The organism is Streptomyces sp. SS7 (genome assembly GCF_037993025.1).
In the GTDB taxonomy this organism is placed as follows: domain Bacteria; phylum Actinomycetota; class Actinomycetes; order Streptomycetales; family Streptomycetaceae; genus Streptomyces.
Window position 1 is genome coordinate 4,207,655 of sequence record NZ_CP141223.1, and the last position, 230,686, is coordinate 4,438,340.

At 69.9% G+C, this 230,686-nt stretch carries 214 protein-coding genes and 4 pseudogenes (2 of these 218 cut by a window edge); 102 read left to right on the plus strand and 116 right to left on the minus strand.

The genetic code is table 11. The annotated features are described in order from the left end of the window. Both U5640_RS19395 and U5640_RS19400 read right to left on the minus strand, forming a co-directional pair. Positions 1-2,691, minus strand: the 5' portion of a protein-coding gene (locus tag U5640_RS19395; RefSeq protein ID WP_340377020.1) for an amino acid adenylation domain-containing protein. It extends 729 nt beyond the left edge of the window; the window shows 2,691 of its 3,420 coding nt (coding positions 1-2,691); it begins with the start codon at positions 2,689-2,691; its stop codon lies beyond the left edge, outside the window. Continuing rightward, complete coding sequence (locus tag U5640_RS19400; RefSeq protein ID WP_340377021.1) at positions 2,691-4,277, minus strand: condensation domain-containing protein; 1,587 nt, start codon at positions 4,275-4,277, stop codon at positions 2,691-2,693. Before U5640_RS19400 ends, U5640_RS19395 begins: the two co-directional genes overlap by 1 nt. A 456-nt stretch (positions 4,278-4,733) precedes the next feature. On the opposite strand from U5640_RS19400, the gene U5640_RS19405 reads away from it, so the two are divergent. From U5640_RS19405 to U5640_RS19420, 4 genes are all read left to right on the plus strand, one after another. Beyond that, positions 4,734-5,981 (plus strand): cytochrome P450, encoded by a 1,248-nt coding sequence (locus tag U5640_RS19405; protein ID WP_340377022.1) that lies wholly within the window; start codon positions 4,734-4,736, stop codon positions 5,979-5,981. Between the two features lie 251 nt (positions 5,982-6,232). Further along, positions 6,233-6,994, plus strand: a complete 762-nt coding sequence (locus U5640_RS19410; protein WP_340377023.1) for an alpha/beta fold hydrolase — start codon at positions 6,233-6,235, stop codon at positions 6,992-6,994. Positions 6,995-7,027: 33 nt separating this feature from the next. Further along, positions 7,028-8,014 (plus strand): aldo/keto reductase, encoded by a 987-nt coding sequence (locus tag U5640_RS19415; protein WP_340377024.1) that lies wholly within the window; start codon positions 7,028-7,030, stop codon positions 8,012-8,014. 89 nt (positions 8,015-8,103) lie between these two features. Then, entirely contained in the window at positions 8,104-9,210 is a 1,107-nt protein-coding gene (locus U5640_RS19420) for a DUF5937 family protein (RefSeq protein ID WP_340377025.1), read from the plus strand. A 76-nt stretch (positions 9,211-9,286) separates the two neighbouring features. Here U5640_RS19420 and U5640_RS19425 read toward each other — a convergent pair whose 3' ends face one another. Both U5640_RS19425 and U5640_RS19430 read right to left on the minus strand, forming a co-directional pair. After that, positions 9,287-9,958 (minus strand): response regulator transcription factor, encoded by a 672-nt coding sequence (locus U5640_RS19425; RefSeq protein WP_340377026.1) that lies wholly within the window; start codon positions 9,956-9,958, stop codon positions 9,287-9,289. 129 nt (positions 9,959-10,087) lie between these two features. After that, positions 10,088-11,290 carry a sensor histidine kinase gene (locus tag U5640_RS19430; RefSeq protein ID WP_340377027.1) on the minus strand — a complete coding sequence of 401 codons (1,203 nt, stop codon included), beginning with the start codon at positions 11,288-11,290 and terminating at the stop codon, positions 10,088-10,090. 118 nt (positions 11,291-11,408) lie between these two features. Between U5640_RS19430 and U5640_RS19435 the strand changes: the two genes are divergently transcribed. Beyond that, the gene (locus U5640_RS19435) at positions 11,409-12,440 is read left to right on the plus strand and encodes an SAM-dependent methyltransferase (protein ID WP_340377028.1); all 1,032 of its coding nucleotides are present in this window, start codon (positions 11,409-11,411) and stop codon (positions 12,438-12,440) included. A gap of 43 nt (positions 12,441-12,483) precedes the next feature. Here the strand turns inward: U5640_RS19435 and U5640_RS19440 are convergent, their stop codons facing one another. Then, positions 12,484-13,635 carry an NADH-quinone oxidoreductase subunit D gene (locus tag U5640_RS19440; protein WP_340377029.1) on the minus strand — a complete coding sequence of 384 codons (1,152 nt, stop codon included), beginning with the start codon at positions 13,633-13,635 and terminating at the stop codon, positions 12,484-12,486. A 31-nt stretch (positions 13,636-13,666) separates the two neighbouring features. Between U5640_RS19440 and U5640_RS19445 the strand changes: the two genes are divergently transcribed. After that, positions 13,667-14,191 carry a PH domain-containing protein gene (locus U5640_RS19445; RefSeq protein WP_340377030.1) on the plus strand — a complete coding sequence of 175 codons (525 nt, stop codon included), beginning with the start codon at positions 13,667-13,669 and terminating at the stop codon, positions 14,189-14,191. Next, on the plus strand, positions 14,188-15,531 hold the full coding sequence (locus U5640_RS19450; protein WP_340377031.1) for a PH domain-containing protein: 1,344 nt from the start codon (positions 14,188-14,190) through the stop codon (positions 15,529-15,531). The genes U5640_RS19445 and U5640_RS19450 overlap by 4 nt, the downstream gene beginning before the upstream one ends. Before the next feature lie 81 nt (positions 15,532-15,612). On the opposite strand, the gene U5640_RS19455 is transcribed toward U5640_RS19450, so the two are convergent. Continuing rightward, positions 15,613-17,055, minus strand: a complete 1,443-nt coding sequence (locus U5640_RS19455) for a hypothetical protein (protein WP_340377032.1) — start codon at positions 17,053-17,055, stop codon at positions 15,613-15,615. 201 nt (positions 17,056-17,256) lie between these two features. Further along, positions 17,257-18,375, minus strand: a complete 1,119-nt coding sequence (locus tag U5640_RS19460) for an alpha/beta hydrolase-fold protein (protein WP_340377033.1) — start codon at positions 18,373-18,375, stop codon at positions 17,257-17,259. A 236-nt stretch (positions 18,376-18,611) separates the two neighbouring features. Between U5640_RS19460 and U5640_RS19465 the strand changes: the two genes are divergently transcribed. From U5640_RS19465 to U5640_RS19490, 6 genes are all read left to right on the plus strand, one after another. Continuing rightward, on the plus strand, positions 18,612-20,426 hold the full coding sequence (locus U5640_RS19465; protein WP_340377034.1) for a phosphatidylglycerol lysyltransferase domain-containing protein: 1,815 nt from the start codon (positions 18,612-18,614) through the stop codon (positions 20,424-20,426). A gap of 134 nt (positions 20,427-20,560) precedes the next feature. Further along, on the plus strand, positions 20,561-21,421 hold the full coding sequence (folP, locus tag U5640_RS19470; protein WP_340377035.1) for a dihydropteroate synthase: 861 nt from the start codon (positions 20,561-20,563) through the stop codon (positions 21,419-21,421). Next, positions 21,418-21,933 (plus strand): nuclear transport factor 2 family protein, encoded by a 516-nt coding sequence (locus U5640_RS19475; protein WP_340377036.1) that lies wholly within the window; start codon positions 21,418-21,420, stop codon positions 21,931-21,933. The genes folP and U5640_RS19475 overlap by 4 nt, the downstream gene beginning before the upstream one ends. Positions 21,934-22,155: 222 nt before the next feature. After that, the gene (folB, locus tag U5640_RS19480; RefSeq protein ID WP_340377037.1) at positions 22,156-22,515 is read left to right on the plus strand and encodes a dihydroneopterin aldolase; all 360 of its coding nucleotides are present in this window, start codon (positions 22,156-22,158) and stop codon (positions 22,513-22,515) included. Beyond that, positions 22,512-23,123 carry a 2-amino-4-hydroxy-6-hydroxymethyldihydropteridine diphosphokinase gene (gene folK / locus U5640_RS19485; protein WP_340377038.1) on the plus strand — a complete coding sequence of 204 codons (612 nt, stop codon included), beginning with the start codon at positions 22,512-22,514 and terminating at the stop codon, positions 23,121-23,123. The genes folB and folK overlap by 4 nt, the downstream gene beginning before the upstream one ends. A gap of 80 nt (positions 23,124-23,203) precedes the next feature. Then, positions 23,204-23,695 (plus strand): DUF3180 domain-containing protein, encoded by a 492-nt coding sequence (locus U5640_RS19490; protein WP_340377039.1) that lies wholly within the window; start codon positions 23,204-23,206, stop codon positions 23,693-23,695. A 45-nt stretch (positions 23,696-23,740) separates the two neighbouring features. On the opposite strand, the gene folE is transcribed toward U5640_RS19490, so the two are convergent. The 6 genes from folE to dacB all read right to left on the minus strand — a co-directional run bounded on the left by folE (position 23,741) and on the right by dacB (position 31,401). After that, complete coding sequence (gene folE, locus U5640_RS19495) at positions 23,741-24,346, minus strand: GTP cyclohydrolase I FolE (RefSeq protein ID WP_340377040.1); 606 nt, start codon at positions 24,344-24,346, stop codon at positions 23,741-23,743. A 141-nt stretch (positions 24,347-24,487) separates the two neighbouring features. Then, positions 24,488-26,527, minus strand: coding sequence for an ATP-dependent zinc metalloprotease FtsH (ftsH, locus tag U5640_RS19500; protein ID WP_340377041.1), 2,040 nt, complete (start codon positions 26,525-26,527; stop codon positions 24,488-24,490). Positions 26,528-26,712: 185 nt separating this feature from the next. Then, positions 26,713-27,273, minus strand: coding sequence for a hypoxanthine phosphoribosyltransferase (hpt, locus tag U5640_RS19505; RefSeq protein ID WP_067256421.1), 561 nt, complete (start codon positions 27,271-27,273; stop codon positions 26,713-26,715). A 54-nt stretch (positions 27,274-27,327) separates the two neighbouring features. Beyond that, a complete protein-coding gene (gene tilS / locus U5640_RS19510) occupies positions 27,328-28,371 on the minus strand; it encodes a tRNA lysidine(34) synthetase TilS (RefSeq protein ID WP_340377042.1) in 1,044 nt (347 codons plus the stop codon). Positions 28,372-28,574: 203 nt separating this feature from the next. Beyond that, positions 28,575-29,708: a zinc-dependent metalloprotease gene (locus U5640_RS19515; RefSeq protein WP_340377043.1), complete on the minus strand. Its 1,134-nt coding sequence runs from the start codon at positions 29,706-29,708 to the stop codon at positions 28,575-28,577. A gap of 79 nt (positions 29,709-29,787) precedes the next feature. Continuing rightward, positions 29,788-31,401: a D-alanyl-D-alanine carboxypeptidase/D-alanyl-D-alanine-endopeptidase gene (gene dacB / locus U5640_RS19520; protein ID WP_340385205.1), complete on the minus strand. Its 1,614-nt coding sequence runs from the start codon at positions 31,399-31,401 to the stop codon at positions 29,788-29,790. Between the two features lie 124 nt (positions 31,402-31,525). Here dacB and U5640_RS19525 point away from each other — a divergent pair, with 124 nt between their 5' ends. Both U5640_RS19525 and U5640_RS19530 read left to right on the plus strand, forming a co-directional pair. Continuing rightward, a complete protein-coding gene (locus U5640_RS19525; RefSeq protein ID WP_055637912.1) occupies positions 31,526-32,017 on the plus strand; it encodes an inorganic diphosphatase in 492 nt (163 codons plus the stop codon). A gap of 126 nt (positions 32,018-32,143) precedes the next feature. Then, complete coding sequence (locus tag U5640_RS19530; RefSeq protein ID WP_340377044.1) at positions 32,144-33,736, plus strand: threonine/serine exporter family protein; 1,593 nt, start codon at positions 32,144-32,146, stop codon at positions 33,734-33,736. Positions 33,737-33,832: 96 nt separating this feature from the next. Here the strand turns inward: U5640_RS19530 and U5640_RS19535 are convergent, their stop codons facing one another. Further along, positions 33,833-34,705 (minus strand): VTT domain-containing protein, encoded by an 873-nt coding sequence (locus U5640_RS19535; protein WP_340377045.1) that lies wholly within the window; start codon positions 34,703-34,705, stop codon positions 33,833-33,835. Positions 34,706-34,843: 138 nt separating this feature from the next. Here U5640_RS19535 and U5640_RS19540 point away from each other — a divergent pair, with 138 nt between their 5' ends. Further along, positions 34,844-35,209 (plus strand): YbjQ family protein, encoded by a 366-nt coding sequence (locus U5640_RS19540; RefSeq protein ID WP_340377046.1) that lies wholly within the window; start codon positions 34,844-34,846, stop codon positions 35,207-35,209. A 20-nt stretch (positions 35,210-35,229) separates the two neighbouring features. On the opposite strand, the gene U5640_RS19545 is transcribed toward U5640_RS19540, so the two are convergent. Beyond that, complete coding sequence (locus tag U5640_RS19545) at positions 35,230-35,988, minus strand: MerR family transcriptional regulator (protein WP_340377047.1); 759 nt, start codon at positions 35,986-35,988, stop codon at positions 35,230-35,232. Between the two features lie 280 nt (positions 35,989-36,268). Here U5640_RS19545 and U5640_RS19550 point away from each other — a divergent pair, with 280 nt between their 5' ends. Continuing rightward, positions 36,269-37,669, plus strand: coding sequence for a glutamate decarboxylase (locus U5640_RS19550; protein ID WP_340377048.1), 1,401 nt, complete (start codon positions 36,269-36,271; stop codon positions 37,667-37,669). 19 nt (positions 37,670-37,688) lie between these two features. Here the strand turns inward: U5640_RS19550 and U5640_RS19555 are convergent, their stop codons facing one another. The 3 genes from U5640_RS19555 to U5640_RS19565 all read right to left on the minus strand — a co-directional run bounded on the left by U5640_RS19555 (position 37,689) and on the right by U5640_RS19565 (position 40,740). Next, positions 37,689-38,279: a PadR family transcriptional regulator gene (locus U5640_RS19555; protein ID WP_340377049.1), complete on the minus strand. Its 591-nt coding sequence runs from the start codon at positions 38,277-38,279 to the stop codon at positions 37,689-37,691. Positions 38,280-38,322: 43 nt separating this feature from the next. Continuing rightward, complete coding sequence (locus U5640_RS19560; protein WP_340377050.1) at positions 38,323-39,783, minus strand: aldehyde dehydrogenase family protein; 1,461 nt, start codon at positions 39,781-39,783, stop codon at positions 38,323-38,325. Positions 39,784-39,915: 132 nt separating this feature from the next. Further along, a complete protein-coding gene (locus tag U5640_RS19565) occupies positions 39,916-40,740 on the minus strand; it encodes a helix-turn-helix transcriptional regulator (protein ID WP_340385210.1) in 825 nt (274 codons plus the stop codon). A gap of 375 nt (positions 40,741-41,115) precedes the next feature. Here U5640_RS19565 and U5640_RS19570 point away from each other — a divergent pair, with 375 nt between their 5' ends. Beyond that, positions 41,116-41,595, plus strand: coding sequence for an ATP-binding protein (locus U5640_RS19570; protein ID WP_340377051.1), 480 nt, complete (start codon positions 41,116-41,118; stop codon positions 41,593-41,595). 108 nt (positions 41,596-41,703) lie between these two features. On the opposite strand, the gene U5640_RS19575 is transcribed toward U5640_RS19570, so the two are convergent. From U5640_RS19575 to rpmG, 5 genes are all read right to left on the minus strand, one after another. After that, entirely contained in the window at positions 41,704-41,922 is a 219-nt protein-coding gene (locus U5640_RS19575; RefSeq protein ID WP_052183895.1) for a DUF397 domain-containing protein, read from the minus strand. A gap of 597 nt (positions 41,923-42,519) precedes the next feature. After that, entirely contained in the window at positions 42,520-42,753 is a 234-nt protein-coding gene (gene rpsR / locus U5640_RS19580) for a 30S ribosomal protein S18 (protein ID WP_340377052.1), read from the minus strand. Positions 42,754-42,757: 4 nt separating this feature from the next. After that, positions 42,758-43,948, minus strand: a complete 1,191-nt coding sequence (locus tag U5640_RS19585) for a GTP-binding protein (RefSeq protein ID WP_340377053.1) — start codon at positions 43,946-43,948, stop codon at positions 42,758-42,760. Further along, positions 43,945-44,208 carry a type B 50S ribosomal protein L31 gene (locus U5640_RS19590; RefSeq protein ID WP_340377054.1) on the minus strand — a complete coding sequence of 88 codons (264 nt, stop codon included), beginning with the start codon at positions 44,206-44,208 and terminating at the stop codon, positions 43,945-43,947. The genes U5640_RS19585 and U5640_RS19590 overlap by 4 nt, the downstream gene beginning before the upstream one ends. Before the next feature lie 2 nt (positions 44,209-44,210). Continuing rightward, positions 44,211-44,375 (minus strand): 50S ribosomal protein L33, encoded by a 165-nt coding sequence (gene rpmG / locus U5640_RS19595; protein WP_037717627.1) that lies wholly within the window; start codon positions 44,373-44,375, stop codon positions 44,211-44,213. Positions 44,376-44,437: 62 nt separating this feature from the next. Here rpmG and rpmB point away from each other — a divergent pair, with 62 nt between their 5' ends. From rpmB to U5640_RS19615, 4 genes are all read left to right on the plus strand, one after another. Then, positions 44,438-44,674: a 50S ribosomal protein L28 gene (rpmB, locus tag U5640_RS19600; RefSeq protein ID WP_340377055.1), complete on the plus strand. Its 237-nt coding sequence runs from the start codon at positions 44,438-44,440 to the stop codon at positions 44,672-44,674. Positions 44,675-44,689: 15 nt separating this feature from the next. Continuing rightward, positions 44,690-44,995, plus strand: a complete 306-nt coding sequence (rpsN, locus tag U5640_RS19605; protein WP_340377056.1) for a 30S ribosomal protein S14 — start codon at positions 44,690-44,692, stop codon at positions 44,993-44,995. 131 nt (positions 44,996-45,126) lie between these two features. Beyond that, positions 45,127-45,666: a hypothetical protein gene (locus U5640_RS19610; protein WP_340377057.1), complete on the plus strand. Its 540-nt coding sequence runs from the start codon at positions 45,127-45,129 to the stop codon at positions 45,664-45,666. Positions 45,667-45,786: 120 nt separating this feature from the next. Continuing rightward, the gene (locus tag U5640_RS19615) at positions 45,787-46,332 is read left to right on the plus strand and encodes a DUF4232 domain-containing protein (RefSeq protein WP_340377058.1); all 546 of its coding nucleotides are present in this window, start codon (positions 45,787-45,789) and stop codon (positions 46,330-46,332) included. 6 nt (positions 46,333-46,338) lie between these two features. Here the strand turns inward: U5640_RS19615 and U5640_RS19620 are convergent, their stop codons facing one another. Next, positions 46,339-47,448 carry a DUF2786 domain-containing protein gene (locus U5640_RS19620; RefSeq protein WP_340377059.1) on the minus strand — a complete coding sequence of 370 codons (1,110 nt, stop codon included), beginning with the start codon at positions 47,446-47,448 and terminating at the stop codon, positions 46,339-46,341. A gap of 181 nt (positions 47,449-47,629) precedes the next feature. On the opposite strand from U5640_RS19620, the gene U5640_RS19625 reads away from it, so the two are divergent. Both U5640_RS19625 and U5640_RS19630 read left to right on the plus strand, forming a co-directional pair. After that, positions 47,630-48,364, plus strand: a complete 735-nt coding sequence (locus U5640_RS19625; protein WP_340377060.1) for a Clp protease N-terminal domain-containing protein — start codon at positions 47,630-47,632, stop codon at positions 48,362-48,364. A 57-nt stretch (positions 48,365-48,421) separates the two neighbouring features. Beyond that, complete coding sequence (locus U5640_RS19630; RefSeq protein ID WP_340377061.1) at positions 48,422-50,143, plus strand: bifunctional 3'-5' exonuclease/DNA polymerase; 1,722 nt, start codon at positions 48,422-48,424, stop codon at positions 50,141-50,143. On the opposite strand, the gene U5640_RS19635 is transcribed toward U5640_RS19630, so the two are convergent. Together U5640_RS19635 and U5640_RS19640 are read right to left on the minus strand one after the other, a co-directional pair. Continuing rightward, on the minus strand, positions 50,144-53,374 hold the full coding sequence (locus tag U5640_RS19635; RefSeq protein WP_340385219.1) for a BTAD domain-containing putative transcriptional regulator: 3,231 nt from the start codon (positions 53,372-53,374) through the stop codon (positions 50,144-50,146). 394 nt (positions 53,375-53,768) lie between these two features. Then, positions 53,769-54,662 carry a glycosyltransferase gene (locus U5640_RS19640; protein ID WP_340385221.1) on the minus strand — a complete coding sequence of 298 codons (894 nt, stop codon included), beginning with the start codon at positions 54,660-54,662 and terminating at the stop codon, positions 53,769-53,771. A gap of 133 nt (positions 54,663-54,795) precedes the next feature. Here U5640_RS19640 and U5640_RS19645 point away from each other — a divergent pair, with 133 nt between their 5' ends. Further along, the gene (locus U5640_RS19645) at positions 54,796-55,068 is read left to right on the plus strand and encodes a hypothetical protein (protein WP_340377062.1); all 273 of its coding nucleotides are present in this window, start codon (positions 54,796-54,798) and stop codon (positions 55,066-55,068) included. Positions 55,069-55,217: 149 nt separating this feature from the next. Further along, a complete protein-coding gene (locus tag U5640_RS19650) occupies positions 55,218-56,174 on the plus strand; it encodes an NAD-dependent epimerase/dehydratase family protein (protein ID WP_340377063.1) in 957 nt (318 codons plus the stop codon). A 160-nt stretch (positions 56,175-56,334) separates the two neighbouring features. On the opposite strand, the gene U5640_RS19655 is transcribed toward U5640_RS19650, so the two are convergent. The 23 genes from U5640_RS19655 to U5640_RS19765 form a co-directional block, all read right to left on the minus strand. Further along, positions 56,335-56,790: a DUF5707 domain-containing protein gene (locus tag U5640_RS19655; protein WP_340377064.1), complete on the minus strand. Its 456-nt coding sequence runs from the start codon at positions 56,788-56,790 to the stop codon at positions 56,335-56,337. Positions 56,791-57,208: 418 nt separating this feature from the next. Next, positions 57,209-58,045, minus strand: a complete 837-nt coding sequence (locus U5640_RS19660; protein WP_340377065.1) for an alpha/beta hydrolase — start codon at positions 58,043-58,045, stop codon at positions 57,209-57,211. Between the two features lie 366 nt (positions 58,046-58,411). Continuing rightward, positions 58,412-58,987 (minus strand): hypothetical protein, encoded by a 576-nt coding sequence (locus U5640_RS19665; RefSeq protein WP_340377066.1) that lies wholly within the window; start codon positions 58,985-58,987, stop codon positions 58,412-58,414. A gap of 95 nt (positions 58,988-59,082) precedes the next feature. Then, positions 59,083-59,505: a spore germination protein GerW family protein gene (locus tag U5640_RS19670; protein WP_340377067.1), complete on the minus strand. Its 423-nt coding sequence runs from the start codon at positions 59,503-59,505 to the stop codon at positions 59,083-59,085. A 289-nt stretch (positions 59,506-59,794) separates the two neighbouring features. After that, positions 59,795-61,168 (minus strand): acyltransferase domain-containing protein, encoded by a 1,374-nt coding sequence (locus tag U5640_RS19675; protein WP_340377068.1) that lies wholly within the window; start codon positions 61,166-61,168, stop codon positions 59,795-59,797. A gap of 49 nt (positions 61,169-61,217) precedes the next feature. After that, positions 61,218-62,924: a thiol reductant ABC exporter subunit CydC gene (gene cydC, locus U5640_RS19680; protein ID WP_340377069.1), complete on the minus strand. Its 1,707-nt coding sequence runs from the start codon at positions 62,922-62,924 to the stop codon at positions 61,218-61,220. After that, on the minus strand, positions 62,921-64,612 hold the full coding sequence (gene cydD / locus U5640_RS19685) for a thiol reductant ABC exporter subunit CydD (protein ID WP_340377070.1): 1,692 nt from the start codon (positions 64,610-64,612) through the stop codon (positions 62,921-62,923). Before cydD ends, cydC begins: the two co-directional genes overlap by 4 nt. Before the next feature lie 83 nt (positions 64,613-64,695). Further along, complete coding sequence (locus tag U5640_RS19690) at positions 64,696-65,715, minus strand: cytochrome d ubiquinol oxidase subunit II (protein WP_340377071.1); 1,020 nt, start codon at positions 65,713-65,715, stop codon at positions 64,696-64,698. Then, positions 65,712-67,073, minus strand: coding sequence for a cytochrome ubiquinol oxidase subunit I (locus tag U5640_RS19695; RefSeq protein WP_340377072.1), 1,362 nt, complete (start codon positions 67,071-67,073; stop codon positions 65,712-65,714). The genes U5640_RS19690 and U5640_RS19695 overlap by 4 nt, the downstream gene beginning before the upstream one ends. Positions 67,074-67,187: 114 nt before the next feature. Then, complete coding sequence (accC, locus tag U5640_RS19700; RefSeq protein WP_340377073.1) at positions 67,188-68,540, minus strand: acetyl-CoA carboxylase biotin carboxylase subunit; 1,353 nt, start codon at positions 68,538-68,540, stop codon at positions 67,188-67,190. A 9-nt stretch (positions 68,541-68,549) separates the two neighbouring features. Then, positions 68,550-69,032, minus strand: a complete 483-nt coding sequence (locus tag U5640_RS19705; protein WP_340377074.1) for an acetyl-CoA carboxylase — start codon at positions 69,030-69,032, stop codon at positions 68,550-68,552. Further along, entirely contained in the window at positions 69,029-70,738 is a 1,710-nt protein-coding gene (locus U5640_RS19710; protein ID WP_340377075.1) for an acetyl-CoA carboxylase carboxyltransferase subunit alpha, read from the minus strand. Before U5640_RS19710 ends, U5640_RS19705 begins: the two co-directional genes overlap by 4 nt. After that, positions 70,735-71,082: an antibiotic biosynthesis monooxygenase family protein gene (locus U5640_RS19715; protein WP_340377076.1), complete on the minus strand. Its 348-nt coding sequence runs from the start codon at positions 71,080-71,082 to the stop codon at positions 70,735-70,737. Before U5640_RS19715 ends, U5640_RS19710 begins: the two co-directional genes overlap by 4 nt. 14 nt (positions 71,083-71,096) lie before the next feature. Beyond that, positions 71,097-72,722: an FAD-dependent oxidoreductase gene (locus tag U5640_RS19720; RefSeq protein WP_340377077.1), complete on the minus strand. Its 1,626-nt coding sequence runs from the start codon at positions 72,720-72,722 to the stop codon at positions 71,097-71,099. Positions 72,723-72,747: 25 nt separating this feature from the next. Continuing rightward, a complete protein-coding gene (locus U5640_RS19725) occupies positions 72,748-73,980 on the minus strand; it encodes a ketosynthase chain-length factor (protein ID WP_340377078.1) in 1,233 nt (410 codons plus the stop codon). After that, positions 73,977-75,242 (minus strand): beta-ketoacyl-[acyl-carrier-protein] synthase family protein, encoded by a 1,266-nt coding sequence (locus U5640_RS19730; protein WP_340377079.1) that lies wholly within the window; start codon positions 75,240-75,242, stop codon positions 73,977-73,979. The genes U5640_RS19725 and U5640_RS19730 overlap by 4 nt, the downstream gene beginning before the upstream one ends. Beyond that, entirely contained in the window at positions 75,242-75,661 is a 420-nt protein-coding gene (locus U5640_RS19735) for a cupin domain-containing protein (protein WP_340377080.1), read from the minus strand. Before U5640_RS19735 ends, U5640_RS19730 begins: the two co-directional genes overlap by 1 nt. Beyond that, entirely contained in the window at positions 75,658-76,680 is a 1,023-nt protein-coding gene (locus U5640_RS19740; RefSeq protein ID WP_340377081.1) for a class I SAM-dependent methyltransferase, read from the minus strand. The genes U5640_RS19735 and U5640_RS19740 overlap by 4 nt, the downstream gene beginning before the upstream one ends. A 49-nt stretch (positions 76,681-76,729) precedes the next feature. Next, the gene (locus tag U5640_RS19745) at positions 76,730-77,062 is read right to left on the minus strand and encodes a TcmI family type II polyketide cyclase (protein WP_340377082.1); all 333 of its coding nucleotides are present in this window, start codon (positions 77,060-77,062) and stop codon (positions 76,730-76,732) included. Between the two features lie 7 nt (positions 77,063-77,069). Beyond that, positions 77,070-78,620: an AMP-binding protein gene (locus U5640_RS19750; RefSeq protein ID WP_340377083.1), complete on the minus strand. Its 1,551-nt coding sequence runs from the start codon at positions 78,618-78,620 to the stop codon at positions 77,070-77,072. A 116-nt stretch (positions 78,621-78,736) separates the two neighbouring features. Continuing rightward, the gene (locus U5640_RS19755) at positions 78,737-79,198 is read right to left on the minus strand and encodes an SRPBCC family protein (protein WP_340377084.1); all 462 of its coding nucleotides are present in this window, start codon (positions 79,196-79,198) and stop codon (positions 78,737-78,739) included. Further along, complete coding sequence (locus tag U5640_RS19760; protein WP_340377085.1) at positions 79,198-79,458, minus strand: acyl carrier protein; 261 nt, start codon at positions 79,456-79,458, stop codon at positions 79,198-79,200. Before U5640_RS19760 ends, U5640_RS19755 begins: the two co-directional genes overlap by 1 nt. Before the next feature lie 46 nt (positions 79,459-79,504). Beyond that, entirely contained in the window at positions 79,505-80,842 is a 1,338-nt protein-coding gene (locus U5640_RS19765) for a methyltransferase (RefSeq protein ID WP_340377086.1), read from the minus strand. Positions 80,843-81,085: 243 nt separating this feature from the next. On the opposite strand from U5640_RS19765, the gene U5640_RS19770 reads away from it, so the two are divergent. From U5640_RS19770 to U5640_RS19810, 9 genes are all read left to right on the plus strand, one after another. Next, positions 81,086-81,649: a PadR family transcriptional regulator gene (locus tag U5640_RS19770; RefSeq protein ID WP_340377087.1), complete on the plus strand. Its 564-nt coding sequence runs from the start codon at positions 81,086-81,088 to the stop codon at positions 81,647-81,649. Between the two features lie 189 nt (positions 81,650-81,838). After that, positions 81,839-83,296: a DHA2 family efflux MFS transporter permease subunit gene (locus tag U5640_RS19775; RefSeq protein ID WP_340377088.1), complete on the plus strand. Its 1,458-nt coding sequence runs from the start codon at positions 81,839-81,841 to the stop codon at positions 83,294-83,296. A gap of 283 nt (positions 83,297-83,579) precedes the next feature. Beyond that, complete coding sequence (locus U5640_RS19780) at positions 83,580-84,380, plus strand: AfsR/SARP family transcriptional regulator (RefSeq protein ID WP_340377089.1); 801 nt, start codon at positions 83,580-83,582, stop codon at positions 84,378-84,380. A gap of 988 nt (positions 84,381-85,368) precedes the next feature. Beyond that, entirely contained in the window at positions 85,369-85,875 is a 507-nt protein-coding gene (locus tag U5640_RS19785; RefSeq protein ID WP_340377090.1) for a helix-turn-helix domain-containing protein, read from the plus strand. Positions 85,876-86,070: 195 nt separating this feature from the next. Then, positions 86,071-86,634, plus strand: coding sequence for a hypothetical protein (locus U5640_RS19790; RefSeq protein ID WP_340377091.1), 564 nt, complete (start codon positions 86,071-86,073; stop codon positions 86,632-86,634). A 10-nt stretch (positions 86,635-86,644) separates the two neighbouring features. Then, positions 86,645-87,838 (plus strand): MAB_1171c family putative transporter, encoded by a 1,194-nt coding sequence (locus U5640_RS19795; protein WP_340377092.1) that lies wholly within the window; start codon positions 86,645-86,647, stop codon positions 87,836-87,838. Further along, positions 87,838-88,443, plus strand: a complete 606-nt coding sequence (locus tag U5640_RS19800; RefSeq protein WP_340377093.1) for a hypothetical protein — start codon at positions 87,838-87,840, stop codon at positions 88,441-88,443. Before U5640_RS19795 ends, U5640_RS19800 begins: the two co-directional genes overlap by 1 nt. Before the next feature lie 515 nt (positions 88,444-88,958). Further along, positions 88,959-89,684, plus strand: coding sequence for a hypothetical protein (locus tag U5640_RS19805; RefSeq protein WP_340377094.1), 726 nt, complete (start codon positions 88,959-88,961; stop codon positions 89,682-89,684). 11 nt (positions 89,685-89,695) lie between these two features. Next, positions 89,696-90,496: a hypothetical protein gene (locus tag U5640_RS19810; protein ID WP_340377095.1), complete on the plus strand. Its 801-nt coding sequence runs from the start codon at positions 89,696-89,698 to the stop codon at positions 90,494-90,496. Here U5640_RS19810 and ddaH read toward each other — a convergent pair. The 12 genes from ddaH to U5640_RS19870 all read right to left on the minus strand — a co-directional run bounded on the left by ddaH (position 90,465) and on the right by U5640_RS19870 (position 100,983). Then, positions 90,465-91,301 (minus strand): dimethylargininase, encoded by an 837-nt coding sequence (gene ddaH / locus U5640_RS19815; protein WP_340377096.1) that lies wholly within the window; start codon positions 91,299-91,301, stop codon positions 90,465-90,467. The two genes, U5640_RS19810 and ddaH, sit on opposite strands and share 32 nt — an antisense overlap. 106 nt (positions 91,302-91,407) lie before the next feature. After that, on the minus strand, positions 91,408-91,992 hold the full coding sequence (locus tag U5640_RS19820) for a cupin (protein ID WP_340377097.1): 585 nt from the start codon (positions 91,990-91,992) through the stop codon (positions 91,408-91,410). A gap of 44 nt (positions 91,993-92,036) precedes the next feature. Next, positions 92,037-92,759 (minus strand): SDR family oxidoreductase, encoded by a 723-nt coding sequence (locus tag U5640_RS19825; protein ID WP_340377098.1) that lies wholly within the window; start codon positions 92,757-92,759, stop codon positions 92,037-92,039. Between the two features lie 99 nt (positions 92,760-92,858). Continuing rightward, positions 92,859-93,809: a hypothetical protein gene (locus U5640_RS19830; protein ID WP_340377099.1), complete on the minus strand. Its 951-nt coding sequence runs from the start codon at positions 93,807-93,809 to the stop codon at positions 92,859-92,861. Between the two features lie 76 nt (positions 93,810-93,885). Further along, complete coding sequence (locus U5640_RS19835) at positions 93,886-94,596, minus strand: SDR family oxidoreductase (RefSeq protein WP_340377100.1); 711 nt, start codon at positions 94,594-94,596, stop codon at positions 93,886-93,888. Between the two features lie 9 nt (positions 94,597-94,605). Next, the gene (locus U5640_RS19840; RefSeq protein ID WP_340377101.1) at positions 94,606-95,376 is read right to left on the minus strand and encodes an SDR family oxidoreductase; all 771 of its coding nucleotides are present in this window, start codon (positions 95,374-95,376) and stop codon (positions 94,606-94,608) included. Further along, on the minus strand, positions 95,373-96,179 hold the full coding sequence (locus U5640_RS19845; RefSeq protein ID WP_340377102.1) for an HAD family hydrolase: 807 nt from the start codon (positions 96,177-96,179) through the stop codon (positions 95,373-95,375). The genes U5640_RS19840 and U5640_RS19845 overlap by 4 nt, the downstream gene beginning before the upstream one ends. Next, entirely contained in the window at positions 96,166-97,200 is a 1,035-nt protein-coding gene (locus U5640_RS19850; protein ID WP_340377103.1) for a hypothetical protein, read from the minus strand. The genes U5640_RS19845 and U5640_RS19850 overlap by 14 nt, the downstream gene beginning before the upstream one ends. Beyond that, entirely contained in the window at positions 97,197-97,586 is a 390-nt protein-coding gene (locus U5640_RS19855; RefSeq protein ID WP_340377104.1) for an L-rhamnose mutarotase, read from the minus strand. Before U5640_RS19855 ends, U5640_RS19850 begins: the two co-directional genes overlap by 4 nt. After that, a complete protein-coding gene (locus U5640_RS19860) occupies positions 97,583-98,521 on the minus strand; it encodes a dihydrodipicolinate synthase family protein (RefSeq protein WP_340377105.1) in 939 nt (312 codons plus the stop codon). Before U5640_RS19860 ends, U5640_RS19855 begins: the two co-directional genes overlap by 4 nt. A 55-nt stretch (positions 98,522-98,576) precedes the next feature. Further along, the gene (locus U5640_RS19865; RefSeq protein ID WP_340377106.1) at positions 98,577-99,659 is read right to left on the minus strand and encodes an FAD-dependent oxidoreductase; all 1,083 of its coding nucleotides are present in this window, start codon (positions 99,657-99,659) and stop codon (positions 98,577-98,579) included. Then, on the minus strand, positions 99,652-100,983 hold the full coding sequence (locus U5640_RS19870; protein WP_340377107.1) for a SidA/IucD/PvdA family monooxygenase: 1,332 nt from the start codon (positions 100,981-100,983) through the stop codon (positions 99,652-99,654). Before U5640_RS19870 ends, U5640_RS19865 begins: the two co-directional genes overlap by 8 nt. Positions 100,984-101,306: 323 nt before the next feature. Between U5640_RS19870 and U5640_RS19875 the strand changes: the two genes are divergently transcribed. The 6 genes from U5640_RS19875 (at position 101,307) to U5640_RS19900 (ending at position 110,074) form a co-directional block, all read left to right on the plus strand. Continuing rightward, entirely contained in the window at positions 101,307-101,702 is a 396-nt protein-coding gene (locus U5640_RS19875) for a cupin domain-containing protein (RefSeq protein ID WP_340377108.1), read from the plus strand. Further along, positions 101,699-103,288, plus strand: a complete 1,590-nt coding sequence (locus tag U5640_RS19880; RefSeq protein WP_340377109.1) for a class I tRNA ligase family protein — start codon at positions 101,699-101,701, stop codon at positions 103,286-103,288. Before U5640_RS19875 ends, U5640_RS19880 begins: the two co-directional genes overlap by 4 nt. A 3-nt stretch (positions 103,289-103,291) precedes the next feature. Further along, a complete protein-coding gene (locus U5640_RS19885) occupies positions 103,292-105,292 on the plus strand; it encodes an FAD-dependent oxidoreductase (RefSeq protein ID WP_340377110.1) in 2,001 nt (666 codons plus the stop codon). 104 nt (positions 105,293-105,396) lie between these two features. Next, positions 105,397-105,993 carry a pyridoxamine 5'-phosphate oxidase family protein gene (locus U5640_RS19890; RefSeq protein ID WP_340385223.1) on the plus strand — a complete coding sequence of 199 codons (597 nt, stop codon included), beginning with the start codon at positions 105,397-105,399 and terminating at the stop codon, positions 105,991-105,993. 56 nt (positions 105,994-106,049) lie between these two features. Beyond that, positions 106,050-107,900, plus strand: coding sequence for an asparagine synthase (glutamine-hydrolyzing) (asnB, locus tag U5640_RS19895; RefSeq protein WP_340377111.1), 1,851 nt, complete (start codon positions 106,050-106,052; stop codon positions 107,898-107,900). 71 nt (positions 107,901-107,971) lie between these two features. Further along, entirely contained in the window at positions 107,972-110,074 is a 2,103-nt protein-coding gene (locus U5640_RS19900; RefSeq protein ID WP_340377112.1) for an AfsR/SARP family transcriptional regulator, read from the plus strand. Here the strand turns inward: U5640_RS19900 and U5640_RS19905 are convergent. From U5640_RS19905 to U5640_RS19935, 7 genes are all read right to left on the minus strand, one after another. Then, positions 109,998-111,347, minus strand: a complete 1,350-nt coding sequence (locus U5640_RS19905) for a condensation domain-containing protein (protein ID WP_340377113.1) — start codon at positions 111,345-111,347, stop codon at positions 109,998-110,000. The genes U5640_RS19900 and U5640_RS19905 overlap by 77 nt on opposite strands. Before the next feature lie 61 nt (positions 111,348-111,408). Next, positions 111,409-112,989 (minus strand): AMP-binding protein, encoded by a 1,581-nt coding sequence (locus U5640_RS19910; RefSeq protein ID WP_340377114.1) that lies wholly within the window; start codon positions 112,987-112,989, stop codon positions 111,409-111,411. Positions 112,990-113,072: 83 nt separating this feature from the next. Then, entirely contained in the window at positions 113,073-113,900 is an 828-nt protein-coding gene (locus tag U5640_RS19915) for an SDR family NAD(P)-dependent oxidoreductase (RefSeq protein WP_340377115.1), read from the minus strand. Beyond that, positions 113,897-114,613, minus strand: coding sequence for an alpha/beta fold hydrolase (locus U5640_RS19920; RefSeq protein ID WP_340377116.1), 717 nt, complete (start codon positions 114,611-114,613; stop codon positions 113,897-113,899). The genes U5640_RS19915 and U5640_RS19920 overlap by 4 nt, the downstream gene beginning before the upstream one ends. Beyond that, entirely contained in the window at positions 114,610-117,816 is a 3,207-nt protein-coding gene (locus U5640_RS19925) for an amino acid adenylation domain-containing protein (RefSeq protein ID WP_340377117.1), read from the minus strand. The genes U5640_RS19920 and U5640_RS19925 overlap by 4 nt, the downstream gene beginning before the upstream one ends. Further along, a complete protein-coding gene (locus U5640_RS19930; protein ID WP_340377118.1) occupies positions 117,810-118,064 on the minus strand; it encodes a hypothetical protein in 255 nt (84 codons plus the stop codon). Before U5640_RS19930 ends, U5640_RS19925 begins: the two co-directional genes overlap by 7 nt. 98 nt (positions 118,065-118,162) lie before the next feature. Then, complete coding sequence (locus tag U5640_RS19935; RefSeq protein WP_340377119.1) at positions 118,163-119,434, minus strand: MFS transporter; 1,272 nt, start codon at positions 119,432-119,434, stop codon at positions 118,163-118,165. Between the two features lie 340 nt (positions 119,435-119,774). On the opposite strand from U5640_RS19935, the gene proB reads away from it, so the two are divergent. The 5 genes from proB (at position 119,775) to U5640_RS19960 (ending at position 124,592) form a co-directional block, all read left to right on the plus strand. Further along, positions 119,775-120,857 (plus strand): glutamate 5-kinase, encoded by a 1,083-nt coding sequence (gene proB / locus U5640_RS19940; protein WP_340377120.1) that lies wholly within the window; start codon positions 119,775-119,777, stop codon positions 120,855-120,857. A 2-nt stretch (positions 120,858-120,859) separates the two neighbouring features. Continuing rightward, complete coding sequence (locus tag U5640_RS19945; RefSeq protein WP_340377121.1) at positions 120,860-122,110, plus strand: glutamate-5-semialdehyde dehydrogenase; 1,251 nt, start codon at positions 120,860-120,862, stop codon at positions 122,108-122,110. Beyond that, a complete protein-coding gene (locus U5640_RS19950) occupies positions 122,110-123,306 on the plus strand; it encodes a pyridoxal phosphate-dependent aminotransferase (RefSeq protein ID WP_340377122.1) in 1,197 nt (398 codons plus the stop codon). The genes U5640_RS19945 and U5640_RS19950 overlap by 1 nt, the downstream gene beginning before the upstream one ends. 612 nt (positions 123,307-123,918) lie before the next feature. Continuing rightward, complete coding sequence (locus tag U5640_RS19955; protein WP_340377123.1) at positions 123,919-124,173, plus strand: type II toxin-antitoxin system VapB family antitoxin; 255 nt, start codon at positions 123,919-123,921, stop codon at positions 124,171-124,173. Next, the gene (locus U5640_RS19960; RefSeq protein WP_340377124.1) at positions 124,173-124,592 is read left to right on the plus strand and encodes a PIN domain nuclease; all 420 of its coding nucleotides are present in this window, start codon (positions 124,173-124,175) and stop codon (positions 124,590-124,592) included. Before U5640_RS19955 ends, U5640_RS19960 begins: the two co-directional genes overlap by 1 nt. Positions 124,593-124,638: 46 nt before the next feature. Here U5640_RS19960 and U5640_RS19965 read toward each other — a convergent pair whose 3' ends face one another. The 3 genes from U5640_RS19965 to U5640_RS19975 form a co-directional block, all read right to left on the minus strand. After that, complete coding sequence (locus U5640_RS19965) at positions 124,639-124,812, minus strand: hypothetical protein (RefSeq protein ID WP_340377125.1); 174 nt, start codon at positions 124,810-124,812, stop codon at positions 124,639-124,641. A gap of 250 nt (positions 124,813-125,062) precedes the next feature. Next, positions 125,063-125,815, minus strand: coding sequence for a hypothetical protein (locus U5640_RS19970; RefSeq protein ID WP_340377126.1), 753 nt, complete (start codon positions 125,813-125,815; stop codon positions 125,063-125,065). Between the two features lie 86 nt (positions 125,816-125,901). After that, positions 125,902-126,471: a 2OG-Fe(II) oxygenase gene (locus U5640_RS19975; RefSeq protein WP_340377127.1), complete on the minus strand. Its 570-nt coding sequence runs from the start codon at positions 126,469-126,471 to the stop codon at positions 125,902-125,904. A gap of 586 nt (positions 126,472-127,057) precedes the next feature. Between U5640_RS19975 and U5640_RS19980 the strand changes: the two genes are divergently transcribed. After that, positions 127,058-128,227, plus strand: a complete 1,170-nt coding sequence (locus tag U5640_RS19980) for a hypothetical protein (protein ID WP_340377128.1) — start codon at positions 127,058-127,060, stop codon at positions 128,225-128,227. A 7-nt stretch (positions 128,228-128,234) separates the two neighbouring features. Here U5640_RS19980 and U5640_RS19985 read toward each other — a convergent pair whose 3' ends face one another. After that, positions 128,235-129,287 carry a hypothetical protein gene (locus U5640_RS19985; protein ID WP_340377129.1) on the minus strand — a complete coding sequence of 351 codons (1,053 nt, stop codon included), beginning with the start codon at positions 129,285-129,287 and terminating at the stop codon, positions 128,235-128,237. Positions 129,288-130,294: 1,007 nt separating this feature from the next. Between U5640_RS19985 and U5640_RS19990 the strand changes: the two genes are divergently transcribed. Both U5640_RS19990 and U5640_RS19995 read left to right on the plus strand, forming a co-directional pair. Beyond that, entirely contained in the window at positions 130,295-130,525 is a 231-nt protein-coding gene (locus U5640_RS19990) for an antitoxin (RefSeq protein ID WP_340377130.1), read from the plus strand. Beyond that, entirely contained in the window at positions 130,522-130,944 is a 423-nt protein-coding gene (locus U5640_RS19995; protein ID WP_340377131.1) for a type II toxin-antitoxin system VapC family toxin, read from the plus strand. Before U5640_RS19990 ends, U5640_RS19995 begins: the two co-directional genes overlap by 4 nt. On the opposite strand, the gene U5640_RS20000 is transcribed toward U5640_RS19995, so the two are convergent. Then, positions 130,868-131,302 (minus strand): transposase, encoded by a 435-nt coding sequence (locus U5640_RS20000; protein ID WP_340385225.1) that lies wholly within the window; start codon positions 131,300-131,302, stop codon positions 130,868-130,870. The two genes, U5640_RS19995 and U5640_RS20000, sit on opposite strands and share 77 nt — an antisense overlap. After that, positions 131,244-131,477 (minus strand): hypothetical protein, encoded by a 234-nt coding sequence (locus U5640_RS20005; RefSeq protein ID WP_340377132.1) that lies wholly within the window; start codon positions 131,475-131,477, stop codon positions 131,244-131,246. The genes U5640_RS20000 and U5640_RS20005 overlap by 59 nt, the downstream gene beginning before the upstream one ends. A gap of 21 nt (positions 131,478-131,498) precedes the next feature. Here U5640_RS20005 and U5640_RS20010 point away from each other — a divergent pair, with 21 nt between their 5' ends. Both U5640_RS20010 and U5640_RS20015 read left to right on the plus strand, forming a co-directional pair. After that, positions 131,499-132,284: an SIR2 family protein gene (locus U5640_RS20010; protein ID WP_340377133.1), complete on the plus strand. Its 786-nt coding sequence runs from the start codon at positions 131,499-131,501 to the stop codon at positions 132,282-132,284. A 66-nt stretch (positions 132,285-132,350) separates the two neighbouring features. Beyond that, the gene (locus tag U5640_RS20015) at positions 132,351-133,121 is read left to right on the plus strand and encodes a hypothetical protein (protein WP_340377134.1); all 771 of its coding nucleotides are present in this window, start codon (positions 132,351-132,353) and stop codon (positions 133,119-133,121) included. On the opposite strand, the gene U5640_RS20020 is transcribed toward U5640_RS20015, so the two are convergent. The 3 genes from U5640_RS20020 to U5640_RS20030 form a co-directional block, all read right to left on the minus strand. Beyond that, on the minus strand, positions 133,089-134,369 hold the full coding sequence (locus U5640_RS20020) for a radical SAM protein (RefSeq protein ID WP_340377135.1): 1,281 nt from the start codon (positions 134,367-134,369) through the stop codon (positions 133,089-133,091). The genes U5640_RS20015 and U5640_RS20020 overlap by 33 nt on opposite strands. Positions 134,370-134,573: 204 nt before the next feature. Then, positions 134,574-135,587 (minus strand): queuosine salvage family protein, encoded by a 1,014-nt coding sequence (locus U5640_RS20025; protein ID WP_340377136.1) that lies wholly within the window; start codon positions 135,585-135,587, stop codon positions 134,574-134,576. Between the two features lie 49 nt (positions 135,588-135,636). Then, complete coding sequence (locus U5640_RS20030; protein WP_340377137.1) at positions 135,637-138,681, minus strand: SUMF1/EgtB/PvdO family nonheme iron enzyme; 3,045 nt, start codon at positions 138,679-138,681, stop codon at positions 135,637-135,639. A gap of 1,503 nt (positions 138,682-140,184) precedes the next feature. On the opposite strand from U5640_RS20030, the gene U5640_RS20035 reads away from it, so the two are divergent. Further along, positions 140,185-140,481: a transposase family protein gene (locus U5640_RS20035; RefSeq protein ID WP_340377138.1), complete on the plus strand. Its 297-nt coding sequence runs from the start codon at positions 140,185-140,187 to the stop codon at positions 140,479-140,481. 235 nt (positions 140,482-140,716) lie between these two features. Continuing rightward, positions 140,717-141,733, plus strand: a complete 1,017-nt coding sequence (locus tag U5640_RS20040; protein ID WP_340377139.1) for a transposase — start codon at positions 140,717-140,719, stop codon at positions 141,731-141,733. An 86-nt stretch (positions 141,734-141,819) separates the two neighbouring features. Here U5640_RS20040 and U5640_RS20045 read toward each other — a convergent pair. Further along, positions 141,820-141,924, minus strand: a pseudogene (locus U5640_RS20045) (IS5/IS1182 family transposase); the annotation flags it as partial. A 1,309-nt stretch (positions 141,925-143,233) separates the two neighbouring features. Between U5640_RS20045 and U5640_RS20050 the strand changes: the two are divergent. Together U5640_RS20050 and U5640_RS20055 are read left to right on the plus strand one after the other, a co-directional pair. Continuing rightward, positions 143,234-144,066 (plus strand): annotated as a pseudogene (locus U5640_RS20050) (IS5 family transposase). A 4-nt stretch (positions 144,067-144,070) separates the two neighbouring features. After that, entirely contained in the window at positions 144,071-144,406 is a 336-nt protein-coding gene (locus U5640_RS20055; RefSeq protein ID WP_340377140.1) for a hypothetical protein, read from the plus strand. Between the two features lie 391 nt (positions 144,407-144,797). Here U5640_RS20055 and U5640_RS20060 read toward each other — a convergent pair whose 3' ends face one another. Then, positions 144,798-145,421: an SUKH-4 family immunity protein gene (locus U5640_RS20060; protein ID WP_340377141.1), complete on the minus strand. Its 624-nt coding sequence runs from the start codon at positions 145,419-145,421 to the stop codon at positions 144,798-144,800. A 1,070-nt stretch (positions 145,422-146,491) separates the two neighbouring features. Between U5640_RS20060 and U5640_RS20065 the strand changes: the two genes are divergently transcribed. Further along, positions 146,492-148,537: a hypothetical protein gene (locus U5640_RS20065; RefSeq protein ID WP_340377142.1), complete on the plus strand. Its 2,046-nt coding sequence runs from the start codon at positions 146,492-146,494 to the stop codon at positions 148,535-148,537. A gap of 85 nt (positions 148,538-148,622) precedes the next feature. On the opposite strand, the gene U5640_RS20070 is transcribed toward U5640_RS20065, so the two are convergent. Together U5640_RS20070 and U5640_RS20075 are read right to left on the minus strand one after the other, a co-directional pair. Next, complete coding sequence (locus tag U5640_RS20070) at positions 148,623-149,840, minus strand: hypothetical protein (protein ID WP_340377143.1); 1,218 nt, start codon at positions 149,838-149,840, stop codon at positions 148,623-148,625. Continuing rightward, positions 149,837-152,038 carry a sensor histidine kinase gene (locus U5640_RS20075; protein WP_340377144.1) on the minus strand — a complete coding sequence of 734 codons (2,202 nt, stop codon included), beginning with the start codon at positions 152,036-152,038 and terminating at the stop codon, positions 149,837-149,839. The genes U5640_RS20070 and U5640_RS20075 overlap by 4 nt, the downstream gene beginning before the upstream one ends. A 535-nt stretch (positions 152,039-152,573) precedes the next feature. Here U5640_RS20075 and U5640_RS20080 point away from each other — a divergent pair. Further along, a complete protein-coding gene (locus tag U5640_RS20080) occupies positions 152,574-154,553 on the plus strand; it encodes a DNA cytosine methyltransferase (protein WP_340377145.1) in 1,980 nt (659 codons plus the stop codon). Here U5640_RS20080 and U5640_RS20085 read toward each other — a convergent pair. After that, positions 154,481-155,149, minus strand: a complete 669-nt coding sequence (locus U5640_RS20085) for a very short patch repair endonuclease (protein ID WP_340377146.1) — start codon at positions 155,147-155,149, stop codon at positions 154,481-154,483. The genes U5640_RS20080 and U5640_RS20085 overlap by 73 nt on opposite strands. Here U5640_RS20085 and U5640_RS20090 point away from each other — a divergent pair. Next, positions 155,067-155,255 carry an AbrB/MazE/SpoVT family DNA-binding domain-containing protein gene (locus U5640_RS20090; protein WP_340377147.1) on the plus strand — a complete coding sequence of 63 codons (189 nt, stop codon included), beginning with the start codon at positions 155,067-155,069 and terminating at the stop codon, positions 155,253-155,255. The genes U5640_RS20085 and U5640_RS20090 overlap by 83 nt on opposite strands. A 31-nt stretch (positions 155,256-155,286) precedes the next feature. Here U5640_RS20090 and U5640_RS20095 read toward each other — a convergent pair whose 3' ends face one another. The 4 genes from U5640_RS20095 to U5640_RS20110 are packed head-to-tail and all read right to left on the minus strand — an operon-like array spanning position 155,287 to position 162,616. Next, positions 155,287-157,305, minus strand: coding sequence for an AIPR family protein (locus U5640_RS20095; RefSeq protein ID WP_340377148.1), 2,019 nt, complete (start codon positions 157,303-157,305; stop codon positions 155,287-155,289). Next, positions 157,298-158,305 carry a PD-(D/E)XK motif protein gene (locus U5640_RS20100; protein ID WP_340377149.1) on the minus strand — a complete coding sequence of 336 codons (1,008 nt, stop codon included), beginning with the start codon at positions 158,303-158,305 and terminating at the stop codon, positions 157,298-157,300. Before U5640_RS20100 ends, U5640_RS20095 begins: the two co-directional genes overlap by 8 nt. After that, positions 158,302-161,091: a Z1 domain-containing protein gene (locus U5640_RS20105; RefSeq protein WP_340377150.1), complete on the minus strand. Its 2,790-nt coding sequence runs from the start codon at positions 161,089-161,091 to the stop codon at positions 158,302-158,304. The genes U5640_RS20100 and U5640_RS20105 overlap by 4 nt, the downstream gene beginning before the upstream one ends. Before the next feature lie 49 nt (positions 161,092-161,140). Then, positions 161,141-162,616 carry an ATP-binding protein gene (locus U5640_RS20110; RefSeq protein WP_340377151.1) on the minus strand — a complete coding sequence of 492 codons (1,476 nt, stop codon included), beginning with the start codon at positions 162,614-162,616 and terminating at the stop codon, positions 161,141-161,143. A gap of 544 nt (positions 162,617-163,160) precedes the next feature. On the opposite strand from U5640_RS20110, the gene U5640_RS20115 reads away from it, so the two are divergent. From U5640_RS20115 to U5640_RS20125, 3 genes are all read left to right on the plus strand, one after another. After that, positions 163,161-163,643, plus strand: a complete 483-nt coding sequence (locus tag U5640_RS20115; protein ID WP_340377152.1) for a winged helix-turn-helix domain-containing protein — start codon at positions 163,161-163,163, stop codon at positions 163,641-163,643. A 53-nt stretch (positions 163,644-163,696) separates the two neighbouring features. Next, entirely contained in the window at positions 163,697-164,254 is a 558-nt protein-coding gene (locus U5640_RS20120) for a transposase (RefSeq protein WP_340385227.1), read from the plus strand. Positions 164,255-164,625: 371 nt separating this feature from the next. Beyond that, the gene (locus U5640_RS20125) at positions 164,626-166,386 is read left to right on the plus strand and encodes a DEAD/DEAH box helicase (RefSeq protein WP_340377153.1); all 1,761 of its coding nucleotides are present in this window, start codon (positions 164,626-164,628) and stop codon (positions 166,384-166,386) included. Between the two features lie 81 nt (positions 166,387-166,467). Here U5640_RS20125 and U5640_RS20130 read toward each other — a convergent pair whose 3' ends face one another. The 3 genes from U5640_RS20130 to U5640_RS20140 are packed head-to-tail and all read right to left on the minus strand — an operon-like array spanning position 166,468 to position 172,369. Next, on the minus strand, positions 166,468-168,210 hold the full coding sequence (locus U5640_RS20130; RefSeq protein WP_340377154.1) for a DUF1998 domain-containing protein: 1,743 nt from the start codon (positions 168,208-168,210) through the stop codon (positions 166,468-166,470). Positions 168,211-168,213: 3 nt separating this feature from the next. Continuing rightward, complete coding sequence (gene drmA, locus U5640_RS20135) at positions 168,214-172,122, minus strand: DISARM system helicase DrmA (protein ID WP_340377155.1); 3,909 nt, start codon at positions 172,120-172,122, stop codon at positions 168,214-168,216. Next, a complete protein-coding gene (locus U5640_RS20140; RefSeq protein ID WP_340377156.1) occupies positions 172,115-172,369 on the minus strand; it encodes a hypothetical protein in 255 nt (84 codons plus the stop codon). The genes drmA and U5640_RS20140 overlap by 8 nt, the downstream gene beginning before the upstream one ends. 223 nt (positions 172,370-172,592) lie before the next feature. Here U5640_RS20140 and U5640_RS20145 point away from each other — a divergent pair, with 223 nt between their 5' ends. After that, positions 172,593-173,519, plus strand: a complete 927-nt coding sequence (locus U5640_RS20145; protein ID WP_340377157.1) for a DUF5655 domain-containing protein — start codon at positions 172,593-172,595, stop codon at positions 173,517-173,519. 96 nt (positions 173,520-173,615) lie between these two features. Here U5640_RS20145 and U5640_RS20150 read toward each other — a convergent pair whose 3' ends face one another. Then, a complete protein-coding gene (locus tag U5640_RS20150; protein WP_340377158.1) occupies positions 173,616-174,362 on the minus strand; it encodes a DNA methyltransferase in 747 nt (248 codons plus the stop codon). Between the two features lie 579 nt (positions 174,363-174,941). On the opposite strand from U5640_RS20150, the gene U5640_RS20155 reads away from it, so the two are divergent. The 7 genes from U5640_RS20155 (at position 174,942) to U5640_RS20185 (ending at position 182,296) form a co-directional block, all read left to right on the plus strand. Then, positions 174,942-176,084, plus strand: coding sequence for a C40 family peptidase (locus U5640_RS20155; RefSeq protein WP_340377159.1), 1,143 nt, complete (start codon positions 174,942-174,944; stop codon positions 176,082-176,084). Between the two features lie 88 nt (positions 176,085-176,172). Next, a complete protein-coding gene (locus U5640_RS20160; protein ID WP_340377160.1) occupies positions 176,173-176,481 on the plus strand; it encodes a DUF6112 family protein in 309 nt (102 codons plus the stop codon). After that, positions 176,481-177,173, plus strand: coding sequence for a hypothetical protein (locus U5640_RS20165; protein ID WP_340377161.1), 693 nt, complete (start codon positions 176,481-176,483; stop codon positions 177,171-177,173). The genes U5640_RS20160 and U5640_RS20165 overlap by 1 nt, the downstream gene beginning before the upstream one ends. A gap of 27 nt (positions 177,174-177,200) precedes the next feature. Then, a complete protein-coding gene (locus tag U5640_RS20170; protein ID WP_340377162.1) occupies positions 177,201-178,592 on the plus strand; it encodes an ATP-binding protein in 1,392 nt (463 codons plus the stop codon). Positions 178,593-178,737: 145 nt separating this feature from the next. Next, positions 178,738-180,210: an SCO6880 family protein gene (locus U5640_RS20175; RefSeq protein WP_340377163.1), complete on the plus strand. Its 1,473-nt coding sequence runs from the start codon at positions 178,738-178,740 to the stop codon at positions 180,208-180,210. A 34-nt stretch (positions 180,211-180,244) separates the two neighbouring features. Continuing rightward, complete coding sequence (locus tag U5640_RS20180; RefSeq protein WP_340377164.1) at positions 180,245-180,697, plus strand: DUF6238 family protein; 453 nt, start codon at positions 180,245-180,247, stop codon at positions 180,695-180,697. Positions 180,698-180,727: 30 nt separating this feature from the next. Continuing rightward, complete coding sequence (locus U5640_RS20185; RefSeq protein ID WP_340377165.1) at positions 180,728-182,296, plus strand: ATP-binding protein; 1,569 nt, start codon at positions 180,728-180,730, stop codon at positions 182,294-182,296. 32 nt (positions 182,297-182,328) lie between these two features. Here the strand turns inward: U5640_RS20185 and U5640_RS20190 are convergent, their stop codons facing one another. The 4 genes from U5640_RS20190 to U5640_RS20205 form a co-directional block, all read right to left on the minus strand. Continuing rightward, complete coding sequence (locus U5640_RS20190; protein ID WP_340377166.1) at positions 182,329-184,047, minus strand: hypothetical protein; 1,719 nt, start codon at positions 184,045-184,047, stop codon at positions 182,329-182,331. Next, entirely contained in the window at positions 184,044-184,367 is a 324-nt protein-coding gene (locus U5640_RS20195) for a helix-turn-helix transcriptional regulator (protein ID WP_340377167.1), read from the minus strand. The genes U5640_RS20190 and U5640_RS20195 overlap by 4 nt, the downstream gene beginning before the upstream one ends. Positions 184,368-184,371: 4 nt before the next feature. Then, entirely contained in the window at positions 184,372-185,448 is a 1,077-nt protein-coding gene (locus tag U5640_RS20200; protein WP_340377168.1) for a tyrosine-type recombinase/integrase, read from the minus strand. Positions 185,449-185,807: 359 nt separating this feature from the next. Further along, complete coding sequence (locus U5640_RS20205; protein ID WP_340377169.1) at positions 185,808-186,053, minus strand: hypothetical protein; 246 nt, start codon at positions 186,051-186,053, stop codon at positions 185,808-185,810. 174 nt (positions 186,054-186,227) lie between these two features. Here U5640_RS20205 and U5640_RS20210 point away from each other — a divergent pair, with 174 nt between their 5' ends. The 3 genes from U5640_RS20210 (at position 186,228) to U5640_RS20220 (ending at position 188,894) form a co-directional block, all read left to right on the plus strand. Continuing rightward, complete coding sequence (locus U5640_RS20210; protein ID WP_340377170.1) at positions 186,228-186,926, plus strand: hypothetical protein; 699 nt, start codon at positions 186,228-186,230, stop codon at positions 186,924-186,926. A 143-nt stretch (positions 186,927-187,069) separates the two neighbouring features. After that, entirely contained in the window at positions 187,070-188,215 is a 1,146-nt protein-coding gene (locus U5640_RS20215; RefSeq protein ID WP_340377171.1) for a hypothetical protein, read from the plus strand. 211 nt (positions 188,216-188,426) lie between these two features. Beyond that, the gene (locus U5640_RS20220; protein WP_340377172.1) at positions 188,427-188,894 is read left to right on the plus strand and encodes a hypothetical protein; all 468 of its coding nucleotides are present in this window, start codon (positions 188,427-188,429) and stop codon (positions 188,892-188,894) included. 214 nt (positions 188,895-189,108) lie between these two features. Here U5640_RS20220 and U5640_RS20225 read toward each other — a convergent pair whose 3' ends face one another. Further along, on the minus strand, positions 189,109-190,065 hold the full coding sequence (locus tag U5640_RS20225) for a DUF3825 domain-containing protein (protein WP_340377173.1): 957 nt from the start codon (positions 190,063-190,065) through the stop codon (positions 189,109-189,111). A gap of 477 nt (positions 190,066-190,542) precedes the next feature. Here U5640_RS20225 and U5640_RS20230 point away from each other — a divergent pair, with 477 nt between their 5' ends. The 19 genes and pseudogenes from U5640_RS20230 (at position 190,543) to U5640_RS20320 (ending at position 205,548) form a co-directional block, all read left to right on the plus strand. Next, positions 190,543-191,436, plus strand: a complete 894-nt coding sequence (locus U5640_RS20230) for a hypothetical protein (RefSeq protein ID WP_340377174.1) — start codon at positions 190,543-190,545, stop codon at positions 191,434-191,436. 454 nt (positions 191,437-191,890) lie between these two features. Further along, on the plus strand, positions 191,891-192,565 hold the full coding sequence (locus U5640_RS20235; RefSeq protein WP_340377175.1) for a hypothetical protein: 675 nt from the start codon (positions 191,891-191,893) through the stop codon (positions 192,563-192,565). Positions 192,566-192,681: 116 nt separating this feature from the next. Further along, positions 192,682-194,466, plus strand: coding sequence for a TraM recognition domain-containing protein (locus tag U5640_RS20240; protein WP_340377176.1), 1,785 nt, complete (start codon positions 192,682-192,684; stop codon positions 194,464-194,466). After that, positions 194,463-195,470 (plus strand): hypothetical protein, encoded by a 1,008-nt coding sequence (locus tag U5640_RS20245; protein WP_340377177.1) that lies wholly within the window; start codon positions 194,463-194,465, stop codon positions 195,468-195,470. Before U5640_RS20240 ends, U5640_RS20245 begins: the two co-directional genes overlap by 4 nt. Before the next feature lie 258 nt (positions 195,471-195,728). Beyond that, positions 195,729-195,974, plus strand: coding sequence for a hypothetical protein (locus U5640_RS20250; RefSeq protein ID WP_340377178.1), 246 nt, complete (start codon positions 195,729-195,731; stop codon positions 195,972-195,974). Next, positions 195,971-197,131: a DnaB-like helicase N-terminal domain-containing protein gene (locus U5640_RS20255; protein WP_340377179.1), complete on the plus strand. Its 1,161-nt coding sequence runs from the start codon at positions 195,971-195,973 to the stop codon at positions 197,129-197,131. The genes U5640_RS20250 and U5640_RS20255 overlap by 4 nt, the downstream gene beginning before the upstream one ends. Positions 197,132-197,190: 59 nt before the next feature. Continuing rightward, entirely contained in the window at positions 197,191-197,772 is a 582-nt protein-coding gene (locus U5640_RS20260) for a hypothetical protein (protein ID WP_340377180.1), read from the plus strand. 1 nt (position 197,773) lies between these two features. Then, positions 197,774-197,947: pseudogene (locus tag U5640_RS20265) on the plus strand (DNA methyltransferase); the annotation flags it as partial. 121 nt (positions 197,948-198,068) lie between these two features. Next, positions 198,069-198,350, plus strand: a pseudogene (locus U5640_RS20270) (DNA cytosine methyltransferase); the annotation flags it as partial. Between the two features lie 312 nt (positions 198,351-198,662). Beyond that, entirely contained in the window at positions 198,663-198,971 is a 309-nt protein-coding gene (locus U5640_RS20275) for a hypothetical protein (protein ID WP_340377181.1), read from the plus strand. 153 nt (positions 198,972-199,124) lie between these two features. Beyond that, a complete protein-coding gene (locus U5640_RS20280; RefSeq protein WP_340377182.1) occupies positions 199,125-199,721 on the plus strand; it encodes a DUF4913 domain-containing protein in 597 nt (198 codons plus the stop codon). Then, positions 199,718-200,485 carry a glycosyl hydrolase gene (locus U5640_RS20285; protein WP_340377183.1) on the plus strand — a complete coding sequence of 256 codons (768 nt, stop codon included), beginning with the start codon at positions 199,718-199,720 and terminating at the stop codon, positions 200,483-200,485. The genes U5640_RS20280 and U5640_RS20285 overlap by 4 nt, the downstream gene beginning before the upstream one ends. Next, positions 200,482-200,970, plus strand: coding sequence for a hypothetical protein (locus tag U5640_RS20290; protein ID WP_340377184.1), 489 nt, complete (start codon positions 200,482-200,484; stop codon positions 200,968-200,970). The genes U5640_RS20285 and U5640_RS20290 overlap by 4 nt, the downstream gene beginning before the upstream one ends. After that, positions 200,967-201,635, plus strand: a complete 669-nt coding sequence (locus tag U5640_RS20295; RefSeq protein WP_340377185.1) for a hypothetical protein — start codon at positions 200,967-200,969, stop codon at positions 201,633-201,635. Before U5640_RS20290 ends, U5640_RS20295 begins: the two co-directional genes overlap by 4 nt. Continuing rightward, positions 201,632-202,465 carry a large ATP-binding protein gene (locus U5640_RS20300; protein ID WP_340377186.1) on the plus strand — a complete coding sequence of 278 codons (834 nt, stop codon included), beginning with the start codon at positions 201,632-201,634 and terminating at the stop codon, positions 202,463-202,465. The genes U5640_RS20295 and U5640_RS20300 overlap by 4 nt, the downstream gene beginning before the upstream one ends. A 26-nt stretch (positions 202,466-202,491) precedes the next feature. Beyond that, a complete protein-coding gene (locus tag U5640_RS20305) occupies positions 202,492-203,037 on the plus strand; it encodes a hypothetical protein (RefSeq protein WP_340377187.1) in 546 nt (181 codons plus the stop codon). A gap of 49 nt (positions 203,038-203,086) precedes the next feature. After that, on the plus strand, positions 203,087-203,923 hold the full coding sequence (locus U5640_RS20310) for a winged helix-turn-helix transcriptional regulator (RefSeq protein ID WP_340377188.1): 837 nt from the start codon (positions 203,087-203,089) through the stop codon (positions 203,921-203,923). 120 nt (positions 203,924-204,043) lie between these two features. Next, positions 204,044-204,988, plus strand: coding sequence for a DUF317 domain-containing protein (locus U5640_RS20315; protein ID WP_340377189.1), 945 nt, complete (start codon positions 204,044-204,046; stop codon positions 204,986-204,988). Positions 204,989-205,059: 71 nt separating this feature from the next. After that, positions 205,060-205,548 carry a hypothetical protein gene (locus U5640_RS20320; RefSeq protein WP_340377190.1) on the plus strand — a complete coding sequence of 163 codons (489 nt, stop codon included), beginning with the start codon at positions 205,060-205,062 and terminating at the stop codon, positions 205,546-205,548. 4 nt (positions 205,549-205,552) lie between these two features. Here the strand turns inward: U5640_RS20320 and U5640_RS20325 are convergent, their stop codons facing one another. Beyond that, complete coding sequence (locus U5640_RS20325) at positions 205,553-205,936, minus strand: hypothetical protein (RefSeq protein WP_340377191.1); 384 nt, start codon at positions 205,934-205,936, stop codon at positions 205,553-205,555. 102 nt (positions 205,937-206,038) lie between these two features. Between U5640_RS20325 and U5640_RS20330 the strand changes: the two genes are divergently transcribed. The 6 genes from U5640_RS20330 to U5640_RS20355 all read left to right on the plus strand — a co-directional run bounded on the left by U5640_RS20330 (position 206,039) and on the right by U5640_RS20355 (position 208,298). Then, entirely contained in the window at positions 206,039-206,380 is a 342-nt protein-coding gene (locus U5640_RS20330) for a DUF317 domain-containing protein (protein WP_340377192.1), read from the plus strand. 96 nt (positions 206,381-206,476) lie between these two features. Then, complete coding sequence (locus U5640_RS20335; protein WP_261690743.1) at positions 206,477-206,689, plus strand: hypothetical protein; 213 nt, start codon at positions 206,477-206,479, stop codon at positions 206,687-206,689. Between the two features lie 103 nt (positions 206,690-206,792). Further along, on the plus strand, positions 206,793-207,110 hold the full coding sequence (locus U5640_RS20340; protein WP_340377193.1) for an esterase: 318 nt from the start codon (positions 206,793-206,795) through the stop codon (positions 207,108-207,110). 94 nt (positions 207,111-207,204) lie between these two features. Further along, positions 207,205-207,465 carry a MarR family transcriptional regulator gene (locus U5640_RS20345; protein WP_340377194.1) on the plus strand — a complete coding sequence of 87 codons (261 nt, stop codon included), beginning with the start codon at positions 207,205-207,207 and terminating at the stop codon, positions 207,463-207,465. Positions 207,466-207,474: 9 nt separating this feature from the next. Further along, positions 207,475-207,708, plus strand: coding sequence for a hypothetical protein (locus tag U5640_RS20350; protein ID WP_340377195.1), 234 nt, complete (start codon positions 207,475-207,477; stop codon positions 207,706-207,708). Between the two features lie 380 nt (positions 207,709-208,088). After that, on the plus strand, positions 208,089-208,298 hold the full coding sequence (locus U5640_RS20355; RefSeq protein ID WP_145869552.1) for a hypothetical protein: 210 nt from the start codon (positions 208,089-208,091) through the stop codon (positions 208,296-208,298). A 263-nt stretch (positions 208,299-208,561) separates the two neighbouring features. Here the strand turns inward: U5640_RS20355 and U5640_RS20360 are convergent, their stop codons facing one another. The 10 genes from U5640_RS20360 to U5640_RS20405 all read right to left on the minus strand — a co-directional run bounded on the left by U5640_RS20360 (position 208,562) and on the right by U5640_RS20405 (position 216,977). Then, on the minus strand, positions 208,562-209,803 hold the full coding sequence (locus U5640_RS20360) for a DUF6236 family protein (protein ID WP_340377196.1): 1,242 nt from the start codon (positions 209,801-209,803) through the stop codon (positions 208,562-208,564). A gap of 109 nt (positions 209,804-209,912) precedes the next feature. Then, entirely contained in the window at positions 209,913-210,317 is a 405-nt protein-coding gene (locus tag U5640_RS20365) for a hypothetical protein (RefSeq protein WP_340377197.1), read from the minus strand. Between the two features lie 104 nt (positions 210,318-210,421). Beyond that, the gene (locus U5640_RS20370) at positions 210,422-212,191 is read right to left on the minus strand and encodes a mobilization protein (RefSeq protein ID WP_340377198.1); all 1,770 of its coding nucleotides are present in this window, start codon (positions 212,189-212,191) and stop codon (positions 210,422-210,424) included. Further along, a complete protein-coding gene (gene mobC, locus U5640_RS20375) occupies positions 212,191-212,856 on the minus strand; it encodes a plasmid mobilization relaxosome protein MobC (RefSeq protein WP_340377199.1) in 666 nt (221 codons plus the stop codon). Before mobC ends, U5640_RS20370 begins: the two co-directional genes overlap by 1 nt. Next, on the minus strand, positions 212,853-213,077 hold the full coding sequence (locus tag U5640_RS20380; protein WP_340377200.1) for a hypothetical protein: 225 nt from the start codon (positions 213,075-213,077) through the stop codon (positions 212,853-212,855). Before U5640_RS20380 ends, mobC begins: the two co-directional genes overlap by 4 nt. 103 nt (positions 213,078-213,180) lie before the next feature. Beyond that, positions 213,181-214,248: a DUF2637 domain-containing protein gene (locus tag U5640_RS20385; RefSeq protein WP_340377201.1), complete on the minus strand. Its 1,068-nt coding sequence runs from the start codon at positions 214,246-214,248 to the stop codon at positions 213,181-213,183. Next, a complete protein-coding gene (locus tag U5640_RS20390; RefSeq protein ID WP_046918513.1) occupies positions 214,245-214,811 on the minus strand; it encodes a WhiB family transcriptional regulator in 567 nt (188 codons plus the stop codon). Before U5640_RS20390 ends, U5640_RS20385 begins: the two co-directional genes overlap by 4 nt. 117 nt (positions 214,812-214,928) lie before the next feature. Continuing rightward, positions 214,929-215,636: an ATP-binding protein gene (locus U5640_RS20395; protein WP_340377202.1), complete on the minus strand. Its 708-nt coding sequence runs from the start codon at positions 215,634-215,636 to the stop codon at positions 214,929-214,931. Next, positions 215,636-216,655, minus strand: a complete 1,020-nt coding sequence (locus U5640_RS20400; RefSeq protein WP_340377203.1) for a hypothetical protein — start codon at positions 216,653-216,655, stop codon at positions 215,636-215,638. The genes U5640_RS20395 and U5640_RS20400 overlap by 1 nt, the downstream gene beginning before the upstream one ends. Position 216,656: 1 nt before the next feature. Continuing rightward, entirely contained in the window at positions 216,657-216,977 is a 321-nt protein-coding gene (locus tag U5640_RS20405; RefSeq protein WP_340377204.1) for a transcriptional regulator, read from the minus strand. A 387-nt stretch (positions 216,978-217,364) separates the two neighbouring features. Between U5640_RS20405 and U5640_RS20410 the strand changes: the two genes are divergently transcribed. From U5640_RS20410 to U5640_RS20425, 4 genes are all read left to right on the plus strand, one after another. Continuing rightward, positions 217,365-217,805, plus strand: a complete 441-nt coding sequence (locus tag U5640_RS20410; protein WP_340377205.1) for a helix-turn-helix domain-containing protein — start codon at positions 217,365-217,367, stop codon at positions 217,803-217,805. A gap of 297 nt (positions 217,806-218,102) precedes the next feature. After that, the gene (locus U5640_RS20415) at positions 218,103-218,630 is read left to right on the plus strand and encodes a hypothetical protein (protein ID WP_340377206.1); all 528 of its coding nucleotides are present in this window, start codon (positions 218,103-218,105) and stop codon (positions 218,628-218,630) included. Between the two features lie 11 nt (positions 218,631-218,641). Further along, a complete protein-coding gene (locus U5640_RS20420; protein ID WP_340377207.1) occupies positions 218,642-219,835 on the plus strand; it encodes an MAB_1171c family putative transporter in 1,194 nt (397 codons plus the stop codon). Further along, positions 219,832-220,410, plus strand: coding sequence for a hypothetical protein (locus U5640_RS20425; protein WP_340377208.1), 579 nt, complete (start codon positions 219,832-219,834; stop codon positions 220,408-220,410). Before U5640_RS20420 ends, U5640_RS20425 begins: the two co-directional genes overlap by 4 nt. Positions 220,411-220,422: 12 nt before the next feature. On the opposite strand, the gene U5640_RS20430 is transcribed toward U5640_RS20425, so the two are convergent. The 10 genes from U5640_RS20430 to U5640_RS20475 all read right to left on the minus strand — a co-directional run bounded on the left by U5640_RS20430 (position 220,423) and on the right by U5640_RS20475 (position 230,071). Next, entirely contained in the window at positions 220,423-221,199 is a 777-nt protein-coding gene (locus U5640_RS20430) for a phytanoyl-CoA dioxygenase family protein (RefSeq protein WP_340377209.1), read from the minus strand. A gap of 258 nt (positions 221,200-221,457) precedes the next feature. Beyond that, positions 221,458-221,985 (minus strand): RICIN domain-containing protein, encoded by a 528-nt coding sequence (locus U5640_RS20435; protein WP_340377210.1) that lies wholly within the window; start codon positions 221,983-221,985, stop codon positions 221,458-221,460. A gap of 296 nt (positions 221,986-222,281) precedes the next feature. Beyond that, complete coding sequence (locus tag U5640_RS20440) at positions 222,282-223,136, minus strand: aminoglycoside phosphotransferase family protein (RefSeq protein WP_340377211.1); 855 nt, start codon at positions 223,134-223,136, stop codon at positions 222,282-222,284. Positions 223,137-223,305: 169 nt separating this feature from the next. Beyond that, complete coding sequence (locus U5640_RS20445) at positions 223,306-223,806, minus strand: LuxR C-terminal-related transcriptional regulator (RefSeq protein ID WP_340377212.1); 501 nt, start codon at positions 223,804-223,806, stop codon at positions 223,306-223,308. Between the two features lie 34 nt (positions 223,807-223,840). Next, a complete protein-coding gene (locus U5640_RS20450) occupies positions 223,841-225,265 on the minus strand; it encodes a glutamine synthetase family protein (protein ID WP_340377213.1) in 1,425 nt (474 codons plus the stop codon). Further along, the gene (locus U5640_RS20455) at positions 225,265-226,797 is read right to left on the minus strand and encodes an amino acid permease (RefSeq protein WP_340377214.1); all 1,533 of its coding nucleotides are present in this window, start codon (positions 226,795-226,797) and stop codon (positions 225,265-225,267) included. Before U5640_RS20455 ends, U5640_RS20450 begins: the two co-directional genes overlap by 1 nt. Positions 226,798-226,878: 81 nt before the next feature. Then, positions 226,879-227,883, minus strand: a complete 1,005-nt coding sequence (locus U5640_RS20460; protein ID WP_340377215.1) for a hypothetical protein — start codon at positions 227,881-227,883, stop codon at positions 226,879-226,881. Positions 227,884-228,088: 205 nt separating this feature from the next. Then, positions 228,089-228,283 carry a hypothetical protein gene (locus tag U5640_RS20465; protein ID WP_191846794.1) on the minus strand — a complete coding sequence of 65 codons (195 nt, stop codon included), beginning with the start codon at positions 228,281-228,283 and terminating at the stop codon, positions 228,089-228,091. Beyond that, positions 228,283-228,723, minus strand: coding sequence for a hypothetical protein (locus U5640_RS20470; protein ID WP_340377216.1), 441 nt, complete (start codon positions 228,721-228,723; stop codon positions 228,283-228,285). Before U5640_RS20470 ends, U5640_RS20465 begins: the two co-directional genes overlap by 1 nt. A gap of 109 nt (positions 228,724-228,832) precedes the next feature. Beyond that, entirely contained in the window at positions 228,833-230,071 is a 1,239-nt protein-coding gene (locus tag U5640_RS20475; protein ID WP_340377217.1) for a helix-turn-helix transcriptional regulator, read from the minus strand. 424 nt (positions 230,072-230,495) lie between these two features. On the opposite strand from U5640_RS20475, the gene U5640_RS20480 reads away from it, so the two are divergent. Further along, positions 230,496-230,686 carry the beginning of a haloacid dehalogenase-like hydrolase gene (locus tag U5640_RS20480; protein WP_340377218.1) on the plus strand. It continues 544 nt past the right edge of the window, so only the first 191 of its 735 coding nucleotides appear in the window; its start codon is at positions 230,496-230,498; its stop codon lies off the right edge, out of view.

Genomic DNA, 230,686 nt, shown 5'->3' on the forward strand with positions numbered 1-230,686 from the left:
CTCGCCCGCCGCGTACAGCTCGCCGACCGCGCCGGGCGGCAGCAGCCTGCGGCGGGCGTCCAGGACGTACACGCGCGTGCCGGGCACTGGGCGGCCGATGGGCAGCGGGCCGTCGACCTCGTCGGGCGAGGAGACGGAGTGGGTGGTGGTGAAGGTGGTGTTCTCGGTGGGGCCGTAGCCGTTGGTGACGACGAGGCCGGGATGGCGGGCGAGGGCGCGGGCGGTGTGCTCGTGCGGGACGACGTCCCCGCCGGTCAGCAGCTGCCCGAGGCCGCCGAGCGCGTCGGGGGCGAACTCCTCCACGAGCCGGAACAGCCCGGCCGTCAGCCAGGCGACGGTGATCTCGCGCTCGCGCAGGAACGCCCCGAGTTCGGTGGGCGAGGCGAGGCCCGCCGGGTGCACCTCCAGGGCGGCGCCGGTCAGCAGGGCGCCCCACACCTCCAGCGTGGAGGCGTCGAACGCGAGCGGCGACAGCCGCAGCATCCGCTCCCCGGGGCCGAGCCGGACGAAGTCGGCCTCGTGCACCAGCCGGATCACGGCCCGGTGCGGCACGGCGACGCCCTTGGGCTCCCCCGTGGAACCGGAGGTGAAGGCGACGTAGGCCAGGCGGGAGGGGTCCTCCGCGGCGGGTTCCGGAGCGTCGGGAGCGGGCTTCCACGTGGGGTCCCACACCGGCACCGGCTCGGCGCCGAGGGCCCGGAAGCGGGCGGCCGCCGCGCCGTCCGGCGGGCCGACCAGCGCGGCGGAGGGTGCGGCGCGGGTCACGATCCTCGCCAGGTGGGCGTCGGTGGCGCCCTGTTCGACCCCGACGTAGGCGGCGCCCGCCCAGAGCACGCCGAGGACGGCGACGGCCTCGGCGACCGAGCGCTCCACGCCGACCAGCACCCGGTCCCCGGCGCCGACCCCGGCGGCGCGCAGCAGCCGCGCCTGTTCCCCGGCCGCGGCGGCGAGCTGGGCGTAGGTGAGGGCGGCCGTGGCGTCCCGTACGGCGACGGCGTCGGGGGTGCGGGCGGCGGCCGCGCGGAACAGGGCGTCGAGGGACGTGCCGGGGAAGTCGGCGCGGGTGGCGTTGAGGGCGGTGAGCCGGGCGTGGCCGTCGGCGGAGAGGCAGCGCACGTCCTCCAGCCGTGACGCGTCCCCGGTGGCGAGTTCCTCGGCGCCGGCCAGGAAGTCGGCGACGAAGGCGCGGGTCTCGGTCTCGGTCCACACGGCGGTGGCGTACTCGACGTGGCCCGCGTAGGCGGGGTCGGAGTGCCCGATGAGCAGGGTCAGGTCGAACTGGGAGCCGCCGCCGTGCCCCTCCTCGACCCGCAGCCGCGCGGTGCCCGCATCGAGGGTTCGGGGTACGAGCTGGTCGTGCATGCCGAAGCAGACCTGGACGAGCGGGTGGCAGCCGAGGCTGCGTTCGACGCCGAGTCGGGTGACCAGTTCCTCGAAGGGGAGGTCGCCCGCGTCGATGGCGCGGCCGAGCGAGGTGTGCACGGAGCGCAGGTACTCGGCGGGGCTCGCGTCGTCGTCGAGGTCGACGCGGACCGGTACGAGGTTGCCCGCGACGGCGATCAGCAGGTCCAGCCCGGCGCTCTGCCGGCCGAGCAGCGGCACGCCGACGAGCAGACTGCGCGCCCCGGTGCGGCGGCCGAGGGCGAGGGCGAACGCGCCGAGCAGGAAGGCGTACGGGGTGACGCCGAGCGTGCGGGCCCGCTCGGTGACGGCGGCGGACAGGGCCGGTCCGAGGTCGAGGCCGGTGCGTTCGCCCGTGGCGTCCTGGAGGGCGGGGCGCGGCCGGTCGGCGGGGAGTTCCAGGGTGGTGGGCGCCCCGTCCAGGTACCCCTTCCAGAACTCGGCCTGGGTGTCCCACACGCCCCGGGCGCGCAGGCTCTCCTGGCGGTCCGTCAGCAGCCGAAGGGGCGGGGCCTCGCCGGCGTCCGGTTCCGGCCCGGTGCCGGTGAGCGCGGCGTGCCGGGCGGACAGCTCGCGCAGCAGCAGACCGACCGCCCGGCCGTCGAGGACCATGTGGTGCGCGGCGAGCACGATCGCGTCCCGGCCCGCCGGGTGCGTGAAGTGCAGCAGCCGCCAGGCGGGCGCGGCGGACAGGTCGAAGGGCCGGCGGCCCTGTGCGGCGCCCTCGCGGCGCACGAACGCCTCGAACTCCTCGGCCGGTCCCTCGTGCGCGATCTCCGTCAGCTGCGGGACGTGCTCGGCGAGCAGTTCCCGTACGACGTCGTCCTCGCCGTCGCCGGTGCTCTCCCGGAAGACGGTGCGCAGGCCCTCGTGGCGGGCGGCGGTCTCGGCGAGCGCCTTGGCGAGGGCGCCGCGGTCGATCCGCCCGCCGTCCTCGGTGAACGCGGTGAAGACGAGGTTGTACGGCGAGCCGCCGGCCACCCGCTCGATGAGCCACATACCGCGCTGGGCGGGTGAGAGGGCTCCGTCGTCGTCCCGCCGGGGGGTGTCGTGGGCGGCCTCGGCGGGCTGTCCGGCCCGCGCCTCGGCGAGCACCTCGGCGAGCGGGCGCCCGCCGAGGAGGTCGAGCACGGGGATGCGCAGGCCGAGCCGTTCCTGGGCGAGGGCGGCCAGGCGCATGGCCCGCAGCGAGTCACCGCCGAGGGAGAGGAACGTCTCCGTGGCGAAGCCGGCCGGGTCCGCCCCGTCGCCGAGGACGGAGACGGCCAGCGCTTCGCGGGCCGACGCCATCAGAGGGCCTCGGCGGGCTTCGCGAGCAGGTCGGCCTGGCCGCCGACCGTGGCGGAGCGGAACAGGTCGATGGTGCGCAGGGTCCGTCCGGAGGCCTGGCTGAGGCGCTCCACCAGGACCACGAGGAGCAGGGAGTCGCCTCCGGACTCGAAGAAGCTGATGTCGTCGTCGGGGTCGTCGGCGGTGTCCTCGATGCCGAGGACCTCACGCCACACGGACCGCACGAGGGCGAGCCGCTCCTCCGGGTCGTCCAGGTCGATGGTCCGGGCGGGCTGTTCCAGCACGGGTTCCTCCGGTGAGGTGGCAAGGTCCGCGGCACTGCGCCGCAGATCCGTCAGGAAGGCGGACACGGCCATGGGGTCGGTGACGTCCGTCGGGTGGTCGAGGGAGAGCTCCAGCCGCCGTCCCTCGGCGCCGTCCGTGACGCGGACGAACGCGGCGAGGTCGTACTTGACGTAGAGGGGGTCGAGCGGACGCAGCCGGCCGGTGACACCGGGGGCGAGCACGGGGGTGTGGGGGGCGTCGTCCAGGTTGAGCAGGACCGGGGTGAGAGGCGGCCAGAGCCGGGTGCGGTCGGGGTTGAGGCGGGCGGCGAGCGCGTCCAGGGGCACGTCGGCGTCCATGAACGCCTCCATGGCGGCGATCCGGGCGGCGCCGAGCAGGTCCCGCCAGGTGGTGTCGGGCTCCAGGGTGATCCGCAGCACCACGGTGGTGATGAACATGCCGATGACGTCCCCGGCGTCGGGGTGGTCGCGGCCGGGCCAGGCGAAGGCGATCAGGAAGTCGCGCTGTCCGCTGTTCCTGGCCAGGGTCGCGGAGAGCAGGGCGACGCCGAGCATGAACGTCGTACAGCCCTCCTCGGCGGCGACCGCCAGGGCCTTCGCCGTGCGGTCGGCGTCCAGGCGAGTGGTGACGGTGGCGCCGAGCCGGGCGGCCTCCAGGTCGCCGCCGGCGCCGCGCTCGAAGGGCAGGACCACGTCGACGGGGGCGCCCTTCAGCCGTTCGACGACCTCGTCGACCTGGGCGGCGATCTCCTCAGGCGGGCGTTCGGCGACGACGGAGGCGGGGTGCGGCGGGTCGCTCAGCCGCGGGACGGTGCCGGCGAGCCGGGCCCGGTAGACGGTGAAGATCTCTTCGAGGAGCATCGTGCGGGACAGTCCGTCGACGACGATGTGGTGGGAGACGAGGACCAGCAGGGTGCGCCGGGCGTCGAGCCGTACGACGACCGCCCGGGCGGGTGCGTCGGCGGCCAGGTCGAACGGGGTGCCGCACAGCGTCCGTACGTACGCGTCGACCTCGGCCTCGGTGAGCCCCTCGGCCTCGGCGTCGCGCAGCAGGGCGGTGCCGGGTTCGCCGTCGGTGCGGTACTCGACCCGGCGCGCGCCGAGGTCGAAGCGGAAGCGGGCCCGCAGGGACGGGTGGCGGGCGAGGGTGAGCCGGGCGGCCTCGACGAGGTGCCCGTGGTCCACCTCGCCGGTGAACTCCACGACGGACGGCACGAGCTGGGTGGGGCGCTGCAGCTCGTCGCGGTCGAGGACCCACAGGCCCTGCTGCATGCGGGTGGCCGGGTACCAAACGGACAACACGCGAGATTCCCCCGAAACTCATGTGAACTGAAAACGCTTACCAGGGCCGCGAAGAGCATGCGGTAAAACGGTGCGCAAACGAATGGAAAGCAAAATGCGATTCCGACACGGCCAGAACGGCGGGCGCCGCTCAATGGCTGAATTACCGTAGGCAGCCCACGATGAACATGTCAAGGCCCTCCCGGCAGGCATACTGATCAACGGATGGCACCCCCTCGGACCTGCCGATCGGTTCCCAGTCACCAGTTTTTGGCCAGATGGCGGAAAATCAATTCAATGCTGAACATGTCCAAATCATTGCGCTCACGCAAACACCGTAAACAGTTCATCAAATAATTAAGCTTCATCGGACACCTGTCGTGTACGTTGACTCGCGGCATCCTCACCGGACGAAAGGACGACCCCTTGAAAGTCCATGACGCCGCCCGACCCGACGCAGCGATTTCCGGATGCCCCGTGCACCAGGGGGCGACGGCCGATCTCGTCGACCCGTGGCTGTACAGCGGGGGCGACGCGCACGCCGTCTGGCGGTGGATGCGGAACCAGGAGACCCTGACCCGCCAGGAGGTCGACGACCGGCGCGGGTTCTGGAACATCGTCGGCTTCCACGACGCCGAACGCGTCCTGCGGGACACCGAGACCTTCACCTCCGAGCGCGGCACCATGCTCGACCTGCTCGGCACCGACGACCCGGCCGGCGGGAAACAGCTCGCCGTCACCGACCCGCCGCGCCACACCGAGATGCAGACCCGGCTGAAGAAGGCCCTCGCCGTCAAGGCCGTGGAGCGGCAGAAGGACATGATCAGGCCGCTGGTCGTGGACCTGATATCCCCGCTCGGCGACGGCGGTACGTTCGACTTCGCCGAGGCCATGCTGGCCATGCCGATGTCCGTGACCGGCACGATGATGGGCCTGCCCTCGGCCGACTGGGCCTGGCTCAGCCGGCTGACGACGATCTGCATCGCCGCCGACGACCCCGAGTACCAGGACCCGGGCGGCAAGGCCGCCACCCTGGAGCGCGCCCACCGCGATCTGTTCGCCTACTTCCAGGACCTGATGCGCTTCCGTCGGCAGAACCTCGGCGACGACCTGCTCAGCGTGCTGATCTCCACCGAGTTCGAGGGCCGCCACATGGACCCCGGCGAGATCGTCGCGAACTGCTACAGCCTGCTGCTCGGGGCGAACGTCACCACCCCGCACTCCCCCAACTACGTGATGGCGGAGTTCATCGAGCGGGGCGTCCTGGAGGACTGGGCCGCGCACCCCGAGCTCACCCCCTCCGCCACCGAGGAGGCACTGCGCTGGGCCTCGCCCGTCAACCACTTCCTGCGGTACGCCACCCGGGACGTCGAGGTCAGGAACACCAAGGTCAGCGCCGGTGACGCGGTGGTCGTCTGGCTCGGCTCCGCCAACCGCGACGACGCCGTCTTCCCCGACGCGGGCACCTTCGACATCCGCCGCAGGCCCAACAAGCACATCGCCTTCGGCATCGGCCCGCACTACTGCATCGGCCACAGCGTGGCCCGTGTCACCCTGCGCATCCTCTTCGAGGAACTCCTCACCCGCTTCGACACCTTCCGCCCGGCGGGCACCCCGGAACGCCTGGCCTCCAACTTCGTCTCGGGCTGGAAACACGTCCCGATCACGGCCCGCCGCCGCAACCGCTCTCCCAGGCCGGGGGCGGGGGCGGGGGAAACGGGGTGAGCAGGATCAACGGGGTGACGGGTGTTACGGGGACGGCTGGGGGTGCGGGGAGCGCCCAGGTCCCGGGGACCGCCCAGATCCCGGGGACGGTTGGGGTTCCAGGGACGGTTGGGGTTCCAGGGACGGTTGGGGTTCCAGGGACCGGCGGGGTCACGCGGACCTCCGGGGTCGTCGCAGCCGAGCGGGTGGCCGGCGCGTCTCCCCCGGCCGTGCGGCCGGCCGGGCGGGGCCGGGGGCCGCGTACTCCGTGGTTGCGGTGTTTTCATGCCGCCGCACCCCACGCCGTACGGCTGTTCGTGTTTCCGCACGCCGGGGGCAACGCCGCCTTCTTCCACCCGTTCTCCGCGCGGCTCGCGCCCGGGGTCGAGGTGCTGGTCGTGCAGTATCCGGGCCGCCAGGAGCGGTTCCACGAACCCTGCGTGGAGGATCTGCACGAGCTGGCCGACACCGTCGCCGCCGAGATCGCCGAGTGGGCCGAGGAACCGTACGCCCTGTTCGGGCACAGCATGGGCGCCACGCTCGCCTTCGAGGTGGGCGCCCGGCTGCACGCCGCCGGGCGCCGGCCGCGCGCCCTGTTCGTGTCGGGGCGGCGCGCGCCCTCCGTGCCCGCGCCCGGCTCGGTGCACCGGGCGAGCGACGAGAAGCTGATCGCCGACATGAAACTCCTCGGCGGCACCGACACCCGGATGCTGGACAACCCCGAGCTGCTCGCGGCGATCCTCCCGGCGGTGCGCAGCGACTACGTCGCCACCGAGACCTACCGCTACCGGGGCGCGCCCCCGCTCGACTGCCCCGTCACCGCGTTCATCGGGGACGTGGACCCGCGCGTGGACGCCCCCATGGCCCGGGCCTGGGCCACGCACACGACCGACGAGTTCGCCCTCCACACCTACGAGGGCGGCCACTTCTTCCTCGTGCCGCACCTGGACGCCCTCGTGCGGACCATCGCCGAATCCCTCGCCGACTCTCGCCCCCAAGCCGGAATCACCGATTCCGGAATCATCAATTCCTGAACCGATCACCCGGAATCCCCGAAGAGGACTCTCATGAAATACCGCGTCATCGGCAGCGACCCGGCCACCCGCCGTGAGGTGAGTGTGCTGAGCCTCGGCTCCATGCTCTTCGGGACGGTGACCGACGAAGCGACCTCCTTCGCCCTCCTCGACCGTTTCGTCGAGGCCGGCGGCACCTTCATCGACACGTCCAACAATTACGCCTTCTGGGTGGGCGGCACCCAGGGCGGCGAGAGCGAGGAACTCCTCGGCCGCTGGATCCGCAGCCGGGGTATCGGCGACGAGATCACCTTCGCCACGAAACTCGGCGCCCGCCCGAACGCCCCGTCGAGCGGTTTCAGCCTGGATGTCGAGGGACTTTCGGCCAAGACCATCCGGGAATCCGCCGAGCGCAGCAGGGAGCGGCTCGGGATCGAGCGCATCCACCTGCTGTACGCGCACATCATGGACGAGAAGACCCCCCTGGAGGAGACCGTCCAGGGCTTCGGCGAGGTCGTCGCCGACGGCGTCGCCGGCCTGCTCGGCGCGAGCAACCACTGGGCCTGGCGGATCGAGGCCGCCCGCAATCTGGCCAAGGCGGCAGGCCTGCCGGGCTACGAGGTCCTCCAGCACCACCACAGCTACCTCCGCCAGCGCGCCGACATCCCGAGCCTGCGCTCGCCCGACGGCAACCAGGGCCTGGTCAGCGCCGACCTGCTCAGCTACGTCCGCGCCCACCCCTCCCTCACCCAGGTCGCCTACTCCCCGCTGCTGTCGGGGGCGTACGTCCGCGACGACAAGCCGCTCGGCCCGGGCTTCGAGCACGCGGGCACGCAGCCCCGGCTCCAGGCGGCGCGCGAGGTGGCCGAGGAGACCGGCGCGAGCGTCAACCAGGTCGTACTGGCGTGGCTGCTCGGCGGCGACATCCCGATCCTGCCACTGGTCGGCGCCTCCTCGATCGAACAGTTGAACGACAGCCTGGCGGCGGTCGACCTGGAGCTGACGGCGGAGCAGCGGGCGAAGCTCGACGGCGTGAACTGACCTCACCCGCGCCCCGGCTCCCGGCTCCCGATTGACGGCTGCCGTCAATCGGGAGCCGGGTCGTCGGTGGCGGGGTGCACCATGAGGGCATGAGCGTCCGCATCGACATCACGGGGCTGCGGCCGGAGCGGGTCACCGTCGTGCCCTCGCCCCTGGCCGAGCTCGGCATGGCCCTGCACGCGCTCTCCGAGCCCGGACACCACCCCGGTCTCCAGGGCTGGGTCACCGGGGTCACCGCCCGCCTGGACCCGTATCTCGCCGACCGGATGTGCGAGGCGGACTTCCTGTGGCGGACGACGTTCTCCGACCTCTTCCTGCCCTACGCCGGCCTCCCGGGGCGCGACGCGCTGCCCGGCGCCACCCTCACCGAGGAACTGGACCTCCTCGACAAACTCACGGACGAACAGTTCGTGAACGCCGCGACGGAATTCATGTGCACCCCCGGGTACGACGCGCCCGGCCTCGACGTCCTCGCCGACCCCGCCCAGCACCGCCGCGCCCTGGACCTGGCGGCCTCGCGCGGTCCCCGCCAGGTGCACTTCACCCGGCGGCTGCTCGACGACCCGCCCGGGGTGCGCGCCTGGCTGCGGCAGTTCCTCCGGGACTGCGACGAGGCGTTCTTCGCCGACGTCTGGGCCCGGGTGAGCCTCCCGCTCGCCGCCGACGCCCGCCACAAGACGGACCTGCTGCGCCGCAAGGGCCTGGCGGAAGCGCTCACCTCGGTCTCCTCCGCCGTGTCACTGGACGAGGGCGGGACGCTGATCTCGGTGGACAAGATGGCCCACGGCCGCACGGCCACGGGGGACGGCGGCCTCCTGCTCGTCCCGACCAGCCTGGGCTGGCCGCATCTGATGGTCCTGCACCGGTACGGCTGGCAGCCGGTCCTGCACTACCCGGTCGGCTCCCCCGAACTGGCCTCGCCGCCCTCGGTCGAGCAGCTGACACTGCGCATCACCGCGCTCTCCCACCCCGTCCGGATGCGGATCTGCCGGCTGCTCGCCCGCAGCGCCTACACCACGAGCGAGATGGCCCAGTCCCTGGGCATGACGGCCCCCGAGATATCCCGCCACCTCGGCGTCCTCAAGAAGGCCTCCCTCATCACGACCCGCCGCCGCGGCCGGTACGTCCTGCACCAGCTGGACGTGACGGTGGTGGCCCGGCTGGGCAGCGACTTCCTGGAGGGGCTCCTGCGCTGACCGGCGCCCGAGCGCCCCGGCGGTCCCGAGGACCCCGCGGACGCCCCCCGGCACCCCGCGACGGGCCCCGCCCGGGTCAGCCGTGTCCGCCGGCCCGCACCAGGCCCGTCTCGTACGCCAGCACCACCACCTGCACCCGGTCGCGCAGCCCCAGCTTGGTCAGGATGCGGCCGACATGGGTCTTCACGGTCGCCTCGGACAGCACCAGCCGGGCGGCGATCTCCCCGTTGGACAACCCCTGCGCGACCAGCACCATCACCTCGCGCTCACGGTCGGTGAGCCGCTCCAGCCCCTGGTGCCGGGGCTCCTTGCCGGCGCTGGGCAGCATCGGCGCGAACCGGTCGAGGAGGCGGCGCGTGGTGGAGGGCGCGACCACGGCGTCGCCGCTGTGCACCGAGCGGATCGCGGCGAGCAGTTCCCCGGGCGGCACGTCCTTGAGCATGAAGCCGGAGGCGCCCGCCTTCAGCCCGGAGAACGCGTACTCGTCCAGGTCGAAGGTGGTCAGGATCAGCACCTTCGGCGGTTCGGGCTCCGCGCAGATCCGCCGGGTGGCCTCGACCCCGTCCAGCTTCGGCATGCGCACATCCATCAGGACCACGTCGACGTCCGTGGAGCGCACCACCTGAAGGGCCTCGACGCCGTCGCCCGCCTCCGCCACGACCTCCATGTCCGGCTGGGCGGCGAGCACCATCCGGAACCCGGTGCGCAGCAGCACCTGGTCGTCGACGAGCATCACGCGGATCGTCATGAGGTCCTCTTCCATGTCTTCCGGATCTTCCGGGTCTTCCCGGTCTTCCGGATCTTCCGGGTCTTCCGGGCTTCTGAAGGTCGGGGCGTCGGGGGCGTGACAGGTGTCAACGAAGGGCGTGCGTCGGCGTCAATGCGCCGGTTTGAGCGGGAGCAGGACGCTGATGCGGAATCCTCCGCCCGGGCGCGGGCCCGCGTCCAGCGTGCCGCCGACCATGCCGACCCGCTCCCGCATGCCGATCAGACCGTGGCCCTGGCCGTCGGCGCCGCCCTCCTCGTACAGCTCGTGCGGCGCGCCCTTGCCGTCGTCCTCGACGAGCAGCCCCAGACCGTCGTCGAAGTAGACCAGCCGTACGCTCGCCCCCGCGTTGGGCCCGCCGTGCTTGCGCGTGTTCGTCAGCGCCTCCTGCACGATCCGGTACGCGGTGAGCTCGACGCCGCTGGGCAGCGGCCGCGGGGTGCCCTCGATCTTGAAGTCGACCGGCAGCCCCGAGCCACGGCACTGCTGCACGAGGTCGTCGATCTGCTCCACGTCCGGCTGCGGCACGTACTCCCCGCCCTCCTGGTGCTCCCCGGTACGCAGGACGCCCAGCAGCCGGCGCATCTCCGCGAGGGCCTGCCGGCCGGTGGAGGAGATCGTCTCCAGGGCCTTCTTCGCCTGGTCGGGCGCGGCGTCGAGGACGTACGCGGCGCCGTCGGCCTGCACCACCATCACCGAGACGTTGTGCGCGACGACGTCGTGCAGCTCCCGCGCGATGCGGGCGCGCTCGGCGGCGACGGCGACCTTGGCCTGCGCCTCGCGCTCCTTCTCCAGCCGCGCGTTGCGCTCCTCCAGCTGCGCGAAGTACGCCCGCCGGGTGCGGATCGAGTCGCCGAGCACCCAGGCCAGCGCGAACGGCACGGTCTGGAAGACGATGACCGCGAACTGGCCCGGCACGCTCGCGTGCTCGTGCGGCCACCTCACCTGCGCCAGCGTGGCGGCGCTCAGGGACATGGCCAGGGCCAGCCGGGACGCCCAGCGGGCGCCCGTGGCGGCGACCGTGTAGACGATCACCAGCAGGGCGAAGTCGGCGGCCGTGACCCCGACGTTCAGCACGAGCTGGGCCACGCCGAGCGCGGCGGCCAGCACCAGCATCTTCTCCGGCATGAGCCGGCGCAGCGCGATGACCAGGCACAGGAGGGCGACGACCGGCACGAGCAGCGCCAGGGAGTCGGTGCCGCCCCGGTCCTGACCCGCGGTTCCGGCAGCCGCGGTGATCCCGAACAGGACCACGGCCCAGAAGCAGTCCACCCCGGTCGGGTGTCTGCGGAGGAAGTCATAGAGGCGCTGCACGTAACCCAGCGTAGGGAAGCGCCGTGTGTGCGGGGGTCAGCCGAAGGGCCGATCCGGTCCCGCCGCGCATACTCCGCAAGGTGGAGGCCGTGATCACCTGTACGCCTAGTCTGACCGGATGACGCACGAAGTGAGCGCCCCCGGCGACCCAGGCGACCCAGGCACCCCGGGCGGCTGGCGCGGGTGGCGCGGGTGGCGGGCGGCGGCCGAGGACGCGCTGTACGGCCCGCACGGCTTCTACCGGCGGCCCGAGGGCCCGGCCGGCCACTTCCGTACGTCCGTGCACGCCTCGCCCCTCTTCGCCGGCGCCGTCGCCCGGCTGCTGTGCCGGGTCGACGAGGCGCTGGGGCGGCCCGAGCGGCTGGACTTCGTCGACATGGCCGCCGGCCGGGGCGAGCTCGTCACCGGCGTCCTCGCCGCGCTCCCCGCCGAGGTGGCGGCGCGCACGCGCGCGTACGCCGTCGAGCTCGCCGCCCGCCCGCCCGGACTGGCCCTCCGGATCGAGTGGCTCCCCACGCCCCCGCCCGGCATCACCGGGCTGCTGTTCGCCAACGAGTGGCTCGACAACGTGCCGCTGGAGGTCGCCGAGGTCGACCCCGCGGGGGTGCCCCGGCTGGTCCTCGTACGACCGGACGGCACCGAACGCCTCGGGGAGCCGGTCTCCGGGCCCGAGGCGCGGTGGCTGGCGCGCTGGTGGCCGCTGCCGGACGAGCCGGGGCTGCGGGCCGAGATCGGGCTGCCGCGGGACAGCGCCTGGGCGTCCACCGTCGCATCCGTCGCGCGCGGGCTCGCGGTGGCCGTGGACTACGCCCACACGGCGGACGCCCGCCCCCCGTTCGGCACGCTCGCCGGTTTCCGGGAGGGACGCGGGACGGCCCCCGTGCCGGACGGCTCGTGCGACCTCACGGCCCATGTCGCCCTGGACGCCTGCGCCCTGCCGGGCGCCCGGCTGCTCACCCAGCGCGCCGCCCTGCACGCCCTGGGCGTCGCGGGCGCGCGCCCCCCGCTCTCGCTGGCCTCCACCGACCCCGCCGCCTACGTCCGCGCCCTCGCGGGCGCCGGGGAGGCCGCCGAGCTCACCGCGCCGGGCGGACTCGGCGACTTCGGCTGGCTGCTCCAGCCGGTGGGACTGCGCGACGTACTCCTTTAGGCCGTGTCCGCGAAGTCCCGTCTGCGGGCCGCCTACGGGCCGCCTACTTGTCGATGTCCCCGACCACGAAGAACATCGACCCCAGGATGGCCACCATGTCCGCGACCAGGGTGCCCGGCAGCAGCTCGGTGAGGGCCTGGATGTTGTTGTAGGACGCCGAGCGCAGCTTCAGGCGGTACGGCGTCTTCTCGCCCTTGCTGACGAGGTAGTAGCCGTTGATGCCGAGGGGATTCTCGGTCCACGCGTACGTGTGCCCCTCGGGCGCCTTGAGGACCTTGGGGAGCCGCTGGTTGATCGGGCCGGGCGGCAGCTGCGCCAGCCGGTCCAGGCAGGCGTCCGCGAGGTCGAGCGCGTTGTGGGTCTGCGCGAGCAGGCACTCGAACCGGGCGAGACAGTCGCCCTCCTCACGGGTCACCACCTCCAGGACGTCCTGGAGCTCCCCGTACGCGAGATAGGGCTCGTCGCGCCGCAGGTCGAAGTCGACGCCCGAGGCGCGCGCGATCGGCCCGCTCACGCCGTACGCGTGCACGGCGTCGGCCGAGAGCACGCCCACCGCGCGGGTGCGCCCCCGGAAGATCTCGTTGCCGAGGACGAGGTCGTCGAAGACGTCCATGCGCGAGCGGACGGCGGCGACGGCGCTCCGCGCGCGGGAGGCCCAGCCGGCCGGCAGGTCCTCCTTCAGGCCGCCGACCCGGTTGAACATGTAGTGCATCCGCCCGCCGGAGACCTCCTCCATCACGTTCTGGAGGACCTCGCGCTCGCGGAACGCGTAGAAGACCGGTGTGATGCCGCCCAGCTCCAGCGGGTACGAGCCCAGGAACATCAGGTGGTTGAGCACCCGGTTCAGCTCGGCGAGCAGCGTGCGCGTCCAGACCGCCCGCTCGGGGACCTCCATGCCGAGCATCCGCTCCACCGCGAGGACCACGCCCAGCTCGTTCGAGAACGCCGACAGCCAGTCGTGGCGGTTGGCCAGCATGACGATCTGCCGGTAGTCGCGCGCCTCGAACAGCTTCTCCGCGCCCCGGTGCATATAGCCGATCACCGGCTCGGCGTGCCGGATGCGCTCGCCGTCCAGCACCAGCTTCAGCCGCAGCACACCGTGCGTGGAGGGATGCTGGGGGCCGATGTTGAGCACCATGTCGGTGCTCTCCGCGGCGCCGCCGATCCCGACCGTGGTCTCCGTCGTGGGAGTCATGGCACCAGTCTCCCCTACGTACGCTGGCGGTATGGAAACGGGGAGCCCGGGGGGCACCAGGACGACCGAGGCCGGAGCGGGGGCCGACGAGGCCGCTGCCGCGTGGACCGCGCTGCCGCCGGGACTGCTACGGATGCGACGACTGCTGCTGGTGGTGTGGCTGGGGCTCGCCGCCGTCGCCGTCGGGCTGGTGCTCGGCCTGTGGGTGGGCCCCGCGTGGGCCGCCCTGGCGCTGCTGCCGCTGGCCGGGATCGGCTGGGGCTGGGTGCTCCTCGGCCGCAACTGGCGCTCCTGGCGGTACGCCGAGCGCGCCGACGACCTGCTGATCAGCCGGGGGGTGCTGTGGCGCGAGGAGACCATCGTGCCGTACGGCCGCATGCAGCTGGTCGAGGTGACCTCCGGGCCCGTCGAACGGCACTTCGGGCTCGCCAGCGTCCAGCTCCACACCGCGGCCGCCGCCACCGACGCGACGATCCCGGGGCTCGACCCGGCCGAGGCGGAACGGCTGCGCGACCGGCTCAGCGAGCTCGGCGAGGCCCGATCGGCGGGCCTGTGACCGCCCAGGGCGTCGAGGGCGACGTCCCCGCGGCGGCGGAGCGGGCGGCCGTCGCCGAGCGCCGGCTGCACCCCGTCACCCCGTTCCGGCGCGCCTGGGCCCCGGTCGCGGTGCTCGTCGGCTGGGCGGTGCACGACCCCCACCAGGCACAGGAGCAGCTCACCCGGCTGACCACGACGACCCTGCTGATCGCGCTCGCCGTCCTGGTCCCGGCGTCGGCCGCGTACGGCTTCCTGAGCTGGTGGTTCACCCACTTCTCGGTGACCGACGGCGAACTGCGCATCCGCACCGGCCTGGTCTTCCGGCGCACCGCGCACATCCGTCTGGAGCGCATCCAGGCGATCGACGTGACCCAGCCGCTGCTCGCCCGCCTGGCCGGTGTGGCGAAGCTGCGGCTCGATGTCGTCGGCGCCGAGAAGAAGGACGAACTCGCCTTCCTCGGCGACGACGAGGCACGCGCGCTCAGGGCCGAACTGCTCGCGCGGGCGGCGGGCTTCGCCCCCGAGACGGCGCACGAGGTCGGCGAGGCGCCGGCCCGCGAACTGCTGCGCGTCCCCGCGCGCGAGCTGCTGGTCGCGCTGGTGCTGACCGGTTCGGCCTGGGGTGCCGTCGCCGTCGCCCTCGTCGTCCCGCCCGTCCTGTGGCTGCTCACCCACAGCGTGGTGACGGTCCTCGCGACCGGCCTGCCGCTGCTCGGCGCGGCGGGCGCGCGCAGCGCCGGGCGGTTCGTGGGCGAGTACGACTGGACGGTCGCCGAGTCCCCGGACGGCCTGCGCATCGACCGGGGGCTGCTGGACCGCACGCACGAGACGGTGCCGCCGGGGCGGGTGCAGACCGTGCGGATCGTGCAGCCGCTGCTGTGGCGGCGCCGCGGCTGGGTGCGCGTGGAGCTGGACGTGGCGGGCTCGGCCAACTCCGTGCTCGTGCCGGTCGCCCCGCGCGCGGTCGCGGAGGCGGTCGTCGCGCGCGTGCTGCCCGGGGTGACCGTGCCCGCGGCGGACTCACTGGCGCGCCCGCCGCGCCGGGCCGGACGGTGCGTGCCGCTGTGGTGGCGGGGGTACGGCATCGCGGTCACGGACGCCGTGTTCGCCACCCGGCACGGACTGCTGCACCGCAGCCTCGCCCTCGTGCCCCACGCCAAGGTCCAGAGCGTACGGCTGACGCAGGGCCCCTGGCAGCGGCTGTGGCGGCTCGCCGCCGTCCGGGTGGACACGGGAGCCGGAAAGACCGTCACCGCCCGCCTGAGGGACGCTCAGGAGGCCGCGGAGCTGCTCCGCGCCCAGGCCGAGCGGTCCCGCACCGGCCGCCGGGACGCCCGGCCCGACCGCTGGATGGCGTGAGGAGGACGAACCGAAGGGCCGTGCGGTGTCCGCACGGCCCTCAGGAGCGCCAGGGGTGGCGACGCGACGGGTGACGCCGGGTCAGGACACCGCGCTGCGCAGGCTCTGGAGGTCGATCACCTCGGTCTCGTCGTGCGCGGTCAGGTCGATCACCTGGCCGACGCCGCGTGCCTCCTCGCCGGCCGGCTTGAACTCGGCCTCGGCCTCGGCCTTGTGCAGCGCGAGCGCCTCCTGGCCGACGACGTCGGCGAGGTCCTCGTTCTGCACCGCGTCCAGCGCGTCCGGGGTCGCGCTCTTGGTGCCGAAGAAGTCGAACCCGCCCTCGGCCGTGGGACGCCGTACCGGCTGGGCGGCGGGTACGACGGCCACGGCGGTGGGCACGGTGAAGTGCCCGGCCGGCCGCACCACCGGCGCGGCGGGCCGCGGAACGAGCGCGGCGGACAGGGCGGAGGCACCACCGGCGGCCCCGGTCCCGGCAGCGGCGGGCTCGGCGGCGACGGTTCCGGAGCCCGAAGCCGTGGAGCCGGCGGGCTGGGTGGCGGCGCGGCCGGCGGCGGCCGGAGCCGCAACGGAGCGCCCGGTGACGGACTCGGCAGCGGCGGGCTCGGCGGCGACGGTTCCGGAGACAGAAGCCGTGGAGCCGACGCCCGTGGAGCCGGTGCGCCCGGAAGCGGCGCGCCCGGAGCCCCCGGTCGCAGCCACGGACCCGCCCCCGGAGACGGCACGGCCGGCGCCGGTCGGGGCGGGACGCTCGGCGGCGGCCGGCTCGGCTGCGGCGGTGCGCCCCGGCGTGTCCTCGGCCGTGGCGGCCTCGTCGGTCCCGTCGGCCGGGTGGGGGGCGACCGCGCGCGTGTGCTCGTCGGCCGCCTCAAGCTGCCCCTCGGCCTCGTCCTCCTGGGCGGAGTCCTCGCCACCGGCCTTGCCGGACGCGACCTTCACGGGCTCCCCCGCGCCGGAGGCGGCCGCGGCCGCCTCCGGGTCGAGCTTCGCCAGCGCCGACCGCGCCCGCGCGTACAGCTGCGCCCCCTCCGGGGAGAAGGCCGCCGGGGCCCTGGTACCGACGGCCTCGGGGGTCTCGGCGCTCTCGGGCGTCCCGGAGACCCCGGTCTCCGTCCGGCTCTCCTCCTCCGCGCCCGCGGCGGGCAGCGCGTGCGGCTCGGGATCGGCCGTGCTCTCCATCTCCAGCAGCCGGCGGCCCTCCAGGGCGCTGGCCCGCTCGGTCTCCGCCGTGGCGTAACGGCGCAGCAGCGCGGCGTGCTCGTTGCGCAGGCCGGCCAGTTCGGTGCGCTTGGCCCGCAGCCGCTTCTCCAGCTTGCCGCGCAGCTCACGCGATTCGTCGAGGTCGGTCTCCAGCTCGGCGACCCGTTCCTCGAAGCGCCACTCGTCGCTCGCCCGCGCGCGTGTGAGGTCGGCGACCTGTTTCCCGGCGTACGTGTCCCAGCGACGCAGGACGGCGGCCCCCACGACCGCGGTGGCCGCGGCGACGGCGGCGACGACGCGGAGCACGGCGGGATCCGAGAACACCCAGGGACCGAAGGCACAGATGAGCGAGACGCCTGCGATCGCCGAGGGAGGCAACAGCCTGTGCAGTGGCGGGGAATGGCGGTGACGTCCACGTGGCATGGCCAGAAACTTACCGCGCGTAGGCGAATGTTGGCGCCCCGCCCTGTAAAAACACAGCCATACCGAAGCCTTCACCCACCCCGCGGGCCACACAAGTCAAGATCAATTACTCAGCCGTCCACTGATCCACTCCAGCGCGGGCGGGATCTCGCGGCGCCAGGTGTTGAAGTTGTGCCCGCCGCTTTCGAGAATGATCGACGAGATCCGGGTCCGGCCCGTGGCCTTCGCCAGGTCTATGAAGTTCAGCGTGGCCTTGTAGTTGGACTCGCCGATCCTGCTGCTGGTGACGAGCAGCGAGGTGTCCGGAGCGGAACGATTCTTCAGAAACCAGCGCAGATCGGCCTCCTTGCGCAGCGTCTTGTCGCCGTGGAACAGGTCGCCGGTGGTCGGATCGGTCGGCGCCTTGTAGTACGCCGAGAGCCCCACGCCCGCCGCGTACGCCTCCGGGTGGTGCATCGCGAGCTTCAGGGCGCAGTAACCCCCCGTGGAGTCCCCGATGATCCCCCAGCTCGACGGCTTCTTGCCCACCCGGTAGTGGGCCCCGACCGCGTCCGGCAGGTCCTTGGCGAAGAACGACTCGGTCTGCGGCCCGCCCGGGATGTCCACGCACTCCGTGTCGCGCGGCGGCGCCACCGTCGGCCGCAGCATCACCAGGATCATCGGCTGCATCCGCCCGTCCCCGGCGAGCTGCCGCGCGGTACGCGGGTAGTGCAGCTTGTCGACGAGCGCCTCGGCCGTACCCGGGTAGCCCGTGAGGACGACGGCCACGGGGAACGTGCGCGTGCGGTTCTTCGCGGCGAAGTACTCGGGCGGCAGATACACGTAGGCGGGCGTGCTGATGTGCGTCGTACGCCCGGCCAGCACCACCTTCTGGATCCGCCCGCCGAACTCCGGCCGCCCGCCGCCGCCGTCCACCCGCCGGCTGTCCACGACACGCACCGGCCCGGCCGGGGCGCCGTTCGTGTGGTCCACGACCACACCCGGCTCCGTCTCACGGCCGAAGAGGTCCGCCCAACTGGCGTAGAAACCGAAGGCCTGATTGACGGACAGGCCCACGGACAGGAAGAGGGCCAACTGGGTGCAGAGCAGCAGACCGACGCGCCCGCCGACGGCCCGCCAGGAACGCCGTGCCAGCCGCGGCCACAGCCACACCGTGCCGGCGAACAGCGTTAAGGCGAACAGGACTGACATCAGCAGCACTGTGTTGCTCGTGAGACCCATACAACGGTTTCCTGCCTGATCCTGGCCCGGGTACAGATCCGTTCCCCCCGACTCCTTCGCGAGGGCTTGTCCCGGACTTTCCTTGGCCTTTTCAGCGGCTTTGAAGAAGGGAGTGAACCTCTCTCCCCGAGACACCGTCCTAGAGGGCGCAATGTCGCCGGATGCCCGAATCGGATCCGGATCCAAGGTCTCTCGCGGAACTACGGGATGCGATGTCTGTCAGGGAAGATGCGGAAATGTCGGATGGGGTTCCGAACCGATCAAGCCGAGTGCGGCCGCTGATGCGTGGCCCGCGCCCCGAGTCCGTGCCCGCCCTCGTCGGCAGAGCCTGTGCTCTCGTGGGGCTGCTGGACGTCGCGGCGGGGATCTTCCCGCGGTTCCGGCAGAGCCGTATGCACTCGCTCGCCGAGGTGCTGCCGGGCTCGTTCGGCCCGTTCGCGGCGGCACTCTCGCTCAGCGCCGGCGTACTGCTGCTCCTGCTCGCCCACGGCCTCAAGCGCAGCAAGCGGCGCGCCTGGCGGGCGGCGGTGGCGCTGCTCCCGGCCGGCGCGGTCGCCCAGTTCGTGTACCGGCACTCGATCGTCGGCGCGCTCATCTCGCTCGCGCTGCTGATCCCGCTGATCGTCCACCGCGACCAGTTCAGGGCCCTTCCGGACCCGCGCAGCCGGTGGCGCGCGCTCGCCAACTTCGTCCTCATGGGCGCCGGTTCCCTCGTCCTCGGACTGGTCATCGTCAGCGTCCACCCGCGGCGCATGATCGGCGACCCGAGCCTGGCCGATCGCATTACCCACGTCCTGTACGGCCTCCTGGGCTTCGAGGGCCCGGTCGACTACCAGGGCAGCACCTCCTGGACCGTCGCCTTCTCGCTCGGCGCCCTCGGCTGGATCACCGCCGTCACCACGATCTACCTCGCCTTCCGGCCCGAGCACCCGGCCGCCCGCCTCACCGAGGAGGACGAGAACCGGCTGCGCGTCCTGCTGGACAAGCACGGCCGGCGCGACTCCCTCGGCCACTTCGCACTGCGCCGCGACAAGGCCGTCGTCTTCTCCCCCAGCGGCAAGGCCGCCGTCACCTACCGCGTCGTCTCCGGCGTGATGCTCGCCAGCGGCGACCCCATCGGCGACGTCGAGGCCTGGCCCGGCGCCATCGAACGCTTCATGGACGAGGCCAAGGCCCACTCCTGGACACCCGCCGTCATGGGCTGCTCCGAGACCGGCGGCGAGGTGTGGACCCGCGAGACCGGCCTCGACGCCCTCGAACTCGGCGACGAGGCGGTGGTGGACGTCGCGGATTTCTCCCTCGCCGGCCGCGCCATGCGCAACGTCCGGCAGATGGTCAAACGCATCGAACGCGCCGGATACGAAACCCGCGTACGGCGCGTACGTGACCTCGGCGAAGCCGAACTCGAACGCATCCGGCACGCCGCCGAGGACTGGCGCGGCACCGACACCGAACGCGGCTTCTCCATGGCACTGGGCCGCGTCGGCGACCCCGCCGACAGCGACTGCCTCATCGCCACCGCCCACAAAGCCGACGAAACCCCCGGCCCCTACGGCGACCTCAAGGCCATCCTGCACTTCGTGCCCTGGGGCACCGACGGCGCCTCCCTGGACCTGATGCGCCGCGACCGCTCCGCCGACCCCGGCATGAACGAACTCCTCATCGTCGCCGCCCTCCAGGCCGCCCCCAAATTCGGCATCACCCGCGTCTCCCTCAACTTCGCCATGTTCCGCTCCGCCCTGGCCCGCGGCGAGAAGATCGGCGCCGGACCCGTCCTGCGCGCCTGGCGCGGCCTGCTCGTCTTCCTCTCCCGCTGGTTCCAGATCGAGTCCCTCTACAAGTTCAACGCCAAGTTCCAGCCCCGCTGGGAACCCCGCTTCGTCGTCTACCGCGCCTCCGGCGACCTCCCCCGCATCGGCTTCGCCGCCATGCAGGCCGAAGGCTTCGTCAACCTCGCCCTCCCCCTCCCCCGCTTCCTCCGCCGCCGCAGCAACCCCGCCCGCGCGTGCGCCCACGGACTCGCCGAGCGGCAGGACGTACGAGCCGCCTGAACCGGCGACCGCCCACCGGCCCCCGCGTCCGCACCCGGACCGGCCCGGGCGCAGGCCCCGCCCCTCTCCCAGCCCTGGGGCCCGCGCCCGGGCCTCCCGGCGTCCGGGCGCCCGGCGGGGCCTACGCTGAACGTATGAGCAAGCAGAGCGGGCGCGGGCAGGTCGCCGGCCTTCCGGACTGGGACCGCTGCGCGGTCATGGGCGTCGTCAACGTGACGCCCGACTCCTTCTCCGACGGCGGCCGCTGGTTCGACACGACGGCCGCCGTCAAGCACGGCCTCCAGCTCGTCGCCGAGGGCGCCGACCTCGTCGACGTCGGCGGCGAGTCCACCCGGCCCGGCGCCACCCGGGTCGACGAGGCCGAGGAACTGCGCCGTGTCATCCCCGTCGTCCGGGGCCTCGCCGCCGAGGGCGCCGTCGTCTCGGTCGACACCATGCGCGCCTCCGTCGCCGCCCGGGCCCTCGCCGCCGGCGCCGTCCTCGTCAACGACGTCAGCGGCGGCCTCGCCGACCCCGGGATGATCCCGGCCGTCGCGGAGGCGGGCGCCCCCTTCGTCGTCATGCACTGGCGCGGCTTCCTGGAGGGCGGAAACGTCAAGGGCTCGTACGACGACGTCGTCACCGAAGTCGTCGACGAGCTGCACGCGCGCGTGGAGGCCGTCCTCGCCGGCGGCGTCTCCCCGGACCGCGTCGTCGTCGACCCCGGCCTCGGCTTCTCCAAGGAGGCCGACCACGACCTCACCCTGCTGGCCCACCTCGACCGGCTGCACACCCTGGGCCACCCGCTGCTCGTCGCCGCCTCCCGCAAGCGCTTCCTCGGCCGTGTCCTGGCCGGCCCCGAGAGCGCGCCCCCGCCGGCGCGCGAGCGCGACGCCGCCACCGCCGCCGTGTCCGCGATCGCCGCCCACACCGGCGCGTGGGCCGTGCGGGTGCACCAGGTGCGCGCGACCGCCGACGCCGTCCGGGTCGCACGCGCCGTGGAAGGAGCGCGGTGACCGCCCCCCACACCGACGTCGAACAGGTCGAGGCCGCCAACACCGCCTTCTACGAGGCGCTCGAACAGGGCGACTTCGAAGCGGTGTCCGCCCTCTGGCTGACCCCCGCCGACCTGGGCGTCGACGAGGAGTACCACGACCCCGCGGACACCGGGGTGGTCTCCTGCGTGCACCCCGGCTGGCCGGTGCTGACCGGGCGCGGCGAGGTCCTGCGCTCGTACGCCCTGATCATGGCGAACACCGACTACATCCAGTTCTTCCTCACCGATGTGCATGTCTCGGTCACCGGCGACACCGCCCTCGTGACCTGCACGGAGAACATCCTCAGCGGCGGCCCCGCGCCCCGCGCGGGCGAGGAGCTCGGGCCGCTCGTGGGCCAGCTGGTGGTCGCCACCAACGTGTTCCGCCGCACCCCCGACGGCTGGAAGCTCTGGTCGCACCACGCCTCCCCGGTCCTCGCCGAGAACGAGGACGGGCCGGACACCGACGAGGACGACGCCGGCCCGCCCTGACCGAGAGTGGCTGGAATCACGAACCCGCGGGGGGATGCGGCCACCCGCCCCCGCGCCACCGGGCCCACCAAGGGAAACAGCGGGTACCAAGGGAAACACCGGGTGAAGACCGCGCCGCCGACCGCCCCTCCCGCGCGCCCGGCACCCGGACCCGCCGACGCGCGCAGGTAGATTCGTCCGAGGCAACCGACGAGTGCAGGGACGAGTGCAGGAGGGATTCACGTGGATCGTGTCGCGCTGCGCGGCCTGAGGGCCCGCGGGTACCACGGTGTGTTCCCCGAGGAACGCAGGGAGGGCCAGACCTTCGTCGTGGACCTCGTCCTGGGCCTGGACACCCGGCCGGCCGCCCGCGACGACGACCTCGCGAAGACCGTGCACTACGGCATCGTGGCCGAGGAGGTCGTGGCCGTCGTCGAGGGCGAGCCGGTCAACCTCATCGAGACGCTCGCCGAGCGCATCTCCCAGGCCTGTCTGCGGCACGAGGGGGTACAAGAGGTCGAGGTCGTGGTCCACAAGCCGAACGCCCCGATCACGGTCCCCTTCGACGACGTGACCGTCACCATCACCCGGAGCCGAGTATGACCGCGTCCTTCACCGAGGGTCACAGCGACCCGACCGTTCAGCCGGTGCCCGCCTCCGTCGTGCAGCAGGTGGACGCCGCCGACACCACCCTGCACAACCCGCGACGCGCGGTGCTCTCCCTCGGCGCCAACCTCGGCAACCGCCTGGAGACCCTCCAGGGCGCCGTGGACGCGCTGGAGGACACCCCGGGCATCCGCGTCAAGGCCGTCTCCCCGGTGTACGAGACGGAACCGTGGGGCGTCGAGCCCGGCAGCCAGCCCGCGTACTTCAACGCGGTCGTCCTGCTGAAGACCACCCTGCCCCCGTCCTCGCTCCTGGAGCGGGCCCACGCGGTCGAGGAGGCCTTCCACCGCGTCCGGGACGAGCGCTGGGGCGCGCGCACCCTCGACGTCGACATCGTGGCGTACGCCGATGTCGTGGACGACGACCCGCAGCTCACCCTGCCGCACCCGCGCGCCCACGAACGCGCCTTCGTCCTCGCCCCCTGGCACGACGTGGACCCCGGGGCCCGGCTGCCCGGCCGCGGCGCCGTCGCCGACCTTCTCGACGCGGTCACCCGCGAGGGCGTCACGGTTCGCAAGGACCTGGAACTCCAGCTGCCCGAGTAGTCGTTAAGGTCAGGACGACCACCACCACGACACTCGTCCGCGGAAGGACCCGCGGAACCCGGGGGAGCTGAAGGGACACCGTGAGAGAGCTGCACATCAGGGTGCTGGCCGGCGTGTTCGTCGTGGCCGGCGTGCTGTCCTGGGCGGGCGCCCGCCTCTGGAACTCGATCGGGACCCTGCCCAGCGTCCCCCTGGCCGCCCCCATCGTCCTCGCCCTGATCGCGGTGGTCCTGCTGTCCACGGCGCTCTCGCTGCGCGCCCGGCTCAAGGCCCAGCGCGAGCGGCGCCCCGAGGCCAAGGGCGTCGACCCCCTGATGGCGGCCCGCGCGGTCGTCTTCGGCCAGGCCAGCGCCCTGGTCGCCGCCCTCGTCGCCGGCATGTACGGCGGCACGGGCGTCTTCCTCCTGGAGTCCCTCGACATCCCCGCCCGCCGCGACCAGGCCATCTACGCCGGCTTCTCGGTCCTGGCCGGCATCGCCGTCATAGCGTCCGCCCTCTTCCTGGAACACGTCTGCAAGCTCCCGGAGGACGACGACGACCACAACGGCACGGGCGCGGCCCCTGCGGCATGACAGCCGCCAGGGCCGCCGGGACGAGGTGCCCGCTGGACGATCAGGTCAGCGCGCCAGTATCAGACTCATCGCCTCGGCCCGGGTCGTGGCATCCCGGAGCTGGCCCCGGACCGCCGAGGTCGTCGTCTTGGCACCCGGCTTACGGATCCCGCGCACCGACATGCACATGTGCTCCGCCTCGATGACGACGATCACTCCCCGCGCCTCGAGGATCCGCATGAGGGAGTCGGCCACCTGCGTGGTGAGTCGTTCCTGCACCTGTAGGCGACGGGCGAACACCTCGACCAGCCGTGCGAGCTTCGACAGGCCCGTGATCTTGCCGGTGTCGGCCGGGATGTAGCCGACGTGCGCCACTCCGTGGAACGGCAGCATGTGATGCTCGCACAAGCTCACGATTTCGATGTCCTTGACCAGGACCATCTCGTCGTGGCCAAGATCGAACGTCGTCGTCAGGACGTCCTCGGGCACCTGTGTCTGGCCCGCCAGAAGCTCCCGGTACGCCCGCGCCACCCGCGCCGGTGTCTCCTTCAGGCCCTCGCGGTCGGGGTCCTCTCCGACCGCGATCAGGAGTTCGCGTACGGCGATCTCGGCGCGCTTCTCGTCGAACTCGCCGATGGAGCCCTCGCCGTCCAGCGTCACGGGGTCGGTCATCTGCTGCCTCGTTCCTAGATGTCCTACAACGTCCTACCAGGCCGTCCAGAATCGGCCATATGGCAATGCCGCGCCCCCCAGGCTAGAACCTGGGGGGCGCGGCATCCATTCCGGGCCTGGTGGCGGCTCCGGGAGCTCGGGTCAGCTCTCGGGGCGGTCCTCCGGGGCGGGCTCGGTCACCGGGGCGGACTCCGCCGCCGTCGACTTCGCGGTGGAGATCGCGGGCGTCGCGCCGTTGGCGCCGTTCGTCAGGGCGAGCTCCTTGGGGGAGAGCACCGGCGGACGGGTGGACGGAGTGCGCCGCGAGGAACCGGTCCAGGCGGGGCGCGCCGGGCGCTTGACGATGGCGGAGAAGATCTCGGCGATCTCCTCCTTGCCCAGCGTCTCCTTCTCCAGCAGCTGGAGGACCAGGTTGTCGAGGACGTCGCGGTTCTCGACCAGGATCTCCCAGGCCTCGTTGTGCGCGTTCTCGATGAGCTTCTTGACTTCCTCGTCCACCAGGGCGGCGACCTCTTCCGAGTAGTCGCGCTGGTGAGCCATCTCACGGCCGAGGAACGGCTCGGTGTTGTCGCCGCCGAACTTGATGGCACCCAGGCGCTCGGTCATGCCGTACTGGGTGACCATCGCGCGGGCCGTGGCGGTGGCCTTCTCGATGTCGTTCGCCGCGCCGGTGGTCGGGTCGTGGAAGACGAGCTCCTCCGCCGCGCGGCCGCCGAGCATGTAGGCCAGCTGGTCCAGCATCTCGTTGCGCGTGGTGGAGTACTTGTCCTCGTCCGGGAGCACCATCGTGTAGCCCAGCGCACGGCCGCGGCTCAGGATCGTGATCTTGTGGACCGGGTCGGAGTTCGGGGAGGCCGCCGCGACCAGGGCGTGACCGCCCTCGTGGTACGCGGTGATCTTCTTCTCCTTGTCCGACATGATCCGGGTCCGCTTCTGCGGGCCCGCGACCACACGGTCGATCGCCTCGTCCAGCATCTGGTTGTCGATCAGCTTCTTGTCGCTGCGCGCGGTGAGGAGCGCTGCTTCGTTCAGCACGTTCGACAGGTCGGCGCCCGTGAAGCCGGGGGTCCGGCGGGCGACGGCGGCCAGATCGACGTCGGGCGCCACCGGCTTGCCCTTCTGGTGGACCTTGAGGATCTCCAGCCGGCCCTGCATGTCCGGACGGTCGACCGCGATCTGGCGGTCGAAGCGGCCGGGGCGCAGCAGCGCCGGGTCGAGGATGTCGGGCCGGTTCGTCGCGGCGATGAGGATCACGCCGCCCTTGACGTCGAAGCCGTCCATCTCGACGAGGAGCTGGTTCAGGGTCTGCTCGCGCTCGTCGTGACCACCGCCGAGGCCGGCGCCGCGGTGGCGGCCGACGGCGTCGATCTCGTCGACGAAGACGATCGCCGGGGCGTTCGCCTTGGCCTGCTCGAAGAGGTCACGGACACGGGAGGCACCGACACCGACGAACATCTCGACGAAGTCGGAACCGGAGATCGAGTAGAAGGGGACGCCCGCCTCGCCGGCGACGGCGCGCGCGAGCAGGGTCTTGCCGGTGCCGGGCGGGCCGTACAGCAGCACGCCCTTGGGGATCTTGGCGCCGACGGCCTGGAACTTGGCGGGCTCCTGGAGGAACTCCTTGATCTCGTGGAGTTCCTCGACGGCCTCGTCCGAGCCGGCCACGTCGGCGAACGTCGTCTTCGGCGTGTCCTTGGTGATGAGCTTCGCCTTGGACTTGCCGAAGTTCATGACGCGGGAGCCGCCGCCCTGCATCTGGTTCATCAGGAACAGGAAGACGACCACGATGAGGACGAAGGGGAGCAGGGACAGCAGGATCCCGACGAAGGCGTTCTGCTTCGTCGGAGAGACCGTGTAGCCCTTGGGGATCTGCTTGTCCTGGTACTTGGTCTGCAGCGTGTTGGCGATGGTCACGCCCTGGTCGCCGATGTAGCTCGCCTGGATCTTCGAGCTGTCCTTGACCTTCACGCCGTCTTTGAGCGTGACCTTGATGGTCTGCTCGTCACCGGTGGTGAGCTTGGCCGACTCGACCTTGTTCTCGTTGATCGCCGCCACGACTTGGCCGGTGTCCACCGTCTTGTAGCCGCCGGACGAGCCGACGACCTGCATCAACACGACCACGGCAAGGACGGCCAGCACGATCCACATGACCGGCCCACGGAAGTATCGCTTCACGTCCATCCATACGGAGCGGTGCCGCCCCGTCCCTCCTGCCATAGTGAGTTTGATAAGACAGTTCTTCTGACGGTACCCCAGCTTTGTCGCGGGAAGCCGCACGGTCCGGCTGGCGAACCCGTCTGCATGCTCCAACGGCGCGAGTGCCGCCGGGGTTCCCGTACGTCCTACGGGTCTGTGACCGGGTGGGTTCAGCCGCCGTAGACGTGGGGCGCGAGCGTACCGACGAACGGGAGGTTGCGGTACTTCTCGGCGTAGTCGAGGCCGTAGCCGACGACAAACTCGTTGGGGATGTCGAAGCCGACCCACTCGACGTCGATGGCGACCTTGGCCGCGTCCGGCTTGCGCAGCAGGGTGCAGATCTTCAGGGTCTCGGGCTCGCGCGAGCCGAGGTTGTTGATCAGCCAGGACAGGGTCAGCCCGGAGTCGATGATGTCCTCGACGATCAGGACGTGCTTGCCCTTGATGTCGGTGTCGAGGTCCTTGAGGATCCGCACGACACCGGAGGACTGGGTGCCCGCGCCGTACGACGACACGGCCATCCAGTCCATGGTGACGGGGGTGGACAGCGCCCGGGCGAGGTCCGCCATGACCATCACCGCGCCCTTGAGCACGCCGACGATCAGCAGGTCCTTGCCCTCGTACTCCGCGTCGATCTTCGCGGCCAGCTCGGCCAGCTTCGCGTCGATCTCTTCCTTGGTGATGAGCACCTGCTGGAGGTCGGCACCCATGTCTTTCGCGTCCACCCGCATCACTTTCGGTCGTCCCACCGGCCGGCCCGGACCCTCCGTGCGGAGGGTCGGGAATCAGCCTTGCCGAATCACCAGTCTGCCACCCTGCCGCTGGGCCACGACCTTGCCCGGGAGATTGATGGCTCCCTGGCCCCGCCAGCCGGTGATCAGCCGGTCGACCTCCTCGATGTGCCGCGCGAAGAGGGAGCCGGCCGGCGCGCCCGCCTCGATGGCGGCGCGGCGCAGGATGCGGCGGCGGACGGCGGGCGGCAGGGCGTAGAGCTTGGCGCACTCCAGAAGGCCGGTGGCGTCCCGTACGGAGTCCTCGGCGCGGCGGGCCCAGGCGTCGAGGGCGTCGGCGTCGTCGCGGGAGAGCTGGGCCGTCCGGGCGAGTGCCTCGACGACGCCCTTGCCGAGGGCCTTCTCCAGGGCGGGCAGGCCTTCGTGGCGGAGCCGGGAGCGGGTGTAGGCCGGGTCGGCGTTGTGGGGGTCGTCCCAGACGGGCAGGGACTGGACCATGCACGCCTTGCGGGCGGTCTGCCGGTCGAGTTCGAGGAAGGGGCGCCGGTAGCGGCCGCCGGCCCCCGAGACCGCGGCCATGCCGGACAGGGAGCGGATGCCGGAGCCGCGGGCGAGTCCGAGGAGGACCGTCTCGGCCTGGTCGTCGCGGGTGTGTCCGAGGAGGACCGCGGCGGCGCCGTGGCGTTCGCTGGCGGCGTCGAGGGCGGCGTAGCGGGCGTCGCGGGCGGCGGCCTCGGGTCCGCCGTCGCGGCCGACGGTCACGGCGGTGGACTCGACGGGGTCGAGGCCGAGTTCGCGCAGGCGCAGGACGACTTCCGCGGCGCGCAGGTCGGAGCCGTGCTGGAGGCCGTGGTCGACGGTGACGCCGCCGGCGCGGATGCCGAGCCGGGGGGCCTCGAAGGCCAGTGCGGAGGCGAGCGCCATGGAGTCGGCGCCGCCGGAGCACGCCACGAGGACGAGGGGGGCGGTCGGGTGGGTGTACGGCGCCGGTACGAGGGCGCCGGTGGCCGGGCCCGGGGGCCGGTGGTCGTTGAGGATGTCGTGGAGGACGCGGCGGACCGCCAGGCGTATCGCCGCGACCGCTGGATGGGGACCCATGTCCGGTTCCCTTCAAGAAGAGTTCGGGGGTGAGCCCGAGGTCGGTCACTCAGAGTGTGTAGATGGTGACAGAACCGGGCCGCTCCCCGAGCATCGCACGCCTGTCGAGGGCTCACGGTCCCTCGGACGGGTGATTGAAGGGGCGTTTGCCTGCCGTGGGCCGCGTCCGGCCCACGGTGTCGTGCCGGGCGTGCGGTACGGGGTCATGAATCGGCCTTGCGGTGCACCCGTGCGACCCAGTCCACGGGTTTGGCGATCTCGGCCTTGGTGGGGAGGGTGTTGGGCGAGGTCCACACGCGGTTGAAGCCGTCCATGCCGACCTGGTCGACGACGGAGCGCACGAAGCGCTCGCCGTCCTTGTACTGGCGGAGCTTGGCGTCCAGGCCGAGCAGTTTGCGCAGGGCGATGTCGAGGCGGGAGGCGCCCTTGGCGCGGCGCTGCTGGAACTTCTCGCGGATCTCGGAGACGGTCGGCACGACGTCGGGGCCGACGCCGTCCATGACGAAGTCGGCGTGGCCCTCCAGGAGCGACATCACGGCGGTGAGGCGGGCGAGGATCTCCCGCTGGGCCGGGGTCTGCACGAGTTCGACGAGGGAGCGGCCGCCGTCGTCCTCCTCGCCCTCGGGACGGCCGCCGGCGAGGGACTGGGCGGCCTCGCGGATGCGCTCCAGGAAGGTCGTGGGGTCGACGTCGGTCTCCCCGAGGAACGACTGGATCTCCCCCTCCAGGTGGTCGCGCAGCCAGGGCACGGCGGAGAACTGGGTGCGGTGCGTCTCCTCGTGCAGACAGACCCAGAGCCGGAAGTCGTGCGGGTCGACGTCGAGTTCGCGCTCGACGTGGACGATGTTGGGCGCGACGAGCAGGAGCCGGCCGCCGTTCTTGGCGCCGGCGGGGAGTTCGCGGGTGGCGGGGGCGAAGGTCTCGTACTGGCCGAGGACGCGGGAGGCGAGGAACGACAGCAGCATGCCGAGTTCGACACCGGTGACCTTGCCGCCGACGGCGCCGAGGACCGCGCCGCCCGCGCTGCTGCCGCGGCGCTCCTGCATCTTGTCGAGGAGGGGCCTCAGGATCTCCCGGAACCCGGCGACGTTGGCCCGGACCCAGCCGGGGCGGTCGACGACGAGGACCGGCGTGTCGTGGGTGTCCTCGGTGCCCATGCGGGTGAAGCCGCGGACGTGGTGCTCCGAGGACTTGGCGTGCCGGCGCAGTTCCGCGACGACGGTCCGGGCCTCGTCCCGGCTGACCTCGGGGCCCGGTCGTACGAGCCGGGTCGCGGTCGCGACCGCGAGATTCCAGTCGACCATCCCAGCAGAAGCAGCACCACCGATGCTCGTCATGTGTCAACCGTACGTGCTCGGTCCCGGTTGGGGCAGGCCGCGAGGGGTGGATCAGGGATACGTCAGGGTCGGGCGTCGCTCATCGGCAGCCGCAGCCCGCCAGGGCCGTCGCGGCCTTGTCGAGGGCGGTCTGGGCCGCCGTCGGGTCGGTGGTGCCGGAGGCGAGCAGGGCGAAGGCGAGGAGGCGGCCGTCCTGGTCGACGACCGTGCCGGCGAGGGTGTTCACGCCGCTCAGGGTGCCGGTCTTGGCCCGTACGACACCGGCGGCGCCGTCGGCGTAGCGGGTGGCGAGGGTGCCGGTGAAGCCGGCGACGGGCAGTCCGGTGAGGACGGGGCGCAGGGCGGGCAGGCCGGGGTCGCCGGCCTTGGCGAGCAGGGCGGTGAGCAGGTCGGCGGTGAGGCGGTCCGCCCGGTCGAGCCCGCTGCCGTCCTTGAAGACGGAGCCGGTGACGGGCAGGCCGAGCCGGCCGAGCCGGTCCCGGACGGCCCGGCCGCCGCCGGCGAAGTCGGCGCGGACGCCGGTCGCGACGGCGGTCTGGCGGGCGAGCGCCTCGGCGATGTCGTTGTCGCTGTTGGTGAGCATGCGTTCGATCACCGTGGCCAGCGAGGGCGAGGATACGGTGGCGAGCGTCTGCGCGCGCGTGGTGGCCTTGGAGGGGCCGGGGGACGAGGACGCGATCCCGGCGGACGCCAGGTACGCGGCGAACTTGCCGGCGGCGTCGGCCGCCGGGTCGCTCACCCGCTTCACGGGTCCGCTGGTGGAGTCGTCGACGCGTCCCTCGTCGGCGCTCAGGGCGGTGACGGGCGCGAGGTTGGGGTTGACCCCGATGGGGTGAAGCTGCGCGCCGGCGAAGAGGGTCGTGTCGTACGAGAGGGTCACCCGGGTGATGCCGCGTGCCTCTAGGGTCTTGGCCGTGGCCGTGGCGAGGGTGCGCAGGCTGGCCCAGCCCTGGGCGTCCGGGCGGGCGGTGAGGGTGGGGTCGCCGCCGCCGACCAGGACGAGTTCCCCGGTGTCGGGTTCGAGGGCGGTGCGGGTGGTGAGGCGGTGGTCGGGGCCCATCGCGGAGAGCGCGGCGACGGCGGTGGCGATCTTGGTGGTGGAGGCGGGGGTGAGCGCCGTGCCGGCCCCGGAGCCGTACAGGCGCCTGCCGGTGGCCACGTCGACGACGGCGGCGGTGTGCCGGGCGCCGAGGGCCGGGTCGGCGAGCAGGCGGTCCAGGACGGCCTTGAGGCCGGTGGTGGTGGGCAGGGCGTCCGGGGCGGACTCCACGGTGCCGGCGGCGCCGCCGAGGCCGGTGAGGACGGCGGCGGCGCTGGGGGCGGGCCTGGGCGCCCCGGCGACGGAGGACGTACCGGACGAATCATCCTGACGGCCGTGATCTGCGCCACCCGTGTGTCCCAGGGCGACGGCCCGGTCCCGCTCGGCCGTACGCTGACCGGTGCCGTCCCAGGGGCCGGCGGCGGTCACCACGCCCGCGGCCAGCACCAGACCGGCGGTCGCCGCTCCCGCGGTGAACCGCACGGAACCGGCGTGCGGACCGTCCTTCGTGATCCGCGCGAGGGGGGGACCGGCCAGCCGCGTCAGCCGGGCGACCTGCGGCGCGGCGGCCCCCGCGACGCGTGCGAGGGAGGGCCGTACGATCCCTGCGGCACGTGCCAGACGCGGTCGTACGGCGTCCGTGATCCGCACCACATGCGGTCTCGCGGCTCGCCAAGGCCTCAGCTCTGGCACGACCACCAGCCCCTTTCGCGATCACCCACCTGCGTGAGGGACACTTAACCACCAGAACTATGTGCTGATCATGGAGGAGCCACCGGTGGAGTTCGACGTCACGATCGAGATCCCGAAGGGTTCGCGCAACAAGTACGAGGTGGACCACGAGACGGGTCGGATCCGCCTGGACCGTCGACTCTTCACCTCGACCGCCTACCCGACCGACTACGGCTTCGTCGAGAACACCCTCGGCGAGGACGGCGACCCGCTGGACGCGCTCGTCATCCTGGACGAGCCCACCTTCCCGGGCTGTCTGATCCGCTGCCGCGCGATCGGCATGTTCCGGATGACGGACGAGGCCGGCGGCGACGACAAGCTGCTGTGCGTCCCGGCGACGGACCCGCGCGTGGAGCACCTGCGCGACATCCACCACGTGTCGGAGTTCGACCGCCTGGAGATCCAGCACTTCTTCGAGGTCTACAAGGACCTGGAGCCCGGCAAGTCCGTCGAGGGTGCCGACTGGGTCGGCCGTACCGACGCGGAGGCCGAGATCGAGCGGTCGTACAAGCGCTTCAAGGACCAGGGCGGTCACTGACCCGGCTTGATCCACCCCGCGTCGAGGGGCCGTACGCGTCCGCGTGCGGCCCCCTTCGTGTGTCGTACGCCCGCCCGTGAGCATACTGAGGCAGACGGAAGGCGTCGTTCAGGGAGCGTTTCTCAAGTGACGGATGCGGAGGACCGCAAGCCGCAGTCGGACGAGGCGAGGGGGCCCTACGACCCCGAGGTGACCTCGGAGTTCGCCGTGCCGCAGGGGGTGGAGGTGCCGCCCGCGCCGGAGGCGGAGGGCTCGGCGTTCAGCCGGCCGAGCACGTACCGGGCGCGCGGTGTGCCGCCCGCGTTCACGCCCCCCGGCGGGATGCCGGTGGTGAGTCTCACCAAGGACGTGCCCTGGCAGGACCGGATGCGCACGATGCTGCGGATGCCGGTGGCGGAGCGGCCCGCGCCGGAGCCGGTCGGCAGGGCGGAGGAGGGCGGTCCGGCCGTCCCGCGCGTGCTCGACCTGACGTTGCGCATCGGGGAGCTGCTGCTCGCGGGCGGGGAGGGCGCGGAGGACGTGGAGGCCGCGATGTTCGCGGTGTGCCGCTCCTACGGCCTGGACCGCTGCGAGCCGACCGTCACCTTCACGCTGCTGTCGATCTCGTACCAGCCCTCGCTGGTGGAGGACCCGGTGACGGCGTCGCGGACGGTGCGGCGCCGGGGCACCGACTACACCCGGCTGGCGGCCGTGTTCCGGCTCGTGGACGATCTGAGCGACCCGGAGACCCATGTCTCCCTGGAGGAGGCCTACCGGCGGCTCGCGGAGATACGGCGCAACCGGCACCCGTATCCGACCTGGGTGCTGACCGGGGCGAGCGGGCTGCTCGCGGGGGCGGCCTCGGTGCTGGTCGGCGGTGACGCCGTGGTGTTCGTGGCGGCCCTGGTGGGCGCGATGCTGGGCGACCGGCTGGCGTGGCTGTGCGCGGGGCGCGGGCTGCCGGAGTTCTACCAGTTCCTGGTCGCCGCGATGCCGTCGGTCGCGATGGGCATCGTGCTGACGCTGACCCACGTCGACGTGAAGGCGTCCGCGGTCATCACCGGCGGGCTGTTCGCGCTGCTGCCGGGGCGGGCCCTGGTGGCGGGCGTCCAGGACGGGCTGACCGGCTTCTACATCACCGCCGCGGCGCGCCTGCTGGAGGTCATGTACCTGTTCGTGGGGATCGTCGTCGGGGTGCTGGTGATGCTCTACGTCGGCGTCCAGCTCGGCGCCCGGCTCAACCCGGACGCCGTCCTGGGCGGCAGCAACCGGCCGCTGTGGCAGATCGGCTCCTCGATGCTGCTGTCGCTCACCTTCGCCGTCCTGCTCCAGCAGGAACGATCCACCGTGCCGGCCGTCACTCTGAACGGGGGTGTGGCCTGGTCGGTGTACGGCGCCCTGCACTACGCCGGCGAGATCTCGCCCGTGGCCTCCACGGCGGTCGCGGCGGGCGTGGTCGGCCTGTTCGGGCAGCTCCTCGCGCGGTACCGGTTCGCCTCGGCGCTGCCGTACACCACCGCGGCGATCGGGCCCCTGCTGCCGGGGTCGGCCGTCTACTTCGGGCTGCTGGCGATCGCGCAGAACGAGGTGAACACGGGGCTCGCCTCCCTCACCAAGGCGGCGGCACTGGCCATGGCGATCGCCATCGGGGTGAACCTGGGGGCGGAGGTGTCGCGGCTGTTCCTGCGGATCGGCTCCGCGGAGAAACGCCGGGCCGCCAAGCGGACGCGGGGGTTCTAGCGCCGGGCGCCCGCGCGCTCGGTGCGTCCGGCAGGTGCGCGGGGCGGGTGCGTCGTGGCTCGTCGCGCAGTTCCCCGCGCCCCTTCGGGAGCGCTGTCAGTAGCCCTGGTTCTGGTTGTGCGGGTAGGGCTGCTGGGGGTACTGCTGCTGGCCGCCGTAGTAGTCGTTGCCGTAGGGCTGGGGCTGGGGCTGGGCGTAGTAGTCGTTCCGCGGCGGCTGCTGGTCGTCGATGCGGCGCAGCTGGGTCGTCGCGTCGTCCATGACCGGGTACGGGGGCTGCTGGGGCTGCTGCTGCGGCTGGGGCTGCTGCTGGGGCTGCTGCTGGGGCTGCTGCTGGGGCGGGTTCTTCTTGGCCTGGGAGCGGGCCCTCAGGAACTCGATGACGATCGGGACCACCGAGAGGAGGACGATCAGGATGAGGATCGCCTCGACGTTCTTCTTGACGAACTCGATGTTGCCGAGCCAGGAGCCGAGGAGGGTCACGCCCGCGCCCCACAGGACGCCACCGACGATGTTGAAGATCAGGAACGAGCGGTACTTCATGCCGCTGACGCCGGCGATGATCGGCGTGAACGTCCGCACGATGGGCACGAAGCGGGCCAGGATCAGGGACTTCGGACCGTGCTTCTCGAAGAACTCGTGCGCCTTGGTGACGTTCTCCTGCTTGAACAGGCGGGAGTCCGGGCGGCTGAAGAGGGAGGGGCCCACCTTCTTGCCGAACATGTAGCCCGCCTGGTCGCCCAGGATCGCGGCGACACAGATCAGCGCGATGGCGCCCCACAGCGGGAAGTCGAGCTGGTCGGAGGTGATCAGCAGGCCGGCGGTGAACAGCAGCGAGTCGCCGGGCAGGAAGAACCCGATGAGCAGGCCGGACTCCGCGAAGACGATGAGCAGCAGACCCCAGATGCCGAACGTGTCGAGCAGGTAGTCGGGGTCCAGCCAGCTCGGTCCGAGGGCAAGGGTCGTCACGGTTCCGGGCTCCTGAGGGGTGAGGGCGGTCGGTGCGGCGGCGGGACCGCCCCAAACTATCAACGCGGCGCCGCAGGACCAGGTTCCCAGGGCTTCCCCCAGGATGCACTGTGCCCCTCCCCGGTCAAAGCTGTGCACATGGGCATCGATGATTTCGGCGGCGGCCAGGGGCCGGAGCCGGACGTACTGGTCGTCACCACCAACGACGTGCCCGGTTTCCGGGTGCAGGAGGTCCTCGGCGAGGTCTTCGGGCTGACCGTGCGCTCACGGCACATCGGCAGCCAGATCGGCGCAGGCCTGAAGTCGATGATCGGCGGTGAGCTCAAGGGGCTGACCAAGACCCTGGTGCAGACCCGCAACCAGGCGATGGAGCGGCTCGTCGAGCAGGCAAGCGCGCGGGGAGCCAACGCCGTGCTGATGTTCCGCTTCGACGTGACCGAGGCGGCGGACGTGGGCACCGAGGTGTGCGCGTACGGGACCGCGGTGGTCCTGGCCCGGGACTGAGGCCCCGGGCCGGGCGGGCGTCAGCCCCGGCGGTCCGCGTTCGCCCGGACGGCCGCCTCCAGATGCTCGGCGAGGCCGGGCCGCACGGAGTCGTAGAACGCCTTGAAGCGCTCGTCGGAGACGTACATCTGGCCCAGGCCGCGGTGCATCTCGTAGGAGCAGTCGAAGTACCAGGTGCCGATGTGGCGCCGGTGCTCCTCGGCCAGGTCCATGGCGGCCTCCCCGGTGGGCGGCTCCCCGGCGGCCATCAGGGCGGCGTACCGCTCTTTCCAGGCGTCGACCTCGGCCTGGATGCGTTTCCAGTCCTCCTTGGTGTAGCGGGCGGCGCGGCGCTGCGACTCGGCGTAGGTCTCGGTGCCGCCCCAGCGCGCCTCCGCCTCCTCGGCGTACTGCTCGGGGTCCTTGTCGCCGAAGACCTCGAACTTCTCCTCGGGTGTGAGGTTGATGCCCATCGTGCGTGCCTCCATGGCGTGTTCGACGGCCGCCGCCATCTTCTGGAGCTGCTCGATCCGGGCGGTCAGCAGGGCGTGCTGCCGGCGCAGCTGCGCGCGCGGGTCCGCGGCCGGGTCGTCGAGCAGGGCGGCGACCTCTTCGAGCGGGAAGCCGAGCTCGCGGTAGAACAGGATCTGCTGGAGCCGGTCGAGGTCGGCGTCGTCGTAGCGCCGGTGGCCCGCGTGGCTGCGGTCGCCGGGCACGAGCAGGCCGATCTCGTCGTAGTGGTGCAGGGTGCGCACCGTGATGCCGGCGAATCCGGCGACCTGTCCCACGGAGTAGCTCACGTCCTCCGCTCCTTCCGTGTGCGTCCGTTCGGGTTCCACGGTGGGGCCTCACGTCGGGTGAGGTGCAAGCCCGGGGCGCGGTGCCGGGCGGCGTCTCTGGCGGGCGTCCCGTCACAGGCTGTCACCCGCCCGGATGTCATGCCCGTTTCGTCCGCTTATCGTGGCCCCGTGGGCCCGGGCCCACGGGGCCCGGGCCGCCGAGGCCCCGTCCGGGCGCCGCCCTCCGGTGCGGACGGAACTCCGGTCCGCCGCCACCCGTTCGCCCTTTCAGGAGGCCCCCATGGCGTTGCACAAAGGTCCCGAGAAGCCCGACGAGCGCCCGCTGTCCCTGAACCCGTTCTACGGCGAGGCCAATCCCGTCAGCGGTATGACCGAGGCCCCGCCCAAGCACCGGCTGCCCGACAACCCGCTGGCGCCGACGGCGGCCTACCAGCTGGTGCACGACGAGCTGATGCTGGACGGCAACTCCCGGCTCAACCTGGCGACCTTCGTCACCACCTGGATGGAGCCGCAGGCCGGGGTGCTGATGGCGGAGTGCCGCGACAAGAACATGATCGACAAGGACGAGTACCCGCGCACCGCCGAGCTGGAGCGGCGCTGTGTGGCGATGCTCGCCGACCTGTGGAACGCGCCGGACCCGTCCGCGGCCGTGGGCTGTTCGACGACCGGGTCCAGCGAGGCGTGCATGCTGGCCGGGATGGCGCTCAAGCGCCGCTGGAGCAAGCGCCGTCCCGACTCCCGGGCCCGGCCCAACCTGGTGATGGGCGTCAACGTCCAGGTCTGCTGGGAGAAGTTCTGCAACTTCTGGGAGGTCGAGCCCCGGCTGATCCCCATGGAGGGCGAGCGCTACCACCTGGACCCGCAGGCCGCCGCCGACCGGTGCGACGAGAACACCATCGGGGTCGTCGGCATCCTGGGCTCCACCTTCGACGGGTCCTACGAGCCGATCGCCGAGCTGTGCGCGGCCCTGGACGCCCTCCAGGAGCGCACCGGCCTCGACGTCCCGGTCCATGTGGACGGCGCGTCCGGCGCGATGGTCGCCCCCTTCCTCGACGAGGACCTGGTGTGGGACTTCCGCCTCCCGCGCGTGGCGTCGATCAACACCTCCGGACACAAGTACGGGCTGGTCTACCCCGGCGTCGGCTGGGCGCTGTGGCGCGACAAGGAGGCGCTGCCCGAGGAACTGGTGTTCCGGGTCAACTACCTGGGCGGCGACATGCCGACGTTCGCGCTGAACTTCTCCCGGCCCGGCGCCCAGGTGGTCGCCCAGTACTACACGCTGGTCCGGCTGGGCCGTGCGGGCTTCAGGACGGTGCAGCAGACCACCCGTGACGTGGCCCGGGGCATCGCCGACAGGGTGGAGGCCCTCAGTGACTTCCGGCTGCTCACCCGGGGCGACGAGCTGCCCGTCTTCGCCTTCACGACGGCGCCGGACGTCACCTCGTTCGACGTGTTCGACGTGTCGCGGCGGATGCGGGAGAGCGGCTGGCTGCTCCCGGCGTACACCTTCCCGCCGAACCGGGAGGACCTGTCCGTGCTGCGGGTGGTGTGCCGCAACGGCTTCTCCGAGGACCTCGCGGACCTGTTCGTGGAGGACCTCACCCGGCTCCTGCCGGAGCTGCGCCGCCAGTCGGGCCCGCTGGACCGCGACAAGAGCGCGGCGACCAGCTTCCACCACTAGGGGGTGTTTCGAAAGTCCCCTAGTCCGGCAGGACGTCGGCGAAGGGCTCTCCCTCGCCTGCGAAGGTGTAGGCGCCGGACTCGATGCGGTCGATCAGGCCGTGGGTCCACTCGGCCTCCGCGTCGGCCGTGTGCACCCAGAGGTTCATGATCTCGCCGATGTGGCCGACCTGCTGGGGGCCGCCCGCGGGGTCGTAGTGCTGGACGACGGTGGAGCGCCACCGTTCGATGCGGCGGATCCGCTCCCTGAGCAGGGTCACGGCCTCGGCGCGGGGCAGGTCGACGACGAAGCCGATGGCCGCCGACTTGACGTCGGTCCTCTGGTCGTAGGAGGTCAGCGCCTCGCGCAGCAGGCGGAAGTACTCCTCGTTGCCCGCCTCGGTGATCTCGTACTCGGTGCGGGGCGGGCCGCCGGCCGTGGAGGGGGCCGTCTCGTGCTCGTGCAGCAGCCCCTGTTTCGCCAGTTGCCGCAGGGCGTGGTAGATCGAGCCCGGCTTGGCGTTGGACCACTCGTGGGCGCCCCAGTACTCCAGGTCACCGCGGACCTGGTAGCCGTGGGCCCGCCCGTGCAGGCGCACCGCGCCCAGCACGAGAAGACGGATTGCTGACATGGGCCCCAGGTTATGGCCCGGGGCCCGTGGGCCGGCACTCGGCTCAGAAGGGGAAGCGGCTGCGGCCGTGCTGCACCGAGATCCACTTGGTGGTGGTGAAGGACTCCAGGGTCGTCTCGCCGTTGAGGCGTCCGACGCCGGAGTTCTTCTCGCCGCCGAAGGGCACGATCGGCTCGTCGTGGACGGTGCCGTCGTTCACGTGGAACATGCCGCTGTCGACCTGCTTGGCGAAGGCGACGCCCCGCTCGGTGCTCCCGGTGTGGACCGCGCCGCTGAGGCCGTACGGGGTGTCGTTGACCAGGCGCAGCGCCTCCTCCTCGCCGTCGAAGGGGACGAGGAAGGCGACGGGGCCGAAGACCTCCTGCCGGAGCAGGGCGGAGTCGGCGGGCAGTCCGGTCAGGACGGACGGCCGGACGAGGTTGCCCTCGGTCGGGCCGTGCAGGAGGGCCGTCGCGCCCTCGGCGAGCGCCTGCTCGACGAGCGAGGTGAGCGCGTCCGCCTGCTGGGAGTTGATCACCGGGCCGATGACGGTCTCCGGGTCGCGCGGGTCGCCGGCCTTGAGGCCGCGCACCTTGGCGACGAACTTCTCGGTGAACTCGTCGGCGAGCGAACGGTCGACCAGGACGCGGTTGGCGGCCATGCAGACCTGGCCCTGGTGGACGTAACGGCTGAAGACGGCCGCGTCGACGGCGTAGTCGACGTCCGCGTCGTCGAGGACCACGATCGCGCTGTTGCCGCCCAGTTCGAGGACGGAGCGCTTGAAGTGCGAGGCGCAGACGGTGGCCACGTGGCGGCCGACCTTGTCGGAGCCGGTGAAGGAGATCACCCGCGGCACCGGGTGCTCCAGGAACGCGTCACCGATCTCCGCGATGTCGGTGACGACGACGTTCAGCAGACCGGCGGGCAGCCCGGCGTCCTCGAACAGCTTGGCGACCAGGGTGCCGCCGGCGATCGGGGTGTTCTGGTGCGGCTTGAGCACCACGGCGTTGCCGACCGCCAGGGCCGGGGCGACCGACTTCACGGACAGCAGGAACGGGAAGTTGAAGGGGCTGATCACGCCCACGACGCCGACCGGCACCCGGTAGAGGCGGTTCTCCTTGCCGTCGACGGGCGACGGGATGATCCGGCCCTCGGGACGCAGCGTCAGGGTGACCGATTCCCGCAGGAACTCCTTGACGAGGTGGAGTTCGAAGGCGGCCTTCAGCCGGGTGCCGCCCAGCTCGGCGATGATGACGTCGGCGATCTCCTGCTCGCGCTCCTCGACCAGGCGCAGCGCCTTCTCGAATATCGCGCGGCGGGCGTAGGCGTTGGTCTCGGCCCACTCCTTCTGGGCGCGGGCGGCGGCGCGGTAGGCCTCGTCGATCTCGTCGACGGTGGCGATGGTGATCGAGGCGAGCTTCTCGCCGTCGTAGGGGTTGAAGTCGATGATGTCCCAGGACCCCGTCCCTGAACGCCACTTACCGTCGATGTACTGCTGCGCCAGGTCCGTGAAGTAGGACGACATGTGATCCCTCAATCCCCTGCTGCGATCGACGTCACGATCTGATCACGCGTCATCGTACGTGTGTTTCAAGGGGGTTGGGTCTTTCCCCGAATTCCCGCGGGGAAACCCTCGGGAACCGGCCACGCGCGGCGTCTACGACAGCTGGATCAGGCCACGCAACAGGTCCCGGCTCTCGTCGGGTCCGGGGCTGTCCTGCTGGAGCTCCTTCAGCGCGTGCTCGTACTGGGCGACGTCCTCGTGCTTGTCGAGGTAGAGGGCGCTGGTGAGCTGCTCCAGGTAGACGACCTCCTTCAGGTCGGACTCCGGGAAGCCGAGGATGGTGAAGGAGCCGGACTCGCCGGAGTGCCCGCCGAAGCTGAACGGCATGATCTGCAGCCGCACGTTGGGCCGCTCGGAGATCTCGATCAGGTGCTGGAGCTGGCCGCGCATCACCTCGCGGTCGCCGTAGGGCCGGCGCAGGGCGGCCTCGTCGAGGACGATGTGCAAGTCGGGCGCGTTCTCGGCGACGAGGTACTTCTGCCGCTCCAGGCGCAGCGCCACGCGCCGGTCGATGTCGGCGGCGCTCGCGCCCTTCATCCCGCGGGAGACGACGGCGTGGGCGTAGGCCTCGGTCTGGAGCAGACCGTGCACGAACTGCACCTCGTAGACGCGGATCAGCGAGGCCGCGCCCTCCAGGCCGACGTAGGTGGGGAACCAGTTGGGCAGGACGTCCGAGTAACTGTGCCACCAGCCGGCCACGTTGGCCTCGCGGGCGAGTCCGACGAGGGCCTGGCGCTCCATGTCGTCCGTGATGCCGTACAGGGTCAGCAGGTCCTCGACGTCGCGGGTCTTGAAGCTCACCCGGCCCAGTTCCATCCGGCTGATCTTCGATTCCGACGCCCGGATGTGGTAACCCGCCGCTTCCCGCGTGATCCCGCGCGCCTCACGCAGTCGCCGTAGTTGCGAGCCGAGCAGCATCCGCCGCACCACCGATCCGGGCTCTCCCGCGCTCACGTTCGCCAGCCTCCCCAACGGTCCTCTGCGCCCGCAGTCTGCCACTAAAACACTTCGAGCAGTACTCGTCCGATTACAGAGACGGAAAGAAGCCAAAGGATACGCACAGAGCTACGCAAGGGAAGGGTGGGGAAGAAGCACGGGAACGGGCCCCGGACGGCGAGAAGATGGCGGAAAAAATGGCCAAGAAGCGGTACGGGAAGGTCCATTTCGGTCACGTGCACGTGCATCTGCCCTTGCATCCGCCGTGCGCATCCGAAACCATGGTCTCGCGCCACCGCTGCATCGCAACGACCGCGAATCCCGGGAGTGCCTCGCATGGGGACGAATGGATCGACCATGCTCGAGCCGTTACGGCAGGGCCTTCCGCCGCTTGATCCCGCGGCCGTGTCCAACGCCGCGTCCTGCGCACTGCCCGCCCGCTTCGAAGCGGTGCGCGAGGCCCGCCGGTTCACCAGAAGAACCCTGGGCCAGTGGGACGTGGGCGACCGCTTCGACGACGTCTGTCTGGTCGTCTCCGAACTGGTGACCAACGCCCTGCGGCACGGGCTGCCCGAGGCGGCCCCGCTGCCGGCGGACCAGAGCCCGTCCGTGCGGCTGCATCTGCTGCGGTGGACCGAGCGGCTGGTGTGCGCGGTGCGCGACCCCAGCCGCGACAGCCCGCTGCCCCAGGAGGGCGAGGACTTCTCGGCGGAGTCGGGCCGGGGGCTGTTCCTCGTCGACTCCTTCGCCGACGGCTGGGGCTGGCACCCGTTGTCGGGCAGTCTCGGCGGCAAGGTGGTCTGGGCGCTGTTCCGGCTGCACACGCCCACCCGGTGACGGACCGCTCCTGTCCGTGACGGACCGCGGCGCTCTTCGGCGCCGCGGTTCTACGCGCGTTGTCCCCGCTGGACGCGGTCCGGCCCCGCGGTGCGAGCGGCCGGGGCGTCAGCTCGCGATGAGGTGGTCGAACTCGCCGTCCTTGATGCCCAGCAGCATCGCCTCGATCTCGGCCCGCGTGTAGACGAGCGCGGGGCCGTCCGGGAAGCGCGAGTTGCGCACGGCCACGTCCCCGCCGGGCAGTCGCGCGAACTCCACGCAGGATCCCTGCGAGTTGCTGTGCCGGCTCTTCTGCCAGGCAACCCCGTACAGCTGTGTGGCCGTCATGCCGTTGTACACGTCGTGCCCCCCGTCAACGTGGTGGTCCACAGGTCGCTCCCTGGTGGTGCACTGGCTCGTGTGGCCATTGGTGCCGTGGTCAACTGTCCCGGATCATAACCCCGTTCATGTGCAGTTGCATGAGCAGATGCACGTGCACGAGGGGTGGTGGTGCGGTTACAGCTTTGACGCCTGCTTTACCCGGCCGGAAAGTAGTCCGGATCGAACCACTCGTGCACTAGGGACAGACGCCCGCCGCGCCCGTCCTGTTCCATCGACCCCCCTGACCAGCACCGTTTTCCTCCGTTTCGGGCGGTCCTGGAAGGCGGACGCGAGCACTCCGGTCCATCCGGTGGACGTACCTCCGGACGTGGGGGTTCCGCGGGTCCCGCCCGGAGGATCCGGAAATGGCCCCTGCCCCGGGCGGAGGGGCGGGGAAAGCGCTCGCCCCCGTGCACGACCGTCAGGGTCGTGCACGGGGGCGAATCCGGCCGGACGGGAGAGCGCCCGCGCCTCGGCCGGACGGCCGAGGCGCGAAGCGGGCGATGTCCAGCCGGTCCGGACGGGTCGACCGGTTCGCCTCGGACGATGACGAGCGTCTCGAGCTCAGCGGCTGCCGTACGGCAACAGGGCCATCTCGCGGGCGTTCTTGATCGCGCGGGCCAGCAGTCGCTGCTGCTGTGCGGAGACCCGGGTGACCCGTCGGCTGCGGATCTTGCCGCGGTCGGACAGGAACGTCCGCAGGAGGTCGGTGTCCTTGTAGTCGATGTAGGCGACACCCGCCCGGTCCAGCGGGTTGGGGCGGGGCTTCGCGGGCTTGCGGTCGGCCTTGCGGGGCACGGGGTCAGACCTCCAGGAGGGTGTCGAAGGCGGGCGGCAGCCGCTTCCAGGCGTCGCGGCCGCCGGCGTACTCGGCGTCGGTGAGCAGACAGGTCTCCAGCAGCCGTTCGAGGCCGTCGCGGTCGAGGCCGGGGGACGTGAAGACCAGGTGCTGGCAGCAGTCGCCGTGCTCGGGGTGCCAGTCCAGCGCGGCGGCGGCCCGGCGCACCGGCGGCACCAGGTCCCACGCCGCGTCCGGGAGTGAGGCGAGCCACGGGCCCGCCGGCTCCACGCACAGGGCGCCGCCCGCCGCGTCCCAGTGCAGCAGTACGTCGGGCCTGTCGGCGAGCCAGAACCGGCCCCGGCTGCGGGCGGCGGCGCAGGTCAGGTCCTCCAGCGCCGCGTACAGCCGCTCCGGGTGGAACGGGCGGTCGCGGTGCCACACGAGGGTGGCGACCCCGTGCGCGTCCGCCTCGGCGGGGAGCAGCGCGCAGGCGGGGTGCTGTGCGGCGGCGGCCGCCTCGACGTCGAAACCGGCGAGGGCGGCCGCCGTCAGCGCGGACGGACGAGGAGAAGTGCCGGATGCATATGCACGTGCTGATGCATCCGCCGCGCTGTCCGACTCCCCCGGAACGGGGATACGGCGGGCGGTCGGGTGCAGCTGGGCGAGCAGTTCCCGGTCCTCGTCGTCGGCCTCCGGGGAGTCGACGACGGCCAGCACGGGGGCGTACTCCAGCTGCCGGGCGAAGGTGTCGGCGACCGTCCGCCGGTCGGTGGCGGCCGCGGCCAGGCCCACGTCGGCGAGGTCGTCGCCGTTGCCGAGGTACGGCAGCAGCAGCGCCGGGTCGACGGCGGTGATCACTTGGGTGACGGTGAGGCCGCCGGCCGCGACCACCTCGGTCATGGCCCTGGGCTCGACGGAGTCCCACAGCTCGACGATCGCGAGCCGAGTGGCGCCGTCGTCCTCCAGCCGGCGCAGTTCGGGGACCAGGTCCTCGCGCAGCGCGCAGCAGGCGCAGTCGTCGATCAGGGGCGTCTCGCCCGCGGAGCGGACTCCGCGGGCGTCGCGGACGGTCCGTACGACCGTGCCGGCGGCGGCCGTCGCCAGGTCGTGGTGGAGGACGACGCCGTCCGGGACCTCGGCGAGGAGGCGGGCCACCGTCGCCCGGCGGGCGTCGGCGTGCAGCCCGCCGACGACCACGACGGACAGGCTCACGAACCGCCCCGCTTCCCGTACCGGCGCTCGAAGCGCTCGACGCGGCCGGCGGTGTCCAGGACGCGGGCGGTGCCGGTGTAGAAGGGGTGGCTGACGTCCGAGATCTCGACGTCGACGACCGGGTAGGTGCGGCCGTCCTCCCACTCGGTCGTCCGCTCGCCCGCCGTGGCCGACAGGGTGGACCGGGTGAGGAAGGCGTAGCCCGCGGCACGGTCCCGGAAGACGACCGGGCCGTAGGGCGGGTGGATCGACGCGCGCATGGTCAGCGCTCCTCTCGGAAGTCGACGTGGCGGCCGGCGACCGGGTCGTACTTCCTGAGGGTCATACGGTCCGGGTCGTTGCGGCGGTTCTTGCGAGTGACGTACGTGAAGCCGGTCCCCGCCGTGGACCGGAGCTTGACGACCGGGCGGAGTTCGTTGCGTGCCATGCTGGTATCTTACTGAAAATGACATCCATTAGCGATAGCTGCCAGAGAGAGGTGCGTCACCCATGTCCGCGCACTGCATGCTGACCGGAGCGCAGCCCGGGTTCGGCAACCGGATCTCGCACTCCCACCGGCGGACGCCCCGCCGTTTCGACCCCAACGTCCAGTCCAGGCGGTACTGGCTGCCCAGCGAGGGGCGCCGGGTACGGCTGCGGCTGAGCGCGCGCGGCATCAGGACGGTCGACACGATCGGCGTCGAGGCGGCGGTGGCGCGGATCCGCGCCCGTGGCATCCGGGTCTGAAGGGGCTGAGTTCCGATGGCGAAGAAGAGCAAGATCGCGAAGAACGAGCAGCGACGGGAGACCGTGGCGCGGTACGCCGCGCGGCGAGCGGAGCTGAAGGAGATCCTGCGGCGCCCCTCCTCGACGGAGGCCGAACGGCTGGCCGCCCGGCGGGAACTCGGCCGCCAGCCCAGGGACGCGAGCGCCACGCGCGTACGCAACCGGGACCAGGTGGACGGGCGTCCGCGCGGTTATCTCCGGGCGTTCGGACTGTCCCGGCTGGGCCTGCGGGAGCAGGCGCACGCGGGGTTCCTGCCGGGGGTGCGCAAGGCTTCCTGGTAGGGCGTGCGCGGCAGCGTCACAGGCGGGTGCCGGAAGGTCACAGGTCGTCCCCAGGGTTTCGGGCGGGGCTGCTGGTAGCTTGCTGCGGTCCTTCCCCTCCGGCCCGGCCGGCTACAGCTTGGGAGCTTGCAGTGACTTCGGCGATCTACGCACGCGGCGCGTCCCGTCGGCCGGTTCGGGCCGTGGCGGCCGTGGCGGCGCTGGCGGGCGCCCTCGCGCTCACCGGGTGCGGCGGCGGGTCCGACGACGACGGCTCCTCGGCGATCCCGTCGGCGGGCGCCGCCACGGCGGCCGCCGGCACCGGCGGGACGGGCGGGGCCACCGGCACCTCGGGCGGCGCCACGGCCTCCGCGTCGAACGAGCTGGAGGGGAACTGGCTGGCCACGGCGGACGGCAGATCCGTCGCGCTGATCGTCACCGGGAAGCAGGCCGCCCTGTTCGCCACCGGCGGGACCGTGTGCAGCGGGACCGCCGACGCGTCGGCGGGGATGCAGATGATCTACCTCAAGTGCCCCACCGGCTCCAAGGACCGGACGACCGGCATGGTCGACTCCGTCGACGGCGACACCCTGAAGGTGACCTGGTCGGGCGCGGCGGGCAAGGAGACGTTCACCAAGGCGGAGGACGGCAGGCTGCCCTCGGGGCTGCCGACGGCCGGGGCCGGTTCCTGAGCGAGCGGCCGGCGCGCACGGCACCCGGGGAGTGCGGGCACGGGTGGGGGCGCGCGGCGAGGTGCCGCGCGCGTACGTGATGATCCTTCCAGCACCGCCACACACCTCAGGGGACCTCTCATGCGCGCCGTTCCGATCACCCTCACCGCCTTCGCCGCGGCCCTGCTGCTCACCGCCTGTTCCGGCGGCGACGACAGCGGCTCGGACGACACCGGGAGCAAGGCCTCCGCGTCCGCCGGCACGGCCGCCGGTTCCGCCTGCACCTTCGACGGCCTGGGCCGCGAGGTCGGCCCGGTCGACGCCGCCCCCGCCGCCGGGGACACCGGCAACGTCACCGTCACCCTCACCAACAAGGGCGCCGAGTGCACCCTGGACGGCTTCCCCACGGTCGGCCTCTCCGCCGGCGGCGACTCCGCGAGCGTGCCGCAGGACCCGGCCGCCCAGAAGCAGAAGGTGACCGTCCCGGAACAGGGCACGGTCACCTTCACGATCACGTATGTCCGCGGCGAGAGCGGTGACAAGAGCCTCGCCGTGAAGACGGCGGAGTTCAGCCTGCCGGGCTCCGACAAGACCGAGAGCTTCCCGTGGTCCTACGGCGACGTCTCGCTGAAGAGCGCGGGCGCGCCGGACGCCTCGGTCGGCGCCTTCACGCAGGCCGGCGACTGACCCGCCTCACGGAAGCCGCGGCCGGGCGGCGACCTGTGCCCGGTCGGCGGCCTCGGCCCCCTCGGTCCAGCCCGCCTCGTCGGTGACGCCGCGCAGCCTCGTGGTGACCGTGTCCGGGAACAGCCGGTCGGTCGCGGCCGTGACGGCGACCTCCCGGGTGGCGAGGACCGGGAGCAGGTCCTCGCCCGCGGCGTTCTCGGTGGCGGCCGCGACCTCGGCGAGCCGCGTCCCGACCCGATGGGCGTACGCGGCGAGGAAGGACTGCCGGAAGGTCTTGGTCCGCCTGCGTCCGCCGGCCCGCTGCGCGGCCTCCGCCTTCACCATCGCCGAGTGCGCCTGCACCAGCAGCGAGGTGTGGAGCAGCTCCACCGCCACCAGATCGGCCTCGAAACCGACGACCGTGGAGAAGCAGAAAGGCTCGTTCCAGACGGCCCGGCAGTGGTTGGCGGACGCGACCGCGTCCAGCAGCACCGCCTTGGCCTGCTCGTACGGCGGCTCGACCCCGATCCGGCAGGCGGCGGGCGCGTCCGGGTCGGGGGCCCCGGCGTCGAGCAGCGCCTCGTCGACGCTGTGCCGGGCCATCAGTTCCTGCGCCTTCGCGGTGAGCGCCTCCGCCTCCTCCGGATAACCGGTGGCCTCCGCCTTGGCGAGCAGCGCGCGGATCCGGGTGAGCATGCGGGAGTCGGAGCTCCGGCCGGGTGCCGGCCGGGGCTCCTGGAGGGGTTCCAGGGAGGGCAGGCGCAGCAGGAGCCGGTAGAGCTCCAGCACCGTGGTGGCGTACGAGAAGCGGTCGGTGGGGGCCGGGGCCTCGGCGGGCAGCTCGGTGAGCTGGGCGGTCCAGCGGGGGCCGCGCGCCTTGTCGTCCGGTGCCTGCGCGCGGATCAGCGCGGCCAGCACGCGTACGTGGACGTCCTCCAGCTCCCGCCGCACGAACCGTACGAGATCGGCGGGCTGCCAGCCGCGCTGCCAGGCTCCCGCCACGAACTCCCGGCCGCGCCGGTCGAGTTCGGCGTCGGCGGAGGCGTCGGCGGCGAGGAGGGAGGCACCGGTGTCGAGGGCGGTGTCCACGGTGTCGTAGAGGGCGGTCCGGAAGGCGGTGTCGACGGTGCTGCTCACCGGTCGATCGTGTCACGCGCGCGAGGAGGGCGGACATCGGGAAGGCGGACGCCAGGCGGACGGACGCCAGGCGGACGGACACCGGGCGGGCGGACACCGGGCGGGCGGACGCCGGAAGCACGGACGCTCCCACTGACAACCCGAGGTTGACACTCCATGGGCGTCAACTTACGGTTGACACATGACGACGAACCCCAACATCACGTCATCCGTACGGCTCGACGACCTCATCGCGGCCATCAAGAAGGTCCACCCCGAACCGCTCGACCAGCTCCAGGACGCGGTGATCGCCGCCGATCACCTCGGCGAGGTGGCCGACCATCTGATCGGGCACTTCGTCGACCAGGCGCGGCGCTCGGGCGCCTCCTGGACGGACATCGGCCGGAGCATGGGGGTCACCCGGCAGGCCGCGCAGAAGCGGTTCGTGCCCAAGGAGTCGGCCGACCTCGACCCCAACCAGGGGTTCAGCCGCTACACCCCACGGGCCCGCAACGTCGTGATGGCCGCCCACAACGAGGCCGTCGCCGCCCGCAACCCCGAGGGCCGCCCGGAACACCTGGTACTCGGCCTGCTGGCCGAACCGGAGGGGCTGGCCGCCAAGGCGATCACCGCACAGGGGGTCCTCCTGGACACCGTGCGCCGCACCGCGGGCGCCGCGCTGCCGGACCCCGCCGAGGAGGTCCCGGAGCTGATCCCCTACGGCTCCGACGCCAAGAAGGTCCTGGAGCTCACCTTCCGCGAGGCGCTCCGCCTCGGCCACAACTACGTCGGCACCGAGCACGTACTGCTCGCTCTGCTGGAGTTCGAGAACGGCACGGGCGTCCTGTCGGACCTCGGCCTCGACAAGCCCGCCGTCGAAGGATGGATCGCCCAGGCCCTGACCCAGCTCACGGTGGGCCTGCCGGAGCAGGACTGAGGACCGCCCGGCGGGCGGCACGGGCCGATTGTCAGAGCCTGCTGCGACACTCGCCGTATGACCGAGCGGTGGGCCCTCGCCCCGGCCGAGGACGGTGGCGTGGAGCTCGCCCCCCTCGGCCCGGACGGGCTGCCCGCCGGGCCGGTGCTGCGGGAGGCGGATCTCGCCCGGGCCGTCCGCGAGCGGCCCGGCGTCACCCGCTGGGTCTGGCGTTCCACGGCCGAGGTCTACCCGCGCCTGCTCGCCACGGGGGTGCGAGTCGAGCGGTGCTACGACGTGGAGGACGCCGAGACCCTCCTCCTCGGCCACGAGGGGCGGTACGGCGAACCCCGCTCGGCCGCCGCCGCCCTCGCGCGGCTGCGCGGCGGCCCCGTACCGCCGGACCCGCCGCAGCGCTCCGCCGCCCCCGGCGCCCAGGCCCAGCCCTCGCTGTTCGAACCCCGGTCCGTCCAGGCCGCCGCCCTGCCGCTGGCCGACCTCGCCGAGGTCTACGCCGAGCAGCAGCGGCGGCACGCGCGCGCGGAGCACCCCGACCGGATGCGGCTGCTGACCGCGGCCGAGTCGGCGGGGATGCTGGTCGCCGCCGAGATGAACCGCGCGGGCCTGCCGTGGAGCGCCGAGGTGCACCGCACGGTGCTCCACGACCTGCTCGGCGAGCGGTACGCGGGCGGCGGCGAGCCCCGCCGGCTGGCCGAGCTCGCCGAAGAGGTGTCCGCCGCGTTCGGCCGACGGGTCCGCCCCGATCTGCCCGCCGATGTGATCAAGGCGTTCGGGCAGGCCGGGATCCGGGTGAGGTCGACCCGCCGCTGGGAGTTGCAGTCCCTCGACCACCCGGCGGTGAAACCGCTCATCGAGTACAAGAAGCTGTACCGCATCTGGGTCGCCCACGGCTGGTCCTGGCTGCACGACTGGGTCCGCGAGGGCCGCTTCCGCCCCGAGTTCCTGGCGCACGGCACGGTCACCGGCCGCTGGGTCACCAACGGCGGGGGCGCCCTGCAGATCCCCAAGGTCATCCGGCGTGCCGTGGTCGCCGACCCCGGCTGGCGGCTGGTCGTCGCCGACGCCGACCAGATGGAACCCAGGGTCCTCGCGGCGATCTCCCGCGACCCCGGCCTGATGGAGGTCGCCGGCCAGGAGAGCGACCTCTACCAGTCCGTCTCCGACCGCGCCTTCTCCGGCGACCGCGACCAGGCGAAGCTCGCCGTGCTCGGCGCGGTCTACGGCCAGACGTCCGGCGACGGCCTGAAACACCTCGCCGCGCTCCGCCGCCGCTTCCCGCGCGCGGTGGCCTACGTCGACGAGGCGGCCAAGGCCGGCGAGGAGGGCAGGCTCGTGCGGACCTGGCTGGGCCGGACCTGCCCACCGGCGGCCGGCGCGGGCGAGACGGGCACGGACGAGGCCGGCATCCCGGTCGACCCCGTCCCCCCTGCCGAGGGCGCGGAGCCGCAGGAGGGCCGGCCCTGGGTGCCGGGGTATGCCTCCTCCGACGCACGCGCGCGTGGCCGCTTCGCCCGCAACTTCGTCGTCCAGGGCAGCGCCGCCGACTGGGCGCTGCTGATGCTCGCCGCGCTGCGCCGGACCTGCGCGGACATGGCGGCCGAGCTGGTCTTCTTCCAGCACGACGAGGTGATCGTGCACTGTCCCGAGGAGGAGGCGGAGGCGGTCGTCGCCGCGATCCGGGAGGCGGCCGGCCTCGCGGGGCGGCTGACGTTCGGGCAGACGCCGGTGCGGTTCCCGTTCACCACGGCGGTGGTGGAGTGCTATGCCGACGCGAAGTGATCACCCGGGCCGCCCGAGCAGCCCCTCGATCTCGGCCACGACGGCGGTCTCGTCCGTCCCGTCCAGCGCCTCCAGGGCCGTCCGCCACCGGGCGCGCGCCTCGTCGGTGCGTCCCTGCTCGTACAGCAGCAGACCCTGCTGGTGCCGGGCGAGGCCACCGGTGTAGCGGTCGGCGCGGGCGTCGGCGCGGCGCAGGAGTTCGGCGCACTCCCCCGCGGCCGCGCCGGGCCGGCCCAGCAGGCGCAGCGTGCGGACCAGCCCCAGCCGGGTCTGCGACTCGCCGTGCCAGTCGCTGTGGCCGCCGAGAATGCGCAGGCTCTCCTCGAAGTGGGGCAGGGCGGCGGCCGGTTCGCCGAGGGAGAGATGCGCGTAGCCGATGTTGCAGTGCGCCGAGTGCCGCACGATCACGGCGCCGATCCGGTGCCCGAGGGCCAGCGAGAGACGGTGCTGCTCGATGGCGGCGCGCGGGTCGGTGTGCTCGTACAGGTTGCCGAGGTGGCTGAGGGTGACGGCCTCACCGTGCGCGTCGTTCAGCCGGCGCGAGTACCCGAGGCTCTCGCGCAGGGCGTCGCCGGACTCCTCGTACCGGCCGAGGCTCTCCAGCAGCAGCCCCCGGTTGTTGAGGCAGCGGCGGATCCAGGACAGCCGGCCGAGCCGCCGCCAGATGGCCAGGGCGCGGCCGTTGAGGGCCAGCGCGTCCTGGAGCCGGCCGGTCAGGAAGTGCAGACCGGCCAGGTCGCCGAGGGCGTACGCCTCCGCCGTCGCGTCCCCGAGCCGCCGGGCCGTGCCCAGCGCGACCCGCCCGAGCACCTCCATCTCGGCGACCCGCCCCCGGCGCTGCAGGCAGGGGAGGAGGAGCCGCAGGAGGGTGGAGACGAGGGCGGCCTCGCCCTCCGCGACGCCGCCCTCGGCCGAGGCCGGCCCGACCAGGGCGACGATGTTCGCCAGCTCCGCGTCGGTCCAGACGAAGGCCTCCTGGGGCCCCGGAAAGGCCGGCACGCCCCGCACGTACGCCGCGTGGGCCGCCGCCGGCTGGGCGGAGGTGGGACGACGCCGGTCATCCTGGTCGATCCCGGATTCCATCACGGCGACGAGCGCCCGCTCGGCTCCGGCGGCGTACCAGTGGAGGGCGGTGGTGCGCGGGGTGGGAGTGGAGGTGGTTGTGGGGGTGGGGGTTTGGGGGGCTTTCGCTGTGGAGGTGGGGGGTGTGGGGCCGGTAGGGGCCGCTGGGGCGGTGGCCGTCGGCTGGGTGGTGGTTCCGGTGGCGAGTTCGCGGGCGAAGTCCCGTACGAGGTCGTGGAGGGTGTAGCGGCCGTAGGTGGTCTCCTCCAGGAGGGCCACGTCCACGAGCCGGTCCAGGGCGGTCTCGGCGCGGCGCTCGTCGGTGCCGGTGAGGCGGGCGAGCAGCGGCGCACTGTACGAGGGCAGGTCCAGGGCGCCGACGCGGCGCAGGGCGAGGGCGGCGTCCCGGTCGGCCTCGCGCTCGGAGGCGGCGAGCGCGTCATGGGCGACCGCGAGCGAGCGGCGCACGCTCAGGTCGTCGTACTCGAGGTGGTGCAGTCGGCTCTGTGTCGCGGTCAGCTGCCCGGCGAGCGCGTCCGGGGTGAGGGCCCTGCGGGCGGCGAGGCGGGCGGCGACGATCCGCAGCGCCAGCGGGAGCCGGCCGGTCAGCTCGACCAAGGGGTGATGGGCGTCGAGCCCGTCGCCGTCACCCGCGTCGTCACGGCCGGAGAGCGCGCGCAGCAGGGCCGCGCTGTCCTCGGCGGACAGGGGCGCGAGGGGGAAACGGTGGGCGCCGTCCAGGGCGGTGAGCGGGGAGCGGCTGGTGACGAGGACCGCGCAGCCGGGTCCGGCCGGCAGGAGCGGGCGGATCTGGGCGGCGGAGGCGGCGTCGTCGAGGACGAGGAGGGTCCGGGTGGGCGCGAGGAGGGTGCGCAGCAACGCCGCTGCCGCGTCCGGGTGTTCGGGGATGCGGCGCGGCTCCGTGCCGAGGTCGCGGAGGAGCGCCGCGAGAGCGTGCGGTGCCGCGAGCGGGGTCATGCCGGGGGTCGCGCCGTGCAGGTTGAAGTAGAGCTGGCCGTCGGGGAAACGTTCCCTCATGGCGTGGGCCAGGTGCAGGGCGAGCGCGCTCTTGCCGACGCCTGCCATGCCGGTGATGACGGCGAGCGCCGGGCGGCCGTCCGGCGAGCGTGCCGAGAGGAGGTCGGCGAGACGGCGCAGGGTGCGGTCACGGCCGGTGAAGTGGGCCGGGGGTGGCGGAAGTTGGGCGGGGCCGGGGGGTGACGGGGTGAGAGGCGGACGGGGGGCGGGGGTGGCGACGGAGGGGTCGTGCCTCTCTTCCCGGGCCTGCCCGACGTCGGCCTCCCCCGGGGGCTGCCCGGCGGTTTCCGCCTCCCGTACCCCCCGCAGCACCTCCACATGGGCTTCGCGCACCGCCGGGCCCGGTTCGGCGCCGAGTTCCTCCACGAGGCGGGTGCGCAGGTCACGGTGGACGGCGAGGGCCTCGGCCTGGCGGCCGGTGCGGTGCAGGGCCAGCATCAGCTGGCGGTGGTACGCCTCCCGCAGCGGGTGCTCGGCGGCCAGCGCCGTCAGCTCCGGCACGATCCGGGCCACCCTCGCCACCCGGGCCACCCGGCCGACCCGGCTCACCCCCTCCGACCCGTGCGTCCCGTCTCCTTGGTCCATCCCGCTGCCGCCGAGCGCGAGTTCGGCGTCGTAGCGCCACTCCAGCAGGAGCAGCCGGGCCTCCCGCAGGCGTCGTACGAAGGCATAGCCGCCCAGGTCGGCGGGGAGGCCGCTGAGCGGCGTGCCGCGCCACAGCGCGAGCGCGGCGGCGCACTCGGCGAGGACGCGCTCCCAGTTGCGGGCGGCGTGCGCGCCGCGCGCGGTGGCGAGGTGCCGCTCGAAGACATGGACGTCGAGTTCGCCCTGCTCGACACGGAGTTGGTAGCCGGGCGGCACGGCCCGCAGCCGCTCCGGGTCGTCGAGGAGGCGGCGCAGCCGGGCGACGTGGTTGTGCAGGGAGGCGTGCGCGGAGGCCGGGGGCGCGCCGGCCCACAGGGCCTCCTTGAGCGCGTCGACGGGGACGATCCGGTTGGCGTCCAGGAGGAGGGCGGCGAGGAGGGTGCGGAGTTTGGCGCTGCGGATCGGCCGGGTGCTTTCGTCCGGCGGGCCGGGGCAGTGGAGGACGGGCGGTCCCAGCAGTCCGAACCGCAGCCCGTCCTGCCGCATCACGTCCGCCATCGCCTTTCCGTCCATGTGCAAATCCTCACGGCAGACCGTCTGACCAGCGACGACATGGACACTCGTTGGCAATATATTAGCGATCCGTTGGTGCCGCCTGATGTGATCACAACATCGGAGCCGGCCCGACGGTGCGCGCGTGTGAACGCGGTACTCGGGGGAGTGTCGCCGCCGCGGCCGGATCCGGGGGCGCGTCGGGCCCCGGTCGGCGGAGGTGAACGACCGGGGTCCGCGCCTTGCTGCTCCGGGCTTTGTGCCTCCGCGCCTTGTTCCTCCGCGCGTGGGCTCACGCGGTCGTGGGCTCACGCGGTCGTAGGTTCACGCGGTCGTAGGTTCACGCGGCTACAGGATCACGCAGCCACAGGATCACGCAGCCGTGGGTTCAGATGACGGGCGGTCGGCCCAGGCGCGTGAGGCGCCACACCGTGCGCCACCGCATGGGCCGCCGGGGACCGGCCGGCTTGCGCACGCCTTCCGCGAACCCGCCGAACCAGGCCTTGAGGCCGTCCAGCGAGCGGGTGCGCAGCAGGGTGACGGCGATCCACACGCCGAGGTGGACGGGGATGAGCGGCAGCGGCAGGTTGCGGCGGACGAGCCAGACGCGGTTGCGGGCGGTGACGCGGTAGTAGATCGCGTGCCGGGCGGGCGAGGTCTTGGGGTGCTGGAGCAGCAGCTCCGGCGCGTAGAGGATCTTCCAGCCGGCGTCGGCGGCGCGCCAGGCGAGGTCGGTCTCCTCGTGCGCGAAGAAGAACTCGGCGGGCCAGTCGCCGGTCTCGGCGAGCATGGCCATGCTGAGGCCGTGGCCGCCGCCGAGGAAGCCGGTGACGTATCCGCCCTCCATCGGGTCGGCGGAGCCGACGCGCGGGACGTGCCGGCGCTGGGTCTCGCCGTTCTCGTCGGCGATGCGGAAGCCGACGATGCCGAGGCGGGGGTCGGCGGCGAACAGGTCCCGTACGCGGCGCAGCACGTCGGCGTCGACGAGCAGTCCGTCGTCGTCGAGTTCCACGACGACGTCGATGTCGCCGTACTGGCGGAGCCGTTCGAGACCGACGTTACGGCCACCGGGGCAGCCGAGGTTCTCGTCGAGGTCGATGGTGGTGACCTCGCCGGGCAGGGCCAGGCGTTCGGCGAACTCGGGGAGCCGGCAGCCGTTGCCGACGACGACGATCCGGTCGGGTGCGAGATCCTGCTTGGCGACGGACTCCAGCAGGGCGTCGACCTCGGCGGGCCGGTTGCCCATGGTCACCACGGCAACGGCGATCCTCGGCTCCACCACGTCGCTCAACCTCTTCACTTTGTCCGGCAGACGACGGCACTCTCCCGCGCTCCCGTCGCGCGACGCCCGTCATTCACCAAGATGTTGCCTCAGATACGGAGGTTGCCCGGACGCCGGTTCACTTTGCGTCGCGTTGACGACGATTTTCCCGCCTTCGGACGAACTCGAGGCCGGACCAGTCCTCCCCCAGCGCGGCGACCTTCACATCGACGAGGCCGAGGGGCAGGAAGAGATCACGGAGAGCGTTCTCGGTGAGGTCGCTGACATGGCCGGCGGCCTTGCGGGGCCAGGCGATCCAGAGCATGGCGTGGTCGGCGAGGTCACGGGCGATCGCGGGGTGAAGGCGTTCCTGCGCCTGCTGCGCACCGACGACCTGGGCAGCGGGACGCCCCCGGCCTCGGGGTGAGGACCGCGGCCCCCGGCACGGGCAGGACACGACGCAGGCGTCCGGCACGAGCGAGGGGACGGGTCCCGGCTCCCCGCGCGCGGGAGCCGGGCTCCCGCTGTCCGCGGCGTGCTTCCGCCTGGCAAGGTGTCCCCGTGAGGAACCGGACCATGCCCACCGTCGTGATCACCGGAGCCGGCGGATTCATCGGCCGGCACGTCGTCCGCGAGGCCGAACGCCGCGGCCTCACCCTGCGGCTGACGGCCCATCGCAGCGAGGTGCACCCCGGTGCGCCCGGCACGACGGTCGTCCCCGCCGACCTGACCGACCCGGCCTCGCTGCGCGGCCTGTGCGACGGCGCCGACGCCCTGGTGCACTGCGCCTCGCAGATCGGCGGCCCGGAGGCGCGCTGCGAGGCGGTCAACGCCCGCGGCACGGCGGCACTCGTGGCCGAGGCCCGCCGGGCCGGCGTCGGCCGCGTCGTCCACCTCAGCACCGCCGCCGTGTACGGGCGCGGCACCTTCCGCCGGGCCCGGCCGCAGGACCTGGACCGCGCGCCGCTCTCGGCCACCTCACGGACCCGGGCGGCCGGCGAGGACGCCGTCCTGGCCGCAGGCGGCACGGTCGTACGGCCCCACCTCGTGTACGGCGAGGGCGACACCCGGGTGGTCCCCGCGCTGGCCCGGCTGCTGCGCGGCCTGCCCGGCACGGTGGAGGGCTGGCGCGCCCGGGTCTCCCTGATCGCCGCCGAGGACCTGGCCCACGCCCTGGTCGCCGCCGCGCTGGCCCCCGCCGAACGGCTCACCGCCCCCGTCTACCACGCCTGTCACCCCGAGCCCGTGCCCTGGCACACGGTCCTCGGCGCGGTCGCCGGCCTCGCGTCCGTCCCCCGGCCGCGTCGCGACCTCACCCTCGACGAGGCCCATGCCTGGTGCCGCGAGCGCGGAGTCCCGCGGCACGACCTGGACATGCTGGTCACCGACCACTGGTTCGACGGCGCGCCCCTGTGGGCGGCCGTCGACCATGCACCCGGGTCCTTCGGCGAACGGTTCGCCCGCTACGAGAACTGGTACCGGCGGACGCTCTCCCCCGCGCTCGACAGTCGCCAGTGCCATGACCGGAACTAGTGCCGTGACCGGGAAGGTTTGCCGGGAAGCTCGCGGCGTCCGGTGCGGTGCATCGCAAGGCGGAGCGTCGCCCGCGTACGGGATGTACTCGGGTGATGCGACAACGCGGCGAGGTGCCGTGCCGGGCGTCGCGAGCCGGTGAACCTTTCCGGTCACGGCACTAGCCGACGGTGAAGTCCACCGCCTCGGTGTCCAGGGTCGTGGTGCCGTCGGCGGCGGTGGCGAGGGTGGCGACGTGCCAGGAGCCACGCGGGAAGGAAGCGGCGTCGGCGTCGGTCACCGTGACCGTGTACACGCAGCGCACGGTGTCCTCACCGGCGGGCGTGCAACGGGCGGACTCCGCCTCGCGCATCTCCGCGGCGGTCGGCCGCTTCGCGGCCAGTCCGGACTTCTCCGGCCAGGCCAGCACCTTCAGGCTCTGGACGCCCGACGACGCCGCGACCTCGGTGGAGAAGGTGAACGAGCCGTCCCGCCCGCCGTCGGGCGCGGAGTAGCGGGCGATGCTGTGCGTCAGGCGGGGCGGCGTCGGGCCCGCGGCGTGGGCGAGTGCGAAGGCTCCGGCACCGGCGAGGACGACGGCACCGGCGACGACGGACAGGACGGTACGACGGGACATGACGGGATCTCCGTAACTGGCTCGGACACTCTCGGCTGCGGAAGCCGGCGCTCTCGACCGCGCCGCTGCACCGATGCTCGCAAGGCGGAGCCGCCCCGCACCTGAGTACGCGGGCTCAACCGGGCCTGGGTGATCGGACCGTACGCCTTCGTCAGGAGCGACCGGCGAGCCCGCGGCGCGGAGTCGTTGCGGCCGGGCGCCGGCGGCGGGCGCGGCCCTTCCGACCCCGGCTACGGCGCCCCGGGCGGCCACCGGGACCGGACCGCCACCCGCCCCTGCGGCCATCGGGACCAGACCGCCGCCCGCCGCCCGCCGCCGCCAGGGCCCCACGGCCGCGCGTGACCCCGGTGGTGGGCCCATGGGCCTGCCGGAGAAGCCGATCCGCAGGCCCGCCGGGCAGGCCTGCGGATCGCGGGGGTCACTTCGCCAGGAAGGCGAGGAGCGCGGTGTTGACCTCCTCGGCGTGGGTCCAGAGCAGTCCGTGCGGGGCGCCCTCGATCTCCACGTAGTCCGCGGACGGCAGGGCCTTGTGGAAGGGCCGTGCCGTGCCCTCGACGGGCAGGATGCGGTCGCCCGTGCCGTGCAGGATCAGGGCGGGCACGTCGACGGCCGGGATGTCGGCACGGAAGTCGGTGTACCAGGTCGACGGCGCGGCGGCGGCGGCGAAGAAGCCGCCGCCCGCGGCGACGTCCCAGCTGCGGCGGACGGCTTCCTCGCTGATCCGGCTGCCCAGGTTCTCGTCCAGGTTGTAGAAGTCCTGGTAGAAGGCGGTGTAGTAGGCGTAGCGGTCCGCCTTGACGGCCGCGACGACGCCGTCGAAGAACTCCTTCGGGGCGACTCCGTCCGGGTTGTCGTCGCTCTTGAGCAGGCAGGGTTCCAGCGACGCGAGGAAGGCGACCTTGGCGACCCGGGAGGTGCCGTAGCGGGACACGTACCGGGCGACCTCGCCGGTGCCCATCGAGAAGCCGACCAGGACGGCGTCGGTCAGGTCGAGGGTCTGCATCACCGTGTCGAGGTCGGCGGCGAAGGTGTCGTAGTCGTAGCCGGTCGTGGGCTGGCTGGACTGTCCGAAGCCACGGCGGTCATAGGTGATGACGCGATAGCCGGCGTCGAGCAGCACGGCGCTCTGCCGCTCCCAGGAGTGGCCGTCGAGCGGGAAACCGTGGATGAGGACGACCGGCTGCCCGGTTCCGTGGTCCTCGTAGTAGAGGTCGATGGTGGTGGAGTTCTCCTGGCCCACTGTGATGTACGGCAACGTCTCGTTTCCTCACGTCCGAAGCGACTGGCCGCACTGCACGGACGGCATCGGCGCACAGGCAGCCGTCGTCCGGCCGTTCGCGGCAGGGATGGCCTCACGCTAGGGCGCGCGTCGCGCGGCCGGTTGTCCTCCAGCGCACCACCTCTGGCCTGGAAGTGCCCTGAAGGGGACGGGTCCCGGCCGGCTGCCGCGCAGGGCCGGGACGTGGCGCGGGTCCGGTCGGGCGCGGCTCACTCCCTCGCCAGCAGTTGTGCCGGGGCGATGCGGGACATGGCCCTGATCGGGACGCCATGCACTCGGTGGAGGCGTGGGCGGTGACCTCGCGGAACTGGGTACCGGTGTTCTCTTCGGGGACGTTCTCCGTCAGGCCGTTCTCGTAGGTGGTGGTCCACAGGCCGTTCGGCTGGGCGGGCCGGGTCCGTGCGACGAGACCGTCCCGTCCCCGGGGCCGACGTCCCTGCCCTTCAGGGCGTTGACGAAGTCGTGCGCCTTCGGGCTGCTGAGCCGTGCGCCGAGCGCGGAGGGATCGCCGACGTCGAGTCGCTGCACGGTGGCGTCGAGGGTGCCGGCGGTGAGGGCACGGCTGCTGAGGATCACGGGGGCCTGCCAGTCGTGCCGGCGTTCGGACTCCACCGGGTTCAGGTCGAAGGAGTCGGGCCCCCAGAAGGGCCGGTCCTTCTCGGTGAGCATCCGGCCCGAGGTGACCGCGCCGCCCAGATCGACCAGTCGGTCCTCGGCGACCGGGTCGATCGCCGAGAGGAGCACCGGGTGGGCGACCGGGATCCGCGCCGTGGCCGCGCCGCCGCCGGGTACGCAGGTCATCCGGGAGCGGGCGTCGGGGGTGAAGGCCGTCTCGGGGACGGGGTTCCACACGAACAGCGGTTTGGGCAGCCGCTGGCCCAGGACGTCGAAGGTGTCGATTGCCGCCCTGCCCCGCACCGGCGGAACCCGTGCGAGGGCGTGATCAGTTCCCTCACGCCAATGACTGCCACGAGGCGGGCGGCCGGTGCCACTGTCGGTCGCCCGTCCGGGCATCACCGCATGCGGCGTTTGACGATGGCGCGGGCGATCTTCGGAGCGACCGTGCCTGCGACGAGGGCTGCCAGCGGGACGACCACATCGACCCAGGGATCGCGGATGGGCTTGAAGGTGGCCGTTCCGTCCTTGATCTCGATGAATCCCAGCGGTTTCGCCTCGACGCCGCCGCCTCCTCCACCACCCTCGGCGGTCCTGGCGGCGCCGGATTCCCTGCCCGCGCCGCCGCCGAAGCCGAAGCCGACCTTGGCCACGGGGATGACGGTGATGCCCTCGCAGACGACGGGCTCTCCGTAGACGACCGTCACGGACGCCTTGCCGCCGAGCCGGTCGGCCAGTCGCTCCAACAGAGTCGCCGCCGCGTCGTCGCTTCCATCGACTGCCTGCTCAGCGGTTTCCGTCATCTTCTCGGGCGTGGTCATCGTGGTCCTGCCTGCTGGGGATGCGGGTGGATGGCGGTGCCGCGGCCGGTGGAGCAGCAGCCGCAGAGGGGGCGTCCATCAGTTGCTGCCCAGCGTATCCCGGGCGAGTCGGCCTGGTGGTGTCCGAAGAACCTCCGTGGTCCGGGCAGACAGGCTCGAGGGCCACCAGTAGCGCGGGTGCGCAGGTCGCGACGCTCGTGTCGGTCGTCAGGCCGGTGCGGTCGAAGCCTGCGGCGCCTGCGAAGTCGTTCACGGTAGTCATCCGCTGCTCGACCAGGTCCGTACGGAATCACGGAGACGTGCTCGGTACCCCGGGCTTGGGCAGCCGGGAGGCCAGGTCGGTGGGCGGCGTAACGGGCCTGCACGGTCGACTCATCGTCAACTCTCGTGAGGACCAGGCCGCTGCGGTGAGGTGATGCCCCTCGGACCAGACCCGTCCGGCCGCCGTGCAGAACGCGCGCCGGTCGCCGAGCAGGTCACCAGGGCCGGCCGGCAGCATGGGCACCACGGCGCTGCTCCCGGTGATGACCGACCGGTGCCGGCGCGCGGCTGTGACCAGCCCCTGCCCGGGGCCGGTTTCCACCAACAGGAACTCCCCGTCGGCGAGCAACCGGTTGAGCGTGGGCCAGAACAGCACCGGCTCCATGACCTGGCGCGCCCAGAACCACGGGTCGAGTGCCTTGTCCCGGTAGAGCAGATCGCAGGTGTAGGCCGAGTAGAGCGCGATGTCGGGTTCGCGCAGTCGAACCCCGGCCAGCACGTCCAGGCTCGACCGGGCGAGACCCTCCATCGCGGGGCTGTGAAAGCCGAGTGTCGACGGCACGGTGACGACATGGAAGCCGTTGTCCGTCAACGCTTCGGCGACCGCGCCCAGTTCGGCGTCCGGCCCGGCGAGGACGGTCTGCCGGGGCGAGTTCACCGCGGCGATCGTCACCTGACCCGTGAGGAACGGGACAAGCCGCTGCGCGGGCGCGGCCACGCCGAGCATTCCGCCCGGCGGCTGTTTCGGCGCCGCACCAGCCCGGTGTGCCATGACCGCCACCGCGTCGTCGAGGGTGAACACACCCGCCACGACCGACGCCACGACCTCACCCGCGCTGTGCCCGAGCAGCGCATCCGGCTCGACGCCCCACTCGACCAGGCAACGCGCCATCGCGTACTCGACGCCGAGCAGCAGCGGCTGCGAACGGGACACATCGTGGATCGGCACGACCGGGTCGGCGCTGAGCCAGTCCGCCCGCAGCAGTTCGGCGTTGGCGACGTCGGTCACCTTGCGAATGACGTCGAAGTACTCGTCCATCGCCGCGGTGAACACCGGGTCCCAGCCGTACAGCCCCGCCGCCATCCTGACGTGCTGACTGCCCTGTCCCGGGAAGAGCACCGCGACCACCCGGTTCCTGGCCTCATGAGCCACCACCGACTCCAGACGCTCGATCGCCGCCGCGGACGTCTCGGCCACCACGGCCGCCCGCCACTCGCCGTCTCCTGCCCTCTCCTGGTTCCAGCGGGCCACGATCCCGCCGAACTCCTCCGGGGGACCCTCGGCGAGCTGGTTGATCAGTTCGGTGCGGTTCGCCATCAGACCGTCCGCGCTGTACCCGGACAGAAGGATCAGCAGCGGTTCGGGGACGTCCTGGGGAGCGGCTTCGAGCTGCTTGGTCACGTCGGTTCCTTCGATCAGGGGTCGGAGATGGGTCGAAGTGCTCGCCGCGCTACCCAACGCGGTCCTGCCCGCAGACATACCGGGGGGAGGGACGGGCGGCGTCAGGTCCGCCCTGGCGCACCACCCGGCCGACGTCGAGAACGACGACCTCGTCGAATCCGGCCAGCCCTTCGGTGCGGTGGGTGACCACCACGAGCGTGCGCGGCCCCGGGTGGCTGAGGAGGTCGTCCAGCAAGGCTCGCGCGGTCGGCTCGTCGAGGCCCTCGGTCGGCTCGTCGAGCAGCAGGACGGGCGGGTCGACGAGGAAGGCGCGGGCCAGCAGCAGGCGTTGGCGCTGCCCGCCGGACAGCACCGCCCCGTCGGCGCCGACCGGGGTGTGCAGACCCTGGGGCAGGCCGTCGACCCAGTCCAGCAGCCGCGCACGGGTCAGGGCGGTGCGCAGTTCGGCGTCGGTCGCACCAGGCACTGCGACGCGGAGGTTGTCGGCGATCGTGGTGGCGAAGACGTGCGCGTCCTGCGGCACCCCGGAGACCGTCGTGGCCAGATCGGGCTCGGCCCAGTCGCCGATGTCGGTTCCGGCGACGGTCACGGATCCGGACGCCGGCAGCACCGCACCGGACAGCAGGCCGAGAAGGGTGCTCTTACCGGCCCCGCTCGGGCCCACCACGGCGATCCGGCGGCCGGGCTCCAGAACGAGGTCGACACGGTCGAGCGCGGCACCGTCCTCACCGGGGTAGCGCACCGTCACCCCCGACAGGGCGATCCGGGGGGTCGACTCGGGCAACGGCCTGCGCGCGGGCCGCGTCGCCTGCGGCGCCCGCAGCAGCTCCGCGACGCGCTGAGCGGCTCGGCGCGCGTCGACGAATCGCAGCGCGGCATCGACGAGCGGGACGGCGGAATCGATGACCGCGAGCGCGGTGAGCGCGAGCACGGGCACCATCACACCGTTGACCCCGTCGCCCTCGGCCAGCGCGAACCAGCCGACCAGTCCGGTGGTGAGGACCTGGACCACGGTGGCGACGGCGACACCGGTGCCGACCGCGTCACCCCAGCGGTGCTCGGCCCGGGCCAGAGCGGCAGCGGCTTCGGCGGCATCGGCGACGACGCGGTCGGCCTGCCCGGCCATGGTCAGCTCGGCACCGCCCTCGATGAGGTCGTGTCCCCGAACCGCGAGGTCGGCGCGGCGTTCGGCGGTGGCCCGCGCGGACGACCGAGCCAGGCTGACCGTGAGCGCGGGAACCGCGACAGCGACCAGAACCAGACCGGCCAGCAGTGCGAGCCCGGCGACCGGGACGAAGACAGAGACGAACAGCACGCCCGCCGCACCCACCCCGACGGCGACCACGGCGGGCATCAGGCAGCGCATCAGGAGGTCTTGCACGAGGTCGACGTCGGCGACGACACGCGACAACAGATCGGCCTCGCGCGGTCCTCCGACGGCGGTCGGACGCGTGCCCGCGACCGCCCGGTAGACCCGGACCCGCAGCTCGCCCTGCGCGCGCAGGACGACATCGTGGCTGAGCAGCCGCTCCACATAGCGCAGACCGCCCCGCCCCAGCGCCAGCGCGCGGACGGCGACGATGGCCACGGCCAGCACCTCGTACGACGGCATTCCGGCGGCGGTGGCCAGCAGCCACGTGGCGATCGCCATCAACGCGACGGCGGCGAAGTCGGCGAGCAGGGCGAAGGCCGTGGCGGCGGCCAGCCTGCCCGGGCGCGGGGCAGCGGCACGGAGAACGACAAGGAGCGGGCTCATCGGGTCACCCCCGTGACCGGCTCGCGCACGACCACACCGCTGCTGACCCGGATCACCCGGTCCGCCAGGCAGAGCGGGGCCGGACGGTGGGTGGCGAGCAGGACGGTCCGCCCCTCCATCAGGCGGGCGGCGGCGTCGAGGACGAGGCGTTCACCGTGCGGGTCGAGCCGCGCCGTCGGTTCGTCCAGCACCACGACCGAGGCGTCGCGGATCAGGGCTCGTGCCAGGGCCAGTCGCTGGCGCTGCCCCGACGACAACCGCAGCCCGCGCTCGCCTATCCGAGTCCGGTAGCCCTCGGGCAGTTCGTCGATGAACTCGGCGGCGTTCGCGGCGACGGCGGCGGCGACCACGTCGGCGTCGGCCGCATCCGGGCAGGCCAGACGAATGTTGTCGGCGACGGTCCCGTCGAACAGATGGGGGCGCTGCGGTACCCAGGCCACCGTGGACCGCCACCACGCAGGGTCGAGGTCGGCCAGGTCGTGGCCCGCGACCAGGACACGCCCGGCGGTCGGGCGGGCAAGGCCGAGGACGAGTGCCAGCAGTGAGCTCTTGCCGGCGCCGCTCGGACCGACCAGGGCGACCCGTTCCCCGGCCGCCACGGTGAGCGACACCCCGCTGAGGGCAGGTTCGGGGCGGCCTGGATGGCGTAGGACGACATCCTCGAATTCAAGGCTGAGCGGACCGTCCGGCAGTGCCCGGCGGCCCGGGCGCGCGGCGGGCGTCGGTGTGTCGAGCAGGGCGAAGACCTGCTCCGCCACCACGGTTCCCTCAGCCGCGGCATGGAACTTGGTGCCGAGACCCCGCAGCGCGAGGTATGCCTCCGGGGCCAGGACCAGCACGAGCAGGGCGTCGGCGAAGCGCGCGTCGCCGACGAGGAGGCGCAGGCCGAGTGGCACCGCGACCAGGGCGACCGACAATGTGGCGACGAGTTCGAGGACGAGGCTGGACAGAAACGCGATCCGCAGTGTGCCCATGGTGGCGGCGCGGTGGCGTTCCGCCATGCGGCGCACCGCGTCGGCGTGGGCGCTGGACCGGCCGAGCGCGCGCAGCGTACGCAGGCCGGTGAGCGCGTCGAGGAAGTGGCCGCCCATGCGGGACAGCGCGCGGTACTGGCGTTCGGTGGCGAGGCGGGTGTGCCTGCCGACCAGGAAGCCGAAGAACGGCACCAACGGCAGGGTCGCGGCCACGATCAGGGCGCTGGTCACGTCGGTGGCCGCGAGCCACACGAGCACCATGGCCGGCACGACCGTCGCGGTGATCAGCTGAGGGAGATAGCCCGTGAGGTACGGGTCGAGTCCGTCGAGGCCCTTGCCGACCAGGGTCAGCAGTTGCCCGCGCTGCCGGTCGGCGGCCCAGCCGGGACCGAGCTCGTCGAGTTTGCCGAACACGCGCGCCCGGAGTTCGGCCTTGATCCGGGCCGCGGCCCGCGTGGCCAGCACGTGGCGCACCCAGACGAGCGCGCCCCGGACGACCGCGACAGCTGCCACGAGGAGGAGCGATCGGGCCCCGGCACCGGGCGCGGCGCCGTCGACCCCGAGCGCCAACAGCCGGGACAGCGCCTCGGCCTGCGCGACGACCGACACTCCGACCAGGATGGCGGCCCCCGCGACCGTGTACAGCGTGGATCTGGCCAGCAGTTCGGCGGACAGCAGCCTGGACATCGTCGTCCGGCTGGTTGATGCGCTCATCCTTCCCCCCCTGGTCCGTACGAGCCGCACGCCTCTCACCCGCACGGCACGTCGGCGGCGCGGGGAGACGCGTGGGCGGATCACTAGAAGTAGCCGACCGAGCCCTCACGCACGCGGCCGCGCGCGATGCGCCACGTCATGAACTGGGCGGCGATGAGCACGGGCAACAACACCAGCACCATCCAGAACAGCGGGTGCAGCACCGACGCCTCGGCCGCACCTTCGGTCACGGTCATGCTCTGCCGCTCACCGTGACTCGACACGATCAGGTACGGCAGCCGGCCGGCCCCGACGATGAACGCGGCCGTCACCAGCACGATCGAGCTGCCGACGAAGGCGAGCTGCGGCTTGCCGCCGTAGTTGGCCACGTCCGACAGGACGGTGCCGATCACGCCCAGGACCACGAGCCCGATCACCAGGCGCGGGTGGCCGACGACGTCCTTGACTCCGTCGGTGAAGAGGCCCGCGATCACGGACAGCGCCACGGTCAGCAGCGCCGCAGGGCCGAGCTTCTTGGCCAGGGCCACGGCCCGGTTCGACAGCGGGCCCGCCAGCCGAGCCGCGACGAAGTTGGTGCCGTGCAACGCGAACACCGCGATGGACGCGCACACACAGACGATCGTGAACGGTTCGGCGAGCAGGCTTGCCGGGACGCGCAGCACCTCGTCGTCACCCAGCGGAAGTGCGTGGAACATGAGCGAGCCGATGAAGCCCCACGCGACCGCCTGGATCAGGCACGCGAAGGTCAGCACGGACTCCCACAGCCTGCGCCAGCCGGGCGCGCTCTCGCGCAGCCGGAAGTGGAAGGACACCCCGCGCAGCCCCATCGCCACCACGAACGGGATGAAGAACGGGAACAGGCCGGAGAGCATGGTGCCCTCGAAGATCGGGAACCCGCCGACGAGGAGGCCGAGCGCGGCGATGATCCACACTTCATTGGCGAGGAAGTAGGGGCCGACCGCATGCACGACGGTGGACCGTTCGGCCGCGTCCCTGCCGAGTACCGGCAGCGCCAGGCCGGCGCCTATGGTGCGGCCGTCCATGATCAGATAGCCGACGAAGAGCAGCCCGAAGAGACCGAGCCAGGCTGTTTGTATCGTCACTGGGAGCGTCCTTCCAGAACGGTGACGTTGCTCTCGTCACGCTGTGCGGCCTGGTCGCCGTACATCGGATCGTCGCCGTACAGCGGCTCGTCGTCGGTGGGCGGTGGTGCGCCGCGGCCGAGTTGGGACGCGTCCGGTCCTCGCCGGGCGATACGGAACAGCAGGGTCCAGTCGGTGATCGCGAGCGTGGCCACCAGCACGGCGAACACGATCAGCGAGGTCAGCATCGCCCCGGCGCTGCGGTGCGAGACCGCGTCCTCGGTTTTGAGGACGTGGTAGATCGCCCACGGCTGGCGGCCGATCTCACGGAAGATCCAGCCCGACGCACCCGCGATGAAGGGCACGGGAATGAGCAGGCCGAAGGTCCAGAAGGCCGCTCTCTGCAGCTTCGGTTTGCGCCAGAAGTAGGACTTGATGGTCAGCAGGGCGACCACACCGACCACCGACAGCATCAAGATCGCCGAGTTCCGCATGAGGAACTTGGCCCAGTAGGCGAAGGCCAGCGGCGGGACGTAGTTGCCCGGGCCGTACTGGGCCTCGGCCTCGGCCGCCTCTCGGCGCGCGAGGTCGAAGTCGCCGTCGAAGATCGCACCCTTGATCGGCTGCTCCTCGTTGACCAGGTCGATCATCAGACCGCCGAGCAGGGCGGTCAGGAAGATGAACGGGATCGAGGTGTAGAGCGAGATGTGGAACGACTTGAGGTAGAGCTTGCGGTCCGGGTGGTCGGCGGGCTTCCTCAGCAGGTGCCATGAACTGACGCCGAGCACGAAGATCAGACCCGTGGTCATCGAGGCGGTGGCCACGTGCGGTACCGCGCGCCACATGTTCGGGTTGGACAGCAGGTCACCGAGGCTGGTGATCACGGCCTTGCCGTGCTCGATCGTGTAGCTCTGCGGGTGCTGCAGGAAGGCGTTGGCCCCCACCACCAGGATCACCGAGGCCCAGGCGGTGCCCGCGGTGGCGATGATCAGTCCGAGATGCACCTTCCGGCTGACGGTGTTCCACCCGAAGATCCACATGCCGAGGAACGTCGACTCCAGGAAGAAGGCGACCAGCGTCTCGACGGACAGCGGCGAGCCGATGACGTTGCCCGCGAAGTGGGTGAGGCCGCTCCAGTTGAGGCCGAACTGGAACTCCATGACGATGCCGGTGGCGATACCGACGGCGTAGTTGACCACATAGAGCTGGCCCCAGAACTTGGTCATGCGCTCGTAGATCGGGTTGTTCGTGCGGTACCACTGGACCTGGCAGATCACGACGAACGCGACCAGCCCCAGGGTCAGCGCGACGAACAGCCAGTGGGCCACCGCGGTGATCCCGAACTGCACGCGCGCGTAGGTGACAGCATCACCGGACACGTCTACTCCATTGTCAGGCAGGCAGGCCGGGTTGTACGGCCGCCTGGTCGAACGTCTTCCGAGCCACGTGCGGCGTGCAGCCGACGGCCTGGCCCGCTGGTGTGCGCCGACTCGTCAGCCGGCCTCGAACTCCCGGGCCAGGAAAGAGGTGCGTGCCCGACCTGCGCGGAACACCGGGTCGGCCAGCACCTTGCGGTGGAAGTCGATCGTGGTGTGCACGCCCGGCCCGGACACGCGCATCTCGGCCAGGGCGCTGTCCATCCGGGCGAGCGCGGCCCTCCGGTCGGGCGCCCAGGTGATCAGCTTGGCGATCATCGAGTCGTAGTGCGGCGGAACGGTCCCGCCAGGCACGCTGTGCGTGTCCACCCGGACGCCGAAGCCGCCCGGCACCCGGTACTCCACCAGCCTGCCCGGGGTCGGCGCGAAGTCCCGGTCGGGGTCCTCCGCGTTGATCCGGCACTCGATCGCGTGACCGATCAGCGTGACGTCGGACTGGTCGAACGACAACCGCTCCCCCGCCGCCACCTTGATCTGCTCGGTCACGAGGTCCACTCCGGTGATCATCTCCGTCACCGGATGCTCGACCTGGATCCGCGCGTTCATCTCCATGAACCAGAACCGTCCGTCGTCGTCGAGGAGGAACTCCACGGTTCCGGCGCCCTGATAACCGACGGCCTTGGCGCCGCTCAGCGCGGCCTCGCCCATCTCGTTGCGCAGCACCGGGTCCAGCGCGGGCGACGGACCTTCCTCGATGAGCTTCTGGTGCCGGCGCTGCACCGAGCAGTCCCGCTCGCCCAGATGCACGGTGCGCCCGTGCGCGTCGGCGAGGATCTGGAACTCGATGTGCCGCACCGACGCGGCGTAGCGCTCGACGTAGACCCGGCTGTCGCCGAAGACGGCCTGCGCGCTCGAGCGGGTGCGCCGGTAGGCCGTACGAAGGTCGGCGGCGGACTCGACCACCGCGATGCCCCGTCCGCCGCCACCGGCGACCGCCTTGACCACGAGCGGGTACCCGATGGTCTCGGCGTACGCCGCGGCCTCTTCGTACGACGCCACCGGTGCCGGGCTGCCGGGCAGCATCGGCAGCCCGGCACCCGCCATCAGCTTGCGCGCGGTGGCCTTGTCGCCCACCGAACTCATGACCTCCGGCGACGGCCCGATGAAGGTCAGGCCGTTGTCCGCGCAGATCCTGGCGAAGTCCGGGTCCTCGGAGAGGAAGCCGTAACCCGGGTGCACCGCTTGCGCGCCCGTCTTGAGCGCGGCACCGACGATGTTCGGCATGTTGAGGTAGCTGCGGCGCGGCTGCGCCGGCCCCACGCACACGGCCTCGTCGGCGAGTCGCACGTGGGTGCTGTCCGCGTCGGCCTCGGAGTAGACGGCCACCGTGCGCACGCCGAGCTCGCGACAGGCGCGAAGGACACGTACCGCGATCTCGCCCCGATTTGCGATGAGAACCTTGTTGAACACGACAGTCCCCTACTCCCCGGACTCGAGCGCGAACAGCCGCTGTCCGTACTCGACCATCTCGCCGTCGTCGGCCAGCACGGCGGCGATGCGGCCCGCTCGGTCCGCGGTCACCGGAGTGAACAGCTTCATCGTCTCGATGAGCCCGACCTGCTGGCCTTCCTCGACCGTGTCTCCGACCTCGACGAACGGGGCGGCCTCCGGCGAGGAACGCAGGTAGAAGGTGCCGACGACCGGAGCGGTCAACGACGCTCCGGTGCCGTCCGGCTCGATTCCGTCCGGTCGTGCGGCGTCGTCGGGCCCCGTGCCGGCCGCCGGGGAGGCCGGCGCCGTGAGAGCGCCCGGGACGATGTCCCGGCCCCACTCGACTTCGACGACGCACCCGTCGACCTGCACCATCACCCTGCGCAGCGGGCCGGGCAGCTTCGTAACGATGTCGTGGACGGCCGCTCCCAGATGCGACACGTCCGCCGGCCTCTCGGCGATGGATGTCATCGCGCCCCCTCACTCAGAGCTGACTGGTGTTCGGGTGAGCCGAAGCCGGCGAACCTCCGGTACCGCTGTGCCACGAGGTCCGCGGGCTCGTATGCGACGAGCTCGGCGAGAACCGGGAGCAGCACCGCGCGGACGGTTGCCGCCGTGGTGTCCGGGTCGGTGTGCGCGCCGCCTTCCGGCTCCGGCACGACTCCGTCCACCACGCCCAGTCGCATCAGGCTCCGCGGTGTGATGCCCAGTTGCTCGGCCGCGCGTCCCGCGGACGACGCGTCCTTGAACAGGATCGTCGAGCAGCCCTCCGGGCTGATGACCGAGTAGTAGGCGTTCTCCAGGATCAGCACCCGGTCGGCCACACCCAGCGCCAGCGCGCCTCCGCTGCCGCCCTCGCCCGTGACGATGGAGACCACCGGTACCGGAAGGCCGGACATGTACTCGATGCAGCGGGCAATGGCGTAGCCCTGCCCGCGCTGTTCTGCTTCCACGCCCGGATAGGCACCCGGGGTGTCGATGAAGGTCACCACCGGAAACCCGAACCGGGCCGCGTAGCCCATGAGACGGCGGGCCCGGTGGTAGCCCCATGGCTGCGGCATGCCGAAGTTGCGCGCCACCAGCTCGGTGATGTCGTGTCCCTTCTGGTGCCCTATGACGACCACGGTTCGGCCGCCGATCGAGGCGATGCCGCCCACGACGGCCCTGTCGTCACCGTTGCCCGTGCGGTCGCCGTGCAGTTCGACGAAGTCGTCGAACACGTCGGCGCAGTAGTCCGCCGTGGTCGGTCGGCCCATGTCCCGGGCCCGTTTCACCAGGTCGGCCGCGGCGATCTCGCCCACCCGCTCGATGTCGGTGACCAGCGGGCTCGGCTCCGGGTCCGCCACGACCGCGGGCGCCGCGTGCATGTGCAACAGCCTGGACAGGTTCGCCCGCAGTGACTCGCGCGGCAGCACCATGTCGACCTGGCCGCTCTCCGCGAGGAACTCCGCGGTCTGGAACCCGGGCGGCAGCTCCTGGCCGATGGTCTGCCGGATGACTGCCGGGCCGGCGAACCCGATGCGGGCCCCCGGCTCGGCGATCACGATGTCGCCCAGCGTCGCGAACGACGCGGTGGCACCGCCGTAGGTCGGGTCGGTGTTGAGATTGACCGTCAGCACACCGGCCTCGTGCAGTCGGCGCAGTTCCTGACTGGTCTTGGCCAGCTGCATCAACGAGATCGCGCCCTCCTGCATCCGGGCGCCGCCGGACGCGGAGACGATCAGCAGCGGGACCCGGTCGGTCAGCGCCCGCCGGGCGGCGCGGGCGATCAGCTCACCGGCGACCGATCCGACGCTGCCGCCGAGGAACCCGAAGTCCAGCGCCGCGACCAAGATCGGCAGGCCGCCGATGGTGCCGGACACCCCGACCACCGCGTCGTTGTTGCCGCTGCGCAGCCTGGCCTCGGCCAGCCGCGCCGGGTACGGCTGCGTGTCGGTGAAGCCGAGCAGGTCGACCGGCGTCACGTCGGCGTCGAACCGGCGCACGCTGCCGTCGTCGAGCAGCATGTCGAGCCGCTCGGCGATCGTCACCCGGGCGTGATGCCCGCACTCGTAGCACACCTTGAGAGTGCGCTCCCAACGCCTGCGGTACAGCATCTCGCCGCACCCGGCACAGCGCAGCCAGTCCTCGGCGGCCCCGCCGAACCGCGACGCGCGCTCGACCGGCGCCGCTGTCATGCCGACTCCCCGTCCACGAGGTCAGTGGCGCTGTGGGTGTAGGCGACCTCGCAGAACACCGGCTCGATGTCGGCGAGTCGGCGGCACTCCTGGAAGTGCGCCTGCACGTCCGGGTGCGCCCGCATGGCGTCGAAGTCCTCTTTGCTGCGCCACTGGGCGTAGTTCACGACGTGCCTGCCGTCGTGCCCGAGATGCACGTTGGCCGAGACGTAGCCAGGGAACTTCGTGATGACGTCGGTCGCCTCCAGGATGACGTCGTACATCCTGCGCTGGTCCTCGGGCTTGACGCGGAAGACGTTGATCAGCGTGTAGTAGCCGTTCTCCACGGCGATGACGTTCCCCATCGGCCGCTCGCCCCCTACGCCCGGGCGGTGATCGTCGACAGCGCGGCCTTCAGCTCGGCGGCCGCGTCGACGACGGGGCCGGCCGACCGGTAGCCGACGAAGCCGTCCGGGCGGACCAGGACCGCGCCCTCGGCCGTAATCCCGCTGTGTCCCAGCCAGGAGCCCTCCTTGTCGGTCAACTCCGCGTCCGGCGCCACCCGGTAGGCCTTGAGCGGGATGCCCAACCCGTCCGCAACGGCGGTCGCCGCGTCCACCCATGACTGACCGCGCTCACCCGCGAGCAGCACGAACGAGTCGACGGCCAGCTCGACGGTCGAGATCCGCCTGCCGTCCTGCTCCAGCCAGGAGTGCGGCACCCGCAGACCGGGACGGCCGTCGATCCGCAGCTCGGTCTCCAGCGCCTCGCCCGCCTCGCTGCCGACGAACGCCGCGGAGTGGTAGCGGTAACCGGTGCTGATGACGGTCGAGTTGCGCAGCTCCGGGTGCCCGCCGTCACCGTTGGTGCGCGTCTCCTGCCGCAGGTACGCCTGGTGGGCCGTGGCCGCGCCGACCGGGTGCCGTTCCGCCTCGTAGCTGTCCAGCAGGCTCTCGCCGGCCCAGCCCTTCAGCACCGCGGCGATCTTCCACGCCAGGTTGTGCGCGTCCTGCATTCCCGAGTTGGCGCCGTAGCCTCCGGCCGGCGGATGCACATGGGCCGAGTCGCCGACGAGAAACACGCGACCGGCCCGGTAGGTCTCGGCGACCTCGTGGGCGAGGCGCCACTTCGTCACCAGCTGCACGTCGATCGGGAGGTCCGCGAGACCGGTGGCGGTCCGGACGTACTCCAGCGCCCGCTCCTTGGAGACCTCGCCGTCGCCGTGCTGCTCCGGCTCCCAGAACAAGCCGAAGACCCATCGGGTGTCGTCGAAGCGATGGAGCAGGCCGGACGCCTGATTGAGCAGGTAGCAGATCAGGAAGCGGCGGCCGTTGACCACCGAGTCCAGGTCGGCGGCGAAGAGCACCGACAGCACGTGGCCCATGGTGCCGTTGCCGGTCCGCTTGATGCCGAGGCCCTCGCGGATCGGGCTGGCGACGCCGTCGGCCGCGATCAGGTAACGGGCACGCACCCGGCGCTCGACACCGGTCGCGTTGTCCCTGACGACGGCGGTGACGCCGTCCTCGTCCTGCTCGTAGGAGACGAACTCGGTATTGAAGTGGATCTTCGCGCCGCGTGCCTCCGCCTCGCGGATCATCATCGGCTCGATCTTGTCCTGGCCGCACCACACAGGCTCCTGAGGGCTGGCACCCTCGACCTCGACGGTGCCCTCCTCCATGACGAAGGCGGAGCCCTCACCGATGTCGGCAACCCGCTTGGCGCCCAGGATCGCGCGCGGCAGCAGTGCGGGTGAGCTGTGGTCCTCGACCCAGTGCTTGCCGGGGACCAGGCGCAGCCCCTTCTCCCGTATCTCCGGTTCGAGGCCGACGCCGTGCAGCAGTTCCATGGTGCGCGCGCTCACACCCGCCGCGCGCAGCAGCACCGCGGTGGTCTCGTTGCGCTCGACCAGATGCACGTCGACGCCCTGCTGGGCGAGGAACAGGGCGGAGGCCAAACCGTTGAGTCCCCCACCGACGACCAGAACACCGGTCTGTACGGTTTCCATCAAATCCTCCATCGGAACTTCTGCCTCAGACCGCGCGCACGACGAGCGCGGAGTTGAACCCGCCGAGGCCGCGCGCGATGACGAGCGCGGAGCGAATCGGCGTCTCACGGGGTTGGCCGACCACCAGGTCGAGGTCGTATCCCACCGGGGTGTCGACCGGTTGCGGCATCGCGGGGATCACGCCGTCACGGATCATGAGCAGCGCGGCGACGGTGTCCAGCGGGCCGCCGCCGGAGTAGAGCCGTCCGGTCAGCGCCTTCGGCACCGCGACCGGCACGCCACGGGGGCCGAACACCTCGGCGATGGCCCGCGCCTCGGCCAGGTCGAGGTCGAGCGCGCCGATGGCGTCGGCGAGCACCACGTCGACCTCGTCGGGACGCAGCCCGGCGTCGGCCAGTGCCCCGCGGATCGCGGTGGGCAGCGTGCCCGGGCGGCCGGTGCGCGGGTGCGGATCGAACGTCGCCGCGTAGCCGGCAAGCTCCCCGTAGAACCGCTCCACGCCCCGGTCTCTGGCCTCTTCGTGGTTCTCCAGGGTCAGCAGGGCACCGCCCTCGGCGGGCACATAACCCGCGGCCTGCCGGTCGAACGGCAGATACGCGCGGGTCTCGTCCGCCACCTCGCTCATGTAGCCGTTGGGCATCTGCGCGGCCAGGCCCCACGGGCACAGCGGCGCATCGAGTCCGCCGCACAGAGCCACCTTCAGGCTGCCCCCCGCGACCAGCCGCCGGGCGTGCGCAAGCGCGTCAAGCCCACCCGCCTGCTCGGTCACCACGACCGAGCTGTGGCCCTTGATCCCGTGGTGGATGGAGATCTGGCCGGTGTTCACCGCGTAGAACCAGGCGAACGACTGGTACGCGCTGACCAGGTGAGGGCCGGTGCTCCAGAGCTTCTGCAGCTCCTTCTGGCCGAACTCGAAGCCGCCGCAGCCGTTGGCGGTGATCACACCGACGTCGAACTCGTCGAGCTCGGACACGATGACCCCCGCGTCGGCAAGCGCCCAGTCGGAGGCTGCGATCGCGTACTGCGTCACCCGGTCGGTCTGCGGACGCAGCCTGCCCGGCACGTGCTCGCGCACGACGAAGTCGCGGATCTCGCCGCCGACCCGCACCGGGTACGTCTGCGGTTCCCAGCGACTGAAGGGCGCGATGGCACTGCGGCCCTCCAGGATCGCCGACCAGTACGTGTCCACCCCGAGCCCGTTGGGCGTCACCGCGCCCAGTCCGGTCACGACGGTCCGACATTCCACAGTGGTGGTCACGTCCAACTCCTCGGCCCCTTGAGGACGGCAGCGCTCTGGAATCCGCCGAAGCCGCTGGCGACGCTGAGCGCGGCGTCGACGCGTCCGTCACGGGCTGTGCGAGGGACGTAGTCCAGGTCGCATTCCGGATCGGCGACCTCCAGGTTGGCTGTGGGCGGCACGACGCCCGTGTCGATGGCGAGCGCACAGGTGGCGAGTTCGATCGCGCCGACCGACCCGAGGGCGTGCCCGATGGCCGCCTTGATCGAGCTGACCGGCACCCGGTACGCCGTCTCACCGAGGCTCTTCTTCATCGCGGTCGTCTCGTGCACATCGTTCTGTCTGGTGCCCGAGCCGTGCGCGCTGATGTAGCCCAGCGAGTCGAGGTCGAGCCTGGCCTGGCCGACCGCGACCCGGATGGCCTCGGCCATCTCGTGGCCGTCAGCACGCAGGCCGGTCATGTGGTGGGCGTTCGCGCGGGTGGCGAAGCCGGCCATCTCTGCGTAGATGTGTGCGCCGCGCTTGCGTGCGTGCTCGTACTCCTCCAGCACGAGGACGGCGGCGCCCTCACCGAGGACGAATCCGTTGCGGCGCAGGTCGAACGGCTTGCACGCGTGCTCGGGGTCGTCGTTGCTCGGCGACGTCGCCTTGATCGAGTCGAAGCAGGCGACGGTGATCGGCGAGATCGGCGCGTCGGATGCGCCGGTCACCATCACGTCGGCGGAGCCCTCGCGGACCAGCTCGAAGGCGTGGCCGACGGCATCCATGCCCGAGGTGCACCCGGTCGAGACGACCGTGGTGGGCCCTTCCGCGCCCGCCGCCCAGGCGATCTCCCGGGCGAGTGACGTGGGGACGAAGTAGTCGAAGATCCACGGCGCGGCCTTGGTGTGGTCCACCAGCCAGTCGGCTCCGCTGTTGCTGACCGCGGCGTACTGGCTCTCCAAGCCCATGGTGCAGCCGATGGCCGTACCGATGCTGACGCCGATTCGGCCCGGCTCGACGGTCTCCTGGTCGACTCCGCTGTCCTGCATGGCCTCACGCAGACAGGTCAGAGCGAACTGCACCATGCGGTCGAACCTGACGGTCTCGTGTGCGTCGAAACCCTGGGCCGCCGGGTCCCAGTCGACCTCGGCGGCCATACGGGAACGGTAGGCGCTCGCGTCGAACAGTGACACCGGACGGGTCGCGGTGCGGCCCGAGGTGATGAACTCCCAGAAGTCCTTGCGGCCGACGCCGCCAGGGGCACACAGGCCGATGCCCGTGATGACCACCCTGCGCATCATCAACCTCCTACCTGCGGTGGTATGTCGTTCGGGCTCGGTGCGGGTTCGAGGTCCACATGGCCCTGGCCGGGGGTCGGTGCGAGCGGTGCGATGTGGTAGACCGCGAACATCGGGACGTCTCCGTCGTTGCGGAACCGATGTGCCTCGCCGCGCTCGATGAACACGGCCTCCCCGGGCGGCACGCTGTGGTGGACGCCCTCGACCTCGACCTCCAGGACGCCCTCGGTGACGTAGATGAACTCGTCGGAGAACGGATGCAGATGCCGGGACACGTACTCGCCCGGCTCCAGCGTCATCGCGCCCATGAAGCCCGATGTGGCCCCGACGCTCCTGGGCGTCAGCAGGGCCCAGTCGGAACCGCCCATGCGCGTGCTGCTGACGACGTCGGCCAAGCCGACGATGCGCCGTCGAGTGGTCATGTGTCGGCCCTCGCCTCGGCCTGCTCGGCGGTCAGGACGTGGAAGGCCAGACCGGGGACGGCCTCGTCGGCCAGTCCGCGCAGCCCCGCCTCGCCGAGCATCCGCTCGTAGGCCTCGCCGGAGTGCACATGGCCGCCGGTCGTCCAGATCAGCATGAGGATGTCGAACAGGTAGGGCGCCGGGTCCTGTGCGGGCGGCTTCTCCGACGTGGTGAAGCCGACGAGTCCCACCCGGCCGCCCGGTGTGAGAACACTCGCTCCGCGCTTGAGCAGTTCGAGCGCCTTTTCCTCGCTGAAGTGGTGCATGACGTTGGTGATCAGCACCAGGTCGTACGGGCCGCCCAGGTCGGTGGTGAACATGTCGCCCGCGAGGTAGCTGGTGCGGTCGGCCACCCCCATGCGCGTGGCGTGCTCCTTGGCGACCGGGAGCACGTTGTCCCAGTCCAGTGACCAGACGTGGGCGTGCTCGAAGGCCTGGGCCACCGAGTAGCCGTAGACGCCGTGTCCGCAGGCGACGTCGAGGACCTTCAGCTCCTGACGGCCGCGGGCCCAGTCGCCGATCTGCTCGACGAGGATGCCGGCGGTCGGTGCGGCGACGACGTGCGCGTGGGTGGCGAAGTCTTCCCAGAAACCGTAGTTCGGGGTCTCCGCGTTGTCGTCGAGGACAGTGCCACCGTTGCGGACCGCGGCGCTGATCTTGTTGACCGCATCCCACTCCGCGTCGCCCGCGAACACCGCGACCATGCCTCCCGCGTAGCCGGCACGGGTGGTGACCAGCAGGTCGGCGGTCTCGGGCGATATCCAGTAGCGCTCCTTTTCGGTCTCCACCACGCGGATCGCGGCGAGCGCGTTGAGCAGGACCTCGACGCCCCGCGGGGCGGCGCCGACGGCCTTGGCCACCGTCTCGACGCCGACGGGGCCGTCGGCCAGGTGGTCGAACACGCTGAGCTGGATGCCGGCCTTGAGCACGCTGGTCTGCTTGTAGGCCGTCATCATCGTGAACAGCTCTTCGCGATTCATGTGCGCTCGCCTTCCCGATTCGTACGTGCGGTGGTGGGGGACGCGACGATCACGCGATGTCCCAGTTGTAGAACTCGATGGCCCTGCTGTCGTACGGGCTCTGCCAGTCGGGCACGATCGGCGTCAGCAGCGGCTTGAGGCGCGCGGAGGTGTCGGCGAACAACGGGTGGTGGCGCGAGTCGATGATCCGCTGCATCAGGTCGCCGTCCAGGTCGTCGGGCGCCTCGACCAGGTGGAAGTACAGGCCGTTGTACTGGAACAGGGTGCGGCGTACGGCGCCGATCTGTTCGGGCAGGCCGGTCCTGTCGTGGTCGGCGAAGATGTCCGCCACCTCGCCCGCGTCCGACGGGTTCATCCTCATGACCAGAAGTGCGCGCTGCATGCTCTCCTCACTCCGTTTCGTGTTCGGCCGGACCGGACGCGGGCCGCTCGTGGTGGCGCTGCAGGGTCTTCGCGATCTCGGCCCGGTCGACCTTGCCGTTGAGGTTCAGCGGCAGCCGCTGCACCCAGGTGAAGGCGCGCGGGACCATGTGCGGCGGCAGAAGCGCGCGCAGACCGGCGTCGAGTTCCCCGGCGTCGGCCCGGGTTCCGGTGTAGACGGCCTCGAGCTGCTGCCGGCCGGCCGGCCGGGTCATGACGACCACGGCCTCCGCGACCGGTGCCAGGGTCCGCAGAGCGGCCTCGATCTCGCCGAGCTCGACGCGGTAGCCCTGAACCTTGACCTGGTGGTCGATGCGCCCCAGGTGCACCAAGCCGTCCGGCGTGCGCTGCACCAGGTCGCCGGTGCGGTACCACAGCTGGGCCGGGACCTCGGCTCGCTCGCCGCTCGGAACACCGACGGTGCCTTCGAACTCGATGAACCGGTCGGTGTTGTCTGCGGTGTCGAGGTAACCGGCGAAGCGCTGCGGCCCCCGCACGCACAGCTCGCCGAAGTCGCCGGCGCGGCCGTCCTCGCCGACGAGGATCGCCTCGTGCTCCGGGTACACCTCGCCGATCGGCACGGTGCCGGTAGCGGTTCTCGGCCAGGTGGCCAGGTCGGCATCGAGCCGGAACTGGCTGATGCTCAGCGTCAGTTCGGTCGGGCCGTAGAGGTTCTCCAGCACACTGCCGGGAGCTGCGGCCTGCCAGACGGTCGCCTGGTCGACGGTGAGGGACTCCCCGCAGAACAGGGACCAGCGCAGACCGGGCATGGCGCCGGGGGGGAGCCTGCCGAGCTGGGCGGACACCGAGATCACCGACGGCACCGAGAACCAGTGCGTGATGCCCGCCTCGACCACGAACCGGGCCGGGGCGAGCAGGTCTCCCCGGGAAGGCACGACCAAGGACGATGCGGAACCCCACGTCGCGAACAGGTCGAACACCGACAGGTCGAAGGAGAGGTCGAAGGTCTGGCTGACCCTGCAACCGGGGCCCATCTCGTACCGCTCGATCACGTGCCGCAGGAACGCGTCGACGTTGCGATGGGTGACGGGCACGCCCTTGGGGACGCCGGTCGACCCTGAGGTGAACAGGACGTAGGCGATGCCGTCGGCGTCAGCCTGACGCGGCTCGGCGGCGGCGGTCGGCTCGGCGGCCGGGTCGTGCCGGACGACCGTCGTGGACAGCTCGATCACGGTGTCGGTCACCACGACCGGAACGCCCGCGGCGGCGATGACCGCCTCGGTCCGTGCCCTCGGCCAGGCCGGGTGCAGGGGCACCACGGCGGCGCCGATCCGCTGGATCGCGAGGTAACCGGCGTACGCGGTCAGCGACCGGTTGGCGTGCAGGCCGACCGCTTCGGGCGCGTCCATGGCAGCGAGGACGTCCGCCGCGAGTCCGCCGGCGATCCGGTCCAACTCGGCGTACGTGTAGGACTTCCCACCCACTTCGAGGGCGACGGCGTCCGGGTGTCCGGCCGCGCCGACCGCGAACCACTCGTACATCGTGCGGGCGTCGGTCATGCTTCCTCCGACAAAGGGACTGGTCGAGCTGGATGACGATATGGACCTGATCGGTCCATGACATGCGACAGGGTCGTCCGACGGGGCGGGAAGGGGGTCCGCCCCGGCAGTTCCCGTCAGGCGTTGACCTTGCCCGCCGCCGCCTCGATCTTGGACTTGATGGCGGCCATCTGAATCAGCGTGTTCTCGTTGATCCGCTTGGTGATGGCCTCGATGGTGAACGGCGCGTCGGGCTTGCGCTCGAAGTCCTGTTGCCAGCGCATGCGGACGCCGTCGCCCTCCTGGGAGTACTCCCAGTTGATCTTCATGTACTCGAACGGCCCGGTCTCGATGCGATGCGCATGAACGGTTCGGCTCGCCCTGTCCGAGGTCCGCTCGCTGACCCAGCTCCACACGGAGCCGTCCGGGTCGGGCACCATCGTCAGCCGGAAGCGGACGGTGCTGCCCTCCTCGTGCAGGACCTCGATCGCGGCGTACTCGGTGAACAGGTTCGGCCATGACCGGACGTCGTTCGTCATGTCCCACACGAGGTCCAGCGGGGCGTCGATGAGCACGGAGTTGTCGGTCTGCGAAGACATCAGGCGCTTTCCCTTTCCTTCAGGCTCGTCGACACCAGCTCGACGATCCCGCTGAGCGACTGTTCGTTGGTGGTTTCCGGCAGCTCGACGCCGTATTGCTCCTTCACCACGGCCTGCAGCTCCAGGATGCCGATCGAGTCGATCCCCAGCTCGGCCGGCCTGCTGCCCCATGCGCCGTCGATCGCATCGTCGTCGACGCCGAGATTCTCGATGAGAATCGCCTTCAGCGACTCGGCGTCGAACTGCGTCGCCGTCGTCATGAACTCCTCCTCCTGTGATCCTCGAGAAAAGCGGGAGCGGTCGTGATCAGACCGGCTTGGCCTCGAGGAGGGTCCAGTGGAAGACGTTCGGCTGACCGACCAGCTCGAAACCACTGCGCCTCAGCAGGGCGGTCCAGTCGTCGAAGGTGCGCTCGCGACCGCCGAAGAGGACGAGCATGTCGACATCGAGGAACTTGCCGTGGTCCCACGCGTTGCCCGGGTCGAGGACGGAGTCGAACACCAGCAGGCGCGCGGCCGCGTTGTCGCCCATCTTGCGGCGGATCTCCTTGAGGATGCCCTCGGCCTGTTCGTCGTTCTGCCAGTGCAGCACGGCCTTGAGCAGGTAGGCGTCGTAACCGGCCGGGACATCCGCCCGGGTCAGGTCACCGCCCTCGATCTCGACGCGCTCACGGACGCCGAACTCCTCCAGCAACGGGCCGGCCTTGGCCACGACGCTCGGGTAGTCGTACAGGTAGGCACTCATCTCCGGATGGCGCTTGAGGACCTGCGCCAGGAAGAAGCCGTCGCCGCCGCCGAGGTCGGCCAGACTGGTGAAGCGCTCGAAGCGGTACTGCTCCAGTTCCTCCTCGACGAACTGGCGGCTCCAGAACGACATGAACTGGTCGAAGAACCGGCCGACTTCGGGGTTCGCCGACAGGTAGTCCGGGAACGACACACCGAGCGTGCGCTCGAAGGAGGGCTCGCCGGTCCTGACACTGTGCAGGATCTCGTCGAACGGCCGGTGGGTCAGCTCGATGTTGTTGTACCTCACCAGCGGCAGCACGCCGTTGGGGTTGTCCGAGCGCAAGCCCTCGGCCAGCGGAGTGAGGCCGAAGGTACGGGTGGGTCCTTCGACGAAGATGCCGACCGACGCCGCGCAGCGCAGCACGCGGTAGAGCGACACCGCGTCGGCACCGGCCTTCTCCGCGATCGTGTCGATGTCGAGCGGGCCGTCGGCGACGACATCGGCGACTCCCAGCTCGGCGAGCGTGTAGACCACGCGGGCGAGCCTGCCGCCACAGGCCAGCAGCAGCAGCTGCTGGGCGTGCAGCGAGGACGCGTCATTGTGGCTCAGGTCGAACGCGCCGGACGACGTATGCACTGTCATTCCATTCCCCATTCCGTCATGCTGGCGGGATCGCAGAAGTTCGTTGATGGTGTCGAGGACCTGCCGGGGGGTGCGCATCTCGGCGAGGATGCCCTCGGCGAGATCGAGCCCGTAGCGCGCCTTGATCTGGCTGACGACCTCGAGCAGTTGAACGGAGTCGTACCCGAGCTCCTGGAAGAGCACATCGACGACGCTCACGTCGAGCTCCCCCTCGTCGGGCTCGCCGGCGTGGGCTTCGATCAGCTCGACGAGCTCCTCAAGGGTGAACTCCTGCATGGTTCGGTCTCCGCATCTGATGAGACTGAGCGACTGGCCCCCGGAGGACGTCACGGGACTTCACCGCTCGCCCTTCCCCGGCTTCACCGAACGGTTCCACACGGGTGTCCAGTAACCGTCCAGGGCGGGTTCGCGGGTGGTCCCCGACGGGTTCAATGCCAGTCCGGAGATGCACTTCGCAGGTGATCCGGGCTGGTCGCAGCGCTCGACGACAACGCCCTGGCCCATGTTTAACTAGGCGCCATGAGTAGCACTCGTCTGTTCGTTCTCGGGGTCCTCGCCAAGGGCGAGCCGATGCACGGCCACCAGATCCGCCGTGTGGCGCAGACCGACCGAACGGAGCTGTGGACCGACATCAAGCCGGGCTCGCTCTACGGTGTGCTGCACCGGATGCAGGCCGAGGGCATCATCACGGCCGTGCGCAGCGAGCAGGAGGGCAACCGGCCCGAGCGGACCGTCTACGCCATCACCGAGGAGGGCCGGACCGAGTTCGCCTTCCTGCGGGAAAAGGCTCTGCGCGACATCAAGCTGCGTCCCGACCCGGTCGACCTGGCGTTGCAGAACACCCAGGACGTGAGCGCGGACGAGCTGCGCACGATCCTGGAGAACCGGCGTGCCGCCGTGGCCGGCGAGTTGGAGGCCTGGCGCCAGCTGCAGAGTGCGGCGGCGCCGTACATCGTGGGGCTGGAGCGCATCATCATCCGCCACACCGAGACCCGGCTCCGCGCAGAGCTGGAGTGGCACGACGAGCTGCTGGCCCAACTACCGCAGCTGCTGGCCGAGAGGGCACAAGAGGACGCCGAGTAGCACGGCTGACACTCAGCACGACCGGGGCGGATCACCTGCGGGTGTCCGCCCTTTGCCGTGCACCCGACTCGGAGGCGACTAGCCGCACGCGTCTACTCTTGCCCAATCACTCGCACATGAGTAATCTCGTGCGAGGGGGCGGCCCGACCGGAGCCACTCCAGCACTGCATCGACCATGAGAGGTGCACGATGGCTCCCGAGGCCACCAATCGACAGAACAATCCTTGGATCGCGATGGCGATCCTGTGCGCGGGCCTGTTCGTGACCGTGCTCGACACGACGATCGTCAACGTCGCGATCCCCAGCATCATGTCCGACCTCGGTGCGGGGCTGGACGAGATCATGTGGGTCGTTTCCGCCTACGTCCTCGCCGTCGCGGTACTGATCGTCACGGCCGGGCGCCTCGGGGACATCGTGGGCCCACGCACGATGTTCCTCATCGGACTCGCGGTGTTCACGGCGGGATCACTGCTGTGCGCGCTCGCGGACTCACCGGCGCTGCTGATCACCTTCAGGGCGGTGCAGGGCATCGGCGCAGCGCTGCTGACACCGCAGCCGATGACGCTGATGATGGCGATGTTCCCGCCGGAGAAGCGAGGAGTGGCCGGCACCGTCTGGGGCATTTCCGCCGGTGTAGCGGCTGCCGTCGGGCCGACGCTGGGCGGCCTGCTGGTGACCTGGCAGGGGTGGCCCTGGATCTTCTACATCAACATTCCGGTCGGGATCCTGGCGTTCGTCCTGACGCTGGTGTTCGTGCCGAACCTGCGAACGGCCAACCGCCTGTCGCTGGACCTGGTGGGGGTCGTCCTGGCAAGCCTGGGGTTCTCGGCGTTCACCTTCGGCCTGCTGGAGGGCGAGCGGTACGACTGGGGGACCATCAGTGGTTTCGTGAGCATCCCGCTGGTGATCGCGGCCGGAGTGGCGCTGCTCGCGGTGTTCGTGTTCACGCAGGCCCGGGCACGGAAGAACGCCCTTGTCCCGTTGTCGCTGTTCCGGATGCGGAACTTCTCCCTGGCGTCGGCGGCCGGCCTGGCGATCTCGCTGGGACTGACCGCCATGTGGGTGACGCTGAGCATCTACATGCAGTCGGTGCTCGAACTGTCCGCTCTCCAGACGGGGTTGGCTCTGGCGCCCGGGGCTCTGGTGATGTTCCCGATCTTCGCGGTCGCCGGACCGATCATCGACCGGACCGGCGGCAGGTGGTTCCTGGTGTCCGGACTGACGATCTTCGCGGTGGCGGCAGCGTACGTGATGCTGATGGCGCGGAGCGAGAGCAGCCTGTGGCTGATGCTGCCGGGCGTGGTTCTGGCGGGAGTCGGCCAGGCGGGCGTGTTCGCGCCGATGGTGGCCATCGCGATGTTCGAGGTTCCGGAGAGCGACATGGGGGCCGCGTCCGGGGCGTTCAACGCCATTCGGCAGGCGGGTTTCGTCATCGGGGCCGCGGTGGTGGGTGCGCTGCTCGAAGGCGGGGTTGCTGCGGCTCGGGCCGAGGGGATGAGCATGGGCGAGGCGTTCGCCGAGGCGATGGTGCCCACCATGAGCGTCGTCGTGGGGGTCTTCGTCCTGGTCGCGGCTGCCTGCCTGGCGGTGACGCGTCCGGACCGGCCGGCCACGGCCGATGCGGGATCTGCTGCCGTGACCGCCTGACCGGTTCGCTAGAGGCCGGGGCCCAGCGGCTCCGGCCTGTCCTCATGAAAGATTTACCTACCAGAGCGAACGACGGAGTTCGACTTTCCCCGGGGAGGCGGCCCGAGCTCCCTTGCGCGCAGTCATTGCATTGTCAACATCCCGCTTGGTAGTGTCAAAAAAACACTCCCCGATCGTCACCCTTGCGGATGACCTACCGCAGGGGGTTTTGCGCCGGGCCCCGCGCCCGAGCACTCCCGGACGATCGGCAGAGAGTTCCATTGCCACGCTCCACGGGGGGATCGTGAAATTTCTACTGCTCGGAAATCTCGAGATCAAACAGGCCAATGGTGACTCCGCCTCAGTAACCAGACTCAGGCAGCTTCAAGTACTCGCCAACCTGCTGGCCATGCCGAACACCGTCATTTCGACCGAAAGGCTCATGCGAGGTCTCTGGGAGGACAGAGCCCCCGCCTCGGCTCGCGGAAACCTGAAGAGCTACGTCTGTGACCTGCGGAAAGTCCTCGTGAGGCTGGACGTTCCCATCGAGACGATGAACGGCGGCTACCGTATCGTCCTGGACCCGGCAGACGTCGACGTCACGCTATTTGACCAAGAATTGACCTTGGCGAATCGGGCATTGGCAACGGGCAATCATCTTCCGGCGATGGAGCATCTGCGCACCGCCCTCGGTTACTGGCGCGGACCGGCACTCGACGGGCTGGCCGACAGTTCACATCTCCTCGGCGCAGTTGCAGCCAAGCTCAACGACAAACGATTGACTGCGGTTCAACAATTCGCCGGGACATGCCTTCGGATCGGAATGCAGTCGATGGTGCTTCCCTATCTACGGGACGCAATTGCCGAAGACCCGCTGCGGGAGAAACTCACCGGTTATCTGATGCTCGCCCTTTACCGTGAGGGCAGGCGGGCAGAAGCCCTGGCGAGCTATCAAACGCTGCGGACCGCGCTCGTCAGCGACGTGGGCGTCGAGCCGTGCCGGGAGATCGAGATCCTGCACCAGCAGATCCTCACCGACGATCCGTTACTGGTCCGGCGCGAGATGCTGGACAGCCTCGACTCCTCCGTGGTGGCCGCTGCCTGACGGGACGGACCTCCTGGACCGCCGTGCCGGACGCCGTCCGGGTCCGGCCGGCGAGCCACCGCGGTGACCCGCGCCCGCCTCGACCCCCGCCTGTCCGTGACGCCGTCGGTCGCCTCGTGCGCGACGGGCGGTGACGGTGCCGGGCGATACCGACATCCTCGTCGCCACGGACACCGGATGGGTCACCCGCTTCACCCGCGTCGTCACGGGCCAACCCGCCGAGCCGGTCGGTCGGCCGCGCCGGGCTGACGCCACGCGCCACGATGCAAGCTTCTTCCGGTCCACCCCGCGCGGCGGGCAGCCCCGCGGCTGGGCCACGGGCCGCGACACGACCTCGCACAGCATGGCCGAAGCCTTCCCCCGGGGATCGGCCGCACCCCGTCTGCGAGGCTGCAGCTCTGATCTGCGCCTCGCGAACTCCACTTGTTCCCGGGCATGTTGATCCGGCTGAAGGTCGGCCGCCTGGCGACGAGCGGACCTGGCCGGCCATTGCCGCCCACCCCCGGCCCCGCTGCCTGGCCCCGCCGGCGCCCCGCCGCCCGGCCGGCAGCCGGCGTGATGACTTCCGCGGCGCACGCCGGGCGCCGATCGAACCTGCGCTCCCGGCCCGGCGGGCCGAACACCGCGGCCATCGGCCCGGGCCTCCCGCCCTGGAATTCCTTCCGGCCACTTCCACCCCAAGCGATCGCCCATGGTGGACACCGCGCCGGGGGTGCGGCACGCCCCGCACCCCCGGCCCCGGTGACCCGCCCCCGTTGCGGACGGTGCAGCGTGCCCTCCCCCGTGGACGCACGCTGCACCGTCTACTTTATTTTACGGGCTGCCCCCAGGATGTCGAGAGGACCTTCGGATTGTCAATCAAACTTTACGACCGCCGCGCCGCTATCCTCGTCCGTGAACCTCGGTGCACAGTGAAGGCGCGCAGTGCGGGTGCGGCTGCCGGAGGAGACCGGTGATGTCGGCGGGGTCAGCAGCGAGGGGTGATCGAGTGGAGAGCCGGAACCCGGCGAGCGGGCGCACCATCGCTCAGAAGCTCGACCACCTGATCCACACCGTCCATCCCCCGGACCGCGGCCCGCTCAGCTACATGGAGATAGCCGAGGGAATCCGCACGAAGGCCGGACCGGACGGGCCGACGGTGTCGCATGCCACCATTCAGAAGATCCGCAAGGGCGAGATCACCGATCCGAAGGTCAGCACCCTCACCGTGATCGCGGGCTTCTTCGGCGTACCGGTGACCTACTTCTTCGACGACTCGGTTGCCGAGCGCGTGGACGCCAAGCTCGCCCGGATCAAGGAGCGGGTCGAGCTGACCCGGGCTCAGCGAGAGCTGGTGAAGATCCTGGAGGACAGCGACGTACGGGACGTCGCCCTGCGCATGAACGGCCTGTCGGCCGGAAGCATCCAAGCGATCCGCGGAGTTATCGACCAGGCGCGCAGGCTGGAGGGTTTGCCCGAGCCACCACCCGGCCGTGCGCGGGAGCCACGGCCCTGAAGCCCGATCCGCGTGTGGCCGAACTGCATCGGTGTGCGGTACGGCCGACTCGGCGCAACTTGAGCATGAGCACCTCATGACCTAGGCTCACGCGCAATTACGTTCGCTTCGCTCAGCGGACAACGCTTCGGCGGAATGTCATGGAACCTCCGGGACTTTCGGCCGGCCCAGGTCTGCCCGGCCAGCGAGGACCGCATGTACATCACGCGCCGACGCGCCCGCTGCGAGGCCATAGCCGACGTGGTCGCCATCCCGCGCCCCTTCGACCTCGACACCTTATGCGAGGGCCTCGCCGCCCAGCGGGGCCGTCCGTTGCGCCTCGTCCCACTCGAGGGTGACCCGAACAGCAGCTTGCCCTGCGGGGTTCTGGTGGCCACCGAGCACGCGGATCTGATCTTCTACGAGCCGGCGACCAGCGCCCTGCACAAGCTCCAGATCGTGCTGCACGAGCTCGCCCACCTGCTCCTCGGCCACAGCGCGCCGGACGCCGAGCGGCCCGCGTACGCCACCAGGCTGCTGCCGGACGGCGAAGACGACGAGGACGACCTCGGTATGGACCTCGACCAGGTACTGCACATCCTCGGGCGCACCAGCTACAGCGACAACCAGGAGAAGGACGCCGAGCTGCTGGCAACGATTCTCAGCCATCGCATCCTCGACCGCGAGGCCACCACGAACCCCGTGCTGGAACGGCTGGGCGACGCCCTCGGCCACCCCATGCGCACCTTCACGGACACTCCCCGAGATCGCAGATGGTGAGGGCGCGCGTATGAGCACCGCCGTGCTGGTCCTGCTGTGGATGGTGGCCGTCTGGCGTGCCCCCTCAGCCGTACGGTCGTCGAAGCAACGCACCCTGTGGGTCGCCTTCGCCGCACTGACACTCTCCATGACCCTGCGCAGCCCGACCATCATGCACGCCATCGACAGCGGCAGCGGAGTCAACAACCTGTCGACCCTGCTCAAGCACTACCTGGGCATCACTGCGGCGGCCGCCGTCCTGGAGTTCGTCTACGTCATCGCCCGACCCCAGAGCCGTGCCGGGGTCCGGCGACGGATGGCCGTCGTCGGGACGACCATGGCCGTACTGACCGTACTGTTCGCCTTCGTGCCGCGCCGGACCGAGGCCACGGACTTCTTCGAGCACAGCGCCGGATCCGTCCCGGCCACCGTCTACCTGCTCGTCTGGCTCTCCTACCTGGCCACCGCGATGGTCATGGCCACCCGGCTCTTCTGGGGCTCCAGCCGCCACGCGGGCGCGGGCTGGCTGCGCACCGGCCTGCGGCTGCTCGGGGCGGGCACCGCGGTCGGGGTGACGTACGCGCTGTCCCGGTCCGGCTACCTCGTCCTGCGCCTCACCGATGCGGCCGGGCCCAGCAGCGACGCGAGCGCGAGCACAGTCACCGACACGATGAAACTCACCGGCATCGGCCTGATCCTCGTCGGCAGCTCCGTCCCGGCTGCCGGAGTGGCCTGGCGGGCGGCCCAGCACTGGCGGTACGTACGCGCGCTGCGCCCCCTGTGGCAAGACCTGACCGGGGCGGTCCCCGAGGTCGTGCTGGGCGAGGAATTGCGCCGCCGGGAGCTGCGGATGCGGCTGCACCGCCGAGTCGTGGAGATCCGCGACGCGATCCTGGCCCTCCAGCCGTACGTCTCGGCCGCCCAGCGGGACGCCGCCGATGCCGCCGCGCCGGCCGCCCGGCAGGACCTCGCGGAGGCCTGCTGGATCGAGACCGCCCGCCACGCCAAGCTCGCGGGCCTCGTCCCCTACGACACCGTCCAGCGCCGAGACGTCGGCCCCGCCGAGGATCACGCAGCCCTCGACCTCGAAGCCGAGGCTCAATGGCTGCAGCGCATCGAGGCAGCACGGGGGGACGACGTCGTACGAAACTTCGTCCGCACCCACGGCCCCCACGGTCAGGGCACGCACGACAGCCACCACTCCGCCCAGCAGAAAGCCCTCTAGTGACCAGCACTGAAACCGTTGCCGACGCCCCGCGGGAGTCCCGCGCTGCTCGCCTCGTCACCGACGGCTTCGAGCCGAAGAACTGGATCCTCGTCGTCACCCTGCTCGTCGGCTGGCACGCCGACGGACTGGCGGGGGTCGGCTGGGGGCTGTTCGGCGCGCTGTTCGCGGCCGTCATCCCGGTGCTCTTCATCAAGCTGGGTATCCGGCGCGGCACCTGGGCCGACCGTCACCTCGGCGTGCGGCAGCAGCGGCTCGTGGTCATGGTCTTCATCATCTGCTCTGTCGCCACCGGCACCGTGCTGATGAGTTTCCTCGGCGCCCCGTCGGCCATGGTCGCACTCATCGCGGCGATGGTCTCCACCCTGGTCATCCTCATGGCGATCACCTTCGCCTGGAAAATCTCCGTCCACGCCGCGGTCTCCTCCGGCAGCATCACCATCCTCGCCCTCACCTACGGCCCCTGGCTGCTGGCCGCATACTCCCTGGTCGCCCTGATCGGCTGGTCCCGCGTCGCGCTGCGCGACCACACCCCGGCCCAGGTCGTGGCGGGGGCGGTGCTGGGCTCGGTGGTGGCGGGGCTGACGTTCTCGCTGCTGCGGTGACCACCCCCGGAGCGGCGCCGATGCAAGGGTTCGCCGGGAAGGGCACCTCGGGTGGGGCTCGAGTCGGCGGCGGCTGAAAACCGTACGGGTCCCGGTGGGTGAGGGCTCACTGTCAGGTGCCGGACAAGGCGGGCTACCGCCTCCATGAGTATCCGGACCTACGCTCCGACCCCGCAGCCGGGGCGCAGCCGGCTTCGCGTGCCTGAATTTGCCCACTGGTCACTCAGCGGCCCATTCCGCGGCCCTCTGCATACATAAGGCGTGGCATTCCAATAGATCGACGACCGCACACATTGCGCCACCGATCGATCAGAACAAGACACTCGATCGCTAATTGGCGACAAACAGTGACGGGCATCACCCTTCAAATCAGACCAAACGACACGCCTCAAACCCAGAAAGCCCTTGCTGGCACCGTCTCTATTGGGTAACTTTTCAACCAGGAGAACCGGGGGGGGGAAGCCATCAATCGGGATCAGTCTGAAACAGGTAGTACACAATTCACTCACGACCCCGTGGAACACGCGCTGCTGAAAGCACGGGATCTCATCGATTCCGCCGTTCTTGAATTCCGTTCTCTTCCCGCGACGCGTTTCGTGGAGTTTTCCGCCGACCAGCTGCAGGAGGCGCCCGGTGCCACCCTGACGGACCTGGTGGCCCAGGCCCGGCGCACCGTGCTGATCTCGCTGTCCGGCCGGAGCGGGCAACTGGCGGCCGTACGCACCGCGCTGAGCGACCTCAGGGCCCGGCCCAGAACCGGTCGAGGCCGGAGTACCGTCCGCGTGCTCGGGTCCGCCTCAGCACTGCGGGAGCTGCCGGCCTGGGCGGGGGCGGCCGACCTGGCGGAACTGCGAGTGACCGGCCGCCCGCTCGCCGAGTCCCTGGTGGTGGACGCCGAGGAGGCGCTGATCCATGCGTCGGGCGACAGCGCGGGTGGCCTGCTGGTTCGCGACCGGGCCGCGGTCCGCGTGCTGGCCTCGCTGTTCATGGGGGCCTGGGACACTGCGCTGGCCTGGCCGGACTATCTGCTGCTGGACGCCTATCTCTCCACCGACACCGCACGTGGCGTCCTGGCCCGGTTGCACGCCGGCTCCACGGACGCGGTCGCGGCCCGTGAACTGGGCCTGTCCCTGCGCACGTACCGCAGGCACGTCGCCAGAATCCTGGATTCGCTGGGAGTCAGTTCCCGTTTTTCCGGTGGTACCCGAGCAGCCGAATTACAGTTGCTTGACATGCCTTGAGAGGAATAAACGTGTTGCCCACCACGAAAATTCTGGAGCAGGATCTACTCAAGGTCCGGGGCCTGGTGGAATCATTGGCCGCACAATGGCGCAGCCGGACGCCGAACGATTCACTTGTCACCCAGCTCTCCGTGAGCCGAGAAGCCTTGGGAGAAGCAGCCGAAGGCTTCATGTCCCAAACTTCGGAATCCCTCTGCCTGATAATCGGCGAAGGCTCCGAGACGACCACCGCCGTCCTTGCCGCCTTTCGCAGGATCGCCCCGATGCTGGCCGCGGACGTCACCGTACGGGCGCTCGTCCCACCTGTCACCCGGACCCAGTGCGCCCTCGACGCACTGTTTCCGGAAGAGGCCGAGGTGCGGCTCGCCGCGCTCTCCGGGCTTACTGCCGTCGTCTCCGACACGCAGTCGACACTGGTGTCGTACACCCCGGGCGACCCGGCACTCATACGCAGCACGTCCGTGGCGATGAACTTGCGGGCGCTCTTCGACACCATCTGGTCGACCGCGACGGTGCTGGACCCGCATCTGCGCTTCAGGGAACATGCCCAGGCCGAGGAATTGCGCCGTGTCCTCGGCTGCCTCCAGGAAGGGCTCATCGACGACGTCGCGGCCCGCAAGCTCTCCATGTCCGTGCGTACCTACCGGCGCCAGGTCGCCGACGTCATGGCATTGCTGGGCACCAGCTCGCGGTTCCAGGCCGGCGTCCGGGCGATCGAGACGGGCCTGCTGCCACGGCGGTCGACGCGCGTAGCGGACAGGCCCGTCCCGGCGGAAGTCGTCAGCCGCGTATCTCCAGCGTGCAGCACTTGACGCTGCCGCCGCCCTTGAGCAGCTCGGACAGGTCGACGCCGATGGGCTCGAAACCCCGCTGCCGGAGCTGACCGCTCAGCCGCTGGGCGGCCTCGGGAAGCACCACGTGCAGGCCGTCGCTGACGGCGTTGAGGCCGAAGACCGCGGCGTCCTCGGACCCGACCGGCACGGCGTCCGGGAACAGCCGACGCAGCACCTCCCGGCTGCCCGGGGAGAACGCCTCAGGGTTGTACATGATCTCGTCGCCGTCCAGCACGGTCAGCGCGGTGTCGAGATGGTAGTAGCGCGGGTCGGTCAGCTCCAGTCCGATGACCGGGCGGCCGAAGAACTCCTGCGCCTCCTGGTGGCCTTCGGCGGTGCTGCGGAAGCCGCGGCCGGCCAGGATCCAGCTGTCGGTGACGAGGAAGTCGCCTTCGCCCTCGTTGACATGCTCGGGGTCGTGGGTCTCGGTGAAGCCGCGGGAGCGGAACCACTCCAGATAGGCCGGGCCCTCGGCGGCGCGCTCCGCGTCGCGGAACCGGGCGCCGAGGACCTTGCCGTCCACCACGGTGGCGCCGTTGGCCGCGTAGACCATGTCGGGCAGACCCGGCAGCGGGTCGATCAGGTGGACGGTGTGGCCGAGTTCGCGGTACAGGCCGTACAGCCGCTCCCACTGGGCGACGGCCAGCCCGGCGTCGACCGGCTTGGTGGGATCCATCCAGGGGTTGATGGAGTACGTCACCTCGAAGTGCACGGGTCGGCACATGAGGTAGCGGCGGGGACGGAAGGTGCGCTCAGGGGTGGTGGGCGCGGTCATGGACGTCATGTCGCTCCAGAATCGGGGTGCGCGGGAGTGACCGGGGTGCGCGGCACGGTGGTGCCGGGCACCCCCGGCGAGAGCGGGGAGAGGGCGCAGACGCGGCGCTCGCGGGTCAGCGAGCCGCGGCCGGCAGCTCCTCCATGTGCGGGAACCGGGACGCGATCGGGTCGCCGGTGAAGGCCTCGTCCCAGTCGGTCTCGGCGACGTAGATGTGCAGGGCGGCGAAGTCGGGCGTCTCCCCCATGTCGAACCAGTGCCGTACGCCGGCGGGCGTGCACACCAGGTCGCCCGGCTCGGCGATCAGCACGTGGACGGTGTCGTCGCCGGCCAGCCGCAGATAGAAGCCGCACCGGCCCTGGGCGAAGAACCAGACCTCGTCCGAGCCGTGCGTGTGCTCGTCGAAGTAGCGGTCACGGGAAGCGCGCGCCTCGGTGGCCCACCGCGGGTCGGAGTCGTCCGGTGCCATCCGGACCACCTCGACATGTCCCAGCCCGGTATCGGCGGAGAATCGCTCCGCCTCCGTCCGGTACAGGCCGAGCACGTCGTCGTCGCCGAAGCCGACCGCCAGGTCCTTGAGGGGCCACCGCTCGAACCGGGCTCCGTACGCTCCGAGTTCGGCCGCGATGCGGTCGGGGTCCTGGGTGGTGAGCAGCGGCTTCGCCTCGCCCGTGGCAGGCAGAACCTGGAGCAGTGTCATGGCAGTCGCCTTTCGATGGTGCGGACGTACGGCACGGCGCCCGGTCAGTGGCCGGGCTCGAAGTGCAGCTGGCTGAGGAAGCAGTCCCGGGGCTGGTTGACGGCGAAGGTGACGCATGCCGCGAGGGACTGCGCGGTCAGGGTGTCCTTCGAGGTCCGCGAGGCGCTCTCCCAAGCGGGCGACAGCGGGTCGATGTTGTCGAAGTCCGGCGGGAACAGGGAGATGACGCGGATGCCCTCCGCGCGCAGCCGCTTGGACAGGATGCCGGTGAACGCGGCCTGTCCGCCCTTGGCGGCGTAGAACGCCTCGTGGCCCCCGCAGCCGGTGTAGTTCGGCGTCGCGGCCGCCGACACCAGGGTGACGATGTCGGGCCGCTGTGAAGCGCGCAGCAGCGGCAGGAAGTGCTTGACCATCAGGACGGTGCCTCCGGCGGAAGCCGTGGTGGCGAGGATGTCGGCGTCGTCCGCGGTGGTCAGGTCCTCGCCCTCCAGCCAGTTGGCCCCGTTGTTGAGGAGTACGTCGACGGCGCCGGCCTTCTCCCGGACGCCGTCCGCGAAGGCGCGTACGGACTCCGGATCGGTGATGTCGCAGGCGAAGGCGTGCACCCGCTCGCTGCCGAGGTCACGGATCTCCCGCTCGGTGCGGCGGGCGCCCTCCAGGCTGCGCGCGGAGAGGAACACCTCGGCGCCCTGCCGGGCGAAGACGATGGCCAGGCTGCGCCCGAAGTCCCGGGCGGCACCGGTGATGACGACGCGGAGGTTCTCCATTGCAGTGGTGCCTTTCAGGTTGCGAGCGGCGGTCCGCTCGAGCGGCGGGTGGCCTGCACGGGGCGACGGTGGCCCCGATCCGTCTGCCGAGGTGGGAGGTCACGGGCCGAGGAGCGGCCGGGCGTCGGCGGTGACGGAGAAGACGCCTTCCCGATTGCGGCTTTGGCAGAACTCGATGTCGGCCAGCAGGACTTCCTCGTCCTGGTGCCTCAACAGGATGGCGCCCGCGCCGCCTTCACCGGTGGTCGGAGTGATCGTCTCGCCCGAAGTCGGCAGGAAGATGTCACCGGCGTAGGAGGGCAACGCCCGGATCTCGTCCAGTCCTTCGATACGGATCAGCCGGCCGCCTTCGCGAGCGACGAAGGCGTAGTCGGCGACGAAGCCCGGCTCGGCCGGCCGTCCGGCCAGTGCCCCGGAGCCGCCGGCGAGCGCGGCCGCCTGGTCGGGCAGGCCGAGCAGGGAGCAGAGGTACGGCAGGGGGTGGCCCGCGGCCCGGGCCGCGAACTTGACCACTTTCACGGTGCCGTCGGCGCCCGTGACCGCCTCGAACGTGACGGGTCCCGAGGCCAGGCCGACGCCCTTCACCACGGGCGACAGCCGGTGCGCCAGTTCGCGCTCCCGGGGCGAGCCGGGCGCGACGTTCACCACGCTGGTGAGCAGTGACCTGGGGCCTTCCTCCAGCGAGAAGCACTGCCAGACGTCGGTGAGGCGGAGCACGCCGTCGAGGACGACACCGTTGACGAAGCACGGTGTGCCGGGCACATGGTCGTGGGCGACGATCCGGCCGCCCCGGTCCCACAGCCGCCGGATCTCGGGTTCCGGCGGCGCGGCTCCGGGCCGGACCAGCACGGCGGAGCCGGTGTCGTCGGAGATCTCCGGCCGCAGGACAACCGTACGGTCCCGGCGGGCGGCCAGGTGGGCGGTCAGCTCCGCCGGGCCGGCGAGGACGCGCAGGTCGAAGGCGAGTTCCGGGTCGGCGGCCGCGACGGCTTCGTGCTGACGTATCTTGCTGGCCCACGGGTCGGCCACCACGGTGCCGGCTTCGGACACGGTCGTCTCCTTCGGGTTGGTCCGATGGGGGTGCGGATCGCCTGCCGAGCCCGCCGAGCCCGCCGAGCCCGCGACCTTACGGCCGAGGAACGGTCAGAGAGGCCCCGTTGGGCTCCTTCGGTACCTGGTGCAGCAGATAGTCGGCCGCCACCTGTGCCCAGGCCTCGGGGCCCGGGTACTCGGTGTGCTCGTCCGGCAGACAGGTGGCGAGCATGGCGGTGTCCACGCCGCCGCCCGGGTCGACGGCGACGGCGGTGACGCCCGGCAGCAGTTCCTCGGCCTCCTGGGCGATGGCCCGGGTGAAGCCCTCGACGGCGAACTTGCTCGCGGTGTAGGCGGCCAGCCTGCCGCGCGGGTTGCGGCCCCAGCCCGAGGAGATGGCGACGAAGGTGCCGCCGGTCGCCATGCGGGGCAGGAAGGCGCGGGCCAGGGTGTAGACACCGACGACGTTGACGTCGAGGGTCGTGCGGAAGTCGGCCGGGCTGGTCTCCCACACCGGCGTCTGGGGGCTGATGTACCCGGCGTTGGCGACGACCAGGGCGGGCGCGCCGAGTTGCCGCACGGTCTGCTCGGCCCACTGCTCCACGGCGTCGGCGTCGGTGACGTCGGTGACGGTGATCAGATGGCCCTCGCCGAGGTCGGCGCGGAGCCCGTCCAGGGCCTCGCGGTCGCGGCCGCAGCCGGCGACGGGGTGGCCCAGTGCGGCGAAGCGCCGGGCCAGGGCGGCGCCGAGGCCCCGGCTCACGCCGGAGACGACGACAGGCATGGTGGTCGTGACGGAACGCATGGTGTTCTTTCAGACGGTCTGTTCGAAGTGGAACGCCTTGATGAAGCAGTCCCGTGGCTGGTCGATGGCGAACATGACGCACTCGACGAGGGAGTGGGCCGTGAGCGTGTCGCCCGCCCCGCGGGGCGCCGTGTCCCAGTCCGGGCCCAGCGGGTCCGGGTTGCTGAAGTCGGGCGGGTACAGCGAGATGACGCGCACGCCGTGCGGCCGCAGCTGGGGGGAGAGCAGGTCGGCGAGACCGGCCTGCCCGTGCTTGGCCGCGTAGAACGCGGCGTGGGCCTGGGTACGGTGGTTGCCGGTGAGCCCGGCCGACGAGATCATGTTGACCACGTCGGGCCGGTCGGACTTCAGCAGCAGCGGCAGCAGATGCTTGGTGACGAGGACGGTGCCGGTCACGGCCGAGGCGACCGTGACGGCGATGTCCCCGTCGTCGGCGGAGGCGAGGTTCTCGCCGGGGAGCCAGCGGGCCCCGTTGTTGACCAGCACGTCGACGTGGTCGGTCAGGGTGGCGATCTCGTCGGCGAAGTCCCGGACCGACGCCGGGTCCGCCAGGTCGCAGCGCAGGGCGTGGACCCTGTCGGATCCGAGGCCGCGGATCTCGTCGGCCACCCGCTCGGCCGCCGCCAGGTCCCGGGCGGAGAGCAGGACCTCGTCGCCCCGGCGGGCGAAGAAGAGGGCGAGCGTCCGGCCGAAGTCCCGGCCGGCTCCGGTGATGACCACGCGCCGGCCGCGGGGCTCACGGCCGGCGGGGTCGGCCTCGTTGCCGTTCTGAGGTGTCACTGTGGGGTTTCCCGTGTTCGTCGTCGGTTCAGGGTGTGCGGGGCTCGCGTCCAGTGCCCCGGAGGACCCTCGTACGCCCCGATGCCGATCAGCAAGCCGTCGGGGTCCAATCCGGCCGCGACCAGGGAGCTTCGGCCGTCCGCCCCGTCGAGCACCTGGGCGGGCGGGAAGAACCCGTGCCCGGTGACGAGAACGAACCCCATGCCCACCGCCCGGGCGGCGAGACTGTCCTGCCGCGAGTCGCCGAGCAGGACCGCCTCGCCGGGGGCGGCGCCCACGGCGGCGAGCGCCGTGGACAGCCGCCGCGCCTTGGGCTCCTCGCCGCCGAGCACGGCCCGGAACTCGCCCGCCAGCCCGTGTCCGTCCAGGACCCGTTCCGCCTCGGCGGTCAGGGTGCCGGTCGCCACGTACAGCGGCAGGCCGCGCTCGGACAGGCCGCGGACCAGCAGGTCGGCGTCGGGGCACAGCGGCGCCTCGGGGTAGCGCTCGGCGAGCAGCTCGGCATAACCGCCCGCGCAGCGCCGGTAGAACGTCTCGAAATCCTCCCCCGTAGCCTGTTCCCCGCCCAGATGGTCCTGGTGGAAGGCGAGGAAGTGCTCACGGCGGGAGCGGCCGAAGGTCCGGCGGAACTCGTGGACGTAGGGGTCCACGAGTTCCGGTCCGAACTCCGCCAGCGCCTCGCGTACGCACTCCACCTTCAGCTCGTTGGAGTCCACGAGCACACCGTCGAGGTCGAACACGACGAGACGGTGGGTGGCCAGCGCGTGTTCGAGGCGCGTGCCGGCGTGGTCAGACAGCGGCATGGCGGAGCGCGTCCTCCAGCGACGCCGCGGCGAACGACGTCCTACGGTTCTGGGCGAGGAAGTCCAGGGCGCGCAGTTTGACCTCGACGTCCCGCTCCACACTCTCCTCCAGGCGCTGGACGTAGGTCGGGTGGATCCGGCGCATGCCCGCGATGGCGTAGAGGGCGCTGGCGCCCCAGCGGTACTTGTGCATCAACGGTTCGAAGCGCCGGGCCACCAGGTCCAGCATCGGCTGCAGCGCCCGCTGGTCCGTGCCGAGCGCCGCCAGGAGCTGTTCGGTCCTGGTGTTGCCGGCGCCCCGGCCCATACCGAGGACGGTGGCGTCCAGCCAGGTGGCGCCCGCCTGGGCGGCGGCAAGGGTGTTGTGCAGCGCGAAGCCCTGGTTGTCGTGGCCGTGCAGGCCCACGGGGGCAGCCTGGCCGGCCCTGAACTCCTCGACCAGTTCGGTGATCCGGGGGGCGTGCAGGGAGCCCAGCGAGTCGGCCACGTACAGCGACTCCAGCGGGCCCAGGCCGGCCACCAGACGGACCAGGTCCGCCACCTCGGCGGGGGTCGCCAGGTCCACCTGCATCAGGTTCAGGCAGACCCCGAAGCCCGCCTCGCGCAGGGAGTCGACGGCTTCGGCGACGCCGGCCGTCGCACTGTGGTGGACGGCCACCCGGACCAGGTCGACCGGCAGCGGCCCGTCGGCCAGCAGCCCGCGCAGCCGCGGGCCGGCCTGGGCCGCCGGGACCTCGGCCAGCGCGGTCGCGTCCACCATGACGGCGAAGCGCAGCCGGTGGCCCTCGGGCAGGGCGTCGCGCAGCGCGGGCGTGACACCCGACGGGAAGCCGCCGTACGGACCCCGGTCGCCCGGGGTCAACCGGGTGTAGCCCAGCTCGACCACGTCCACACCGGTCGCCGCGCAGGCCCTGAGGTACTCCTCGACGAGGATGTCCTCGAACTCCCAGTTCGTGTAGTAACCGCCGTCCCGCAGCGTGCAGTCCAGGACGGTGACGTCCTGGCGGGCCACCGTGCTCACTCGTCCTCCAGGTCCGGAAGGGTGTTGGTGAAGTCGACGTGGTGGATGCGGCGCATCGGCGCCCAGTTGAGGCGGCCGTCGTTGCCCGGGTGGCGGACCAGGAGGCTGCCCTCGCCGTCGTGCATCATGTCGTCCCACTCCTGGACCCGGGGGTGCAGGTCGTTGGCGCGCAGGAAGTCGTGCACGGGCTCGAAGTGGTCCTCGGCCTCGACGTACATGAAGAGCGTGAGCGGGTCGATGAAGAAGATCTGCAGCTTGCGGACGCCGATGGTGTCCAGGGCGCCGCCCGGTCCGACGATCTCGGGCCACACCTCCCGGTGGAGCGCGATGTACTTCTCCGCGGCGGCCTGGTCCCGAAGGCGGATGGTGAAGGCGTGGTTCTTCATGGCGCGAGCTCCTTGGCAAGGGTGAGCAGGTGCTGGTAGGTGCGGTGAACCTCGGTCCAGGACTCGTCGTCGAGGACGTGGCGGCTCGGCCCCCGGACATGGGTGGTCTTGATCAGGCCGCGTTCTTTCAGAAGCCGCTTGGCGATCGACAGGTAGTAGTCGGTGCTGTTCATCATGTGGCACATGAGGTACGACAGCGGGTAGCCGATCCGTTCGGCCTTCTCCCGCTCGCCGGCCTCCAGCAGCCGCCACAGGGTCACGACGATCTCGGCGATCTCGGTAGCGGGGATCGTTCCGGCCAGGCCCCGGCGGTGACAGTCGAGGAGCATCATGCCGCCGTCGCCCTCGAAGATGCGGGCCCGTCCGCCGGTGGCGTCGCGCAGCTCGCTGACCTTGGGCGGCGAGGGTTGGGCCTCGGGCTTGAACAGCACCCGGCCGGGGCCGTATTGCTCCAGCATCCGAGCCTGGGCGGCGATGGTCAGGGGCTGCTTTGCCAGGCTCTTGGCGTGGTGGATGATCACGGGTGTCCGGACCGACTCCACGACCCGGGTGAAGTACTCCACCATCCCGTTCTCGTCCAGCGGGATCGTGGCCGGGTGCATGACGAGCAGGGCGTCCACCCCGACGGACTCGGCGTGTCGGCTGTACTCGACGGCGGCCTCGGGTGTCTCGGCACCGGTGCTCATCACGGACACACCGCGTCCGGCGGCTGCCTTCGCGCTCAGCTCGGCGACGCGCAGCCGCTCGGTGTGCGTCAGGCGCAGCACCTCGGAGACCTGGCCGACCACGAACCCGTCGCAGCCCACATCGAACATGTGCTCCGTCTGGGCGAGGAAGTCGTCCTCGTCGAGGGCGCCGGCGTCGGTGAACGGCATGATGACGACCGGCAGGACCCCCTTGATCTCCTTGGTCCCGTCGGGCAGTTGCTGACTCACCGGTACTCTCCCTCTCTTTCTGTGTCGCGCCACCCGTGCGGCGTCGTCCGGCCAGTCATGCCGGACCGGCCAGGCGTGCGATCTCGGCGGCGGCCCAGGGCGCCATCTTGAATCCGCCCCCGTTGAAGCCGGTGGCCAGCAGCAGCGCGGGGGCGTCCGGGTGCGCCGCGACCCGGGCACGGCCGTCCGGGGCCCAGCACTCCGCGGCACGCAGCCCGCCGAGGTGACGGCTGCCGGGGAGCCATCCCCAGCGCCGGGCGCCCGCCGCGGCGGCCAGCCGGGACTGGGCGGCGTCCAGCTGCTCCCGGCCGGGTGGCGGGGGCAGCCGGTGATGCGTGGGATGTCCGACGTAGACCCCGCCGGAGCCCGGGTCGGGCCGGCCGTTGACGTCGAACTCGTCGTCGGTGTAGGCGGGCTGGTCGGGCACCGGCGCCTCGGGTCGGTACAGCTCGACCTGTACGGCCTGGGCCCACAGGTCGTGCGCCAGACCCCACGAGGTCAACAGGTGCGCGGTGGCGGCACCGGTGGCCAGGACCACCCGGTCGGCACGGACCGCCCCGGCGCCCGTACGCACCCCGGTGATCCGGCCGTCGCCCGAGCGCGTGAGGCTGTGTACGGCGACCCCTTCGAGGACGGTGCCGCCCCGGCTCCGACCGGCGCGCAGGAAGCCGCGGGTCACCTCCATCGGATCCAGCCAGCCGGACTCCGGCTCCCAGACCGCCCCGTGGCCGGCCGGCCCGGCCAGCAGGTGGCCGAAGCGCTTGGTCACCTCCTCGGCCTCCAGCCAGGTCACGGACGTCGTTGCACCGAGCCGGGCCGCCTCCGCCGTCGCGTCGGCCGCGCGGTCGGGGGCCGGCAGGTACAGGAACCCGCTGGTGTGGAAGGTGGCCGGTTCCCCGGTGTGCTCGGCGAAACGGCGGAAGTACCGCCAGCCGGCCACCGCCCGGTCGGAAAGGACCGGGTCGTCGTGGTGGCAGCGGACGATGCCGCCGCTCCAGGCCGTCGTACCCAGCCCGACACGGTCCCGCTCGACCAGCGTCACGCGGACGCCGCGGGCGGCCAGTTCGTGGAAGACGGCCGTACCGACCACTCCACCGCCGACCACGATCACGTCCGCCCCGTGGACAGGGTCAGTCATGCGCCGCGCCTTCCAGGGCGAGCGGTTCGTCGTCGCTGTACATCGCCGCCTCCCGGCGCTCCAGCACGGAGCGGAGGATCTCGCCGGAGCGGACCGCGACCATCGACAGCAGCGAGGAGGTGATGCCGTGCGTGTGCTCGGTGCCGCCCTGGACGTAGATCCCGGCGTTCACCAGGCCGTCCACGCTCAGCCGGTAGTCGCGGCCGACGCGCAGCCGTCCGGCGGCGTCCCGGGCGCAGTACGGAGCCAGGCCGCCGAGCAGCGGCAACGGATCCTGCTCGTCGTAGCCGGTGGCGAAGACGACCACCTCGGCGGCGACCTCCTCCTCGGCGCCAGTGGCCTGCGAGCGGATGCGGACGACGACGCCGGCGCCGTCGTCCCGGACGTCGGTGACCTCGCTGACGCCGCGTATGTGCAGGCGGGTGCGGCCGCGCACCTTCTCCTGGTACGCCCGCCGGTACAGCTCCTCGATCAGTTCGAGGTCCACGACCGCGTAGTTGGTGTTGCGGTGGTACGTCATCAACCGGTTCTTGGCGGCCTCGTCGGCGTCGTAGTAGACGTCGACGGCCTCGGGGTCGAAGACCCGGTTGGCGTACGGGCTGTCGTCGGCCGGGCTGTAGCCGTAGCGGGCGAAGACCGCCTCCACGTCGGCCCGCGGGTAGGTGCGGTGCAGGTACTCGGCCGCCTCCGCGGCGCTCTGTCCGGCGCCGACCACCACGAACCGGCGAGCGTCCGCGGTCCGCCCGGCGAGCCGGGTCAGCAGCTCGCTGCTGTGCCAGACGTTGACGCCGGCCTTCACCCCCTGGGGTATCCGGGGCCGCAGGCCGCAGGCGACGACCACGTTGCGCGCACGGTGCACGGTGCTGCCGCCGGGGCCCCGGACGACCACCTCGAGCAGGTCGCCGGCCGCGCGGACCTCGGTCACCTCGCTGGAGTAGGAGACCAGATGGTCGACTCCGGCCGCCGCCCACTCGAGGTAGTCGTGGAACTCCTCGCGAGTGGGGTACAGGATCTTGTGGTTGATGAAGTCCACCAGCCTGCCGCGTGCGTGCAGGTAGGGGACGAACCCGAAGCGGCTGGTCGGGTTGCGCAGGGTGGCCAGATCCTTCAGGAACGACACCTGCATGGTGGCGCCGTCGATGAGCATCCCCCGGTGCCAGCCGAAGCCGGGCTGCCGCTCCAGGAAGAGTGCGGTGACCGCCTGGTCGCGCGGAGCGCTCTCATTGTGTTCCTCGAGGGCAATGGCCAGGCCCAGATTGGCCGGCCCGAAACCGATTCCCACAACGTCGTAAACCGGCGAGAAATTGTCGCGCGGATTCCCCATCAAGAAATTTCCCTTCCCGTCGGGCCGTTGGTTCGATATGCCATTGCCCGAGGCGTTATCGAAGCTATCCCGAATTCCGGTGGAGTAGCCGTCCGGTAGCGGAGCGTGGCAGTGAACTGCCACCCGACACGTGTCACACTCCGCCAACCCGCCCTTTATGAACGGCTATTTCCCCAGTTGGCGGTGACATCTTCCTGCAAGATCACCCGGGTCCGCTGGCTCGACCCCGAGGTCACCACACACAGTTGACCGGGACACGAAAAGGCGTGGAAATGTCCCCGACCTACTGGCCGGGCGATCCTTTTACGGGGTATGGATAATTCATGATCACCAAATTTCGGATCCATGAAGGCGCCGCCGTCAGCGAGTTCGGCATGGCGTGCCAGCGGATCATTCCCTGGCAGGCACAGGAGGGTCAGACGGGGCAGGAGGGTCAGGAGGAACCGCCCTTCGGCGGCATGGCCTGCTTCCTGCCGGCCGGCGCCTCCTCGGACCCCGACTGCCACGACCAGGACGAGGTCATGGTCGTCCTTTCCGGTTCCGGAAGCCTCGACCTCGGCGGCGACAAGGCCGAGTTCACCACCGGAGACGTGATCGTCCTCCCCCGCAACGAGGAGCACGTCGTGCACAACCCGGGATCCGGGACCCTTACCTGGCTCTCGGTCTACTGGCCGCTGCACGAGCCGAAACGGACCGAGGGTGCGGAGGTGACCGCGTGAGCGCTCCGGTCTGGATCACCGCCACCCCGCCCACCCCCAACGGCGACCTGCACGTCGGTCACATCGCCGGCCCCTACGTCGCCGGCGACGTACTGCGCCGCTTCCTCACCGCCGACGGGATCGAGGTCCGCTACACCACTGGCCTGGACGACCACCAGAGCTATGTCCCGGTGCGAGGGCTGAAGGACGGCGGGCGCACCGGCGAGGAGGTCGCCGACGGCTACGGCGCTTCCATCGTCCGTGTCTGGCAGCAGGCCGAGGTCGGTTTCGACCGCGTGGTATGTCCGCGCGAGGAGGACGGCTACCTCGCCTACGTCCAGGACTTCCTGCGCCGCCTCCACGCCGCCGGGCACGTCGTCGCCCGTACCCGGCCGCTGCCGTACTGCGCCCCGTGCGAGCGCTGGCTGTACGAGGCCTACCTGACGGGCAAGTGCCCGCACTGCGGCTCCTCGTCCAACGGCAACGCCTGCGAGCTGTGCGGCCAGCCCAACGACTGCGCCGATCTGGGTGAGCCGCAGTGCACCGTCTGCGGCACCACGGCGGAGATCCGCGACACCACCCGGCTGTACTTCCCGCTGGCACCGCTCGCCGACCGGCTGAAGGCGTTCTGGGCGGAGGTCGACATGCCGCCGCATCTGCGGGTCCTGTGCGACCGGATGCTGGCCCAGGGGCTGCCGGAGATCGCGGTGAGTCACCCCGGCGAGTGGGGCGTGCCGGTGACCGTGCCCGGCTTCGAGGACCAACGGGCCTACGTGTGGTTCGAGATGGCGCCGGGCTATCTGTGGCAACTGCCCGAGCAGGAGCGGGAGAAGGGCGACTGGCCCGCCCCCGTGCAGTTCTTCGGCTTCGACAACGGCTACTTCCACGCGGTGCTGTTCCCCGCCCTGTACGCCGTCCTGCACCCCCGGGCCGCCCTGGCGCGGGCCTTCGTGGTCAACGAGTTCTACCAGCTGGACGGGCTGAAGTTCTCGACCAGCCGACGGCACGCCGTCTGGGCCCACGAGGCGCTCGCGGAGGCCGGCTCCGACGTCCTGCGCCACCATGTGCTCACCGACCGGCCCAACGGCCGTCAGACCAGCTTCACCCGCGCGGACCTTCAACGCACCCAGGCACTGCTGACCGCCCAGTGGAACGGCTGGCTGAAGGGGCTGTTCGCGGCGGTCGCCCGCCACAGCGAGGGCCGGGTCCCCGAGGAGCGGCCCGAGGGACCCGCCTGGCAGCGGCTGCGGGCCCGGCTGGAGCGCACCGTGGCGGAGCTGCGCGAGGCCTACGGCGTCGCGGGCTTCGACCCACGCCGTGCCGTCGCCCTCCTCGACGAGGTCGTCGCCGGCGCGAACGACTTCTGGTACGTCCACGAGCACGAGAAGGACCGCTCGGCCTCCGCCCACCGTGCCGCCCTGACCGCCCAACTGGCCGTCGCCGGCGCCCTGTCGGCGTGGGCCGCGCCCGTCATGCCGGCCGGCGCGGCACGGCTCGCCGCGCTGCTGGGCGAGGACGCGGACCGCGCGGTCGACGCGGCCGCGCTGACCCCGCCCCCGGCGGGCCGGCCGCTGACGGTGCCCGACCGCCCGGTCTTCGGTGACTGAGGCATGACACGACAGGATGAGACCGAGGTGCGCATCGCCGTCGTCGGACCCTTCAGCGGCCCGCGGGCGGCCTGGGGCGAGCTGCTCACCCGGGCCGCAGCCGACCACGGCGGTCCTGGCGTCGTCTGGGAGTTCCACGACGACCGGGGCGACGCCGAAGCGGCTGAACGGGTCGCGCGTGCCCTCACGGCGCAACCCGAGCCCGTCGTGCGAGCCGTCATCGGGCACTTCAACAGCCTGGGCGCCGCACGCGCCCTGCCGCACTACCGGCAGGCCGGTGTCCCGGTGCTGCTGCCGCTGGCCACCGACCCGGACCTGCTCGCCTCGGGCGGCGGCGGAGCGCTGCGCTGGTGCCCGCACGACCTGGGTCAGCCCGAGGCGATCCGCCGGGCCGCCCGGGACCTCGGCATCGGCCCCCCGGCCGTCGTCAACGACGGCAGCCCCTACGGGCGCCGGCTCGCCGAGCGGTTCGTCGCCCTGTCCCCGGAGCCGGAGCCGGCCTCGACCGGCCATGCCCTCGTCGTCTGCGGCACCCACCACGGCGCGGCCGACACCGCCCGGCGGCTGCGCGCGGACGGGCACGACGGACCGCTGTTCTTCACCGACGACTGCGCCGTACCCGAATTCGCCGATCTGCTCGGCGACGTGGCGTACTCCGCCCGGGTCGTACGGCTGCGCGGCGGCCCGCACCTCCAGGTCGAGGCGGCCTTCGCGGCGCTCGTACAGGCCCTGCGCTCGGACTCGGCCGCCACCGGTGACCGGCTCCTCGCGGCCGTCCGCGCGGTCGCCCGCCTCTCCTTCGACGCCGACGGCGATCCCGTCGACGCGGACGACGACGCCGGCTGGGAGGTCGTCCCGGCCACCCTCCTCCGGGCCTCGGCGGCGCCACGCGCGACGGGCAGCCGGGTCACCCACTACGACGCCGTGGTCGTCGGCGCCGGTGCGGTGGGCGCCGCCACCGCGGCGGAACTGGCCGCGGCGGGCCTCACCGTGGCGGTCGCCGACCTCGGTCCCGGCGCCGGGTCGGCCACCCGCGCCTCCGGGGGCCTGGTCCGGGCGTACGAACCGGTGCCCGTCGTACGCGCCCTGGCCGTGCGCAGCCACCAGTTGCTGTGGGGCACCGCCTCCCCGCCCCGGTCGGCCGGCTTCCACCCCACCGGCTCGCTGGTGCTGCTGGGCCCCGACGACGTCGCCGAGGCCGAACGCGGCATCGGCGAGCTGGCCGCGGCCGGGATCAAGGCGGAGCTGCTCACGCCCCGCGAACTGACCGCACGCTGGCCCGACATGACGGCGGACGGGGTCGCCGCCGCGGTGTGGGAACCGGGCGGCGGCTACGCCGACCCGGCCGGCACCGCCGCGCTGTATCTCGCCCGGGCCCTGCGGCACGGGGCCGTCCTGGTGCCCCCGGGACCGGTGCACGCACCGGAGCCGCACCGGCGCGGGGTGCGGGTGCGCACCCCGGCGGGCGAGCTGACCGCCCGCTGTGCCGTGGTGGCGGCGGGCGGCGGGACCCGGGCGCTGCTCGGTGACCGGCTGCCGCCCCGCCCCGGCGGTCCGGCCCCGCGCACCAAACGCATCCGATACGCCTTCTTCCGCGGACCCGACCGGCCACTGCCCACGGTCACCGACCTGACCTGCGGTATCTGGGGCCGCCCGCAGCTGGACGGGCCGTTCGCCGGCGGCCGGCTGACCGGCCGACCGGTCGAGGAGTGGGACGTGTCGGCCGACGACGGCGACACTCTCACCGACGAGCAGATCGCCGACATTCGCGCCGGGGTCGTCCACCGCTGGCCCTGGGTCTCCCAAGTGCCTTACCTGGGAGGGCGGTTCGGGGCCGACCTGTACCATCCGGACGGGCCGTTCCTGGGCCTTCTTCCCGGTGAGCCCCCGGTCGTGGTGGCCGCGTGCTGGTCCGGAGCCGGTTTCAAGACGGCGCCCGGTGCCGCCGAAGAGGCGGCGGCCGCCGTGCGGTGCCTGCTGCAGTGGCAGGGCGCCACGCCGTGACCGCTCCGCCCCCGGCACGCGACAAAGGTGACACCTTGAACACTTCCCCACCCCAGCCCCTCGGCGCCGAACTCCCGGTCACGGACCGGACGCGTCTGCGCCGTATGAAGGAGAAGGCCCGTACCGCCCGCGCGGACCTGGACGCCGTCCTCGCCGCCGGGTTCGTCTGCCACCTCGGCGTCGTCGTCGACGGTACGCCCGTGGTCGTACCCACCGTGTACGGCGCCACCACGGACACCCTCTACTTCCACGGCTCCGTCGCCGCGCGCAGCCTGGCCTCGGCCCCGGGCCGGACCGTCTGCGTGACCGTCACCCACGTCGACGGGATCGTGCTGGCCCGCTCGCTCTTCGAGCACAGCATCAACTACCGCAGCGCCATGATCTACGGCCTCCCGCGCCCGGTCACCGATCCGGAGGAGACCCTGGCCGGGCTGCGCCTGATCACCGAGCAGGCCCAGCCCGGCCAGTGGGACTACGCCCGCCGCCCCAGCCGCAAGGAACTGGCCGCGACGACGCTGCTGGCCCTGAGCCTGGAAGAGGCGTCGGTCAAGGTACGCACCGGACCGCCGGACGACGGCGACAGCCCCGACGCCGCACTCGGCCTGTGGGCAGGCGTCGTTCCCGTGCGCCTGGTACGCGGCACCCCGGTGCCCGACCCCGCGCTGGCACCGGGCATCCCGCTGCCCCACCACCTCGACTGACGGCCCCGCCCGGGGTCCGGGACGCAGTACGACGACACACAGAAAGGCGAGACGCCATGTGCGGTCTGAGCGGTTGGGTCTCCTACGGACGGGACCTGCGAAGGGAGCGGGAGCAGGAGACGGTCGCCGCCATGACCGCGACCATGACATGCCGCGGCCCGGACGACTCCGGCGTGTGGACCCGGCCGCACGTGGCACTCGGCCACCGTCGGCTCGCCGTCATCGACATCGAGGGCGGCCGCCAGCCGATGTCCTACGACACCGGCGGCGGCGAGGTGGCCCTCGCCTACACGGGCGAGATCTACAACTTCGCCGAGCTGCGCGACGAACTGCGCCACCGCGGCCACACCTTCCGCACCCGCAGCGACACCGAGGTCGTGCTGCACGCCTACCTGGAGTGGGGCGAGGCGCTGGCCGAGCGGCTCAACGGCATGTACGCCTTCGTCGTCTGGGACGGCCGCACCGAGCGGCTGCTGCTCGTCCGGGACCGCCTGGGCGTCAAGCCGCTGTACTACTACCCGACCCCGGACGGGGTGCTCTTCGGCTCCGAGCCCAAGGCCATCCTCGCGAACCCCTGCGCGGAGAAGGCCGTCGACCTCGACGGGCTGCGAGAGGCGTTCTCCTGGATCCGCACCCCTGGCCACGCCGTATGGCGCGGCATGCGGGAGGTCCGGCCGGGCACCCTGGTCACCGTTGACCGCGGCGGCGAACGCACCCACACCTATTGGAAGCTGGAGGCCACCGAGCACACCGACGACAGGACCGCCTCGGTCGCCCGGGTGCGGGAGCTGCTCACCGACATCGTGCGCCGACAGCTGGTCACCGACGTGCCGCGCTGCACCCTGCTGTCCGGCGGCCTCGACTCCAGCGCCATCACCGCGTTCGCCCAGCGGGAACTCGGCGACAGCGAGCGGATCCGCAGCTTCTCCGTCGACTTCGCCCGGCACGAGGAGAACTTCGCCGCCGACCCGTTCCGGGCGGACGCCGACGCCCCGTTCGCCAAGGAGACCGCCGCGCACTGCGGCACCGCGCACGAGAACCTCGTGTTCGACGCCCAGAGCATGGCCGATCCGGCCGTACGGCGCGCGGTGGTGGCCGCGAAGGACCTGCCGACCGGGTTCGGCGACGCCGACAACTCCCTCTACCTGCTGTTCAAGGCCATCCGGGAACGTTCCACCGTCGCCCTGTCCGGAGAGTCCGCCGACGAGGTGTTCGGCGGCTACAAGTGGCTGCACCAGCCCGAGGCCCAGCAGGCCGGCACGTTCCCCTGGGTCGACCACACGCAGGTGACCAGCCCGCACACCGGCACCGGGGTGTACGACAAGGGCCTGTTGGCCGCCCTCGACCTGCCCGGCTACATCCGCCGGCGGTACGCGGAGGCGGTCGCGGAAGCCCCCCGGCTGGCCGGCGAGGACACGTTCGAGGCGCAGATGCGGCTGGTGTGCTATCTGCACCTGACCCGGTACCTGCGCATCCTGCTGGACCGCAAGGATCGGCTCAGCATGGCCGTGGGCCTGGAGGTCCGGGTGCCGTTCTGCGACCACCGGCTGGTCGAGTACGTCTTCAACACGCCGTGGTCGATGAAGACATTCGACGGTCGTGAGAAGAGCCTGCTGAGGGCGGCCTCCGCCGATCTGCTGCCGCGTTCGGTGGTGGAGCGCCGCAAGGCCCCCTACCCGTCCACCCGCGACCCGTTCTACACGGCCGCACTCCAGCAGCACGCCAAGGAGGTACTCGCCGACCGGGGTCACGCCGTGCACCCGCTCACCGACCAGGAGTGGGTGCAGCAGACAGTGGCCCGGACCGCCGCCGAGGTCGACGGCGCGACCCGCACCGGCCTGGAGCGCTGGCTCGACCTGGCGACCTGGCTGGAGATCCACGCCCCCCGGCTGGTCCTGTCGGACTGAGCCCCGCAGTCGGCCCGGGACACCGAACGTCGCCGTCCGGGCCGTCGAGATCCGAGACAGGGAGGCGAACGATGAGCCAAGCGGCGATCAGGTTCCGCATTCTGGGGCCGGTCGAGTACCACGACGGAGAGAACTGGGTCCCCATCAAGGCCGCCAAGCAGCGGACGCTCATGGCTTTGCTGCTCCTGAACGCGAACCATCTGGTGCCCGCGCAGCAGTTGCACGCGGAGCTGTGGAGCGACGGATCGTCGAGCCCCGTGGGCAGCCTGCTGGCCGGCTGTGTGTGGCGGCTGCGCGCCGCCATCGGCGACTCCGCCGGGCAGACCCTTCTCACCCGGCCCGCGGGGTACCAACTGACCGTGCCGTCCGGGGGACTCGACCTTCACGAGTACGAATCGCTCGTCGCCTCCGGCCGCACGCAGCGCGCCTCGGGGAATCTGGTCGAGGCCATGAGGTCCTTCAGCGCCGCGCTCGAACTCTGGCGTGGCTCTCCCCTCGCCGACGTCGCCCTCACCTCCTCGATCATGGCCGAGTCCGCGCGTCTGGAGGAGTCGCGGCTGGCGGTGATGGAGGCGAACTTCGGCGTGCGGATCGCATTGGGGCAACACGAGGACGTCCTGCCCGAACTCAAACTCCTGGTCGCCCAGCATCCGTTACGGGAACGACTCCACGAGCACCTGATGACGGCGCTGTACAGGACCGGGCAACAGGCCGAGGCGCTGGGAGCGTACCGGGACCTCCATCACCTGCTCGCCGACGAACTGGGTATCGATCCGAGCCGGCCACTGCGCGAGCTTCAGCAGCGCATCCTGGAAGAGGACCCGCGTCTCAACGACCGAGGCGCCCCGCACGGCGCGACGGCGTCCGGTCCCGGGGAGCCTGCTGCGCCCTCGGAGGCGGCACCGTGTCTGCTCCCGAACCGACCCTCGCTGTTCGTCGGCCGGACGTCCGAACTCGCCGCGACCGTCGAGCTCCTGGCGGGAGGGTGCCCGGCGGTCGCGATCCACGGCCTGGCGGGATCGGGCAAGAGCGCCCTGGCCATCGCAGCCGCGCATGCCGCGGCCGGTGATTTCCCCGGCGGGCAGGTCCATGTGGACATGCGGGGTACGACAGGCGGCTCCGCCCTACGGCCCGACCAGGCAATGCGGCTTGTTCTGCGTGCGTTCGGAACGGAGCAGGTCAACGGTGGAGCGGCGGCGCCGCACACATGGACCGGTCCGGCCGGGGGCAGGGCTTTGATCGTGCTCGACAACGTCCGCGACTCCGACCAGCTCCAGGGATTCCTCTCCCCGCCGCCAGGCTTGTCGCTTCTCATCACGAGCCGATCGCCGACAGGAGGCATGGACGGCCTCAGGCATCTGCGTCTGGGCCGGCTGACCGTCTCCGCCTCGATCGACCTGCTCCGGCGAAGCGTCGGGGTGTCGCGCATCGACGCGGAACCCGCCTTCGCTTCCGAACTCGCCAGATCCTGCGATTACCTGCCCTTCGCGCTCCGCCTCGCCGCCGACCGACTCGCGACCCGGCCCGACTGGTCGGTCGCGGACTTCGCACGGTACGCGGCCGAGCCGCACCAGCGGCTCGACTTCCTGGCCGGCGGCAACGTCAGCCTGCGCGACTCGCTCCTGGCGAGTCTCCCCCTGCTGTCCGACGAGTCCGGCGGGACGGCGGCGACAGCGGCGACAGCGGTGACGGCACTGCGGAGACTGGGCTTCCTGGATCTGACCGTCGTCACCGTGGAGGCGCTGGCGGTGCTTCTCGGTACGACGGAAGGTGAGGCACACAAGATCGCCGAACGGCTCGTCGATGTCGGGCTCATCGAATCGCTCGCGATAGACCGTTACCGCGTGCCGCAGAGTGTCCGGGCCCTGGCGCGAGAGATCACAGGATCGGACCACGGGGCCGCGGAGGCCGTGCAGCGCGTTGTCGACCACTACGCCGCTGCCGTGCGGGAACGGACGAGGCCGACGCCCGGAGCCTGGTACCGCCGGGAGCGGGAGACGCTCAACGCCCTGGTCACGCGCGACAGGACCGGGACCTTGATCGAATCCCTGGGCAGAATGTCCCTCCCCCGTTCGGGGCGGGTCGGGCCGGAAAGGGCTACCGCGCAGCGGGAACGGACCGGGTCAGCACCCGTACTGCGCCCACCAGGCGGTCCACGTCCGCCGCGGCCATGACCAGGACGTCATCCATGTCACGCATCATCCGCAGCACGGTCTCCTCCTCGTACACCTCAGTGTTGTACTCGACCTCGGCGAGGATCCCGTCGCCGCCGTCCCAGTAGCTGACGACCATGTCGGCCCGGGCGGCGCGGTTCGGGGCCTGGACCATGGCCAGGCCGACGTCACCGAGCGTCAAGCCCTGACCGATCGGCCCGAGGTAGTTGAGGGTGAGCTTGACATTGGTCAGGCGTGACCGGGTCTCCTCCGGGAGAGCCGCGTGCACGACCGGGAAAGGCACGCCCTGGTGGGCCAGCAGGTTCCAGGTCGCGTCCCGTGCCGCGGTGGCCACCTCACGGATCGATGCCTGATCGTCGACCGTGGCGCGGACCAGGCAGGAGTTGCTGACGAGTCCCACCAGTGCCTGCTCGCTGCGGGTGCTCCGGTTCATGCTGCGAACCCCGATGGTCGGCTCGCGTTCCCCACCCCGCGCCAGAACGATCTGCCAGGCGGCCAGCATCATGGAGAACGGGGTGGCACCGAGTTCCTGGGCCAGTGCCGCACGTCCCCGGTCGGCCTGCGCGGAGAAACGGTAGCGCACGGTCGTGCCGGGATCGCCGACCGCCGTGGGCCGGCCGGGCTCGCGGTCGTGGGCCACCGTGGTGAGGACAACCCCGTCGAGTGCCGTACGCCAATGGTCGAGGCTCCGTCGCCATCGGCCCCGTTCTTCCTCCGAGCGCAGCTTCTCTGCGTAACGGTGGAAACTGGCGGCGGCGTCGGTGAAGACCGGCTTCTCTCCTCGGACCAGGCTCGCGTACGCGGTGGAAAGGTCGTCGAACAGAACCATCATCCCCCAGCCGTCCACCGCGATGTGATGGACGGTCAGGACCAGCTCCTCCCGCGTCCCGGTCCTGACCAGGGCCAGCCGGGCCACGGGGCCCGTGTCCAGGCGGAACTCCTGCGTGTGGAGTTCCACAGCGACACGCGCGAACTCCTGAGCGGCCTGATCGACGTCCGGCACGACCGGCTCGATCAGCCGCGCGGTGACGTCCACGGCCGGCTGGATGACCAGGGTCAACTCGCCGTCGCGCGCCATGAACCGGGAGCGCAGGCTTTCGTGACGGTCCGTCACCGTCTGCCAGGCGGCGGCGAGGGCGTCGAAGTCGACCTGTCCGGCACACTCCAGCCGCCAGGTGATGTGGTACACGGAACTGTCCCTGGCGCTCCGCACCGTATGCCAACGGGCGGCCTGCTGGATCGTCGCCGGGATGACCAGAGGTCTGATCGTCATACTCGTCTCCTCGGTCACTCAGTGGCATGCGCAACTGGTCGGGTCGGACATCGGACGTACGTCAGGCCGCGAACTCGTCGGTCAGCCGCTTGCGGTCCACCTTCCCCACGGTGGTCAGCGGGAGCGACTCGCGGTGGTGGTAGCTGCGCGGACGCATGTAGCGGGGCAGGGCGGAGACCAGCTCGGTGAACTCGTTCGCCGGAACCTCCTCGCCGGTGTACACGGCGCGCAGTTCGTTCTCGCCGTCGGCGGCGGGGACGACGAGGACCACAGCCTCGTCGACCGAGAGGTGGCACCGCAGCGCCGACTCGATCTCACCGAGTTCGATCCGGTTGCCGCGGATCTTGACCTGTCCGTCGATCCGTCCGAGGTGGACCAGTTCACCGCCTTCGAGCCGGCACCGGTCGCCGGTGCGGTAGTAGTGCTCCGGCGTGAGCGGCTCCTGGCCGTCGTGGATGCGGCCGTGGCCGTGGTCCGCGTCGGAGTCCGAGCCCGATTCCATGAGGACGAACCGCCCGGCGTTCTCCGTGGGGTCCAGATAGCCGGGGAAACGCTGCGGGCCACGCACGCACAGCTCACCGTCGTCGGCGGGCCGCAGGTCCTCGTCCAGCAGGAGCCAGTCCAGACACGGGTGCGGCAGGCCGATGGGGATGGACCGGTTGCTGGTCTCCGGCCAGTCGGCCCGCTCCCGCGGAACCTCGTACCCGGTGACGACGATCGTGGTCTCCGTCGGGCCGTAGCAGTTGTTCATGACCGCGTTCGGCGCCGCGGCGCACCAGGCCTCGGCCTGGTCGACGCCGAGCCTCTCCCCGCCGAACAGCCCACGTCGTAGCGTGGGCATGCTCCCGGGGGCCAGCGCGCGCAGGCGCTTGGCGAAGGAGATGACGGACGGCACCGACATCCAGTGGGTGAGCCGTCTGGTGTTGACGATCCGCACCGGGGTGAACACGTCACCGTGCTGCGCCACACAGAGGGTCGCGCCGGACCCCCAAGTACTGAACATCTCGGACACCGAGCCGTCGAAGGACATCTCGAAGTTCTGCGAGACCCGGCAGCCGGGGCCGAGTTCATAGCGCGCGATGGCCTCCGTGAGGAAGGCGTTCACGCTGGCGTACGTGGTGGGCACGCCCTTGGGCCTGCCGGTGGTTCCGCTGGTGAAGATGATGTACGCCGTGCCGGTCTCGGGCTGGCGGACCTGGTCCGGGATGTCGTCCGACGGTTCGGGTGCGAGCAGGGGGCGCCACTTATCGCCCGTCATGTCGAGCAGTCGTACTCCCGCGTCGTGCCGGTACTCCGCCGCGCCGTCACCCGCAGTGTCGTCGAACACCGTGAGATCGAGTCCGCCCTCCTTGGCGATGTCGAGGTTGCGCGACGCCGGGGCCGCGGGGTTCAGAGGCACCGCGGTCGCGCCGAGCCGCTGCACCGCCAGATAGGCGACGTAGCTGACCGCGGTGCGCGAGGTGAGCAGGCCCACTCTGCCGGGCCGGCCACCCGCCGCCTCGACGATGCGGGCCGACATCCACTCGGCAGCGGCCCTCAGCTCGGCGTAGGTGAGGGTGACGTCCAGCACCTCGAGGGCCGGGTCGTCCGGTTTCGCCTCGGCGGAGGCCCGGAACCAGTCGTAGAGGGTGCGGGTCGTCATGGTGCTTCCCTTTCGGAGGAGACGCTGATCGAGAGGTCCAAGGAGTGGGGTACTGCTCGCGCCCGGACGTGCCGCCGTGCCCGTCACCACATGAACTGTCCGCCGTCCACGACGAGCTTCTGTCCCGTCATGTACGCGCTGTTCGGGCTGACGAGGAATTCCAGGGCGTTCGCGATCTCTTCCGGGGCGGCGATCCGCCGCTGCGGTATCTCGTCGAGCATTCCGCGCCGGGCGTCCGGATCGTTCAGGTTGAACCGCTCGACCAGTTCGTCGGTCTCGGTGTTGCCGGGAATCAGGCAGTTGACCCGGATGCGGGGGGCCAGCTCGAGGGCGAGGCACTTGGTCAGGTGCAGCAGACCCGCCTTGCTCGCACAGTAGTTGGCACCGTTGCGGCGGGGACGGATGCCCGTGGTGGCGCCGACGTTGACAATCGTCGCGTCGGTGCCGGAGGCCACCATCGCCGGTGCCAGCGCGCGGGTCAGATAGAAGACACCGGAGAGGTTGGTGTCGACGACCCGCCGCCAGTCGTCGTGGCTCATCTCCAGGAACGGACGGTCGACGTTCATCCCGGCGTTGTTGACCAGGACCACCGGCGCCCCGTACTCCGCCACGACCGCCTCCGCCGCTTCGACCACCGAGGCCCCGTCGGAGAGGTCCACCCGCACGGTGTTCAGCCTGGGGCCCACCTCCCGCACCGCCCCGCGCGCGCCCTCCTCGTCGGACCGGTACAGCGCGTTCACCTGGAAACCCAGCTTCACCAGACGGCGGCTGAAAGCGAGGCCGATACCGCGGGTTCCGCCGCTGACGACGGCTACCGGAGGCCGAGCCGTCTCCGTCGTCCCTGTTTCGGCTGTCGTCCCTGTCTTGGCTGTCGTCCCTGTCTTGGCTGTCGTACCTGTCTCGGGTGTCATCGCCCGTCCTGGTTCTGGAACGCGTGAATGGCCTCGGCCAACTGGGGAAGGTGCGCGGGTTCGAACACGTCGTAATGTCCGGCGTCGAGGCGGACGACTTCCAGGTTCGGCGCGAGTTCCCGCCAGCGCCGTACGGCGGCCTGCCGGTCGCCCTTGTCGTACGGGGAACACACGAGGAGCAGGACCCTGCCCGGGTAGACCGACTCGGTCGCGTAGTCGGTGAGGGCGGCGGCCTGCGCCGCGAAGGTGCGCACCACACTGCCGACGGACCGCTGATCCGCCTTCGGGCCGAGATCGGCCACCATCTTGTCCCGGATCCACTCGTCCTCGCCCGGCTCGGGCACCCGGGGCAGCGGAGAACTGTCGACGATCACGAGATCCGGCCGGTGTCCGTCCTCGGCGAGCCTGGCGCAGACCTCCCATGCCACGAGGCCGCCGAGTGACCAGCCGACCACCGACCGCGGCACCTCGGCCGCCCCGTCGACGATGCCGAGCACCGACTCGGCCATCTCCGCGACCGTCGTCTCCGGCTCCTCGCCCGGCATGAGCCCCAAGGGCCGTACGAAGTCCACGGCACGGGTCCTGCCGAGCACCGAGGCCAGCCGCCAGTACGGGGTGAGTCCGCCGCCGGCCCCCGGCAGGATCAGGCAGCCGGGGCGGTCTTTGCCCCGTGCCATCGCGATGAGGCGGCCGGGCACCGTCGCGGCCGTCATGCCCGGGCCTCGTCTTCGGCCGGGCTCGCCCGTACGAGGTCGGCGAGCGTCGCGATGGTGGGTGACCGGAAGAACTCGGCTACCGGGACCGTCGCGCCGTACTCCTCCTGGATCTCGGCGAGGGCCGTGAAGATGTTCAGGGAGTGGGCTCCGTAATCGATCAAGGACCGGTCGCGGGCGATCCCGTCGGTCTCCAGGATCGACGACCAGATGGCGGCCAGTCCGCGCTCCAGATCGGAGGCGTATTCGACCGTGGTCGCGGCCGCGTTCGTCTTCCGCTCGGCGATGTGCCGGTCCGCCACGGCGACCAGGGCGTCCCGGTCGGTCTTGCCAGTGCGCGACGTCGGTATCCGCTCGATGTCGAAGGTCCAGGACGGCGACATGTACGACGGCAGTACCGCGGAGATCCGGGCCCGGAGCTCCCCGTGATCGGGCTCGGCGCCGGGCTCCGCGACGAGGAAGAGGACCAGTTCGCGGTCGGCCCCGAGCCCTCTCGCCACCGCGACGGACTGCCTGACGCCAGCTGCGGTGTTGGCGACCGCCTCGATTTCGCCGAGCTCCACCCGGTAACCGCGGATCTTCGTCTGGCTGTCCTGCCGGCCGAGGAAGATCAGTGTCCCGTCGGCGTCCCGCACCACCTGGTCGCCTGTGCGGTACATGCGCGAGGTTCCGTCGCCGGAGAACCGGTCGGGCAGGAAACTCGCCGCGGTCCGTTCCGCGTCAAGATAGCCGTCCGCGGGGCTGACGCCGCCGAGATGGAGTTCGCCGGGTACGCCGACGGGTGCGAGATGGCCCGTCCCGTCGACCACGTACGCCGCCACACCCGGCAACGGGCGGCCGATCGGTGCGTGGGCGGGCCACCGCACGTCGTCGCCCCGCATCTCGTGCACCGTGGCGGCGTTGGTCTCGGTGGGACCGTAGAGGTTGACGAGCACACATTGCGGGTGGTCGACGAAGAACCGGCGGATCTCGTCGTCGACGAGGAGCTGCTCACCGGAGACGCAGACGCGCCGCAGGCAGGGAAAGCGGGCCGAGGCACGCCGTGCGGCCTGGACGAACGGGCGGAGGGCCGCCACCGGCAGGAAGACGTGGCTGACCCGTGTCTCCTCGACGCGCCGGACCAGCGCCGGGAAGTCCCGCCGGTCGGCCGGCTCGCGGGAGACGACGGTGCCGCCCGATGCGAGTGTCGGAACGATCTCCTGGAAGGAGACGTCGAAGCCGAGGGGGGCGTACTGGAGGAAGCGTGTCGTCGCGTCGTGCTCCATGGCAGAGATCTGCCACGCGGCCAGGTTCAGCAGAGGCGGGTGGCCCATCACCACCCCCTTGGGGACGCCACTCGATCCCGAGGTGAACATCAGGTACACCGCCGAGCCGGCGGAGCCGCCCGAGGCACGGGGCCCGTCGCCGGGGACGGAGAGTTCGGCCAGGCCGGTGGTGCGCGTCCCGGGGAGGTCGAGGCCGTGGCCGACGATCAGGCGGCAGCCTGCCTGGTCCACCATGTGAGCGAGGCGTTCCCCCGGCAGGCTCGTATCCAGCGGCAGAAAGGTGGCACCGCAGCGCAGGATCGCGAGCATCGCGATCACGGAGTCGCACAGCCCGTCCGGGCACAGGCCGACGACCTGCCCCGGTGTGACGCCCCGCCGGGCCAGTCCGTCGGCGGTCCGCTCGGCGGCGGCCAGGAGTTCGCCGTACGTCAGCTTCCGCAGGGGCTCCTCGACGGCGATCGCGTCGGGCGTACGGCGAGCGGCCCGCTCGATCCACTCCGCGAGACCGCGGGTCGGAGCCGGTGCCGGACGGCCGGCATCCGCCGACTGGACCGCCGGGTCCGGAAGGTCGCCGTCGGTGACCGGGTCGGTGAACAGGTCGGCCAACGGACGGGTGCCGTCTTCGAGCGTGCGACGCAGTGCCGTGCGCAGCGACGCGAGCAGCGCGTCCGCGACAGCCTCCGATATCAGTTGCCGGTCGTACTCGAGCTCCAGCAGCCATCGGCTCTCCACCTTCGTGGCACCGAGCCACAGGTCGAACTTCGCCGTTCCGTTGCCCGGTTCCCGCACCCCGACGACGGCGCCGGTCGTTTTCCCGTCGAAGGTGTCCTGCATCGCGAGCATGCAGGAGAACAGCGGGTTGCGGTTGCTGGTGCGGTCCTGCCCGACAGCCGCCACGAGCTGGTTGAGCGTGACCGCGACCCTGGCGCGGCAGTAGTCGACGGCTTCCCGGACGGTCTCGGCGATGTGCTCGTCCACCGGGCGCGACCAGTCCACGTCGACCGTGACGGGCAGGGTGTTGACGAAGAAACCGCAGAGGTCGTACGAGCGGACTGTGCGCCTGGCCGACAAGGGACTGCCGATCAGGACCGTGGACACACCGCCGTGCCGGGCGAGTACGGCCCCGTAGACGGCGCTCAGCAGTACGAAGGGGGTGACGGAGAGCCGCTTGCAGGTCTCCTGGACGTCGGACGCTTCTCGCTCGCTGAGTAGCCACGAAAGGCGTGCACCGGAGAAGTCCGTCTCCTCAGGCCGCCCCGGCCGGGGGTTCAGCACGAGAGGTGGGGCGCCGCGCAACTGCTCGGCCCATACCCTGACGTGCTCGGCCGTCTCCGGCGAGCCGGAGGCCCGGTTCTGCGCCTCGAGTTCCCGAAGAAAGGCCGATTCGCGAGCCTCGCGCAGCGCTTCGACGTCCTCTGCGGTGAGCTTCGAGGTCAGCGCGGCTTCCAAGTCCCGCGTGAGCGGCCCCATCGAGACGCCGTCCCCGACGATGTGATGGCCACACAGCAAAATGGCGGCTGCGGAGCCGTCAGTGGCACGCACGTATCCGAATCGACAGGCCGGCCCTGCCGCGAGGTCGAACGGGCGTTGTCCCAGCCGCCTCGCCAATGCCTCGGTGGCCGCGGCGTACTCGCCAGGCGGTACGTCCACCCGCTCGAACGGCACATGCCCCATCTCCGGCGGAGGGGTGAACCTGGAATGCATCCTCGGCAGATGACCGAAGACCTGGCGCAGCGCCGGCTGAACCGTCACCAGGACCGCGAGGGCCTGTTCGACGACGTTGTCCGGCAGCCGCGGATCGAGGTCGAACTGCATGATCTGGTTGTAGATCTCGCGGGTCGGCACCCTGCTGTCGACGACGAGCAGCCCCTTCTGGGAATCGGTGATGGGCAGAAGGGCGGGGTCCGCCGTGCTGGAGGCCGCGGTGTTCTTCAGCATGCGGCACCGGTCTCGTCCCCATCGTTGGCGACCAGGCTGGTGAGCCAGACCTTGAGATCCCCGACCGTCCGTACGTCGACCAGGCCCGCGGCGTCGATCTCCGCGTCCGCGCCGACGGCGACCTCAACGGCAAGGCGCAGGAGCGACAGCGACTCCAGACCGGCCTCATGGATCAATGTGGAGTCGCCGAAATCTCCCGTGGCATAGCGCGCGATCATCAAATCGAGGTCTGGCGGTGTGGTCAGCACGTTGTCTCCAGCTACTGCCGATGGCTCGTACGCCGCGATTCTTCCGAGCCGAGTTGTTCTCTCGATGTGCTGCCGATGCGTCTGCCCTGTGACGTGTGTCAGCCGGCTGCGATCCGGGCTTCGACTTCGGTGAGCACCTTCGGCGTGAAGACGCGCAGGAAAGGAACGATGACCACCGCGGTGGCCACAGCGAAGAGGCCGAACGTCACCCGGTACCCCAGCCACTGGGCGAGCGCTCCCGACACCGCGGCACCGACCGGGATGGAGCCCCAGGAGAAGAGCCGGGCGGCGGCGCTGTAGCGGCCCATCAACTCGGCACCCACCAGCGTCTGACCAATGCTGCGGGAGTTCACCGCCCACAGGGTGCCCCCCATGCCGCCGAGGAACGCCGCTGCTCCGATCGCCCAGACGTTGCTGGTCAACGCAGGGACAGCGACCATGGAAGCGGTGAAGAAGACGTTTCCGAACATGACCCACCGCCGGCCGAAGAGCCGGTTGGCGAGGCCGACGCTCATCGTGCCCACGACACCCCCGACGCCCAGCGCCCCCACGAGCATGCCGTAACGGTCCGCGCTCAGGCCCAACTCCTCGGTCGCGACCAGCGGCATGAGGGCGAACCATGCGGCCCAGCAGGTGATGAGCCCGGTGACCGTCAGCGAGAGCAGCCGCAGCAGTCGCTGGTTCCACAGGAACCGCAGCCCTTCGCCGATCTGCTGATGGACGGTCGCCTTCGGCTGGTCGGACTGCCGTGGGATCCGGAACCGGCCCACCAGGAAGGGCAGGATGAGGATGGCCAACGCGTATCCGCCGATGGTCGCGCCGAGCGCGATCGAAGCGCTCGCAGCGACGAGGATGCCGCCCACGAAGGGCCCGGCGAACTCGTTGCACAGCGTCTCCGCCGCTGTCACCCAGGTGTTGGCGCGCTCGCGACCGGCCGGTGCCACGGCGGCCGGGACCAGCGCTGCGGCGGACGTCAGAGCGATCACCTCCGCGACACCGAGGATCAGCCCGCCCCCGTACAACAGGGGAAGGCTGACCACGTCAGTCGCCACCGCGGCGAAAAGACCGAGCACCGCAGTCATACGCATGGAGTTGGCCAGCCACAGGAGCTTGCGGCGGTCAGACCGGTCGACCAGCACGCCCACGTGCAGCGCGACCAGCAGCCACGGCAAGGTCAGGGTGAGCAGCACGCCCGAGACCAGAGCGGGTGAGTCGGTCAGTGACGTGGCGACGAGCGGGAGCGCCACCTTGGTCACGCCGTCGGTCAGATTGGTCACGGCGGTGAACGACACCAGCACCCAGGTGTTGCGCCTGCTGGGGTCCGCCGGGGGCGACTGCGGGGACAGGCCCGACGGCGAAGTACTGGACAACGTATGGTCTGTCACAGGAGCTCCCGATTCAGATTCGCCCCGTGATCGAGGCACGCAGTGTGACGTCGGGTGAGTCCTGAACAAGTGACTTTCCCAACTGATGAAGCGTCAACACTCATACAAGTTTAGTCAGTTGGCGACCCGGCGCAGCGCGACGAACGACCGCGCGGGCAGGGGCGGAGGCCACGTCGAGCGCTGAATTCCGCGGTGCGCAAGCACCCGACAGCGGCAGCGAATCGGCAGCACATTGGGAGAACACCACTCCCGGCAACCATCTCTCCTTGGAAGCGGCCACCCTCCGCTCTCTCATTTCGACTGCCGAGGTTCAGGCGAGGAGACCATGCGGGATGGAATCACCGACGGCACCGGCAACCGGGTCGTCATCAAGGTCGGAACTTCGTCCCTGATCACTCGGGGAGAGGTGGACCCCGTCAAGCTCGACACCCTCTGCACGACGGTGTCGAAGGGAATCGAGGCCGGTTTGGCGCCGGTGCTCGTCACCTCGGGGGCCATCGCCCTGGGCCGGACCAGGCACAGCACTTTGACACAGGAGACGACGGAGGCCGCACAGACCGCAGCGGCGCTCGGTCAGGGAGTGCTGTACTCCTCGCTCCATGCCCGATTTGCCGCGCACGGCCTTGAAACAGGGCAGATCCTGCTGACGCCGCACGATCTCGTCGCGCCGGAACGCGGAGGGGGGGTCCGCCGCACGCTCGACCTGATGCGGTCGCTGGGCATGGTGCCCATCGTCAACGAGAACGACGCGCTGGGCGTGCGCAACAACGACGTACTGGCCGCTCTGCTCAGCGGGTTCATCGAAGCGCGGCTGCTTCTGCTGCTCACCAACGTGGCCGGCCTCTACGACGGCAACCCGCTGCTCGACGATGACGCTGCGCGCATCGCCGAGGTGACGGGGCCGATCTCCGACGTCGAGGCAGTGGCCGGGGGATCCACCGGGGACGGCGGAACCGGAGGCATGCTCGTGAAACTGAGCTCCTGCTGGATCGCCACCCACGCCGGGGTCCGCACCGTGGTGGCCGACGCGATGGACTCCACCGCCCTGGTCGCGGCCTTCCGGGGCGACGAGGTGGCGGGGACCGTCTTCCCGCCGCGCACATCCCACTCCACGTCACCCGATCTCGGTCGCCTGTGGCGTGCGTTCCGGAACCCCCCGAGCGGATCCGTCGTCTGCGACGCCACGGGGCAGCAGGCCATCGAGTCGGGCCGGGCCCTGCTCTGCGGGAGCGTCGATGCGATCAAGGGGCCGTTCGACAGCGGCGACGTCGTGGACATCGTCGGCTCGGCCTCCCGGGTGATCGCCCGTGGCAGCGTCCGCCTCGGCTCTGCGGAGGCCGGAGCCGACGGCCGGTCCGCCTCGGCGTTGTTCAACGACTGTGACTACGTACGCATTCTTGGAGGCTAGTTGTGTCGGTAACCCAGATCTGCCGTGCTGCCGCGGAGGCGTCCGTCGCCGTCAAGCAGCTGACCACAGCCCAGAAGGACCAGGTCCTCCTGGACATGGCGGCCGCCGTCGAGCGCCGGCGGGACTCGATCACCGAGGCGAACGAGCAGGACATCGCGGCCGCCCGCGCGGCCGGCGTCACCCCCACCCTCATCGACCGCCTGACCCTCACCGAGAGCAGGATGGCCGGCCTGGTGAAGGCCATCCACAAGGTGGCGTCGCTGGCGGACCCGGTCGGTGAGGTCGTCAAGGGCTGGACGCGGCCCAACGGGCTGCTGGTCGAGCAGGTGCGGGAGCCGCTCGGCGTCATCGCGGTGATCTACGAGGCTCGGCCCAATGTCACGGCGGAGGTCGCGGCGCTGAGTCTGAAGACCGGCAACTGCGCGGTGCTGCGCGGCTCGTCCATGGCCACGGCCACCAATGCCGCGATCATGGCGGCCCTGGCGGAGGCCATCTCCGAGCACGACGAAGTGCCCGCCGCAGCGGTTCAGCTGATATCCGACCCGTCCCGTGATGCCGCCATGGAACTCATGCGTGCCAAGGGGTACATCGATCTGCTCGTCCCACGAGGCGGCCCGGAGCTGATCGCCTCCGTCGAGCAGAACGCCACCGTACCCACGGTGATCGACGGTGCCGGCAACTGCCACACCTACATCGACGGCTCCGCCGACCTGGACATCGCCACCGCAGTGACGATCAACGCCAAGGCCTCCCGGCCCAGCGTGTGCAATGCGATGGAGACCCTGCTGGTCCACGAGGACCTGGCGGAGTCCTGGTTGCCCGGTGTCCTTGAGCTGCTGGCCGAGGCGGGCGTGGAGATCCGCGGCGACGAAACCGTGCAGCGCGTCTGGCCGAAGGCGGTCGCCGCGACCGAGGAGGACTGGGCCACCGAGTACCTGCGGCTCGTGCTCGCGGTCAAGGTCGTTCCCGATGCCGACAGCGCCATCGCGCACATCCGCCGGTGGGGCACTTCCAACGCGGAGGGCATCGTGGCCAAGGACATCGACGTGGCGCGGCGCTTCACCCGGGAGGTCGACTCCGGCAGCGTCTTCGTCAACACCTCCACCCGCTACTCCGACGGCGGGGAGTTCGGCTACGGCGTGGAGATCGGTGTCTCCACCCAGAAGCTGCATGTGCGGGGACCCATGGGCCTGGACTCGCTCACCACCGTGAAGAACGTGGTCTGGGGCAGTGGCCAGACGAGGACGATCTGATGGGGGGACAGCTGCACACCGCGACGAAGCATCCCTTGCGCACCTCCTTGCTGATGGAGGACATCGGCCAGGCCCTGTCGGTCCAGTACAACAACGTCGTCTACGACATGAAGGCCGCCGGAAGGGACATCATCACGCTGTCCCTCGGCGAGGCCTTCTTCGACCTGCCGCTACCGGCGTTCGACGGGCTCACGACGCCCGGTCTGCACCACTACTCGCATTCCCGGGGACTGCCGGAGCTGCGGCGGCTGCTGGCCAAGTACTACGAGAGCAAGTTCGCGCTCCCGGTGGACCCGGAGACCGAGGTGATCGTCACCGCCGGGTCGAAGGCCGCCATCTACATGGCGCTCATGGTCATCCTCGACCCCGGCGACGAGGTGATCGTGCCGGAGCCGTACTGGCTGAGCTATCCGGCTCAGATCCGTATGTGCCGTGGCGAGCCGGTGATGGTTCCCCACGATGTGCCGGTCTTCAACTTCGAGCGGTTCGTCACCGCGCGCACACGTGCCGTCATCATCAACAACCCGAACAACCCGAGCGGGCACGTCTACACCCGGGCCGAGCTGGAGCACCTGCACGAACTGGCCGACCGGCATGGGCTCTTGCTGATCGTCGACGAGGCGTACAACGAGTTCATGTCGCCGGGCACCGAGTTCCTCGCGGCCGGGGCGCTCGACCCGGACAAGGAGCACACGATCACGGTCAACTCGATGTCGAAGAACTACGGCGTCTCGGGCTGGCGGATCGGATACCTCATCGCCAACCAGCGGCTCTCCGACCAGGTTCTGAAGATCAACCAGCACCTGGTCACCTGTGCGCCGACCATTCTGGCGGCCTATCTGGCCGAACGTTTCGACGACCTGCTGGACATCACCAGGCCGCAGATCCAGCGCACCGTCCAACTACGCAACCGCGTCGGTACCCGGTTCGCGGACTACGGCATCGACACATTGCCCGGCACGTCGACGTTCTATCTCTTCGCCTCCCTGGGCGGCTCCAGCCTCGACTCCACCGAGTTCGCCAGCCGGCTGCTGAAGGAGAGCGCGATCAGCGTGGTGCCCGGAATCGGGTACGGGGACTCGTGTGATCGCTACATCCGGGTCTCCGTGGGCAGCGAGTCCGAAGACCGCATCGCCCGCGGCGTGGCCGCGATCCGCGACCTCATCCAGACCACCACTCCGGGTGCGTCAATTTGATTTGACGACCGAAGAAGAGCGACCGCAAGAGACAAAAGAGCAGCACACGCCTGCAGAGCAGAACCTTCCCGGATCGCAGACCTCGAACCTGCGCATGGCGATGCACAGACCGCAGGTGCCCGATTTGCCGAGATTCCAAGGTCACCAAAGGAAAGAAACCCCAGGCCAAAACCCTGACCTGGGGTTCACCATGGAGCCGCCTTCGGGATTCGAACACGAGACCTACGCATTACGAGACCATGAGCAATCATGTTACTCAGCGCCTCGCCATGCCGCCTGGTGACGTTTTTCCTCATCAGAGCACGTACAGCAGATTGACCCGTACCACCCCGTGACGCATCGCCCAAAGGCATCTGTCCACCGGCTGTCCACCGGCAGGGCTGCTTTGACGGCCACCTCTCGCCGCCCCATCACTTCTGACGGGACCCCTGGCAGGGGTGGAGCCCTGACATGAGGACGACTGTCCATTTCCCCCAAGGAGCGACCGCTCGGCACTCACCGCGACCGCCGCAGTCTCCATCCACGATGAAACCTCCGATCGAAACGATATCTCCCATGGCCGATAAATGATATCGTTGCACTGACAGGAGCATCTGCGAAGGGACCATCCACATGGCCAGGACCGTCATCGACCTCGATGAAGACATGGTCGCCGAGGCCATGCGCATCTTCGGGACCAAAACGAAGGCCAAAGCCGTCCGTCTCGCCATGGAAGACGCCGTCAAGAGGCACCTGCGGCAGGAGGGCTTCGACGCCATGGACGCCGGCGAGCTCGACTTCAGTGAGATCGTCGAGAGCACCGGCCCCCGCAACGCCGACGGCTCCCTCAAGCACGACGATGACCACAACGGGGGCCAGGCCGCCTGATGCAGGACCGCTACCTGATCGACAAGTCCGCCCTCGCCCGCTGGACGAAACCGAGCGTCAAAGAGGTGCTCAGGCCCCTGCATGAGCGCTACCTCCTCGCCGTGTGCCAGCCCACCGAGTTCGAGATGATCCACTCCGCACGGGACAGTTCAGAAGCAACGCGGATCAGCACCTGGCTGCACGCCTTCGACTACCTCCGCACCGACGACGACACGTTCAGCCGGGCTCTCGAGATCCAGCGCCATGCCCTCAACGCAGGCTTCCACCGCGCTCTGTCGCTCCCCGACCTGCTGATCGCGGCCACAGCGGAACTCCACCGGCGAACGGTCCTCCACTACGACGGCGACTTCGACATGATCGCCTCCCTGACGGGACAACCCGCCGAATGGGTCGTACCGCCCGGCAGCGCCGACCGTTGAGCAGGCTGCCCGTCCACCGGGCGAGGTCGGTGGACGGAAGCCGCATTTACGCGTTCCGTAGCGATATCAGCCATGCCAGGTCCGCCGCGGCCTGGCGGCGGACCGTCTGCCCTCGGGTGAACAGCTCCTGGGTCTTCGTCAGCACCAGCGTGTACGGGCGCCCCTGCCGCCTGGTCTCGTGACGCACCGGCAGCTCGGCCGAGTCGATCCTGGTGTGCACATGCCGCCGCCCTCTTTCGCCAGCGGCCACTCATGTACCTGCCGCGACCGGGAGCCGAGGAACGCACCGAGGGCACCGCACAGCTCGCAGCCGCACCCGGCCCAGGCCACGGACCAGTCGTCAGCAGCGCGCGGCGGACGCTCGCGCACCGCGCCGAGCCGGTCCGCACAGTCCCACGCGATCGCGTCGAGCCCCGCCATGCCCCGCTCGTCCGCCGACAACGCCTCCGCGGCGCGGCGCAGGAGCGGCATCAGACATTCGAGCACCGTGTCCCCGCGTTCGCGCAACGCTGCCAGGATCCCGTCCCGCAGCTCTTCGTCGGCCGCCGCCAGGACGTGTCGCAGTGGCAGGGCCAGCTGCTGCAGCTGCGCACGGCGGTCTCGGCCGGTCCTGTTGTGGTCCACAGCTGAAGGCCGCTGTCCACCGCGGCCCAGACCCTGGCGGACAGCAGCTGTGCCACCGTCGGTGCTCGATGTGCACGCAGCGCCACGCACAGCCCGGGCGGTTGCTCGGTCCACTGGTACTGCTGCGGTTGGAGGCGGTGCTCCGAGGCGAACCAGGCGTCGAGGACCCGGCGCATCCACGCGGTTCCGTACCGCTCGGCTGCCGCGGCCAGTGCGCCCGCGTGCTGCGGGCCGAGTGTGCCCGCCTGGAACGGCTCCAGTAGCATCGCCGCGGTCTCGGCCGCATCCAGGCCTGCGGCGACCTGCAGCGCGCAGTCCAGCAGCTCGGGTTGCGGGTGGATGTGCTTCCAGAACGGTGCGAGGGACTGGGCCTGGTGTCGTGCCCTCTCCAGGTCACCTCGCGCGATACCGGCGCGCAGTTCCTCCAGTGCCCACCCCGATCCGGCCTCGCCGCGTGCCGCGAAGGCCCGCTCACGCGGCCACACGACGACCGCGGCCCGTCGGTACCACCGGTCCAGCGTGTTGCCGTAGTTGCCCATGTAGCCCTCGTACTGGGAGTCGTAGGGCGTCAGATCCGCGCTCGCGGTACTCGCGCACACCTCGTGGTCGTGAACCCGCAACGAGATCGGCTCGCCACCGGTGCCGTCCGGACCGGTCCACCAGCCGAGGGTGATCTCGTCGTCGATCAGGTCCTGGAGGACGTAGTCCCCGTCCTCGCCGGCGTCACCGTCGTCGCCCTCATCGCCGTCGTCGTCCGCATCCTCGTCGTACCCGTAGTCGTCCCAGGGATCGTCCCCGTCGGGATAGGCATCCCAGGCCCGGCCTGCCCTGCAGCGGCGCGCAGCAGAGCGGCGCGCCCTGCGTCGGCGCCTTTGAGCCGCTCCCAGCTCAGGCCCCGCTGGGTGTACTCGTGATCGAGCAGATACCGAGCCGGTTCGGCGGATCCAACTCGCAGCTGCCGTAACGCGACTTGGCGGGCGAGCCGGCCGAAGTGCCGGCCCGGACTGTGTGCCAGCTCCGCCAACGGTCCGGACACCTGCGCCGAACTCCCCGGCTCGGCGAGCAGGTTGAAGGTGAGCGTCACCCGATACCCGGTTCGGACCGGAGTGACCTGGTGCCGGCAGTCGGCATAGAAGGCGACGAGGGTCAGATCCGTCTTCGAGCCGCGGTAGGCACACTCCTGCCCGGCGTGCTCGACGACCAGCTCTCCCCCCGTGTGCGCCGAAGGCAGGGAGAGCACCTGCGTGCCCACCATGGCGTCGTCCTTCTCCGAATCCTGGTGCGGAAGGAAGAACTGGCCCTTGCCGTACAAGCATCGCGTGCGGCTCAGCCCGCAGCCGGGTCGCCGACGGGAGACCGAGAGCGTCCCGGAAATGCTCCAGCGCGCCACTCAGCAGCGACGACCAGGAAGGTCCGGCAAGGCTGAGCTGATCCGGCAGGATCTGCCAGTGTCACGCACGCTGGTGTCGCTCAGCGTCTGTTCGCCCCGCCCGAACAACGCCGGCCGTGCCACCGAGATCAGCCGCTTCACCTGGGGCGCCCGCAGCGGAAGGCTCACGGGCCCGACCCCGGCCACCCCAAGGCCCAGGCCGGCCACCGGCGCCTCCAGCCGGGCGCTGGGCCCCGGTCGCCTTCGCCCCGCCGAGCAGCCCAGCCAGCAGTTCCCCCGGTGCCGCCACCACACGCCTGCCCTCCGACCCCTGCGGGCCCGTCGTTCTCGGCTCGATCCTACGAACCCGACGGCACCGCCAGGACCGTAACCGTGGAGGCGCCCCGAACGCGGGGTCACCATCCAGGTCCCGTGAAATGAGCCGCAGCGCCTGTCGGTAGCGTGCACGGCCGTGAGCGAGTACCAGTACTACGAGTTTCAGGCCGTCGACCGCCCCTTGACCAAGGACGAGCTCGAAGGGGTGCGGGCGCTGTCGAGCCGGGCCCGGATCAGCGCGACGCACTTCGTCAACGAGTACCACTACGGCAACTTCCGCGGCGATGAGCGCAAACTGATCGAGCAGCTGTACGACGCCCACCTGTACCTCGCCAACTCGGGCTCACGGCGCCTGATGCTGCGCCTGCCCACCACGCTGCTGCCCGCCCGCAGCGCCGAACCGTACTGCGCGGAAGACACCTTGACCTGCTGGACCAGGAAAGGGCACCTGCTGCTCGACTTCTCCTACGAGGCCGATGACGGCGGCGAGTGGGACTTCGAGACCTCCTTCACCCTCGCCTCCTTCACCACATTGCGTACCGAACTCGCCGCGGGCGACCTGCGCCCCCTCTATCTGGCCTGGCTCTCCGCGCTCACCCGCTGGGAACTGGAGGAGGACGTCGACGAGGACGAGTACACCTCCACCGTCGAGCCGCCCGTACCCGCAGGCCTTGCCCGACTCACCGGCCCGCAGCAGGCCTTGGCCGACTTCCTTCACGTCGACCCGCATCTGCTCACCGCGGCTGCACGCGCCAGCAGTGCCGCCCCTTCCCAGGCAGTCGACAAGGACGCGCTCGCCGCCTGGATCCGCGCCCTGCCACCACGCGAGAAGGACACCATGCTGCTGGATGCAGCCCTGGGCACCGCCCCACAGCCGGGCCCCACTCTGCTGGCCCGCCACCGCGCCGCGTCCCGTGGTACGGCCGAACCGTCCACCGCTGCCCGGCGCCGCTCAGCCGCGGAGCTCCTCGACGCCGCCCACGAGGTGCGCAGCGAGCACACACGGCAGCAGGAGCAGGCCCGCGCCCAGGCCCGCCGGGCCGAACAGCGGTCTCGCGAGAGCCACCTGGACCGCCTGGCCGAGAACACCGAGCAGGCCTGGCAGGACATCGCCCGCCTGATCGGGCAGAAGCAGCCCGGCCCCTACGACGCCGCCGTCACCCTTCTGAAGGATCTCCGCGAGGTCCACGACCGGGCGGGCACCTCCGAGGAGTTCGCGCGGCGCCTGCACGACCTGCGCGAACAGCACCGCGGCAAGTCCTCGCTGATGCGGCGCTTCACCGACGCCGGCCTGACAGCCCGCTGAGGCGCGCTCAGATGTGGTCGCGGGGTCCCTCGGCCAGGAGGCGGAGCGCGGCGAGGGCGGCCGAGCGACCAGTCGCGGACAGGGAGATCAGGGCGTCGATGGACCGTTCCGGCTCGAGGTAGCCGAGTTCGCGACCGGTGTGCCAGAACCGCCACAGCAGCCGCTCGGTGTCCTTCGCCTCCATCCCGGTGCCGTCGCCGTGGGCGAAGCCGGCATCGAGCACCGGATGTACGGCATCGCGCAGGTCCTCGCGGAGCCGGGGCCCCGCCCACAGTGCGCACAGGGCGGACTCGGCCACCTGCCGCTCAGCCGCGATGGTGCCGGGCCAGGCCAGCGCGGCCGTGTGCTGGCGCAGCTGGTGGTCCGTCAGTTGAGCGCGGCCGGCAGCCGAGAGCTTGAGCGCACGAAGGCGCTTGGTCACCAGTCGGTGGGTGCGGGCGAGTTCGTGCAGGTCGGCCAGCTGGAACAGGTCCGCCTCCGAGCGCGGCCCCTTGCCGATCGGGTACCAGTGCGGATAGCGGGCGAACGCGGCAGCCGCCAGTTCCCGCGGCAGGTAGCCAGCCTGGGTCAGGGTGACGCCGTCACCGATCTGCTCCAGCAGCCACCGCAGCGGCTCAGCCGTGTCCACCGGCGCCGCGGCCGACTCCTCCAGGGCAGGAAGGACGGCTGCGAGCAAGGCGCGGCGCTCAGTCGGGGGAGCCGCGGCCCACAACTCTCGCCGTTCGCGGCGGACGGCCTCCAGCGGGGCGCGGCCCTCGAACACGGGCTGCGCAGTGGCCAGCCAGTGCTGGACGAACCGTCGGCGCGCGGCCGGGAACGTACGCGCGTCCGGGTCGAGCTCGCCCTCGTCCAGGGCCTTCTCCAGTCGATCTTCGAGATTCGGTACGTCCGGCGGGGTCGTGGGCGAGGCGGCCGCGGCCTTGCGGTAAGCCGCGAAGCCCGCCTCCTCGGAGCGCTGCCAGGCCGCCAGCACCTGGGCGGTGGTCGCGCTCGTGCACACCGCGGCGGCCCGAACGCGGCCGACTCCGTTCAGCAGGTCGGCCAGGACGGCGACAGCCAACCCAGCACCTCCGCCGCACTCCGGCCTACCTGCCGATCCTCCCACGAATGGGGGTCCCGTCCGTGGGCGACGCTGCGGCAGGAACCCCACCAAGGACGTCGCCCCTCAGCAGCCCGGGTTTCCCCCAGCCTGTCGGAACAGCACAAGCCCTACGCCGCCGACCACCATTCCCAAGGCACCCGAATCCCTCGCCTCCCCCCAGGAGCGGCGAGGCGACTCTGACGAGCCGTCACGCACGCTTGTCCACCAACTGTCCACCGGAGCATTTGCCTGCCTGGCCAACCGAAGGGTTCAATGCACCTAAACCGCAGGTCAAAGCCTTGTCACGGCTCGTTGACAACAGGGAGTGAACCTGCGACCCACGCATTGCGATGCACAGACCGCAAGTGTCCGATCTACCCGAATACCAAGGTCAATCAAAAGAAAAAACCCCAGGTCATCGGCTTGACCTGGGGTTCACTATGGAGCCGCCTTCGGGATTCGAACCCGAGACCTACGCATTACGAGACCATGAGCGTTCGTGTTGTCTGGTGCCTCGTCGTGCTGTGTGATGACGTTTTTCCTGATCAGAACACGTGCAACAGGTTGCCCCGTGCCACCCCGTGATGCACCGCCCAAAGGCGTCTGTCCACCGGCTGTCCACCGGTGAGGTCCCGTCGGGCCCGCGAGCGAGATTGGAGCAGTGATGCAACGACACGGTCGACCGCCCGGCGGGACAAGCGGAGGCCACTGTTGAACCTCTACAAGCCATCCAACCATTGGGCACCTCCACGGGCGCACCCCTGGGGCACACCTCACTCTAACCGCCACCCACCTGCATGATCCGGGCGCGAACGGTCTTACGCCGGGGCTTGCCGTCGCCATGGTGGATCAGCCCCGGTCGCCGCTGTCGAGTCGGTGACGGGCACAGCACCGCGTCCGCATCCTCGAAACCGGGCCGGTACCACTTGCAGCATGATCAGCCCCTCACGCCTGCACATTGCCTGCACTGCTGCTAAAATGAAGGCATGACGGCGATCACGATCCGGGATGTCCCGGAGGACACAGTCAACGCCCTGAAGGTCCGCGCCGCACAGGCGGGCAAGTCGCTTCAGGCCTACGCCCTGGACCTTCTCTCCCGGGAAGCCGCCAAGCCCACCCCGGCGGAGATGGCCACCCGCCTGGAGCGCGAAACGCGCACCGAACTCAGCACAACCGACATCCTCGACGCCATCGAGGACGGGCGGAACCGACGTTGATCGTCATTGACTGCTCCAGCCTCGTGCACTTCCTCCTCGACCACGGCAAGACCGGCACTGCGATCCGTGAACGGGCGGGCCGCGTCGACAGCCTCGCAGCGCCCGGCCTGCTGGACTACGAGATCACCTCGGCCGTCTTCGGGCTGGCCCGCGGCCGACGAGACAGCAAGCCGAAGATCACGGAGAAGGAAGCCCAGAAGGCGATCACCGACTACCAGGCCCTCGCCCTCGACCTGCACCCCACGCTGGTCCTATGGCAGCGCGTACGCGAACTCTCGAACAACCTCTCCGTCTACGACGCGCACTACGTAGCCCTCGCCGAGAGCCTCGGTGTCCCACTGATCACAAGCGACGCCAGAATCGAGCGCAGCGGAGCAGCACGCTGCACGATCGAGACCTTCGAGGCACCCAGCACCTGATCCCAGCAGCGCCACCGCTCACGGTTCCACAACCCGCGCCCCTGTCAGGTTCTGGCGCTCCCCCAGTTCGCTCGTTGAGGACGTAGTGGACGTGTCGACCGCTGAAGAATACGCGCGCGATGTGGGACTGGCCTTGTCGACTGCGGAAGAACCGGCGTTTCTCGGCGGCGAGTTCGGCCTGGCTCCTGGCCCCGTGGGTGTGCGGCGGGCTGCCTTTGAGGTCAGCGTTGACCAGTTCGTCCTGGTTCAGCGCGGGTGAGTACCAGGGCAGGAAGTGCAGCTCGACCTGGTCCTTGTCGTCAGCGGGCCAGTCCCGGACGGCCTTCGAGCGGTGGGTCGAGTGCCGGTCGACGACCAGGCGGGCCTTCCGGTCGAAGTACCCGGTGAGCCGGGCGAAAGCGGCACATAACCTGCGCGTCGAACGACTCGATGAAGACCATGAAGCGCATCCGGCCGCGGGTGCTGATCGCGGACATCGCGTTCACCGAAAAACGGTTCCCAGTGGGGTGGACGATGTCCTGACGGGCTGTCATGAGCGACGGTATCCTGCGTTGGTGGCCGAACCGATCCCTGTTGAATTGATCGACGCCGTACGTAACGAAGACGCTGTCCTGTTCTGTGGGGCCGGCTTGTCCGTGTCTCAGGGACTGCCTGCAGCCGGTGCCCTCGCCCAAAGCATTGCCGCTCGAATGAAAGATTTCGACGGCGATCCCAGGAATCTCACCCAGGTGGCCACCGCCTACGCGGCGCTCAGGGGCCGGCACGCCCTGATCTCGTTCGTGGTGGAGTCACTCTTGCGCCAGCCCTGGCGCCCCGGCCCGGCGCACGCCGACTTCGCCGCACTCCCTTTCCACGCCTTCGTCACGACGAATTGGGACACCCTTGTGGAGGGAGCGCTGCAGGCGGCTCAGCGCCGACACCAAGTCGTCGTGACGGACAGCGATGTACCTTTCCTCACGAGGGCAGCGGTCCCCGTGGTGAAGATCCACGGCGAACTCGCCAGGCCGGAAACGCTTGTCATCACCGACCGGGACTATTTCGACCTCTTCTCGCTCCGGCTCTCATTGACTCGCCTGTTGGACCACTACTTCAGCACGAAGACACTGGTGTTCGTCGGATTCGCACTCGCGGACCCGGACTTCAAGCAGCTGTTCCACGCGTGCACACAGCGTTTCGGCCCGCTGCGTCGCCACGCTTACGCCGTCCAGCTCGGGCCGGCTTCAGCCGATCGTCACATCTGGCAGGCCGAACAGGTTGAGGTGATCGACGCGGACGCCAGGGACTTCGCCGCGGACTTGGTGCGTGCAGTGGCATTGCCGCAGTCCTCCGGTACCGCGTAAGGGATCTCCATCAGTCCGTCTTCCGGCACGACGCCACAGTCCGCACGCACAAGGGCAGGTGACCAGTTGCGGGACGCTCTGCGCAGGATCGGCCGGGACATCGTCGCACGGCGTAATGTCGACGCGTACGTCGTGTCGGCCGCGGCTCTGGGCTTCGCCGTCGTGGACTTGATCAGCGATACCGTATCCGACAGGATGCGTTGGACCCTGCTGCTCGCCGGCATATCTCTTCTAGTCTTCCGCATCACTCTTCCGGCGCAGCGAGCCGGAGGGCGCGACTTCCTGTACGACCGGCAGCACCTCGCCGAAGTACCGCTCAGTGAGCGGATCGAGCGTGCCCACACGCTGTGGGTACTCGCTCCGTCGGCGGTGAATCTGCTCGGTCCGGAGACTGTCTCGGCTCTTCGTACCGGGATGCTTTCCAAGCGCGGCTCTGTTGTCAGGATCCTGGTCCTCGATCCCGACCAGGAGCAGGCCGTACAGATCGCAGAACAGCAACTGGACAGCAGCCTGCGCTTCCCGATCCAGTCGCTGCGACCTTCCATACGCACGACGCTCGAAAGGCTGCAGCTTATGGCAGGCTGGCACGTGCCCGGCAGTCTGGAATGGCGCCTGCTCGACCTCAGTCCCGGGTTCAGCCTTGTCGCGATAGATCCAGGCGAGCGTCATGGCGTGCTCATCCTCGAGATCCACGGCTACCACGGCGACAGCATCTCATCGCGGATGCACCTCGAACTGCGCCGAGAGGACGATCCGCGTTGGCACGACTACTGGGCCGATCAGTTCGAAACCCTGTGGAACGCGTCAGCCGGACGTATGGGCACCCCGCCTCCGTGACACCGACGCGGCACGCCAGGCTGCCGGGGGTTTACGTGGCATCGCGCCCGGATGCAGATAGCTCGAGACGGCATTGGTCAGGAGAAGGCTGTCGGCGGACAGGGCCAGGCCCTCGCTGCGACGTTCGAGAACTCCGAGATCCGTCAAGCGGTTCAGTTTGGAAGCGAGTTCCTCGAGTTCGACCGCCGATGTCGCGGTCGGCGGCGGCACCGGGGTGCCGCTCCGCAACCCGCAGATGATCCGCCGCATCTCGAGCTCGACGGTTGAGAGCCGAGTCACGAGGTTCAGGGCCCGGTCCACCTCGCCCCAGTGCGGGGACCGCTGTGCGAGAAGCGCCCGGTAGCCTGCCACGTCGCGCTCCCGCTGAACAAGACCGTCGGGGAGGAACGAATAGCTACCTGAGCCGAAGCCCAAGTGCCGGAAGGACTCGTACCGGTGCCGCGTCCATCGGTGGAGATCCTCGGCCCCGCGCACGAAGGCGGTGCCGTATCCAGCGATGTAGCCGAAGTCGTACAGGGCGCTCTGCACGGTCCATAGCTCCTGCAGGAGGTCGTCCGCCGGCGGCAGCGTATGCAGTGCCGTTCGGCTGATCGGGATGTTCTCGACAGCCCACAGCTGATAGATGCTGACACTCGGCACACGCATCCCCTGAGCCCGGAGAGCGCTTACGGCGGACACGATGTCGCGTCCCTCCTCACGAGGGCCTTCGGGTCCTCGCGGGTAGCCGACGAGGAAGTCGACGTTGTAGGTGGCCACCTCCTGGTCGACCGCGGCGACCAGGGCCTGTATCGCGGAGACAGTCGCCGCGGTCCGTCCCATACGGCTCAGGACAGCATCACTCCAGGCCTCCACACCCACGCTGGCCCTGGTGACGGGAAGTTGGCGCCGTGAGGTTAGGGTCCGGAAGAACGCGGCCCACCCGTGGAAGTCGCGCCCCTGCTCAGGGGCGCACTCGATCGTCACCTCCACGTCGGTGCTGTAGGGCAGCCGCAGGGCTGCGGCGATCCCGTCCAGCAACTGGTTGAGCTCGTCGGCAGAGAGCATGGTGGGCGTGCCGCCACCCAGGTACAGAGCCCGGAGGGGCGGCACGCACCCCACGTCGCCGAACAGTCGTAACTCCTGGCTCAGAGCCTGGAGATAACTGGACGCCATGTCTTCGTTCTGAGCCGTCTGACGGTGAAGACTGCAAAAGTTGCAGTTCATACGGCAGAACGGGAAATGCACGTACATCGAGAAGTCCGGCCACATGGCGGCCTCCGCGATGTCGAACCCTCCGCGGGAACTGCGATCCAGAGCTACATAGGGTGGTGGGTAGGTGTAGGTAAAGCTGTGAGATTCCGGCGATATTCCCGGTAAGAGATCGCTGACCTTACTTCGTTCCCACATAGTGACCCCCGAGTTGCCAGTCCGGTCGGTGGATCGTACTCAGAACAGACGGCGTGGACCGCCCCGTCAGTAGTTCTCCGTCGCCACGATCGGCTCCCAATAGGCGCGCGTCTCGGCCTTGACGCTTCCCGGGCACCACCCCTCAAACACACACCGGGTGCTGTCCGCCATGTCGAGGTAGGAGCCGAACGAGTCGTTCTCGGCCTTACGGCTCACGCACATGGGTTCGTGCCGGCAGCAACTGCGGGCGTGGGCCCATAGCAGTACGTCGAAGTCAAACATGGGCATGTTCGCGAGACCGGGCAGTTTGCTACAGACGTCCAGCGAGATTCGGCGGATTTCCGTCTCCAGTTCCGGCTCGACCGGCAACTGCGCGCGCAACCGCTGGGCCGTCCGGGGGTCGTCGATCTCGATACAACCCGTGCGGAGCAGAACACGCATACGGTGATAGTCGATCATGGGCTGAATGGAGTCCTGATCCCGGATCGTCCACCGCTTCGAGAAGTGCACGGTCATGAGGAACGCGCTGCTCTTCTTCTGCAACGGGTCCTGGAATGCAGACAGCTGCTCCAGGAGCGCGTAAGCACCGGTTAGACCTCCGGCCCGCTGATCGGCGCGGCCGAGAAGGTTGGTAACGCTGCCGTCGAACGTCCGCAGCAGTTCCTCGGCCGTCGTGCGGAGGATGGCTGCGCGACGGTCGAGATCAGTGAGGTTGACCTGGGTCTCGGCACTGTGTGAGGTGAGGAGTCGCAGGAGGTCGGCGGCCGTGAAGGCAGACATGTTCTGCGGCGAGAGGACGGAGGCGTCGGCAGCCGCCTGTGCGCTGAACGCACGGAGCAGGAAGTCCCACCCCTTGAAACGGTGCTCTCCGAATACGCCTGTCAGTCCGCCCTTCGTCGCGTGGCACACCGCGGCCGTCCAGAGGTAGGCGCGGAAGGCCTCCTCGTCGGGGACCGGTACCACCGGTGTCATCTGAGCCGCGAAGTCCGCTGCGAGAGGAAGGGAGCCGAGGCTCTTGGCCAGTTGCTCGACCCTGCTGTTTACCACGGTGACGATGACCTGCTGTGCTGTCTCCTGCACTAAATTCTCCTCTTCGGACTGATACAGGGGTTCGGACTGATACAGAGGTTCAGGATGCGTCGGCCACTGTGTACGCCATGCGGAAGCCGACGTATTCGTTGCGCGTCCCGGGAGACAGCGAATACTTGTTGCTGACGACGCTCGTACCTTCCGCGGAACCCGCCCAGGAGCCGCCTCTGGCGCACTTGTGCTGGCCCGTCGGGGGGCCTTGCGGATCCACGACCTCTGTCGGGTCATGGCCGGGAGCCCACCAGTCGGACACCCAGTCGAACGTGTTGCCACACATGTCGGCCACTCCGCAGGGGCTGTCACCACTTGCCGGCGTGTACTGCCCGATCGGGGTCGTACTCCCAGGCCCGCCCACTCGGCTGTTGCCCTTGGCGGGGTCGAAGGTGTTACCCCATGACCAGTACGACTGCGTACCTTTGAGGGGATCCCAACCGGCCGCCTTCTCCCATTCGGCGGCGGTGGGAAGTCGGGTGGGCAGGCCAGCTTCCGCGGCGAACCACGCGCAGTACTCCGTCGCGTCCCACCATGACACCTGGACCACTGGGTGCTCCATGAGCCGGTACGGCGGCTCACCGCCCTCCCAGTGGTCGGGTGCACGGTGACCGGTGGCTCGGACGAACGCCCGGTACTCGTAATTGGTCACCGGATACCGCTGGATGGCGAACGCCGAGACCGTCACCCGGTGGCACGGTTGGGAGTGTTCGAAACGAAGATCATCCGTGCCAAACAGGAAATCGCCCCCGGGCACGTCGACGAAGACGGGTTCGTCGCCTCCAGCATGCCGGGGTGTCTCCCCGAACATGGCACGTCGGGCAACACGCCGAACCGCGGGGTATTCGCTCAGCAAAGCCAGTTCGAGAAGGGCAGTCTTACGGGCATTGGGACTGCCGACAGCCCAGTTCAGCACTGCGAGACGGACCGGCGGACTCTCCGTGCCCAGCATCCGGGTGCACTCGGCCCATACGTCGACGCCGCACTGTTCCGCCTTCGCGGTCCACCATGTGACGCCACTGTCGTAGTGATACGCGGCATGGAGCGCGAACAACGCCTCGGATGGACTGAACTCCAGTTCTTCCCTGTGCCGTTCCACCAATTCCCATTGCGGACGGCTGGGCAGGATCTTCACCTGCCGCCAGTCGACCGTCGATTGCTGCAATAACTGCCGGACATACTTGAGCTCGATGTCGCGAGGCTCGATCCAGCCCCAGACCTTGGCAGCCAGCACATCGTGCGCCAGCTCAAATACTTCTTCTCCACGGCCCTGCACGGACCGAATGACGCGCGCCTGCATGAGGTCGTGCAGTACCCGCTGGAGTATGTCGTCCGAGACATCCAGACGCCTGGTGATGACATCGCGGGCGATTTCCTTGGTGGACATGACATTCTTCGTTCGATCAGCCGAGACCATGCATTGCAGCACACCTTTGGCAACCGGCAGGAGTTCCGCTGCTAGAACGTCCAATGTGTGGTCCAGGTAACGGGCGAGGATGGCATCCGTGCCACCCAATGTGCCGTAGAGCTCCGCCTTGACCGAGCTGGAGCCAGGAGGGATCTCTCGCTGGAGGGTGTGTCCGATGATCTGCAGCTGACATGGATCGATGCCATCGTCGTCCAAATCTTCCATGAGTCGTGCGACGAGCTCCGGATCGATCTCGATGCCGATTTCTTGGAAGATCTTTTTCAATACATCGCCCACCTGGCCTCGGCTGAGACGGCGTACGACGAAGTGGCTGCGCAGGATCTTATCCAAAGGGGGGCTTAGCTCCAGCAGGTGGTGCAGGAAGTCATCCCGGATCACAAAAGCCAAGCGAATATCCAGAGAGGCGTCCCTAAGACATGCATACAACTGCTCGGCAAAGTCACGCCTGGCCCCCGGACCGACACGAAGGAAGAATTCCTCAAACTGGTCGATCGTGACCACCAGAGGCCTTTTACGCGTGTATGAGGAAAGCGCAGTCCGGAGATCCTCCGATGCCCATCCTTCTCCGCCCTCTTTCAAGCGAAGCGCATTTAGAATCTCCTTGGTGGGATGATCCAACGCCCGGATGGTGCAGGTGTCGTAACCCTTCGCATGAAGCCTGGGAATGAGACCGGCATTGACAAGAGAAGTTTTTCCCACACCCGAAGGCCCTACAATCACCGTCAGAGGGTTCGTGGCGATGATCGTCGCCAGGCTTTCCGCCTCGTCGTCTCGACCGAAGTAGATCTTGGATTCCTGCTCGGTGTAGTAGTCGAGAAACTTGAAGGGGCGCAAGCTGTGCACGTTTTGCGGCGCAACTGCAGCAATAGAACGTCCCGCCGGATCACTAGCGTCTACTAATTGCTCCAGCATCGCGCACAACGGTCCCGAGACCACTTCATATCCGCGACTCTCCCAGACCCGAGCGATGACCCTCTCATCATCAGCTATCTCTTCCGTGAGAATATATCGTCGGCGAGAATGAGTAGAGGACATCTGGAGAAGTGTGTGCAGGGCTTCCAGAAACGGGTCGCCAAGACCGTACGCGATAAATACCAGCGTCTTCGTGAGTAGGATACCTCGGACCATGAGTTCCAGCTGATCGATCGATGTCGACAGGCGCATCAGCCGGTCACTGCTCAACGCGACGCTCTCAGGCTGCGAGAGACAGCCCGCCAGTTTGATCAGCCAGGGCTGTCGCTCCTGGGACGTGTACCAGGTCGCGATCGGATCGATGATGACCGTGGACGTCGCATTACCGATGCGACGCAAGGCCGTCTCCGCATTGAGTGACACGCTGGTGGTGATCAGCGCTTGCGATGCCAAGCGAACAGCTAGCAGCAATTCATTGGGAATGACGGGATCCGGCGCACCCATCTGCTGCCTGAGCAACGCAATCAGCGCGTGCCGACCACGCAATGCCTCGTACTGGGAGACCAAAATAGGTAAATCCTTGGCGGGGCGGATACCGCCCACTGGAAGATTAAGCTTCGCCCCCAGCAATAAGGCAAGTTGATCGCCTGAAGCGGCTCCCTCGGGAGGCCCGGGATTGAGCGCATCACCAAGGACGGGGACCACATCGGCCACAGCGGCGGCTTCGAGTAACTCTCTTGGCACATCGACCATATCTCCGACCGCTCTTCCCCTGGGTTCAACTGCCGGTACGCTAGCAGCAATGCCAGAGCGCGTCAGGAGTATCGGAAGGCACCGAGGCGGAATTCAGACGTGTCCATGCTGATCAAGACCTCACGCAGGGCTTCAGCGCAGATCGATGTCGTCCGTTTTGACCACGTGAGGACGAGAAGGACGAGGGGCCGGGTTTGGTCTCGGGCCGCCCGTCGGAGGCCTGAGGCGATGTTGCGGCACCGGTCAGGCTGAGAGTTCACAGGGCCTCGACGGCCCAGGGCTGCCCAACTGCCGCCGAGAGTCCGACAGTTACGTGATTGCGGCGCACCCCGCCGGCTCGGCTACAGGCGAGCGGTGAACTTCCTGTCAGGGCGTTTGCGCAGCCAGTCGCGGTCCGCGAGCTTGACCCACTTCGCCCGCAGCGGCTCCAGCTTCCCGCGCACCACTTCCAAGGCCAACTCCTTCCTACCGCCCGCACCTGCACCGGGCCTGCGGAGGCCCGCACGATCGACAGGATCCGGCGATAGTCGCGAGTCAGCGCAGACTCGTCCGGCACTCGTCACGGTACGGAATCAGCAGCACCGCATGTTCCGCCATCTACGGCTTGACCGAAGCTTCCGCTACGGTGCCCTCCCCTGGGCCAGATCCTGCTCAGCAAGCCGCCGCAGGACACAGCTCGGCGATCAGCAGCTTCTTCCGCTCCGCCTGGATCTCCTGGGGCCGCTTCTGAGATCTTCCCCCTCGAGGTGACGTCATGGTGGTGTTCAGGTGAGACCGGTCTCGGCAATAAGGCCGTCGCACCGGTGCAGGGACTGGTGCTGGGTGCCGGCTGCTCGAGGCCGGCGAACCATCACGTGCTCGGTCACCTGGCACTAGCACTCGCCGAACGCCTCGACACGTTGATCGACTTCGACGGCCTGCTGAGCTATCCCGCCCCACGTGACGACACGGGCGATGAGGCCTCTCTGGACCAGGCGAGAGCACTGGTTGCCTCCCTCCCGGGAAGAGTTGCGGAGGTCTCGTACGACACCGGGGGCGGTGGGCGGTGGTTTCGGCACGTCCGTGACGTGAAGTTCCTGGCGGCTTGGCTGCAGCATCCGGGTTTCCACCTGGTCAAGTAGCGCCCGCCACTCGCTCGGCGACGGTCGGGTCAGGTCGTTATGTTTCGCAGCCATAGGATCGGCGACGCGATGACCCACCGGCCCGGCAGTGCGCGGCGGGCTTGTCGAACCGGGCCGCGACGACCCGGAACTGCTTCAACCGCGAGAAACACCGCTCGACGACATTTTGCGACCTCGATATGCCTCGGGGTCGAACACTGGGTGCCGCGCCTTGCGCGCCCTGGCGAACGCGGTTGGCGACTTGGTTGTCGGCGTGCTTTGAACCGTGGTTCTGGATCACTTTCCGTGCCGGAGCCACGGAGGGTCACCACAACCGCGATCATGAACGGCCGTGGGTGATTGGCTTCTCCAGGACCTGTGGTTCCACCAGGTCGAAGGCGTAATGATTGAAAACGCAGTGGTCGAAGGCGAGTTGGTGGTCGTGCGGGCCCGCGCATCGGCGGAGCGGGCCGCGTGTTCCGCCTGCGGGACGGTGTCGGGCCGGGTGCACAGCCGATACGTACGCCGCCTCGCCGACACTGCTGTCGCCGGGCGTCCCGTGGTGATCGAGTTACAGGTCCGGCGGTTCCGCTGCCGCGACCGCGCCTGCCGGCAGGCCACGTTCGCCGAGCAGGTCGACGGACTCACGTTCCGGCACGGAGGCGAAGCACCGGGCTGCAGACGGTGCTGCAACAGGTAGCGGTGATGCTGGCGGACCGGGCCGGCGCCCGCCTGGCTAACACGCTCGCGGTCCGGGCGAGCCGGTCGACGCTCCTGCGGCTGATACGCCGCCTGCCCGAGCCCGACGTGCACACGCCGCGGGTGCTCGGGGTCGACGAGTTCGCCCTGCGCAAGGGACACAACTACGGCACGGTCCTGGTGGACATCGACACGCGCCGTCCCATCGATCTGCTGCCCGACCGGCCACGGCGACGGTGGCCGCCTGGCTCGCCGACCACCCCGGCGTCGAGGCGATCTGCCGTGACCGGTCCACCGCATACGCCGAGGCCGGACGACTCGGCGCCCCGGACGCGGTCCACGTCGCGGACCGGTGGCACATCTGGAAAAACCTGGCTGAGGCCGTCGAGAAGACGGTCATCCAGCACCGCGCCCTACTGCGCGAGCCGGAGAACACTGCCCCGGTCCGCGCCGCCGAGCCCCTGGAGAGCCCGGAGCCTGCACTGCCTTCCCCGGATGAACCACGACAGTCGGGCCGTCTGTCCGACCGGGTGCGCGAGCAGCACGCGGCCGTCCACGCCCTGCTGGAGGAGGGGCTCGGGCTGCGGCCGATCGCCCGCCAGCTGGGCCTGGCCCGCAACACCGTCCGCCGCCTCGCCCATGCGGCCACCGCGGACGAGCTCCTGGTCGGACGCTGGACCGGCCGGACCAGCATCCTCGACCCCTACAAGCCCTTCCTGCATCAGCGGTGGGCGGAGGGCTGCACCGTCGCTCGCCGCCTGTTCGAGGAGGTCCCTGAGCGCGGCTACCCGGGCGGCGAGAGCGTGGTGAAAAGGTACGTCCAACGGCTCCGCGAAGCATTCCCGCACGACGATCCGCCCCGCAAAACGCCGTCCGTGCGCGACGTGACCAGCTGGATCACCCGCCGCCCCGACGACGACCAAGCCCAGCAGCTCAAGCACATTCTCGCCCGCTGCCCCGCCCTCGACCGAACCGCCGAACACGTCCGCGCCTTCGCCGAGTTGATGAACGACCGCCGGGGCCGCGACCTCGGTCAATGGACGGAACGAGTGCAGACCGACGACGTGCCCGCCCTGCACGGCTTCGTCACCGGCCTCGGCCAGGACCTCGACGCTGTCGTCGCCGGGCTCAGTCTGAGCTACAGCTCCGGCGCCGTCGAGGGCCACAACAACAAGATCAAGATGATCAAGCGGCAGATGATCGGGCGGGCCAACTTCGACCTGCTCCGCAAGCGGGTCCTCCTCGCTGCGTGAGGCCGTTCATGATCGCGGTTGTGGTGACCCTCCGTGGCTCCGGCACGGAAAGTGATCCAGAACCCAGGTCCAGAGACCGCCGACACTTGGTCGCGGCGCTCGGGGATGGTCGCCTTGATGTGCCGGCTCCACCGCAGGAGGCGAATCTTCCGGGACGAATAGGCCTTGTCCGCCACGACACGGTCGGGTCTGGTGCATGGGCTGTTTCAAAGTCCCAGTGGTAGTAGTGGGACTTTTGAAACAGCCCTGGCTCTGCAAGGCGGTCTCGGCGGCCCCTGAAGCGTGCGGCGGCTGTCGCGCGGCCCAGCCAACTGTCGACGGCCCGTCAGGGCCGTCGGCGTGTGGTGCACAGCAGGGTTCACCGCCCGCACGCAGTGAGTGACGGGGTCACTCGGTAAAAGTGACACTGAGGTAGGTGCGGTAGTTGATTGGCACTCGCCCGTGTCCACCGGAAGACCGACGGTGCTGCCGCCGAGCCGATGAAGCAACAGCCATGAACCCTCCTCTCGGACATTGGCATGCCCGCGAAGGAGTACAAGGATCCCGACCAGTGACGTAACCGACGACCGTGCCTGTCGGTCCCGTTCTCGCCGTCATCAGGACGTGTGCCTCCGGCCCGCAGCGGCGGGCGGATGCCCTCGCACTGGCCCCTCGGACGGATCCCAAGCCGACACCGGTGCCCCACGGCCTCTCCTCACGGCCAACCATCGCCAGGACCGAGCCGAACATGAGAACTGTCCGGACCGGACAGTCCCGACGACGCTTCCCGTCCCATCGAAGACTGGTGGATCTCACCCATCGCTCCAGGAACAGCAAGGGCGCTGATGGAGTGTCACGCACGCCCGTCCACCGGTTGTCTACCGGGACCCCGTTGCGCCAACATGATCCATCCTTCAGGGTAAGGAAAAGACCAGGTCAGAGCGTTAGGGCGTCGATCTCGTCACAGAAACCAAACCTCTGACCTACGCATTACGATACGCAAGCGAGCAGTGCCCGATTAGCCCGAATCCCAAGGTCAACGAAAACAAGAAACCCCAGGTCAGAGGCCTAACCTGGGGTCCACCATGGAGCCGCCTTCGGGATTCGAACCCGAGACCTACGCATTACGAGACCATGAGCGGTCCTGTTGCGTAGTGCCTCGTCGTACTGACCAGTGACATTTTTCCTGATCAGAGCACGTGCAACAGGTTGACCCATGCCACCCCGTGATGCCCCGTCCAAAGGCGTCTGTCCACCGGCTGTCCACCGCCAGATCTACCTGCCCAGCCCGATCCCGCTGTCCATCGCTCCTCACGAGGTCCCTGGCGGAGGCCGGAGTCTGGCACACGCAACGTCTGCCCGGTTCCCACGAGCCGAGAACGCGAGCCAGAAGCCGGGCCCTGCGGATACACCCCCCATTCCACTTACAACGGCTAACACAATGAGGTGGATCGCTCCTGGCTGCCGTGTCCAGGGCGGAAGTTGAGCGTTCTGTCCGCTGTGGGGACGTCACCGTGGATCATGTCGGATGAGCTGTGGGATCTCCTGGAGCCGTTGCTGCCGCAGCGTGAGCGCAGGTTCCGGCATCCGGGCCGCAAGCCGTTGCCGGACAGAGACGTAATGTGCGGGATCTTGTACGTGCTGCACACCGGAATCCAGTGGGAGTACCTGCCCCAGGACCTCGGCTTCGGTTCGGGCATGACGTGCTGGCGACGGCTGCGGGACTGGAACGAGGCTGGCGTGTGGCAGCGGCTGCACGAGGTTTTGTTGGCTGAGCTGAACGCGGCCTCCCGGCTGGACTGGTCCCGCTGTGTGGTCGACTCCTCCCACGTCAGAGCGCTAAAAGGGGGATACACACGGGCCCCTCGCCGGTCGACCGAGGCCGGGCCGGCTCGAAACACCATCTGATCACCGACGGGCACGGCACCCCGCTCGCGGTCCTGCTGACCGGCGGCAACCGCAACGACGTCACCCAACTCCTGCCCTTGCTCGACGCGATCCCGCCGGTCCGCGGCAGGGTCGGCCGTCCCCGCCGCAAGCCGGACTCCCTGTTCGCCGACCGCGGCTACGACCACGACATCTACCGCGACCAGGTCCGCGACCGCGGCATCGTGCCCGCGATCGCCCGCCGCGGCACCCTGCATGGCACAGGACTGGGCACCTACCGGTGGGTGGTCGAGCGTACCTTCGCCTGGCTCCATGGCTTCCGACGCCTTCGCATCCGGTGGGAACGCAGAGCCGACATCCACGAAGCGTTCCTCAAACTCGCCTGCTGCCTCATCACCCACCGACGGATGCTCTTCTTGACCCGCCCGCCAGTCAGCCGTTCCGTGAGCAGAGCTCCGGCAGACTAGGCATGTGATCCGCAGCGACCTTGACTTCGCGCTCGCCCTGGACGACAGCCCCTCCGCACGAGCCGCCCTCCTTGCGCTTCGGGCCGGCGCAGGCTTCAAGCTGTTGTCCGAAGGGCATCAGGCCGCCTCCGCCCAGCAGTTATGGGACATCTGGGCCTTCCGGCACCAGGCGATGCTCGACACCGGTGTCACCCCGCGACCGGGACTGGCCGAAGCCGTTGGCAAGCTCCACGCTGCGGGAACTTCCCTCGTCCACCTGGCAAAGGTCACCAGCTCACAGCGGCGCTTCGTCATCTTCCTTGCAGAGGACCTCACGCACTGCATCGCCTGCATGGGCTGACAGACGACCTCATTGTGTTAGCCGTTGTTAGCCTGGAATCCCTCGAGGAGAGCCTCAGCCGTATCGGCCACTTCCTCAATCCCCTGAGCGACCCTCCTCGTTTCGTCGTACGAGGCCCACAACCGGTAGGAGCGTCTGGTCGTTCGTCGACACAGTTTCTCCCGCGTTTCTATCGAAACAATCCCTCGCAAGGCAAAGAACGCCATGAGAAAAAGAAGGGAAAAGAGTTCACAAATGATCATTGGTGTGCAACTTGACAAGAACTTCGCGATGTCCTTCCCATCTCTCGTCATCAAGGATGAATCTCCCACTGAGTCTCGACCGGATTACCGTCTTCGTATCCTTGTTTCCAGTTCGGCTCGTCGACATCGATCCTTCACTTCGCGCCTCCCTACCACGACTGAATGAACCCACGCCAGATGGACTGTTCAGCCGACCCCACTCGCGGATCAAGCCTGATGGCGAATTCAAGAAAGTCATCGAGCAAGTCGTACTGCTCGATGTCGAACCGTAGGGCCTGTACCTCTTTCCACGTCCAGTACCAACGCCATGACGTCTCGACGAAATGAGCAACCGACGAGTTGACGAAAGAATTTGGAAGTTCCTCGTCAGGCGGGAATGCCCAGACCTCGCCGACGTCCACCAGGGCACCTATTTCTTGTCCAGCGAAAAGGCCGAGCCCGTAGAAACTTTGACTTCGCCTCTCGAGTTCCGGCGAGCTACCCTCCTGAAAGTTGGGAATAAGGCGACACTCCTCAATCAGGGGAATTCCCCAGCGCATCAGAGAATGCTTGTCGACCTCGGCCAGATTCCAGCTACCAATATCCCCGTTGTGCGCGACGATTTGATCATCATCCACAATAAGGAGACTGAGCGGCCTGGAGAGAAAATCGGCCAAAGCTTCGCGATGTCCACTCATTACAGCATCCACCCTCACCTTGTACGCTAACCAGTGCTGCCTTCCATCGGGAGCAGCCGAACCGGCCACGTTGATCATCGCCGTCTCCGCGAGCACGACTGCGCTTCTTCGGGACACCGGCAGACGGTCCCCCCAATCCCAGGGAGTCACCGATTTATTGGGCAAGCGCGTGACTTGGGACGGGCGCAGCATCCAGGCCCGTGTCGAGACCGCACAGCTCGCGACTTCACTGCGCCGAACCGACGACCGAGATCACGGGACTTGCTCCAATCTCAGATGGCGCGGCCTGTAAGCCGCTCCTTCGTTCCCCGCTGGACGTGAGACATATCAGGACCGGACAATCCCAACGCCGCCGACCGTCCCGTCGAAGACCAGTTCATTTCATCGGTCGCTGTACGGCATCGCTAGGTGCCTGATGGACTGTCACGCACGACTGTCCACCGGTTGTCCACCGAGAGCCTCGGTGCGAGCCTGACCCATCCCTCCCAAGCAGACAGAAGACCAGGTCAGAGGATCGAAGCTGGATTCTCGTCACAGAAGCGGCACCTCTTACCTACGCATTACGATGCACAGACCACAGGTGCCCGATTTACCCGGATCTCAAGGTGGCGAAAGATAAAAACCCCAGGTCAGAGGCCTGACCTGGGGTTCACCATGGAGCCGCCTTCGGGATTCGAACCCGAGACCTACGCATTACGAGACCGTGAGCGTTCGTGTTGCATGGTGCCTGGTCGTGCTGTGTGGTGACGTTTTCCCTGATCAGAGCACGTGCTACAGGTTGACCCGTGCCACCCTGTGATGCACTGTCCAAAGGCGTCTGTCCACCGGCTGTCCACCGACGGGGTTGTCACCGGCCCAGCAGTGAGACCGGAGCTGGTCTCCCGACGACGCGTTCGACCGATCGGAGAGCCGGACGGGGGCCACTGTAGAACCTCCACAAGCACCCCTTCACTCAGCCGGCACCTCGCCCCCGGTCAGCCATGCACGACTTGGCGGTCGATCCATTCTAAGGGCGGCCTCGCCTCCCCATCGGCTCGTGGATCGTGCACGAAGACCTTCCAACGCAGACGGCGGGCCCCACGCCAGCATCGTCGTCGCGCGAGGGCACCGACAGTCACGAAGAAAACATCACGCTTCAAGCAGGTTGCCGGTGTCATCCTGTGCTGGTGGACGTATCTCTTCCCGACCAACTGGGCACAGTTGAACGAGAGTCCCGCGCGGCTGCGCGAGAAGTGATCCGAAAGCTCAATCTTTCCGCGCCTCCTGAGCAGATCACGGGACAGCAGGAAGGCGCCTTTGTACCGGTGACCCGCACGCAATGGAAGACGGTGTTGAGGGACGCCGACCTGTCCAGGCTTCAGCGGGAGACCTACGAGAAGGTTACGGAGATTCTGCGCCTGCGGACCGCTTCGGGCCGAACTGTCGGAAAGCGGCTTCCGGAGTTGTTGCGTGGTCTCCACGCGTCGGTTGGCGCCTGGGGCGCTGTCGCAGAAGAGGTGTCCCGGTTCAGTCCGTCCCGTACGAGCGCGGCAGAGCGACGGTTGGCGACTGACCTGGCGCGAGCGAATCGGAACGCGGTTCAAGCGCTGTTCGCCTGCCTGGAACAGGGATGGGCGGAGTCCGCTTGGCCTGCAGTACGGAAGCATGCTCTCGCGGCCCAAGCAGCCGGGCGAACTCTGGAAGCTGCCGCCAGGACTGATCACGCCAGCCTTCCTGACGAGGACGTCTACCAGCGAACGCTCGGGGTGTCGGCCGAGCAAGTGGGTCCCGGGTCGGGTGTGGCGTCGCGGGCACGCCTCCTGGCCGCCTGGGCGGAAGCCCCGCAGATGCTCGATCATCGGCTGCGCCGGAGCATGAGACATCTGATCGATGACTCGCTGCCCCTAACGGTGATACTTCTCCATCACCTTGCCGTCCTCGCGATCTCCGATCGCCCCTTGGTAACGCACCGCGCTGCTCTCCTGGGACGTGACCTGGTGACGTCCCATCTGAAGTACGATCCGGAACTGGCATGTTCCGTGATGGCACGACACGTTGCCCGAGAACCGGAGATGGTGTCCGCCCATCGGGGACAGATCGCCTACCTCGACGCTTACTACGAGGAGGAATACCAGGAAGAAAAGGCGCGGGCGGTCATGGACCTGCACCGGGCCGTGCTGGAAGCAGACGTCAGGCGCACGGCTGTTGTGGTACTGGAACTGCTGGGAAGGACGGTTCCGCAGGGGGCCCCGCTCGCCACCGTCCGGGATCTGCTGGCAGCTCAAGACGGCCAGCCGCTGTGCAAGTTGCTTGCCTCGACGATCCGCTCCGAGTGGCGCAACGCGAACGCCCACGAGGATTTCCACTGGGACCCTGTCAACGACACACTCCTCTTGGGCGGACGGCCAGCCGATCTCGACGAGGTACTGGACGCAGCGCTCCGCGCTCGCGCCATTTGTCGCGGGTTCGAGCACGGGGTGGCAGTGGCCTACGCACAGAACACATCGCTGGTCGTCCGGGGCGCGGAGGACTCGAACTACGTCGGCCGAGACCTCTCCATACTCCAGGCAGCAGGAGAAGCCAGATTCCCGGTGCTGGACATCCGGCGCCGTGGCAGTCTCGTGCGGCTGGACGTGCCCGACGTCTCCGTTGAGAGCCTGAGAGAGGCGTTTCGTGCGATCCTCAGGGCCGCCATCGCGGACCCCAGCGTCGAGTGCTGGGAACTACGTCAGGAGTCTCCTGACCGACCTCTGCTGCACGTGGACCGTACGGGAACACATGCCGGGCTCCAGGTCGCAGAGCCCCTCTGGGAGACTGCCGACCCCCTGCCTTTCGCCACTCTCCCACTGCTGGCAAATGCCATGACCAACGCGGGAGAACCCGCCGAGGCAACAGCGTCAACGGTTCTCTGCCTGGCAGCTGCCCACGTCCTCGGTGAACGAGACCGCCTGTCGCCTGCCCTTGCACACGGGGATCCAGCCGCCAAGGACGAGTTGATCAGCACCACGAAGCTGATCAGCGACGGCGTCAAGGCGGCAGCGCGCCTGATGGAGGGAGCAGCCCACCGCAGGTTGCTGGCCTTCGCTGAAGTCCTTGCCGGAGAGTGCCACCGGTTGAAGAGCGCTCCCCCCTTCGCACTTGTGCGCGAGTTCGTGCCGGCGTACCGGGCCCTGCGGAGGCATGGGCCACCTCACCTCCCATGGATCACAGGGCTCCACGACTCTGCCGTCTGAGATCCCCGACACGGTCGGGCTCAGATCACGCTTCAGAATTCAGCGCGGGCGAGATGGCCGACAGGCTGACCATCCCGGCCGAAAATCAGGACTGCTTGGCATCCTTCGTCGTGGTACGAGGGTTCGGAACCGGCTTCTGCTCCGCGGCCTTCCCCTTTCCGTCCAGCCCCAGGGACTGCTTGATGTTCTCGTAGTCGACGACGGGGGTGCCGATCCTGGCCACCGTGTGCCCGTGCGAGGTCAGCATGGCCTCGGCGAACGGGCTGTCCAGCGTGGCGACGCGGGTCCAGGAGCGGACCTCTGCCAACGGAACAGACTGCACGATCTCGAAGTCGACCAGCAGGTCCGGGATATCGAGGTACTTGGGCAGGATCCGGTAACGGGCGTTGTTGTCGCGGAACATCTCCAGAGCCGCGTTCCGCTCCTTGCTCCCCTTGATGGGAGATCCGGCCTTGACCCAACGAGCGATCAAGGGTGCTTCGCTCAACGGAACCGCCTTGGCGAGACGCACGTACTCGGCCTTGGCCGCGCGGTTGCCGCCGCTGGGCAGGTCCTCGTAGAGGTCGCATGCAGGGGTGAGGACGAGCCACCAGCTGTCCTGGGGGTCCCGCAGAACGTCCGCCGCGGTCACGTGCTTCGTGACCGGCGGCATCAGGTACATCCGGGCGGTCGACGCGTGTCCCATAACACGGTCCTCGGAGGAACCGAGCGCGGCTCCGAGGGCCTCGGCCGCGTTCTCCTTCAGCCAGGCCGCCAGGCGGTGCACGAGGACGGGGGCGATCTGGCTACGGTCGACAGCCCCGAGCCGGTCCCAGTTCGGGGCGATCTCGTCCCGCAGGAATCCGCGTACGTGCTCGTCCACGAGGGCGGTGATGTGCCGGGTGAGGACCGGGACACCGGACTCGAGGCCCTCCCGTATCGCGGTGACGGCGTCGTCCAGCCGGTTCTTCGGCACCACCTGGATGAGCGGTGCCTGCGCCAGGTCGCTCACCTGTTCCGCGAGGCCGGTGCAGAAGACGACCGGCACCCAGCGGGTCTTGGCTATCCGGTCGTACAGTTCCCGGCCCTGCAGGTTGGGGTGCGCGGCGGAGCCACGCCGTGTCGCGTCCCTGACATCCAGAACCACCAGATCGAACGCCTGGGTCTCCAGAAGGCGTTCAGCTTCGTCGAAGTCGTTCTCGACGTGGATGTCGAGCGTTCCGAGGTCCGAGAGCTCCTCCCCGAGCATCTCGGACAGTTCCTCCGCGATGTCCACCTCGTCCTCGACGATCAAGACCCGGTACACCGCGCCCCCGTCCGTCACCCAACTCTCCTTCTCAGTCTTGCCCTGAACGTGGCTCCGGCGAGGGGCCCTGGCGTCACCAGGGACAGATCGCCGTCGTAGAAGTCCTTCACGACGCTGCCGGCGATACTGAGGCCCAGCCCGATGCCGTCCTCCTTGTCGCTGAAGTACGTGTCGAAGATCATCTCCTGGATCTCCTCACGTACTCCGGGGCCGCTGTCGCTCACGTCGATGTCGACCTCGTCCTCGGGCGTCCGCCTCGTCTCGATGAGAATGGCGCGCTCCTTCCCCTTGGGCAGGGTGGAGAGCCAGTAGATCGAGTTCCCCACGAGGTTGTGGACCACCTGGGAGATGTCACCGGGGTCAGCCGTCACTGTCACGTCCTCCCCGCTGACGGTGACGGTGATGCCGTGCTTCTCCAGCGTGCCCTCGTGGACCGCGACGGCCTCGTCGATCGCGGCTTGGAGGGACAGGGCGCGGGGGCGGCCTCGCCGCCGGCCGCTCAGCGGCTCGACGCGGGTGAAGAGCCTGTCCAGAGCCTGTTCCTGCGCGGTGAGGTCCACGTGCATCTTCGTGAGAGCGGAGGCGAGTTGTTCGTCCTCGTCGCGCTTGCGGCCTGCCAGCTTGTTCAGCCGGCGGAGGACGTAGGCGATGCGCGTCAGTGCCGTTCGACCGTCGTGCAGTACGACGTCGACCAAGGCTCCGAGAGTCGCGAGGCGGGAAAACTGCGAGAGGACCTCCTGGACCTTCTCGACGCTCTCGTCGATCGTTTCCTGAGCCTCCTCCAGCGCGCGGCTCAACTCGGTGTCGTCCGGGTACTTCGCGTTGAGAACGTCCCGGACGGGCGAGAGGGTGAAGTTCTGGAACAGGCCGTGACGGTCGCTTCCAGCACCGGAGGGGGTGTCCACCGTGATCGGACCAGACTTGCGGTCCTCATCCTTCGGACGGCGCAACCCGTAGCGCCAGGTCTCGAGTCGGCTCACAGCCTGGGTCAGGACACCCTTCAGGTCCTCGTACTCGGGAGAGTCGATGAGCCCTTCCCGGTGCGACCGGTCCCGAAGCCCGGGGTTGCCGTCCGCCGATATGTACACGAAGCCCGCGACCTGGTTGTTGGAGAACCGCATGGTGGGGTTGTTCACGCGGCGGAGGTCGAAGCCCAGCCAGTCGAAGTCGACCTCTCCGAAGGGCTGCACCCGGAAGCCGTCCCGGTAGAGGGCGACACCGCTGTTGTCCTTGATCAGCTTGCGGACCTCGGTGATGTTGCGGGCCCCGAGGTCGATGTTGAGCATCTCCTTGAGGGAGGCCGAGTCGAGGTCCCAGGTACGGAGGTCGAGCTTCAGGGGGCCGCACTTGGGTGCCTTCCCGTGCGACGGGAAGAGGTACTGGTTCAGGGTCTCCGACTGCCCGGACGTGAGGTTGGTCATGGTCAGGTCGGCGAGACCGTTTTCGTCGATGGTCCCTATGAGGCGGTAGTGCGGATGCGCCAGGGCTTCGCTGGCCCCGACGAAGCCGGTGTGGTGGTCCAACGGCCCAGTCGGAAGCGAGAGGTAGATCGCGAACTCCGGCTGGTCGGGTACGTCCAGCTCCACAGGAGGAGGAGGGGGAAGGAGTCGGGACAGGGACCGCTTCAGGCTCTCCACCGACTCGGCCCCCCAGTCCTGACGAAGCCCTTCGAGTCGGACGAGGGTGCCGTGAGAGCCTGTCCAGGCAGACTGTTTCTCGCTTGCACGGAAAGCACTTGTCACCTCGTCGAAGAGGCGTCGCGCTTCGCCGTTGTCGGCGAACATCTCGGGAGCGCCCACGTTCCACTGGACCGGTACCTGGTCGAGGTAGGCGTTCTCGGCGGCGAAGTCGTTCCAGTCGAGCCGGATGTTCACCTCGGGGCCGCCGGCCTTGCGGCTCCTGATCGCAGTCACGGCGCCGAGGCGGGCCGCGGAGAAGCGCCCGATTCCCTTTGCGCCGAGAACCCTTCGCCCGAACTGCTCACTGCGCGGGGCGCGGTGCCGGAACGGTGTGGCAATCTCCATCCAGGTGTCCCGGACGGTCTCGGGGGACATACCGTGTCCGTCGTCCCACACCTCGATGGAACCGTAGCCCTCCTCCAAGGGCCCGTTGAACCTGATCACGACCAGGCTCGCATCGGCGTCGTAGGCGTTCTTGACCAGCTCGGTGAGTGCCACCCGCTCGTTGCTGATCAGTTCCTCGCCGAGTGTGCTCATCAGGCGCGCACGGGGACGAAGGAACGTCTGTGTGTTCTCCGAGTCCACGCTCGCCCCTCTGACCGCTTCGCACCCGCACCCCCGCCCGAGGAGTACCAGCTGCGATCTTAACGGCGGGGAGGGCTCCGGAAACGCTGCTCAGGAGATTTGGGCAGCACGTGTGCCGGGACGCGGGTTCACGGTGGTTGCGGCACCCGACGCCCGACGAAGGGGGCACAGCCCTGCGATCGAACGTGTCTTCTGGTTCGGGGGTTCGTTGAGACAGGTGACGTTCATGGACGTATCGCAACCGGAACTGGGGAGTCCCGAAGAGTAGCCCAGGGGGTGTCCTCTAATATGGGGTGGCTCAAGAGTAGGACACTGCTTCAAGTTACCAATGAGACACGGTGAGTGAACAGCAGTGTTCACCAGGCAGGTCACCCGCGTGACAGACGAGGCTTTACGGCGGCGTGGACCGGCCGGAAGCCTTGCCTCCGCAGCGTCGTGCGTGATCTCCTGGAGGTCGTTCAGGTCATCAGGTACGGAGGAGTGGGTCGTGACGGAGGAGAAGGGGGCAAAAAGCACGTACGGCGTGCCCCTGGAGCGGAGCGACTACCTCAAACTGGACAAGCACAGGCACCACTGCGAGCCGGACGATTTCAGGAAATGGGTCCAGTCCGGTTACGGAAAAGGTAAACGCCTGGCTGTTGACCTCTTCTCGGGTGCCGGCGGGCTGAGCCTGGGCCTTGAGCGGGCGGGATGGACCACCGCTGCGGCCGTGGACTTCGACGAGCGGGCTCGCGAGACGCATGCAGCGAACTTCCCGGGAATGAGTCTTTGCGTCGACCTCGGCGATGACAGCCAGCGAGGCGAATTCGTCCAGCGAATCCTGGACTCCGGCGCCGATATCGACATCGTGGCGGGAGGCCCTCCCTGCCAGCCGTTCAGTCGTGCCGGACGCAGCAAGATCCGGCATTTGGTCGAGTACCACAACCGTGACCCGCACGATCTCCGTAAGGAACTCTGGCGCGCCTACGTCGATGTGGTGGAGCAACTCCTTCCACGTGCCGTCCTCATGGAGAACGTCCCCGACATGGGGCTCGGCGACGACTTCAGCGTGATCCGCATCATCGAGGCAAAGCTGGAGAGCCTCGGGTACGTGACCCAGGTACGTCTCGTCGATGCGTGGAACTATCGCGTGCCGCAGCACAGGAAGCGTCTGATCCTCCTCGCACGGAGAGACGGTGGCGGCTTCGCGTGGGGCAAGCCGAAGAAACAGACCAAACTTCGGGATGCCATCGGCGACCTTCCTGCACTCAATCCGGAGCCTTTGAAAGCGGTGGGTGCTCGAGTCATCGACTACGACGAGCAGCAGCAGGAGTCGACGCTCCATTCCTTCGCCAAGGAGATGCGCAGAAGGGCAGACAAGGGTGTAATTCACGACCACATGACACGGCGGGTCCGCGAGGACGACTTCCGGATCTTCACGGTCATGGATTCCAAAACCCTCTACTCCGAGCTCGAAGAGAAACTGGGAGAGGACGAGAAGGATTTCCAGAGGTACGACTCGGAGCAATTCACCGACAAGTACAAGAAACTGGACTGGGAGGAACTGAGCCGCACGATCACCGCGCACATCGCCAAGGACGGTTACTGGTACATCCATCCTGAAGAGGCGCGAACGCTGACCGTGCGTGAAGCCGCGAGGATCCAGACCTTCCCTGACCGCTTTCGGTTCGCGGGTACGCGGAGCGACGCCTTCCGCCAGATCGGCAACGCGGTTCCCCCGCTGTTGGGCGAAGCCGCGGCCCGGGTTCTCCAGCCGCACGATGTTCCCGCCGGGGACGAGGCCGTGGACAAGTGGCCGAAGGTACGTGAGGAGCTGACCCGCTGGGCCAAGGAGCAGCGTGCGGGCAAGCAGTGGTACCAGTTCCCCGGCGGCCGGAAGATGAAGCCGCTCGGGGCTCTCGTCATGGCGGTGCTCTCGGGAAGCAAGCTGCACCCGAAGCAGCTCTCCGACGTGATGGACGAGGTCGCCGGGCACAGGGAACTGACGCAGGACGTCTATCTCGCCGTCGTGAACGCGGCACCGACAACAGCACTCCGCAAGCGTCTGGAGGGCAGGCTCGGTCCGGTCGTCGACAAGCCCGAGGTCTGGGTGAACGCGGATTCGGTTCTCGATCACAGCAAGGTGATGGGGCTCAAGCCGGCTGAGCACGCGTTGTTCAGGCTGCTGGCCGGCGGCGACATAATGCTGGTCGGCCAGAGTGCGTTGCGGGTGGCTGCGAGGGTTCAGGAGAACGAATCGCACCTGACCAACCGACTGACCGAGGGGCGGCTCAACCTCATCAAGCTTCTCGGCGCCGGCCGGGACGCACCGGTGCGCATGGCCGCCATCAGGTTCATCGGCGAGAACCTGTGTCGTGACAAGCAGCCCGTCTGTGGAAGCTGCCCGCTGAGCGACTACTGCCCGACCCGTCCGCAGGAGGACGAGGGAACCGCAGCCACCTTGGATGTTGCGGTAACCACAGGCTGACAGGGCCCTGCCGGGGGAACCGGGACGCTGCGGTGTGCGGCATGGGCTATGCGCTCGGCGGCCCGCCCGGCGTCGGCCCTGACCTCACACTCCCAGATGCGCACCACGGTCCATCCGGCGTCTCTCGCCGCTTCGGTGTTCCTGGCGTCCCTTTCCATGTTGGTCGTGATCTTGGCTTCCCAACGCGAGGCGTTCGGCCCTCGGAAACGCCGCGTGCCGTGGGAGGGACAGCCGTGCCAGAAGCAACCGTCGACGAAGACCGCGACGGAGTACCGGGGCAGCACGAAGTCCGCCGTGCAGCGGGGAGCGACCTTCCGGTGCAGCCGAAAGCGGAGCCCGAGGGCGTGCACGGCGCTCCTGAGGGCCTTCTCCGGTTCGGTGTCCCGTACGCGGCGGCCTCTCAGCTGTGCGCTCCAGGGCGTGCTCACCCATTCTTCGTTTGTGCTCACGAGGCCATGTTTCCACCTCGGGCGGCCATGCCGTGGGCGTGCTCCGGATGGCAGACTGACCCAGATGATCCGAGAACCCGCAGAACTCGACGTCGACGAGGCCGGCCGTGTGGAGCTCCCGCTCGGGATCCTCGCCGAAGCAGGCATCAGCCCGGGTACCAAGCTGCTCGTGTTCAGTGACGGGGACGGGCGCATCGTGCTGAGGCGGGCAGAAGACGCGATCAACGACCTCTTGCGGGAGGGAACCCTGTAGCGGCAGCCCCGGCTGTCGAGGGCTGCCGCTCTCACTCGGTCTCGTGGTCGAGGCCGACGGGCGCGGGGCGGAACCCATGCCGCAGGGCCTCTTCGTAGACCTCCATCGCCTGCCTGGCCTGGGTCCCGGTGACCCGCCGCCCCTGGGACAGACGCTGCGCAACACGGTCGGCGAGCTGTCGGTCCACGGCGCGCAGAACCCGGCCTTCGCGGGCCCAGTCCGCGAGAGCCTGCCACTCCTCGCTGGAGATGTCCTCGACGGCGGCTTCGGCCTCGTCGGACTCGGTGCTCTCGGGGGAGGCGATCTCGAAGGGCTCGGCCGTGAGCTCGGCGGCCAGCGCGTCGGGGAGCGTCCACGGGATACGGGAAACCTCGTCCCAGCAGTCGGGCTTCTTGGCCCACTCCGACACGTGCCGGTCGCCAGAGATCACCGTCTCCATGATCAAGGGACAGAGGTCGTCGAGGGCGTCCTCCAAGGCGTCCGTGGTGCCCTGCTCGTTCCAGATCCGGTCAAGGTCGATCCGCTTCTCGGCGGCGAGCGAGAGCCGGGCGACCATGTAGGTCGTGATCAGCCGCTTGTGGCTGCCAGCCGAGTGCGCACGGGCGATCCGGTCGGCAGCCTGGAAGAGGAGGGCGGTGGCTATGGCTCGCTTGCAGTACTGCACGTCCACGACGGGGTCGGACTTCTCGATCCGGTCCATGAAGTGGACGAAGTTCTTCTGGGCGCCGCGACTCACCCAGTACGGGAGCTGCTCCCAGGAGTGCACGAAAGTGGCCAGGTCGGACTTGCTGAATCTCTGCCGGCTCGGCGTGATCAGCTTGAACTTGCGCTGGGCGGCGCGGGTCTCGTGCTCGGCGGACTTGTCGGTGTACTGACCCCGCGCCCGCTCGTAGAACCATCGCGTCTCCTGACCGCTGCCGTCGGTCGCAGGAGCCCACAGACTGCGGGAGACACGCTCGAAGGCGACGTGGAACTCGTGGTTCGAGCTGAAGTCGACCAACGTCACCTTGTTCTGGGTGTTGGAGTACTTGGAGATCCTCGGAACGATCTCGGACAGGTACGCGGGATCGACGATCGTGAGTTTCATCTGCACGTGGACCCCGTCCAGGTCCCGCTTGTCCTGAGTGAGGACGTGATGCAGCGAGGCGGTGGTCTGGCCGCCGTTGACGATCTGGAGGCCGGTCATGCTCCTGATGGCGACGGGACTGCCGTCCTCGTCGGTCTCGAAGTCCACGTCCGAGGCAGTGGCGGTCACGCCGTTGTTGTAGGCGAGGAAGCGGCTCGGATCCTTCAGCAGGGTTTCGCGGATGCCCTTGTTCACTCCACCACGGGTCTGGAGGAAGGACCGGACGTTGAGTTCGAGCAGGCGGGTCCGGTGCTCCTTGTACAGTTCGGCAAGCTGTCGGCCGGGGATGACGGCCAGGACGACCGAGTAGTTCGGCTCGTCGCTGTGCGCCGCCAGGCACGGAAGAGGACGCTCGAAGGTCACCTTGATGGGCTCGCCGATACTCCCGGAGGTCTCGTGCCTGTGGAGCCGCGCAAGGTCCCAGAGCTCGTGTGTGACAGGGATCCCCTCGAACTCCCCGGGTCCCGGGGCACTCGTCGTGCTGACCCGGTTACTGAGGAGAAAAAGGCGGATCTTCGGAACATCCGACAGCGCCTTCTCCACACCGACGCACATGTCGTGCACGTCGGTGTTGTCCTCCTGGTTGGGGCGGATGGCCGCGTGCTTGCCCAGGAACGCGAACAACCTTCGGAAGAGCCTGTCGGACTCGGCCTTGGTCAGCTTGCTGCTCAACGGGGTCAGGTTGAAGTCGGTGGTGTAGAGATCGAGGCTGGACCCGTCTTCGGGCAGACCGTAGCCGTAGATCTCCAGCCCCCGGGAGGAGTGGTAGGCGAGCGCTGCGTCGGTGACGACCCCGGCCTCCTCGAGGATCTCGAGTACGTGCTGGGTGAACGTGTTCGGGATCGAGCCGCCCTCGGCGTCCGCCAGCGCCTGAATGTCGGTCACCAGCGCGCGTGAGTAGTCGTTGAGGTCGTGCTCAGACATGGGTTCCTCGGATCAGGTCGACGAGTGTTTCGGCGGTCACGCTGTGGGCGGTCAGTGCCGACACGTCGATGGTGTAGGTGCAGTTGCCCACCCCAGGCGGCAGTTCGGCCTCGACGATGCGGGGGAAACCCTCCCCGACCGTCCAGAACTCGCTGCGACGCAAGGTGTAGCGGTCGTGGTCGTAGAGGTCCCGCTGATTCGGCAGATAGCCGGCTTGGACCAGCAGACTCTCGAAGCGCTGGGCGGCGGACGGCGAGGTCAGACGGGCCCGTATCTCATCCACCAAGGCGTTCAGACTCCTGCCGAGCCCGCTTTGCCTGTCGTCGAGGACGACATGAGCCAGTGCGAGGGGCGTCGAGTCGGCCGTGTCCAGCTGCCGCTCACTCGCGATCTGGACCGTCCGGGGAGAGCGCGCCGTGGTCGCCTTCACCTCGACCGCGGCACCGGGCAGCTGGAAGTCCTGGTTCGTCTGCCGGGGGCCGGTCCAGGAACTGACGGCCGTGTGCTGGTCCACAGCCGGAAGTACGTACTCGAGAAGGAAGTGGAGTTCGCCGAAGAGACCGCACCGGGCCTGTCGGGACAGGCCGTCGCGCGACACGGAGCGCAGCAGCTGCTGCCACCGGACGTAGCGGCGAACCGCAGCCTCCGCTGCTGTCTCGGTTGTTGGTGCCTCCCGCACCACCTCAGCAATGTCGGTGACAAGCGGGGTGAAGACCTCGGTGAGTTCGTCGTCGGTGAGCATCACCTGGAGCTCGTAGTGGTTGCCGGACACCGAGGACAGGTTCAGCTGCAGGCCGCGGGTGGCCGGCAGTTCGTGGATCTCCTGACGTACGGTGTCGGCGGTCCTGGCGTCGGTGCCGAGCAGCAGCATCCGCCGGAGGGCAGGGTGCGTCACCGACACCTGGATGTCGTGCGGGGAGTCGGGGTGGAGCCGCCGGGTGGATCTGCCCGGGCTCTGCTGGTGGGCCTCCAGCTCCTGCCACACACTCTCGTCGATCACTCTTCGTCCTCGAAGTCGTCGAACTCCATGTCCTGCTTGAACCAGATGTCGTTCACCACGTACTCGGTCTTCAACTGGTGGCTGGAGAACGGGAAGCTGATGGCAAACCCGACCAGCGGAGCAACCGGCTCGGGGTTCCCCGACGACTTGGCCACCTCGGCAGGGCTGAGGGGATACAGCAGAAGCAACGGCTGGTCAGGGCGGCGCTGGTGACGCAGGGGCCGACCGCGGGGGGTGTCCGGATCGAGCGGTTCGCCCTTCCTGTTGAGCTTCCCCTTCGCTGCCTCCTGCGTGGCCTTCAGCGCACGGTCGTACTGTTCCGGGGTCAGGTCGCAGAGCTCGTCGGCGGGGCTGAGAACGCGCTTGATCGTGTAGCGGCCGGGAACGACCTCCGAGGACTTGGAGTGGCTGCGCGTGATGAGACCGACCGAATGGCCTGCGATCTCGGCAGCCGCTCCTTCGGGCAGTCGGCTAGCGAGGCGGATCGTCCAGTTGCCCAGCTCACCCTGCTTGGCGCACTGGCGTACGTACTCCGCGATGAAGGCCGGCCGCACCCGCTGGGCCTGCCGGTCGGTGAGGTAGGAGTCGAGGAAACCCTCGGTAACGTCCGAGGCTGCGACGCCACTCCAGGTGATGCTTCCGCTCCGCTCGTCCACCTTCCCGGCGGAGAGCCCATCGAGGCGCGCGACGAACGACTCGAGGAGCTCGTGGTTGTTACGAACCGCCTTCTCGGAGAGGTCGAAGATAGTCGTCTCGGGAAGTTCACCGGAGTAGCTGAGGCGGACACGCGTACCCTGCCTCATCTTGTTGGAGGCCGTGATACCGAGGCCGAGCGACGAGGTCCTGACCTTGAGACCGTACTCGCGGGGGGTGAGTCCCACCGCGGACATCTCCTCGACGTCGCGCCGGAGTTCGTCGGTGGCCGCGGTGATCTCCGCGTACTGGCGCTGCAGCGTACGTGTCGTGTACAGGCGGCACAGGTCCTCGTAGCGGGGGCGGTAGCCGAACCAGCGGCCCATCTGCAGCAGGGTGTCGTACGTCTTGGAGGCACGCAGGTAGTAGCTGACCGACAGCCCTTCGAGGGTCAGACCGCGGGAGAGCTTCTCGCCGCCGACGGCGATGACCGACAGGCCGGTCTCCCGGCGCTCGTAGTACTGGAGGGCGTCCTTCGCGGCACCGTTGACAGCCATGACGGTGATCTTTCCGAGGGCGGCGTGGAGATGCGGTTCGACGTCCTCCCAGTCGAGCCTGCCCCCGGTCATGTCCTCGGTGCAGGGGACGAAGTCCTCGTCCCAGAGCTCCCGCAGCTCTTCCTCGAGTTCTCCGCGGGCACTGCTGAACCGGTCTTGGAGGACGTCGAAGAGCAGACGCACATGGGCGTCGATCTGGTCGCGGACCTGCTGCTGTACGGCGGTGAAGCGGGTCACGTGCACCAGCATGGAGTTGTGCACGGCGACCTGCCCCCGTGCTCGACGTGCCGCGCAGGTCAGGACGAAGGACCGGATGGCACGCTGCAGCGACTCGGGCAGGAAGTCGGGAACCGGGTGGTAGGACTTGTGCTTGTCCGGCACCCAGAGGTCTGTGTCCTTGATGTGCCTTATGAGCGGCAGCGGCTCGATGTCCTCCTCGTCTCCGTCGGTCTGCAGACCGAAGACCCGCTCGGGACCGAGGTAGTTGGACGGCGCCCGCAGGGTGCGGATGAAACTCTCCGGAAAGAGGTCGGGGCCCAGCTCGTCGTGGTCGGTGTCGGGGCTGATGTAGATGTTCGCGAAAGGGGTGGCGGTGTAGCCGACGTAGGAAGCCTTCGTGAAGCTGTTGACCAACCGCCTGATGGCCTTGTTGATCGCCGACGGGTTGGTGTCGGGGTCCTTGGATGTGTTCACCCCCGCGTTGTCGGCTTCGTCGTCGATCACGAACAAGGGGAGGTCGGGAACGACCATCCGTCCGGTCTCCGGGTCCTCCACGCCGTGGTTGTCGATCACCCAGTCCCGCAGGTTGTCGATGATCCGCCGGTTCTTCTTGACCACGAGGACCACCGGAACACTGCCCACGGGCACGTTCGCGGAGACTGCTGTCTTGCGGGCGAAGTCCCCCTTCTCGTGACTGGTGGTGAGCGACGCGGCCTTCAGACGCTTGCCGTGCGACATCGCACCAACACCGATATGACGATGCGCGTCGTCGTCCGAGCGGAACTGGTACTGGGTGTCGAACCCGAGGAGCCCCTCGTCGATACGGAGCTGGGTCTGGCTGCGCAGGTCGTTGTGGATCCCGGCGAACACCACGATGAGCCGGTAGCCGGCGTCGGCTGCCTTCGCGGCGAGCCCGATGAACTGCATCGTCTTGCCGGACTGGACCTGTCCGATCACGAGCCCGGTCCGGCGCCAGACGCCTTCCCGCTGAGGATCTTCCAGCTCACCGAGAACGTCGTCTGTGCTCTGGTCGAGTCGGCGCACGACCTGCATCGGGAACTTGGACACGCTCAGGAGGTAGCGCCGGTAGCGGTCCCAGAAGTCCCACTTACGGTCGGCCTTCGCGTCGGCAAGCCAGGGAACGTGCCCCTCGTCATCCTTCATCGCGGAGGAAGCAGCCTGGAACACAGAGGCCCGGGCCTCAAGCACCTTCCGCACCTGGTCCCGATCCACGGTGATCCCCTGGGCAGCGAGAATACTGACCGCGGTGTTCACGGCGAAGTCCACCTCGGCCGGCGTTGCCTGGCGGTCACCTGGCAGGAGCAGCACGGCGGTCTGCTCGGCCTTCTCGAGACTGTCTTCGGGGGTGGTGCTCACAGCGACCTCCTGCGGCCGGGTCGGTTGGGCGTGGGGACTACCAGGTGGGTCAGGAGTTCCAGAAACCTTGTTGCTCGTCGAAGGGGGGCATGGAGCTCAGCACTCCCCGGGCGTCCTCAGGCGAGCGGCCCTGCCCGAGGAGTGCTTCGTACACCTGGCGGGCGATGTCGACGGTCTCCGGAGCGGCCGACCCCGGACCGCCGAAGGGTTCGGGGTCGTCGACCGTGTCGGTCTCGTGGAGCATCCGGAGCGCCGTGACCGGGACCGTCTCCTCAAGGAGGCGGATCATCGAGCGAACGACGTCCGGGTTGCCGCCCTGGTCGTCCATCGCTGCTTTCACCAAGGGGTGTTTTCTGTTGATGCGCAGAACGATCCGGCCGTCGTGGCGCTTCACGTTCCAGGCGAACTTCAGGGGGTCACCGTGCGCCCGCGACACGACCTGACCGCGCTGTCGTACGGAGCGGGAGGCCGCCTCGCGCGTGTACCTGGCGATCCTCTCCAGGTGACGCCGCAACGAGACGGGCGGAACGACGCTCGCCTTGCGCACGTCCACGCCCCAGTCGGTGTCGGCCTCCGCAGGGATGTCCACGGCGATCCGCGCGAGGTTGTACTTCTCCTCGCGCCGGAGGCCACGGATCCCGAGCCAGTCACCGGCCAGGATCAGACGGTCACGGCGGTAGACGTAGAACCCCTGCTGCCCCAGCCATCCCTTCTGCCCGGCAGCCGACTCGTATTCGGCTGCCGAGAGCCGCTGCGCCGTCGGGAGGACGAACGGCTCCACGCGCACCGACTCCGATCCCAGCGGTAGAGGCTCCCAGGGGATCCGCTGGACCGACGGGTGCTTGGACAGAAACGGGTCCCACGGGGAGAGGTCGGAGCCACGTACCCGGATCCGGCACCGGGCCGGACGCTGCAGGAAACGGGCGAAGACCATCGCAAGGTGGGCTTCGGTACGCTCCACCTCCGCGTAGAACTGGGCCTGCGTCTTTTCGTCGTCGCTGGCCACGGTGGTGTTGTGGTAACCGGAGAGCTGCTCCCACAGGACGATGGTCCCGTGCTGCATGCTTCCCGCGATCCGACGCAGGAGAGCGGTGGTCGTGTCGCCCGGGTCACGGAGGAGCCGCCACTCCTTGTAGTGCTCCACGACGCCGAGGTCCCACGTCCGAACGTGCCAGACTCCGTCCTTGACCGTGGCGACGGTGAGCTTGCGGCACTGGGAGAACGAGGCGGACTTCAGCCCCACACCGAAACGGCCGAGATCCGTGGCGCTCCGCTCGGCTGACGGACCGCGGGCCGCCACCGTCATGGCAGTCACAAGCTCGGGCTCCGTCATCCCCCTGCCGTCGTCCGTCACAGCGATCCAGGAAGTCTGTCCGTCCCACGTGAAGTCGACGTCGATGTTCTGGGCCTCGGCCGAGACACTGTTGTCCACAAGGTCCGCGACGGCGGCGGGGAGCGAGTAACCGAGCGAACTGAGCGACGCCACCATGCCAGCAGGGTCGGGAGCGGCGACGTCGAAGTCCATCTTCACGCTCCGTACCCGGTGTACCCGGTCAGTCCTGTGCGGTCGGTTCGCCTGTGTGCTCCGGGGAGCGGCTTGCGGCAGGACTTCTCGGGCCTCGCGCGGTGAGTGTGCCGCTACTCGTCCCACGACAGCCGAAATCCCCCGTTCGGAGCATCCTACCGAACGGGTCTCGTCTGACGTAGGTGATCTCTGTGGAGGGCTGTCTGCCAGCTTCGCGAGGCACAACACGTACGCCGCTTGGTTGCCTCGGTGGAGGACGCGAAGATCACACGCCCGGATCCGGCCGACCGTTCCGTGTGGAACCACGGCGCGTACGAGTTGCCGACCGGCAGCGGTAATGCCTCGCCGGGGCCGGTATTCCGGGCGGATTCCAGCACTGCGGCTGCGTCACTGTGCACTGGTCGACCGAGCGGACGAGGACGGGCAGGACCGGCATGCGCTCGCGCGTGCGGGCGCATCCTGCGCCGTCGTCGTACCTACTGACCTCTTCGGAGTGTTGTCGTGGGGTGGTGACATGTGGTGATCCCTGCGGTAGGCCGGAGGTATGCGGTACGCGCAGGGTGGTGGGCTGACCGCGGAGCGGCGGCGGTTTCGCGAGCGGATCCGGTACGAGGCCGGCGAGCGGTTTGCCCGCGGTGAGAAGAACACGGTGATCGCGAGAGATCTGCGGGTGAGTGAGCGGTCGGTGGAGCGCTGGCGGCGTGCCTGGCGGGAAGGCGGCATGGCCGCCCTCGCCTCCACGGGCCCGCCGAAACTGCCGAAGCTGTCCGACGGCCAGTTCGCCGAGTTGGAGGAGGAGTTGGCCCGGGGACCCGCCGAGCACGGCTGGGAAGACCAGCGGTGGACCCTGGCCAGGATCAGAGCGGTGATCTCCTGGAGGTTTGGGATCGACTGCTCGTCGGCCGGGGTGTGGCGGCTGATGCACCGGCACGGCTGGTCCTGGCAGTCTCCCGCCCGGCGGGCACTGGAGCGTGACGAGCACGCGGTGGACCTGTGGAAGAAGGATGTGTGGCCGCAGGTGGAATGACCGCGGCGGCGCTGGGAGCGTTCATCGTCTTCGAGGACGAGGCGGGGTTTTCGATGACACCGCCGCGGGCCCGCACCTGGGGCCGGCGTGGGCACACGCCGGTGGTCCGGGTGCGCGGCCGCTCCTGGCGCCGCTGGTCGATCGCTGCAATGTGCTGCTACAAGCAGGGCGAGGCGTCCCGGCTGATCTACCGGCCGCGACGCCATCGCAAGCACAAGGGCAAGGGACGTGACACCTTCTCCTGGCGTGACTACCGTGACCTGATCGTGCGTGCCCACATCCAGCTCAAGGCCCCCATCGTCCTGATCTGGGACAATCTCAACACCCACCGGGCCGCCGGGATGCGGGAGTACGCAGCCGGACACGACTGGCTGACGATCGTGCAACTTCCCTCCTATGCACCGGATTTGAATCCGGCGGAGGGCGTCTGGTCGCTGTTACGGCGCGGCCCGCTGGCCAACACCGCTTTCACCGACGACGACCACCTCGAGCGCACCCTCCGCCGGGGCCTGCGCCACATCCAGTTACGGCCCGACCTGATCGACGGCTGCCTTGCGGGAACCGGCCTTACCCTCACCCACGATCCGACAACAATCCGAAGAGCTCAGTAATGGTCGAGCTGAGCAACGGATTCGTCCGCGACGTCCGGGGAATCGGCTGTCTGGGGGCAGGCGAGCCCCCGGAGGTGCGGATCCGGTCCCAGGAGGATCTCGCCAGGGCCACCAGCCCGTCCAGCGATGCGTCGAAGGCTGCCGAACAGCGCTCGGGGACGAGGTATCAGGATCCCTGCGCCGCGACGACCACACTCCAGAAAATGAACCGATCCGCCGTTACGACAGCTTGACATAGCATCAGAAGGCCTACGCCTGGAACAAGCACCTTCTGGCCGTGAGAGACTTACCCACCCCCCACTGCACTGATTGGCCGTCTGTGAACGACTAACACGGTCGGCTCTTAGTTTGGTCCAGGGAGACAGTGTTCGGTGGAAGCCTTCGGCCAGTTGAGCGAGCAGGACCGCTCCCAGGCAATCCAGGTGCTGCGTCGGCGACTCGCCCCGCGGGATCTGCGGGCGGTGATCGAGGATCTCGAGAGCGGAGGGAGGTCTCGCTCCAGGAAGTCGGTGGAGCGGATCATCGCGGCGGTCGAGACCGGATCCGGAAGGCCGCGGTCGAAGCTTCCCGAGGACGAGCTTGCCGAGTTCCTGGTCGACAGGTCGGGCTTCGGTCTTCTTGAGTCCCGGACGCTACGGGAACGTCTTGCACTTTCCGCGTCGGAGGACGAGCTGGAGACGCTGCACGACTACCGAGGTGCCGAGCGCAGCCGTGGTGGGAGCAGAGCCAAAGCCAAGAAGATCGCGGAGCGCACATGGAAGCCCGGTAAGAGCTGGCCTCGCCACTTCGCACGAGTCCTCGATATCCCACCTGCCTTTGCCGGCCTGCCGGGGAGTACACGGGAGCCGGACACGCTGGAAGTTGCCCCCTTCGTGCCCCTCCGAGACTTGGAGGACTTCCAACAGGACCTCAAGGAGCAGGTGATCGAGGTGCTCTCCGGGGCGCCAGGCGCCAACCGTGGTGTTCTGACCCTGCCCACAGGAGCCGGCAAGACCAGGACCGCGGTGGAGAGCCTCATCGAGTGGCGCATCTCCCAGCCACGCCGTCAGACTGTTCTCTGGATCGCCCAGAGTGAGGAGCTGTGCGAGCAGGCGGTCCAGGCGTTCCGTGAGGTGTGGACCGACCTGGGGCACCGCAATGACCAGGTACGGCACACCATGGAGATTGCCCGACTTTGGGGAAACGCCTCGGTCCCGAGCGACCCCGACATCGTGGTGGCCAGCATCCAGAAGCTTGACGCGGTTCTTCGAAGCACCAATGACGACACACAAGAGGAACTCGAGCTGCTACGCGAGAGCCTGGGTGCGGTGGTTGTGGACGAAGCGCACCGGATGCTGGCCCCCAGCTACAGCAGAGTCCTGCGGTTCCTGGGGATCGAACTCGGGCAGAAGGCCCCGGTTCCCGTCATCGGGCTGACAGCCACACCCTTTCGGAGGGTCGGCACCGAGACTCACGCCCTCGCAGCGAAATTCCACAGCAAACTCCTCGGCTCGCGCTCCCTGGGGGACGACATCGTGTCCGAGCTCCGCCGGAGAGACGTCCTGTCACAACCTGAGCACAAGGTGCTCTCGTATACCGGTTCCGGGTTCCGGATGGACGACGTCGAGAAGTACCGTGAACACTTCGACCAGTTCACGGACTTCCACCCTGACTTCCTCCGTGAGATCGGTGAATCGGACGCAAGGAACCGTGCCCTGCTCGAGCAGCTGCTCGAGCTACCGCCGGACTGCCCGACGCTGTTCTTCGGCTGCTCCGTAGAACACTCCATAGCAATGGCTGTTCTGCTGCGACGCGCCGGCCGGGCCGCGGAGGTCGTCACCTCCAAAACGCGCAGTGCCACGCGGCGCGCACTCATCGAACAGTTCCGCGACGAACGCCTGTCCATTCTCTGTAACTACGGCGTCCTCACGACCGGCTTCGACGCTCCGACGGTACAAGCCCTGGTAGTCGGCCGTCCCACCACCAGCCGGGTCCTGTACGAGCAGATGATCGGTCGGGGCATGCGCGGACCGCGATTCGGTGGAACGAAGAGCTGCCTGGTCGTGGACATCGAGGACAACATCCGCTTCAGCGGACAACTGGCGTACGAGCAGTACGCCGACTATTGGTCGAGCAACCAGAGCCGCGCGTAGTCCGACGCCACACCGCTTCTGCGTCGGCTGTCCGTAAGCCCACGCAGAAGCGGTCGGTGATCGACCGAACCGCTCAGCAGGTCAGGGTAGGTTCTCAGCAAGAAGAAGGCGGTCCAACCCCTGGTTGCGGTGCTCACACGAGGTCTCTGACGCCAGGAGACACGAGTAGCAGGCGACTCCCTCCGCCCCCACCGACGGCGCCTCCTGGCACAACGGGTCGTTCGAACAGCTCTCGACGTCTCGTAGAGCGTGCGAAAGAACGTGCTCGAACCGGTTGACGAGGGCGACCAGCCCTCCGAGGGTGCCGTCTCCTCCGGGTTGAACCGTGTAGAGGAGGAGTCCACTGCCCGTGACCCTGCCGTCCTGCACGCTGAGATAGACGCGCTCGCGGATCGCTGCGGACGAGTACCCGGAGTCCACAGAGAGCGACCTGAGGAGACGGTGGGAGAGGGTATGCCACCAGACGTGTGCGGGGTGGAGTGACGGGTCACCGTCGGGATCACTCCTGAACCGGTCGTTCCACTGGGTGGCCCTGCTGCCGGCAAGGGTGAGCGAGTCGCCGGCAAGATCGATGAAGACGCCTTCGCCGAAGAGCTCGATACCCGGGTACCAGGTGGTGCCGTTCCAGTCGAAAGCGGTGGACACCTTCTGGGCCTTCTGCGGGTCCAGCCGCTGGTAACCGGTCTGGACCATGACCATGCGGAGACGGCTGACAGGTGCGACGCGCAGCCTGTGCCGGCGGATGGGTCCCTGCACGAAGCGCACATCGTCCTGGCGAACCTCGAACAGCGGAGGAGAGCCGGGATGCGGGTGGGGAACTGCCGGAACGCCAGAGGTCGCCGCCTGGCGAAGGCGGTCGAGTTCGTCGTCACGTAGTGACGACGAACCTGTGTTACCAGCCCCCAGTAGTTCGTCGAACGCCTTGCTGATCTCCGACCAGTTCGTCTGTTTCAGGTACTCAATCGCACCCCGGGCAAGCCCGACCTGCTCGGCCTCTTCCATAAGAGCGACTTGGTCCAGGAGACCGCGGCGATGGAGTGCGCCGACTGCTCCCAAAAGGGACGGGTCGTTCAGGATGTCGTGAAGCCGGGTCGGCATATCCATGATCGTCAGTGCGCTCTGGAGCAGGTTGAGCCGTAGGTTGGCAGCTCCACGCTGGATGATGCGCGCCTTCTGAACGCACCGCGCCGTTGTCGGCGCCGGACGCCCCCCGTGCTCCACGATGCGACCGCTACAGCGCCAGGACTTCGCGTACGCCTGGCCGAAGTTCGCGGTCGCGTGGCAACGGGGGCACTTGATGCGGACGAGCCGGAGGGCGCGGCCACCTCCGTGCCACAGGTAGTGGTTCGTGCCACAGCCTCCTCCCTCGTGTACGAGACCGTGCCAATGAACCTCGTCCAGGTGACCGTTCTCGCATGCCTGCACGAAGCGGATCGCCTCACGCCCCGCCTTCTCCCGACGCTGCGGTGCCGCCACTGATGGGCACTCCGGGCATCCGTTTCCCGTCTCGTACAGAACCTGGTGCGGGCGGTGCTGTGTGCACAGGGACCAGAAGGGAAACGCGTGGGTGGGGTAGATCGTTCTGTCCGAGGGAAGCCCGAGTTCGGCATTGGTTGGCACACGAACGATGCGTGCACCGTCCAGCTCGAGTCGTGAGAGCCGTTTGTCGACGATCTCGAAGTCCTGGGGGTTACGGCCGATCTCGTTGAAGAGTGTGTCCATCGACTTGAGGACGACCGGCCCGGATCCTGTCTCGAGAATGCTTCCAGGGCCGAGGGTGATGACGAACTGGGAGGGGCGGACCTCCTGGTAGGGACGGCTCACGGTTCATCCCCTTCCCTTGATCGTGGTGGTGGCCTCCACCTCTCGTAGAGAGTTTGGCGCGTTTTCGTAGGCTTCATCCATGTTTGCGACAAGATGCGCGAGGTCGCCAAGGACAACCGGGCGAGAGGCCGGACGTGTGACGGTCGACTCGTGGTACAGCAAGGCATCACCGACACGGTCAGCAACCTCCCGCCAATGCTCCAACTCCGAGCGCGCATGGTTCTCCGTCTCCGATGACGGTGGACGACGGAGGGGCGGCTGCTGGGCGGCACGTTCCTCAAGGATGCCGGGGAGCAGGTCCACCTCTGGGTCTGTGTGGACGTCGCTCATCTCGTGGGCACGGCAGAACCAGCCCCCGTTACTGAGCCGCTGTTGGATCCGCCACCGCTCGTCGACCTCCACGGAACCCGTCGCGGTCGGGATCCTCGCCGCCTGGCGGAGGACACTGACCATCACCGGTCCAAGGGCCCTGTCTCTTGCCCGGGGTGCGAACGGGTTGACGGTGACGGGCTCGACGTGGCGGTAGAGCGTGGTGTGGTAGCCGGTGAAGTACTCGTAGTGGCTGAGGTCCCGCGGACGCGAGGCCCGGTAGAAGGTAACGACGAGCCCGCCGACACTCCGGCCCACACGACCGGTGGCCTGGATGTAGGAGGACGTGGTCTTCGGCTGCCCGTGCACGACCATGAGTCCGAGTCTGTCCACGTCAACACCCGTGCCGAACATAGAGGTGGCGACGACCGCGTTCGCCGGTTCCCGGCCGGGCCCCAGCCGGATTCCCAGCTCCTCGAGCATGCCCGGGAGCCTCAGGGAGCTGGTGCGGCTGGACAGCTCCATCGGTTCCTGCTCGTCCAGAGTCCGCGGCGACGCGGCGACGCTCCCGAGACGTTGGGGGATGTCCTGACGGGCCAGCGCAACGGCTCCGGCGAGTTCGCGGATAGCGTTGAAGTAGCCCACGAGCGTCCAGAACGGGTCCAGCTCCTCTTGTGCGACGCCGGCCTCGAGTCGGTTGCGGGGTGTCTGGAGTAGACGCGACCACATCCGGACGATGGGTGTCTGTGCTCCTCGTCCGGGGGCGAGCACTCCGACATACAGACGACCCGCTTCCTGCGCGTCGAGCGGGTGCGAGGAACCGGTCGAGGAGAAGAACGTCTCCTCGGCACGGAGGCCCTGAGGAGGGAAGACCTGCAGGCTCCGGTCGAACAGCGAACGGACCTGCTCCTCGGCCCTCCGGACGGTCGCGGTGGAGGCGACGTACTTCGGCCTGACAGTGTTTTCGCCGTCGTGCACCGTGGAGAGGAGGTCGATGCCAGCCTCGTAGAGACCGACCATGCTGCCCAGAGGGCCTTCGATGAGGTGCAGTTCGTCCTGCAACACGAGGTCGGGTGGGCGGAATCCACGGACGGGAACGTCGTTCCCGGACGTCACCTCCTCACGGGCGTTTCGTGGGAGTGTCGCTGGCCCTGCCGGAGGTGCCCAGGCCCGGTAGTAGCCCAGGTGTTCGTTGAGCCTGTCGACGTTGCCGAACAACGCGCCGGCTCTCGGTTCGAACGCCAAGCGGGCAAACTTGTCCACCGTCGCCACGACCATCGACGGGCACCTGGAATAGACCTGCTCGTCCACCGTCCACGCCGGGACAGGACAGTGCGTTGAGGAACCGTCCCCCCGGTCGAAGGCCGGCAGCACAGGCCAGGCACCGACCTCGGTCGTCTCGGACCAGGCCAGGTCGGAGTTGAGCGGGCACTTCGGGTTCGGGCAGAAGATCTCGAACTCGACGGGCTTCTCGCTTCGTTGCCTGCCCCACCCGACTGTCCGCACGAAGTATCCAGGTCGGCTCGCGCGGGCGAAGACGGGCCAGGACCTGGAACCGAGCAGACGACTCGCATGCCCCTTGAACCATTTGTCGACGCTTTGGTCAGACACGTCCGCTGTGACGCGGAACAGAACGGACACGGTCGCGAACGAGGGGTCCGGATGACGGGTGACCGTGACGGCGGTCACCTCGAAGGGCTCTTCCGACAGCTGCGGCGCGACGTCCGGGCCCAGAGCCGGATCCGGGTCGCCCACCACGAAGTGCAGCACACCTGTGTCGCCCTCGCGCAGGCCTTCCGGGGGAATCGCCAGTGTCGACCTGCAGGCCGGACAGTTCAGGATCTGCGCCGGGTCACCTTCGCCTTCTTTCCCCTCCAGGATCGAGATGGCGCCGTGGGCCGTGATGATCCTGTTGTTCGCGTCACGGTATTGGAGGTCCTGCAGGTTGTTCGGGGTCACGTTGCCGCCCACCCACAGTCCGACCGAGAACCTGGTGGAGCCCCACGGCACGTCACCGAGATCCTCCCAGCCGGACGGCCGCCAGCCACGCTGTCCAGGCGAGCCGCTGACCCTGAGGAGCTCGCACGCCGTCACCATCGCGAGCGCCCTCCTGTACTGCTGAATGGTGAGGAGCCGAAGTGTGTACCGGGAAAGGACGGTCACTCCTGCTCCTCCGCCAGGATCCTGCCCTCGCTGGGCACGAAGCCTCCGAAGCGCGAGAGTGAAGGCAGCGAGTCCGAGGTAGGCCTCGGTCTTACCTCCACCGGTCGGGAACCAGAGCAGGTCACACACCTCGCGGTCCTCGTGGGCGTCGTCGACGATTCCCCGTAGGTTGACAAGCTGGAACGCGAGTTGGAACGGCCACCAGCGGTTGACTCTCCCCTTGGTCCACTGCGACTGGAGGGCGATTGCCCGGTTGGCGAAGCAGAACGCGAGGAGGGCGTCGCGGTCGTCTGCCAACAGCTCGATCCCGTCGCGGATCCGATCCAGCGCGCGTCGGCACCCGGAGAGGTGTCGTTGGGCCGGTGTGCCTGGCGCATGGCTTTCAACCCCGCGGGCCTGGCCCTCGATCCAGCGTTCGTAGGCGTCCGCGAGCGGCTCCAGCCTCAGGCGGAGTACGGCACCATCCGTGATCTGGGCCAGTTCCATGGGGTCAAGCTCAGGTGGATCTCCCGCGTCGGCCGGCCAGCCCTTGTCCGGAGCGTTGACGGGAACCACAGGAACGAACTCGGACCGGACGTCGGCCGGCTCGAACTCGGCCACCGTCCCTTCGTCGAACAGGTGACGCCCGTCGGACCACCTGAACGGGGGCCTGGTTGCTTCCAACCCTCCCGGATGCGGGCGCTCTGGGTCGACCTGACGCCAGACGGCGGAGCAGAGGTGCCCTCGGGCGAGCACGGGACGGTCCTCGTAGAGAAGCGCCAGGCTCTCGTCCTCCTCGTCCTGTGCCAGGTGCTGGTGTTCCAGTGGAACCAGCTCGGCTCCGCCCTGACAGCGCAGACGTACCTGGGGCTGGAACACGTGCTCCGACGGGGAGGGGTGGTCTGATTCCACAGAGCTCAGGTTGACCACGAACACCGAGATCTTCCAGATGCCGCGGGAGTCCCTTCGGCTACGGACCCTCACCACGACTCCTGGGTCCGCGGGGTCACTCAGCGAGCTGTCGACGGAACAGTCCACGGCGCGCCAGACAGCCCCGTGAGGCTCCCGGCTCCACTCCCCGTTGGCCTCCTTGCGGTACCTGGCCCACGTACAGCAGATGTCAAGGAGTGGCCTGTCAGGGGCGCTGACCGCCAGGGAGACGCCCATCGACGACGGCCTGGCGCGGGGGTCGAGTACCAGCGACGGAATGCCGACGTCGGCGGGCTGATGTCCTGACACGGACTCGCCTGGATCGAGTTCGTCATCACTGCCCGACACCTCGTCACCGACGAGCTCCTGGTCCGAGTCGACCTCGACCGAAGGGGATGAGAACGGAGCCAGGACACCGACGATGTACTCGTCAAGCGGGTCCTCGTCGCCCCCCAGCCTCTCGTTCGGCCCTCCGCGGGGACCGAGGATCTCAGCTACGAGATCCTCGACGAGGTGGTCTCGTTCACTCACCGGGATGCTCCTTCTCGCTTTGTTCCTCATGGGGGAACCCGAGAACGAACGCGGCACCGCCGAGTTCGTCCAGCTGCTCTGTCTGGTCCGCAGGACGCAGCGTGTGTCCGAGGAGAGAAGCGGTCACCGCCTGCCACTGCACCTGCCGACTGGTGAACGCCTCGTTCGCGGAGGTGCTCAGGTCGTTCGAGCTGACCAGCATCCGAAGATCGCGCCCTGCCAAGACATCGCCCCCCCTGACGATCAACTGAGGCCAATGTATGTCCCCTGGGCGGCTGAGGGCAGGCCAGATCCAGGTAACAGGGCGAATGATTACAACTCCACTTGATTCAAGCTCCGTTCCCCCGTCCACGCCGACGAGGCTCCGAAGGCCGACCGGCTCCCTCACAGAGGCAGCCCGACGGCGCGGAATAACCGTGCCCTCCGATCGATTGTCCGACTGTTTGACATCGGGGAGGACGGGGAGGCGAGTGAGCGACCTGAAGCTGTTCCGGCCGGATGCCAATGGTTGGGACGTCGAGCTGCGCGGTTCGACGGTGGCTCTGGAAGTGGAGCTGCAGCGCCGGATCGAGGCCAACATGGAGGACATGCTCGGCATCCGCTTCCTCGCATCCGAGTATCCGACCGGGCCTTGGCACCGGGGCCGGATCGACTCGCTCGGCCTGGACGAGAACGGCACTCCTGCGCTGATCGAATACAAGAAGGGCGCCGACAGCGGTGTCCTCTCACAGGCCGTCTCCTATCTGTCCTGGTTGGACTCCGCACGTCACGAGTTCGAGGCGCTGGTCAAGGAGAAGCTGGGTTCCGAGGCTGCCGAGGCAATCGACTGGCGGAACCCGCGGATGGTCTGCATCGCGGCCAGCTTCTCGCACCACGACCAGGTCGCCGTGCACCGGCTACACGAGCGGATCGACCTGGTTCGCTACCGCGTCTTCGACGGCGACCTGCTGAGTCTGCTGCTGATCGAGTCCACATCGGGGTCTCCCAGTCCCGGTCCAGCTCGGCGCCGGAGTCGGCAGAGAGAGGTGGCGGCCGTTGCCAGCGTCGGGTCGGTCCAGGCGTCTCCGGGCACGGCTCCCGCTTGCCTGCAGGACCTGTACGCCGAGCTGGACGAGGCCCTCACCGCCTGGGGCGAGGTCGAGGTGGCCCAGCTTCGGCACTACATCGCCTACCGCCGGATGGTGAACGTCGCCTCCGTCATCTTCCGTCCGAAGCACGAAGCGATCCTGGTCTACCTCAAGGTCGACCCGGACACGGTCGAGCTGGAGGAGGGCTTCTCGCGTGACATGCGCGCCATCGGCCACCTCGGGACCGGCGACCTGGAGGTGCGGATCGCGTCGGCAGCCGACCTGGAGAAGGCGGGACCGCTGATCCGGCGGGCGTTCGTGGCGGCCTGACGCAAGAGGAAGGGCGGCTGGTGCGTCGGTTTCTCGATGCACCAGCCGCCCTCATCCGTCTGCGGTCCGTCGGCCCCGGGCCGGTCGCTCTCACGCTCATGCCTCCGGTCCTGCCAGGACGAAGTCGTCCTGGGTCAGCTCCGCTCGGAGCCTCGCCTCGGCGACGTCGGCGTAATGCGCGGAGAGTTCGACCCCCACGAACTGCCGGCCCTCGCGCAAGGCCGCGACGCCTGTGGAACCGCTGCCGGTGAAGGGATCGAGGACGGTGCCTCCTTCGGGGCAGATCTGCACGAGCTGCTGCATGATCTCGACCGGCTTCTGGGTGATGTGGACACGGTCCTTGCGGGGCTGGGAGGCGATGAAGTGGCCGGGCAGGTAGAGGTCCCGGTCCTTTTCGAGGCTGCCCTTGACGCCCCAGACGATGAACTCGGCCGACTGCTTGAACCCGCCCTTGCGGGGCCGGCTGGCGGGCTTGATCCAGGGGATCGTGCCGCTCCAGGTCCAGCCCGCCATCTGCAGGGCGTCGGACGTCGTCGGCTCCTGGCGCCAGTCGGAGAAGACCATGGCGACGGAGCGCTCGGTCGCGGCCCGGTACGCCTCGGTGAGCAGCGCGGTCAGCCAGCTTCGATAGCTCCGCTGGTCGCGGTTCTCACCGGGGAAGTTCTGCAGGTCGTGCGCCGATCCGGCCGTGACGTACTTGGCGCGGGCGGTGCGGCCGGTGCGGTCCGAGCTGGTGCGTCCGCCGGAGTTGTACGGGGGATCGGTGATGACGGCGTTGACGCTCTCGTCCGGGAGGGTCTTCAGCACGGTGAGGGCGTCGCCTCGGTGCAGCGTGTAGCTCATGTGCGGGGCCTCTTTCAGGGCACGACGGGACTGGGCCAGCTCCGGAGGGCCGTCAACAGCACGCGGTCGGAGCGGGATTGCGCCGGAGGTTAGCCGCGATTTCCGGCCGCGCCTAACGAGCCTGTGCCGTGGTTCGGGCCCGGGTTCGGCGGTCGTTTGGTGGGGCCGGAATCCCGGTCTACTGTCTCGCCACGTCACCGAGGCGGAGTCCAGCTCCACCCCTGCTGACCTGTGCTGATCTGTGTTTCCGCGTCCAAGAACGCGGAGCGGAAGGCACGTTGCCTCCAAGTTCTCGAAGCCGTGAGGAGACCCGGTGCACCGCCTGAGATTACGAGCGCGGCTGGCTGCCGCGCATGACCTGAACCCGGTGTCCGGGAGCTACCAACTCCCCTGACCCGAGCCCGCCCTGAGAGGCGGATTCACATCGGCGCGGTGTCGACGGCTTTGCACGAGAAGTCGGCACCGCGCCTCCTACGAACCGCGAGGAGCCGCTGCGATGCAGCACGCCCTGATACGCCCACGCCCTGACCCAACACCGTTGCCCGGCAGGGATGTCCGCCCCGGCGAACGGCGGCGGCGATGAAGAAGACCACCGGAGCGGTCGTGGGTCTCTTCGCCTCTGGTCCGCTTCTGCTGGCCGTTCCGGTCCTTGCCGTCGGGGCCGGGACTGCTTCGGCCTCCTGCTCGACCGGCGGTCCACAGGCTGTGGATACCTCGGCCGTTGCCGCTCAGGTGAAGTCGATCCTGGACGGCGGCAAGGGCACGGTCTCCGTGCCGGGCCTGGCCGACCCGGCCGAGCAGATCCCCAACGCCAAGACCATCCAGGCCACCGGCGTCGCGATGAACATCCCGGCCCGGGGCCAGATCGTGGCCCTGGCGACCGCCCTGCAGGAGAGCGGCCTGCGGAACCTGACCTACGGCGACCGCGATTCGCTGGGCCTGTTCCAGCAGCGGCCATCGCAGGGGTGGGGCACCGCGAACGAGATCCTCGACCCGGTGCACGCCTCGACGAAGTTCTACGAGGCTCTGGAGAAGGTCTCGGGCTGGCAGTCCCTGTCCGTCACCCAGGCTGCCCAGGCGGTGCAGAGGTCCGGCTTCCCCGAGGCTTACGCAAAGTGGGAGCCCCTGGCCACCGCCTTGCAGCAGGCGATCGAGCCGCTGCTGTCGAAGGCCAGCGACACGTCGCCGAGCCCTTCGCCGTCCGGCTCGGACAGCACGACCAGTGCTGCGTCGAGTACCGCGGGCGGCTGTACGGCCGGCGGGGACGGCACCGACTTCGGAACCATCCCGCCCGGCGCCTTGCCGACCGGATACAAGATCCCGGCAGACGCTCCGCCCAAGGTCCAGACGGCGATCCGCTGGGCGCTCGGCCAGCTCGGCACCCCGTACCAGTGGGGCGGGAGCTGCACCGACTCCCACGGGAGCGACCCCATGGGCCGCTGCGACTGCTCCTCGTTGATGCAGCAGGCGTACAGGGCCGCCGGGGTCACCCTCACGCGGACGACGTACACGCAGGTCAAGGAGGGCAAGCCGGTATCGGTCGACGCTCTCCGGCCCGGTGACCTCGTCTTCACCGAAGGGACTGCCAAAGTCCCGGAACACGTCGGGATGGTCGTCGGCCAGGGCTTGATCGTGCACGCCCCGCACACCGGGGACGTGGTCCGCCTCACGACCCTCGCGTCCTGGAAGCCGCAGATTCTCGCGGCCCGCCGAGTCGTCTGACCGGCGCTCCTCCCCCTCCCCCCTCCTGCACTGGCGCTTCGCCCCCTCGGGCTTTGGCGTGCACTAAATCAAACTGGAGTTCACAACTATGTACCTCGTCGACAAGGTCGTCCAGCTCGCCTACGACCCCGGGATCAAGCCGAACGAGGGCGGGCTGCCGGGTCTGTCGGTCCTCAAGCAGGTGATGGGCTCGATCAACCTCTTCGGGATCATCGCCGTGGTCGGCGCGCTCGCCATCAGTGCGGGCGTGTGGGCCTGGGGCCACCACTCCGGCGGCCACCAGGCGGAGGCCAGCGGCAAGAAGGGCGTGCTGGTCAGCGCCGGCGCGGCCCTCCTGCTGGGTGCCGCGAACGGTGTGGTGGCGTTCTTCAGCACGCTGGGAAGCCAGGTCCGCTGATGTCTCCCCGCTCCACTAGCCCCGGCGGCGCTTCTCGCGTGCGCCGCCGGGCGATGCTCGGCACCGCTGTCCTGGTGGTGCTCGTCGCCCTCGCCGGCCTGGCCGCCTACGTCACCCGCGACGGCAGGACCTCATCCAAGGTTCCTACGACGCAGGTGAGTTCGGCTTCCCCGTCCTCCCCGACCGGTTCTGCTTCCGCTTCGTCACAACAACCGCACGGGCGCCGCGGTGACCTCCCCGTTCCCCCGTCCACGCACGACCCGATCGCCTTCGGCAAGGCGACAGCCGCGGCGCTGTGGTCCTACGACACCCGCGCCTACTCCCAGCGCGAGCTGCTGACCGCCCTGCGCGGGTGGCTGACCAGCGAGACGAAGTACGCCGACACCGCCTCGGTCGACGCGCTCGTCCCCTCACGCGTGCTGTGGAAGCAGATGGCCGCCAACGGCCAGTTCGCCACCGCCAAGGTGAACGAGGCGCACTTCCCCGACTCGTTCACCCAAGCCCTCCAAGCGGACCCCGGGGCGATCACCACCGCGTACGTCTACGCCGTGACGGTCTCCGGCAAACAGTCGATCGCCTGGAAAGGCTCGTCGCACGGCGGCGCCGAGAACCGCGTCACCACCCTCGCGGTCCAGTGCCGTCCCTCCCAGCCCTGCGCCCTGGCCGGTGTCCTGTCGGCCGTCGCTCCCTGACCCCCAACCCAGAAAGGAGGTACCTCCATGGGAGTCTGCGACTTTCCGCTGATGGACAAGGTCTGCGGCGCCGTCGACTTCGCCACCAACCCCGCCGGGACTGTCACCGACGGCATCGGGGCGTGGATCGCGAAGTCAGCGGGTGAGCTGGCCGCCAGCGCGGCCGATCTCGCCGCCAGGGCCGTCAACGAGACCACCGCCATCGATCTCAACGCCGGCTGGTTCCGGGACAACTACGAGCTGCTGTTGCCCATCGGTCTCGCCCTGACCGTCGGCACGTTCTGCATCCAGTTGATGCTCGCGGCCTGGCGACGGGACGAACGCGCACTCGCCCAAGCCGCGATCGGCACGATGACCGGCGTCCTCTTCTCCTTCTGCGCCGTCGCCTTCACCTCCGTCGCCATCACGGTGGTCGACGCCCTGTCCGACGGCCTGTTCCAAGCGGCCAACACCTCGGTGGACGACGCGATCCGCCGCGTCATCAAGGTCAACCAGTTGGGGCCGATGTACGCCCTCGGCTGGACCATCCCATCCCTGGTCGCCTTCGGCTGCGCGATCGGCGCGTTCATGTACTGGGGCGTCATGGTCGCCCGCAAGGTCGGCGTCCTGATCATGGTCGCCCTCGCCGTCTTCGCCGGAGCCGGTGGCGGCTGGGAGGTCGCCAAGCGCTGGCGGCGGGGGTGGATCGAAGCCACCGCCACCCTGGTCGTGTCAAAACTGCTGATGACCGTGGTCTTCCTGATCGGCGTCTCGGCCATGGGCAAGTCCGACGCCACGGACGGCATGGCCGCCCTCTCCGACGCGATGGCCGGCATCGTCGTGATGGTCCTGGTCCTGCTCTGCCCCTACGCCACCTACAAGTTCGTCCACTGGGCGAGTGACGGCGGCGGACACGACGACCTGCACCGTACCGGCGTCGCCGGCATGGCGGTGGCCGCAGGCGCGGCGAAGACCGCGGGCAGCCTCGCGATGCAGACGGGCACCGGCACTCCCGCTCCGCAGGGGCCGAGCAAGGTCCCCGGCGCGGGCAGCGACGGTGTTGCCTCCGGCATCAACCCCACCGGCGGCAACCTGAGCAAGGAGGGCATCGACGCCGGACCTCCGAAGCCGCAGACCCGCTTCCGGTACGGCGAGGACCCGAACGCCTCCGGCGACAAGGGCCGCGCCCTGATCCAGCGCCCCGGCATCCCCGCGCTGATCACACGGCCTGACGACAGCGAAGCAGGCGGCTCCGAGGGCGCTCCCTCCGCCCCTCAGCCCGCTGGCGCGTCGATTCCGGGCAGCAGCTTGACCCGCGTAGGTGCCGCTCCGCCCGCTAGCCCCGCCGCACCACCGCCGCCCTCCACCGGTCCGTCGGCGACCGGCTCCCCGACGCCGACGAACTGGGTCTACCCCGACCAGCCGCCGTCGGGGTCCTGACCCACCACCACCGGGGGCGGGCTGATTCCCTCCAGCCCGCCCCCCTTCCCCCCGAACACCCCGAAAAAGAGTCCGGTCATGACCTCCAGAAGAGCGCGCCGCGCCTTCCGCCCCTTCCCGCCCGCTTTCACCGTCTGGAACCGCCATGTCTGACAACCGCCAGGCCGAAGCCACCACGGCCACCGTGAAGTTCCCGCACCGCAGCAGGCGCGGCATCCTGCTCGGCCTCACCGCCCCACAGCTGATCGTCGTAAGCCTCACCGGCCTGCTCCTGCTCGCCGTGATCCTCGCCCGTGGCGTGGTCGGCGCTCTCGAACTCATCCCGCTGTGGGCCGCCATCGCCCTGCTTGTCTTCGTCCGCTACCGAGGCCGGGCCCTGGCCGACTGGGCGCCGATCGTCACCCGGTACGCGCTCCGCCGGATGCGGGGCCAGTTGGTCTGGCTCGTCCGACCCTCCCGCCGCCCGGTCCGCGAAGGACTCCTCCACCTGCCCGGAACCGCCGCCAGCCTGCGCGTGGTCACCGCACCCGACCGCCGGTACGGCGCGGTCCACGACCCCCACACCGGCACGCTGACCGCCGTAGTCAAGGTGTCCTCCCGCGCCTACGCGCTGCTCGACCCGAGCACCCAGAACGCCAACGTCAACGGCTGGGGCCGTGCCCTCGCCGCGCTGGCCCGCACCGGCCAGGTCGCCCGGATCCAGGTGATCGAGCGCACCGTGCCGGACTCCGGCGACGCCCTTCGCCGGTACTGGGAGGAACACGGCCGGCCCGACGCCCCGGCGGCCGGCCAGGTCTACAGCGAGCTGATTCAGAGCGCCGGCCCGGCCGCTGCTCCGCACGAGGCGTACGTCGCCATCTCGCTGGACGCCAAGGCCGCGCGACGCCTGATCAACCAGGCCGGTGGCGGTCTGACCGGGTCCTTCAGCGTCCTGGCACAGTTGACCTCGACCTTCGACCAGGCCGCGCGCACCGCCGGGCTCAACCCCACCGGCTGGCTCACCGCCCGCGAGATCGCGGCAGTCGTACGAACGGCGTACGACCCCAAGGCCCTTTCCGTACTGGACCGTTGGTCGGCCTCCGGGCGCCCCGAGGCCGACGCGGCAGCGGCCGGCCCGGTCGTGGTCGTCGAGAAGTCGGACCAAATCGCGACCGACTCCGCCGTCCACTGCACGTACTGGGTGGAGAACTGGCCCCGCACCGAGACGTCGGCGGGCTTCCTGCACCAGCTGCTGTTCACCGCCGGGGTGCGGCGGACCCTGTCGCTGTCGTACGAGCCGAAGGGGCTGGACGCCGCCCTGCGTGATGTCCAGCGCAAGAAGGCCAGTGTGATCGCGGACGCCGCCGAGCGGGCGCGGCGTGGTCAGGTCGACTCCGAAGCGGACTCCATCGAGTACCAGGACATCAAGTCCCGTGAGCGGCAGCTCATCGCCGGCCACGCGGACGTCGCCCTGACGGGCCTGCTGACGGTCTCGGCCGACTCCGAGGAGGAGCTTCGTTCCGCCTGCGCGGTCGTGGAGACCGCGGCGGTCGGCGCGCAGCTCGACCTCCGGCCGCTGACCTGGCAGCAGGCCGAGGCGTTCATCGCCGCCGCCGTGCCGCTCGCCCTCGCTGTCTGATGCCGGCCCTCCTCCCTTCCGAAAGAGCACCGCCATGTCCCGCACCGACAGCCCGACCGCGCAGGACTTCGTGCCCTTCGCCACCGCCGCGCTCGACTTCCACCGCGCGCTTAACGTGCCAGGCGGTCCTCTCGTCACCACCCGCGCCGAACTGGACGCCCTGCACGCCCATCTCGTCTCGTTGCACGGCCTGCTCGATGCCCACGCCGCTCGAACGGGCCGGCTCACGCCGATCGAGGGCGACCAGCTCAGCGCCGCCCGCACCCGGATCTGGCAGGCCGCCGACCACGTCCACGCCGCCTACCACGCGGCCCCCCGGCCCGGCTCCGGTGAGGTCCCCGACCGCGAGGCGTGCCGGGCCGGCCTGCCGGAAGGCGCACCGGAGCTGACCATCTGCCAGCGCCACCAACGCACCGCGCACCTGGTCCGACGCCGTACCACCCCGGCCGACCTCCACGCCCCGTTCACCGGCCTCGTCCGCCACTGACATCCCTACCTTCCGTCTGGAGAATCGTTCATGCCCCGTACCCGCGCCAGCGCCTCCCCCTTGTTCGTCCCCCGCAAGGCGTCGCGGGCCGAGCAGCGCGCCGCCCGCGCCGGTTTCGCCGAGGCCCGGCGCCAGGCCCGCCTCGCCGGAGCCCCGCCCAAGCGCCACGACGAGGAGACCCTCGACCCGGAGCTGCGGCCGACCTATCCGCCGTCCGGACGCCCCGGCCCGGCCTCGGCACGCGGCGGCAAGCTCCGTCTGCCCGCCCACCGGATGACCACCGCCACCGTGTCCGGGGCCTATCCCTTCCTCGCCGAGGGCGGACTGGGCGCCGAGGGCATCTTCATCGGCCGCGACGTCCACGCGGAGGCCGCGTTCTGCTACGACCCGTTCTCGCTGTACAACAGCGGCCGGGTCGAGGGCTTCACCAACCCCAACGCGGTCCTGGCCGGGATCATCGGCATGGGCAAGTCCGCGCTGGCCAAGTCCATCGCCACCAGGGCGATCGCCCACGGATACCGGGTCTACGTGCCCTGCGACCCCAAGGGCGAGTGGACGGCCGTCGCGCAGGCTCTCGGCGGCTACAGCATCGCGCTGGGTCCGGGGCTCCCGGGCAGGCTGAACCCCCTGGACGCCCCGGCCCGGCCCGCCTCGGTGAGCGAGGACGACTGGTCGACCGAGGTCCGCAAGCGCCGTCTCCTGCTCCTGGCCGGCCTCGCGCGCACCGTGCTGAAGCGCGATCTCCAGCCGATGGAACACACGGCCCTCGATCTCGCGCTGGACCTGGTCGTCACCGAAGCCGAGGCAGGCGGCACCGTGCCCCTGCTCGGCAAGATCGCGCACACCCTCGGCTCACCCGAGCACCTCGACCGGGCTCTCGGCGACCAGGCCGGGCGTATGGGGGCCGCAGCGCAGGACCTCGCGCATGCCCTGCGCCGTCTGGTCCACGGCGACTTGAGCGGCATGTTCGACGCGCCCTCGACCGTCGCCTTCGACCCGGCCACCCCGATGCTGTCCATCGACCTCTCCCGCCTCGGCGGCTCGGGCGACGACACCGCGCTGGTCCTCGCGATGACCTGCGCGAGCGCCTGGATGGAGTCCGCGCTCGCCGACCCGGACGGCGGCCGACGCTGGGTGATCTACGACGAGGCATGGCGCGTGATGCGGCACGTCGGCCTGCTGGAGCGCATGCAGAGCCAGTGGAAGCTCAGCCGAGGGCTCGGCATCGCCAACCTGATGGTCATCCACCGCCTCAGCGATCTGCTGAGCGCGGGCGACGCCGGCTCGCGCGGCCGGGTGCTGGCCGAGGGCCTCCTCGCCGACTGCAGCACCCGCATCATCTACCGCCAGGAGCCCGACCAGCTCGCCGCAGCCGCGTCGCTGCTCGGCCTGACCGGTATCGAGACCCAGGCCGTGTCCGCCCTGACCAAGGGCCGGGGCCTGTGGAAAGTCGCAGGTCGGAGCTTCATCACGCAGCACATCCTGCATCCGGCCGAGCGCGAACTGTTCGACACGGACGCCCGGATGCATGACAAAAGCGCCGAGTTCACGAAAACTGAAGCGCCTTTGCTGCCTCTCCGACTGCGTGAGGTGCAGTGATGAGTCTAGGTGAGGTCCTGAGTTCCGGTCGGCTACTGATCGGAGTCAGTTTCGGGGTCGGCCTGTGCGAGGACCAGGGTGTAGCGCATAGCCGCGTCGATTCCGATGCCGAAGAAGTCGCAGATGCGGCGGACGTCTCCGCCGGTCGCGAAGATCTCCTGGAGGATGCGGTCGTCCCGCAGGGACGACGGTGTCACGCCGAGGTTGCGCCAGGCGTAGAGCTTGCTGGTCGGTGTGGTCCGCGGGGCGGTCTTGCGGTTGACGATCAAGTGGGGGTTGAGGGTGCTGGGCCAGTTCCGCGCTCGGTAGTCGAGGTAGGCGGTGAGGCGGGTCAGGACCGGCTTGGCGAGCGGGATGGTCTTCTCGCCGAGGGTGAGTTTGCCGTCGCTGATGTCGGTGAGCTGGATCGTGGCGAGTTGCGGGCCGGTCAGTCCGTGGAAGGCGACCAGGGCGACGGCCAGGGCCACCGTGGGGTCGGGCGAGTTGAGGGCATCGCGGATCTTTGTCGTGTCGAGAGGTATGGGGACGGTGGTGTTGCTCCGGGCGACGGGGACGCCTCTGGTGGGGTTGGTGAAGACCTTCTTGCGGGACTTGAGGACGGTGAAGACCGAGCGCAGGCCCTGATCGGCGAAGAGCCGGTTGGCCCCTTCGGTCGGCAGTGCTTCGACGAAGTCCTGCCTGCTGATCTCGGCGAGCGACGTGTGTCCCTGCTCGGCCCATCGTCGCCAGATCGGGGCCATGCCCTGTATGTGCAGGTGGATGGTCTGCTCGTGGCGTGGACGGCGCCGCGGGACGATAGCGCTGCCCTTGAGCATGACGTCGAACCACAGCCGGAGTTGTCCGGCCATCTCGTGCGGCAGACCGGTGGTCTTCTTCTCGAAGTACCGCTCGACGGCTGTGGTCCGGTCGTCGACCAAGAGGTCAGCGGCGGCGAGGATCTCCAGCGTCGAGGTCAGGGTGCCGCCGTATCGGATGCTGGCGGCGACGTCGCTGACCAGGATCTTCGCGCCCGGCCAGTCCTGCAGAGCGTCCAGCAGTTTGAGCGTGTGGACGACGCTGTTGGTCTGGCGCCGCGTCCACGCGTGCCGCTCGGCGTGCTCGCGCAAGACCGGCTCGCAGTAACGCAACAGCCGCGAATCGCCCGTCAGCGCACGGTCCTTGATGGCGCCGCGCCCGGGTGGCATGCGGAACAGCATCAGTTGGCGCGTGCCGGCAATGGTCTTGGGAAGCGCCGGTGGCTGCTTCTGCTCCAGTTCACGGGCGCGGGCGGCACGGCGTCGGGCGGCTCCGGTCTTGTCGTACTGCACGTTGGCGAGGAAGAGCTGCTGTCCCTGCTGGTTGGCGGTCTCCAGGTTGGGGGCCCGGCCGGGTTGTTGGTGCAGGCGGGCGTTCTCCCAGCACAGTCGGCATGCGCCCTGGCCGTTGATCCGGCTCTCGCGTCCACAGAACTCGCATGTGTCGACGGGGTAGTGGGTGAACCACCAGCGGCAGCTCCAGCACTGCCAGCTGTTGGACCGGTAGACGCCCCAGGCCAGGCAGCCCCGGCAGGAGCCGACATGGAGCGGGGCTCCGGGATGGCAGCGCGTGCACAATCCCTGGCTGAAGTACTCCGAGCTGCCGCAGGCTCGACAGGCCGGCGGAGTGAACGGGCCGCCGGGCAGGCAGTTGTAGCAGAAGTCCATCCGCGGCTTCGTCCACGCGACCCGGTTGACCTGGCACACCGCGCACTTGCCGGGCGGTGGGGTGCTCATAGTGGTGGTTGCGAGCGCGGTCGGTCGAACCGCGGGGTGACGGCCGGGCCGTCATGGGAGGCCGTGCCGGTCTCCCGCTCAGGGGGCCTGCGGGCGGCGACTTTCTCCGGTTCGCGGATCAGCAACGCGGTCGGGTCGCAGTCCAGGACCTCGCAGATCACGTCCAGGTCGTCCAGGCGGATCGAGGTCGGTGTTCCGGTCCACAGCGCCGACATCTTGCCCGCGCTGATCTCCAGTCCGGCCTCGGCCAGGAGCCGGCGCATCTCGGTGGACTTCCAGATGCCGCGCTCGGCGGCCTTCAGCCGCAGGTTCCACTGCACGGGTTCACACCTCTCCGAAGCGTGCTTCGAGCCGCTCGTTCGCATTCATCCAGGCGCGCTCGACGTGATCGCTGTGGACGTGGATGTAGCGGGTGGTCGTGGACAGCCACTCGTGGCCGAGGAGTTCTTGCAGGGCCTTCAGATCCATCCCATCTCCGTAGAGCGAGGAGGCGCAGTAGTGCCGCAGGACGTGGGGCGTGAGCCTTCCCGCCCAGGCCGGCAGCCACAGCTTGGTGGCGCTCGCCAGGCCGGCACGCAGGGAGCTGTGGTTGATCCGCGTGCAGTGCCCGGTGAGTTCGTCGTGACGTTCGCTGGGCAGCAGCGGGGCGTCGGGGTGGGACCAGTCGGGTCCGAACTGGTGGCGTACGTCGGTGAGCCACCAGTCGATCAGACGGTCAGCGCCGTTGATCGCCGGGACCAGCCGTGGCTTGGGCCCTCGACCGCGGCTGCCTTTGCCGTGGCGGACGTGGAGCTTGCCGAACGTGCCGAGGTCAGGGCGCCAGTCGCGGATGTCGAGCATGCGTGCCTCGTTGATCCGCAGCCCCAACCGGCGCCACAACGAGGCAGCGAAGTAGTTCCGGGCGGCCGGCAGGTACTTGCGGGCCTCGGAGACCGACGGTCTCCACTGCCCGAAGAGCTGGTCGACTTCCGCGTCGGAGGGCGGGATCCGTACATTGGTGAAGACCGGGCTGCTGGGGCGGTTGTACTCGTCGATCGGCTGCTGGACCACCGAGCCGGTCAAGGCATGAATGTCGCCCTGGTATCGGCGGATCATGAAGTCGTAGAAGTAGGCCAGCATGCCGGCCTTACCCGCCCGCGTGCTGTGGGCTCGGCCCTCCAGCCGCAGACAGGTCAGGAAGCGGTCTGCGTCGTCGCACGACGCGGTCCACAGCGGGCCGTCGAGGGTCCGCGCGAATTCGAAGATCGCCGCCCGGGCATTGCCGATGTGGCTGTCGGTCAGGTTGGCCGCGGCCATGGACAGGGCGAACTGATCAACGATCTCTTGCTCGAAGTCCTCGATGTCGCGCTGCGTCGGCAGCGCACGAGCCGAGGAGATGTTCCGGACGACCGCCAGTGTCATGGGCTGCTCGGTTCAGCGAGACAACAACTGAGTCGAGATTACTGGCAAAGCTTCAGGATTTCCGACGAATCATCAAACTTCGCCGCCCGTCCCGCGCACCCCATGCCACCTGGCCTGCAGCCCACTCCCAGCGAGCCGCCCCTGAACGAACACAGCGGCCTACAGACACCTCGCGAGTTCACCGCAACTGACGGGTCCTCAGTTCCTGGACCGAGCAGGGAGGCGCGGCAGTGAGCCCCCGTGGGGTCTCGGGTTCCCGGTCCGGGCTCGTCCCTGGTCTCCAGTTCGGTGCGGTCGACGACGCCGCCCCGCTCCAGCGCCACCCGACGACCGGCCCGGCCACGAGTCCGGGCAGCGGCTCACCGGCAACTGACGGGAACGACCGCCTCGCCGCAGCCCGGACCGAGAAGTTCACCGACCTGTTCCGCGAGGCCGTAACGGAGGACTTCGGCGCGGTGGCCCGCCTGCACCAGATGCTCGAAACCGCCTCCGAGTGGTGTCGCGACCACGGTGCCCGAAGCAGCGCGTCCGAGTTGGACGCCATCGCCTCCCGGTTGACCGACCTCGGCGAGGAGCTGCATCTCGTCGCGGAGAACGTCGACCACGAGATCCGCTCCCGGGCGCACCAAGCGGCAGCGCAGCCCGTCTCTCGCCAGCCGCGTCGGCCCGGGGAACTTCCCCCGGCCAGCGGAACGACGCTCCATCTCCTGTCCCACCATCCGTCACGCGCTCGCTGCCGCGTTCGCGGTGAGGCACCCGTACAGAAACGAGTAACGACCATGCCTACCTCTCCCGACTCCTCCGCCACCCCTGATCGCCAGCCGCAAGACGCCGACGAACGGGCGGCATGGCGGGCGCGTGTCCAGGCCCTGGCCTCCGCCGCTGACGGCATCAGGCAGGCTTCGGACCAGTGGGACGCGGTCTCCGACTCGTACTGCGACGAGGACGGCTGGCCCGTCGACGAGATCGGCTACGCCGACGGCAAGGTGGCCCGGGACGCCGCCGCCTGGGAGCACGTCGAGACCTTCCTGGCCCACGGCCCCGAAGTCCTGGCCAGTGTCCGGGCCGCCGCGCAACCGGCCGACTACGTGGACGGCCCGATCAGCGCCGACCTGCTGCGCCTGCGGGGGATCGACTCCGTACTGGAGCGAGCGGGCGAGATCCGCCGCGAGTGGGATCAGGTCATCGCGCTCATGGAGGGGTCGATGCCCGGGTCGCGGGAGCTCTACGAGGAACGAGCCCGCGAGATCCGCAACTCCGAAGGCTGGCACTACGCCGACGAACTCAGCTACAGCGGAGCGGCGTTGGCCAGGGCTGCCGATCACCTGACCGACCGGATCAGCGATGACCAGTCCGCACACACCGGGCGTGTCCAGGCGGCCCTGGCCCGGTCCACCTCCGCCCAGCACGGTGCCTCCGCCGCTTCGCCGCCCGCCTCGGCGACGCCCGACCCCCCTGCCGTGCGCCGCTCGCGCTGACGCCTCAAGCACCGACCTCCGGCGAGGCCAAACCGTCCGATCGCCGGATCCTCGACGAACGCCACCACCCCTGCAGTCCCCGCCCCGCTGCGGCTTCCCGCCGCCGTCGACCGCTGGGGACGGCCGGCCACGGAGAAGCCCACATGCGCCCCGATCAGACCCTGGTCACCCTCCAACGCGAGGGCACACGCATCACTGCGCGCACCAGCGAACCCTTCATCCAGGAAGCCGCCGCTGGCACGTCGGAGCATGACCACCCGTACAGCCACCTGACCGCGCCGCTTCGGCAGCGCGGACTGTCCTGCACCGTCGAGTACGGCCTCAGCGACCACATCGTCCACGCCGAACTTCCCGATGGCAGCGCCCTGATCATCTCTCCGCCCCAGGAACCGCCCACCGACCACCCGCCCGGGTATCCGGAGAGCTGGTTGGTGACCCGCGGGCATCCCGACGACTCCACGCTCCACGAAGTGATCTATGACTCGGAGCCCGACGGTCCCCACGCCCGACACGGCGGCAGTATCCCCCGCCTGCTCACCGCCATCGACACCCGCCTGGACCAGCTCGGCCTGCCGCCCCGACCGGATCCGCGGCGACCTGCCCACGAGAGCGGCGCCGACGCGGTGCTCCACCGCGCGGGCTTCATCCCCGTCGTGCTGTTCCACAAGCGCTTCCACCGGCTGCCCTCCGCCATGACCGACCCGGTCGAGCAGCGGCAGATGGTGACCCGGGCCGTCGACATGCTCCAAGCCGAGGGCTTCGACGTCTCGTGCGATCCCGGCCTCCTCGACCCCAGCCTGCCGCCCCCTGGCGATCAGGGGCTCAGCCTCGGCGACCGGCTCGGCCACCTGACCCAGTCCATCCGGTCGGCGGCGCACACGGGCGAAGTCGTCGCCGCACTGAGCGAGCTGACCGCTCCCGATGACGGCATTCTGCAACGCCTCGTGGAGTCCCTCAACACGACGGCCGACTGGTGGGAAGGCCTGGGCGAACCCGCCGATCCCCACTACGCGAACCGGCTGCGCTACATCGCCCAGAAGCTCGACTCCTACGCGTTGGACATTCGGTCCATGCGCGGCGTGCTGGCCGACCGGCACACCGACCACCCCGGCAGGCTCCCAGCCCGGGTGGGCCAGGTCGCCCCGGAGGAACCGGCGGCGTCCCGGGTCACCGCCGCTCTCGCGGTCTCGCCGACCGCACGGCGCACGACCCCAGCCGCGCCGCCGTCAACTTCAGCCGCACCTCCCTCCCTGCCTCCCGCCCGGCCCTCGTCCGCGCCCGGTCGCTGACCACTGCCGAGCTCGGAGCCCACCATGTCCCGCACCAGCAGAACCGTCCCCGCCCTCGACCGCCCCGCCCCGCCCCGCCCCCACGAACTCTGGTGGCACAGGCCGCTGAACAGTACCTTCGCTGAAACTGCTCGACCACGACACACCGTGATGGGAATCATGAGCAAGTAACGACGGCCGAAGCATTGGCCAATAGTTACCAGGAGGCGCCATGACCACCGAGAAGCGGACGGGCACATGCCGAGGCTGTCACCAGGAGCGCGTACTTAGAGAAGACGGCACGGTCGTGTCGCACGAGCTCGCCGCCCTCGGAGCCTGCGACGGCTCCGATCGCTACCCGCTCGGTCCCAACCTCCTCGGCTGCACCTGGGCCGCGAGGTACCGCGTGGATGGACGTGACCACTCACGCGTCCCCTACTACGCCGATAAGGGCACCTATGGCCTGCACGGAACCCTTTCCGAGGCACACGCCGAGGCCGAGCCTCACATCCGTGCTCGCCTCGCCGAGCTGAACAACACCACACCCGACAGGATTCATATCCTGAGCTTCAGCGTCCACCCAGTCACCCACCAAGAAGGCCCGAAGGACCCTTACGGCGTGTACACCAAGCCGGTGCCCGAGTACACGATCCGCAAGGGTCCGCGTGGCGACAACGGCACTGCAGCCCACTGCTTCTGAACAGCGCTGGACCGTCGCGGCTACGTCTACAGCGCGGGCCCGGGCGGCCCGTGATCACGTCGTGAACGGCGGCGTCGAACAGGCACTGACGTCTTGGCACAGCCTGGCGGCGTCCTCAGCGAGAAACCTGGGGGTCGCGGGCAACCGCCCGAATATTTCTGAATCCTGACCCGGTCGAGACTGCCATTCCTGCGGAAACGACGCCAAGGCTTCGCTACGACGCAGCTTCTTCATCGACAGCGGGTTGCAGCCAGTCGCTGTCGGGGCGAGCCAGCAGCCGGGCGTTGCTGTATGCCATGGCGGTGGTGAGGACCGTGTGGCCGCGATAGAACTCCCCTTGCCGGGAGACCACTAGCGCGAGGTCCACAACGCTGGCGTCGAGAAGCGACAGCGGCAGAAGGAGCTGAACCGTGTCCTGCGCCGGGTACCAGGTGGGCACTGCTGTCTTGTAGTTGCGGCGGACCCGGTCTTCCGCGGCGACGACGGCACCCTTCAGTGCCATGCGTGCAAGGTGGGGGTTTCCCTGGAGCGTCGCGGGAAATCGGGCAAGGTTGCCCTGATCGTCGAGGATGTGATCGACGCTAACAACGAGTTCCCGACGCCAGTCGTAGATGTAGTCCGCTGGGTTGTCAGTGTAGGTGACAAAGTCGGGACGGAGCGAGGGTGGAAAATGATCCATGAAGTCGCGCTTGCTCTCCAGACGCCAGTCGACGAAGACCCACGGCTGGCTGTCGGGTCGGTCGTTGTGACGGAAGAGCCCGTAGATCGTCTCTTGGCGCGCAGTTGCAAGTCCCGTATTGAAGGCGGAGTAGGAGCCGTCGCTGCTCGTCGAGATCTTGTCCTGCTGGTGTGCGCGCTCGAATGTCCAGCGGATGTAGTTGCGCAGGATGTGGTTACCGCCCGGTGAGTCTGCCTCCCGCCCATCCCAGTTCTCAGGTTCCGCTACATCCGCCAAGCGGTCGAAGAGGTCGGGATCTCCAGCGCCTTGGCGAAGGTTGACGCTCGATCGGACCTTCCCCATATGTGCGTACTCGTAGAGCGCGTTGCCAGACAGTCCAAGCGGGCGAGGCGATCGCTGCGTGGGCGGCGATGCAGACGTCGCGCTGTCGAAGTGCTGCTTCAGACGAGCAAGGTCTGCTGGTGACGCCAAGGGGCGGTTCTCGGTGGCCACAGGAAGCCTCTCAAGTTCGCGTGTCGGAAGTGTCCGACAGTCTTTCCCATATAACTGGGCATCGTCAGTGACTCACCTGACCGTGCATCATCCGCAACGCCACCGGCCAAGAGCTCGATGACGACAACTGGATCGAGCTGACACACGAGATCCTCGACGTCACCGGCATCGAGCCGGGCGACCACCCTGCGGCCTGCTGGTGGGTGGCTCTACATAACACGACCGACGGAATCGACATCGTCGCCTACGTCATCCGGCAGGACGGCCGTTGTGCCCGGGCTACACAACGACGCGTACTTCGCGCGCGCTCGGCCCGCGCGGACTTCGCCTACTACCAGGACCTCGACGAGCCTCGGTGGCCTCAGGCGTCTACCACCCATCTCCGGCCGGACCAAATCGCGGATTCCGCGGATCCTCTCTCCCCTACGGCCCGACCACCCGGGCTCCCGTTCACCACTCCCCTTCGAGGTAGACGCCGTGATCGCCCACCTGCAGCGTGCCAGCCATACCGCCGGCCTCCTTGAGTACCTGTACGGGCCAGGCGAGCGCGGCAACCACACCAACCCCCGCCTGATCGCGGGGGACGGCCACGGTGCCCCGATCGAGATGCTCGCCCAGACCGACGCGCCGGCGTACCTGGCCCACGCCCTCGACGCACCCGCCGACCGCCTCGGGACCCGAGCTCCCGAGCGGCCAGTGTGGGTCTGCTCAGTCCGCTCCGATCCCCGGCACCCCGACCCGACCGACGCGCAGTGGGCCGAGGCGGCCCGCCGGATCGTGGCGGCCACCGGCATCGCGCCGGAGGGCGATCCGGGCGCCTGCCGGTGGATCGCCGTGCGCAACCAGGCACGGCAAGTGCACGTCGTGGCCACCCTCGCCCGCGAGGACGGCAGCCTCCACAACACCTACCGCGACGCTTTCCGTCTCCAGACCGAGTGCCATCGCATCGCCAGCGAACTCGGCCACCTGCCCCCGGCCCCGCGCCCGACACCCCGTGCCCAGGAGACCCACGTGCCTGCCCCCTACATCACCATCAGCTCAGAGCCCAGCGGCAGCGTCTCGGCGAAGGGCGCCAACGACGACCTGTCCGCCACGCTCCTCAAGCACGCCGGTTTCCAGCAGATCGAGGACTGGTACGGCCGCCGCCACCGCCTGGCGACCACCACCCCGCACGCTGAGCGCGTCGCCATCGCCTCCCACGCAGCCGATATGCTCCGCGCCGCCCGGTACAGCGTCGACCTGGACCCCGACCTCGACACGAGGCGGTTGACCAGCCCGGCCAACCCTCTCGGGCTCTACACCGCCGGAGCCGAAGTCCTCCAGCTGACGGACCAGATCAGGGCCGCCGAGAACGGTGCCGACCTTGCCTAGGCGGTCGGTCACCTCCTTCATCCCGAACACGGCGTCCTGGAACGCCTCCGGGAAGCTCTGGAGACGGCAGGCGAACAGATCACCGACCTCGACGACGAGTCGTACGCGCTCGCCGACCGGTTCGGCTTCGCCGCGGAGTTCGTCAGCGCGGCGCAATCGGAACTCGTCGGAGCGGGACGCGAACTGCACCGTGTCAGCGGCTCGCGCCAGGACCACACCGGGGCACAGACGCAGTCCCCAGCCCCGTCCGACGCACGAAACGCGGCTCTCGCCACGTCACCCGCGGCGGACAGGGCCAAGGCGTCTTCGGCGCTCGGAACTCCGTCTCCGGAGGTCGGTACAGCCGTAGGTACGCCGCAGGTCACAAGCCCTCGGACCCGTTAGACCGGCCAAGGTCCGAGGGATCTGTCCAACCCACCCGGCACCGACCCAACACCCCGCCCAAGGAGGAACAGTGCCCGAGTTCTACCCGAGCATCGGCGAGGCCGTAGGCGCTGCGATGCGGCACAACATCCGGCTTGCCTACGGCGGCAAGGCGCCCGGCTCCGACGCGCCCCTGCAGGTCCGACACATGTCCCACCCGTCGGCCGACCCGTACTCCGTCCCCGGGATGATCACCCAGCTCACGGAGACAGCGACTCCCCATGAGGTCGCCGGAATCATCGAGGAGGTCAACGGAGCGCTCGGGGCCCTCCCCCAGCTGACCGAACTCGTGGCCGCAGCGGCCGACTGGACCCGAGCCCGTCTGACCTTCGAGAACCCGCACCTCAACCCGGCCTTCGCGACGTGGACACGGCTGGCCGCCGCCACCCGCATGCTGCGGGACGTCCAGGAGGAACTGGCGGTCGCCGGGGACATGATCGCCGCGCGCCCTGTGCAACTCAGCGACCCCAGGTACCGCGACGAGGTGCCCGCCCTGCGGACCAGGGAGCCGCTCAGCGATGTCGTCGGCAACGACGCGCTCGCGGATAACGAGCCGCCCGCCTCCCGGAACCCGGAAGCGGACCGACGCCGAGCCGCCCGCGCCTCCTCCCCGCACGCCGGCGCTCAGCGGACCGCGCCCTCCGTCGGCACGGCATCCGAACCACCCACCGGCGCCCTACCGCCCCGGTCGCCACGCACCCGATGACCTCGGCTTGACCCCCAACCGCCGTCCCTTGCCCCGACAGGAGCTGCCCCGATGACCACCAGAAGAGCGCCGCGCGCCCCGCCTCGCCTTGTCCGCTCTCCCTCCTTGGACCCGCTATGCCCGCACCGCGTACCAGCGCGCCCTCGGCCGCCACCGGCTCCGACGCGCTCCTCCCCCTCCTGTTCGGCGTCCTCGGCGTCGGCATCGCCTCCGGCTCCCTCGCCTGGCTGACCGGCAACCTCACCAACTCCCTCGTCGGCACCGGTCCCTGGGCGCCGTTCAAGGCCACCGACGCGCTGTTGCACCCCGACGTGCTGTGGCCGCACCTGAGCCCCACCGCTCTGCTGGTGGGCGCGCGGCTCGTCCCCGGGCTGCTCTCCGTCTGCCTCACCGTCACCGGCCTGGTCGTGTGGCTGCGGCTGCGCGGCGGTGCGAAGAACGGCCTCGCCCGCAGGCGGGATCTCGCCCCTCTGATGCACAAGGAGATCGCCGCCAAGGCGAAGAGCCTGCGGCCGAGTCTGTCCGGCCTCAAACCGAAGGAGGTCGCTCCCGCGGACCGCGGGATCCTCGTCGGCACGCACTCCCCGGGCCGGGCCGAGATCCGCGCCTCCTGGGAGGACGTGATCGTCGCGATCATGGCCCCGCGCTCCGGCAAGACGTCCGGGCTGGCGATCCCCGCGATCCTCGCCGCTCCCGGCCCGGTACTGCTGACCTCGAACAAGGCGGCGAACGACGCCTTCACCGCGACGGTGGACGCCCGCGCCGAGGTCGGCACGATCTGGACGCTCGACCCGCAGCAGATCGCCCACCACCCGCGCGAGATGTGGTGGGACATCCTGGCCGACGCCCGCGACCTGGCCGGGGCGAAACGTTTGGCCGGGCACTTCGTCGCCGCCAGCGTCGACGAGTCCAGCGGTGCCGACTTCTGGTCCACCGCCGCGAGCAACACGCTGGGCGCGCTGTTCCTGGCCGCCGCGAGCCACCGGCGCCCGATCACCGATGTCCTGGCCTGGCTCGCCTCCCCCGCCGACCGCACTCCGGTGGACCTGCTCACCGACGCCGGCCACGAGGCGGTCGCCGCCCAGCTCCAGGGCACCGTCAGCGGGGCCACGGAAACGCGGGACGGCATCTATGAGACCGCGCGGCAGTACGCGAGCTGCCTGCTCGACCCGGACGTCGCCGCCTGGGTCACACCCGACAAGCGCCTTCCCGAGTTCAAGCCCTCCGCGTTCGCCACCTCCCGCGACACGTTGTACCTGCTCAGCAAGGACGGCGGCGGCTCGGCGTCGGCGATCATCGCGGCGGCGGCCGACGCGGTGATGCGCGCGGCCGTGGTCGTCGCCGAGCGCTCCGGCGGGCGGCTCGACCCGCCCGCCCTGTGCGTCCTCGACGAGGCCGCCAACGTGTGCAAGATCTCCGATCTCCCCGACCTGTACAGCCACCTGGGCTCACGGGGCGTGATCCCGATGACGATCCTGCAGTCCTACCGGCAGGGCCAGCGGTGCTGGGGCGAGGCCGGCATGGACGCACTCTGGAGCGCCGCCACGGTCAAGATCATCGGCTCCGGCATCGACGACATCGACTTCGCCGACAAGCTGAGCCGCGCGATCGGGGAGCACGAGGTACGGACCGTCTCCGTCTCCCACTCCGACAGCGGCAGGTCGACCTCCGTGTCCATGCGCACCGAGCGGATCCTCGCCCCCGACGCGATCCGTGCGCTGCCCAAGGGCAAGGCACTCCTTCTGGCCACCGGCCTGCGCATCGCGCTGCTCGACCTCAAGCCCTGGTACAAGGAGCCGTCGGCGAAGACCATCGCGCCTGCCTCCGCCGCCGCCACGGCCACCATCACCGACCGCGCACTCGCGAAGGCGAACAACTCCGGCTTCGGGCGTGCGGCATGAGCGGGGTCTGGGACGTCCCGGCCTCCGAACGCGTCGCCGCCCTCCGCCGCGAAACGGCCCACCACCCCGAGTCCGGAGCGCGGGAACTGTCGGATCTGGAACTCCTCAACCGGGCCTACGAGTCCGCCGTCCGCGACCGGATCGACACCCACGACGCCTACATGCGCCTGCTCACCGATCTACGCCACCACGACGACCAGGTCCGCGCCGGGGCCGTGGCCGGCTTCCGCCCCCAGATCGACCGCATCGCCCGCCACGTCGTCAACGAACACCTCAAGCCCTACTGGCAGTTGGTCCACCGCGTCGAACACCTGCCGGAACGGCTCTCCACCGGGGACGTCGAATCGCTGCGGTCCCAGGCGGCGTCGGTGCGGCACTGGCTACGCCAGCACGGGCCCGCCGAGGACCGGCTCGACCCCGGCGACGCCCGAGAACACCTCAGCACCCTGCGCACCGTCCTCGCCGCGCTCAAGGGACGCCGGGACGTCGTCTCCACGGACGACGCGCTGCGGCTCATGGACGCCGCCCTCAACGACGGACCGCTGCTCGACCTGTTCGAGGTCGGCACACCCGAACCGCTGCCCGAGCCCGCCCCACCCGCCTTCGCCGGACCCAGCTGGACAGTCCACGCCCACATGTGGACCTACCAGCCGACACCCGACGACGGCTTCGTCACCGCCGTCCGGCTCGGCGACGAATGGCGCATCGACCTGTGGTCCCCCGCCGGCCCCCTCCTCGCACGCGGCACCGCACCCGAGAACGACGTCGCCGCCCTCGCCGAAGCCCTCGTCGCCCGGGCCCCGGCCTGGACCGCGGACCGCTCCGACTACGCCTGGCGCCGCTTCACCGACACGGCCAACGCCCTCCGGCACACCGACGACACCTCCCCACGAGTCCGGGCCGCCACCACACGCACCACGACACCCCACCGCCCCGCACCGCCCACCGCGTCGTCCCTCCCGGCGTCCGCGCAGACGGCCCTCGACCGCGGCCGTCGCCGCTGACGAAGGTCACGCCGCTGCTCGGCCAGGCGTTTCCGCACCGTGGTCGCCGGCCTCTGGACCAGGCACCGATCGACCGGGTCACCGCCCACATGTGGTCCGGACGTCAGGGCGCCATCTTCGACGCGCTCACGGACGCCGAACCGGAGAACGGCGATCCGGACGGCTGCCCGCCCCTGGTCCTGCCGCTCCGGCACCCCGTCCAGGCCGACGTCGACCTCACGGCCTGCCCCTCCCCTCTACCTGCTCAGGAGTCCCCTCGTGTCCTCGCGCACTCCGTCCCCTCCTCTGGCGCGTTCCGAACGCCTCGGCCGGTCACCGGTCGTCCGACTCGGTGGCCAGTGGTGGCTGGTCACCGGTTCCGGATCGCTCCTCGCCACCGATCCGACGTTCACCGGCGAGCTGGACCGCTTCGCCGACGCGATGACCGCCGCCGACCAGGCCGTCGCCGGCCTCCGCTCGCAGCAGGACGATCCGTCGGCTCCCCGCCCCGGGCGGCGGCGATGAACCCGCTGCTGAGTGCCGAGCAGGCGGTGCTCGGCTCGGTGCTGCTCGATCCCGGCCAGCTCGCGCACCTGGACTGGCTCGCGCCCGATCACTTCTACCGGCCCATCCACCAGGCGCTGTTCGCCGCCCTGCGCAAACTCCGGACCGAGAACCATCCCGCCGTGGCGACCGGAGAACGCGTGCCGCTGTCCTGGGTGACGGACGCCGTCGCCGAGGCCAGTCACCATGTCCGAGGGCTGACCGCCGTGTATCCCCACATCCTGATTTCGGCCTGCCCGCGCCCCGAGCACGCCCCGGTGTACGGCCGGATGGTGCTGGAGGGAGCGATCCACCGCAGCGTGACCGCGCACGCGATCCGCCTCCACCAGGCAGCCCGCGCCGACGCCCTCCAAGGTCAGGTGGAAGGAGCGCTGCACCATGCGGACGTCCTGGCCGGGGTACTCGAAGACCTCGCGCACCGCTGGGGGTCCGAACCGCGCCCGGCCGCCCCGGCGACACCGCCCCCCACAGCTCCCGTCGCGCCGCCGCCGGTACGAGCGGAACAGGTCGCCGAGGACGAGCAGATCCTGCTGGCGGTCCTGGCCGAGCAGCCGAAGGCAATGGACGAGGTCGTCGACTGGCTGCGACCCGGCGACTTCGCCGACCCCGCCCACGGCCAGCTCTACCGCTGCCTGGGAGCACTGCACCACCGCGGCGAACCCATCGACCGAATCACCGTGCTGTGGGAAGCCCAGCGGCGCGGTCTGCTCGCCAACGGCACGCTGACCGCCGAACAGCTCACCGCCATCTGCGACGGCGTCGGCGCCGGCAGCGCCGAGTGGCTCGGCGAGCAGATCATGCGCTCCTCCGTCGCCCGTACGGCCGCCGCCTCCGCCCGCGCCATCCGCGCCCTGGCCGAGAACGAGACCCTGGCCCCCGGAAGGCTCATCAGCCACGCACTGCACGCGCTCGGGCCGCTCGACGACGTGCGCGCCCGCTGGCAGACCGCGAACGGCGCTCCGGCGCCGCACCCTCCGCCGACCGAGGGGTCCCCGACGGCGCAGGTCCACGCCGCCCTCGCCCGCAGCACGGCGCGACCGGCCGCACGGCCCTCGGAATGCCCAGGCTCTGCCTCCACGCCATCAGCCGCACGACCGCCCTCGCGCGCCCACGGCTGAGCCGTCCTCACCCACCCACCAACCCAGCCCATCCGACCGTCCCCACCTTGGAACGCCCCGTGGACAACACCCCACTCTCCGACGCCCTGGCACTGCGCGCCACGGCCTCAGCCTTCGACGCCCAGCGCGGCAAGCTGCCGATGCCGGGAGACCCCCACCGCTCACCCGACGTCGCCGCCGTCGCACGCCAGATCTCCGAGCTCGGAAAGCTGGTCACCGATCTGGGCGACGAGGTCCTCTTCCGTGCCGCCGACCAGGACCATGCGCCCCACACCGCTCGCGTGATCACCAGCTTCGCCGCCGCCGTCGAGCCCGCGGGCGAAGCGGCTTCCGCCCTGGGAGCGGTGGCCCACCAGCTCGCCTTCCTGAACCAGACCGAGAGTCTGCGCGACCAGCCCGACGCCAGGGATGCCCGGGAGGCAGCAGTACGGGTGATGGAGGAAGCACTCGCCACCGCCGGCGCGGCACTGCACGACGGGGCCAACTCCCTGCACGCCGCATCGGCAACGGTCTCTCCCCCGTCCGCACGGCTCCAGGCTGCCCGCAGCCGGTCCGTGACCGCCTCACCCGCTCCGGGGGCGCCGCCCGGCGTCACCACCGCCCCGGCGGCCCCCTCGGACCGAATCGCACGGGGCCGGTGACATGGAACCCACCACCGCGCGAACGCCGTTGATCGGCTCGCTCTGCTCGGGTTACGGCGGTCTGGACCTCGGGGTCCAGACCTCGCTCGGCGGCACCGTGGCCTGGCACGCCGAGATCAACCCCGACGCCGCGCGCATCCTGGCCCGGCACTGGCCAGGCGTGCCCAACCTGCAGGACATCACCGCCGTCGACTGGGCCGATGTGCCTCGGGTGTGTGTCCTGACGGCCGGCTTCCCCTGTCAAAGACGTCTCCGTCGCCGGCCGCCGGGCCGGACTCAACCCCCACACCCGCTCAGGGCTGTGGCTGCACGTCGCCCGTGCGGTCGAAGCCCTCCGCCCCTGCTTGGTGGTGATCGAGAATGTCCGAGGTCTCCTCACCTCGCCCGCCGGTTCCCCTGGCGACGTGGAATTCTGCCCGTGGTGTCTGGGAGACGACCCAACCCAGCCTCCTGTGCGGGCACTTGGTGCCGTACTCGGATCCCTGGCCGATCTCCGGTACGACGCAAGGTGGCTCGTGCTTCGTGCCTCCGACGTCGGAGCACCCCATCGTCGCGAGCGCACCTTCCTCGCCGCCTGGCCCGCCGAGCACCCTGCTCAAGACCCCGACGAGCAACATCGGCAAGAACGGCGGCTCCCAGCACCCGTCGAAGAGGAAGAGCGGCGGCCACGGCCCGAACCTGGCCGACGAGGTGGAGTGGCTGCTGCCCACGCCGAAGGCGTCGGACGGGACCAAGGGCTCGCCGAACCAGCGGCACGGCAACGGGGACATGACGCTGCCGAGCGCGGCAGCCTCGCTGCTGCCCACCCCGAGGGCGAGCGAGACCGGCACCCCGGGCCGCCGTCCGGGCAAGGGCTGGCGCCCGCCCCTGTCGGCGGTGGTCCTGCCACTGTGGGCGGAGGCAGCCCCGGACGCGGAAGTACCGACAGGCGATGGGGAGCGTACGCCTCCGCCATCGCCCGATGGGAGAACCTCACCCGCCCCGCGCCGGCGCCCACCGACGCCGCCGGACGCCTGCGCGCCGACTTCGTGGAGTGGATGCAGGGCCTGGCCCCCGGCTGGGTGACCGCCACTCCGGGACTCGGCCGACCGGCGCAGCTCACCGCACTCGGCAACGGCGTGGTCCCCCAACAGGCCGCCCGAGCCGTGCAGTTGCTGGCACCTCCCTTCCCGCGCTGCCCCCGCTGCACCGCGCCGTAGCACCCCGCTACCCGGTTTCCCCGGCCGCGCCAAATCGCGGAATCCCCGCATCCTCCTGCCCATGCCGACCTGAGAAGGGAGCACCGCCGTGACCTCCAGAAGAGCGCACCGCACCTCGCCCCCGCCCTGCTCGCTCACTCCCTTGGATCCGCCATGTCCGACCCCAGCAAGGCCACCCCCGAGCCCGAGCCGTTCCGCGTTCCCGACGGCGACCTCGACGATCTCGCCAGCACCCTCGCCAAGACCATGGCGGAGGTACGCCAGCACGGCGTCATCCTGGACCGCCTCGGCTCCGAGCCCGTCCCCACCCCTCAGCCCACTGCGGACACCTCCACGGCAGGCGCTGCCGGCGCCGACAAGGCCGGCGTCCCGGTCTCGGTGTTCATCCTCGCCCTGGGCGGCGAGGCGTACGCCGTCGAGCTGGCCGCGCTCAGCGACTGGGTGAACCACCTGTTCCTGCCCGTCTACGGACGGGAGATCAGCACTACCCGACCGTGGTGCGACCAGTGGCACGAGCACCCCGAGGCCGTTGCCCGGCTGCACGCGCTCTGGCTCGCGTGGCAGCAGCTCACCGACGCCGAGGCCGGCCTTTCCGGTCCCTCGACGTGGCACCGCGACCACCTCGACCAGGCCCTGGTTCATCTCCGTGCCCCCGACGGCCCCTTCGCCGCATGCACGACGAGCCCGACCCGGCCCAACCACCGCGTGCTGGCCACCCCGGCGCCCGAGCTGACGGGAGCCACCCGGTGATCGCCGAACCCGACTTCCGCCTCGCCGACTTCGAGCCTGCCGACGCCGCCTCCGAACTCGCCGAGAGCAGCGTCTGGGCCGGAGACCTGACCGTGCTGGCCGAGCACCACACCACCCCAGAGGGGACGCACAGCTACCTCGTCGCCCACGACAGGTCGATGACCTGGGGCGTCCCCGGTGATCCGGCGCTCGTTGCCATCAAGATCACGCGGGACCTGCGCGAGCGCACGTTCACTTTCGAGACCGCGAACCACGCCAGCCTGCCGTTCGCCCAGAACTGGCTGATCGAGCGTGGCTGCCCGCCCGAGCGGATCGCCCAGGCCAAGGGGGACTCCCTGAAGCCCGCCGACGATCTCACCCTCTGGGTCGAGCGGCAGATCCGGGAGTCAGGCTCTCGTTACAAGGTCCTCGACAGCTGGACCTCGGACTTCGCCCCGTCCGAGACGTGGACGTTGACCCGTGACTCCAGCGCCGCTCAGGCACCGATTCGCGTCTTCCTCGAAGAGGGGAACGCCGACGCCCACACCTACACGATGCGCGAGGGCGCCTTCGCCGACGAGGCCGCCGCCCGGCACTGGCTGGAAGACCGCGGCAGTCCGCTGCCGCAGCCGCCTGACTACCGCGGTGAGGCCGCCGCCCGGCTGACCCGCGCCGCCCTCACCCGATCACCGGGTACCTCCGCGGTCCCGAAAGCCAGCCTCGACACGAGCAGCGCGCCGTCGGCAGGAACGGGTCAGCGCCTGAACCCTCGGAGGCCGATGTGAGCCGCGCCCGCTTCGCCTTCGCCGCCCACCCGGACGCCATCGCGGACCTGCGCCAACTCCCAGCCGAAATCCGCGACCTGGCACTGCTGGAACTGCAGAACCTGGTCCACGGCAGCGACGACTGCCTGCCGCTGACCGGGCGCCTCGCGGGCTTCCACAAGGTCTACGTCGACCCGGCCGTCTCCTACCGGATGGTCATCCAGTTCCGCCCGGCCCCACCCACCTCGACCCACAAACGCGAGATCTACCTCGTCGCGGCCGGCGCCCGGGAGGACTACGCGGTCTACCGCACGGCCCAGCACCGCACCAACCGCACCGGCCCCAACCGGCAGGAGGGCACCGACGCGGCGGCAGAGGCCCGAGTCCAGGCGGCCCGGTCCCGATCCCCCCACGCGATCGACCCGACCGCGTCCCTCCCGGCCACCGCACCGGGGCCAGCCAGCCCCGCCGCCCCGGCCGCCTCCCGAAAGGCCTCCATGCGATGACCGCCGACCGTGCGTCCCTCGACCGCACCGAACTGGCCGGGCTGCTCACCGACGCCGCGCGCAGCGTCTCGGAGGTCCTGACGACCGAATACCCCACCTCCGCCGGCCGCTCCTACCTGCATCCCGTCCTCGGCGCGCTGTCCGCCGGCCCCCGGGTGGTCCGCGAACTGAACGACCGGCTCGAAGAGTTCGTCGTCGAGGAGCCGCTGCCTTCCACCCCCGCCGGTCTGTTCACCCTGGCGTCCTACGCTTCCGCGCTCGGCTGGCTCACCGAGTCCCTCGCCGAGCTGACCGCCTCCGTGGACCAGATCTGCACGCGCGTCGGCCTTCCTGCCGAGCCGCCGGACCCGGCCTTCGTCGCGCCCTCGCCGACGGACCAGGACGACGAGTTCGACTTCGCGTTCAGCGCGCTGGAGTTGGCCGCCATCCGCACAGCCGCCGAGGCTGCCGACCTCAACCCCGGCGACTACGTCGAGGTGCTCTCGCGGTCCCTGCTCGCCGCCTCCCGGATCACCGACGCCTGCATGGAGATCTCCAGCGGCCTGCTCGAAGACGCCACGTACGTCCTCGCCGAGGCAACCGATCACGTCTGCATCGGCGAGGGCCCCGACAGCCTGCCCACCCTGGTGCGCTCCCTGCTCGCCCGGATGGACGCTGCCGAATGAACCCCCATGACATGGCGCAGCGGCCCGGCGCGCACCTGGTCGCCGAGGAGTTCGGCGTCGAGGACCCCTGGGCTCTGAGCGACGACCATCCGCCCCGCGACCCGCTTCACCTCGTCGGCAGGATGGTCGCCGAGGCCGCCCGCGATGTCGACGAGCTGCACAGCCAGTTGACCCGCGCCGCCCAGTCCGCGATCGAGCTTCTTGAGCCCGTCGGACGGGGCGATCACGCCGGCATGCGCGGCTGGTACGGCATCCTGGGCACCACGGGTCCGCAGATCGAGCTGCTCGTCGCCCGCCGGGGTGCGGCTTACGAGCAACTGACCCGGGCCGTGTCCCGGTACCACCGTCTTCTGCCCGAGTCCGACGCCGAGCCGACCTCGAAGGCACCGCTCCAGGACCTGGGCCCGGCCCCGGAGCAGGCGCCGGGGCGGGACAATGACTGGGCCGTCGCGGGTAATCGCCGGCTCGGAGCCCTTGAAGCCGTAGAGGCGGGCGGGCTTCGGTTCCACCAGAGCGCGGCCTACGGCTACATCTATCTCTCCGACGGACGGGGCCAACGCCCCAGCCCGGAGGTCTGGCCCGAAACCGTCCAACGGCTGGTCGCCGACGGGCTGTTGGACCAGGACACCAGCGAGGGGCTGTACCGGCCCGGACAGCTCCTCTCGCTCACGCCGCAGGGCGAGGCGGCCCTTCGAGATGCACGTACGGCCACGCCGCGCATATCCGCCGCCCTCAGCCGCAGCAACACCGCGGCGATCTCCGACGTCGTCGCCGATTCAGTTGCAGCACCCGCAACAGGCGCTGCCACCAAGCCTTCCCGTTCCCGCTGATTCTCCCCCCGGAAAGGACGTCCCCCATGTCCACCGCGATCTACACCCGCCACTTGGTCGAGCACCGGTACGGCCGCCCGCTGGAGGACCTCCGGCGCGACAGCACGCACGTCGGCTCGGGCGATCCCGTTCTGCCGATCGTGCTGCGGCGGCTCGGTGGTCTGGCCGAGACGAACGCCCATGCCCGTGCCGCCCGCCGCAATCTCGACGCTGCCTGGCAGCGCTGCCGCTCTGGCGAACACGCCCTCGATGACCTCGTGCTGCGGTACGCGGCCGAGGTCGTGGACCTCGAACGCCGGAAGCAGTCGGAAGCCGAGGCAGTCTGGGACCTGCTGGACGTCCGCCTCCTCCTGGACCAGCCTGCCGCCCGCCGGCCTTCGGCCGCCCGGCGATCCGGCCCCGCGCCGGGTGATGAGGACCTCATAGCCGTAGCCCGCCAGGTCGCCGCCCGTCTGCCCCGGCTCAACCGCGAAGCCCTGCGCCAAGGCCTGCGCGCCCGCGGCATCCACGTCAGCAACCGCCGCCTCGGCACGGTACTCCAGCGTCTCCGCGCCGAGCGTGACCTTCACTGATCCGCACCCCGCCGCCAGATTCACCCCTCGTCATAACGGAGTTACCGCCATGTCCGCCCCCGCACAACCCGCAGCCTCCCAGATCGGCCTCGTCGACGCCCAGCTCGTCGAGGAGGCACTGTCCCTGATAGCGCCGAAGTGGACCACCTGGTCGGCACAGACCCTGGCCCAGCAGGACGGCCCCATGCGTGTCCGTGATGTCGCCGCCCGCCTCCCCTTCGTCAGCGAGCAGTTCGTCGGCAAGCGGCTGGCCCAGATGCACGATGACGGGCTGGTGGTCCGAGCCGGTGATCGCCACGGTGCCCCGTACCAGCTCAGCGGGTTCGGCAGCGCACTGTCCCCGGTACACCGGGTGCTGGCCGACTGGTCCCACGCGCACCTGCCGCTCGGCAGGGTGGCCGGTGCCGAGCGCGTCGAGGACGCCGTGCGCCGGCTGCACCTTCGCCACTCGACCGCCGTGATCCACGCCCTCGACGCGGGCGGGCCCATGCGGTTCGTCCACATCGCCGAACAGGCAGGACTGGACAACAGCTTCACCCGGCAGCGCCTGATCCGGCTGCAGCTCGACGGCCTGGTCACCCGCACCGGGCCGCGCCACGGCGATCCGTACGTCCTGACCGCAGCCGGACGGGCACTGGGCCCGGTCTACGCAGCCATCGAGCACTGGAGCAACCCCGTCGCCGCACCACGTCCCGCCCCTGTCCGGGTCGCGGCGGCCACGCGCACCCACACGGGCATCCCGCCGGGGTCGGACGGCATCCGTACCTCAGCGGCCCTGCGGCGGAGCACCGCCGCGCCCAGCTCCCTGTTCAGCCACGCCCCGCAGCCACAACCGCGGGTGCCGGTGGCCGTGGCCGCTCAGTCGGCCTCCTCCCGGGGCCGGTGATCCGGGTGGCACTGAGAGCCAGCCGCTTCACGCCGTTGCCACGGCGCCCCCGTGCAGTCCAGCCGTTCGTTCCTCCGCGCACGCGGGCACGTTCCCCTCCTACACCTCGGAGTCCCGATCGTGAACACCCAGCCCTCCGACCAGCATCCCTATCAAGAGGTACTGGTCAGCCCCATGTACCTGGCTGGCTCCAACGGGACCGGGGACGCTGGCTTCGCCCCTGTCAGTCACTGGCCGCACCACTATCTCGACGAGGGCCCCTGCCAGCTCCTCGTCACCTCGCCCGACCAGCGAATACGGATCGGCTGGTTCGGCGACGACTTCGAACTGTGGAAGATCACCGCCGCCGAGGACGCCGTCTCCGCACCCCGCTGGACGGCAACCTTCAACCACGTCACCCCGGCCGAGATCGTCGCCGGGCTGACCAGCGCTCTGGCCCGCGACCACGCCGAAGCCGAGGCCACCGAAGGCAACGGGCGCTTCTTGACGAGCCCGTCGTTGTACTGGGCTGATGCCGTCCGGCCGCTGACCGATGCCGGCTGGACCCGCGGCGGGGCGGCCGAGCGCGGCACTGTCGAGATCATCGCCCCCGACGGACAAGCAGGCGTTCTGATCGACAACCGCTTCTCTGACCGGGACGACGAAACCGTCAGGCTGTGGGCCGGTCCTCCGGGTTGGGGCACGCGCGCGGAAGCGGTCTTCACAGCCCGCACCCCGACCCACCTGGTCGCGGCGACTGCAGCCGCCATGTCGGACTCGGCCCCGGCGATTCGTGAGCGGCACCAGATCAACCGGAAGGTGGAGCGCCTGGTCACGCTGGTCCCGGTCGGCCAAGCCGCCGATCCTCAGATCTCTCGTGCTCCGACCCCACTCGACGTGCGCCGCACCGCTGTCGCCCAGGCCGTCCACCGCGCCGCACGCGCCCCGCAGACAGCAGCCGACCTCCGCGTGGTGGCCGCTCGCAGTCGCACCGCGACTTCGGCACAGAACCTGTCGGGCAACCTCGCACACTCAGCCGCGGCCAGGCCGCCGGCCAGCCCGTCGGCCCCACGGCACAGCCGCTGACTCCCGCCCCCGGCCCCTCCGAGACGTCGCCTCCGACCGAAGCAGCACCTCCGAATACCGGGAGTTCCGCCATGCCCGACGCCACCGCACTCGATCAGGCCACAGCCATGATCGAGAAAGCCTGGGCCGCCCCCATCGACGTGCTGGAGAACCTCGCGGTCCGCCGCCCCGTCGAGGACCCGCTCCTCCGCTCAGCATTGCATATCCGATCGAGCCTCGCCGTCTCGAACAACGCGGTCGCCGTCCACCAGGACCGCTTGCACGCCCTCACCCGGCCCGGTCATGTGCCGGCCTTCTATGACCTGGAGCGGATCACCAGCTCGGCGGTGGGCCTGCGCGTCGCGCAGGCCGAGAGCCGCACAGCCCTGCAGGCGATCAGTCACGTGATCGAGGCCCGCGAAGCCGCCGTGACCGCGGACCGGGCACCGTCGCTCAGCCTGGCGCAGGCCGCTGTCGCCCGCTCCGCGCACGCGCCGCGCGCCCTTGGCCAACCACCGGACCAGCCCGCCCCGTCGGCCACTGTCCGCCCCACGGTGGCCACGACCGGGCCCGGACGGTAACCGGTCAGCGGGAGTCTTCGTCGCGATGGGCCGCGCCGAACCGGGAGTCCATCGCGCGGGCCAGCTCCACCAACGTCAGCTCGACGCGCCGCCCGTCCGCGATCCGACGCTCCACCACGACTTCCCCGCCACGGTGCCTCCCGGCCTGGATGCCCACGGCCCACTGCCCGTCGGCCACCATCGCTATGTCGCCCACTGTCCACGGCCGCCCGGCGCCACGGATCTTGCGCTCCAGCCCGGCACCGTCCCAGTGTCTGCTCGACTCCGCCACGGCCTGCCCCTTCTGCTCTGTACGGCCCTGCGCCGCAACCCGGTTACGACAACCGGCCGCGCCGATCCATTCCCCGGCCCGCCGACCTCCGCCCTCCTCGACGGCCAGTTCGCCCACGGCAGACCTCACCTTCCCGGAAACGACTACGTACTTCGGCACACCGCATGTCAACGTACGGACCTCGGGAAAACCCGCAGGTCAACGAAGGGACGCCCACTCGTGAACGCTTCCAGCACCCTCCTGCCAGCCGTCGTCCGCCCCGCCGTGGAGGAACGCGCCTGGCTCTCCAGCAACCACTGCGCGAGCCCGGTACTCGAACTGCTCGGCGGGCTCGGCTGGGCGATAGTCGACACCCCGGAGGCCAACGTGCACTGCACCAGCCCGGACGGCCGCGTCTACGTCGGCTGGCTCCCCGAGGACACCACCGCCTGGAAGCGCGGCATCGTCTGGCAGGTCCGGGTCCACCCCTCCGACGCCGAGCCCTGGATCCAGGAGTTCGGCCCCGACACCCCCTCCGAGGCCGTGGCCGGATTCCTCGCCGCGCTCATCGCAAGCCGCTGAACCACCCAGCAGCCGGCCTTGCGCGACCAACTCTGCCTCAACACCCCTGACGCTCTATCACCACACCGCTTCACCCTCGATCCCGGAGGCTCCCCGTTGCCCCAGCACCTGACCGTCGGCCACCTGCTCCGCCAACTTCAGAACCTCGACCCCGACCTGCCGATCCGCCTGGCCGTTAACCCCGACTGGCCCTTTGCCCACTACCTCGGCACCGACGTCGTCGTGGGCGACGGCATGGCGTTCATCGCCGAGGACGGCCAAGAGGGCTACCTCCCGGCATCGGTCCGCAACGCCCTCGCCTGGGCCTGACCCGCCGTACGGACCTGTCCAGGAGGCCCCGATCTCACCGCGCCCCCACCCTTCCACCGCCTACCCGCTGCACACCCTCGCCGTGCGGCCCATGCCGCCGGGAGTGCGCGGCGCAGTGGTCCAGCGCGTCTCCGCCCTCCCGGAGGGACCGTTCGACGTCTCCTGGCTCCCGGCGGGCACCCCTGAACTCCCGCTCGGCCGGCTCCGCCTGCTCTGGGAGCCCGCCTCCCGGGCGGGCTGGGACGTCACCGCCCACCTCGGCCTGGCCACCACCGAGGTCCTCCTCGCCTCCTGGCCCGCCGCCCCCGACGACTGGCCGCGCCTGGTCCGCCCCACCATCCACGAGGTGACCGGCCTGTGCGCCGCCCTCGCGGTCGCCACCGTCGCCTTGGACCTCTCCAACCGCCTCGCCGAAGTCTGACCGCAACCGCAGAAGGCCGCCCCTCGCCGAACCGGCAGGGGCGGCCTTGCCGTACGCCCACCCACGCGCATTACCGACGAACGAGGAGGACACGATGGCCGACGACCAGCAGCTCTGGGGGTATCCGGAGGTCGCCGCCCACATGGGCATCAGCGTCCGGGCCGCCCGCAGCCGCAGGAGCTGGGACACTCTGCCGGAGCCCGACGACACCGGGGTGCAGGACCAGCCACGCTGGAGGCCCGCCACGTTACAGGGCTGGCAGCCGGTCGGCCGAGGGGTGCCGCAGCGACCCGCACGGCACTGCCTCTCACGACGGCACCGCATCCGGCTGACCGGCAGTCGGTCCCACCCGTAGGCTGCGGCCATGACGACCGACTCGCCGATGCCGTCCCCGCCGTTCCCCTCGCCCGACAGCGGCGTGCTCCGGCTGATTGTCGGCAACGCCATCGCGTCGGTCCGCAGCGGCGAAGCCTCGGTGGAGGAGGCGATCCTCCACGCAGCCGTCCACGGCTGGTACGAGGGCCATATCCAGGGCGAGGACGAGTGCCCCGGCTGCGACTTCCGGGGCGAGCTACCCAAGCACGGCAATCGCAGCTGAGCGCGGCCAGATCCGTTCACTCCCGTCTTCGTGCACGACAACAAGAGGGTCGTTCCGTGGCGCACCATGGGCCCTCCTGGGAGCGTGGACGGCATAGCCCACAACCAGCGGGCACGCCCGCCCGTGTAGGTGCGCGTCGTTCCCTCAGCGTCGGTGGGCGGACGGAGGATGACCAAGTGGGCGCCGGAGGCACGTGACCTGTGGCAAGCTCATCTCCTGGGGGAGAGGAACGACTGATGACCCATTACCAATGCGGAACGTGCTCGTTTCAGAGCGACCATCTCGGCGAGGCTCAGCAGCATTCGCAGCAGACGGGCCACGTGTGCATCGGCAAGGACGGTGCCGGGCCAACCGGAGGTAAGTCCGGCAAAGCCGGGGCCGTGGTTACGGTCGGCGCCGGCGTTCTGGCCGCCACCGCCACCGCCCTCGGGGTCCTCGCCTGGAAGTACAAGGGGCTCCAGTCCATGGCTGCCGGACTGGTCGTGCAGTTGGCGGAGTCGACGGCGGAGAACGAGAGCCTGAAGTCGGAGAACGACTACCTGAAGTCGGCCACCGGTGCCTCGAAGACGCTCAAGAGCTACGACTGCTGAGTGAGGGCTTACTGCGGGTACTGCCACTGATGGACAGGTGCCCCGGTGCTCGATGCCGCTGGAAGGTCGAGCGGACGCCGGTGCCCAGTCCGGCGCTAGCTAGCCAGTCTCCGCAGGCCACCCATTCGAAGATCAACTGATCGCAGCGGGTCAGCCGCCGATCAGCGCAGCGGTCCGAGTTACAGAACCCGCCGAAGCACGATCACCTGAGGACCGTGATCAAGCTCGGAAACCGTGTAAAAGAGTGACCTCCGAAGTACGAGCTAGATTCCGGAGCCCGCAGCTCGGCCAAGCGCTCGCGCGACTCGCCGCACCAGCGTGGTCGGCTTCAGGTTCCGTTCCACCCTGAGCAGGTAGCTGACCGGAGAGCCAGCGAGCTGAGCGTCGCGTGCCTCCGCCGTGGCCTGGCGCAGGGTCGCGGCCGCAATCGCGAGACTTCCTCCGGCGATCGGCACGTTGCCTGCCCAGCCGCTCGCCGCCGCGGCGAGGGCGGGTACTTCGAACTTGTAGTTCAGCGCGCTGTAGAAGGTTTTGAGGTTCAGGCCGCTCATGGCCTTGCGCAGGTCCTCAAGAGGCTGGGCGATGCTCTCGTCGAATGTCATCCGGAGGTGGTGTTCGAAGGCTGCGCGGTCTTCGATGCCGCCCACCTGCTCCCGCAGGTCTGCCGCAGCCTTGTCGACTGCTTGTCTGAAGGCACTGAATTCTGCCTTGTAGTCGCTCCGCAGTTGGATGATCTTCGCCACTGGCACCGAGCGCAGGCCGTCCGGGAGGACGCACTGCACGGCCATCAGCCCAAGTCGTGTTGTCTCGTTGGAGCTTGCCGGTCGGGGCAGCTCGCCCAACATGGCAGCAGCGATCCGGTCGCTGTCCCAGCCGTCCGTGGCGCTGTGGGCCGCGACCTGGTCGGTGATCGGTGCGTAGTGCGTACGGCGGGCCAGCTCCTCGGTGAGCACGCACTTGTAGATCCAGGCCAGAACCGGGTCCATGGCCAGCCACGTCACGTCTGCGGATCTGGCGATGCGCGACCGCATGGCCGGCACAGCGAGACCGGCACCGCGTAGGGCGTGGGCGAGCCCTGGGTCTACCTCGTGCGGGTAGAGACCGGCGAGGGGGCGTTCGTCACGCGGAAGCGTTCGCAGGTCGTCAGGCGAGGTCGGCTCGGCGTTGATAATGCGCTCTCCCATCAACAGCTCGGGCTGGTTCCCCTGATGCGTGTGGAAGGGTCGTGTGTCGGCCGTTGCCAGAAAGCGCTGCCTCAGTTCGGTGCCGTGGTCCTCGACAGCCTTCAGGAAGGCTGGGGCGACAGCGGCTGCCGCCTCCCTGGGGTCCACGTCGGTGAGGAAGTTGTCCAGCCCGTCGCGCAGGGCCTTGACCAGGTCCGGGTCGTTGACACGAAAACCGCGTGGTACGACTCGGGCCAGACCCGGCCAGTAGAGGGCGGCGGCCTTGATCCACTGCTCCTTGCGGAAGTGCACGTACGGGTAGTAGAGGCCGATCCGCTGCACTGCTGCCCTTTCACCGCGTCATGTCGGCCTCACCGGATGCGTCCGGGGGCCGACAGCATGCTACGCAAGCGGTGTTCGCTGCTGGTGCAGGGAGCGGAACCGCGCTGCCCTACTCCAGGTAGGTGCCGGCGAACGCGCCGTCGAAGCCGAGTGCGATCAGGCCCTGTCCGACGCTGGGGTACGTCGTCCCGTCCGGGATGGCGATCATGGCGTCGAAGTCGGCTCGGCTGATCTCGGGCTCGAGCCACTGGTTGCCGCAGCGGCAGCGGACCCAGACGTTGCGGCCGTGGTTGATGAGCAGCCAGTCGCGCCGGGCCCGGCAGGCCGAGCACAGCACGGGGATGCCGCGCAGGGACAGCTCCGGCGGATGGCTGAGGCATCGCGTCGCTCCGGGGCCGCTGGGCGGCTGCGTCTCGTACTGCTGCTGCAGCAGCGGATCACTTCCGGCGGGCGCGGCGGGCAGGACGGGGGCCGGCTCTACGTGGTGGTCGGTCGTTCTGAGCACGAGCGTCATCTCCCGGTTGAGGGCCTTCTCTTCATCCGTAACAGCCGGTGGAATCGGTTGTCCAGGGGTTTCGCGCAGTCGGCAGGCCGATGGCGGGCTTGCCGGACTGCTGGTCAGCGGCGCGGCGGGCGGCTGTGCGGGTCCGGTGCGGCGGGCCTCGGCGAGGCCGGGGGGGCGGTCCGGACGCTGGCCGGGTTGGCGGGAGGCGTGGCGCGATCGGTGCCGGCCTGCGGGCGTCGAGTGGCTTCGCCCGGGTGGGCGGGGAGCTGGGCGAGGCGGCGCAGTCGCCAGACCAGGACGTCGTTCACGTTGTCGGCCGTGTCGAGTTCGCGCATGGCGATGGCCTCCTGCAGGAGGGCCTTCGGGTCGTGGCCTGCCTGCTCGGCCTGGGCCAGGGTGGCGGCCAGGGCGTCGTTCTTCGTGCTCGTGCCGGGTCGGGTGCGGTTCTCGGGCAGGGCGGCGCGGATGGTGGTCTCGTAGGTGCGGCGCTGGGCTTCGGGCAAGGCTCGTCCCTGGTCGCGCAGGGCCTGCATGGGTTCGGCGGCGGCCTGGCGGTAGGCGGCGCGAAGGTGCTCGGCGGCCTGTCGGGAGGCTTCGGCCTGCTGGGCGTGACCGCGTGCGGAGTGCCAGCGTGCTGCGGCCAGCGCCACCAGGACGAGGGTGGAGACGAGCATGGCGGTGGTGCCGCCGTCTTCTCCTCGGCCGAGCGCGCCTCCGGCCTGGATGATGCCCCGGGCAGCCGAGCGGATCGCCCGGGTGTCGGCGCGTTCGGCTCGGACGTGGCTGCGGGTGGCGCGTTCGAAGGAGCGGGCGGCGGCGCCGAGTTCGGCGCGGGTGGCGGCCGGGGAGGTCTGGGCGACGGCGTCCAGGAGTTCGCCGACTCCGACGAGTTGGGCTGCGGCTTCGTCGTCGTCGCTGTCCAGGAGGACTGCGGCGCGCTCGGCGATCCCGGTCGCGGTGCGTCGCCCCCGTGCGGGAGGCGACCAGTCCAAGCGGACGCTGTCTGCTTCCGGCAGCGGGGCCCCGTCGGGGGTTCCGTCGGCGAGGCGGCGCTGGATCCTGGGATAGGAGAGGTCGGGGGCCAGGGTCGAGCCCGCGAACCAGACCGGCTCGCGGTCACGGTTGCGGTCGCCGGGCAGCGCGACCGTGTAGCCGAGGATGTCGCCGGAGGGGGCGTGCCGGAGCTTGACTCGCAGGCCCGCCTCGCGAAGGCGGGTGAAGAACTCGTCTTCGCTGGCGGCTCCGGCGACGGCCTGGCGGACGGCTTCGCGCAGCGTCTCGCGCGGTGTCTCGGGTCGGCCGGTCCGCTCGGCTTTGAAGCGCTCGGCGCTGGTGGGCGTCTTGGCTCCGGTGCCGTCGCCGGGCTTGAGCCGGCGCAGGCCCATCTCCTGTTCGATGCGACGGCATTCGGCCTGGGCCTTCTTGAAGTCGTAGTTCATCCTCGGGCGGCGCAGGTCGCCTCGGACCATGGTGGCGAGGATGTGGATGTGGTCGTCGGCGTGGCGTACCGCGACCCAGCGGCAGCCGTCGGGATCGCCTTCGGGGGAGAGGTTGACGGCGTGGACCAGGCGGCGGGCGACGGTGTTCCACTCGTCGTCGGTCAGGGTCCGGTCGCCGGGGTCGGTGCGGACCGAGCAGTGCCAGACGTGCTGGGTCGGCGCCTTGTCGCCGGCCTGCTTGACCCGCAGGTCCAAGGCGGCGGCGAGCCGGGCGAGGGTGACCTTGGGGTCGGGGTCGGGGCTGGTGTCGCGACCGGGGTCGGGGGCGAAGCCGTCCCAACTGCCGATGAGGTGGGGGTCGGTGTGCTCGTCGCGCTTGCCGGGGCCGTACAGGTAGACGAGCAGGCCGTGGGTGCGCGAGCCGCGTCGGATCTTGGGGACCATCAGAGGCGCTTCTTCACCAGGGTGTCGGCCGCGTCGTCCACGCGGGTCAGGACGCGGTTCACGGTCGTCAGGGCTCGGTCGAGTTCGCCGGGGCGGGGCTGTCCTCCGGCGTTGTAGACGAAGGCGATCTGGTTGATGTTGTTGCCGACACGGGAGATGGCGGTGCGCAGGGCGGCCAGCTCGTCGATGGCGGCGTCGAGCTGTTCGTTGGTGTGCGCGGTGGTCGATCCGCGGGCGACGGCGAGGCCGGCGGAGGCGAGGAAACGGGCGACGGTGACGGCGCGCTGTTTGGCGGCGGCGGTGATCTCGGTCTTCTCGGTGTCGGACAGGCGGGTGGTCGTCTTGTGGGTGCGCTGACTCGGGTTGCGGGTGCGGCGGCGCGGCTTGCGGTCGGGGAACGCGGGTTGGCTCGGGCTCTGCTGCTCGCGCGGGGCGCGGTCGTCTGCTTCTCCTCCCCCGACGGGCGCCCCCTGGTGCCGGGAGTCCGGCTGGTCACCGTGCGCCCTCGCTCGGGGACCAGCCGGGCTTCCCCCGCTCCCCTGGGCGGGGGCAAGTGCGTGCGACGGGCCGTAGGACCGTCGTATGCGACAACTTGCTCCGCCTGGAGCCGAGTTGGGGTCACGCTGCGGTCCGGACGTGGTGGCCGCCGGGTCGTTGGCGGTCACCGGCCCGTCTCCGCGTCCTGCTGACGGATGTCGCGGACGATGTCCTCGATCCAGTCCATGGCCAGGACTGGGTGGTGGAGAGTCCAGGGGTGGCTGTGTCGGCACCGTTGCACGGTCCAGGTGTTGTCGGGACCGGATTCGGCGCGGTGGAGGTGGCCGCGCTGGTGCAGGACGGCCAGCCAGGTGTCCACCTCGGCGGGTGTCGCGGGTTTCGTGCGCATGGCAGTGCTCTCCGGTTCACGGGAGGACGTCGTGGGGCGGGCTGTCCGGGGCGGGTGACCGGCCGAGATGTCCGGCTCGGTCACCCGCCCCATGGGGTGGCGGTCAGTTCCGGGGGGTGGTGACCGACTGTCCGTGCTGCTGGCGGAGCTGGACCATCAGGGCGGTCAGCGTGTCGCTGGAGAGCGGGATCTGCTGACCGCGGATCGCCTGGGCGACCACCTTGCGGGTCAGTTTGTCCTCGGCCCTGACCGCCGACCGGGCGATCTCCAACAGCTCCTCGGTGTCCGGGTCAGGTCGCCGGCCACCGGTTGCCCGGGGAGTGCCGTCAGTGACCGGTGGCGGAGTGACCGGCCGGTCAGTCGCCGACGGGAGGTTGCCCGGGTGGCCGTTGACCGGCTCGGTGACGGTCTGTCGGTCACTGACCGCCGGGGTGGTGTCCGGCTGTCCGCCCAGGTCAGCAGCCTTGGGCTCCCTGTCGCGATGGCTGCTGTCCGGGCTGCCGCTGTCCGCCGGGGCGCTGTCCCCGGTCAGTGCCCAGGTAACCGGGGTCTGCTTGTCCAGGGACGGGCGGGGCCGGTCGGTCAGGGCGGTGGCCGGCTGTCCGGCGCTGACCTGACCGGGCGGCGGCTGCCGACGGCCGACCCGGTCAGTCCGAGTGACCGGGAGACACTCGGGCTGACCGGGGTGACCGAGCTGACCGAGGCCATCACGGTCACTTCGGTCGCTGGCCTTGACCGGCCCCCGGGCGATGAGGATGTACAGGTGCACCGCTCCGGCCAGGGCCAGCGGGGCGATGGTGGACAGCACCGCGACCACCGTGTCTCCGAGCCGCAGCCCGGTGGCCGAGGTGTTCTCTTCGTTGAGCCTGACCGCGTGCAGCGCGTTGGCCCAGATGCTGGCGGCGGTGGCCGTGCCGAAGAGGGTCCAGACGTAGAGCCGGGCGCGCAGCGGTGCGTCGCGCAGGACCAGCAGAGCGCGGATGCCGTACGCGATGAACCCGTCGATCACCAAGGGGAAGAGATAGGTCAGCAGCCCCCGGACGTGGATGGCGACGGCCATCTGCTGCAGGGCGTCGTACGACAGGGCGCATCCCGCACCACCCAGGGCGATCACGACCGCGCGGTCCCACCCGGTGACATGCGCCGTGCTCGGCGCGCTCGCGATGCTCACGCCGCCGTCCCGAAGTCGTCGCGGCCCAGCTGCTTGCCGTCGGTCTCAGGGGGAGGGGTGTTCTGCGTCGTCTGCTCCAGGTCTCGATTGCGCAGGGCTCGGCGGGTTTCGCGGTACAGCTTCTGGGCGTGCTCCTCGCTGATCTTCAGGAGCCAGGCCAGGCGCTGTTCGGTGAGGCCGTGGCGGTAGGCGGCACGCACGACCGCGCGGCGCTCGGCCTTGGTGAGGTGGACGTCGCGCCCGGCGACAGTGGCGTTGACCCGGCTGTAGTCGAGGCGGCTGGCGATGTTCTCGTGCAGCGGCTCGCGCTCCTCCTCGGTCATCCCGCCCCGTATGCCGTGGGTATCGCCGCCTTCCAGGGCGGCGTCCAGGCAGGTGCGGCGGACCGGGCACTGGCCGCACAGCGACTTCGCCGCTGCGATCTTGGCGGTCTCGTCGGGCTCGGGGAAGAACATGTCGGGGTCCACCGGGTTGTACTCGGTGCTCTGGCAGACGGCCTGGTCCTGCCAGGTGTGGTCACCGAGCGACCGGTGGCGGGCAGGGCTGATCGTCGTGGTGGTCATGCGGGTTGCTCCGATCGCTCTCCGCGCGCAGGGGCGTCGGCGGAGGGGTGCGCTGGGTCGGGAGGTGCATGGGGCGGCGCGCTGGAGGCGCGGCCCGGCGGTACGGCCGGCGGTGGGTCAGGCGGCGGGACGGTGGCGTCTGCGGTCGACCGGCTCGAACTCGACCCGGGTGGTCATCTGCGCGAGTCGGGAGGTGACGCGGTCGCCGAGGTAGGCCCGGAGGTCCTTGATCGCCAGGTTGGTGGTGATCAGCGTCGGGAGCATGTGGTTGTACCGGCGGTTGATCAGCCGGTACGTCACTTCCTCGACCCACTCGGACGCCTTGGCCGCGCCGAGGTCGTCGATGATCAGCAGCGGGCACCGGCTGACGTCCGCAAGCTCCCGCTCGCTGTCCACCCCGGGGCGAGGGCGCAGGTCGGCGTACAGGTCGGCGGCCGTCGTCGCGCGCCACCGCACGCCCACCCCGGTCCGCACCAGCTGTCGGACCGCCCCGTACGCCTGGTGGGTCTTGCCCGCGCCGACCACCCCGGCCATCAGCAGACTCGGGCCGGTGGCGACCTGCCGCCGGGCTCCCATGCTGGGCGCGACGGCCTGCTGGGCGACGTCCCGGACCCAGTCCAGGACCTGCGGATGGTCGGCGACCGCGCCCTGGTAGCGCGGGGGCATCGCGGCCAGCAGAGCGTCCAGCGGGGAGAAGGACTCGGGCTCGTCGACCAGGGCGGCGACGGCTGCCGGGTCGATGTTGCGGGCGGCCAGGATCCGGGCCATCCGGTCCAGGGTGCCTGCGCCGCCGAGAGTCTGCGGGTCGCGGGTACGGGTGCGCATCACAGCTCCTCGGCGTAGGCGGCGGCAGCGTCGACCGGGTTGGTCCACGCCTGGTGAGCGGGCACGTTAGGCCGGTTTCCCGGCCGCGCCAAACCGGCCGCTCGTGCGTTCATGGCGTCGTTGACCAGGCTCGGCAGGCGGCTGGGGTGGCCCTGGATCTCCGCGAAGCGCTTCAGTCCGGCGCGGACGTGCTCCGGGGCGATCCCCTCGCCGAGGAGTTTCTTGGCGATGCGGCCGAGGTGTCCGATCACGTCGCTGGGCGGACGCTCGTCGCACGCGGCGACGTACTCGCCGATCAGGTCGTTGACCGAGACGGTGGTGGCGGGCGCTGTGCGCCCCGTAGGGAATGAAGATCCAGGATCCAAGATCCTAGATCCAGGCGCCGAGCCCTCTCCGAGGCTTCGGGGAGGCTTTGGGGAGCCCTCGGCGAATGCCTCCCGACCTGCGGCTTTCTTGTCACTGCGATCAGGGGTGCCGGCGAGGCCGGCCAAGGGGTCCTGCCGGGCGGCCGGAGCCCCGCTCCGGGGGACGGGAGGCGTCGGAGCAGGCTGCGAGGGCAGATCGAGGGCTCGGGGAGCGTTCGGCGAAGTCTCGGCGAGTCCTCGGGTAGGGGTGGGCGACGCTTCGGGGTGCCGGGTGCAGGTCCCCTTGCAAGGACCGCACCGGCCCGCCGCTTGGTGCTGCGGGCAGGAGGGCAGTCGGGACTGGCTGGCCTTGTCGATCTTCTGGTGCTCGGACCAGGTCACGACATGGAGGTAGCGGCGGCCGTCGCAGCCGGTGTACCGGCAGAGCAGGCCGGCGTTGGCGAGCTGCTGGAGGTCGTCCTCGACGTGGACGGACGTGTGCTCGGCCCGCAGGGGCCAGAGCAGCCCCGCGATGATCGCGGCGTTGTCCCGATGGCGGCCGTGGTCGTCCGCCTGGGTGAGGAGGCCGAAGAACGTCCGCTCCGCCTCGACGCTCACCTCGGCGAGCGACTCGGAGAAGAACGCCTCCGGCTTGATGGTCCGGATCCGCGCCATGTCAGCGGCCCCGACCGACGAGGTCGCTGCGGGTGAGGGTCGCGGTGGTGAGGTCGAGGGTGTGAGGGCGGGTCCAGTTCACGTCCGGCCAGACCCGCATGATCCAGCGTGCCGCGACCCTGGCGGTCGTCCGGCTCAGCTCGACCGTTGCCCCACCCGCGTCCTTGGCGACGGTGTGCGGGTGGGGCCATGTCTGCGCGGGGTCGGTGAGGCTGACGCGGATGGTGGCCGCCCCAGGGATCATGTCGGCGAGCTGGGCCGCGAGGCGGTGCTGGCGGGCCGTGTCCGGGCATGCCTGGGTTTCGCTCGGCATGGCGAGCATGTGATACTCCGTTGTTCGTAGGAGTGCGGTGCGGCGGTTCTCGTGCAAAAGCCCCGCTGCCCGCGAGATGTGAATCGGCGCCCTTCGGGGCGCCGGCCCGGCGCTTGGGAGTTGGTAGCTCCCGGGCGCCGGTTTCATGTGCGGCTCGCACTGCGGCCTCACGGCCCTCTGAGCGGCGGCGTTCGCACCCGCTTCCCCCTTCGCTGCGGTCTGCTCCTCGGAGGCCACAGCCTCCTCATTCGCGCCAGTCGATGGCGACGCGACGACACTAGACCAGCAAATATGGATCACGTCAACTGAGGAGAATGGATCGGTCGCAGCGAGGCGTGTATCGTCCACAGCAGTCGATACAACAAGAAACCAAGCGAGCTACCGAAGGACCCCGAAATGAGCGACGGAGCGCCCGCCGAGCCGCGCACCCTCGCGCAGAAGCTCGACCACCTCTTCAAGACGGTCCACCCGAAGAACCGCGGCGAATACACCTATGAAGAGGTGGCGCAGGCCATCCAGGAGTCGGGTGGGCCCACCATCTCGGCGAGTTACATCTGGACCCTTCGGAAGGGCAAGAAGGACAACCCGACCATGAAGCACCTGGAGGCCCTGGCCGGCTTCTTCGGTGTCGCCCCCGCCTACTTCTTCAACGACGAGTCCTCCGAGCGGATCGCCGCCCAGCTGGAGCTGATCGAGACCATTCGGGACAACGACGTGGTCGAGGTCGCCACCAGGGCCTCCGGCCTGTCAGTGGAGACCCTCAAGACGATCAAGGGATTCATCGAGCGGGCCCGCCAACTGGAGGGGCTGGCCGACAGCGAGGCGTCCGACCAGTGAACGCGGGGTGACGTCAGGACGCCGGGGTGCCGTCTGACGCAAAGCGTGACGCAAGTCACCCACGCGGTCCATTGGCCCAGTTCGCGGAGACAACAGCGCTCACGGCCGTGCAATTCAGCCTTGATCAAGTAATACGTCATCAGGCTCACTTTTCGCCCGCCATGGCGGTGAGCGCGCATTGAGCACGCTTTGGCATATTCGCGTGAACGTTGCCATATCGTTCCTGTGCCGGAATGTTGGATTCCGGTGCTGCCTGTCGCAGACAGGTACAGCGCCACCTGCGGAGCTGAGTTGCCGTTGCGTACTCGAAGACAGCAGCCGGGCGACGGACACGACCGCCCGGACATCGGGGATGTGCTCGCGTCAATCGACGTCCCGGACCCTTTCGACGTCCGGGTCCTCTGCGACCGCATCGCGGCACAGCGCGGTCGTCCGCTCCATCTGCACAGTGTCCCCGGCGTCTCCGGCACCGACGCCCCTTGCGGGGTATGGATCGCCACCGAGAAGGCCGACCACATCTTCCACGAGGCGGCGACAAGCCCGCTGCACCAGGACCACATCATCCTGCACGAGATCGGTCACATGCTCCTGGGCCACCGGTCGATCCTCGACGGCGTCCAGACGGACGGCGGTGGCCTGTTCCCGGACATCGACCCCGCCACTGTGGTCAGCCTCCTCACCAGGGCCAGCTACGGCACCGAGGACGAACGGGACGCCGAACGTCTCGCGGGGCTGATCGCTGGCAAAGCCGCCACCTCGCGCACCAGCAAGACGCCGCGTGGCAGTGTCCTGCGGCGCCTGGGCGACGCCCTCAGCGACACGTAAGAGAACCGGGAATGATCGACACACTTCCTGCGGTCCTGCTGTGGCTCGTCACCGCGTGGCGCACCCCGGCCGCATGGCGCGATTCCAGCAAGCGAGCACTCTGGACTGCCTTTTTCGCATTGGCGGTCGCCATGACGCTCAGACTGCCTTTCATCGCCATACCCATGGACGCCGCTCTCCAGGTCAATAACCTGAGTTCCCTGGGAAAGCACCTCTGCGGCATCGTCGCAGCGCACGCGGTACTGACTTTCGTACACGACATGGCCCAGGAGAGGGCGTTCGGGTTCAAGTCCTCCCGCGTCCATCTCCTGGTTCCGGTCGCTGCGTCAGCCACCATCATGGCGCTGTTCTTCGCCAGCCCGCACCCGCACGAAGCCGTTGACCCGCTCACCGAATACGCCAGCGACTGGAACATCGCCGCTTACGGGGTGGTGTGGACGGCCTACCTCGGGGCGGCCTTGGTCAGTGCCTCGCGTCTGTGCTGGCGCTGGTGCCGGCAGCCCGACGCCGGCCTCGTCGGCCGCGGCCTGCGCCTCATAGGCATGGGCACCACCATCGGCATCGTCTACGCCACGCACCGCGCAGCCTCGCTGATCCTCCAATTCCTCGGGCACAGCCTCATTCCGGCCGCCACGAACGCGGCGATCACCGATTCTCTGCTTTCCACCGCATTGATCTTCATCGTGAGTGGCAGCACCCTGCCCGCCGCGGGTCGGATCCGCAGATGGGGCCGCGGATACCGCGACCTGTTGCAGCTCTATCCGCTGTGGTATTGCCTCACCGAGGCTGTACCCTCCGTCCGCCTCGACCCGCCTCGAAGCAGGACCTCTGAAACTCTCCACATTCGCCGCGTCCACGACCGGTTGTACCGCCGCACCATAGAGATCCGAGACGCCGTCCTGACCCTCAGCGATCACGCCCCCAGCACCCTGCGTGACCAGGCCCGCGCCCACGTCCAGGCCTCCGGCCTCATAGGTGCCCAAGCCGACATCGCAGCGGAAGCTTGCTGGATCATCGGAGCCCAGAACTCCCGGCAGCGCAACGAGCCCTCGTCCGGCGAGCCCCTTCCGCCAGCCAGCGGCGGACGGGACCTGCCCAGCGAAATTCACGCACTCAAACAACTCGCCAGAGCCTATGCCTCCGACCTCACCCGCAACTTCGCCGCCAAGCTCGACGACGCCCGAACCCTGGAGACGACGCAGTGACCCTGTCCCGCACGGCCCGCCTCATCACCGACACCCTCGCGCCGGCCAACCTCGTCATCGCGATACTTCTGATCATCGGCTGGCACAGCACAAGCAGCGTCACGGGGCTCGGGTGGGGCGTGCTGGCGGCCCTGTTCTGCGGCGGCATCCCGTTCGCCGTCATCATGCTCGGCGTGAGGCGCGGCAGCTGGACCGACAAGCACGTACGAGTCCGTGAGCAGCGCGCCGTCCCCCTCCTCGCCACGATGACGTCGGTGCTCGTCGGCATCTCGCTGCTCGTTGCCTTCAAGGCACCTCGCGAGGTGTTCGCCCTGGTCGTCGCCATGCTCGTCGGCCTCGTCGTGACCATGATCGTGACCGTCTGGTGGAAGGTGTCGGTGCACACCGCCGTCGCCAGCGGGGTGGTCGTGATCTTGTTGCTGGCCTACGGCATGAGCATGGCTCCGCTGGTACTCGGAATCGCGGCCATCGGCTGGTCCCGTGTCGCCCTCCGCGATCACACCCCCGCCCAGACCGCCGTCGGCGCCATGCTCGGCGGGCTGGCAGCCGCCGTTGTGTTCAGCCTGATGCGCTGAGACGCCCGCCCTTCAGCCTGACGGCAGCACCGCTTCTGACGAACGGAATTCGGCGAGCGGATTGGTGACGGCCTCCCGCCATCGCTCCCGGTGACCGCTGGCGTGGAGCCGATAGTACACGGTCTCGCGTCGCCCCTCGCCGGCCACGCCGTCGTGACCGCCGATGTTGTGAGCAAGTAGGTAGTGGGCGAACAGAACGCTGCCGGCGGGACCGAGCGCCTGCGTCGGCTCGCCAAGATCGATCCTGGGATAAGGGCCCGGATTCATCTCCTCGACGCGCGCCAAGGCGTCAGCGCCACGTTCGGCGAGATACTGGCCGAACCGCAGATGGGTGCCCGGCCACACCCACAGGTTTCCCCGGTGCCGATGGTCGTGGCCGGTGAGCCACACGCCGGCCAGCAACGAGAAGGATCCGGGACGTCCGTCCGGTTCGGTCGGCGTCAGGCCGTCGACGTGTGGGCCACCCGGCCGATGCGGCCAGGGCGGAATCGTGGTGGCCACCTGCGCGAAACCGGGGTCCTGCACATCCAGATCGGAACGCAGCAGCTGGCCGGCGAGGTCCCCCACGCCCGTCTCCCGGTAGAAGTCAAGCAGTGGATGGCCCTCCGCGGCGAAGCGTGGCCACAGGAAGTACGGTCCGACGTGATCGTCGGCGTGAGGCTGCTGCTCCAGCAGCGCGGCGACCAGCTCGCGCCCGTCGGCGATCTGCTCGGCGCTGAGAACCCCGGGAATCACGACGAACCCCTGCTGACGGAACGCGGTCCTCTGCTCGGCGCTGATCGTCACCATGCGGTTCAGTGCAGCAGGCGGCTCCTGCTCCAGCAACCGGATTGTCGAGTGGGCGCTGCCCGCTACGGGGCCCTCCGGGGTTCTTCGCCGGCTCTCCCAAGCCAGGGGCATCGCGTGATGGGGACTGGTCCGCTGCCCCTGTGCCACGGGCGCTCCGGGTGCGGGAGTGGCAATCACAGCCAGCACAACGGACTGTGAGGAAACGTCAGGGAGGTCGACGAGGCACTCCGCTCAGGTTCGACGCCCCGCCATGATGCCCTACTCGGGTCCGCCGGTCGGGGAGACGATGAGGAACTGCTGGTTCATCCCGTCGTGACGGTTCCACAAGACCGGCGAGGTACGCGTCTCAGGCCCGGCCTCATCGGGTATGTCCAGCACATGGCCGGTGAGAACCGACTCCACAACATACGCCGCCCCGTCCTCGGTCGGGTGTAGGCGCCAACGCTGGTTCGCTTCCTCCGTCCGCGCCGACATCCACGGGTGCCGACGCAGTTCGCGTCCTCTCCCGGCGTCGAGCACGAGCTTGTTGGCGATCGACACGATCAGCAACTCGCCTGGGTGCCGGGTCTGCTGGAAAGCCCAGAGCTGCTGAGGTTGCGCATGTGCGGGCCACAGGATCGGATGGTGTCCTTCGTCCTGGGCGTACGCTGTGTCAAGGGCTAGGCCGACACGGTCGCGGCCGACCAGGATGTAGGGGCCGTTCGATGCCCGACGACGTCGGAACAGACCGGCGATGTCGTCGGTACCTACGCTGAGGACCCCTGGAAACCCGAGCTGGAATCTCACCTTGGAACGCGCTGGTTCCGGCACTGCTCACCCCGCTGTAATTGATGTGGCGGCCACCGAGAAGCGGACCGCCACTGATTGAACCAGCGTCATGCCGCGCGTGCTCGCGAAACGCACCGTCCGCTCCGTCGCCACCCGCTTCCCGAATGTCCAACACTTCGACGACAGGCTCATTGCGAGTTCGAGGGCTCGTACGGGCCGGTGGTGGTCGAGGCCGGTGTGACGAAGGGCGGGGGCGAAATCCTTCGGGATGCCGGGGCGAAAGCGGCAGTACGAGGAGGTGCCAGCGAAGGCGTTCACGAACTCCACCCGCCCCACACGCGAGTGCGGTTCTCCAGGCGCAGGTTCTCCAGCATGGTGTGGGCCTCGTCGACGAGACCGATGTCGTGGTGCCTGATCCCCCAGGACAGCGAGTCGAGCGCGTCCAGAGCCCCGTACGCCCAGCACGCCGCCAGTTCCTCCTCGGTGAGCTGACGGCCGTACCCGTGGTGAATGGCGGCATTGAGGTCAGGACGGTGGAGCAGAATCCTGTAGCGCAGCCGACTGAAGTCCCGCCGGGCGGCGGCCTGGAGTTCAGCCCTCTCGAAGTCGATGACCCGTAGCCACTGCTCGCTCTCGTCCCACAACCAGTTCTTGGGCATGTAGTCACCATGCGCCGCGACCTGCGGCAGACGCGGCGGAACCTCCCGGAGAAGGGCGCGCGCCAACGCGATCTCATGCTCCGGCACGTGCCGCGCGGCACCGTCGAGCAGCTTGGTGACCGTCTCGCCCCACACCTCCTCGCTCATGTCCGCGGTCATCGGCCCGTCCGTCGCCGCGGCGTGGTGCCGGGCAAGGAGTTCGCCGGCCTGCTCGTAGACCTTGCGCTCCTGCTCGGCCGGAAGGCGGAGCGTGTCCAGACTGCGCCCGGGCACCCTGGTGACCAGGACGGCGCGCGTCTCCGTGTCGGAAGCGACCAGCTCAGGTGCGCGGTCGGCCCCGAGGGAGATCGTCCACCTCTGATAGGCGTCGACTTCGCGCCGGTGCAGCTTGGGGCCGGCGTGTTGCTTGGCGAACCACCGCTCACCGTTGGGTCCGCCGACCTCCCAGACCGACGGCCGGATGTCGCCGGGCCGGGGATGTTCGGCTACGACGGTGTACCTGTCGGTCACCGTTCCCACCAACTGGTGGAGTGCGCCGGGCATATCGGTCACGTCGCTGCGCCCTTCCGCTGGCCGTGTCGCCCAGCCGGGACACACCATGTGACCGGACAGGCGCGCAGGGTGTTCAGGTGTAGGTGGGTAGCTTGCCAAGTGCCACTGACAGTGCGCTCTGAGCTGGTCATCTGCGTGCCCGGAGACGAAGGACAGTGCCGGAGGCCATCTCGAGGAGGGCCTCGCCGAGAACTCCGTACCTCCAGCCGAGCGTCACCAGGTGCGGGTCGTTCTCCGCCCCGACGCGCTGCCGCAACGCCCGTACCCGTCCCAGGGCTTCGTCGTGGCTGATGCGAGCGCGCGCCGCGCACTCCTTCGACGTCGCGCCTATGGCGACCATGCGCCACGTCTCGATCTCCGCCTCCGAGAAGACTCCCGGAAGGGTGGCCGCCTCGGGACGCCGGAGCTGCTCGGTGACGAAGCAGGCGTGCACGACGGCGGCCCGGCCACGTGTGCCGAACTTCTGTCCGCAGTGCTTCAACTGGACGTTGATGGTGCCAGCCGTGATCGCGAGGTCGGAGGCGATCGCGTCGGTGCTCCTGCCCTCCGCGACCTGCTGGACGATCCGGATCTGCGCGGGTGTCAGGTCGAGCGACGTCGGGGACGGGCGCGCCGGTCGGGCACTCAAGGGAGCTCTCGGTCCTTTCGGGGAGGAACGGCGGTCAGGCGCGGGCCAGCCACCGACGCCGCTCGGCGTCGGTGACCAGGCTCCGCTCGTGGTCCACTTCCAGCTGCGCGAGACGGGTGTAGTGCTCGACCACATCGGTTCCGAAGGCTTTCTGCGCGAGGGCACTGTTCTGGAAGAGGACGAGGGCGTCGGCCAGGGTCGGCGGGACGGAGGTGCCGCCCACCCGGTAGGAGTTGCCCGTCTCCGCCGGACCGGGGGTGAGTTTCTGTTCGATGCCGTGGTCGATGGCCGCCAGGACCGCGGACAGGGCCAGGTACGGGTTGGCATCCGCGCCCGGCACGCGGATCTCCAGGTGCAGACCCTCGCCGTGGCCGACGACGCGGACGGCACAGGTGCGGTTGTCGTAGCCCCAGCTGAACGTGGTTGGCGCGAACGAACCAGGCGTGAACCGCTTGTAGGAGTTGGTGTTCGGGGCGTAGAGGGGGGCCAGCTCCGGCAGGCCGGCGAGCAGGCCCGCGATGGCGTGCCGCCCTGTCCGGGACAGTCCGCCGCCGGGCTCGTCGAGCTGGCTGATGGCCTTCGACCACAGCGACACGTGAAGATGCAGACCGTTCGCACGGCCGGTTTCCGGGGCTGCCATGAAGGTGGGCGCCAGTCCGGTACGCGAGCCGAGGGTGCGTACCGCGTGCTTGAAGAGCAGGTGACGGTCGCAGGCGGTGAGGGCTGGCCCGTACGGGAAGGTCACCTCGACCTGGCCGGGCCCGGCCTCCGTCTTGACCGCTTCCACGGGCATTCCGGCGCCCGCGAGCGCGCGCTGAAGGCGGCGGAAGAACCGATCGGAGACGGGATCATGGTCGAGGGCGTAGTCGAGGTTCTCCGTGGCCAGTGGCCGCAGGCCCTGATATCCGGCCTGCTCCGCTTCCGCGTACGTGCCCCTGTAGAGGACGAACTCGGTCTCGATCCCCACCTTCGGGTGCAGCCCGTGGCGCGCCACCCGGGTCAACTGCCGGTGGAGGATCTCGCGGGGGGCGATCTCGACAGGTGTTCCGTCGTGGGTCACGGCGTCGCCGAGTACGACCGCGGTACGCGGCAGCCACGGCACCACCCGTAGGGTCGAGAGCGCCGGCCGCACGGACAGGTCCTGATAGCCGGTCTCCCACGAACTCAGCGCGAAGCCGTCCGCCGGGCTCATGTCGACGTCGGTGGCCAGGACGTAGGCACACACCTCGGCGCCGTGGTGCGCGACGCGCTTGAGGAAGTGGTTCGCGTCGTAGCGCTTCCCCTTCAGCCTCCCCTGCATGTCGGGGACGGCGAGCAGCACCGTGTCGACGGCGCCCGCTTTGACGAGGTTGCGCAGGTCCGGCAGGGAGAACGCCTTCTCGGGTCGCCCGCCCCGCTCGGATCCGGACGCGACAGCCAGACGCGCCAGGGTGCTGTCGCCGCTCGTGGTGCCCGGCATCAGACGACCTCGTCCTCATACGCGCTCGTCGAGCGGTCGAAGTGCTGTGCCGGCACTTCGTACGAGCTGCCCTTCGCCCGCCACCACCCCCAGGCCAGGGCGAGGACTACGAGCAGAGCGACCGGCGCGTAGTTGAAGGTCTCCACCGACACGAGTCCGCCGCCTGCGGGGCGCGTCTGCGGCAGGCAGAACAACACCGTCACGAACGCCACCCAGACAACGGCGATCGTGCCCACGGTCACGCCCCAGTTGCCGAGGTTCCACGGTCCGGGCCGGAACCGCCGGCGGTTCTTGACGCGCAGGTAGATCGGGATCGCGTAGGCCGGCGTGATGCCGACCACGTTGATGCTGGTGATCGCCGCGTAGGCGACCGGGCTGTACAGGCTCGGCAGGGCCAGTACGGCGGCGCACCCCACGGAGAGCAGCACCGCCATGCGCGGCGTGGCGGTGCGACGGTCGACCTGCCGCCACAGGTGCGAGCCCGGCAGCGCCCCGTCACGCGAGAACGCGAAGACCATCCGGCTGGCCGCGGCGGTCTCGGCGTTGCCACAGCACAACTGCGCGATGATGACGACCAGGAGCAGGGCCTTCGCCCCGGCCGCGCCCAGCGCGTCCAGGAAGATCTGCGCCGGCGGCACCCCGGTCGCGGTGCCCACGGTGCCCGTGTAGTCCTGGATCGCGAACGTGAGTCCTGCCAGCAGGACGAAACCGGCCAGCCACGACCAGCCGATCGCGTGGATGATCCCGCGGGACGCGGACACCTGGGCGTCGGTGGTCTCCTCCGACAGGTGCGCGGAGGCGTCGTAACCGCAGAACGTGTACTGGGCCAGCAGAAGCCCCAGCACCGCCACGTAGAGCGGACTCGACCAGCCGGTGTTGTTGACGAACTCTCCGAACACGAAGTCCGCGGACCGGTGGTGGGAGGGCACGATCGCGAGCGCTCCGACGATCACCGTGACGCCGCCGAGGTGCCACCAGACGCTGATGCTGTTGAGGATGCTGACCAGCCGGACCCCGAACAGGTTCAGGGCGAGGTGAAGGGCGAGGATGCACAGGAAGATCACCATGATCCTGCCCGGCGTCGGCTCGAATCCCCACTGCAGGTTGAACAGGGCGCCAGTGAACAGCGCGGCCCCGTAGTCGATGCCGGCGATCGCGCCGAGCAGACCCAGCAGGTTCAGCCAGCCCGTGTACCAGCCCCACTTGCGCCCGCCGAGCTGCTCCGCCTGGTAGTACAGGGCCCCGGAGGTCGGATAGGCGGAGGTGACCTCGGCGAGGGCGGCCCCGATGAACATGACCATGGCGCCGACGACCAGCCAGCCCCACAGCATCACCGACGGGCCACCGGTGTTCAGGCCGAAGCCGTAGAGGGTCATGCAGCCGGACAGGACGCTGATGACGCTGAAGGAGATCGCGAAGTTCCCGAACAGCCCCATGCGTCGGGTGAGCACGGGCTCGTAGCCCAGTTCGCGAAGGTAGGTGTCATCGGACTTCCGTGGTGTCGCGTGGCGGTTCGGACTCGGACGGGACATGGCTCGGCCTCCAAGGCTCGGAGAAGCGGAAAATAGGGCAGGTTCATGCCAATGCGGGTGGCGCGGGATGACAACTGTCGATCACGGGCGCGGCCCGGCGCGTGACCTACGGGTGCGGGCGTAGGAGAGGGACTCGGCGCGCGCCCGAAGGAGCAGCGCCTCACCGGGATCCGGCCCCGCGGCCCCGTCGTGCACCGACGCCCAGGGCTCGCGGACCGCGTACGAGCCCATCGCCTCGAACACCTCGGCGGCCTCCAGGTACCGGTGCCCCGCCCACAACGCGTAGGCGAGGAGGCTCAGATCGGCCACCGAGCGATGCCCGACGTGTGCCCTATGGAACCAGTCGTGGAAGGCGGTCAGCGTGTGGTCGAGCGTCGACTCCTGCGCCCACTGCCGCCGCCACAGCGGATCGGCACGCGACTGTCGTCGCTGCTCAACCTGCGCGTACGCCGGCAGAAGCAGCAGCGGTGATCCGACCGGCCGCTGGGAGGCCACGGACCGGCCGAAGTCGAAGACCGCGGCCAGCGAGGAACCCGACGGCCCCTCAAGAGCGAGCATGAACTGCGTCACGCGATGGTAGGCCTCGCGGTTGTACGGATCGCGCTGGTTGACCTCGTAGAGCAGTCCCCACGGGCCGCTAGGCAACATGGGTTCGGCGGACCTCACCCGGTGTTCCGGCCGCAGTCGGTGGGTGTCGACCTGGGCCAGGGCGACAAGACACACCCACGGCAAGGGATCGTGGGGCGCACGACGGGCCGCCAGCAGCGCCGCACGCCGTGCTCGCATCTCGAACTCCAGGGTCTGCGGGTGGCGTTGGCGGTGGGCTCGCAATGCCCTCTCGACGGCGACCCGTACCGCCATCAGCTGCGCGTCGTAGCTGTCGGGCTCCTCGGTGAGCCACACGTCGACGACGTCCGACCGGGCTGCCGCCACGGCCAGCAGCTGGGTGCGTGCCGTGCGCAGTGCCCAGTGCGTACCCGTCTTCCAGAGCAGCTCCCGCGCCTGTCTCCATCGCCCCGCCTGTAGTTCGACCAAGGCCACGCGGAGGTCGTCGTCGTGACCTGCCGGGTGGTAGACGAGCCGCATCACTGTCCCTCGGAAGGGACGGTGCGCCGGCGAGCCGGATCGGGCCCCTTCGTCCGCCGCAGGCGGACCGTGGGGGTTGACGTGCTCTGCGAGCTGGACGGGAGGGTCATCGGGGGCCTCGGGCAGGTTGGGGGAAGGGCCGCGCAATGGATGGAGGCGGACCGTCGGCCAAGGGGGCAGGGACTCGCGCACCGGTTCGGGCTCGTTAGAAACGGATCTGTCCGATCATGTCGGCGACGCCCGTCAGGAACCGGTTGATGGTCGGGGCCATGGACGTACTCGCCAGGAAGAACCCGAAGAGGACGCAGACGACCGCGGGACCGGGTTTCACGGATTTGCTGCGGATGAGGACGACCACGAGGATGCCCAGCACCAGCACGAAGGAGATGCTGAGCGCCATCAGGAGGCCGCTTCCTCCGCGGGCCCCCGCCGCTCCCGCCGAGCCTGGCTCAGCGCTCGCCGCAGAGCGTCTGGCTGGGTGAGCGCACGCGGGCCTCGGGGGAAGACGTGCCAGTGCATCCCCGGAGGCTCCGTGCTCTCGGCGGACGGCACGACGACGTGGCACTTCTGCCCCAGCGCGACGGTCCCCGTCTCCTCCCATCGGGCCGCGGTACCCACGGGAACCAGGAAGTACAGCCGGGGTTCCGGACCCTCGTGGTCGAGGATCACGGGGCCGACCGGTTCGTCCCCCTCGTCGAGGATCTCGATCGCGCGCCGGCCCATGGCCTCCACGGCGCGTACGGCGTCCCACCACTCCCCTGCCGAGCACAACTCGGGCTCCTCGCCGATGGGCATCCAGCGCGGCGGGTTCGCGCGAGCCGCGGGACTGTCGTCGGACATGGAAAAGGCCTCCTCACCACTGGGTGTGAGGAGACCATTCCATTCAGCAAGCTGCCCTGCGCGGACAGTCTGTCCGTGGGCTCCGCCCGCCAAAGCCCTTGACACAACCTCAGGTTGTGCTAATGCCCGTCCAACTACCGAACGCGGACAGCTCGTTGGAGGGGTTGGTGTCCATCCTGAGCAGCGCCGCAGTGGTCTCGCGGACAGACGGATGGAACCGCGTGTGGTTCGGTGCGACCTTCCGCGCCCGCTTGAGATCGGCGAAGGCGCCGTCCCGGTCGTTCTCCGCGAGCTTCGCGGAGGCCACGTCGATGAAGTGGTGGCTCGACCTCTCGCCGACGGTCGTAGCGGTTGGCGCCCACTCGCCTCCGGAAGTCGGAGACCATTCGCCGAGACGGGCGAGGGCCTGCTCGGTGTCACCCGTGTCGATCATCGCGTGCACCTCATGGATGCGGATGTTCGTCGGGCCGAAGGACATCTCGTACGCCAGGGAGTCGCGGTTGCCCGCCATGCCGGCGACCTGCTCCGCCTCGCGCAGATACGCGTCGGCGCGACCGGAGTTGTTCTCGCGGGCTTCGAGAACGGCCAGCTTCAGCAGCAGCGCACCGTCGACGGCGAGCGCGTCCTCCGTGAAGGAGCGTTCGGGCTGGAACCGCTCCAGCTCGGTCCGCAGCCCGAGGAGCTTGCGGCGTGCCGGCGAGTACGCGCCCTGTCGCAGCATCGCTCCCGCGACGAGGTAACCGGCGGTGAACTGCATCAGCGGGTCGCCGGAGCGGTCGGCGGCCCAACGGACGCGCTCCAGCGCCGTGTTCGACAGGTCGTGGTGGCCCATCTTGTGGGCCAGGGAGTTCACGGCGCGATAGGCGCGGGCCAGGTGCCAGAACGCCTTGGCCCGGTCGCCGTTGTCGCCGCCGAGAGCGACGTGGGTCAGTTCGGTGATGATCGGCGGCAGCAGGGGGCCCATCGGGGCGTACCGGGCGTCGCGGCGCAGGGCCGCCACCTGGTCGACCTCCGAGGCGAGCACGGGAAGCGCCCGCGGTGCGATCTCCAGGTCGTCGGGGCTGTCGTAGCACAGCAGGAGGCGGCGGAGTTCGGGTATGACGGCGTGGACGCCGTCCTCCGCCTCCGGCTCACCGTAGTACGGCTGGCCGGTCAGGACCTCGGGGCCGAAGCGCAGCGCCTTGGCGAGAGCCAGCACCAGCGACGGCGAGGCCTTGCGCGCGCCCGACTCCAACTTCTGCACGTAGCTCGGGGAGACCGCGACCTTCTGTGCCAGTTGCGCGGCGGACAGCTTCCGTGTCCTGCGAGCGACTCGGAGACGGTCTCCCAGTGTCAGGTTTTCACTCATCGGTCGAGCTGTCCCTTCGCGATGAAACACTTCGTTCAGAGTACGGACAATGCCCAAGCCTGCGCCCTTGGTCGCCAACTGTTAACAGAGCCGATGATCGGGCGCCCACCACGTGGATCTGCCGCGCGGACCCCCGGTACGTGGCTGCTCCCTTCCAACCCTCCAGCCGCATGGACGAAGCGGGGCATATCGCGATGATGCGGGCGCCGGATGAGTACGGTTGCCGCCCTCCGGTCAAGAGGTGGGGCCGAAGTACCTACGGACAGATTGTCCGCGCGAATCCCGCAGGCGCCGAAGATTCGCACTCGCCGTCCGGCCGCAGACAGTGGCCGAGCACTTGCGCGAGAGGACGACGGGGGCCTCACGCACGCTCGCGGCCACAGGGCGGTCCGCCCTGGTCGAAGGGCGAGGAGCGAGGTCGGGAGTGGCTGAAGCCGAACGGTCCCTCGTGTTGTGGGACATCGACCGCACCCTGCTGTATGTCGGCGAGATCGATCGACAGGTCTACCGCGAGACCTTCGCCGAGATCGTCGGGCGCCCCGCGGAGCGACTTCCGGCCCGGGGAACCGGCGTCAGCATGCCCCTCGCGATCCGATCCCTGCTCCTGCACAACGG

What these genes read in the sequence shown, in the direction of transcription:
- U5640_RS19415 (WP_340377024.1), top strand. Translation starts at nt 7,028, where the DNA reads ATGAAATACCGCGTCATCGGCAGCGACCCGGCCACCCGCCGTGAGGTG.
- U5640_RS19420 (WP_340377025.1), top strand. Translation starts at nt 8,104, where the DNA reads ATGAGCGTCCGCATCGACATCACGGGGCTGCGGCCGGAGCGGGTCACC.
- U5640_RS19425 (WP_340377026.1), bottom strand. Translation starts at nt 9,958, where the DNA reads ATGACGATCCGCGTGATGCTCGTCGACGACCAGGTGCTGCTGCGCACC.
- U5640_RS19435 (WP_340377028.1), top strand. Translation starts at nt 11,409, where the DNA reads ATGACGCACGAAGTGAGCGCCCCCGGCGACCCAGGCGACCCAGGCACC.
- U5640_RS19440 (WP_340377029.1), bottom strand. Translation starts at nt 13,635, where the DNA reads ATGACTCCCACGACGGAGACCACGGTCGGGATCGGCGGCGCCGCGGAG.
- U5640_RS19445 (WP_340377030.1), top strand. Translation starts at nt 13,667, where the DNA reads ATGGAAACGGGGAGCCCGGGGGGCACCAGGACGACCGAGGCCGGAGCG.
- U5640_RS19460 (WP_340377033.1), bottom strand. Translation starts at nt 18,375, where the DNA reads ATGGGTCTCACGAGCAACACAGTGCTGCTGATGTCAGTCCTGTTCGCC.
- U5640_RS19465 (WP_340377034.1), top strand. Translation starts at nt 18,612, where the DNA reads ATGTCGGATGGGGTTCCGAACCGATCAAGCCGAGTGCGGCCGCTGATG.
- folP (WP_340377035.1), top strand. Translation starts at nt 20,561, where the DNA reads ATGAGCAAGCAGAGCGGGCGCGGGCAGGTCGCCGGCCTTCCGGACTGG.
- folK (WP_340377038.1), top strand. Translation starts at nt 22,512, where the DNA reads ATGACCGCGTCCTTCACCGAGGGTCACAGCGACCCGACCGTTCAGCCG.
- folE (WP_340377040.1), bottom strand. Translation starts at nt 24,346, where the DNA reads ATGACCGACCCCGTGACGCTGGACGGCGAGGGCTCCATCGGCGAGTTC.
- ftsH (WP_340377041.1), bottom strand. Translation starts at nt 26,527, where the DNA reads ATGGACGTGAAGCGATACTTCCGTGGGCCGGTCATGTGGATCGTGCTG.
- hpt (WP_067256421.1), bottom strand. Translation starts at nt 27,273, where the DNA reads ATGCGGGTGGACGCGAAAGACATGGGTGCCGACCTCCAGCAGGTGCTC.
- tilS (WP_340377042.1), bottom strand. Translation starts at nt 28,371, where the DNA reads ATGGGTCCCCATCCAGCGGTCGCGGCGATACGCCTGGCGGTCCGCCGC.
- U5640_RS19515 (WP_340377043.1), bottom strand. Translation starts at nt 29,708, where the DNA reads ATGACGAGCATCGGTGGTGCTGCTTCTGCTGGGATGGTCGACTGGAAT.
- U5640_RS19540 (WP_340377046.1), top strand. Translation starts at nt 34,844, where the DNA reads ATGGGCATCGATGATTTCGGCGGCGGCCAGGGGCCGGAGCCGGACGTA.
- U5640_RS19550 (WP_340377048.1), top strand. Translation starts at nt 36,269, where the DNA reads ATGGCGTTGCACAAAGGTCCCGAGAAGCCCGACGAGCGCCCGCTGTCC.
- U5640_RS19555 (WP_340377049.1), bottom strand. Translation starts at nt 38,279, where the DNA reads ATGTCAGCAATCCGTCTTCTCGTGCTGGGCGCGGTGCGCCTGCACGGG.
- U5640_RS19560 (WP_340377050.1), bottom strand. Translation starts at nt 39,783, where the DNA reads ATGTCGTCCTACTTCACGGACCTGGCGCAGCAGTACATCGACGGTAAG.
- U5640_RS19565 (WP_340385210.1), bottom strand. Translation starts at nt 40,740, where the DNA reads ATGCTGCTCGGCTCGCAACTACGGCGACTGCGTGAGGCGCGCGGGATC.
- U5640_RS19570 (WP_340377051.1), top strand. Translation starts at nt 41,116, where the DNA reads ATGCTCGAGCCGTTACGGCAGGGCCTTCCGCCGCTTGATCCCGCGGCC.
- U5640_RS19575 (WP_052183895.1), bottom strand. Translation starts at nt 41,922, where the DNA reads ATGACGGCCACACAGCTGTACGGGGTTGCCTGGCAGAAGAGCCGGCAC.
- U5640_RS19590 (WP_340377054.1), bottom strand. Translation starts at nt 44,208, where the DNA reads ATGCGCGCGTCGATCCACCCGCCCTACGGCCCGGTCGTCTTCCGGGAC.
- rpmG (WP_037717627.1), bottom strand. Translation starts at nt 44,375, where the DNA reads ATGGCACGCAACGAACTCCGCCCGGTCGTCAAGCTCCGGTCCACGGCG.
- rpmB (WP_340377055.1), top strand. Translation starts at nt 44,438, where the DNA reads ATGTCCGCGCACTGCATGCTGACCGGAGCGCAGCCCGGGTTCGGCAAC.
- rpsN (WP_340377056.1), top strand. Translation starts at nt 44,690, where the DNA reads ATGGCGAAGAAGAGCAAGATCGCGAAGAACGAGCAGCGACGGGAGACC.
- U5640_RS19615 (WP_340377058.1), top strand. Translation starts at nt 45,787, where the DNA reads ATGCGCGCCGTTCCGATCACCCTCACCGCCTTCGCCGCGGCCCTGCTG.
- U5640_RS19625 (WP_340377060.1), top strand. Translation starts at nt 47,630, where the DNA reads ATGACGACGAACCCCAACATCACGTCATCCGTACGGCTCGACGACCTC.
- U5640_RS19630 (WP_340377061.1), top strand. Translation starts at nt 48,422, where the DNA reads ATGACCGAGCGGTGGGCCCTCGCCCCGGCCGAGGACGGTGGCGTGGAG.
- U5640_RS19635 (WP_340385219.1), bottom strand. Translation starts at nt 53,374, where the DNA reads ATGCGGCAGGACGGGCTGCGGTTCGGACTGCTGGGACCGCCCGTCCTC.
- U5640_RS19650 (WP_340377063.1), top strand. Translation starts at nt 55,218, where the DNA reads ATGCCCACCGTCGTGATCACCGGAGCCGGCGGATTCATCGGCCGGCAC.
- U5640_RS19655 (WP_340377064.1), bottom strand. Translation starts at nt 56,790, where the DNA reads ATGTCCCGTCGTACCGTCCTGTCCGTCGTCGCCGGTGCCGTCGTCCTC.
- U5640_RS19670 (WP_340377067.1), bottom strand. Translation starts at nt 59,505, where the DNA reads ATGACCACGCCCGAGAAGATGACGGAAACCGCTGAGCAGGCAGTCGAT.
- cydC (WP_340377069.1), bottom strand. Translation starts at nt 62,924, where the DNA reads ATGAGCCCGCTCCTTGTCGTTCTCCGTGCCGCTGCCCCGCGCCCGGGC.
- cydD (WP_340377070.1), bottom strand. Translation starts at nt 64,612, where the DNA reads ATGAGCGCATCAACCAGCCGGACGACGATGTCCAGGCTGCTGTCCGCC.
- U5640_RS19705 (WP_340377074.1), bottom strand. Translation starts at nt 69,032, where the DNA reads ATGACATCCATCGCCGAGAGGCCGGCGGACGTGTCGCATCTGGGAGCG.
- U5640_RS19710 (WP_340377075.1), bottom strand. Translation starts at nt 70,738, where the DNA reads ATGACAGCGGCGCCGGTCGAGCGCGCGTCGCGGTTCGGCGGGGCCGCC.
- U5640_RS19715 (WP_340377076.1), bottom strand. Translation starts at nt 71,082, where the DNA reads ATGGGGAACGTCATCGCCGTGGAGAACGGCTACTACACGCTGATCAAC.
- U5640_RS19720 (WP_340377077.1), bottom strand. Translation starts at nt 72,722, where the DNA reads ATGGAAACCGTACAGACCGGTGTTCTGGTCGTCGGTGGGGGACTCAAC.
- U5640_RS19730 (WP_340377079.1), bottom strand. Translation starts at nt 75,242, where the DNA reads ATGATGCGCAGGGTGGTCATCACGGGCATCGGCCTGTGTGCCCCTGGC.
- U5640_RS19735 (WP_340377080.1), bottom strand. Translation starts at nt 75,661, where the DNA reads ATGACCACTCGACGGCGCATCGTCGGCTTGGCCGACGTCGTCAGCAGC.
- U5640_RS19740 (WP_340377081.1), bottom strand. Translation starts at nt 76,680, where the DNA reads ATGAATCGCGAAGAGCTGTTCACGATGATGACGGCCTACAAGCAGACC.
- U5640_RS19745 (WP_340377082.1), bottom strand. Translation starts at nt 77,062, where the DNA reads ATGCAGCGCGCACTTCTGGTCATGAGGATGAACCCGTCGGACGCGGGC.
- U5640_RS19750 (WP_340377083.1), bottom strand. Translation starts at nt 78,620, where the DNA reads ATGACCGACGCCCGCACGATGTACGAGTGGTTCGCGGTCGGCGCGGCC.
- U5640_RS19755 (WP_340377084.1), bottom strand. Translation starts at nt 79,198, where the DNA reads ATGTCTTCGCAGACCGACAACTCCGTGCTCATCGACGCCCCGCTGGAC.
- U5640_RS19760 (WP_340377085.1), bottom strand. Translation starts at nt 79,458, where the DNA reads ATGACGACGGCGACGCAGTTCGACGCCGAGTCGCTGAAGGCGATTCTC.
- U5640_RS19765 (WP_340377086.1), bottom strand. Translation starts at nt 80,842, where the DNA reads ATGCAGGAGTTCACCCTTGAGGAGCTCGTCGAGCTGATCGAAGCCCAC.
- U5640_RS19770 (WP_340377087.1), top strand. Translation starts at nt 81,086, where the DNA reads ATGAGTAGCACTCGTCTGTTCGTTCTCGGGGTCCTCGCCAAGGGCGAG.
- U5640_RS19775 (WP_340377088.1), top strand. Translation starts at nt 81,839, where the DNA reads ATGGCTCCCGAGGCCACCAATCGACAGAACAATCCTTGGATCGCGATG.
- U5640_RS19790 (WP_340377091.1), top strand. Translation starts at nt 86,071, where the DNA reads ATGTACATCACGCGCCGACGCGCCCGCTGCGAGGCCATAGCCGACGTG.
- U5640_RS19795 (WP_340377092.1), top strand. Translation starts at nt 86,645, where the DNA reads ATGAGCACCGCCGTGCTGGTCCTGCTGTGGATGGTGGCCGTCTGGCGT.
- ddaH (WP_340377096.1), bottom strand. Translation starts at nt 91,301, where the DNA reads ATGACGTCCATGACCGCGCCCACCACCCCTGAGCGCACCTTCCGTCCC.
- U5640_RS19820 (WP_340377097.1), bottom strand. Translation starts at nt 91,992, where the DNA reads ATGACACTGCTCCAGGTTCTGCCTGCCACGGGCGAGGCGAAGCCGCTG.
- U5640_RS19825 (WP_340377098.1), bottom strand. Translation starts at nt 92,759, where the DNA reads ATGGAGAACCTCCGCGTCGTCATCACCGGTGCCGCCCGGGACTTCGGG.
- U5640_RS19835 (WP_340377100.1), bottom strand. Translation starts at nt 94,596, where the DNA reads ATGCGTTCCGTCACGACCACCATGCCTGTCGTCGTCTCCGGCGTGAGC.
- U5640_RS19845 (WP_340377102.1), bottom strand. Translation starts at nt 96,179, where the DNA reads ATGCCGCTGTCTGACCACGCCGGCACGCGCCTCGAACACGCGCTGGCC.
- U5640_RS19855 (WP_340377104.1), bottom strand. Translation starts at nt 97,586, where the DNA reads ATGAAGAACCACGCCTTCACCATCCGCCTTCGGGACCAGGCCGCCGCG.
- U5640_RS19865 (WP_340377106.1), bottom strand. Translation starts at nt 99,659, where the DNA reads ATGACTGACCCTGTCCACGGGGCGGACGTGATCGTGGTCGGCGGTGGA.
- U5640_RS19870 (WP_340377107.1), bottom strand. Translation starts at nt 100,983, where the DNA reads ATGGGGAATCCGCGCGACAATTTCTCGCCGGTTTACGACGTTGTGGGA.
- U5640_RS19875 (WP_340377108.1), top strand. Translation starts at nt 101,307, where the DNA reads ATGATCACCAAATTTCGGATCCATGAAGGCGCCGCCGTCAGCGAGTTC.
- U5640_RS19885 (WP_340377110.1), top strand. Translation starts at nt 103,292, where the DNA reads ATGACACGACAGGATGAGACCGAGGTGCGCATCGCCGTCGTCGGACCC.
- U5640_RS19890 (WP_340385223.1), top strand. Translation starts at nt 105,397, where the DNA reads ATGAAGGAGAAGGCCCGTACCGCCCGCGCGGACCTGGACGCCGTCCTC.
- asnB (WP_340377111.1), top strand. Translation starts at nt 106,050, where the DNA reads ATGTGCGGTCTGAGCGGTTGGGTCTCCTACGGACGGGACCTGCGAAGG.
- U5640_RS19900 (WP_340377112.1), top strand. Translation starts at nt 107,972, where the DNA reads ATGAGCCAAGCGGCGATCAGGTTCCGCATTCTGGGGCCGGTCGAGTAC.
- U5640_RS19905 (WP_340377113.1), bottom strand. Translation starts at nt 111,347, where the DNA reads ATGACGATCAGACCTCTGGTCATCCCGGCGACGATCCAGCAGGCCGCC.
- U5640_RS19910 (WP_340377114.1), bottom strand. Translation starts at nt 112,989, where the DNA reads ATGACGACCCGCACCCTCTACGACTGGTTCCGGGCCTCCGCCGAGGCG.
- U5640_RS19915 (WP_340377115.1), bottom strand. Translation starts at nt 113,900, where the DNA reads ATGACACCCGAGACAGGTACGACAGCCAAGACAGGGACGACAGCCAAG.
- U5640_RS19920 (WP_340377116.1), bottom strand. Translation starts at nt 114,613, where the DNA reads ATGACGGCCGCGACGGTGCCCGGCCGCCTCATCGCGATGGCACGGGGC.
- U5640_RS19925 (WP_340377117.1), bottom strand. Translation starts at nt 117,816, where the DNA reads ATGCTGAAGAACACCGCGGCCTCCAGCACGGCGGACCCCGCCCTTCTG.
- proB (WP_340377120.1), top strand. Translation starts at nt 119,775, where the DNA reads ATGCGGGATGGAATCACCGACGGCACCGGCAACCGGGTCGTCATCAAG.
- U5640_RS19950 (WP_340377122.1), top strand. Translation starts at nt 122,110, where the DNA reads ATGGGGGGACAGCTGCACACCGCGACGAAGCATCCCTTGCGCACCTCC.
- U5640_RS19955 (WP_340377123.1), top strand. Translation starts at nt 123,919, where the DNA reads ATGGCCAGGACCGTCATCGACCTCGATGAAGACATGGTCGCCGAGGCC.
- U5640_RS19960 (WP_340377124.1), top strand. Translation starts at nt 124,173, where the DNA reads ATGCAGGACCGCTACCTGATCGACAAGTCCGCCCTCGCCCGCTGGACG.
- U5640_RS19975 (WP_340377127.1), bottom strand. Translation starts at nt 126,471, where the DNA reads ATGGTGGGCACGCAGGTGCTCTCCCTGCCTTCGGCGCACACGGGGGGA.
- U5640_RS19990 (WP_340377130.1), top strand. Translation starts at nt 130,295, where the DNA reads ATGACGGCGATCACGATCCGGGATGTCCCGGAGGACACAGTCAACGCC.
- U5640_RS20005 (WP_340377132.1), bottom strand. Translation starts at nt 131,477, where the DNA reads ATGACAGCCCGTCAGGACATCGTCCACCCCACTGGGAACCGTTTTTCG.
- U5640_RS20020 (WP_340377135.1), bottom strand. Translation starts at nt 134,369, where the DNA reads ATGTGGCCGGACTTCTCGATGTACGTGCATTTCCCGTTCTGCCGTATG.
- U5640_RS20030 (WP_340377137.1), bottom strand. Translation starts at nt 138,681, where the DNA reads ATGGTCGATGTGCCAAGAGAGTTACTCGAAGCCGCCGCTGTGGCCGAT.
- U5640_RS20035 (WP_340377138.1), top strand. Translation starts at nt 140,185, where the DNA reads ATGATTGAAAACGCAGTGGTCGAAGGCGAGTTGGTGGTCGTGCGGGCC.
- U5640_RS20075 (WP_340377144.1), bottom strand. Translation starts at nt 152,038, where the DNA reads ATGAGCACACTCGGCGAGGAACTGATCAGCAACGAGCGGGTGGCACTC.
- U5640_RS20090 (WP_340377147.1), top strand. Translation starts at nt 155,067, where the DNA reads ATGATCCGAGAACCCGCAGAACTCGACGTCGACGAGGCCGGCCGTGTG.
- U5640_RS20085 (WP_340377146.1), bottom strand. Translation starts at nt 155,149, where the DNA reads ATGCCTGCTTCGGCGAGGATCCCGAGCGGGAGCTCCACACGGCCGGCC.
- U5640_RS20095 (WP_340377148.1), bottom strand. Translation starts at nt 157,305, where the DNA reads ATGTCTGAGCACGACCTCAACGACTACTCACGCGCGCTGGTGACCGAC.
- U5640_RS20110 (WP_340377151.1), bottom strand. Translation starts at nt 162,616, where the DNA reads ATGGACTTCGACGTCGCCGCTCCCGACCCTGCTGGCATGGTGGCGTCG.
- U5640_RS20115 (WP_340377152.1), top strand. Translation starts at nt 163,161, where the DNA reads ATGCGGTACGCGCAGGGTGGTGGGCTGACCGCGGAGCGGCGGCGGTTT.
- U5640_RS20120 (WP_340385227.1), top strand. Translation starts at nt 163,697, where the DNA reads ATGACACCGCCGCGGGCCCGCACCTGGGGCCGGCGTGGGCACACGCCG.
- U5640_RS20150 (WP_340377158.1), bottom strand. Translation starts at nt 174,362, where the DNA reads ATGAGCTACACGCTGCACCGAGGCGACGCCCTCACCGTGCTGAAGACC.
- U5640_RS20155 (WP_340377159.1), top strand. Translation starts at nt 174,942, where the DNA reads ATGAAGAAGACCACCGGAGCGGTCGTGGGTCTCTTCGCCTCTGGTCCG.
- U5640_RS20160 (WP_340377160.1), top strand. Translation starts at nt 176,173, where the DNA reads ATGTACCTCGTCGACAAGGTCGTCCAGCTCGCCTACGACCCCGGGATC.
- U5640_RS20165 (WP_340377161.1), top strand. Translation starts at nt 176,481, where the DNA reads ATGTCTCCCCGCTCCACTAGCCCCGGCGGCGCTTCTCGCGTGCGCCGC.
- U5640_RS20170 (WP_340377162.1), top strand. Translation starts at nt 177,201, where the DNA reads ATGGGAGTCTGCGACTTTCCGCTGATGGACAAGGTCTGCGGCGCCGTC.
- U5640_RS20175 (WP_340377163.1), top strand. Translation starts at nt 178,738, where the DNA reads ATGTCTGACAACCGCCAGGCCGAAGCCACCACGGCCACCGTGAAGTTC.
- U5640_RS20180 (WP_340377164.1), top strand. Translation starts at nt 180,245, where the DNA reads ATGTCCCGCACCGACAGCCCGACCGCGCAGGACTTCGTGCCCTTCGCC.
- U5640_RS20185 (WP_340377165.1), top strand. Translation starts at nt 180,728, where the DNA reads ATGCCCCGTACCCGCGCCAGCGCCTCCCCCTTGTTCGTCCCCCGCAAG.
- U5640_RS20190 (WP_340377166.1), bottom strand. Translation starts at nt 184,047, where the DNA reads ATGAGCACCCCACCGCCCGGCAAGTGCGCGGTGTGCCAGGTCAACCGG.
- U5640_RS20200 (WP_340377168.1), bottom strand. Translation starts at nt 185,448, where the DNA reads ATGACACTGGCGGTCGTCCGGAACATCTCCTCGGCTCGTGCGCTGCCG.
- U5640_RS20210 (WP_340377170.1), top strand. Translation starts at nt 186,228, where the DNA reads ATGCCTACCTCTCCCGACTCCTCCGCCACCCCTGATCGCCAGCCGCAA.
- U5640_RS20215 (WP_340377171.1), top strand. Translation starts at nt 187,070, where the DNA reads ATGCGCCCCGATCAGACCCTGGTCACCCTCCAACGCGAGGGCACACGC.
- U5640_RS20220 (WP_340377172.1), top strand. Translation starts at nt 188,427, where the DNA reads ATGACCACCGAGAAGCGGACGGGCACATGCCGAGGCTGTCACCAGGAG.
- U5640_RS20240 (WP_340377176.1), top strand. Translation starts at nt 192,682, where the DNA reads ATGCCCGCACCGCGTACCAGCGCGCCCTCGGCCGCCACCGGCTCCGAC.
- U5640_RS20245 (WP_340377177.1), top strand. Translation starts at nt 194,463, where the DNA reads ATGAGCGGGGTCTGGGACGTCCCGGCCTCCGAACGCGTCGCCGCCCTC.
- U5640_RS20255 (WP_340377179.1), top strand. Translation starts at nt 195,971, where the DNA reads ATGAACCCGCTGCTGAGTGCCGAGCAGGCGGTGCTCGGCTCGGTGCTG.
- U5640_RS20280 (WP_340377182.1), top strand. Translation starts at nt 199,125, where the DNA reads ATGTCCGACCCCAGCAAGGCCACCCCCGAGCCCGAGCCGTTCCGCGTT.
- U5640_RS20295 (WP_340377185.1), top strand. Translation starts at nt 200,967, where the DNA reads ATGACCGCCGACCGTGCGTCCCTCGACCGCACCGAACTGGCCGGGCTG.
- U5640_RS20300 (WP_340377186.1), top strand. Translation starts at nt 201,632, where the DNA reads ATGAACCCCCATGACATGGCGCAGCGGCCCGGCGCGCACCTGGTCGCC.
- U5640_RS20305 (WP_340377187.1), top strand. Translation starts at nt 202,492, where the DNA reads ATGTCCACCGCGATCTACACCCGCCACTTGGTCGAGCACCGGTACGGC.
- U5640_RS20310 (WP_340377188.1), top strand. Translation starts at nt 203,087, where the DNA reads ATGTCCGCCCCCGCACAACCCGCAGCCTCCCAGATCGGCCTCGTCGAC.
- U5640_RS20320 (WP_340377190.1), top strand. Translation starts at nt 205,060, where the DNA reads ATGCCCGACGCCACCGCACTCGATCAGGCCACAGCCATGATCGAGAAA.
- U5640_RS20345 (WP_340377194.1), top strand. Translation starts at nt 207,205, where the DNA reads ATGGCCGACGACCAGCAGCTCTGGGGGTATCCGGAGGTCGCCGCCCAC.
- U5640_RS20350 (WP_340377195.1), top strand. Translation starts at nt 207,475, where the DNA reads ATGACGACCGACTCGCCGATGCCGTCCCCGCCGTTCCCCTCGCCCGAC.
- U5640_RS20365 (WP_340377197.1), bottom strand. Translation starts at nt 210,317, where the DNA reads ATGACGCTCGTGCTCAGAACGACCGACCACCACGTAGAGCCGGCCCCC.
- U5640_RS20370 (WP_340377198.1), bottom strand. Translation starts at nt 212,191, where the DNA reads ATGGTCCCCAAGATCCGACGCGGCTCGCGCACCCACGGCCTGCTCGTC.
- U5640_RS20380 (WP_340377200.1), bottom strand. Translation starts at nt 213,077, where the DNA reads ATGCGCACGAAACCCGCGACACCCGCCGAGGTGGACACCTGGCTGGCC.
- U5640_RS20390 (WP_046918513.1), bottom strand. Translation starts at nt 214,811, where the DNA reads ATGACCACCACGACGATCAGCCCTGCCCGCCACCGGTCGCTCGGTGAC.
- U5640_RS20395 (WP_340377202.1), bottom strand. Translation starts at nt 215,636, where the DNA reads ATGCGCACCCGTACCCGCGACCCGCAGACTCTCGGCGGCGCAGGCACC.
- U5640_RS20400 (WP_340377203.1), bottom strand. Translation starts at nt 216,655, where the DNA reads ATGGCGCGGATCCGGACCATCAAGCCGGAGGCGTTCTTCTCCGAGTCG.
- U5640_RS20405 (WP_340377204.1), bottom strand. Translation starts at nt 216,977, where the DNA reads ATGCTCGCCATGCCGAGCGAAACCCAGGCATGCCCGGACACGGCCCGC.
- U5640_RS20410 (WP_340377205.1), top strand. Translation starts at nt 217,365, where the DNA reads ATGAGCGACGGAGCGCCCGCCGAGCCGCGCACCCTCGCGCAGAAGCTC.
- U5640_RS20420 (WP_340377207.1), top strand. Translation starts at nt 218,642, where the DNA reads ATGATCGACACACTTCCTGCGGTCCTGCTGTGGCTCGTCACCGCGTGG.
- U5640_RS20430 (WP_340377209.1), bottom strand. Translation starts at nt 221,199, where the DNA reads ATGGTGACGATCAGCGCCGAGCAGAGGACCGCGTTCCGTCAGCAGGGG.
- U5640_RS20450 (WP_340377213.1), bottom strand. Translation starts at nt 225,265, where the DNA reads ATGCCGGGCACCACGAGCGGCGACAGCACCCTGGCGCGTCTGGCTGTC.
- U5640_RS20455 (WP_340377214.1), bottom strand. Translation starts at nt 226,797, where the DNA reads ATGTCCCGTCCGAGTCCGAACCGCCACGCGACACCACGGAAGTCCGAT.
- U5640_RS20460 (WP_340377215.1), bottom strand. Translation starts at nt 227,883, where the DNA reads ATGCGGCTCGTCTACCACCCGGCAGGTCACGACGACGACCTCCGCGTG.
- U5640_RS20465 (WP_191846794.1), bottom strand. Translation starts at nt 228,283, where the DNA reads ATGGCGCTCAGCATCTCCTTCGTGCTGGTGCTGGGCATCCTCGTGGTC.
- U5640_RS20470 (WP_340377216.1), bottom strand. Translation starts at nt 228,723, where the DNA reads ATGTCCGACGACAGTCCCGCGGCTCGCGCGAACCCGCCGCGCTGGATG.
- U5640_RS20475 (WP_340377217.1), bottom strand. Translation starts at nt 230,071, where the DNA reads ATGAGTGAAAACCTGACACTGGGAGACCGTCTCCGAGTCGCTCGCAGG.